This is a genomic window from Telluria sp. RB2R28 (genome assembly GCF_059685835.1).
Genome location: NZ_JCASIK010000002.1, coordinates 115,088 through 345,773, shown reverse-complemented (window position 1 = coordinate 345,773; position 230,686 = coordinate 115,088). Strand labels below are relative to the sequence as shown.

At 64.3% G+C, this 230,686-nt stretch carries 185 protein-coding genes, 12 tRNA genes and 2 pseudogenes (2 of these 199 cut by a window edge); 113 read left to right on the top strand and 86 right to left on the bottom strand.

Going from position 1 to position 230,686, the window contains the following annotated elements:
* The 5 genes from dapE to dapC all read right to left on the bottom strand — a co-directional run.
* A protein-coding gene (gene dapE / locus AC56LV_RS09140; RefSeq protein ID WP_332531128.1) for a succinyl-diaminopimelate desuccinylase crosses the window boundary here: on the bottom strand, positions 1-145 show its 5' end (the start). It extends 992 nt beyond the left edge of the window; the window shows 145 of its 1,137 coding nt (coding positions 1-145); its start codon is at positions 143-145; its stop codon lies beyond the left edge, outside the window.
* A complete protein-coding gene (locus AC56LV_RS09135; RefSeq protein WP_499557036.1) occupies positions 142-501 on the bottom strand; it encodes an ArsC family reductase in 360 nt (119 codons plus the stop codon). Before AC56LV_RS09135 ends, dapE begins: the two co-directional genes overlap by 4 nt.
* A 42-nt stretch (positions 502-543) precedes the next feature.
* Positions 544-1,689, bottom strand: coding sequence for a PilT/PilU family type 4a pilus ATPase (locus AC56LV_RS09130; RefSeq protein WP_499557034.1), 1,146 nt, complete (start codon positions 1,687-1,689; stop codon positions 544-546).
* Positions 1,690-1,782: 93 nt separating this feature from the next.
* Entirely contained in the window at positions 1,783-2,607 is an 825-nt protein-coding gene (dapD, locus tag AC56LV_RS09125; protein WP_258834795.1) for a 2,3,4,5-tetrahydropyridine-2,6-dicarboxylate N-succinyltransferase, read from the bottom strand.
* Between the two features lie 42 nt (positions 2,608-2,649).
* Positions 2,650-3,864 carry a succinyldiaminopimelate transaminase gene (gene dapC, locus AC56LV_RS09120; protein ID WP_499557032.1) on the bottom strand — a complete coding sequence of 405 codons (1,215 nt, stop codon included), beginning with the start codon at positions 3,862-3,864 and terminating at the stop codon, positions 2,650-2,652.
* A gap of 141 nt (positions 3,865-4,005) precedes the next feature.
* On the opposite strand from dapC, the gene AC56LV_RS09115 reads away from it, so the two are divergent.
* Positions 4,006-4,779 carry a YoaK family protein gene (locus AC56LV_RS09115; protein WP_499557030.1) on the top strand — a complete coding sequence of 258 codons (774 nt, stop codon included), beginning with the start codon at positions 4,006-4,008 and terminating at the stop codon, positions 4,777-4,779.
* Positions 4,780-4,806: 27 nt separating this feature from the next.
* Here AC56LV_RS09115 and AC56LV_RS09110 read toward each other — a convergent pair whose 3' ends face one another.
* Positions 4,807-5,847, bottom strand: coding sequence for an AraC family transcriptional regulator (locus tag AC56LV_RS09110; RefSeq protein WP_499557028.1), 1,041 nt, complete (start codon positions 5,845-5,847; stop codon positions 4,807-4,809).
* A gap of 224 nt (positions 5,848-6,071) precedes the next feature.
* Between AC56LV_RS09110 and AC56LV_RS09105 the strand changes: the two genes are divergently transcribed.
* Positions 6,072-7,625: a glycerol-3-phosphate dehydrogenase/oxidase gene (locus AC56LV_RS09105; protein WP_499557026.1), complete on the top strand. Its 1,554-nt coding sequence runs from the start codon at positions 6,072-6,074 to the stop codon at positions 7,623-7,625.
* Positions 7,626-7,708: 83 nt separating this feature from the next.
* On the opposite strand, the gene AC56LV_RS09100 is transcribed toward AC56LV_RS09105, so the two are convergent.
* The 4 genes from AC56LV_RS09100 to AC56LV_RS09085 all read right to left on the bottom strand — a co-directional run bounded on the left by AC56LV_RS09100 (position 7,709) and on the right by AC56LV_RS09085 (position 12,065).
* Positions 7,709-8,662, bottom strand: coding sequence for a 3'-5' exonuclease (locus AC56LV_RS09100; protein ID WP_499557025.1), 954 nt, complete (start codon positions 8,660-8,662; stop codon positions 7,709-7,711).
* Between the two features lie 67 nt (positions 8,663-8,729).
* A complete protein-coding gene (locus AC56LV_RS09095; protein ID WP_499557023.1) occupies positions 8,730-10,085 on the bottom strand; it encodes a diguanylate cyclase in 1,356 nt (451 codons plus the stop codon).
* Between the two features lie 162 nt (positions 10,086-10,247).
* Positions 10,248-11,441, bottom strand: coding sequence for an aminotransferase-like domain-containing protein (locus AC56LV_RS09090; RefSeq protein WP_499557021.1), 1,194 nt, complete (start codon positions 11,439-11,441; stop codon positions 10,248-10,250).
* A 162-nt stretch (positions 11,442-11,603) separates the two neighbouring features.
* A complete protein-coding gene (locus AC56LV_RS09085) occupies positions 11,604-12,065 on the bottom strand; it encodes a RidA family protein (protein ID WP_499557020.1) in 462 nt (153 codons plus the stop codon).
* Positions 12,066-12,268: 203 nt separating this feature from the next.
* On the opposite strand from AC56LV_RS09085, the gene htpG reads away from it, so the two are divergent.
* Positions 12,269-14,188, top strand: a complete 1,920-nt coding sequence (gene htpG / locus AC56LV_RS09080; protein WP_499557019.1) for a molecular chaperone HtpG — start codon at positions 12,269-12,271, stop codon at positions 14,186-14,188.
* Positions 14,189-14,282: 94 nt separating this feature from the next.
* Here the strand turns inward: htpG and AC56LV_RS09075 are convergent, their stop codons facing one another.
* The 4 genes from AC56LV_RS09075 to AC56LV_RS09060 are packed head-to-tail and all read right to left on the bottom strand — an operon-like array spanning position 14,283 to position 16,921.
* A complete protein-coding gene (locus tag AC56LV_RS09075; RefSeq protein WP_499557018.1) occupies positions 14,283-14,672 on the bottom strand; it encodes a GFA family protein in 390 nt (129 codons plus the stop codon).
* On the bottom strand, positions 14,673-15,209 hold the full coding sequence (locus AC56LV_RS09070; RefSeq protein WP_499557017.1) for a GNAT family N-acetyltransferase: 537 nt from the start codon (positions 15,207-15,209) through the stop codon (positions 14,673-14,675).
* A gap of 3 nt (positions 15,210-15,212) precedes the next feature.
* The gene (locus tag AC56LV_RS09065; RefSeq protein ID WP_499557016.1) at positions 15,213-15,758 is read right to left on the bottom strand and encodes an RBBP9/YdeN family alpha/beta hydrolase; all 546 of its coding nucleotides are present in this window, start codon (positions 15,756-15,758) and stop codon (positions 15,213-15,215) included.
* Entirely contained in the window at positions 15,755-16,921 is a 1,167-nt protein-coding gene (locus AC56LV_RS09060) for an acyltransferase family protein (protein ID WP_499557015.1), read from the bottom strand. The genes AC56LV_RS09065 and AC56LV_RS09060 overlap by 4 nt, the downstream gene beginning before the upstream one ends.
* 203 nt (positions 16,922-17,124) lie before the next feature.
* Here AC56LV_RS09060 and AC56LV_RS09055 point away from each other — a divergent pair, with 203 nt between their 5' ends.
* The 17 genes from AC56LV_RS09055 (at position 17,125) to AC56LV_RS08975 (ending at position 30,528) form a co-directional block, all read left to right on the top strand.
* The gene (locus AC56LV_RS09055; protein WP_499557014.1) at positions 17,125-17,499 is read left to right on the top strand and encodes a hypothetical protein; all 375 of its coding nucleotides are present in this window, start codon (positions 17,125-17,127) and stop codon (positions 17,497-17,499) included.
* The gene (gene flhD / locus AC56LV_RS09050; RefSeq protein WP_332531140.1) at positions 17,496-17,813 is read left to right on the top strand and encodes a flagellar transcriptional regulator FlhD; all 318 of its coding nucleotides are present in this window, start codon (positions 17,496-17,498) and stop codon (positions 17,811-17,813) included. Before AC56LV_RS09055 ends, flhD begins: the two co-directional genes overlap by 4 nt.
* Positions 17,814-17,865: 52 nt before the next feature.
* Positions 17,866-18,456 (top strand): flagellar transcriptional regulator FlhC, encoded by a 591-nt coding sequence (gene flhC / locus AC56LV_RS09045; protein ID WP_183558050.1) that lies wholly within the window; start codon positions 17,866-17,868, stop codon positions 18,454-18,456.
* Positions 18,457-18,478: 22 nt separating this feature from the next.
* Entirely contained in the window at positions 18,479-19,264 is a 786-nt protein-coding gene (locus tag AC56LV_RS09040) for a class I SAM-dependent methyltransferase (RefSeq protein ID WP_499557013.1), read from the top strand.
* A gap of 147 nt (positions 19,265-19,411) precedes the next feature.
* Entirely contained in the window at positions 19,412-20,266 is an 855-nt protein-coding gene (gene motA / locus AC56LV_RS09035) for a flagellar motor stator protein MotA (RefSeq protein ID WP_332531143.1), read from the top strand.
* 52 nt (positions 20,267-20,318) lie between these two features.
* Positions 20,319-21,254 (top strand): flagellar motor protein MotB, encoded by a 936-nt coding sequence (motB, locus tag AC56LV_RS09030; protein WP_499557012.1) that lies wholly within the window; start codon positions 20,319-20,321, stop codon positions 21,252-21,254.
* A gap of 34 nt (positions 21,255-21,288) precedes the next feature.
* Entirely contained in the window at positions 21,289-21,837 is a 549-nt protein-coding gene (locus AC56LV_RS09025; protein WP_499557011.1) for a chemotaxis protein, read from the top strand.
* Between the two features lie 76 nt (positions 21,838-21,913).
* Positions 21,914-22,279, top strand: coding sequence for a response regulator (locus AC56LV_RS09020; RefSeq protein WP_183558064.1), 366 nt, complete (start codon positions 21,914-21,916; stop codon positions 22,277-22,279).
* A gap of 41 nt (positions 22,280-22,320) precedes the next feature.
* Positions 22,321-24,480, top strand: a complete 2,160-nt coding sequence (gene cheA, locus AC56LV_RS09015) for a chemotaxis protein CheA (protein WP_499557010.1) — start codon at positions 22,321-22,323, stop codon at positions 24,478-24,480.
* Between the two features lie 32 nt (positions 24,481-24,512).
* The gene (locus AC56LV_RS09010) at positions 24,513-25,016 is read left to right on the top strand and encodes a chemotaxis protein CheW (protein ID WP_183558070.1); all 504 of its coding nucleotides are present in this window, start codon (positions 24,513-24,515) and stop codon (positions 25,014-25,016) included.
* Between the two features lie 82 nt (positions 25,017-25,098).
* On the top strand, positions 25,099-25,953 hold the full coding sequence (locus tag AC56LV_RS09005; protein WP_499557009.1) for a CheR family methyltransferase: 855 nt from the start codon (positions 25,099-25,101) through the stop codon (positions 25,951-25,953).
* Between the two features lie 15 nt (positions 25,954-25,968).
* Positions 25,969-26,565, top strand: a complete 597-nt coding sequence (cheD, locus tag AC56LV_RS09000; protein WP_332531149.1) for a chemoreceptor glutamine deamidase CheD — start codon at positions 25,969-25,971, stop codon at positions 26,563-26,565.
* 17 nt (positions 26,566-26,582) lie between these two features.
* Entirely contained in the window at positions 26,583-27,647 is a 1,065-nt protein-coding gene (locus AC56LV_RS08995; protein WP_183558080.1) for a protein-glutamate methylesterase/protein-glutamine glutaminase, read from the top strand.
* A gap of 129 nt (positions 27,648-27,776) precedes the next feature.
* Complete coding sequence (cheY, locus tag AC56LV_RS08990; RefSeq protein ID WP_183558083.1) at positions 27,777-28,175, top strand: chemotaxis response regulator CheY; 399 nt, start codon at positions 27,777-27,779, stop codon at positions 28,173-28,175.
* A 1-nt stretch (position 28,176) separates the two neighbouring features.
* A complete protein-coding gene (locus tag AC56LV_RS08985; protein WP_499454659.1) occupies positions 28,177-28,827 on the top strand; it encodes a protein phosphatase CheZ in 651 nt (216 codons plus the stop codon).
* A gap of 32 nt (positions 28,828-28,859) precedes the next feature.
* Positions 28,860-30,074 carry an EAL and HDOD domain-containing protein gene (locus tag AC56LV_RS08980; protein ID WP_499557008.1) on the top strand — a complete coding sequence of 405 codons (1,215 nt, stop codon included), beginning with the start codon at positions 28,860-28,862 and terminating at the stop codon, positions 30,072-30,074.
* A 67-nt stretch (positions 30,075-30,141) separates the two neighbouring features.
* On the top strand, positions 30,142-30,528 hold the full coding sequence (locus tag AC56LV_RS08975) for a response regulator (RefSeq protein WP_499557007.1): 387 nt from the start codon (positions 30,142-30,144) through the stop codon (positions 30,526-30,528).
* Positions 30,529-30,551: 23 nt separating this feature from the next.
* On the opposite strand, the gene panC is transcribed toward AC56LV_RS08975, so the two are convergent.
* The 5 genes from panC to metG form a co-directional block, all read right to left on the bottom strand.
* The gene (panC, locus tag AC56LV_RS08970; RefSeq protein ID WP_499557006.1) at positions 30,552-31,391 is read right to left on the bottom strand and encodes a pantoate--beta-alanine ligase; all 840 of its coding nucleotides are present in this window, start codon (positions 31,389-31,391) and stop codon (positions 30,552-30,554) included.
* Between the two features lie 27 nt (positions 31,392-31,418).
* Positions 31,419-32,285, bottom strand: a complete 867-nt coding sequence (locus AC56LV_RS08965; RefSeq protein WP_499557005.1) for a segregation and condensation protein A — start codon at positions 32,283-32,285, stop codon at positions 31,419-31,421.
* A gap of 14 nt (positions 32,286-32,299) precedes the next feature.
* Positions 32,300-32,509, bottom strand: a complete 210-nt coding sequence (locus AC56LV_RS08960) for a DUF3460 family protein (RefSeq protein ID WP_499557004.1) — start codon at positions 32,507-32,509, stop codon at positions 32,300-32,302.
* Between the two features lie 102 nt (positions 32,510-32,611).
* Positions 32,612-33,928, bottom strand: coding sequence for an enoyl ACP reductase FabMG family protein (locus AC56LV_RS08955; RefSeq protein WP_499557003.1), 1,317 nt, complete (start codon positions 33,926-33,928; stop codon positions 32,612-32,614).
* 164 nt (positions 33,929-34,092) lie between these two features.
* Positions 34,093-36,258 (bottom strand): methionine--tRNA ligase, encoded by a 2,166-nt coding sequence (gene metG / locus AC56LV_RS08950; RefSeq protein ID WP_499557002.1) that lies wholly within the window; start codon positions 36,256-36,258, stop codon positions 34,093-34,095.
* 161 nt (positions 36,259-36,419) lie between these two features.
* On the opposite strand from metG, the gene apbC reads away from it, so the two are divergent.
* The 8 genes from apbC (at position 36,420) to AC56LV_RS08910 (ending at position 40,332) form a co-directional block, all read left to right on the top strand.
* On the top strand, positions 36,420-37,508 hold the full coding sequence (apbC, locus tag AC56LV_RS08945; RefSeq protein ID WP_183558121.1) for an iron-sulfur cluster carrier protein ApbC: 1,089 nt from the start codon (positions 36,420-36,422) through the stop codon (positions 37,506-37,508).
* A gap of 314 nt (positions 37,509-37,822) precedes the next feature.
* Positions 37,823-39,214 (top strand): glutamate--tRNA ligase, encoded by a 1,392-nt coding sequence (gene gltX / locus AC56LV_RS08940; protein WP_499557001.1) that lies wholly within the window; start codon positions 37,823-37,825, stop codon positions 39,212-39,214.
* Positions 39,215-39,305: 91 nt separating this feature from the next.
* Positions 39,306-39,381, top strand: a tRNA-Ala gene (locus AC56LV_RS08935).
* 90 nt (positions 39,382-39,471) lie between these two features.
* Positions 39,472-39,547, top strand: a tRNA-Glu gene (locus AC56LV_RS08930).
* Positions 39,548-39,637: 90 nt separating this feature from the next.
* A tRNA-Ala gene (locus tag AC56LV_RS08925) sits at positions 39,638-39,713 on the top strand.
* Positions 39,714-39,792: 79 nt separating this feature from the next.
* Positions 39,793-39,868: transfer RNA gene (locus tag AC56LV_RS08920), tRNA-Glu, on the top strand.
* 94 nt (positions 39,869-39,962) lie between these two features.
* A tRNA-Glu gene (locus AC56LV_RS08915) sits at positions 39,963-40,038 on the top strand.
* 218 nt (positions 40,039-40,256) lie between these two features.
* Positions 40,257-40,332 (top strand) — tRNA-Glu (locus AC56LV_RS08910).
* An 80-nt stretch (positions 40,333-40,412) separates the two neighbouring features.
* Here AC56LV_RS08910 and AC56LV_RS08905 read toward each other — a convergent pair.
* From AC56LV_RS08905 to AC56LV_RS08895, 3 genes are all read right to left on the bottom strand, one after another.
* Entirely contained in the window at positions 40,413-42,329 is a 1,917-nt protein-coding gene (locus tag AC56LV_RS08905) for a S8 family serine peptidase (RefSeq protein WP_499557000.1), read from the bottom strand.
* Positions 42,330-42,353: 24 nt separating this feature from the next.
* Positions 42,354-42,611, bottom strand: a complete 258-nt coding sequence (locus AC56LV_RS08900) for a hypothetical protein (RefSeq protein ID WP_183558132.1) — start codon at positions 42,609-42,611, stop codon at positions 42,354-42,356.
* Positions 42,612-42,697: 86 nt separating this feature from the next.
* Positions 42,698-43,612, bottom strand: a complete 915-nt coding sequence (locus tag AC56LV_RS08895; protein WP_499556999.1) for a hypothetical protein — start codon at positions 43,610-43,612, stop codon at positions 42,698-42,700.
* Between the two features lie 360 nt (positions 43,613-43,972).
* On the opposite strand from AC56LV_RS08895, the gene earP reads away from it, so the two are divergent.
* Together earP and AC56LV_RS08885 are read left to right on the top strand one after the other, a co-directional pair.
* Positions 43,973-45,148, top strand: a complete 1,176-nt coding sequence (gene earP, locus AC56LV_RS08890; RefSeq protein ID WP_499556998.1) for an elongation factor P maturation arginine rhamnosyltransferase EarP — start codon at positions 43,973-43,975, stop codon at positions 45,146-45,148.
* 107 nt (positions 45,149-45,255) lie between these two features.
* Positions 45,256-45,831 (top strand): elongation factor P, encoded by a 576-nt coding sequence (locus AC56LV_RS08885; protein WP_183558142.1) that lies wholly within the window; start codon positions 45,256-45,258, stop codon positions 45,829-45,831.
* A gap of 226 nt (positions 45,832-46,057) precedes the next feature.
* Here AC56LV_RS08885 and ilvD read toward each other — a convergent pair whose 3' ends face one another.
* Positions 46,058-47,923: a dihydroxy-acid dehydratase gene (gene ilvD / locus AC56LV_RS08880; RefSeq protein ID WP_258834763.1), complete on the bottom strand. Its 1,866-nt coding sequence runs from the start codon at positions 47,921-47,923 to the stop codon at positions 46,058-46,060.
* A gap of 175 nt (positions 47,924-48,098) precedes the next feature.
* On the opposite strand from ilvD, the gene AC56LV_RS08875 reads away from it, so the two are divergent.
* Entirely contained in the window at positions 48,099-49,691 is a 1,593-nt protein-coding gene (locus tag AC56LV_RS08875) for an amidase (RefSeq protein WP_499556997.1), read from the top strand.
* Between the two features lie 4 nt (positions 49,692-49,695).
* Here the strand turns inward: AC56LV_RS08875 and AC56LV_RS08870 are convergent, their stop codons facing one another.
* The 9 genes from AC56LV_RS08870 to AC56LV_RS08830 form a co-directional block, all read right to left on the bottom strand.
* A complete protein-coding gene (locus tag AC56LV_RS08870; RefSeq protein ID WP_499556996.1) occupies positions 49,696-50,187 on the bottom strand; it encodes a TssQ family T6SS-associated lipoprotein in 492 nt (163 codons plus the stop codon).
* Positions 50,184-51,461, bottom strand: a complete 1,278-nt coding sequence (locus AC56LV_RS08865; protein WP_499556995.1) for a PEGA domain-containing protein — start codon at positions 51,459-51,461, stop codon at positions 50,184-50,186. Before AC56LV_RS08865 ends, AC56LV_RS08870 begins: the two co-directional genes overlap by 4 nt.
* A 140-nt stretch (positions 51,462-51,601) precedes the next feature.
* Positions 51,602-53,011: an ATP-dependent RNA helicase DbpA gene (gene dbpA / locus AC56LV_RS08860; protein ID WP_258834760.1), complete on the bottom strand. Its 1,410-nt coding sequence runs from the start codon at positions 53,009-53,011 to the stop codon at positions 51,602-51,604.
* Positions 53,012-53,038: 27 nt separating this feature from the next.
* The gene (locus AC56LV_RS08855; protein WP_183558164.1) at positions 53,039-53,272 is read right to left on the bottom strand and encodes a hypothetical protein; all 234 of its coding nucleotides are present in this window, start codon (positions 53,270-53,272) and stop codon (positions 53,039-53,041) included.
* Between the two features lie 77 nt (positions 53,273-53,349).
* Positions 53,350-53,426: transfer RNA gene (locus AC56LV_RS08850), tRNA-Met, on the bottom strand.
* 62 nt (positions 53,427-53,488) lie between these two features.
* Positions 53,489-54,631 (bottom strand): methyltransferase, encoded by a 1,143-nt coding sequence (locus tag AC56LV_RS08845; protein WP_499556994.1) that lies wholly within the window; start codon positions 54,629-54,631, stop codon positions 53,489-53,491.
* A 25-nt stretch (positions 54,632-54,656) separates the two neighbouring features.
* Positions 54,657-54,866: a hypothetical protein gene (locus tag AC56LV_RS08840; RefSeq protein WP_183558170.1), complete on the bottom strand. Its 210-nt coding sequence runs from the start codon at positions 54,864-54,866 to the stop codon at positions 54,657-54,659.
* 69 nt (positions 54,867-54,935) lie between these two features.
* Positions 54,936-58,685 (bottom strand): AAA family ATPase, encoded by a 3,750-nt coding sequence (locus AC56LV_RS08835; protein ID WP_499556993.1) that lies wholly within the window; start codon positions 58,683-58,685, stop codon positions 54,936-54,938.
* The gene (locus AC56LV_RS08830) at positions 58,682-59,953 is read right to left on the bottom strand and encodes an exonuclease SbcCD subunit D C-terminal domain-containing protein (protein WP_499556992.1); all 1,272 of its coding nucleotides are present in this window, start codon (positions 59,951-59,953) and stop codon (positions 58,682-58,684) included. Before AC56LV_RS08830 ends, AC56LV_RS08835 begins: the two co-directional genes overlap by 4 nt.
* 313 nt (positions 59,954-60,266) lie before the next feature.
* Between AC56LV_RS08830 and AC56LV_RS08825 the strand changes: the two genes are divergently transcribed.
* From AC56LV_RS08825 to AC56LV_RS08785, 9 genes are all read left to right on the top strand, one after another.
* Entirely contained in the window at positions 60,267-60,851 is a 585-nt protein-coding gene (locus tag AC56LV_RS08825) for a hypothetical protein (protein ID WP_499556991.1), read from the top strand.
* Between the two features lie 77 nt (positions 60,852-60,928).
* On the top strand, positions 60,929-63,643 hold the full coding sequence (locus tag AC56LV_RS08820) for a DUF349 domain-containing protein (RefSeq protein WP_499556990.1): 2,715 nt from the start codon (positions 60,929-60,931) through the stop codon (positions 63,641-63,643).
* A complete protein-coding gene (gene moaE / locus AC56LV_RS08815) occupies positions 63,640-64,098 on the top strand; it encodes a molybdopterin synthase catalytic subunit MoaE (RefSeq protein ID WP_183558183.1) in 459 nt (152 codons plus the stop codon). Before AC56LV_RS08820 ends, moaE begins: the two co-directional genes overlap by 4 nt.
* The gene (gene crcB, locus AC56LV_RS08810) at positions 64,083-64,469 is read left to right on the top strand and encodes a fluoride efflux transporter CrcB (protein ID WP_499556989.1); all 387 of its coding nucleotides are present in this window, start codon (positions 64,083-64,085) and stop codon (positions 64,467-64,469) included. The genes moaE and crcB overlap by 16 nt, the downstream gene beginning before the upstream one ends.
* A 96-nt stretch (positions 64,470-64,565) precedes the next feature.
* The gene (yiaA, locus tag AC56LV_RS08805; RefSeq protein WP_499556988.1) at positions 64,566-64,991 is read left to right on the top strand and encodes an inner membrane protein YiaA; all 426 of its coding nucleotides are present in this window, start codon (positions 64,566-64,568) and stop codon (positions 64,989-64,991) included.
* Positions 64,992-65,104: 113 nt separating this feature from the next.
* Positions 65,105-67,714 (top strand): ATP-dependent chaperone ClpB, encoded by a 2,610-nt coding sequence (clpB, locus tag AC56LV_RS08800; RefSeq protein ID WP_499556987.1) that lies wholly within the window; start codon positions 65,105-65,107, stop codon positions 67,712-67,714.
* Between the two features lie 499 nt (positions 67,715-68,213).
* Entirely contained in the window at positions 68,214-69,512 is a 1,299-nt protein-coding gene (gene aceA / locus AC56LV_RS08795) for an isocitrate lyase (protein ID WP_499556986.1), read from the top strand.
* Positions 69,513-69,678: 166 nt separating this feature from the next.
* Positions 69,679-70,965: a 23S rRNA (adenine(2030)-N(6))-methyltransferase RlmJ gene (locus AC56LV_RS08790; RefSeq protein WP_499556985.1), complete on the top strand. Its 1,287-nt coding sequence runs from the start codon at positions 69,679-69,681 to the stop codon at positions 70,963-70,965.
* Positions 70,966-71,090: 125 nt separating this feature from the next.
* Positions 71,091-72,359: an EAL and HDOD domain-containing protein gene (locus AC56LV_RS08785; protein WP_499556984.1), complete on the top strand. Its 1,269-nt coding sequence runs from the start codon at positions 71,091-71,093 to the stop codon at positions 72,357-72,359.
* A 14-nt stretch (positions 72,360-72,373) separates the two neighbouring features.
* Here the strand turns inward: AC56LV_RS08785 and AC56LV_RS08780 are convergent, their stop codons facing one another.
* Positions 72,374-73,123, bottom strand: a complete 750-nt coding sequence (locus AC56LV_RS08780) for an SAM-dependent methyltransferase (RefSeq protein ID WP_499556983.1) — start codon at positions 73,121-73,123, stop codon at positions 72,374-72,376.
* A 20-nt stretch (positions 73,124-73,143) separates the two neighbouring features.
* A complete protein-coding gene (locus AC56LV_RS08775) occupies positions 73,144-73,758 on the bottom strand; it encodes a Maf-like protein (RefSeq protein ID WP_499556982.1) in 615 nt (204 codons plus the stop codon).
* 96 nt (positions 73,759-73,854) lie between these two features.
* Here AC56LV_RS08775 and AC56LV_RS08770 point away from each other — a divergent pair, with 96 nt between their 5' ends.
* From AC56LV_RS08770 to AC56LV_RS08635, 28 genes are all read left to right on the top strand, one after another.
* Complete coding sequence (locus tag AC56LV_RS08770; RefSeq protein WP_499556981.1) at positions 73,855-74,352, top strand: YceD family protein; 498 nt, start codon at positions 73,855-73,857, stop codon at positions 74,350-74,352.
* 251 nt (positions 74,353-74,603) lie between these two features.
* Positions 74,604-74,786, top strand: a complete 183-nt coding sequence (gene rpmF, locus AC56LV_RS08765) for a 50S ribosomal protein L32 (RefSeq protein WP_028104096.1) — start codon at positions 74,604-74,606, stop codon at positions 74,784-74,786.
* Between the two features lie 212 nt (positions 74,787-74,998).
* Positions 74,999-76,069 carry a phosphate acyltransferase PlsX gene (gene plsX / locus AC56LV_RS08760; RefSeq protein ID WP_332530891.1) on the top strand — a complete coding sequence of 357 codons (1,071 nt, stop codon included), beginning with the start codon at positions 74,999-75,001 and terminating at the stop codon, positions 76,067-76,069.
* A 19-nt stretch (positions 76,070-76,088) separates the two neighbouring features.
* Positions 76,089-77,075 (top strand): beta-ketoacyl-ACP synthase III, encoded by a 987-nt coding sequence (locus tag AC56LV_RS08755; RefSeq protein ID WP_499556980.1) that lies wholly within the window; start codon positions 76,089-76,091, stop codon positions 77,073-77,075.
* A 67-nt stretch (positions 77,076-77,142) separates the two neighbouring features.
* Positions 77,143-78,078 (top strand): ACP S-malonyltransferase, encoded by a 936-nt coding sequence (fabD, locus tag AC56LV_RS08750; RefSeq protein WP_499556979.1) that lies wholly within the window; start codon positions 77,143-77,145, stop codon positions 78,076-78,078.
* Positions 78,079-78,117: 39 nt separating this feature from the next.
* Positions 78,118-78,855, top strand: a complete 738-nt coding sequence (gene fabG / locus AC56LV_RS08745; RefSeq protein ID WP_499556978.1) for a 3-oxoacyl-ACP reductase FabG — start codon at positions 78,118-78,120, stop codon at positions 78,853-78,855.
* Between the two features lie 212 nt (positions 78,856-79,067).
* Positions 79,068-79,307 carry an acyl carrier protein gene (gene acpP / locus AC56LV_RS08740; RefSeq protein WP_020653257.1) on the top strand — a complete coding sequence of 80 codons (240 nt, stop codon included), beginning with the start codon at positions 79,068-79,070 and terminating at the stop codon, positions 79,305-79,307.
* Between the two features lie 42 nt (positions 79,308-79,349).
* Positions 79,350-80,597, top strand: a complete 1,248-nt coding sequence (gene fabF, locus AC56LV_RS08735; RefSeq protein ID WP_332530887.1) for a beta-ketoacyl-ACP synthase II — start codon at positions 79,350-79,352, stop codon at positions 80,595-80,597.
* 163 nt (positions 80,598-80,760) lie between these two features.
* Positions 80,761-81,336 (top strand): protein YgfX, encoded by a 576-nt coding sequence (locus AC56LV_RS08730; RefSeq protein ID WP_499556977.1) that lies wholly within the window; start codon positions 80,761-80,763, stop codon positions 81,334-81,336.
* A gap of 53 nt (positions 81,337-81,389) precedes the next feature.
* Complete coding sequence (gene rpoE, locus AC56LV_RS08725) at positions 81,390-81,992, top strand: RNA polymerase sigma factor RpoE (RefSeq protein ID WP_183558226.1); 603 nt, start codon at positions 81,390-81,392, stop codon at positions 81,990-81,992.
* A gap of 42 nt (positions 81,993-82,034) precedes the next feature.
* Positions 82,035-82,400: a sigma-E factor negative regulatory protein gene (locus tag AC56LV_RS08720; RefSeq protein ID WP_499556976.1), complete on the top strand. Its 366-nt coding sequence runs from the start codon at positions 82,035-82,037 to the stop codon at positions 82,398-82,400.
* 133 nt (positions 82,401-82,533) lie between these two features.
* Positions 82,534-83,997: a DegQ family serine endoprotease gene (locus tag AC56LV_RS08715; protein WP_499556975.1), complete on the top strand. Its 1,464-nt coding sequence runs from the start codon at positions 82,534-82,536 to the stop codon at positions 83,995-83,997.
* Positions 83,997-84,302, top strand: coding sequence for a glutaredoxin family protein (locus AC56LV_RS08710; RefSeq protein WP_499556974.1), 306 nt, complete (start codon positions 83,997-83,999; stop codon positions 84,300-84,302). The genes AC56LV_RS08715 and AC56LV_RS08710 overlap by 1 nt, the downstream gene beginning before the upstream one ends.
* Positions 84,303-84,483: 181 nt before the next feature.
* On the top strand, positions 84,484-86,277 hold the full coding sequence (gene lepA, locus AC56LV_RS08705) for a translation elongation factor 4 (protein WP_183558236.1): 1,794 nt from the start codon (positions 84,484-84,486) through the stop codon (positions 86,275-86,277).
* Complete coding sequence (gene lepB, locus AC56LV_RS08700) at positions 86,277-87,206, top strand: signal peptidase I (RefSeq protein ID WP_183558239.1); 930 nt, start codon at positions 86,277-86,279, stop codon at positions 87,204-87,206. Before lepA ends, lepB begins: the two co-directional genes overlap by 1 nt.
* A 10-nt stretch (positions 87,207-87,216) precedes the next feature.
* Entirely contained in the window at positions 87,217-87,603 is a 387-nt protein-coding gene (locus AC56LV_RS08695; protein ID WP_183558242.1) for a DUF4845 domain-containing protein, read from the top strand.
* A gap of 95 nt (positions 87,604-87,698) precedes the next feature.
* Positions 87,699-88,490, top strand: coding sequence for a ribonuclease III (gene rnc, locus AC56LV_RS08690; RefSeq protein WP_499556973.1), 792 nt, complete (start codon positions 87,699-87,701; stop codon positions 88,488-88,490).
* A complete protein-coding gene (era, locus tag AC56LV_RS08685; protein ID WP_332530878.1) occupies positions 88,487-89,383 on the top strand; it encodes a GTPase Era in 897 nt (298 codons plus the stop codon). The genes rnc and era overlap by 4 nt, the downstream gene beginning before the upstream one ends.
* A 24-nt stretch (positions 89,384-89,407) precedes the next feature.
* Entirely contained in the window at positions 89,408-90,238 is an 831-nt protein-coding gene (gene recO / locus AC56LV_RS08680; RefSeq protein WP_499556972.1) for a DNA repair protein RecO, read from the top strand.
* A gap of 16 nt (positions 90,239-90,254) precedes the next feature.
* Complete coding sequence (gene pdxJ, locus AC56LV_RS08675; RefSeq protein ID WP_499556971.1) at positions 90,255-91,037, top strand: pyridoxine 5'-phosphate synthase; 783 nt, start codon at positions 90,255-90,257, stop codon at positions 91,035-91,037.
* Positions 91,034-91,441, top strand: coding sequence for a holo-ACP synthase (gene acpS, locus AC56LV_RS08670; protein WP_499556970.1), 408 nt, complete (start codon positions 91,034-91,036; stop codon positions 91,439-91,441). Before pdxJ ends, acpS begins: the two co-directional genes overlap by 4 nt.
* Positions 91,442-91,459: 18 nt before the next feature.
* A complete protein-coding gene (gene uvrC / locus AC56LV_RS08665; protein ID WP_499556969.1) occupies positions 91,460-93,460 on the top strand; it encodes an excinuclease ABC subunit UvrC in 2,001 nt (666 codons plus the stop codon).
* A gap of 200 nt (positions 93,461-93,660) precedes the next feature.
* A complete protein-coding gene (gene pgsA / locus AC56LV_RS08660) occupies positions 93,661-94,239 on the top strand; it encodes a CDP-diacylglycerol--glycerol-3-phosphate 3-phosphatidyltransferase (RefSeq protein WP_499502940.1) in 579 nt (192 codons plus the stop codon).
* Positions 94,240-94,326: 87 nt separating this feature from the next.
* Positions 94,327-94,402, top strand: a tRNA-Gly gene (locus tag AC56LV_RS08655).
* A 67-nt stretch (positions 94,403-94,469) separates the two neighbouring features.
* Positions 94,470-94,545, top strand: a tRNA-Gly gene (locus AC56LV_RS08650).
* A gap of 75 nt (positions 94,546-94,620) precedes the next feature.
* A tRNA-Gly gene (locus AC56LV_RS08645) sits at positions 94,621-94,696 on the top strand.
* A 37-nt stretch (positions 94,697-94,733) separates the two neighbouring features.
* Positions 94,734-94,809 (top strand) — tRNA-Gly (locus AC56LV_RS08640).
* 76 nt (positions 94,810-94,885) lie between these two features.
* Positions 94,886-94,959, top strand: a tRNA-Cys gene (locus AC56LV_RS08635).
* Between the two features lie 187 nt (positions 94,960-95,146).
* Here the strand turns inward: AC56LV_RS08635 and AC56LV_RS08630 are convergent.
* Positions 95,147-97,783, bottom strand: coding sequence for an AAA family ATPase (locus AC56LV_RS08630; protein ID WP_499556968.1), 2,637 nt, complete (start codon positions 97,781-97,783; stop codon positions 95,147-95,149).
* Between the two features lie 186 nt (positions 97,784-97,969).
* Here AC56LV_RS08630 and AC56LV_RS08625 point away from each other — a divergent pair.
* The 7 genes and pseudogenes from AC56LV_RS08625 to AC56LV_RS08595 all read left to right on the top strand — a co-directional run.
* A pseudogene (locus AC56LV_RS08625) lies at positions 97,970-98,194 on the top strand (IS3 family transposase); the annotation flags it as partial.
* Positions 98,195-98,240: 46 nt separating this feature from the next.
* Positions 98,241-98,897: an MBL fold metallo-hydrolase gene (locus AC56LV_RS08620; RefSeq protein WP_499556967.1), complete on the top strand. Its 657-nt coding sequence runs from the start codon at positions 98,241-98,243 to the stop codon at positions 98,895-98,897.
* A 981-nt stretch (positions 98,898-99,878) separates the two neighbouring features.
* Entirely contained in the window at positions 99,879-100,562 is a 684-nt protein-coding gene (locus tag AC56LV_RS08615; protein WP_499556966.1) for a hypothetical protein, read from the top strand.
* On the top strand, positions 100,562-102,160 hold the full coding sequence (locus tag AC56LV_RS08610; RefSeq protein ID WP_499556965.1) for an NAD(P)-binding protein: 1,599 nt from the start codon (positions 100,562-100,564) through the stop codon (positions 102,158-102,160). The genes AC56LV_RS08615 and AC56LV_RS08610 overlap by 1 nt, the downstream gene beginning before the upstream one ends.
* Positions 102,161-102,612: 452 nt before the next feature.
* Positions 102,613-103,257 (top strand): hypothetical protein, encoded by a 645-nt coding sequence (locus tag AC56LV_RS08605; protein WP_499556964.1) that lies wholly within the window; start codon positions 102,613-102,615, stop codon positions 103,255-103,257.
* A gap of 1 nt (position 103,258) precedes the next feature.
* Positions 103,259-105,001: a hypothetical protein gene (locus AC56LV_RS08600; RefSeq protein WP_499556963.1), complete on the top strand. Its 1,743-nt coding sequence runs from the start codon at positions 103,259-103,261 to the stop codon at positions 104,999-105,001.
* Positions 104,973-106,712: a LeoA/HP0731 family dynamin-like GTPase gene (locus tag AC56LV_RS08595; RefSeq protein ID WP_499556962.1), complete on the top strand. Its 1,740-nt coding sequence runs from the start codon at positions 104,973-104,975 to the stop codon at positions 106,710-106,712. The genes AC56LV_RS08600 and AC56LV_RS08595 overlap by 29 nt, the downstream gene beginning before the upstream one ends.
* Before the next feature lie 182 nt (positions 106,713-106,894).
* Here AC56LV_RS08595 and AC56LV_RS08590 read toward each other — a convergent pair whose 3' ends face one another.
* The 12 genes from AC56LV_RS08590 to AC56LV_RS08535 form a co-directional block, all read right to left on the bottom strand.
* Positions 106,895-107,269: a helix-turn-helix domain-containing protein gene (locus AC56LV_RS08590; RefSeq protein WP_499557986.1), complete on the bottom strand. Its 375-nt coding sequence runs from the start codon at positions 107,267-107,269 to the stop codon at positions 106,895-106,897.
* Positions 107,259-107,576, bottom strand: coding sequence for a type II toxin-antitoxin system HigB family toxin (locus tag AC56LV_RS08585; protein ID WP_499556961.1), 318 nt, complete (start codon positions 107,574-107,576; stop codon positions 107,259-107,261). Before AC56LV_RS08585 ends, AC56LV_RS08590 begins: the two co-directional genes overlap by 11 nt.
* A gap of 270 nt (positions 107,577-107,846) precedes the next feature.
* Positions 107,847-108,230 carry a type II toxin-antitoxin system VapC family toxin gene (locus AC56LV_RS08580; protein WP_499556960.1) on the bottom strand — a complete coding sequence of 128 codons (384 nt, stop codon included), beginning with the start codon at positions 108,228-108,230 and terminating at the stop codon, positions 107,847-107,849.
* Positions 108,227-108,430 carry a type II toxin-antitoxin system VapB family antitoxin gene (locus AC56LV_RS08575; protein WP_499556959.1) on the bottom strand — a complete coding sequence of 68 codons (204 nt, stop codon included), beginning with the start codon at positions 108,428-108,430 and terminating at the stop codon, positions 108,227-108,229. Before AC56LV_RS08575 ends, AC56LV_RS08580 begins: the two co-directional genes overlap by 4 nt.
* 399 nt (positions 108,431-108,829) lie before the next feature.
* On the bottom strand, positions 108,830-109,828 hold the full coding sequence (locus AC56LV_RS08570; RefSeq protein WP_499556958.1) for a tripartite tricarboxylate transporter substrate-binding protein: 999 nt from the start codon (positions 109,826-109,828) through the stop codon (positions 108,830-108,832).
* Between the two features lie 61 nt (positions 109,829-109,889).
* Positions 109,890-112,019, bottom strand: coding sequence for a hypothetical protein (locus tag AC56LV_RS08565; RefSeq protein ID WP_499556957.1), 2,130 nt, complete (start codon positions 112,017-112,019; stop codon positions 109,890-109,892).
* A gap of 37 nt (positions 112,020-112,056) precedes the next feature.
* The gene (locus AC56LV_RS08560; RefSeq protein ID WP_499556956.1) at positions 112,057-113,418 is read right to left on the bottom strand and encodes an efflux RND transporter periplasmic adaptor subunit; all 1,362 of its coding nucleotides are present in this window, start codon (positions 113,416-113,418) and stop codon (positions 112,057-112,059) included.
* Positions 113,415-114,197: an efflux RND transporter periplasmic adaptor subunit gene (locus AC56LV_RS08555; protein ID WP_499556955.1), complete on the bottom strand. Its 783-nt coding sequence runs from the start codon at positions 114,195-114,197 to the stop codon at positions 113,415-113,417. The genes AC56LV_RS08560 and AC56LV_RS08555 overlap by 4 nt, the downstream gene beginning before the upstream one ends.
* 47 nt (positions 114,198-114,244) lie before the next feature.
* Positions 114,245-115,741 carry a TolC family protein gene (locus AC56LV_RS08550; protein WP_499556954.1) on the bottom strand — a complete coding sequence of 499 codons (1,497 nt, stop codon included), beginning with the start codon at positions 115,739-115,741 and terminating at the stop codon, positions 114,245-114,247.
* Positions 115,742-115,835: 94 nt separating this feature from the next.
* Positions 115,836-123,698 carry an Ig-like domain-containing protein gene (locus AC56LV_RS08545; RefSeq protein WP_499556953.1) on the bottom strand — a complete coding sequence of 2,621 codons (7,863 nt, stop codon included), beginning with the start codon at positions 123,696-123,698 and terminating at the stop codon, positions 115,836-115,838.
* Between the two features lie 345 nt (positions 123,699-124,043).
* Positions 124,044-124,406 (bottom strand): response regulator, encoded by a 363-nt coding sequence (locus AC56LV_RS08540; protein ID WP_499556952.1) that lies wholly within the window; start codon positions 124,404-124,406, stop codon positions 124,044-124,046.
* Between the two features lie 78 nt (positions 124,407-124,484).
* Entirely contained in the window at positions 124,485-126,086 is a 1,602-nt protein-coding gene (locus AC56LV_RS08535; protein WP_499556951.1) for a methyl-accepting chemotaxis protein, read from the bottom strand.
* A gap of 524 nt (positions 126,087-126,610) precedes the next feature.
* Between AC56LV_RS08535 and AC56LV_RS08530 the strand changes: the two genes are divergently transcribed.
* The 3 genes from AC56LV_RS08530 to AC56LV_RS08520 all read left to right on the top strand — a co-directional run bounded on the left by AC56LV_RS08530 (position 126,611) and on the right by AC56LV_RS08520 (position 135,711).
* Complete coding sequence (locus AC56LV_RS08530; protein ID WP_499556950.1) at positions 126,611-130,558, top strand: diguanylate cyclase domain-containing protein; 3,948 nt, start codon at positions 126,611-126,613, stop codon at positions 130,556-130,558.
* Between the two features lie 53 nt (positions 130,559-130,611).
* Positions 130,612-132,408, top strand: a complete 1,797-nt coding sequence (locus AC56LV_RS08525; RefSeq protein WP_499556949.1) for an ATP-binding protein — start codon at positions 130,612-130,614, stop codon at positions 132,406-132,408.
* 165 nt (positions 132,409-132,573) lie between these two features.
* Positions 132,574-135,711, top strand: a complete 3,138-nt coding sequence (locus tag AC56LV_RS08520) for a GGDEF/EAL domain-containing response regulator (RefSeq protein ID WP_499556948.1) — start codon at positions 132,574-132,576, stop codon at positions 135,709-135,711.
* A gap of 20 nt (positions 135,712-135,731) precedes the next feature.
* On the opposite strand, the gene AC56LV_RS08515 is transcribed toward AC56LV_RS08520, so the two are convergent.
* Positions 135,732-136,364, bottom strand: coding sequence for a response regulator (locus tag AC56LV_RS08515; protein WP_499556947.1), 633 nt, complete (start codon positions 136,362-136,364; stop codon positions 135,732-135,734).
* Between the two features lie 807 nt (positions 136,365-137,171).
* On the opposite strand from AC56LV_RS08515, the gene AC56LV_RS08510 reads away from it, so the two are divergent.
* The 3 genes from AC56LV_RS08510 (at position 137,172) to AC56LV_RS08500 (ending at position 142,764) form a co-directional block, all read left to right on the top strand.
* The gene (locus AC56LV_RS08510; RefSeq protein WP_499556946.1) at positions 137,172-137,573 is read left to right on the top strand and encodes a response regulator; all 402 of its coding nucleotides are present in this window, start codon (positions 137,172-137,174) and stop codon (positions 137,571-137,573) included.
* A 117-nt stretch (positions 137,574-137,690) separates the two neighbouring features.
* Complete coding sequence (locus AC56LV_RS08505) at positions 137,691-140,933, top strand: hybrid sensor histidine kinase/response regulator (RefSeq protein ID WP_499556945.1); 3,243 nt, start codon at positions 137,691-137,693, stop codon at positions 140,931-140,933.
* 163 nt (positions 140,934-141,096) lie between these two features.
* Positions 141,097-142,764 (top strand): ATP-binding response regulator, encoded by a 1,668-nt coding sequence (locus AC56LV_RS08500; RefSeq protein ID WP_499556944.1) that lies wholly within the window; start codon positions 141,097-141,099, stop codon positions 142,762-142,764.
* Between the two features lie 105 nt (positions 142,765-142,869).
* Here the strand turns inward: AC56LV_RS08500 and AC56LV_RS08495 are convergent, their stop codons facing one another.
* The 5 genes from AC56LV_RS08495 to AC56LV_RS08475 all read right to left on the bottom strand — a co-directional run bounded on the left by AC56LV_RS08495 (position 142,870) and on the right by AC56LV_RS08475 (position 149,267).
* A complete protein-coding gene (locus AC56LV_RS08495; RefSeq protein ID WP_499556943.1) occupies positions 142,870-143,925 on the bottom strand; it encodes an NAD(P)-dependent alcohol dehydrogenase in 1,056 nt (351 codons plus the stop codon).
* A gap of 146 nt (positions 143,926-144,071) precedes the next feature.
* The gene (locus tag AC56LV_RS08490; RefSeq protein ID WP_499556942.1) at positions 144,072-144,842 is read right to left on the bottom strand and encodes a helix-turn-helix domain-containing protein; all 771 of its coding nucleotides are present in this window, start codon (positions 144,840-144,842) and stop codon (positions 144,072-144,074) included.
* Positions 144,839-145,810 (bottom strand): diguanylate cyclase domain-containing protein, encoded by a 972-nt coding sequence (locus AC56LV_RS08485; protein ID WP_499556941.1) that lies wholly within the window; start codon positions 145,808-145,810, stop codon positions 144,839-144,841. Before AC56LV_RS08485 ends, AC56LV_RS08490 begins: the two co-directional genes overlap by 4 nt.
* Before the next feature lie 161 nt (positions 145,811-145,971).
* Complete coding sequence (locus AC56LV_RS08480; protein WP_499556940.1) at positions 145,972-148,452, bottom strand: cation-translocating P-type ATPase; 2,481 nt, start codon at positions 148,450-148,452, stop codon at positions 145,972-145,974.
* The gene (locus AC56LV_RS08475) at positions 148,452-149,267 is read right to left on the bottom strand and encodes a universal stress protein (RefSeq protein ID WP_499556939.1); all 816 of its coding nucleotides are present in this window, start codon (positions 149,265-149,267) and stop codon (positions 148,452-148,454) included. Before AC56LV_RS08475 ends, AC56LV_RS08480 begins: the two co-directional genes overlap by 1 nt.
* A 272-nt stretch (positions 149,268-149,539) precedes the next feature.
* Between AC56LV_RS08475 and AC56LV_RS08470 the strand changes: the two genes are divergently transcribed.
* The 4 genes from AC56LV_RS08470 (at position 149,540) to AC56LV_RS08455 (ending at position 152,477) form a co-directional block, all read left to right on the top strand.
* Positions 149,540-149,953 carry an Hsp20/alpha crystallin family protein gene (locus AC56LV_RS08470; protein ID WP_499556938.1) on the top strand — a complete coding sequence of 138 codons (414 nt, stop codon included), beginning with the start codon at positions 149,540-149,542 and terminating at the stop codon, positions 149,951-149,953.
* Positions 149,950-150,405, top strand: coding sequence for a universal stress protein (locus AC56LV_RS08465; RefSeq protein WP_499556937.1), 456 nt, complete (start codon positions 149,950-149,952; stop codon positions 150,403-150,405). Before AC56LV_RS08470 ends, AC56LV_RS08465 begins: the two co-directional genes overlap by 4 nt.
* A gap of 9 nt (positions 150,406-150,414) precedes the next feature.
* The gene (locus AC56LV_RS08460; protein ID WP_499556936.1) at positions 150,415-152,175 is read left to right on the top strand and encodes a PHA/PHB synthase family protein; all 1,761 of its coding nucleotides are present in this window, start codon (positions 150,415-150,417) and stop codon (positions 152,173-152,175) included.
* Between the two features lie 131 nt (positions 152,176-152,306).
* Entirely contained in the window at positions 152,307-152,477 is a 171-nt protein-coding gene (locus tag AC56LV_RS08455) for a hypothetical protein (RefSeq protein ID WP_499556935.1), read from the top strand.
* A gap of 34 nt (positions 152,478-152,511) precedes the next feature.
* Here the strand turns inward: AC56LV_RS08455 and AC56LV_RS08450 are convergent, their stop codons facing one another.
* The 5 genes from AC56LV_RS08450 to AC56LV_RS08430 form a co-directional block, all read right to left on the bottom strand.
* A complete protein-coding gene (locus AC56LV_RS08450) occupies positions 152,512-154,128 on the bottom strand; it encodes a L,D-transpeptidase family protein (RefSeq protein WP_499556934.1) in 1,617 nt (538 codons plus the stop codon).
* 145 nt (positions 154,129-154,273) lie between these two features.
* Complete coding sequence (locus AC56LV_RS08445) at positions 154,274-156,382, bottom strand: TonB-dependent receptor (RefSeq protein WP_499556933.1); 2,109 nt, start codon at positions 156,380-156,382, stop codon at positions 154,274-154,276.
* Between the two features lie 47 nt (positions 156,383-156,429).
* Positions 156,430-157,932: a DUF3526 domain-containing protein gene (locus tag AC56LV_RS08440; RefSeq protein ID WP_499556932.1), complete on the bottom strand. Its 1,503-nt coding sequence runs from the start codon at positions 157,930-157,932 to the stop codon at positions 156,430-156,432.
* On the bottom strand, positions 157,929-159,410 hold the full coding sequence (locus tag AC56LV_RS08435; protein ID WP_499556931.1) for a DUF3526 domain-containing protein: 1,482 nt from the start codon (positions 159,408-159,410) through the stop codon (positions 157,929-157,931). The genes AC56LV_RS08440 and AC56LV_RS08435 overlap by 4 nt, the downstream gene beginning before the upstream one ends.
* On the bottom strand, positions 159,358-160,062 hold the full coding sequence (locus AC56LV_RS08430; RefSeq protein ID WP_499556930.1) for an ABC transporter ATP-binding protein: 705 nt from the start codon (positions 160,060-160,062) through the stop codon (positions 159,358-159,360). Before AC56LV_RS08430 ends, AC56LV_RS08435 begins: the two co-directional genes overlap by 53 nt.
* A 272-nt stretch (positions 160,063-160,334) precedes the next feature.
* Between AC56LV_RS08430 and AC56LV_RS08425 the strand changes: the two genes are divergently transcribed.
* From AC56LV_RS08425 to AC56LV_RS08400, 6 genes are all read left to right on the top strand, one after another.
* Positions 160,335-161,696, top strand: coding sequence for an MmgE/PrpD family protein (locus AC56LV_RS08425; RefSeq protein WP_499556929.1), 1,362 nt, complete (start codon positions 160,335-160,337; stop codon positions 161,694-161,696).
* 53 nt (positions 161,697-161,749) lie between these two features.
* Positions 161,750-162,685: a LysR family transcriptional regulator gene (locus tag AC56LV_RS08420; protein ID WP_499556928.1), complete on the top strand. Its 936-nt coding sequence runs from the start codon at positions 161,750-161,752 to the stop codon at positions 162,683-162,685.
* A 75-nt stretch (positions 162,686-162,760) separates the two neighbouring features.
* A complete protein-coding gene (locus AC56LV_RS08415; RefSeq protein ID WP_499556927.1) occupies positions 162,761-163,972 on the top strand; it encodes a CaiB/BaiF CoA transferase family protein in 1,212 nt (403 codons plus the stop codon).
* Positions 163,969-164,946, top strand: a complete 978-nt coding sequence (locus tag AC56LV_RS08410) for a hydroxymethylglutaryl-CoA lyase (protein ID WP_499556926.1) — start codon at positions 163,969-163,971, stop codon at positions 164,944-164,946. Before AC56LV_RS08415 ends, AC56LV_RS08410 begins: the two co-directional genes overlap by 4 nt.
* Before the next feature lie 53 nt (positions 164,947-164,999).
* A complete protein-coding gene (locus tag AC56LV_RS08405; RefSeq protein WP_499556925.1) occupies positions 165,000-165,986 on the top strand; it encodes a Bug family tripartite tricarboxylate transporter substrate binding protein in 987 nt (328 codons plus the stop codon).
* Positions 165,987-166,427: 441 nt separating this feature from the next.
* The gene (locus AC56LV_RS08400) at positions 166,428-167,216 is read left to right on the top strand and encodes a hypothetical protein (RefSeq protein WP_499556924.1); all 789 of its coding nucleotides are present in this window, start codon (positions 166,428-166,430) and stop codon (positions 167,214-167,216) included.
* Positions 167,217-167,423: 207 nt separating this feature from the next.
* Here AC56LV_RS08400 and AC56LV_RS08395 read toward each other — a convergent pair whose 3' ends face one another.
* Positions 167,424-169,625, bottom strand: coding sequence for an EAL domain-containing response regulator (locus tag AC56LV_RS08395; protein WP_499556923.1), 2,202 nt, complete (start codon positions 169,623-169,625; stop codon positions 167,424-167,426).
* 330 nt (positions 169,626-169,955) lie between these two features.
* On the opposite strand from AC56LV_RS08395, the gene AC56LV_RS08390 reads away from it, so the two are divergent.
* Entirely contained in the window at positions 169,956-170,108 is a 153-nt protein-coding gene (locus AC56LV_RS08390; protein WP_499556922.1) for a hypothetical protein, read from the top strand.
* Positions 170,109-170,141: 33 nt separating this feature from the next.
* Here AC56LV_RS08390 and AC56LV_RS08385 read toward each other — a convergent pair.
* The 4 genes and pseudogenes from AC56LV_RS08385 to AC56LV_RS08370 all read right to left on the bottom strand — a co-directional run.
* Positions 170,142-170,267 (bottom strand): annotated as a pseudogene (locus tag AC56LV_RS08385) (PEP-CTERM sorting domain-containing protein); the annotation flags it as partial.
* A 252-nt stretch (positions 170,268-170,519) separates the two neighbouring features.
* Positions 170,520-170,738, bottom strand: coding sequence for a hypothetical protein (locus AC56LV_RS08380; RefSeq protein WP_499556921.1), 219 nt, complete (start codon positions 170,736-170,738; stop codon positions 170,520-170,522).
* Between the two features lie 224 nt (positions 170,739-170,962).
* Positions 170,963-173,704, bottom strand: a complete 2,742-nt coding sequence (locus AC56LV_RS08375) for a TonB-dependent receptor (protein ID WP_499556920.1) — start codon at positions 173,702-173,704, stop codon at positions 170,963-170,965.
* 168 nt (positions 173,705-173,872) lie between these two features.
* Positions 173,873-174,325: an RcnB family protein gene (locus AC56LV_RS08370; protein WP_499556919.1), complete on the bottom strand. Its 453-nt coding sequence runs from the start codon at positions 174,323-174,325 to the stop codon at positions 173,873-173,875.
* A 193-nt stretch (positions 174,326-174,518) separates the two neighbouring features.
* Between AC56LV_RS08370 and AC56LV_RS08365 the strand changes: the two genes are divergently transcribed.
* Complete coding sequence (locus AC56LV_RS08365) at positions 174,519-175,478, top strand: hypothetical protein (RefSeq protein ID WP_499556918.1); 960 nt, start codon at positions 174,519-174,521, stop codon at positions 175,476-175,478.
* Here AC56LV_RS08365 and AC56LV_RS08360 read toward each other — a convergent pair.
* Entirely contained in the window at positions 175,453-176,637 is a 1,185-nt protein-coding gene (locus AC56LV_RS08360) for a sugar diacid recognition domain-containing protein (protein WP_499556917.1), read from the bottom strand. The genes AC56LV_RS08365 and AC56LV_RS08360 overlap by 26 nt on opposite strands.
* 245 nt (positions 176,638-176,882) lie before the next feature.
* Between AC56LV_RS08360 and AC56LV_RS08355 the strand changes: the two genes are divergently transcribed.
* On the top strand, positions 176,883-178,196 hold the full coding sequence (locus AC56LV_RS08355) for an MFS transporter (RefSeq protein WP_499556916.1): 1,314 nt from the start codon (positions 176,883-176,885) through the stop codon (positions 178,194-178,196).
* A 12-nt stretch (positions 178,197-178,208) separates the two neighbouring features.
* On the top strand, positions 178,209-179,348 hold the full coding sequence (locus AC56LV_RS08350) for a glycerate kinase (protein WP_499556915.1): 1,140 nt from the start codon (positions 178,209-178,211) through the stop codon (positions 179,346-179,348).
* Positions 179,349-179,620: 272 nt separating this feature from the next.
* Here AC56LV_RS08350 and AC56LV_RS08345 read toward each other — a convergent pair whose 3' ends face one another.
* Positions 179,621-180,550, bottom strand: coding sequence for a LysR family transcriptional regulator (locus AC56LV_RS08345; RefSeq protein ID WP_499556914.1), 930 nt, complete (start codon positions 180,548-180,550; stop codon positions 179,621-179,623).
* A gap of 179 nt (positions 180,551-180,729) precedes the next feature.
* On the opposite strand from AC56LV_RS08345, the gene AC56LV_RS08340 reads away from it, so the two are divergent.
* From AC56LV_RS08340 to AC56LV_RS08325, 4 genes are read left to right on the top strand one after another with little or no spacing between them, the layout of a single operon-like run.
* Positions 180,730-181,527: an HpcH/HpaI aldolase/citrate lyase family protein gene (locus tag AC56LV_RS08340; RefSeq protein ID WP_499556913.1), complete on the top strand. Its 798-nt coding sequence runs from the start codon at positions 180,730-180,732 to the stop codon at positions 181,525-181,527.
* 26 nt (positions 181,528-181,553) lie between these two features.
* Positions 181,554-182,396 (top strand): HTD2 family dehydratase, encoded by an 843-nt coding sequence (locus tag AC56LV_RS08335; RefSeq protein WP_499556912.1) that lies wholly within the window; start codon positions 181,554-181,556, stop codon positions 182,394-182,396.
* A 28-nt stretch (positions 182,397-182,424) separates the two neighbouring features.
* The gene (locus AC56LV_RS08330; RefSeq protein ID WP_499556911.1) at positions 182,425-183,582 is read left to right on the top strand and encodes an acyl-CoA dehydrogenase family protein; all 1,158 of its coding nucleotides are present in this window, start codon (positions 182,425-182,427) and stop codon (positions 183,580-183,582) included.
* A gap of 48 nt (positions 183,583-183,630) precedes the next feature.
* The gene (locus AC56LV_RS08325; protein WP_499557984.1) at positions 183,631-184,809 is read left to right on the top strand and encodes a CaiB/BaiF CoA transferase family protein; all 1,179 of its coding nucleotides are present in this window, start codon (positions 183,631-183,633) and stop codon (positions 184,807-184,809) included.
* A 65-nt stretch (positions 184,810-184,874) separates the two neighbouring features.
* Here AC56LV_RS08325 and AC56LV_RS08320 read toward each other — a convergent pair whose 3' ends face one another.
* Positions 184,875-185,858 (bottom strand): tripartite tricarboxylate transporter substrate-binding protein, encoded by a 984-nt coding sequence (locus AC56LV_RS08320; RefSeq protein ID WP_499556910.1) that lies wholly within the window; start codon positions 185,856-185,858, stop codon positions 184,875-184,877.
* Positions 185,859-186,110: 252 nt separating this feature from the next.
* Between AC56LV_RS08320 and AC56LV_RS08315 the strand changes: the two genes are divergently transcribed.
* The 3 genes from AC56LV_RS08315 to AC56LV_RS08305 all read left to right on the top strand — a co-directional run bounded on the left by AC56LV_RS08315 (position 186,111) and on the right by AC56LV_RS08305 (position 191,455).
* Positions 186,111-188,228, top strand: a complete 2,118-nt coding sequence (locus AC56LV_RS08315; protein ID WP_499556909.1) for a TonB-dependent siderophore receptor — start codon at positions 186,111-186,113, stop codon at positions 188,226-188,228.
* On the top strand, positions 188,225-190,795 hold the full coding sequence (locus AC56LV_RS08310) for a PepSY domain-containing protein (RefSeq protein ID WP_499556908.1): 2,571 nt from the start codon (positions 188,225-188,227) through the stop codon (positions 190,793-190,795). The genes AC56LV_RS08315 and AC56LV_RS08310 overlap by 4 nt, the downstream gene beginning before the upstream one ends.
* A gap of 72 nt (positions 190,796-190,867) precedes the next feature.
* Complete coding sequence (locus AC56LV_RS08305) at positions 190,868-191,455, top strand: nitroreductase family protein (RefSeq protein WP_499556907.1); 588 nt, start codon at positions 190,868-190,870, stop codon at positions 191,453-191,455.
* Between the two features lie 224 nt (positions 191,456-191,679).
* On the opposite strand, the gene AC56LV_RS08300 is transcribed toward AC56LV_RS08305, so the two are convergent.
* Entirely contained in the window at positions 191,680-191,889 is a 210-nt protein-coding gene (locus AC56LV_RS08300; RefSeq protein WP_258834693.1) for a cold-shock protein, read from the bottom strand.
* A gap of 213 nt (positions 191,890-192,102) precedes the next feature.
* Positions 192,103-192,423 carry a quaternary ammonium compound efflux SMR transporter SugE gene (sugE, locus tag AC56LV_RS08295; RefSeq protein ID WP_258834692.1) on the bottom strand — a complete coding sequence of 107 codons (321 nt, stop codon included), beginning with the start codon at positions 192,421-192,423 and terminating at the stop codon, positions 192,103-192,105.
* Between the two features lie 81 nt (positions 192,424-192,504).
* On the opposite strand from sugE, the gene AC56LV_RS08290 reads away from it, so the two are divergent.
* Together AC56LV_RS08290 and AC56LV_RS08285 are read left to right on the top strand one after the other, a co-directional pair.
* A complete protein-coding gene (locus AC56LV_RS08290) occupies positions 192,505-193,398 on the top strand; it encodes a LysR family transcriptional regulator (RefSeq protein ID WP_499556906.1) in 894 nt (297 codons plus the stop codon).
* Between the two features lie 142 nt (positions 193,399-193,540).
* Positions 193,541-195,742 carry an NADP-dependent malic enzyme gene (locus AC56LV_RS08285; RefSeq protein ID WP_499556905.1) on the top strand — a complete coding sequence of 734 codons (2,202 nt, stop codon included), beginning with the start codon at positions 193,541-193,543 and terminating at the stop codon, positions 195,740-195,742.
* Positions 195,743-195,826: 84 nt separating this feature from the next.
* Here AC56LV_RS08285 and AC56LV_RS08280 read toward each other — a convergent pair whose 3' ends face one another.
* On the bottom strand, positions 195,827-196,720 hold the full coding sequence (locus AC56LV_RS08280) for a LysR family transcriptional regulator (protein ID WP_499556904.1): 894 nt from the start codon (positions 196,718-196,720) through the stop codon (positions 195,827-195,829).
* A gap of 96 nt (positions 196,721-196,816) precedes the next feature.
* On the opposite strand from AC56LV_RS08280, the gene AC56LV_RS08275 reads away from it, so the two are divergent.
* Positions 196,817-197,983 (top strand): mandelate racemase/muconate lactonizing enzyme family protein, encoded by a 1,167-nt coding sequence (locus tag AC56LV_RS08275; protein ID WP_499556903.1) that lies wholly within the window; start codon positions 196,817-196,819, stop codon positions 197,981-197,983.
* Here AC56LV_RS08275 and AC56LV_RS08270 read toward each other — a convergent pair whose 3' ends face one another.
* Both AC56LV_RS08270 and AC56LV_RS08265 read right to left on the bottom strand, forming a co-directional pair.
* Entirely contained in the window at positions 197,984-198,466 is a 483-nt protein-coding gene (locus AC56LV_RS08270) for an RDD family protein (protein ID WP_499556902.1), read from the bottom strand.
* 63 nt (positions 198,467-198,529) lie between these two features.
* Positions 198,530-199,612, bottom strand: coding sequence for a tartrate dehydrogenase (locus AC56LV_RS08265; protein WP_499556901.1), 1,083 nt, complete (start codon positions 199,610-199,612; stop codon positions 198,530-198,532).
* Positions 199,613-199,706: 94 nt separating this feature from the next.
* On the opposite strand from AC56LV_RS08265, the gene AC56LV_RS08260 reads away from it, so the two are divergent.
* From AC56LV_RS08260 to AC56LV_RS08250, 3 genes are all read left to right on the top strand, one after another.
* Entirely contained in the window at positions 199,707-200,636 is a 930-nt protein-coding gene (locus AC56LV_RS08260) for a LysR substrate-binding domain-containing protein (protein WP_499556900.1), read from the top strand.
* The gene (locus AC56LV_RS08255) at positions 200,623-200,772 is read left to right on the top strand and encodes a hypothetical protein (protein WP_499556899.1); all 150 of its coding nucleotides are present in this window, start codon (positions 200,623-200,625) and stop codon (positions 200,770-200,772) included. Before AC56LV_RS08260 ends, AC56LV_RS08255 begins: the two co-directional genes overlap by 14 nt.
* A gap of 215 nt (positions 200,773-200,987) precedes the next feature.
* Positions 200,988-201,641, top strand: a complete 654-nt coding sequence (locus AC56LV_RS08250; RefSeq protein ID WP_258834683.1) for a YitT family protein — start codon at positions 200,988-200,990, stop codon at positions 201,639-201,641.
* A 451-nt stretch (positions 201,642-202,092) separates the two neighbouring features.
* Here AC56LV_RS08250 and tssA read toward each other — a convergent pair whose 3' ends face one another.
* The 15 genes from tssA to AC56LV_RS08175 form a co-directional block, all read right to left on the bottom strand.
* Positions 202,093-203,208 carry a type VI secretion system protein TssA gene (gene tssA / locus AC56LV_RS08245; protein ID WP_499556898.1) on the bottom strand — a complete coding sequence of 372 codons (1,116 nt, stop codon included), beginning with the start codon at positions 203,206-203,208 and terminating at the stop codon, positions 202,093-202,095.
* A gap of 78 nt (positions 203,209-203,286) precedes the next feature.
* Entirely contained in the window at positions 203,287-204,717 is a 1,431-nt protein-coding gene (locus AC56LV_RS08240; RefSeq protein WP_499556897.1) for a sensor histidine kinase, read from the bottom strand.
* The gene (locus AC56LV_RS08235; RefSeq protein ID WP_499502895.1) at positions 204,714-205,394 is read right to left on the bottom strand and encodes a winged helix-turn-helix domain-containing protein; all 681 of its coding nucleotides are present in this window, start codon (positions 205,392-205,394) and stop codon (positions 204,714-204,716) included. The genes AC56LV_RS08240 and AC56LV_RS08235 overlap by 4 nt, the downstream gene beginning before the upstream one ends.
* Before the next feature lie 7 nt (positions 205,395-205,401).
* Complete coding sequence (locus tag AC56LV_RS08230) at positions 205,402-208,569, bottom strand: efflux RND transporter permease subunit (RefSeq protein WP_499556896.1); 3,168 nt, start codon at positions 208,567-208,569, stop codon at positions 205,402-205,404.
* Positions 208,570-208,575: 6 nt separating this feature from the next.
* A complete protein-coding gene (locus AC56LV_RS08225; RefSeq protein WP_499557983.1) occupies positions 208,576-209,784 on the bottom strand; it encodes an efflux RND transporter periplasmic adaptor subunit in 1,209 nt (402 codons plus the stop codon).
* Positions 209,785-209,932: 148 nt separating this feature from the next.
* Positions 209,933-210,778, bottom strand: a complete 846-nt coding sequence (locus AC56LV_RS08220; protein WP_499556895.1) for a CPBP family intramembrane glutamic endopeptidase — start codon at positions 210,776-210,778, stop codon at positions 209,933-209,935.
* A complete protein-coding gene (locus AC56LV_RS08215) occupies positions 210,775-211,263 on the bottom strand; it encodes a MarR family winged helix-turn-helix transcriptional regulator (protein WP_499556894.1) in 489 nt (162 codons plus the stop codon). Before AC56LV_RS08215 ends, AC56LV_RS08220 begins: the two co-directional genes overlap by 4 nt.
* Positions 211,264-211,805: 542 nt before the next feature.
* On the bottom strand, positions 211,806-213,398 hold the full coding sequence (locus AC56LV_RS08210; protein WP_499556893.1) for a sensor histidine kinase: 1,593 nt from the start codon (positions 213,396-213,398) through the stop codon (positions 211,806-211,808).
* A 20-nt stretch (positions 213,399-213,418) separates the two neighbouring features.
* Positions 213,419-214,066, bottom strand: coding sequence for a response regulator (locus AC56LV_RS08205; RefSeq protein WP_499556892.1), 648 nt, complete (start codon positions 214,064-214,066; stop codon positions 213,419-213,421).
* Positions 214,067-214,152: 86 nt separating this feature from the next.
* Positions 214,153-215,775, bottom strand: a complete 1,623-nt coding sequence (locus tag AC56LV_RS08200; protein WP_499556891.1) for a sensor histidine kinase — start codon at positions 215,773-215,775, stop codon at positions 214,153-214,155.
* 13 nt (positions 215,776-215,788) lie between these two features.
* Positions 215,789-216,448 carry a response regulator gene (locus AC56LV_RS08195; protein ID WP_499556890.1) on the bottom strand — a complete coding sequence of 220 codons (660 nt, stop codon included), beginning with the start codon at positions 216,446-216,448 and terminating at the stop codon, positions 215,789-215,791.
* Between the two features lie 227 nt (positions 216,449-216,675).
* Entirely contained in the window at positions 216,676-218,355 is a 1,680-nt protein-coding gene (locus AC56LV_RS08190) for a hypothetical protein (protein ID WP_499556889.1), read from the bottom strand.
* A gap of 14 nt (positions 218,356-218,369) precedes the next feature.
* On the bottom strand, positions 218,370-223,193 hold the full coding sequence (locus tag AC56LV_RS08185) for a hypothetical protein (protein ID WP_499556888.1): 4,824 nt from the start codon (positions 223,191-223,193) through the stop codon (positions 218,370-218,372).
* 84 nt (positions 223,194-223,277) lie between these two features.
* A complete protein-coding gene (locus AC56LV_RS08180) occupies positions 223,278-224,588 on the bottom strand; it encodes an NEW3 domain-containing protein (RefSeq protein ID WP_499556887.1) in 1,311 nt (436 codons plus the stop codon).
* Positions 224,589-224,717: 129 nt separating this feature from the next.
* A complete protein-coding gene (locus AC56LV_RS08175) occupies positions 224,718-225,269 on the bottom strand; it encodes a hypothetical protein (RefSeq protein WP_499556886.1) in 552 nt (183 codons plus the stop codon).
* A 319-nt stretch (positions 225,270-225,588) separates the two neighbouring features.
* Here AC56LV_RS08175 and AC56LV_RS08170 point away from each other — a divergent pair, with 319 nt between their 5' ends.
* The 5 genes from AC56LV_RS08170 to AC56LV_RS08150 form a co-directional block, all read left to right on the top strand.
* Complete coding sequence (locus tag AC56LV_RS08170) at positions 225,589-227,286, top strand: methyl-accepting chemotaxis protein (protein ID WP_499556885.1); 1,698 nt, start codon at positions 225,589-225,591, stop codon at positions 227,284-227,286.
* 17 nt (positions 227,287-227,303) lie between these two features.
* Positions 227,304-228,122 (top strand): CheR family methyltransferase, encoded by an 819-nt coding sequence (locus AC56LV_RS08165; protein ID WP_499556884.1) that lies wholly within the window; start codon positions 227,304-227,306, stop codon positions 228,120-228,122.
* On the top strand, positions 228,119-228,610 hold the full coding sequence (locus AC56LV_RS08160; RefSeq protein ID WP_258834665.1) for a chemotaxis protein CheD: 492 nt from the start codon (positions 228,119-228,121) through the stop codon (positions 228,608-228,610). Before AC56LV_RS08165 ends, AC56LV_RS08160 begins: the two co-directional genes overlap by 4 nt.
* Positions 228,607-230,196 carry a chemotaxis protein CheW gene (locus AC56LV_RS08155; RefSeq protein WP_499556883.1) on the top strand — a complete coding sequence of 530 codons (1,590 nt, stop codon included), beginning with the start codon at positions 228,607-228,609 and terminating at the stop codon, positions 230,194-230,196. The genes AC56LV_RS08160 and AC56LV_RS08155 overlap by 4 nt, the downstream gene beginning before the upstream one ends.
* A 267-nt stretch (positions 230,197-230,463) precedes the next feature.
* Positions 230,464-230,686: the start of a type VI secretion system Vgr family protein gene (locus AC56LV_RS08150; RefSeq protein ID WP_499556882.1), read on the top strand. 2,519 nt of this gene lie beyond the right edge of the window; the window shows 223 of its 2,742 coding nt (coding positions 1-223); it begins with the start codon at positions 230,464-230,466; the stop codon falls past the right edge of the window.

The window sequence follows — 230,686 nt, the reverse complement described above, 5'->3', positions numbered from 1 at the left end:
CGCCGTTCGAGACGATCGTCTCGCACACGAAGCCCAGTGGCGCCAGCAGTTCGATCAGGCGCTGCTGGCAACCCTTGTCCTGGGGCGTGATCGAGTCGAGCGCGATCAGCTCTTCAGTGAGCAGCAGGGTGCGTGATGGCCTCATGCCGCCGCCCCGAATTTTTCTTCAAATGCAGCCGGCGAAAAACCGGCCGTCACAGGCCCGGCGCCCTGCACGACCGGACGCTTGATGACCGACGGGTTCTCGAGCATCAGCGCCATGGCGCTGTCAGCATCGACGATGGCCGCCTTGCGCTCGTCCGGCAGGTTGCGCCAGGTGGTGCCCTTGCGGTTGACCAGCGTACTCCAGTCGAGGTCTTGCAGCCAGGTCGTCACCAGTTCAGGCGTGAGCCCTTGCTTCTTGAAGTCGTGAAAGGTGAAGTCGATGCCGTGATCCTGCAGCCAGGTGCGGGCTTTTTTCACGGTGTCGCAATTGGGGATGCCGTAGAGGGTAGTCGTCATGAGGGGAAGTAAAAAAGCGGGCGGCAGCGCCGCCCGGGAACATCAGGTATTGAGCGTGAACTCGGTAAACGAGGCGCCGCCCTTGGGCTCGCTGGCCTTGTCGTCCAGCTGCTGCTGGACCTGGCTATCGGGCCCGTTGTTGAGCAGCCAGAGCAGGTTGGTGGCCGAGTCGGCGTTGGCCAGGCCTTCGTCCTGCGTCACGTGGCCTTCCTTGATCAGGTGGAACAGGGCGCCTTCGAACGATTGCGAGCCGGCCGACAGGCTCTTGTCCATCGCTTCCTTGATCTGGCTGATTTCGCCCTGTTCGATCAGGTCGGCAATGTAGCGGGTATTGAGCATGACTTCGACCGCCGCGCGGCGCGCACCGCCAGCAGCGGCCTTGACGAGGCGCTGCGACAGGATGGCCTTGATGCTCGACGCCAGGTCTTGCAGCAGCGCGTTACGGTTTTCGAGCGGGTAGAAGCTGATGATGCGGTTGAGCGCGTTGTAGCTGTTGTTGGCGTGCAGCGTGGCCAGCACCAGATGGCCGGATTGCGCATAGGCCAGCGCGGCCTGCATCGTTTCGCGGTCGCGGATTTCGCCGATCAGGATGCAGTCGGGCGCCTGGCGCATCGAGTTCTTCAGCGCGATGCCGAAGTCGTGCGTGTCGCTGCCGATCTCGCGCTGGTTGACGATCGATTTCTTGTTCTTGAACAGGTACTCGATCGGGTCTTCCAGCGTCAGGATATGCCCGGTGCGCATTTCGTTGCGATGATCGAGCATTGATGCGATGGTGGTCGACTTGCCGGAGCCCGTGGCACCCACGACCAGCATCAGGCCGCGTTTTTCCATGATCAGTTCGGCCAGCACGGGCGGCAGGCCCAGCTCGGCCAGCGGCGGGATGGTCGCCGGAATGAAGCGGAACACGGCCGAGATCGAGCCGCGCTGGCGAAACGCCGACAGGCGAAACCGCCCCACGTTCGCGACCGACACGCCCATGTTCAGTTCGTTGTCGCGCTGGAGTTCGTCGATCTGTTCAGGCGTGGCGATCTCGGACAGCAGCGACAGGATGTTCTCGGGTTCGAGGCGATGCTGGTTGATGGGAATGAGCGCACCGTTGATCTTGATGTGCACCGGGGAGTTCACGGCGAAGAACATGTCGGACGCGTTCTTCTCTTTCATCAGCTGAAACAGGCGGTCCATGGCCATCGCATCGTCTCCGTCAATCGGGGGAGTTACAAAAGCCGGTCGAACAGGTAATCATGTCACCCGTTCGACCGGCTGTTCCTGCTACCTGCGCAATCAGTCGCCGCGCAGCAGGTCGTTGATGGCCGTCTTCGAGCGCGTCTGTGCATCGACGCGCTTGACGATGACGGCGCAGTACAGGCTGTACTTGCCATCGGCGGACGGCAGGCTGCCCGACACGACGACCGAACCCGATGGCACGCGGCCATACGACACTTCGCCGGTGGCGCGGTCATAGATCTTGGTCGACTGGCCGATGTACACGCCCATCGAGATCACCGAGTTCTCTTCGACGATCACGCCTTCGACGATCTCGGAACGGGCGCCGATGAAGCAGTTGTCTTCGATGATGGTCGGGTTGGCCTGCATCGGTTCGAGCACGCCGCCGATGCCCACGCCGCCCGACAGGTGGACGTTCTTGCCGATCTGTGCGCACGAACCGACCGTGGCCCAGGTGTCGACCATCGTGCCTTCGTCGACGTAGGCGCCGATGTTGACGTACGACGGCATCAGGACGACGTTCTTGCCGATGAAGCTGCCGCGACGGGCCACGGCCGGCGGCACCACGCGGAAGCCGCCGCGTGCGAAGTCTTCAGGCGTGTAGTCGGCGAACTTGGTTGGGACCTTGTCGTAGAACTGGATGTCGCCCGAGACGACCGGCACGTTGTTCTCGAGGCGGAACGACAGCAGCACGGCCTTTTTGAGCCACTGGTTCACGACCCAGGTGCCGGTGTCCTTCTGCGCGACGCGCAGGCTGCCGTCGTCGAGGCCGGCGAGCACGTGGGCCACTGCGTCACGCAGTTCGGCGCTGGCGCTGTTCGGGCTGATGTCGGCGCGCTGTTCCCAGGCGGTGTCGATGATGTTCTGGAGTTGTTGGGTCATGGTGCTGTTCTTGGTTGGAATGATTTCAGGGGTGCAGAGGCGTCAGGCGAGGCCCTGGCAGAACTGGACGATGCGGTTGGCTGCTTCCAGGCCTTCGTCGACGCTGGCCACCAGGGCCATGCGGATGCGATCCTGGCCCGGGTTCTGCCCGTGCGCATCGCGCGCCAGGTAGCTGCCCGGAAGGACCGTGACATTATAGTCGGCGTACAGGCGCCGTGCGAAGTCGACATCCGACAGCCCGGTACGGCGCACGTCGGCCCACAGGTAGAAGCCGGCGTCGGGCAGTTCGACGTCCATCACCTGCTTGAGCAGCGGCGTGATCAGATGGAATTTCTCTTTGTACAGCGTGCGGTTGTCCTGCACGTGCTGCTCGTCGTTCCAGGCCGCGATCGACGCCGCCTGCACCGGCGGCGACATCGCGCCGCCGCAGTAGGTGCGGTACAGCAGGAAGCGCTTCATCGCGACCGGGTCGCCGGCCACGAAGCCCGAGCGCATGCCCGGCACGTTCGAGCGCTTCGACAGGCTCGAGAACACGATCAGGTTGCGGTAGGGCTGCTCGCCGCTGCTGCGGCCCAGCTGGTGCGCCGCTTCCAGCGCGCCCAGCGGGGGCGTGCTGCCCGTGTAGATCTCGGAATAGCATTCGTCGGCCGCAATCAGGAAGCCCCAGCGGTCCGACAGCGCGAACAAGTCGCGCCAGTCGTCCAGCGTCAGCGTGGCGCCCGTCGGGTTGCCGGGCGAGCAGACATACATCAGCTGCACGCGTGGCCACACGTCATCTGGCACGCTCGCGTAGTCGGGCGCGAAATTGCGGCCCGGTTCCGAGTTGACGAACCACGGCGCGGCGCCGGCCAGGTAGGCCGCACCTTCGTAGATCTGGTAGAACGGGTTCGGGCACACCACCAGCGGATCGGGCCTGGACGCGTCGATCACGCACTGCGCAATGGCAAACAGCGCCTCGCGCGAGCCGTTCACCGGCAGTACCATCGTGGCTGCATCGAGCGCAGGCAAGCCGTAGCGCCGTTCGAGCCAGCCCGCGATCGCGGTGCGCAAAGGTTCGCTGCCGATCGTGCTCGGATAACTGGCCAGGCCCGATACCGCGTGCATCAGCGCTTTTTCGATGAATGCGGGCGTCGGATGCTTCGGCTCGCCGATGCCAAGACTGATGGGTGTGTAGTCCGGGTTCGGTGTGACGCCGGCAAATAACTGACGCAGTTTTTCGAACGGGTAGGAATGGAGTTTGTCGAGATGGGGGTTCACGGCGATACCAGTGTGCGCTTTTCGCTAATTTTTCATTATAGCGCCAGGAATCCCCGCCACGGCGCATACACTTAAAGTGATTTGCGGTAACATCTGACGTCAATACCCACCTGTAATGTCCACGCTGAAAGCCGATTTTCCGTGCCGATCAATTACGCGCGCAGCCTGACTGGACACGCCCGCACGCCGGGCGCCAACCGCCACCTGGGCGTGGCGCTGGCCTTTGTTGCCGGCGCCATCAATGCAGGCGGCTTTCTGGCAGTGCGCGAGTACACGTCGCACATGACCGGCATCGTCTCGGGTGCGGCCGACCATCTGGTGCTCGGCCAGACCGACCTGGTGCTCTCGGCGCTGGGCGCCTTGTTCAGCTTCATGCTGGGCGCGGCCAGCACCGCGATTCTCGTCAATCTCGTGCGGCGTCAGGGCCTGCACAGCGGCTTCGCGCTGCCGCTGGTGCTCGAGGCGATCCTGCTGCTGATGTTCGGCATCCTGGGCGCACGGCTCAACGACATCGATGCGCTGTTCATTCCGCTGACCGTGATGCTGCTGTGTTTCATGATGGGTTTGCAGAACGCCGTCATCACCAAGGTCTCGCACGCCGAAATCCGCACCACCCACATGACCGGCATCGTCACCGACATCGGCATCGAGCTGGGCAAGCTGGCGTACTGGAACCGGGACGGCGGCCTGCACCAGCCGAAGGTCACGGCCAACCTGGGGCGCCTGGCCCTGATGGTGGCGCTCCTGGCCGCATTCTGCATCGGCGGCGTGGCCGGCGCGCTGGGCTTCAAGCACCTGGGCTACCTGTCGACGATTCCGCTGGCCGCGTTCCTGTGCGTGCTGGGCATCGTGCCGGTGGTTGACGACACGCTGCGCGTGCTCGGGCGTGGCCGGCGGGCGGGTCACGACGCCTGAACGCATTTTACCGGCCGGCCTGACCCGTCAGGCAGCCTGTGCGCGCCATGCCCCTGGATTGACGCCGCTCCACTCGCGAAACGCGTGCGTGAACGCGCTCTGGTCCTGGAATCCCAGCAAGAAGGCGACATCGGCCAGGCCCAGTTCGCGCCGCCGCAAATAATCCTGCGCCAGAGCGAAGCGTACGCCATCGAGCACCTGCTGGAAGCTCGACCCGGCCTCGGCCAGCTTGCGCTGCAGCGTGCGCGCCGACAATCCCAGTTCTGCCGCCACCGGCGCCAGGCGTGCCTGGCCATCGGGCGGCCGCTGCGTCAGCGCCGCCGTCACCCGCGCCACGATGCCGTCGGCGACCAGGGCGCGCTGCGCCAGCAGCCCCTCGGCATGCTGGTGCAGCACCGGGTAGAGGCTGGGGTCGGCGTTCGGCACCGGCATGTCCAGCAGCGCCACGTCGAAGGCGGCGCAGTGGCGTGGCGCGTCGAAGGTGGGCGCCATGCCCAGCACGCGCCGGTATTCGTCGTGGCCGTGGCCGGGATCGGCGTGCCGGAAGCGCATTGCCTGCGGTGTCAGCGGACGGCCCGCCATCCAACTGCCGAACACGGCAATGCCGGCATACACGCTTTCGGCCAGGTGACGCGTGGCGTCCGGATAGCGGCTGATCCATTCATATTGTGCCTGCGCGCCCTCGATCCCCAGCCGGCTGCGGCCCAGGTCGTGCGCAAGCGATTCATAGCGCTGCGTCAGCGCCATCGCGTGACCGAAATTGCTGCAGGCCAGCAGCAGCAGGCCGTATGCGCTGTAGGTTGCGGGCCGCACCTGTTCGCCGACATGCAAGCCGAAAAACGGATCGTTCGCCAGTCGCGCGCCAGCATCGAGCAGGGCGATGTAGCGTGCTGTGGACAGGGTGGCGGGGAGCGGCTCGAGTGCATCGGCGGCAACGCCAACGGCGTCAGCAAGCGCGTCGCGCGTGACACCGCGTGCGAGCGCAGCATGAAGCAGCGCCTGCAGGTAGGCGCCAGTCACGCGGGCGTTATTGGGCAGGGGTGGCGTGATGGAGCAAGGCGATGGCATGAATGCGCAATACAGTTGGCGAAGCCCTGACTAGTCTGGTAAAAAGGGCAACTTGTGTCCAGTATAACGGGAAGTGTATCGATGCGGCGTTGGAACGGCTGGAGTAATAAGGTAATGGCGGTGCGACTGCAAGACCGGCCCCTGGCGTTGGATGCCCGGTCATGCGCGCTGTCGCGCCGGTCCGATCCCGACTGCTGCGTGCGCGCCACCGGGATGGTGCGGCCATGACGATCTTCCCGCCACCACGCGACTGGGACGTGCTCGTGATCGGCGGCGGCATCACGGGTGCCGGCGTCCTGCTCGAAGCGGCGCGACGCGGCCTCAAGACGCTGCTGGTCGAACAGGCCGACTTTGGCTGCGGCACCTCGAGCCGCTCGTCGAAACTGATGCATGGCGGCCTGCGCTACCTGGTTGCCGGCAGCCTGCGCCGCACGCGCGACGCGGTGGCCGAACGCGAGGCGCTGCTGCGTGCAGCGCCCGGCCTGGTCGATGCGCAGCCGTTCGCGTTCGCCAACCATGGCGCCGACCTCACGCGCCGCCTGGGCTTGCTGTCGATGCTGCGCGTGGTCGACCTGCTCACGGGCCGGCGCGAACCGCAATGGCAGCGCCAGGACGCGCTGCGCAAACCGGCTCCGGATGCGCCCGATCCGCGCAGCGCCGGCAGTATCCGCTATACCGACGCCAAGACCGACGATGCGCGCCTCGTGCTGCGCGTGCTGAACGAGGCGCGCACCCATGGCGCGGTGGCCTGCAATTACGTGACCGTGCAATCGCTCGTGCGCGATGGCGGCAAGGTGCATGGCGCCTTGCTGCGCGACGAGCGCACCGGCGCCGAGACGGCCGTGCGCGCCCGCCTGGTGATCGACGCCACCGGCGCGCCGCCGGCGCCTGCCAACGTCGGCGGCAACGACAATGCGCCGCGCCTGCGCTGGCTGCGCGGCAGCCACCTGCTGCTGCCGGCCGACCGCCTGCCATTGACCGAAGCCGTCAGCCTGCTGCATCCGCTCGACGGTCGCCCCGTATTTGCCTTTCCGTGGGAGGGCGTGACGCTGGTGGGCACGGCCGACATCGACCAGGCCGACGACGTCAACGCCCAGCCGAGCATCACGCGCCGCGAATTCGATTACCTGATGGCGGCCGTGCAGGCGGAGTTTGCGCCGCTGGCGCTGGTCGATGCTGACGTGCTGGCCACGTTTGCCGGCGTGCGCCTCGTGTTCGACAGTGGCAGCGACGGGGTATCGATCAGCGACAAGCGCGAGCACCTGGTGTGGTCCGAACCCGGCCTGGTGTCGGTTGCGGGCGGTACGCTCACCACGTTCCGCCTGGCCGCGCGCGACGTGCTGCGTGAAGCGGCGCGCCAGTTGCCGGGCTGGCAGATGCGCACCGAGCGCGGCGCTGTGTTCGCGCGGGCCAGCGCGCCAGCGCGGCGCGACCTGCCGCCCAATGTGCTGCGACGGCTGACGGGCCGCCACGGCGCGCACGTCAAGGCACTGCTCTCGGCCGCCCACGCGGGCGAGCTCGAATGCATTCCGGGCACGCACACGCTGTGGGCCGAGCTGCGCTGGGCGGCGCGCGCCGAACAGGTGTACCGCCTCGACGACCTGCTGCTGCGCCGCACGCGCCTGGGCATCCAGCTGACCGATGGCGGCGCCGCCCTCATGGGCCGGGTGCGCGCGATCTGCCAGAAGGAGCTGGGGTGGGACGATGCGCAGTGGGAGGCGCAGGAAAAACGGTATATCGCGGCCTGGCGGTTGCAGCACGCGGTGCCGCCAGCTTGAGTCGTACTAACATTGGTTCGTAACCCTGGAACACGCAACCGTCAGAGGGCCGTTTCCTGAGCAACCAGGAAAATTGCACCCCCTCAGTCGTCGTCCTGAGGAATGTCGAGCCACATCTCGTAAAGGCCATCGTTTGGCAGCTCGCTGATTTTCCCGCCTCGAATTTTCGCTGAGCATTCAAAATGTTTGAACTCAGCCAGATCGCCCTCAATGACGGCGCGTCTGAAATCCTGGGCGAGGCGAGGCGACAGGTTGCCTACAATCTCTTCGTCCAACAAGACCCTCACGCTATTTGAGGATGCTGCAAGAAGCAATTGAACTTGGGTGTCAACGACTGTACCTTTGTGGGTTCGTGGACCACATACGCCTTCAAACACATTTTGATAACGCCGCGTGCCGAGCGTTTCAATACGAAACTGCCGAGGCCCACTGATGACAGGGATAATCGAGGGCGCGCCTGCCTGCACCGTCTTGTCCCTGTTCCGTTCGGGCGTGCCCGCAGAGTTCGCTTTGATGGCGCGGAAATAGACTTCCAGTGCAACCAGCGTGTCATCCAGCGCGCGATGGCTGGAGCCTGTTTCGAGTTCCAGATGCTTTGCGAGATTGATCAGTTTGTGGCTCGACAAGTCGGGCCACGCAGATCGTGCTCTGGCGAGCGCGCAATGTCCGACATTACGCACGGGCGTGCGACCGTGACGTTCGATTGCAGCATTGAGAAATCGCACATCAAAATTGATATTGAATGCCACGACATCGTGGACTCCGATGAAGTCGATGAACTCATCCAGCACCTCTTCCATCGGTCGGCCACCTTCGCGAAGCATGGTGTCGGTAATGCCCGTCAGATTTGTAATGAATCTGGGCAGGGGCCTGTCGATTGCAATCAGCTTCTGTATATGGGGATGTGAAGCGGCGCCTGGAACGTACTTGACCGCTGCTACCTCAATGATTCGGTCTTTTTTGGCACAGAAGCCAGTCGTTTCAAAATCGAAGAAGACGATTGGTTCGCCGGACTGAGGGTAGTGAGAATCGAGCATGGATAAATGAAGATGATTCGACGGTTGCGTTGGGAGGTCGCGGTTGGCGGCGTTGAAATGCTCGATATCAAGGCGCGCGGCCGCCGCGCACGGTGTCCAGCGTCGTCCCCGCCTGCAGCATGACGACCTGATTGCGCCCGCGCGACTTGGCCTCGTACATGGCCCGGTCGGCCGAGATGAACAGCGAGCGCAGATCGTCGAACAGCGTCGGCACGATGCAGGCCACGCCCAGGCTGGCGGTGACCACGCCGGCGCACTCGGCGCGCGGGTTCGGCATGGCCAGGCGCTCGATGTGGGCGCGGATCGTTTCACCCAGACTCGCGGCGTTTGCGGCGCTGGTATCGGCCAGCAGCACGACGAATTCCTCGCCACCATAGCGCGCGGCCAGATCGGTCGGGCGCATCGCATGCGATTGCAGCGCTTCGGCGATCGCCTGCAGGCAGGTGTCGCCGGCGGCGTGGCCCAGGCTGTCGTTGTAGCCCTTGAAATGGTCGACGTCGATCACGATCAGCGACAGCGGCTGGCCATTCCTGATCGCGCGCTGCCATTCCTTCTCGAGGAATGCGTCGAAGTGGCGGCGGTTGGCGATACGCGTGAGCGGGTCGACCAGGGCGGCATGCTGCAGCGCTGTCTCCGATTGCTTGTGGTGCGTGATGTCGTGCAGCAGGATCACGAACAGCGTTTCGTCGCCGGCCATTGGCGAGAGTCCCATGTCGATCGCACGCAATGCGCCGTCGGGCTGGCGCAGCAGCACTTCGCGCGTGCCCCGGCAGCGCGCAGCAGCATGCTCGTCCGACGGGTTGGCGAAGAAGGCGGCGTAGTCATGGGCTGCCGGCGGCTCGAGCAGGTCGCACAGCGGGCGCCCGGCGAGCAGGTTGCGTGGCTGCGCCAGAAAGCCTTCGCTGGCCGGGTTGGCAAAGGCGATGCACCCGCTTGCATCGACGAGCATCAGGCCTTCGTCCATCCCGTCAACGACCAGCTGGAGGCGCTCGGCCTGCTGTTTCTGGCTGTCGCTGCTGCTGCGCAGGCGCAGCTGGGCACGCACACGCGCGCAAACTTCGGCCATGCGCACGGGCTTGGCGATGTAATCGGCGGCGCCAGTGTCGAAGCCGGCGACGACGTCATCGGTTTCGCCGCATTCGGTGATGAAGATGACGGGAATATGGGTGGTGTCGGGCGCGCGCTTGAGGCGGCGGCAGATTTCCAGACCGTCGAGGTCGGGCAGGCGGACGTCGAGCAGGATCAGGTCGGGCTGGACGCGCTGCGCGATGTCGAGCGCGCGCTTGCCGGTGCTGGCGACGAAGGTCTGGTAACCCTGTTGTCGCATCATGTCTTGCAACAAGCCGACGCTGTCGGGGGCGTCGTCGACGATCAGAATGGCGGATTGGCGCGCCGGAGCTGCAAGCGCTAGAGCAGGGTGCATCATCAATTGCGGAAAGACCTCATCAGTGTGAGGAAATCATAACCGCAATCCAAGGTAATCAGACAACTGATCTTGCCAGAAACCCACCATGTGATACAGTTGTTGCAATAATGCAACTGAACCGTTGTTGGCCCGCGAATGACTCGCGGGCCAAACAGGGTGTTACAGCATGCCGGCGATGAGCTTGCCGAGGATGGCGATACCTTCGCGGATGCGTTCCGGCGGCACCGTCACGAACGACAGGCGCAGCGTGTTCGACGCCGGGTCGTTGGCGTAGAACGGCGCGCCCGGCACGAACGCCACCTTGGCGGCGAGCGACTGTTCGAGCAGTTTCATCGCGTCGATCTGCTGTGGCAGCGTGACCCAGATGAACATGCCGCCTTCCGGCTCGGTCCAGCTGACGCTCGTCGGGAAGTGTTCCTTCATCGCGTCGAGCATGCACTGGCACTGGTCGCTGTACAACTGGCGGATGGTCGGGATGTGCTCGTCGAGGAAACCATCCTTGACGACTTCGTGCACGACCATCTGCGTGAGCTGCGCGGTGTGCAGGTCGGCGGCCTGCTTGGCCAGCTCGAGGCGGCGCACCAGCGGCAGCGGGGCGCACACGTAACCGAGGCGGATGCCGGGCGTGAGCACCTTCGAGAACGAGCCCATGTAGATGACGCCGTCCGGGTTCATCGCGACCATCTTCGGCATCGGCTCGCCGCGGTACGACAGCGAACCGTACGGATCGTCCTCGATCAGCGGGATGGCCAGGCGCGCGCAGGTTTCCACCAGTTCGCGGCGGCGCTCGAGCGACAGGCTGCGGCCGGTCGGGTTCTGGAAGTTGGGCAGCGAGTACAGCATGCGCGCGCCCTTGGCGACGGCATCGATCGAGGATGGCACCAGGCCGTGCTCGTCGGTGTCGACCGATTTGAATTCGGGGCGGTACACCGAGAACGCCTGCAGCGCACCCAGGTAGCTCGGGGTTTCGACCAGCACGCGGCTACCTTCGTCGATCAGCACCTTGCCGAGCAGGTCGAGCGCCTGCTGCGAGCCGGACGTCATCAGGATCTGTTCCGGCAGGATGGTCGAGCCTTCCGTGGACAACGAATTGGCAATCCATTCGCGCAGTGGCGCGTAGCCGTCGGTCGGGCCGTATTGCAGCGCTACCTTGCCGGCTTCGCTCAGCACCTTGTCGTAGGCCGCTTTCATGCGCTCGACCGGGAAGGTCGCAGGCGACGGCAGGCCGCCGGCGAACGAAATGATGTCCGGACGCTGGGTGATCTTCAGGATTTCGCGGATGAAGGAGCTTTGCAGCTGCGCGGCGCGTTCCGAGAACTGCCACTGGATAGGATTGGGGTTTTCGATTTTCATACTTGTCTCGCAGGAAGGGGCACGGTCGTGCCGGGCCATTATAGAACACGCCGGGTAGGCGATCTCTTGTCGGCGGACGGCGCCGGGTCAGCGCCACCCGTGAATCACAGTAAAGGAAACACCGGCGAATGTGCGCCGGTTATTGCCACGCAAACGCTGTTTTTATGCCACTTCGACGATCATCTCGATCTCGACGCAGGTGCCACGTGGCAGCGATGCGACGCCGAAGGCCGAACGCGCGTGTTTGCCAGTGTCGCCGAACACTTCGCCGATCAGTTCCGAAGCGCCATTGGTGACCAGGTGCTGTTCGTTGTAATCCGGGGTCGATGCGACCAGGCTCATGAGTTTGACGATGCGCTTGACGCGTGTCAGGTCGCCGCCGACGGCTTCCTGCAGCGTGCCGATCAGGTCGATGGCGACCGAGCGCGCAGCGGCCTGGCCGTCTGCGGTGGTCTTGTCGCGGCCCAGGATGCCGGCGTTCGGCGAACCGTCGGCATTCTTGGCGATGTGGCCCGAGATGAACACGAGGTTGCCGGTCTGGACGTACATGACGTAGGCTGCGGCCGGGGTCGCTGGTGCTTCCAGCGTGATGTTCAGTTCTTTGAGTTTGTCGTAGACGGTCATGGAATTTCCAGGGTGCGTGAATGAATCCGGTATTGTACGTCGAGCCGGCGGCGCTGCCCAACCACCGGCTTCGGTAGCATCCATGTATGGGGTCATGGCCGCCGCGCGATATTGCTTATCAAAAATATCTCTTGAAATCCTCCGGTAGGGCCACATATGCGTCCGGGTCTGACCAACCCCTATTGTCTTTAACGAGGAACAAGATGGCACACGCCGAAAAAGAAACCCTTGGATTTCAGGCTGAAGTAAAACAGCTGCTGCAACTGATGATTCACTCCTTGTACTCCAACAAGGAAATCTTCCTGCGCGAATTGATCTCGAACGCGTCGGATGCGTCCGACAAGCTGCGCTTCGAGGCGATCAACAACGACGCCCTGTACGGCAACGACCACGAACTGAAAATCAAGGTGGCGTTCGACGCTGCCGCCAAGACGATCACGATCTCGGACAACGGTATTGGCATGAACCGTGACGAAGTGATTTCGCACCTGGGCACCATCGCCAAGTCGGGCACCAAGGAATTCTTCAGCAAGCTCTCCGGCGACCAGCAGCAGGACGCGGCGCTGATCGGCCAGTTCGGCGTGGGCTTCTATTCGGGCTTCATCGTCGCGTCGAAAATCACCGTCGAGACCCGCCGCGCGGGTGCCGATGCATCCGAAGGCGTGCGCTGGGAGTCGGCTGGCGAAGGCGACTACAGCATCGAACAGATCGAAAAGGCCGGTCGCGGCACCGACGTGATCCTGCACCTGCGCGACGGCGAAGAAGAACTGCTGTCGGCCTGGAAGCTCAAGTCGATCATCCGCAAATACTCCGACCACATCTCGCTGCCGATCGTGATGCAGAAAGAAGAGTGGGACGAAGAAAAGAAAGAAACCGTCCTGAAGGACGACGTCGAGACCGTGAACCAGGCCAGCGCGCTGTGGGCACGCTCGAAGAACGACATCACCGAAGAGCAGTACAACGAGTTCTACAAGCACGTCTCGCACGACTTCCAGGAACCGCTGACCTATACCCACAACCGGGTCGAGGGCCGCAGCGAATACACGCAACTGCTGTACGTGCCGGCGCACGCGCCGTTCGACCTGTGGGACCGCAACAAGCGCGGCGGCATCAAGCTGTACGTCAAGCGCGTCTTCATCATGGACGACGCCGAGCAGCTGATGCCGACCTACCTGCGCTTCATCAAGGGCGTGATCGACTCGAGCGACCTGCCGCTGAACGTCTCGCGTGAAATCCTGCAGGAGTCGCGCGACGTGCGCGTGATCCGCGAAGGCTCGACCAAGCGCGTGCTTGGCATGCTCGAAGAAATGGCGAACTCGGACGAGCAGGCCGGCAAGGACAAGTACGCGACCTTCTGGAAGGAATTCGGCCAGGTGCTCAAGGAAGGCGTGGGCGAAGATGCGACCAACAAGGACCGCATCGCCAAGCTGCTGCGCTTTGCCTCGACCGCCAATGACTCGGACGCCCAGACCGTCTCGTTCGCCGACTATATCGGCCGCATGAAGGAAGGCCAGGACAAGATCTATTACGTCACGGCTGACAACTACAACGCGGGCAAGAACAGCCCGCACCTGGAAATCTTCCGCAAAAAGGGCGTCGAAGTCATCCTGATGACCGACCGCGTCGACGAGTGGATGCTGTCGTTCTTCACCGAGTTCGAAGGCAAGGAACTGGTATCGGTCGCCAAGGGCGGCCTGGACCTGGGCGCGCTGGAGGACGAAGCCGAGAAGAAGGAACATGCCGAGACCGAAGCCGGCTACAAGGAACTGGTCGAGAGCATGAAGGGCGCGCTGGGCGAGAAGGCCAAGGAAGTACGCGTGACGTTCCGCCTGACCGATTCGCCAGCCTGCCTGGTGGCGGACGACAACGAGCTGTCGGGCAACCTGCTGCGCATGCTCAAAGCTGCAGGGCAGGACGCGCCGGAATCGAAGCCGATCCTCGAGATCAACCCGAACCACCCGCTGGTGCAGCGCCTGAAGTACGAAGACACCACGAGCCCGCGCTTTGCCGACTGGTCGCACATCCTGTTTGATCAGGCGATGCTGGCCGAAGGCGGCAGCCTGAGCGATCCGGCGTCGTTCGTGAAACGCCTGAACGAGATGCTGCTGTCTGGCGCGAAGTAAGCGTTTGATCCGTTAGTGTCAAAGCCGCCGTTCCCGTTATCGGGAGCGGCGGCTTTTTTTTGGGGTGAGCGCTGATTGCGCGCTGCTGCTCCACCTACAGGTGACGCACCTCGGCTGGCGCTGTATGCCAGTTGTCGTTGCGGCCATCGATGTAGCGCACCGGCGCTTCCATGAGCGCATCGACCGGCAGATCATCCAGGCTGGCCACCGTCACGGCAACGAACGGGCCCGCAGCGACGGTCGTGAAGACATGGACGCCGCAGACGCTGCAGAACGCGTGGCCGTCACGGTGCGCGCCGAAGCGGTAGTCGCGCAGCGTGTCCTGGCCCTGCAACAGGCGAAACGCCGTGGGCGCGATAACAAAGGCCCAGAACCGCAGCTTGGTGCAGATCGAGCAGTTGCACTTGACCGTGCCGGCAGCCAGGTCGATGTCGGCTTCATAGCGTACCGAACCGCAGTGGCAACTGCCGTGAAAGGTGGTCATTCAGGCAGTCACGCCATGACGACGCGTCCAGGTAGCACGGTCGATGCCGTACGCTGTGACGGACGTGCCATGCCACGTTTCCACGCCGCGATACGCCATGCCCAATTTTTCCATCACGCGCTGTGACGCGGCGTTTTCAGGGTCGCAGATCGCGCAGAGGAGTAGCACGCCCAGATCGTCGAAGGCAAAGCGTGCCATCCGCTCGGCTGCTTCGATCGCGTAACCCTGGCCCCAGCGATCGGGCCGCAGGCGCCAGCCGATTTCATGCGGGTTGGATGTGTTGTGCCCGAGATGCTGGATACAGCCGGCGCCGATCAACTCTCCCGAGTCGCGTTCGATCAGGCTCCACCACGCGTAGCCGAGTGTTTCCCAGCGCGCCTTGACCCGGGCGATCACGGCATGCGTGTCGTCGGGGGTTTCGGGCTGGCCCGAAATGAAGCGCATGACGAGCGGGTCACTGTTAAGTTGGCGCAGGCCGTCGTAATGCGCTTCCTGCATCGGCTCGAAGCGCAGCCGCGCGCTGTTCATGACCGTCATGGTTTATTTGCTGATGTCAGCGCAAAACGCATCCAGCAAACGCAAGCCTTCGGGCCAGTCGCCATGCCCCGAGTCGGTAGTGACATGGCCAGCGTCGCCGATCTCGACCAGTTTGCTGCCCCAGGCGTCGGCAAACGACTGGGTGCGCTCGAGGGTGGCATAGGGATCGTTCGTGCTCGCCACGATCATGCTGGGGAATGGCAGTGGCGTGCGTGGGGCCGGCGCCCAATTGCCGGCAGGGATCGGGAACGATGGCCGCTCGACGTCGCTGGGCGCCACCAGAAACGCGCCCGCCACTTTCAAGGGGGAACCCGACAACGCCCAATGCGCCACCAGCATGCAGCCGAGGCTGTGTGCGACCAGGAGCGGGGCGCCGCTGCAGCCGGCAATGGCTTCTTCCATCTCGGCCACCCACTCGTCGCGGTCGGGGTTGGTCCAGTCGCGGTGCTCCGCGCGGCGCCATGCCGGACGACGCTCGTGCCACAGCGATTGCCAGTGGCGGGGGCCGGAATTGAACAGACCGGGCAGGATCAGTACGTCACACGTCATCTTGTTTCTCCTTGATGGGAATGGTCGGCGCCGGCGCCAGCGCCAGCGTTGCGGGCTGGGCGCGGCGCATGGCGCCGCAGCGGGCGCAGCACGCGCTCGAACAGGCGCCTGAACACGTCCTTGCGCTGCTCGGTCAGCATGCCGAGCAGTGCGGTAGCGAGGGCGACGGCTGCCGACAGGGCCAGCACGTCAGTCACGCTGGCGGGATCATGCGGATACAGCTCGGGCCAGCCGATCAGCACCAGCGCATGCGACAGGTACAGCGTCAGCGTATACGCGGCGAACAGCCGGATGGGCCGCGCCACGCGCAGCAGGCCGGTAAAGCCGGCAAAGCGGGCGCACGCGAAATTGAGGACGACGATGAGGCCGAAGGCGTAGTCGGCCAGGAAGCGGTCGGCGTTGCCCAGTGCGACGTACTGGCCGAGCCAGCTGGCGCGTCCGGCCTCGCGCAGCAGTTCCTCGACGCCGTAAGCCTCATACGTCACCAGCAAGGCCATGCTCAGTGCCCAGCCGACGCGTGCAGTTGTGACGCCCAGGCTGTAGCGCGCCTGCCAGTGGTACAGCGCGACGCCGGCCAGCCAGACGGGCAGCAGGAGCCACAGCTTGTAACCCATGACGGCCAGCAGCAGGGCAATTGCCGGCAGGCGCCATGGGCGGCGCACGTAACAGGCGACGCCGAACAGCACGTAGAACCAGACCTCGTAATTGAGCGACCACCAGGGGCCGAGCCAGGGCGGGTACTCCGACAGTTTCCACAAGTCGCCCATGAACAGCAGGTGGAACGGGATATAGAACCAGGGCTTGGCCACCTGGTAGCTCGCGTCCATGCCCGGAACATGCGGGCCCTGGCTCAGGTAAGCGCACAGGAAGCCCAGCAGCAGCACGGGCAGGGCCACCGAATAGATCCGGGCCGCGCGTGCGACGGTGAAGTCGAGTGCATCGGGGCGGCGTGTCTGCGTGGTGTAGGCAATGACGAAGCCGGACAACACGAAGAAGGCCATGACCGATTCGCGGCCGAGCAGCGTCCAGTGCTGGGAGCCGGGAATATCGACCAGCCTGAACATGCGCATGTGCATCAGGACCACGGCCAACGCAGCCAGGAAGCGGACCAGGTCGAGGTACACCGAGAACGGCTGGTTGAGGGGAGTAGGGGTAGTGCGCATCGTGTTAATAATAAAGCAAAATGTGGATTGCACGATTTTTGGCCGGGGGGCGATACGACGAAAAAAAAGTTCAAAATTTTTTGCAGCGAACCCTAAAGTTCCCGCAGGACCGTCCGATAACAGTCCCAGATAGGCAGCGAACCGCGAACATTTTTCAAAAATATGTGCGAATCGCCCTAAAGTCGGCGGCGCGGCTGCCGTAAATGGAAGAGCAGGCAGGGTGGAGCAGTTTGGGTGGCTGCGAAAATGTTGAAAATTTTTTCAAACAAACCCTAAAGTTGTTCCGCACGCTGCCGTTAAAGAGATTAGAGGCTATTGCCGCGTGGCAAAATTGCGACAAACGCGTTTTGTTGCTGTGTATCATCAAGGTGCTTTCCTGCACCAAACAGCCCTGGTTTTTATCAGGGTTTCATAGGGAACCAGATGGGTTTGTAAGACAAACTCCTATGGGTCCGTCTCGTCGTTCACTGACTGAAAATACAGACTTTCTCCAATTTGTGAATAGTTTCCTCACGGTCAGAATCTATCTCATCGGCAACACAACGGCAGCCGACACAATGACTGGAGAGAGAAAATGACGATGAACGACATGATGGCTGAAATTCGCGACGCTAACCTGAGCTACCTGATGCTGGCCCAGCAAATGATCCGTGCCGACAAGGTCACCGCCATTTTCCGCCTGGGCGTCTCGGCCGACATCGCCGACCTGATCGAAGGCATGAGCAACGCGCAAATCCTGAAGCTTGCTGGCGGCAACATGATGCTGGCCCGCTTCCGCTTCGACGACAGCGCGATCCTGTCGATGCTGACGAGCCACACGAAGGAACGCAGCCTGGCCCAGTCGCACGCCGCCATCCTGATGGCCGGCCAGCCAGTCGAAGAGATCGTATAATCGCTGTCAGCGGTCTTGCTGTGAGGCCGACCGTGCCGGGAGCCGTATCGCCATGAGTAAAAAGAGCGTTGTCACCGAGGCGCAGGAAATCCAGCTCGCCATTGAACTGATCAACCTGGGCGCACGCCTGCAGCTGCTCGAGACCGAAGTCTCGCTGTCGCGCGAACGCCTGCTCAAGCTGTACAAGGAGCTCAAGGGTGTCTCTCCACCCAAGGGCATGCTGCCGTTCTCGACCGACTGGTTCCTGACCTGGCAACCGAATATCCATTCGTCGTTGTTCATCAATATCCACCAGTTCCTGGTGGAGCATGCCGGCGCCACCGGCATCCAGGCCGTGATGAAGGCCTACAAACTCTACCTCGAACAAATGCCGCCGGCGCCGAACGAAGAGCCGTTGCTCTCGCTCACGCGCGCCTGGACGCTGGTGCGCTTCTTCAATGGCGGCATGCTGCAACTGGCGCCATGCAGCAAGTGCCAGGGCAAGTTCATCGTCAACGCCCTCGACCTCAATAGCGACTACCTGTGCGGCCTGTGCCACATGCCCTCGCGCGCCGGCAAGACGCGCAAGGCCAAGGAAGCGCTCGACCAGGCGCGCGCCGACGAAGAGGCCGAGGGCAGGGCCGCCGGCCTCGACCCGGCCTGATCCAGCGCGCCGGCAGCCTGCCTTGCCCGCATCACCTTCGTCCCCGCCGTCCCGGCGCCTGCTGGGCGCGCCCGCAGTCCGGGCGCTGCTGCTGCAGCTTGCCGCCTTTCCCCTCACGCTCGCCGCCATCTACCTGCTCGCCACGGGCGGTCTGACCGTCTCGTACTGGCACGTGGCGCTGGTCCAGGGCCTGCTTGCGGCGGGCCTGACCTGGTGGCGCGGCCTGGCGATCTGGTGGCGCGCGATCCAGTTCGGTTTTCCTCTGGCCTTGCTGGCCACCAGCACGCTGGCAATACCGCCGCTGGCATTTCTCGTCATCTTCGTCTTCCTGTTGCTGCTGTACTGGTCGACCTACCGCACGCAGGTGCCGTATTACCCGTCCGGCCGCAAGGTGTGGGAGGCAGTCGATGCCGCGCTGCCGCAGGGCAGGGCGCTGCGCGTGATCGATATCGGCAGCGGCATCGGCGGGCTGGTGCTGGCGCTGCAGCGCCGCCGTTCAAACGCGCGCATCGAAGGCATCGAGCTCGCACCCTTGCCATGGCTGGCCAGCTTCGTGCGCACGAAGCTGGCGCGCAGCCCGGCCGTATTCATTCGTGGCGACTATGAGCAGCTCGACCTGGGCGACTACGACGCCGTATTCGCCTACCTGTCTCCGGCCGCGATGAGCGCGCTGTGGCGCAAGGCCGCGCGCGAGATGCGTCCCGGTTCGATGCTTTTCAGTTACGAATTCATCGTTGTCGGACAAACACCGACGCGTGTTGTGCATCCGTACACAGGTGGGCCCGCTTTGTATATATGGGACTTTTAAGAGACAAACGATGAGTTTCCGGGGTGGTTTTGCTTGCCGGACAGCACTTCTCCAGCTAAAGTAATTCCCTGAATAAACATTTTCTGAAATTACCGGTTCCGAGTCGACATGTCGCGACACGGCGCGGGTTTTCTGGAGCAAAATCCTTTGTTAGTTATTGTTGGTTACATCATCGTCTGTGCCTGCGTGTTTGGTGGCTTTGCCCTGGCGGGTGGTCACCTTGCGTCGCTGTGGCAGCCCATCGAACTGTTGATGATCGGCGGCGCCGCGTTCGGCGCTTTGTTCGTCGGTAACAGCGGCAAGGCAATCAAGGCGACGCTGAAAGCGTTCCCCAGCATTTTCAAGGGCTCGAAGTACACGAAGGACATGTACATGGAACTCATGGCGCTGCAATTCGACGTGCTGTCCAAGGTCCGCAAGGAAGGCCTGATGTCGATCGAGGGCGATATCGAAGCCCCGGACGCGTCGCCGCTGTTTTCGAAATACCCGGCCGTGGTGTCCGACCATCACATCATCGAATTCATGACCGATTACCTGCGCCTGATGGTGTCCGGCAATATGGATGCGATGCAGATCGAAAACCTGATGGACAACGAGATCGAGACGCACCATCACGAAGGCGCCATTCCGGCCCACGTGATCGCCAAGATCGGTGACGGCCTGCCGGCCTTCGGTATCGTGGCGGCGGTGATGGGCGTGGTCCACACGATGGAATCGGTCGGCTTGCCGCCGGCCGAGCTGGGCATCCTGATCGCCAAGGCGCTGGTCGGTACGTTCCTGGGCATCTTGCTGGCCTACGCGTTCGTCAGCCCGCTGGCGACCGTGCTGGAGCAGAAGCTCGAAGAGTCGACCAAGATGTTCCAGTGCGTGAAGGTGACGCTGCTGGCGAGCCTGAATGGCTATGCACCGGCGCTGGCCGTCGAATTCGGCCGCAAGGTGCTGTACTCGACCGAGCGCCCGACCTTCGCCGAGCTCGAAGAACACATCAAGAAGAAGAAGTAAGCCGCGATGACCGCATTCGATCTTTCGCCGGAGTACACCAGGGAGCATCAGCGTGGCTGACGACAACGCACGTCCCATTGTCATCAAGCGCATCAAGAAGGTGGCCGGCGGCCACCACGGCGGCGCCTGGAAAATCGCGTACGCCGACTTCGTGACCGCGATGATGGCGTTCTTCCTGCTCATGTGGTTGCTGGGCTCGACCGCCAAGGGCGACCTGGTGGGCATCTCGGAATACTTCAAGACCCCGTTGAAAGTGGCGATGCAGGGCGGCTCGGGCTCGGGCGATTCGTCGTCGGTGATCCAGGGCGGCGGCGAAGACCTGACGCGCACCGCCGGCCAGGTCAAGCGCGGCGACTCGGCGCCGGTCAGCAAGAGCTACGACCTGCAGGCGGCCAAGGCTGCGCTGGCGCGCGAAGAAGGCGAGCGCCTGAAAAACCTGAAGGCACGGATCGAGTCGGCCATCGAAGTCAATCCGATGCTCAAGAAGTACCAGAACCAGCTGCTGCTCGACATCACCAGCGAAGGCTTGCGCATCCAGATCGTCGATGAAAAGAACCGCCCGATGTTCGCGATGGCCAAGGCCGAGCTGCAACCGTACACGAAGGATATCCTGCACATCATCGGCATGGTGCTCAACGAGGTGCCGAACAAGCTGGGGATTTCGGGTCACACCGATTCGACGCCGTATCACAGCGACGCCGGCTACAGCAACTGGGAACTGTCGGCTGACCGCGCCAACGCATCGCGGCGCGAAATGGTGCTCGGCGGCCTGCAGGACGACAAGGTGCTGCGCGTGGTGGGGCTGGCCTCGGCCGCGCACCTGGATGCCACCGACCCGTTCAGCCCCATCAACCGGCGTATCAGCATCATCGTCATGAACAAGCGCACCGAAGACGCGGTGCGGCGCGATGCATCCACGCTGGACGTGCCGGCCGAGGACGCCGAGGCGGCAGCGACGGCGACGTTAAATGCGGTGAAACCGCGATGACCGACGCCGTGTGGGCAGGTTTGGAGAGAACACGATGACAAGAAAAAAGATACTCGGATCACACGTCAAGCGCCTGCTGTCAGGCGTGTCGGTGCATGGCCGGCGCCACCTGACCGAAGTGGAAGCCGATCTGCTCCAGACCGAATTGCTGCTCGAAGAAGCCATCGACAAGCTCACCGGCAGCTTCGTTGCGGTGCACGCCGTCGTCGGCGCGCGCCAGGAAGCGATCGACCGCATGCTCGCCGGCGGCGTGCTGTCGCTGGAAGATCGCGCGCTGCTCGGCTCGATGTCGGACGATGTGAGCGAGCACGTGAACACGGCGATCACGAGCATGCAGTTCCAGGACCTGACGGCGCAACTGATCGAGCGTACGCTGCGCCGCGTGGCGGGCTTGCGCGACTTTTTGGGCACGTTGAACGACCATGGCGAAGGGATCACGCCAGACCACGGCAGCGACGAAATCGTCGATCGCCTGGGCCAGGTCAGCGTCGCGCTGGCGATCCAGTCGCTCCAGTTGCGCAGCAAGCTGCGCAGGTCGGTCGAACAGAAACACCTGGAAAGCGGCGACGTCGAGCTGTTCTGACCGCGCCGCCGCCCGGTACTCACCTAACAACCAATTCAACCCGGGTCCGCCCGGTGTAAAACAGCAGGAGCACAAGATGGCAAAAACGATTCTCGCAGTCGACGATTCCAGTTCACTACGCCAGATGGTGGCTTTCAGTCTGAAGGCCGCCGGCTACCATGTGGTGGAAGCCGTGGACGGCCAGGACGGCCTCGACAAGGCGAAGCTGCAGGCCGTCGACCTGGTGCTGACCGACCAGAACATGCCGAAGATGGATGGCCTGGCGCTGATCAAGTCGCTGCGCTCGCTGCCCGGCTACGCGAAGACACCCATCCTGATGCTCACCACCGAGTCGTCGGACGAAATGAAATCCAAGGGCCGTGCTGCCGGCGCCAATGGCTGGCTGGTCAAGCCGTTCGATCCGCAGCGCCTGATCGAGGTGGTCAAAAAAGTGATCGGTTAAGCCATGAATTTTGGCTTAGGCAACCACGAGCGGACATCCCCATGAGCATCGACATCAGCCAGTTTTACCAGGTCTTTTTCGACGAAGCAGAAGAACTGCTCGCCGAAATGGAGCGCCTGCTGCTGGGCGTCGATCTGGCAGCGCCCGACGCCGAGGACCTGAACGCGATCTTCCGCACCGCGCACTCGGTCAAGGGCGGCGCATCGACCTTCGGCCTGACCGATATGTGCGACGTGACCCACGTGCTCGAGTCGCTGCTCGACCGTATCCGCAAGGGCGAGATGGCGCTGACCTCGAACCACGTGGACGCGTTCTTGGCAGCCAAGGACGCGCTCAAGATGCAGCTGGACGGCCACCGCCACGGCAAGCAGGTCGACCAGGAAGTCGTCGCCAACGTGCGCATGGCGCTGCATGACCTGGCCGAAGGCGTCGTGCCGGTCGCGCCGGTCGTCGCACCGTCCTACCTGTCGGCGCCGGCACGCGTTGAAGTGCCGACCGAAGGTGCGCACCGCTACAAGATCGAGCTGCCGCAAGTGGCGCAGCGCGACATCGATGCGCTGGTCGACGAGCTGGGCCTGATGGGCCGGATCTCGGTCGCGCCGCTCGATGGCGGGCGCACCGCCGTCATCATCACGACACTGGAAAGCCTGGACGACATCATCGCGATCTGCTCGTTCGTGCTCGATCCCGATGACCTGAAAATCTTCGAGGCGCCGGCGCTCACCCCAGAGCAGCGGCTGATCGAAGCGGCCGAGCGCAAGCGTATCGAAGACGACCAGGGCTACGGCTTCTTCGGCCCGGACGACGACGTGGCGCCTGCCGCGGGCGAACCGTCTGAACACGAACTGGGCTACGGCTTCTTCCAGCCGATCGAGCAGATCCGCGCAGCCGCCGGCATCGTCGAGAGCGCGCCGGAGCCGGTAGCGGCGCTTGCCACGCAGGCCCAGAACGTCGTGGAGCACCTGGCCGAACTGGCGCTGGAAAAGAAAGCCGCGCGCAAGGACGACAAGAACGAGTCGTCGTCCATCCGCGTGTCGGTCGAAAAAGTCGATCAGCTGATCAACCTGATCGGCGAACTCGTCATCACCAATGCGATGCTCGAGCAGCGCAGCGCCGTGCTCGATCCGATCCTGCACGAGCGCCTGCTCTCGTCGGTGAGCCAGCTCGACCGCAATACGCGCGAGCTGCAAGAGGCGGTGATGTCGATCCGCATGATGCCGATGGACTTCGTGTTTTCGCGCTTCCCGCGCATGGTGCGCGACCTGGCCGGCAAGCTCGGCAAGAAGGTCGACTTCATCACCAATGGCGCCGCGACCGAACTGGATAAAGGCCTGATCGAACGGATCGTCGATCCGCTGACGCACCTGGTGCGCAACTCGATCGACCATGGCGTCGAAATGCCGGCAGCGCGCATTGCTGCGGGCAAGAGCGAAGCAGGGCGCCTGTTCCTGTCGGCCGGGCACCAGGGCGGGCATATCGTCATCGAAGTGGCCGACGACGGCGCCGGCCTGAACCGCGAAAAAATCCTGGCCAAGGCGGCCCAGAACGGGCTGGCCGTGTCCGACACGATGACGGACGCCGAAGTCTGGCAACTGATCTTCGCACCGGGCTTCTCGACCGCCGATACGGTCACCGACGTGTCGGGCCGCGGCGTGGGCATGGATGTCGTCAAGCGCAATATCACCGCGATGGGCGGCACGGTCGACATCCGCTCGGCGGCCGGTTTCGGCACGACGATCTCGATTTCGCTGCCGCTGACGCTGGCGATCCTGGACGGCATGTCGATCCGCAGCGGCGAAGAAATCTACATCCTGCCGCTGTCGTTCGTCGTCGAATCGCTGCAGCCGACGCCGCAGGACGTGCGCGAGATCGCCGGCCGCGGGCGCGTGCTGAAAGTGCGCGGCGAATACCTGCCGATGATCCCGCTGTACCAGATGTTCGATATCGAACCGGTGCACCGCGACCCGTCCGACGGCATCGTCGTCATCCTCGAAACCGAGGGCAAGAAGGCGGCGCTGTTCGTGGACGAACTGGTCGGGCAGCAGCAGGTGGTGGTCAAGAACCTGGAAGCGAATTACCGTAAAGTGGCCGGGATTTCCGGTGCAACCATCATGGGCGACGGTGGTGTCGCCCTGATTCTCGACGTGGCAGCGCTGGTGCGCTCGTCGCGCCAGCTGGCCGACGATCCCGTCGTTCAATAAATTTTCATTTTCACTGCAAACAAAGGAATACCATGTCCAACCTGGCAAACACCCTCTCGACCGACGGCACCGCGCACGACGGCGCCGGCAGCGAATTCCTTGCCTTCACCCTGGGCTCGGAAGAATACGGCATCGACATCCTGAAGGTGCAGGAAATCCGTGGCTACGAAGCCGTGACCCGCATCGCCAACGCCCCCGAATTCATCAAGGGCGTGATCAATCTGCGCGGCATCATCATTCCCGTGGTCGACATGCGCATCAAATTCAAGCTGGGCACGCCGGTGTACGACCAGTTTACCGTCGTGATCATCCTGAACATCGGTGGCCGCATCATGGGCATGGTGGTCGACAGCGTTTCGGACGTCACCACGCTCACGCCAGACCAGATCAAGCCAGCCCCGGAAATGGGCAGCGCCTTCAATTCGGACTACATGATTGGCCTGGGCACCGTCGACGAGCGCATGCTGATCCTGGTTGACATCGACAAGCTGATGTCGTCGAGCGAAATGGGCCTGATCGACAAGCTGGCGGCGTAAGCCACCGGTCTGCGTCGGCACCAAGCACAATCATCCGGCCGGCTCCGCGAGCTCGCCATCGTATTCAAGAAAGTCACGCACAGTGCCGCAGCAGAAAACAGAAACCAATAAAGAGTTCGATTTCACCCGCCGTGATTTCGAACGGGTGCGCGCGCTGATTCACCAGCGCGCCGGCATCTCCCTGGCCGACAGCAAGCAGGAGATGGTCTACAGCCGCCTGGCCCGGCGCCTGCGCGCGACTGGCATCCAGTCGTTCACGCGCTATCTGGACGACCTCGAAGCAGGGCGCATGGACCGCGAGTGGGAGTCGTTTACCAATGCGCTGACCACCAACCTGACGTCGTTCTTCCGCGAGGCGCATCACTTCCCGCTGCTGCTCGAGCACCTGGTGGGGCTGCACAAGAAGGATCCGCGCCCGCTGCGCATCTGGTGCTCGGCCGCGTCCACCGGCGAAGAGCCGTATTCGATCGCGATGACGGCCTGTGAAGCGTTCAACACGCTCACGCCGAAAGTCGAGATCATCGCCACCGACATCGACACCAATGTGCTGGCCACGGCGTCCAACGGCGTGTACCAGATGGAGCGCATCGAGAAGGTCTCGCCGGAACGCCTGCGCCGCTTCTTCTTGCGCGGCAAGGGCGCCCACGAAGGCATGGTGCGCATCCGTCCCGAGCTGCGCTCGCTCGTCACGTTCAAGCCGCTCAACCTGCTGGCAGATGGCTGGCCGCTGGACGGGCAGTTCGACGCGATCTTTTGCCGCAACGTGATGATCTATTTCGACAAGCCGACCCAGCGCACCATCCTGAGCCGCTTCGTGCCGCTGATGAAGGGCCACGGCCTGCTGTTTGCCGGCCACTCCGAGAACTTTTTGTACGTGTCCGATTCCCTGCGCTTGCGCGGCAAGACCGTGTACGAACTCGACGCGCGCACGGCGTAAGAACGAAGGGCGACCATGAACAGCCAATTCGCAACCAATCTGTACCACGACCGCACGTTCGCGATCGACGCCGCCAAGATCCTGCCCGGCGAGTATTTTTATACCAAAGAAAACATGCTGATCGCGACCGTGCTCGGCTCGTGCGTGTCGGCCTGCATCCGCGACCGCGTCACGGGCCTGGGCGGCATGAACCATTTCATGCTGCCCGACGGCGCGGCCGAGCCCAACAATCCGGTATCGGCCTCGATGCGCTATGGCACGTTCGCCATGGAAATCCTGATCAACGATCTGCTCAAGGCCGGCGCGCGCCGTGAACACCTCGAAGCCAAGGTGTTTGGCGGCGGCGCCGTGCTGCGCGGTTTTACCGCGATGAACGTCGGCGAGCGCAATGCCGCGTTCGTCATGCAGTTTTTGAAGACCGAACGGATTCCGGTATTGGCCGAAGACCTGAATGACATCTACCCGCGCAAGGTGTTTTTCTTCCCGCGTACGGGCAAGGTCCTGGTCAAGAAGCTGATGCAGACCCACAACGACACACTGGCCAAGCGCGAACTCGATTACGCCAAGCGACTCAAGGTCGAACCCGTCGGCGGCGCGATCGACCTGTTCTGAGCAACCACGGAGACACCATGAAAATCAAGGTCCTGATCGTCGACGACTCGGCACTGATCCGCAGCGTGATGAGCGAGATCGTCAACTCGCAACCCGATATGGAAGTGGTCGCCACGGCGCCCGATCCCCTTGTCGCGCGCGAGCTGATCAAGAAACACAATCCGGACGTGCTGACGCTCGACGTCGAAATGCCCAAGATGGATGGCCTCGACTTTCTCGAAAAACTGATGCGCCTGCGCCCGATGCCGGTGCTGATGGTGTCGTCGCTGACCGAGCGCGGCTCGGAAATCACGATGCGCGCGCTGGAGCTTGGCGCGGTCGATTTCGTCACCAAGCCCAAGATATCGATCCAGAGCGGCATGCGCGAATATGCCGACATGATCGCCGACAAGATCCGCGGCGCCGCACGGGCACGCATCGCGCCGCGCAGCCGCACGCCCCAGGTGGCCAGCACGCAACTGTCGGCGCTGAGGAGTCCTCTCATTTCTTCCGAAAAACTGATCATCATCGGCGCCTCGACCGGCGGCACCGAAGCGATCCGCGAATTTTTGATGCAGATGCCGTCCGATTGCCCGGGCATCCTGATTGCCCAGCACATGCCGGAAGGCTTTACCACGTCGTTCGCCAAGCGCCTCGATTCGCTGTGCAAGATCAGCGTGGTCGAGTCGGCTGGTAACGAGCGGGTGCTGCCCGGTCACGCCTACATCGCGCCCGGTCACTCGCACCTGTTGCTGGTGCGCTCCGGCGCGAATTACATGACGCGCATTGAGCAGAGTCCGCCCGTGAATCGCCACCGGCCATCGGTCGATGTGTTGTTCCGTTCCGCTGCGCAGGCGGCCGGTAAAAACGCCGTTGGTGTTATCCTGACCGGGATGGGCAAGGACGGCGCGGCAGGCATGCTCGAGATGCGCGAAGCCGGCGCCCACAACTTCGCGCAGGACGAAGCGAGCTGTGTCGTATTTGGTATGCCGCGTGAAGCGATTGCCATCGGCGCAGCCCACGAAGTCGGTCCATTGCAGGCTTTACCGCGCCTCGTACTCGACCATCTGGCCGCCCAAGGCAGCCGGGCGTTGCGCGTTTGAACTGAATTCATCATCCTTCCATGCTTTGTGGGCTATTTTATCGCCGCAGAGCAACAAAAATGCTATTCTTGCGTCTGTAAAAGTAGCTTACCCAACAAACCAAATTAGTAGATTCAAACGGAGTAATTCATGGCTGATCCAAAGATGCGTTTTCTGGTTGTTGACGATTTCTCGACGATGCGACGCATCGTCCGGAATCTGTTGAAAGAACTGGGTTATGCCAACGTCGACGAAGCAGAAGATGGCGTCATGGCGCTGGCAAAACTGCGCAGTGAATCGTTCGACTTCGTCGTGTCGGACTGGAATATGCCGAATATGGACGGCCTGACGATGCTGCAGCACATTCGTGCCGACCCTGCACTGGCCAAGCTGCCGGTGCTGATGGTGACCGCCGAAGCGAAGAAGGAAAACATCATCGCTGCAGCACAGGCAGGCGCCAGCGGCTATGTCGTCAAGCCATTCACGGCTGCGACGCTGGACGAAAAGCTGAACAAGATTTTCGAGAAACTGGACAAAGCCGGAGCCTGAAATGGTTGAGCAGAACACCGCGCCTGTTGCCGGCGCGTCGTCGCACGATGAGGTGCTGAGCCGGGTCGGTCACATGACCCGCGCACTGCACGAGAATCTGCGCGGCCTGGGCCTCGACAAGCTGATCGAGAAGGCCGCAAGCGACATCCCCGATGCGCGCGACCGGCTTGACTACGTGGCGCATCTGTCCGAACAGGCGGCCAAGAAGGTGCTGGACGCTACCGACGCGGCCGGTCCGCTGCAGGATGCCATCGAAACGCGTTCGACCGACCTCAAGGCAGGTTGGCAGGCGCTGCTCGACGCACCTGCCACCGAGGCAACCGATGCGCAGTGGCGCGCGATGGCGCAGCGCACGATTGCCGGCCTGGACGAGTCGCGTGCGGGGGCGGTTGCCACCCGCAGCGAACTGATGAGCATCATGATGGCCCAGGATTTCCAGGATCTGACCGGCCAGGTGATCGGTCGCATCACCGGCATTGCGCAGAACCTCGAAAAGCAGCTGGTCCAGGTCCTGATCGATTTCGCACCAAGCGAGATCAAGCGCGAACTGGACAATGGCCTGATGAACGGTCCGCAAATCAAGCCGACCGGCACCGAAGTCGTGGCAAACCAGGGGCAGGTCGACGACCTCCTCGACAGTCTCGGGTTTTGAGCTTGCGCCGAGCAATGTGAAACGGCGCCTCCATGTATCGCACCAACTTCATTGTCCGTGAACCGCTGCTCGATCCCCGGCAGCGCGTTCTCGGTTACGAGCTGTCGTGGCAACAGCACGACGGCCTCATCCCGACCGGTCCCGACCTCGAAGGTCTGGTCGGCTTTGTCGCCGAGCACGTCAACCATGTCGACCAGGGTTGGCTGCTGCGCGACAAGATCCTGTTCCTGGACGCCGTGCCGGCCATGCTGTCGACCGACGCGCTGCATGCGCTGCCGCCGGAACGTACCGTCCTCGCTTTCGATATCCGCCAGTTGACCGACGTCGACGTGCGCTCGGCCGTGCAGGCCGTGCGCGCCGGTGGCGTGGGTGTGGCCATCCGCGGCTGCGACCTCACGCTGCTGGGGCGCAATCTGGCGCCGTACGCCTCCTACGTCGAAGTGCGCTTCACCGGGGGCGACGTGGCCGATCAGGCCCGTACTTATGCCAGCGCCAAGCATTCGTCGCTGCGCATGGTGGGGCGGCCAGTGGGCACGTGGGCCGATTTCGATGCCTGCGCCGCGCTTGGCCTGGATGCCTTTGTCGGCAAGCTGCACCTGACCCCACGGCCCGGCAATCCCGTCAAGGGCATGAACCCGAGCCAGCAAATCATCCTGCAACTGATGCAGATGGTGCAGGCCAATGACGACGTGGGGCGCCTCGAAAGCGTCCTCAAACGCGATCCGGCGCTGACCTACAAGCTGCTGCGCTACATCAATACGGCCGGCTTTGGGGCAGGGCGCGAAGTCCAGTCGCTGCGCCAGGCCATCTCGCTGCTCGGCTACGCGCCGCTATACCGCTGGCTGGTACTGCTGCTGGCCACGGCCAGTGCCAGCGGCTATTCGCCGGTGCTGATGGAAACGGCCGTCGTGCGCGGCCGCCTGGCCGAACTGCTGGGGCAAAAAGCCCTGGGCCGGGGCGCCGGTGAACACCTGTTCGTGGCCGGCATGTTCTCGCTGCTCGACCGTCTGCTGGGCCTGTCCATGCAGGAAGTGCTCGATGCGATCCAGTTGCCCGACGAAGTCGTCAAGGCACTGACGAAGCGCGAAGGCAGTTACGGGCCGTATCTGGCGCTGGCTGAAGCGTGCGAGCTCAATTCGAATCTGGTGGCGTCGCTGGCGGCGACGTTGGGGCTGAGTCCGGCCGACGTCAATGAAGCGCATCTGTCGGCGCTGGCGTGGGCGCAGAGCGTGGGACTGGACGGGTAGGGAGCACCCGCCCGGCCGCCTGTGCATACGTGGCGGCGTCCGTTTGGCGGCTCTGCTAGCATGCCGGATGAAAAATATTCTTCTGGTCGACGATCTGGGCATCGATGTCATGCTGACGCGATTGGCCCTGCAAGAGTTTGCATTCGACCATCAGCTGGTCGTGGCAAGCGATGGCGCAGAAGCGTTCGAGATGATCCGCGAGCAGCGCTTCGATCTGCTGCTCCTGGACATCAAGATGCCGCAGGTCGATGGGTTCGAGCTGCTGGCGCGCCTGCGCGCCGAGTCCCTGGCCGGGATGCCCGTTATCGTCGTGTCGGGGTCTGGCCTCGCTTCTGACCGTGAGCGCGCCGAGGCGCTGGGTGTCGACGACTATGTGCAGAAAGCCGTCGATTACACCGGCTTCAAGCGGGAGTTGAAAGCAGCGCTGGTGCGTCAGGGCTGCCCGGCCGGCTGAGGCCCCTGGGGCGGCCCAAGCGATCAGATTTCCAGATTGTCGATCAGGCGTGTGTTGCCCAGCCTGGCTGCGGCAAGCACGACCAGCGGCTCGCCATTCGTCAGATCGGCAGCGTCCGGCGCCTGCAAGTCGCCGCGCTTGCGCACCGAGATATAGTCGGGCTTCCAGCCACGCTCGCCCAGCGCCGCCATTGCGCGCGCTTCGACTTGCGCGATATCGCGATCGCCGCCACGCACGCTGTCGGCCACTGCATTCAGGTTCTGGTACAGGGTCGGCGCTTCGGCCCGCTCGGTCTCGGACAGATACCCATTGCGCGACGACAGCGCCAGGCCATCTTCGGCGCGGTAGGTTTCGGCGCCGATGATCTGGGTTGGCATGGCGAACTGGCGCGCCATATTCCGTACGATCATCAGCTGCTGATAATCCTTCTTGCCGAACACGGCCACGCGCGGCTGCACGCACGAGAACAGCTTGGTGACGACCGTGCAGACACCTTCAAAGAAGCCGGGGCGGAATTCGCCTTCCAGCGTGCTGCCCAGGCCATCAGGCGGGCGCACACGGTACTCTTGCGGCTCCGGGTAAAGATCCTTCTCGGTCGGCGCGAAGAGCACGTAGACGCCTTCTTTTTCCAGCTTGGCCACGTCTTCATGGAATGTGCGCGGGTATTTGTCGAAGTCTTCGTTGGGGCCGAATTGCAGGCGGTTGACGAAGATCGAAGCGACGACCGGGTCGCCATGGCGGCGCGCCAGACGCATCAGCGACAGGTGGCCTTCGTGCAGATTGCCCATCGTTGGCACGAATGCCGTGCGCAGTTGGCCGCTGAGCTGGTCGCGCAGTTCGTCGATGGAAGAGATGATTTTCATGATGGATCGGGTCAGGAGAGGCCGGCGTTATGCCGGCGAATAGGCCAGTCGCACGTAGATCGGTGCAAACGGTTCGGCCTGGGTAATTTCAATCAAGGTTTCTTTGGCAAGTTCGAGCATCGCGACAAAGTGCACGACGACAATCGGCACCGTGTGCTGGCCCGCGAACAGGTCGCCGAATTCGACGAAGCGCTGCGACTGCAGCGTGCGCAGGATGGCTGACATGTGCTCGCGCACCGACAGCTCCTGACGGCCGATCCGGTGATGCTGGGTCAGCTTGGCGCGGCGCAGTACATCGAGCCAGGCGCGCTGCAGATCCCAGGGATCGACGTCGGGCAGCGGCTGGACCAGGCCCTGTTCCACGAACAGCTCGGGCCGGACAAAGTCGCGGCCTTCCTGCGGCACATTGCCCAACGCGACGGCGGCGGTCTTGATTTGCTCATAGTCCAGCAGACGACGCACCAGCTCGGCGCGCGGATCGCCCGCATCCTCGATCAAGTCGTCCTGGCGCTTGGGCAGCAGCATGCGCGATTTGATCTCGATCAGCATCGCCGCCATCAACAGGTATTCCGCAGCGAGCTCGAGATTGCTTTTGCGGATCTGCTCGACATAGACGAGGTATTGCAGGGTGACCTGCGCCATCGGAATATCGAGAATGTTGAAGTTTTGCCGGCGGATCAGGTAAAGCAGCAGATCGAGCGGTCCTTCAAATGCGTCAAGAAAGATCTCGAGCGCATCGGGCGGGATGTACAAGTCATTCGGCAAGCGCGTGAGCGGTTCGCCGTACAGGCGTGCCAGGGTGGCGTCGGCCGGCGCAGGATGCGGTGTGTCGTTGGCGGGCTGGACGGGCTGAGGATGCACCTCGTGCCCGTCAGCCGCCCCGTCGGGCATCATGCGCGCGTCCGTCCTCAGACCTTGTTCTGGTACGGATAGGCTCGCTGGCGCAGGCGCGACTCTTCAGTGCGTGCCTGTTCGTCGAGCGAGACGGGGGACTTGTCCCACAGCAGCGCGCGACCGGCCACCTGGCCGGCATCCATCTCTGGATGCTGTTTCTTCAGTTCCGAGATGAACTTGGTATGCTCGGATTCGTAGTTCACGTGTTTTTTCGAGAAGATCATGATTGGCTTCGTGGATGCAATGGAACAGCGGCTTGACGATAATGGCAGCGGGGCAGATTCCTGCGCCCCGCGCCAGTCGCGTCAAGTATGACGAGGTTGCGCTTACTTGTGCAGCGCGTTCAGCTGGCGCGCGATGATGTCGTGGTTCAGCCACACAACCGGGGCGATCTTTTCCGACGCGCCATGGAACATCAGCGGGCCGGCGCCTTCCAGCACCAGGCTCGACAGGTGATCGGTGATCAGTGCTTTCTTGTCCTTGTGCAGGGCCGTAATCGCTTCCGAGGTGCCGATCATCACATCGGCCAGGGCCGGCGTGTTGTCCATCGGCCAGGCCTCGAAATTGCGAAACTCGGCGCTGGTGGCGTCGTTGTTGTAGCCCTCGATGGTGTCCAGCAGTTGCTGCAGCGACGTGCCTTCGCCCAGCAAGTCTTCGCAGATGCGCCATTGCTCGTCGGCCCAGGCGCCGCCGCCTTCGCGCTTGAGCGCGACCAGCAGCGGGAACAGCGACAGTTCCACGCCGACAAAGATGTCTGATGAGTTCGTGCGGATTTCAGGGCAGTTGAACACGGTGGCAGTGATGCCGTTCTTCCACGCCGCTTCAGCCACCGACTCCAGGCGCATCTTGGCATAGCCCTGCGTGTAGTTGGTGTAGGTCTGCCAGTGGTACTCGCCGCCGATCAGGATCTCGGTGCCGTGGTAGCCATAGGCCGTGTAGCGCACTTCGCCGCCGCTTTGGGTCACGCGGTCGCGGATCGTGGCCGACGCGTCGATCAGGTACTTGAGCGTGTTGGCCGAGACTTCGTCGAAGTTCATCAAAATCAATTTGCCCAGATCGCTCTCAAGCAGGGCGCGCGAGGACATGAAGCGCTCGCCGCGGCCTTTGTAGATGCGATTGGCAATGGCCAGGAAGGCTTTGATCTTCGGGATGCCGCCCGCCATCGTGTGGGCGAAGAACACGTTCGCACCCTGTGGCACCAGCTTGTCGATCTCCTGCATGACCTGTGAGGCCGAGGTCGTGAAGCGGCGCACGCCGGCTTCGCGGCAACGCTCGATGTGTTCCCAGTCCAGCGTTTCTTCTTGCCAGGTTTTCAGCGTGATCCCGGACAGCATTTCGGTCGGGTTCTTTTCGCCCTCCGGCGCATCCATGTCGAAACCGGCCATCAGCGGCACATTGATGATGCGGCCGCCCAGTTTTTCTTCGGCTTCAGCCAGTTCAGCGGCGTCCAGCGGGCGCAGTGCGCCGGTTTCGTCGCGGCGGCCGACGGTGATGCCGACGATCGTCATGCCGGCAGCGCGCGCTTCGTCGATCAGGCCATTCACGTAGCCGCGGCCGAACAGTTCACCGAACAGGACGAACACGTCGCCTTTGCGGAACACGTTGGCGGTCGGAATATGGCGCAGGGGAGTCAAATCGGTCATGGTTCTTGGCTACCTATCAAAAGAGTTTGTAGGGCGTCTTGTCATAGTTTAAACATGGCATTGTACACCCGGTACTGGCGCCGGAATTGGCGTCCGGAGCCGTCCGGCGGCAGGCTGGCGGCCACGTCACCGTGGCGCGCCAGGTCAGCCGCCGGCGTGAAGCATCAGCGGATGCGCATGCCTGGCGTCGCACCCGGCATCGGGTCGAGCAGGTACAGGCCCGGATTGGTTTTCTCGTCAGCGCTTGATGCGCACAGCACCATGCCTTCGGACACGCCGAACTTCATCTTGCGTGGGGCCAGGTTGGCTACCAGCACCGTCAGCTTGCCGATCAGGTCTTCCGGCTGGTACGCCGATTTGATGCCCGAGAAGACATTGCGGTGACGGCCTTCGCCGACGTCGAGCGTCAGGCGCAGCAGCTTGGTCGACCCTTCGACGTGTTCGCAGTTGACGATTTTCGCCACGCGCAGGTCGATCTTGGCGAAGTCGTCGATCGTGATGGTCGGGGCCAGGGCTTCGATGTCGCTTTCGTCGTCGCCGGCGTTGGTCGCCGGTGCTGCCGCCGGGGCAGCAGCAACCGGTGCGGCGATCGCGGGTGCACTAGCGGCTGGGACCGGCTTGTCGAACAGGTTCTCGACCATCTTGGCATCAACGCGCTGCATCAGGTGCGTGTAAGTGCCGATGGTGCGGCCGAGCATCGATTCGTAGACGGCGGCGCCATGGGTGTCGGCCCAGCTCAGTTCCGCGTCGCCGAGGAATTCGGCGACGCGCGCGGCCACTTGCGGCAGCACAGGCTGCAGCATGACGGTCAGTTGACGGAACAGGATCAGTGCCGTCGTGCAGACGTCATGCAGTTCGGCCGTTTTGGTGTCGTCCTTGGCCAGGATCCATGGCTTGTGTTCGTCGACGTACTGGTTGATCACGTCGGCGATCTCCATGATTTGGCGCAGCGCGCGGCCGTATTCGCGCGCCTCGAAGCTGGCGGCAACCGATGCCTGGCGCTCGGCGCCGTCGTGCATCAGTGCCTTGCAGATCCAGTCGCGGCCCAGCGGCGAGACGCTGTCGGCCAGCTTGCCGTCGAAGCGCTTGGCAATGAAGCCGGCGCAGCGGCTGGCGATATTCACGTACTTGCCGATCAGGTCGCTGTTGACGCGGGCCACGAAGTCGTCGCCGTTGAAGTCCAGGTCTTCCACCCTGGCGTTGAGCTTGAAGGCCAGGTAGTAGCGCAGCCATTCCGGGTTCATGCCCAGTTCCAGGTAGCGCAGCGGCGAAATGCCGGTGCCGCGCGACTTGGACATTTTTTCATTGTTCACCGTCAGGTGGCCGTGGACGGCGACCTTCAGGTTGTCGATGATCGGGTGGCCCGAGAAATTGAGCATCGCAGGCCAGAACAGCAGGTGGAACGAAACAATATCTTTGCCGATGAAGTGCAGCTGCTCGGCGGCCGGGTCGTTCAGGAACGCCTCGACATCCAGGCCCTGCTTGTCGAAGTAGTTTTTCAGGCTGGCGAGGTAGCCGACCGGCGCGTCCAGCCACACATAGAAGAACTTGCCCGGTGCATCGGGAATCGGGATGCCGAAGTAGGGCGCGTCGCGCGAGATGTCCCAGTCGGCCAGCTTTTCACCGGCCTCGCCCAGCCATTCCGACACCTTGTTGACCATTTCCGGCTGCAGGCGGCCCGGGGTGTTGAGCCACTCCTTGAGGAAGGCGAAGCAGCGCGGGTCGGACAGCTTGAAGAAGTACTGCTCCGATGGCTTGAGCACGGGCGTGGAGCCGGTGAAGACCGAAAACGGGTTGATCAGTTCGGTTGGCTGGTAGGCGGCGCCGCAGACTTCGCAGTTGTCGCCGTACTGGTCCTTGGCGTGGCACACCGGGCACTCGCCCTTGATATTGCGGTCGGCCAGGAACATGCCCTTGACCGGATCGTAGAAGCGGTCGACTGTCTTGGTGACGATCAGGCCTGCATCGCGCAGCTTGCGGTAGATGCCTTGCGAGAGTTCGACGTTTTCGGGCGAATCGGTGGAATACCAGTTATCGAAGGCGATATGGAAGCCATCGAGGTATTGCGCGCGGCCGGCGGCGATCTTGGCCACGAATTCCTGCGGCGTGATGTTTTCTTTTTCAGCCGCGATCATGATCGGCGTGCCGTGCGTATCGTCGGCGCAGACGAAATGCACTTCGCGTTTCTGGCCGCCCTGCGCATTGCCTTCGCGCTGCATTCGCTGGAAGCGGACCCAGATGTCGGCCTGGATGTACTCCATCATGTGGCCGATATGGAAGGCAGCATTGGCGTAGGGCAGTGCGGTGGTGACGAACAGCTTGCGGGTCATGGTTGAAACGCTTCGGTTATATGAAAAGAAGCATTTTAACAGCGGATGGCCCTGTGCGCGCAGGGGGTATTCCCCGTGGTTTACGACCAACAGGCTGGCTGCCCTGCCGTTTTGCGCTACACTTCGCCCCAATATCAATCGGAGAACACCCGGAGAGCACCATGAGCATCACTGAAAGCGATATCAAGACGGCATTGGCAAGCGTGATCGACCCCAATACCACCAAGGATTTCATCACCACCAAGTCGATCAAGAACATCAATATCGACAATGGCCAGGTCACGTTCGAGCTGGAACTGGGCTACCCGGCCGCCAGCCAGGTCGAGATGCTGCGCCAGATGGCGGCCAGCGCCGTGCTGGCCCTGCCGGGCGTCGAAGGCGTGGCCATTCGCGCCTACAGCAAGATCGTGTCGCACACGGTCCAGCGCGGCATGAAGGTCATGCCGAACGTGAAGAACATCATCGCCGTTGCCTCGGGCAAGGGCGGCGTCGGCAAATCGACGACGGCCGTGAACCTGGCTTTGGCGCTGCACGCCGAAGGCGCCAGCGTCGGCATTCTGGACGCGGACATCTATGGTCCGTCGCAGCCTATGATGCTGGGTGTGAGCGGTCGCCCGCTGACCAATGACGGCAAGAGCATGGAGCCGCTGGAAAACCACGGCATCCAGGTGTCGTCGGTCGGCTTCATGATCGACCCGGATGAGCCAATGGTGTGGCGCGGCCCGATGGCCAGCGGCGCGCTGCAGCAGCTGCTCGAGCAGACCAACTGGCGCGACCTCGATTACCTGATCGTCGACATGCCGCCAGGCACGGGCGACATTCAGCTGACGCTGTCGCAGAAAGTGCCGGTCACGGGCGCCGTGATCGTCACCACGCCGCAGGACATCGCCTTGCTCGACGCGCGCAAGGGCCTCAAGATGTTCGAAAAAGTCGGGATCCCGATCCTGGGCGTGGTCGAAAACATGAGCACCCACACCTGCACCAACTGCGGCCACACCGAAGCGATCTTCGGTCACGGCGGCGGCGAGAAGATGTGCGCCGATTTCGGCATCGAGTTCCTCGGCGCGCTGCCGCTGACGATGTCGATCCGCGAGCAGGCCGATGCCGGTCGTCCGACCGTCGTCGCCGATCCGGATGGCGCCGTTGCTGCGGTCTACAAGCAGATCGCACGCAAGGTCGCGATCAAGATCGCCGACAAGGCCAAGGACATGAGCAGCAAGTTCCCGAGCATCGTCGTCAGGAACGACTGACCTTACGCCTGACCGGGCCTGGTGCCCGGACCCGTTTCACAAAGCCCCTGTGCAACGCTGTTGTGCAGGGGCTTTGTTCATTTTGCAGGCCGAGGTCGTATGGGCGGCGTTGGCGTTCTGCGTGCCTGCTCAGGACGCTGCCTGTGGCGCCATCACCGCGCTCATGTGTGCGCCAGGTCGTTGCGCTTGCATCCACCGATGGGTCCATCGCGCCGTGGCGTGCAGTTGAACAGGCTGGGCGAGGGGCCGTGGGATGCATGCTGGCCGGCCGGGCGTCGGGGTAGAATACGCCTTTTACCTGATTGCTTTCCGCCATGACCGTCCGCACCCGTTTTGCTCCCAGCCCGACCGGCTACCTCCACGTTGGCGGCGCGCGCACCGCGCTGTATTCGTGGGCCTACGCCCGCCACTTCGGCGGCACCTTCATCCTGCGCATCGAAGACACCGACCTCGAACGCTCGACGCCCGAAGCCGTGCAGGCCATCCTCGACGGCATGAAGTGGCTGGGCCTGGAGCACGACGAAGGTCCGTTCTACCAGATGCAGCGCATGGACCGCTACCGCGAAGTGGTCGCCGGCATGCTCGACGCCGGCACTGCGTATCTGTGCTACTGCTCTCCCGACGAAGTCGAGGCCATGCGCGAGCGCATGCGCGCAGCAGGCGAGAAGCCGCGCTACGACGGCACCTGGCGCCCGGAAGCCGGCAAGACCCTGCCGCCCGTGCCGGAAGGCGTCAAGCCGGTGGTGCGTTTCAAGAATCCGCTCGATGGCGACGTGACCTGGACGGACGTGGTGAAGGGCACGATCACGATCGGCAACAAGGAACTCGACGACCTGGTCATCGCGCGCCCGGACGGCACGCCGACCTATAACTTTTGCGTCGCGGTCGACGACTGGGACATGAAGATCACGCACGTGCTGCGCGGCGACGATCACGTCAACAACACGCCACGCCAGATCAACATCCTGCGCGCGCTCGGCGCCGAGCTGCCGCTGTACGGCCACCTGCCGATGATTCTCGGCACCGATGGCGCGAAGCTGTCCAAGCGCCATGGCGCCGTGAGCGTCATGGATTATCCGGAGCAGGGCTATCTGCCCGAAGCGATGCTCAATTATCTGGCGCGCCTGGGCTGGAGCCACGGCGACGACGAAGTGTTCTCGATGGCGCAGTTCACCGAGTGGTTCAACCTGGAGCACCTGACCGCATCGGCGGCCCAGTTCAATCCGGAAAAGCTGAACTGGCTGAATAACCACTACATCAAGGCGGCCGACAACGAGCGTTTGGCCGGACTGGCGCTGCCGAAGCTCGAACGCGACGGTGCGCGCTTCGATGGCGCGCCGGCGCTGCCAACCGTGCTGGGCCTGATGAAGGAACGCGCGAACACGATCAACGAGCTGGCCGATGCCGCCATGCTGTTCTACCGCGATCCGCAACCGGATGCCGAGCAACTGGCGCTGCACCTGACCGAAGCAGTGCGCGCTGCGCTGGCGCTGTTTGCCGAGCGCTGCGCCACGGTGGCGTGGGACAAGGCGTCGCTGGCAGCCATGATCAAGGAAGTACTGGCCGCCCACAGCCTCAAGATGCCGCAACTGGCCATGCCGCTGCGCCTGCTGCTGACAGGGCAGTTGCAGACCCCGGCCATCGATGTGGTGCTCGAGTTGTTCGGCCGCGACGTCGTCCTGGCGCGCGTGCAGAAGGGGCTGTAACAGCCCGCACTGGACACCCCGCTTCAACGTCTCAAAACGTTGTTTGCGAAATGCAAGGGTGTCCTATATAATGCTCGCACTTCAGCGCTGCGGGGGTATAGCTCAGCTGGGAGAGCGCTTGCATGGCATGCAAGAGGTCAGCGGTTCGATCCCGCTTACCTCCACCAACTCTGAAGTGTGGCAGTGGTTTTGCCTCAGTTGTAATGTGAAGCTGTGTAGCCAGCAGCAAAGTAGTAATGCAGTATCGGTTGTTCATGGTCCCCATCGTCTAGAGGCCTAGGACATCACCCTTTCACGGTGAGTACCGGGGTTCGAATCCCCGTGGGGACGCCAGCTTGCTGGTTAGAATAACAAGACACAGTATGCAAGCAGCATGCGCTACTGGTCGAAGCAGGTGCAGTGTAGTAAAATGTTGTTTCCCGTGGGGGTATAGCTCAGCTGGGAGAGCGCTTGCATGGCATGCAAGAGGTCAGCGGTTCGATCCCGCTTACCTCCACCACGTAAAAGAAAACGGCATTCGGTAGTACCGCAGTAGCAGTAAAGCAAGCCTAGTGAATAAGAGTTTCAGCAAGTCCAGGGTCCCCATCGTCTAGAGGCCTAGGACATCACCCTTTCACGGTGAGTACCGGGGTTCGAATCCCCGTGGGGACGCCAAGAATTTGGCAGATGTGCCGCGCCAGCGGCGGCGCATGGAAGTCAGTAGCATCATGTAGTTGTAGTGCGCTCGCTAGAGCAAAAACAGTTTTAGGTCCCCATCGTCTAGAGGCCTAGGACATCACCCTTTCACGGTGAGTACCGGGGTTCGAATCCCCGTGGGGACGCCAGTTTAAAACCGGGGTAGACCAACGCGCTTGCGCGGAGAGGTGCTCCGGTTTTTCTATTGTGACGACACATTTGTGTGCGCAATGGTTTGGTTGTAAAGTAGGATCGCAGGATCGTCATTGTGATGGTTTGCGAAGGTTGCGACAGTGTTGTGATGTTTTGCGTTGCAGTCAGCAGCATCGGGCAACACGCAGTCGGTAATATGCAGCACCAGTTTTAGGTCCCCATCGTCTAGAGGCCTAGGACATCACCCTTTCACGGTGAGTACCGGGGTTCGAATCCCCGTGGGGACGCCAGACAGAAAGCCGGAGCCGGCCACGACAGTGGGGCTCCGGTTTTTTTTCGTCTGCGGCAGTCTCGCGTGGCGCTTCGTACTTCACCAACCTGGCACCCGCAGCGTGCCGAACGGATACGGCAACGTCGGCCCTTGATTCGGCATGCCCTGCTGTTGCATACCCTGAGGCTGCATGTCCTGCGGCTGCATATTGGCCCCGGCGCTGAGCCATCCACCGTCATGTCCCGACATCGCATGCATGCCAACCGGCGCGCCAAACCCTGCTGTCGTGCTTTGCCACGGCATCGTCTGCTGTGCCGTGGGTAAGCCCAGCGCCACCAGCGCATCGGGCAAGCCATAGCCGATGTGGTTGGGATCACTCAGCGTGACAGGGCGGGCGCTCATCCGTAGCACCTGGAACAGCCGTTCCACCCGCTCTGGCGAGCGGGCCTGCACCATCGACCCGAATTCGGGCCTGTGTGCCAGCACGAGTGCAGCCAGGCCCGTCACATGCGGCGCCGCCATCGACGTCCCGTCCCACGCGGCGAAATTATTTGGCGGCACCGATGACACGACGGCCACACCGGGCGCGCACACATCGACCTGCGGCCCGAAGCAGCTGAAGCGCGCCGTGAAGTAGCCATACATGTCGATGTCGGCGCCAATGGTTTCGGCATGGTAGCTGTCGGACGGGAATTCGCCGATCTTGCCGATGGCCGCGACGGCCAGCACATGCGACGACGATGCGGGATATTGCACGGCGGCGGCCGAATTGCCGGCGGCGGCAATGCAGGCGACCCCGGCTTGTTTGGCGCGCACGATCTGGCGTTCGAGCGCTTCGGAGGGCGCCGATCCACCCAGGCTCATGTTGACGACGTCGATGCCCTGCTCGATGCAGTATTCGAGCGCATCGATCAGCTGGCTGACCTGACCGCCGGGGAACAGCTTGCAGACGTGGATTTCGGCCTCGGGCGCGAAGCCGCGGATGCCCCATGCCGGATCGGTGGCGGCAATCACGCCAGTGCAGTGGGAGCCATGGCCGAGCGTGTCGACATTCCAGGTGCTGCGGTCGGTGCGCTTGTTGATGACGTCGAAGCCTTCGTGAATCTCGTTCAGGTTGCCATGCGTGGTAGCGGCCCCGGAATCGATGACGGCGACCTTGATGCCACGCCCGCGATAATGCTGGGGCACCTGGTCGAGGCGCATGGCCCGCGCGCCCCAGCCCATCGCGTTTTGCTGCGGCAGGCCGCGCAGCGCCGGCCATTCGGCCAGGGGGCGCAGCATGACGACGTTGGCCTCTTGCAGGCTCAGGTCGGGATCGCGCTGGTAGAAGCTCCAGTAATCGGCACGCGGTTTCACATACAGGCCGCTGATCATGTGCGCATCGTCGCCATACAGACGCAGGCGCGCCACGCCGTCGGTGCCGGTGACGGCAGTGCTGGGCAACACGCCGCCGAACAGCGAGACCTCGACCTCGGGCAGCGGCGCACCGTCAGTGCCCACGACCGCCAGCAAGAGTTCGCACTGCGGTCCCTGGTAGGGCGTGAGTGAGCTGACCAGGTCGGGGCGGCGCAGCATGGGGTCGAGCAGTGCGAGGTGCTGGTCACGTTCGACAAGCAACTGCCCCTGGCCGCGCTGCAGCAGTTCGCCGGCTTTTTGATCGGTCATGCGCGCGACGACCACGCCGTCGGCGCCGTCGTGCATCGATGATGGGCCGAAGCCGGCCGTGGTCAGCCCGGCGCGCGGCGTGATCGTGTCGACTACGTCGATATCGGGCATGGCAGTGAGCGCCTGCTGCACTGCAGACAGGCCCAGCGGCGTCATCCAGCTGCTGGTGCCAAATGCGCCGAGCACGGCGCGCGGCGCCACCAGGTATTTTTTCTTGCGCTCGGTGACCGGGCGCCCGCGCAGGGGGGCGGGGCTGCTGCCGTTATCGGCGCGGGCGTCTGCTGCACCGTCATGCAACTCATTGGGCGTCTGCTGCGCATCGGCAGCGCCGCCTTTTGCTTGTTTGGCCATAGTGGGTCCTTTGCCCGGCGTCGCTCAGTCGGACAGCGAGAGCGGTTGGTCGGGTTCGATCGTTAACTGGTCCAGAGTCTGCTGCCGCAGCCGCTCGGCAGTGGGCGCGTCGGTTTCGACGACCGCCGTGTGCGGCGGGCCGGACGACGGACCGATCAGGTCGACGACCTGCACGCCGGGCTCGGCGCTCAGGGTCGCCAGGAACCGGACGAGTTCGTTGTCGTCGCTCGCAGCGCGCACGATGTAGCGGCCGGGAGAAGCAGGGGGTAGGGAAGCCGGCATGGCGGGGACTCCTCGGCGCCAGATCACTGCTGGCAAACTGCTGGCAATGACCTGGCTGTGTGTCATGGCGTGGTATGGGTCATGGTTTAATGCACGGTCTGCTGGCCGAATTGTCCAGACTGCCCGTATTGCGCCTGCTGACCGGTGAACTGCGCCGCGAGCGGCCCGCCAAACTGACTGCCGAACTGCTGCCCGTAAGGGTCAACGGATGCCGGTATGTAACGGCCAAGCTGCGCCGCCACGCCGCCGATCGCGGCGCCCAGCCCCTGATTGCCCAGTTGCTCGCCGATGAAGCTGCCGACCGGGCGTGCATACTGGGTGATCGCATTGCTGAGCCAACCCTGCGGCGCCAGTTGACCGCCTTGCTGCACGATCTGCTGTTGCAGCATGACGGCCTGTTGCTGGACTTGCTGCAGCAGTTGCTGCAATTGCTGCTGCTGGGCCTGCAACTGCTGCAGCTGGACCATAGGATGTTGCTGCTGCTGCTGCTGCTGCTGCGCTTGCGGCTCGGCGCCAAGCGGCAATAGCCGGGCGTAGCCGGAATAGTCGCTGATCATATTGCCGAGGTGGCGTTTGCCCGTCAGGTTGCCGACCAGGGCGCCGGCAGGCTTGCCGATCGTGCTGATCAGATTGCCGAAGAAGCCCTGTGGGCTCAACTGCCCTTGCTGTTGCAACTGCTGCATCTGTTGTTGCTGTTGCAGTTGCTGCAGTTGCTGCAGTTGCTGCAACTGTTGGAGCTGCTGCATCTGCTGGAGTTGCTGCAGCTGTTCCGGATCGACCTGCTGCTGCGCCCCCATGGCAGCGGAGGGATCGACCGAGAATGGCGACAGGTGACCGAGGAAGTTGCCGGCCACTTCGCCAATGCGCCCGCCCGCGCCGCTGTTGCCAAACCAGCCGCCGATGCCGCGACCAACGACGCCACCAAGCGCGCCGCCAAACATGCTCCCCAGGCCTTGTGGTGCAAACTGTGGTTGGCCAAATGGTTGTTGAAATTCGTTCATGGTGCTAGCCTCCGGTTAATCGGTCGCGCTGAGGCCGGCTTTACATCAAGTGCCTGCCACAAACGACCGTGTTCATATGATTCGCGCCCCGGCATGACCGGTGGTGCGAGGGAAGGGCAGGATGGCGGCCTTTCGAGGCTGCTTTTCCTGCAGGTAGGCGTTCGACCGGTGTCTGGCGGTGAAGTTTTGGTCTTGTGGCGATGTGGGCAACGTTAAAATCACGCCTTGCGGTAGCGCAGACGCGCGTCAGAAAGGCCCAACTTTCTTCGCAATGCGCACTGGGGATTGAGAAAAATCACCACGTAAAGTCAGGTAGAATGACGACCCCCGCTTCTGCGCGTCACGGCGCCGCCCGCATCCATGTCCCTGTCTTCCTCCGCGCCGTCGCTGGCGATTTTCTGCAAAGTCATCGATAACTATGGCGACATCGGCATCTGCTGGCGCCTGGCGCGCCAGCTGTGCCACGAGCATGCGCTGGCGGTCACGCTGTGGGTCGACGACCTGGTCAGCTTCCGGCGCATCTGCCCCGAGGTGGCGCCGGCAGCTGCGCAGCAAGCGATTCAAGGCGTCACAGTGCGCCACTGGCAGGATCAGCATGGCCAGTTCAATGCGCGCGATATTCCCGATGTCGTCATCGAGTTCTTCGGTTGCGAGCTGCCGCCGGACTATCAGCGGGCGATGGCCGCCCGCACACCGCGTCCGGTATGGCTGAACTACGAGGGCTTGACGGCCGAGGACTGGGTCGAGGGCTGCCACCGCCTGCCGTCGATGCATCCGCGCCTGCCCCTGACCAAGCATTTCTATTTCCCGGGCTTTAATGCACGCACCGGCGGGCTGCTGCACGAAGCTGGGCTGGACGCGCGCCGTCGTGCGTTCCAGCAGGATGGCGCTGCGGTCACCGATTTCCTGGCCCGGTTCGGCGTGAGCGCGGCCGAGGCAGCGCGGCGCAAGGTGTCGCTGTTCTGCTACCTTGACGCGCCAGTGGCCGCATTGTTCGACACCTGGCGGGGCGGCGCCACCCCCACGCTGTGCCTGGTGCCGGAAGGCGTCGCACCCGGTCAGGTCGGCGCCTTTCTGGGCGCCGCGCCAGTGGCGGGCGCGAGCGCGACCCAGGGCTCGCTGACCGTGCGCGTGCTGCCATTCCTGCCCCAGGCCGATTACGACCTGTTACTGTGGGCCTGCGACGTCAATTTCGTGCGTGGCGAAGATTCATGGGTGCGAGCGCAATGGGCTGCTCGCCCGTTCGTCTGGCACATTTATCCGCAGGACGAGAATCTGCACCACAAGAAGTTGCGCGCGTTCCTGGCGCTCTATGCGGAGCAGGCGCCGGCCCTGGCGGCGTACATGCTCGGCTGGAACGGTGCGCAGCCGATGGACGATCACCGTGCCGCCTGGAATGCCCTCGAAGCCACGTTGCCCGACATCGCGGCGCAGGCTGACGCCTGGCGCCAGACGGTACTCGCGCAGGGCGATCTGGTCACGCAGCTACTCGATTTCGTGCGCGATCTGCGGTTTGCCCAGGAAAACAGCGTATAATGCCCGGTTAGTTTCTAACGGATTCCGACGATCAAACGCAGGTCCGGGGCCTTTGGCCCACCAGCCGGCGATGATTTAATGCAACTATCTTTTTACGTAAAATATCTATGAAACCCGCAAAAGAAATTCGTGTTGGCAACATCATCATGGTTGATGAAAAGCCGTTCATCGTGCTGCGTTCCGACGTCAACGGCTCGAGCCGCACGGGCTTCACCTACAAGTGGAAGATGAAGAATCTTCTGACCAATGCACCGCTGGAAAACGTGTTCCGTGGCGATGACAAGTTCGACGTCGTCGTGCTGGACAAGAAGCCAGTGACCTACTCGTACTTCGCCGATCCGCTGTATGTCTTCATGGACGCCGACTACGAACAGTTCGAAATCGAAGAAGAGAACCTGGGCGACGCGCTGCACTACCTCAAAGACGGTATGGAATGCGAAGCCGTGTTCTATGACGGCAAGGCCATCTCGGTCGAACTGCCAACCACGATCGCACGCCAGATCGTGTACTCGGAGCCAGCAGTCAAGGGCAACACGTCGGGCAACGTCCTGAAAGAAGCCAAGATCGAAAACGCCATCGAAGGCAAGCAGCACACCGTGATGGTGCCGTTGTTCGTCAGCGGCGACGACATGATTGAAATCGACACCCGTACCAACGAGTACAAGAAAGTCGTGCGTAACTAAGCACGGGTTTCTCCATAAAAAAAACGCTGCCTCGGCAGCGTTTTTTTATGGGCGGGGCAAACCAGTTCGTACCACATCGGATGATGCGGTGACGTAGGGTGGACGGCTTTGCCGTCCACGCGTTCAATCAAGCCCACCGAACCACGCGATCTAACACAGCGCCAGTTTGGTTTGAACGCGCGGGCGGCGTAGCCGCCTACCCTACAGCCAGCTGTACCAACCAACCCTACTTGCGGCGCAACTGCGCCAGATCCCGCACCGCGCCGCGATCGGCCGACGTGGTCAGCGCCGCATAGGCCTGCAGCGCCTGCGATACATAACGCTCGCGTCCCAGCGGCAGCCAGGCATCCGCGCCCAGCGCATCCATCGCCGCGCGGCGGTGCGCCAGTTCCTCGGTCGTCACGCGCAGGTTGATGGTGCGCTCGGGGATGTCGATGTCGACCATGTCGCCTTCCTGCACCAGCCCGATCGCGCCGCCTTCGGCCGCTTCTGGCGACGCGTGTCCGATCACCAGCCCCGACGAACCGCCCGAGAAACGGCCATCGGTAAACAATGCGCAGGCCTTGCCCAGGCCCTTGGACTTGATGTACGAGGTCGGGTACAGCATCTCCTGCATGCCCGGTCCGCCTTTCGGGCCTTCGTAACGAATGATGACGACGTCGCCGGCCACGACGTTGTCGCCCAGGATCGCTTCGACCGCCGCATCCTGGCTCTCGAACACGCGCGCCTTGCCCGAGAATTTGAGGATGCTTTCGTCCACGCCCGCCGTTTTGACGATGCAGCCTTTTTCGGCGATGTTGCCGTACAAGACCGCCAGGCCGCCATCCTTCGAATACGCGTGTTCGCGGTCGCGGATGCAGCCCATGGCGCGGTCGAGGTCGTTCTTCTCGTAGCGCTCGGCCTGCGAAAACGCCACCTGGGTTGGCACGCCGCCCGGCGCCGCGCGGAACCATTGGTGCACGGCTTCGTCGGTACTGACCGCGATGTCGTATTTTTCAATGGCCGCCGCCATCGTCGGGCTGTGGATCGTCGGCAGCGACGTGTCGAACAGGCCGGCGCGCGCCAGTTCGCCCAGGATCGAGAAGATGCCACCGGCGCGGTGCACGTCTTCGATATGGTATTTGTCGGTCATCGGCGCCACCTTGCACAGGCAGGGCACCAGGCGTGAGATGCGGTCGATGTCGGCCATCGTGAAGTCGACTTCCGCCTCGTGCGCCGCGGCCAGCAGGTGCAGCACGGTGTTGGTCGAGCCGCCCATCGACACGTCGAGCGCCATGGCATTTTCGAACGCGGTCTTGGTCGCGATTGAACGCGGCAGCACCGAGTAGTCATCTTCCTCGTAGTGGCGCTTGGCGGTTTCGACGATCAGGCGGCCAGCGCGCAGGAACAGTTCCTTGCGGTCGGCGTGGGTCGCGACGATCGTGCCGTTGCCCGGCAGCGCCAGGCCCAGCGCCTCGGTCAGGCAGTTCATCGAGTTGGCCGTGAACATGCCCGAGCACGACCCGCAGGTCGGACAGGCCGAGCGCTCGATCTCGGCCACGTCGGCGTCCGACACGGTCGCGTCGCCGGCCTTGATCATCGCGTCAATCAGGTCGAGCTTGATGACCTTGCGTTCGTTGTTCACGACCTTGATGACCTTGCCGGCTTCCATCGGGCCGCCCGAGACAAACACGGTCGGAATATTCAGGCGCATCGCGGCCATCAGCATGCCGGGCGTGATCTTGTCGCAGTTCGAGATGCAGACCATCGCGTCGGCGCAGTGCGCGTTGACCATGTATTCGACCGAGTCGGCGATCAGGTCGCGCGAGGGCAGCGAATACAGCATGCCGCCGTGGCCCATCGCGATGCCGTCGTCGACGGCGATGGTGTTGAATTCCTTGGCCACGCCGCCGGCCGCTTCGATCTCGCGCGCGACCAGCTGGCCCAGGTCTTTCAGGTGGACGTGGCCCGGCACGAATTGGGTGAACGAGTTGACCACCGCAATGATCGGCTTGTCGAAGTCGCCGTCTTTCATGCCGGTGGCGCGCCACAGGGCGCGGGCGCCTGCCATATTGCGGCCCTGGGTCGTGGTGTGTGAACGGTAAGTCGGCATGGCAATCTCCCAGAATATTGCGAAAACAATGATTGGATCAGGGTGACGGCTGGCGCTGGATTTGTCCAATATATGATCGGCTCGTCTGTGAGTCGTTTCGCCTATCACAGCCGGGCAGTCCGCCGGTCACGTTGCTGCTATGCTATTGCTTGGCCATTAGACGGAGTACACAGGCATGGAGCGCAGGGATTTTGTACGAATGGGCGTGGCCGGGACAGTATCCGGCACAGTTGCCGGCACCAGCGTGCTGGCACATGCCGCGCCATCGAAGACGGCGCCGGCCGCCATTCTTGAAGCTGGCGTCCACGCACAGCAGCAGGCCATGCGCGCCGGCAAGCTGACGGCGCACGAGCTGGCTTCGCGCTACCTGGCCCGGATCGCGGCCGTCGACCGCGCCGGCCCGCGGCTGCGCTCGGTCATTGAAACCAATCCGGATGCGCTCGAGATCGCCCGCGAGCGTGACCGCGAGCGCAAGGCCGGCAAGCTGCGCGGCCCGCTGCACGGCATCCCGGTCCTGCTGAAGGACAATATCGCCACCGCCGACAAGATGAGCACGACAGCCGGCTCGCTGGCGCTGGACGGCGTCAAGGCCCGGCGCGACGCCCACATCGTGGCCCGCCTGCGCAATGCAGGCGCCGTCATCCTCGGCAAGACCAATCTGTCCGAATGGGCGAACATGCGCTCGACCCGTTCGACCAGCGGCTGGAGCGGGCGCGGCGGCCTGACGCGCAATCCGTATGCGCTCGACCGCAACACGAGCGGCTCGAGTTCCGGCTCGGCCTCGGCAATGGCCGCCAGCCTGGCCACGCTGGCTGTCGGTACCGAAACGGATGGCTCCATCGTCTCGCCCGCGTCGACCTGCGGCATCGTCGGCATCAAGCCGACCCTGGGCCTGGTCAGCCGCAGCGGCATCATCCCCATCGCGCATTCGCAGGACACGGCCGGGCCGATGACGCGCAGCGTGGCCGACGCGGCGCTGCTGCTGGGGGCACTGGCCGGCGCCGACCCGCAGGATGGCGCCACGGCGCGTGCCCCCGCTATTCATTATGCGAATGCGCTGCGCAAGGATGGCTTGCGCGGCAAACGCATCGGCGTGGCGCGTGACTTTTTTGGCGGGCACGATGGCGTCAATGCGCTGATCGAGAAGGAACTGGGCGTGCTCAGGGCGCAGGGCGCGGTGCTGGTGGATGTCACGGTGCCCAATACCGATAAATACGGCGCGTCCGAACTGACCGTGCTGCTGCACGAATTCCGGCCCGATCTCGAAGCGTGGCTGGCGGCGTACGCGCCCCATGCGCCAGTCAAGACCATGGCCGACATCATTGCGTTCAACCTGCGCAACGCGGCGCGCGAGATGCCATTCTTCGGCCAGGAACACCTGATCGCGGCGCAGGCGGCCGGTGGCCTGCAGGCGCGCGACTATGTGAAGGCGCTGGCCAACAACCAGCGCTATTCGCGCGACAAGGGCATTGACCAGGTGCTGCGCGCCTACAAGCTCGACGCGCTGGTGGCGCCGACCGGCGGGCCGGCCTGGCTGACCGATACCGTCAACGGCGACCATTACGGCGCGAGTTTTTCATCGCCGGCAGCGGTGGCCGGCTATCCCCATATTACGGTGCCCGCAGGGTTCATCCACGGTTTGCCGGTCGGGCTGTCGTTCGTTGGCACGGCGTGGAGCGAGCCCGCGCTGATCGGGATGGCGTACGCCTACGAGCAGGCCAGCCGGCGCCGACGCGCGCCCACCTACCGGGCGCGCGTCAGCGTCTGAACGATCAGCGGCGCGCCGCCCCCTTGGCCTGGCTGAACACCGGCCCCCACAGCGGGTGGCCGTGTTCGCCAGGACTCAGGTCGAAGCCCGGATCGAGCCGGAAGGCGGCGTCGAACGTCTCGCGGCACAGCGCCTGGCGCCCACTCACGCAATAGCTGAACGCCGTGTACTTGGCGGCCGACAGGCGCTCGCGCGGGGTGCCGCTTTTCATGTCGGCGCTCGTCAAGCGCCGGATCGCACCGTTGTAGTCGCCTTCGTTGTACAGCGCGATGCCTTCGCGCAGCGCGACATCGCTGCGGTCGACCGTGCCGGCGGCGGGCCGGTTCGTGCGGTCCGCGCGCTGGGCGCGTTCGGCACGCGGGCGCGCATCGTCGGCGCGTGGATGGGCGCGAGCAGCTTCCTTGCCGCCCAGTGCCGGGCCGAATTCGGCGCAGCCCGTCGTCATCACGGCGATCAGCGCCGCTGCCGGCAGGTGTTTCATGAAACGGGTACTCAAGGCGTTTTCTCCTCGGTGAAATCAAGTTCGATCGTCCCGGTCTGGCCCTCGACCGATTGCACGGTCACGGTGTGCTCGGGAAAGCCTGGATTGACGATGCGGATCGTATGCTCGCCAGGCGGCAGCGTGATGTGCTTCAAAGGTGGCGTCGCGCCACGCTCGACGCCATCGACGACGATCGTGCCCCACGGCTGGATTAACAGTTTATAGGTGGTGCCGGCGATGGCCGCTTCGGGCGGCGTGCCTTGCGGCGCCAGGCGCACCGCGGTGGGTGGCACGGCAACGTCGGGTTTGGCTGGCGGCGGGGTGGCAGTGGTCGCGCGCGGTGCGGTCTCGTCGATGACGGGGGCGTCGAGCCGTGGCGGTTCTTCGGCCAGCGTGACCAGCGGCGCCGGGGCTGCCGCCGGCACGGGTGCCTCGGGCGTTGCCGGCAGCGTGGACATGTCTTTCATGCCGCTAAGGTCGCCCTCGCGCATCAGTGCGAACAAGGCAGCCAGCGCGGCCAGGATCAGGACGATGGCGCCGACGATCAGCGGCCAGCGTGTCTTCCGACGTTGTGCCGCGACCGGGACCGGCGTGGACGCCACCGGCGCCGATGCATTGGCGGCGGCGCGCATCGGGAGCGGGCCGGGGGCCGGGGCTGGCGCTGCCGGCGCAGGCTTTGGCGCCGCCACCGGTTCAGGCGCGTGGACAGGTTCGGGCGTCGGAGGAGGGGGTGGCGTCGGTGCTGCCGTCGGTGTTGGCAGCGACACCACTGGCGTCACGGGCTCGTCGTCGATCGGCGGCAGCGACATGGCCGGCTTCGGCGCGATGACGGCAATGCCCAGCAGGCCGCGCATCTGCTCGATGGTTTGTGGCCGTACGGCCGGATCGGGCGACAGGCAGCGGTCGAGCGCCGCAAGAAAGCCCTCGCTGTAGTCAGTCAGCCCCAGTGTGCGCAGTTGCGTGACCGGCGCCAGCTCCTGCGAAATCGCGTAATGCATCACGGCGGCAAGGTCGTACAGGTCGCGCGCTTCGTAGTCGGCCGGCACGGCGGTGTCCGGCAACTCGCTGTAGCCCGGCACCAGCATCGGGTCGCCGGCATCTAGGATGTGCAGGCTGTCGGGTGTGATGCGGCGATGCGGCACATTCATGCCGTACTGGACTTCGAGCGATTGCAGCACCTGACGGATGATGCGGCGGCACCATGGCTCGCTGACCATCTCGTGGTTGTACTCGACGATCTCGCGGACCGTGCGGCCGTCGAGTTGCTGCGGGGGCGTGCTGGGGTTCATGGCATCTTGCCGGTCGCCGCTTGCGCGGGCCGAACGAATGTTTATTTATTGCAAATAATGCCAGATTTGTGGGGAAGACGGTACCCCCATCTTAAGCGTGCGCGGCAGATGGGGTGGCAGATGCGCTGCCGCGCATCCGTTCAGGCGTCGAGAAAACGCATCTTGAACCAGCGGCCCTTGATGACGCCAAAGCCCGGTCCCGGCGCATCGCCTTCGCCCAGGCGCTTGACGGCGGCCTGCGCCACACTGCGCTCGAGCGCGACGTAGCTGTTGAATTCGCCGATATTGATCTTGCCGACCTGATCTTTCGTCAGACCGGCGTCGCCCGTCAGCGCGCCCAGCAGGTCGCCCGGACGCAGCTTGGCTTTCTTGCCGCCGGCGATCACCAGCGTGACCATCGGCGCCGGGGCGGCCGGTTCGGCGTCGTCGCCCAGCGCAGCCAGGCTTTCCCAGACGGCCGGCTGGTCCTGGTATTGCTCGATCAGGCCAACCCATTTCTTTTCGTTCGGCGCGCACAGGGTGTGCGCCATGCCGCTGCCGCCGGCACGGCCGGTGCGGCCGATGCGGTGCACGTGGACTTCGGGGTCTTTCGACACGTCGACGTTGATCACGGTGTCCAGGTCGGCGATATCCAGGCCGCGCGCGGCGACGTCGGTGGCCACCAGCACCGAGCAGCTGCGGTTGGCAAACAGCACCAGGATTTCATCGCGTTCGCTCTGTTCGAGTTCGCCGTACAGCGCGCGCGCCGAAAAGCCTTGCGCCTGCAGGGCGTCGGCCAGTTCGCGGCAGCGCGCCTTGGTGTTGCAGAACGCCAGCGCCGACACCGGACGGTGATGGCGCAGCAGGCGGCCGACCGCATCTTCGCGGCCTTCGAAACCGATCTCATAAAAACGCTGGTCGATCTGCTCGAAGCTGTGCTTGCCCTCGACCTTCACTTCCAGCGGATCGCGCAGGAAGCCTTGCGTGGCGAAGCGGATATCGTCCGGGTAGGTGGCCGAGAACAGCAGCGTCTGGCGATGTTTCGGCGTGGCCGACACGATGCCCGCGATCTCGTCGTAGAAGCCCATGTCGGTCATGCGGTCGGCTTCGTCCAGCACCAGCGTCTGCACATTGGCCAGGTCGAGCGTCGCGCGGCCCAGGTGGTCGCGAATGCGGCCCGGCGTGCCGACGACGATGTGCGCGCCATGCTCGAGCGAGGCAATTTGCGGACGCATCGACACGCCGCCGGTCAGCGTCAGGATCTTGACATTGCCCACGCCGCGCGCCAGCCGGCGCAGTTCGCCGGCGACCTGGTCGGCCAGTTCGCGCGTCGGGCACAGCACCAGGCCCTGAATGGCGAACCAGGCCGGATTGAGCTTGTGCAGGATGCCGATGCCAAATGCGGCGGTCTTGCCGCTGCCGGTCTTGGCCTGGGCGATCAGGTCGCTGCCAGCCAGGACGGACGGCAGCGTTTCCGCCTGCACCTGCGTCATGTGGTCGTAACCGAGGGTGGTCAGGTTGGCGAGAAATTGCGGCGTGAGGGCCAGCGAGGTAAACGAATCGGATTGCATGGAAGCCTCCAGCCGGCAGGGCCGACGCTATTGGGGATCGGGCGCCCAGACCGGCAGGCCGGTCAGGTCGAGCTTGTCGTCGCGGCGCCAGACAGGCAGGCCGGAGTTGTCGGTTTCGTCGATCAGGCAGAGTTGTTCTTGCTTGAGCGAGCTGCGGCGGGGACGAGGGCCGGTGCGTTTGGGTTCGGTGACCGTATCGAGCGGCGCTGCCGGCTCGAAACCAGGCAGGTCGAACGTTGCGTGGTCTTTCTTGTCTCTCATCCTCTGCCTTCGAGGTTGCATTTTGTTGCCATAGAAAACAAAAGCCCGGCTCTGTGAGTCGGGCTTTTGTATTGAATTGGTTGCGGGGACAGGATTTGAACCTGTGACCTTCGGGTTATGAGCCCGACGAGCTGCCAGACTGCTCCACCCCGCAGCGCAATTATAGCGCGCTGCGCAGCAATATGCAATGCGCGACGTGCAGAGGGGGTAAATCCCTCAAATGGCGCTGCTGCGCAGGCGCCACAGCGACGTGACTTCCTGCGAGCGCGCCGCGTGCAGCGGATCGTCGGTATCGGTCGCGCGCGGGTGCACGGGCCGCGTGTCGTGGCGCTCGATCACTTCCAGGCCGCCCGCCGCAATCCATCCAAGCAACTGATCACGGCTGCGCAGGCCCAGGTGCTCGGCGAAGTTCGACATGATCAGCCAGCCTTCGCCACCGGCCTCAAGATGCGCACCGAGGCCCGCGAGGAACGCGCGCAGCATGCGGCTGTCCGGATCGTAGATCGCGTATTCGATCGCCGAACTCGGCTTGCCCGGGAGCCATGGTGGATTGCAGACCACCAGCGGCGCGCGGCCTTCCGGGAACAGGTCGGTCTGCGCGATCTCGACCTGCGCCGCCAGGCCCAGGCGCTCGATGTTTTCGCGCGCGCAGCCCAGCGCCCGCGGATCGACTTCGGTGGCAAGCACCGCTAGGCCCCGCCGGGCCAGCACAGCCGACAGCACGCCGGTGCCGGCGCCGATGTCGAATGCGCGCTGTGCACCGGCAGGCAGCGGCGCCTGCGCGACCAGCTCGACGTATTCGCCGCGCACGGGCGAGAACACGCCGTACCACGGATGGATGCGGTCGTTCAGCGCCGGAATCATGACGCCCTTGCTGCGCCACTCATGGGCGCCGATCACGCCCAGCAGCTCGCGCAGCGAGGCGACATACGGCGCGTCGACCGGGCCATACGCTTCAAGGCAGGCCTGCTGCGCATCGGGTGCGCGGCGCAGGGGGGTGCTGTGATCGGCCTCAAATGGCAGCACCAGCATCGCCAGCGTGCGGGCACGCTGCAACTGGGAGAGACGATGGCGGTGGAACGCTTCGAGGGGTGTGGGCACGGCCTTGCCGGCCTTGGCGCGGCGTGGGCGCTCGCCCTTGTGGTCGATCCGGCGCGCCAGCGCCTGCACCAGCTGGCGGGCGTTCTGGAAGTCGCCGCGCCACAGTAGCGCCGTGCCGTCCAGCGCGAGCCGGTAGGCGGCGTCGGCGCTCAGCGTGTCGTCGGCCAGCACCACTTTTTTTGGTGCGGGCCAGCCGCTCTCCGAGCGCCAGACGGCCGAGCGTTCGACGCCGTCCTCGACCCATTCGATGCGTGCCATCGCTTGATCCATCTTATTGGTGATATTAATGATGGTGGTTCCAGTTGCCGTCGCTCGACGCCAGATAGGACGCCACGGCGTCGGCATTGCCGGTGGCGTGGCGCTTGACTTCACCGCAGCCGCAGATGCCCTGGTAAGGCTGGATGTGCGAGCAGGCGGAGACTTTTTGCAGGTAGACGGTGACTGGTTTGGTGCATTTTGCGCACTTGAACGTCAGGGTACGGGCTGGTTTCATGATCACGGAGCAGGTAAAGGAAAGGAGGGCGGCATTTTACACCGCCCAAGTCTGCTGGTTGACTCGCACTCATTCGACCACCACGGCGCTGCTGCCGCCACCTGCCGGGCGCACCAGCACCTTGGTTGCGATGCGCTCGGTCATCCCCTGCACGTGCGAAATGACGCCCACCTTGCGGCCCAGCGATTGCAGCGCGTCCAGGGCGTCCATCGCCACGCCCAGCGTTTCGCTGTCGAGGCTGCCGAAGCCTTCGTCGATGAAGAGTGATTCGACCCGCACCCGGTTCGATGACAGCGAGGCCAGGCCCAGCGCCAGCGCCAGCGACACCAGGAACGATTCGCCGCCCGACAGCGAATTGACCGAGCGCACCTCGCCGCCCATGTCCTGGTCGCGCACCATCAGCGCCAGCGACGGCATGCCCGCGTAACTAACGCGCTCGAGGCGATAGCGTTTGGCCAGCTGCGCCAGGTGCGCATTGGCATAGCCAAGCAGCACGTCGAGCGTGAACTGCTGCGCGTAATTGCGGAATTTTTTCCCGTCGCTCGAGCCGATCAGCTCCGACAGCTTGCCCCAGCGCTGCTCTTGCATCTGCTGCTGCTCGATCTCGCGCAGGCTCGATGCCGCGGCCACGCGCCGCTCGTCGTCCTGCATGACGCGCAGGCGCGCCGAGGTCGACGCTTCGATCGCCGCATGGCGCTCGGCCTGGATCGCATCGAACGCCGCCGTGACGGCTTCGACCGGCTGGCCGTCGGGCGGGGCCGAGGCCAGGTGCGCCAGACGCTGGGCGCGTCGCTCGCTCAGGATTGCTGTGGCCTGACCCACCTCGGTGTCAATGGCGTTCAGGGCCGTGCGTTCCTGCGCCAGCCAGGCGGCGCCCACTTGCAGCAGGCGGGCCAGCGCATCCAGATTGGCGATATCGTCCACGCCGTCGGGATCCTTGCGGTAGTCCTCCAGCCAGTCGGCCAGGGCGGTGGCCGCCGCCGCGCCGGCGCTGTCGAGTTGCGCCACGCGCTCGACGAGGCCCGCCAGTGTGGTGCGCGCCGTCGTTTCGCCCTGTGCCGCGTGCTGCGCCACCAGCTGGCGCGCTGCGAGTAGTTCACGCGCGCTGGTGACGGCGGCGTTCAGTTCGCGCTCGACGTCGCGTGCCGGGCGGCCTGCCCACAGCGCGGCGCGCGCCGTGCGTTTCTGTGTGAGCTCGGCGTCGATGCGCTCGAAGTCGAGCGCACTGCGCGCGCTGGCTACATCGATCTCGGCGATGCGTGTGGCCAGCGCCGTCGTTTCCACGTCCAGTGTGGCGATCGTGGCGGTGGCGCGGGCCAGCGCGTCAGTGTGCTCACGCCACGCGGCGGCCTCCTGTGCACGCGCCGCGCGCCAGGTGGCGGGATCGCGCCGCCATGCCGCTTGCCAGCCACCGCCATGCGCATCGGCCAGCGGGCCATCGAGTTCGGCCAGCAGCGCATCCAGTTGCGCGCTTGCTGCTTCGTGGCGCAGCATGTGCGTCTTGAGCGCGGCTTGCAACCCGGCTGCGGCCTCGCGCCCGGCTTCTGCTGCCGAGCGCAGGCGGGCCAGGTCGGACTGGGCGGCGTCGACCTCGTGCTGGGCCGCGTCGCGGGCGGCGGCAGCGGCGCGCCACTGTTGCTCTTGCCGGGCCAACGCGTCGACCGCGTCGCGCAGCGCGCTACGCTGGGCGACGAACCAGTCGGCGCGTTCGTCGGCCGGTGGCGCAACCGCCGCCAGCGGGTCGGCGTGCCAGGCCTGTTCGAGACTGGCGACACGCTCGCCCAGCGTGAGGCGGTCGTGCGCCAGCGCCGCCAGCCGCTCGTGCGCCGCGCCCGCTGCCGCCGCATGCTGCGCCTGCAGCGCGCTGTTCTCGCGCACGCGCAGGCGGCAGCCGTCCACTTCAGCGCGCAGGCTGGCGAGCATGTTTTTCAACGGCGCAGCCTGATGGGCATACGGGTGCTCGTGCGCCCCGCAGACGGGGCAGGGTGCGTCGTCCTCCAGGTTCGCACGCAACTGTTCGACATCCGCCGCGCATGCGAGTTCCGCTGCCGCCAGCGAGCGCTCGGCCTGTGTCATGGCCGCTTCCAGCGCTGGCGCGCCAGCGCGTGCCTCGGCCAGCCCCCGTTCGGCGTTTGAGCGCGCCGTCTCCACGCGATCGACGTCGCGCGCGAGGCCGGCCAGCGTGGCGTGCGCGGCCGCCAGGTCGGTCCAGCTGCGCTCGGCCTGCATCAGGCGTTCGCGGCGAACATCGAGACCCTGGCGCTCGGCGCCGATGGCCTCGGCATCCAAGCTGGCCAGCGCCGCCATCGCGGCGCGGCGCGTCGTCTCCAGTGCGTCGAGGCGTGCAGTACTGGCCACCAGCGCGCTCGTGGCTTGCGCTTCGCGCTCGGCCGCGCCCAGTGCCTGGGCCTGGATTGTCTCTGCCGCCGCCTGGTTGGCGGCGAGCGTGGCAAGCGTGTCTTCGCCCTGGCGCAGCAGGCGTTCCCATTGGCCCCAGGCGCCTGCCACCGCGTCCAGGCGCGACTGGGCCGCCAGCCAAGCGGCAGCGTTATCGCGGGCTTGCTGCGCGCCTGCCAGTGCAGTCGATTTGGCCTGGTGCTGCTCGCGCGCCTGGCGCGCCTGCGTGCGCGCGGCGTCGAGTGCGGATTGCGCCTGTACGTGGTTCGGCGCCAGTGTCGCCAGCGCAGCATCGAGGGCCTTCGCGTCATCGAGTTGCGGCGCTGCCGCGCGCAGTGCCGCTTCAGCGGCGTCCAGTTGCGCCGTGGCCGCATCGGTCTCGGCCACACTGGTGCGCCGCACCTCAAGTGCGGCCGCCAGCTGGGCCTGCGTCGTCTCGATGGCCGAATGGGCTTGCCGGCGCTCGGCTTCGAGGCGCTGCACCTCCAGGCTCAGGGGGCGCGCCGCCTGCACCGCGTCGAGCGTGGCCAGGCGCTGGCGCCGCTCGCCGGCATCCACGCGCTGCGCATTGGCCGCCGCCAGTACCTGCTCGGCCTGCGCTTCGCCGCGCGTGAGCTTGTCCAGTTCCTGGTGCCAGCGCAGTTGCCCTTCGAGGAGGGCGTGGCGATCGTCCAGCGCTTGCCGGGCCAGGTCGGCGCTGGCGCGCTCGCTCTCCAGCAGCGCGCGGTCTTCCGGCGACAGCGGGGCAGCATTGGCCAGTTTGGATTGCAGGACTTGCGTGCGGACCTGTTCGGCCTTGTAGCGCTCGAACGCCCGGCGCGAAATGTCGCTGTAGATCGTCGTGCCGGTGAGCGTTTCGAGCAGTTCGCCGCGCTCGTTTTCGTCGGTTTTGAGGAACGCCGAGAATTCGTTCTGGGCCAGCAGCACGGCGCGCGTAAACTGTTCGAACGACAGGCCGATGCGTTGCATGATCTCTGCTGCGGCTTCCGTGTTGGTGCCGCCCACGGGGATCAGCTCGGGCAACCGGTTCAGCGAAATCTTGACCGGTTGCAACGCGCCGTTCGGCTTGTTGCGCGAGCGCCGCACGGCCCAGCGGGCGCGGTAGCGGCGATCGTCGCTTCCCACAAAGTCGACCTCGGCCCAGCCTTCGGCGGCGCCCCGGCGCAGCAGCGTGCGGGCATCTTGCGCGGTCACCGTTTCTTCGCCCACATCGGGCAGGCGCGTGCTCGAACGCTTCAGCAGGCGCGGCGTGTCGCCGTACAGCGCCAGGCACAGCGCGTCGAGCAGGGTGCTCTTGCCGGCGCCGGTCGGGCCGCTGATGGCAAACAGGCCGGCGGACGCGAGTGGTTCCGATTCAAAATCGATGGCGAACTCGCCCGCCAGCGAAGCGAGGTTTTTGCCGCTGATACGCAGGATCTTCATCGCGGCTCACCTTCCACCACGTGGAACAGCTCGGCAAACGACGCGATCTGCTCAGGCGGCGCTTCGGCGCCGTATTTCTGCAGCCACAGGCGCCGGAACACATCGTCCGGCTGCAACTGCGCCAATTGATCCAGGCTCAGCGCGAGTCCCGTATCGTCGACTGCCACGTGCTTGCGCGTCGGTTCGATCTTGGCCAGGCGCACGGGCTTGCCGGCCAGTACCGCCTCGATGCGCGCGCGCAGGCCGGGTTCCGGCCCGTCGAGCAGCACCCTGACTTCGAGAAAAGGCCAGGCATGCTGCGGCAGGTCGGGATCGAGTTCAAGTGCCTCGAGCGCCGCCAGCGCCTCATCCAGCGGCGCGGGTTTGGCCGGCACCCGCAGCAAGGCCACCGCGCGGGGCACGAACAGCGGCGTGATGTCCACGGCACGATCCCCTTCCAGGTCGATTCGCAGCACCTGGTGCTGGTAATTGACTTCGGAAAACGACAGCGGCAGCGGACTGCCGCTGTAGCGCACGTTTTCGCGCCCGCCGACCTTCTGGGCCAGGTGCAGGTGGCCCAGCGCTGCGTAGGCGATGCCGGGATCGAACATGCTGCTGGGCAGCGCTTCGGTGCCGCCGATGACGATACGGCGTTCGGAGTCGAGCGACGCCTGGCCGTCAACCATATGGCAGTGGCCCATGGCGATGATGGCCTGGCCGTCCGTGGCGCGTGCACGCGCCAGCGCATACGCCTGGCGGTACAGAAGGGTCGTGCCCTGCAGATAAGGATCGAGGCCTGGTGCATCGCTGGCTGCATCGCCCGCCGCAGCGCGCAGGCGCGGCACGTCGCCGGGGCGCAGGAACGGCACGGCCAGGCACCACGCGGCCACCTTGCCGTCGCGGTCATGCAGCGGCACCAGCAGCCGGTCGAGGTCGACTTCGCCATCGCTGCTGCGCAGTACGTTGCCCACGACAATCGTGCCATAGGCCTCCAGCAGCGGCGTGGGTGCTTCCAGCCGGCCGGCAGAATCGTGGTTGCCCGCGATGACCACTACCTGCAGATGGGGTACGCGGCTGCGGGCCTGCTGCAGGAAGCGGTACAGCTGGCGGTGGGCGGCCGACGACGGATTGGCGTTATCGAAAATATCGCCCGCGATCAGCAGCACATCGATGCGCTCTTGGTCCAGCGTCCCGACCAGCCAGTCGAGGAAGCGCCCGTGTTCGTGGATCCGGTCGAAATTGTGCAGGGTCTGGCCAAGATGCCAGTCAGAGGTGTGCAGCAGTCGCATGGGGGAGTTCTACCGTTGAGAAAGCCGAAATCGGGGCCTACTATAACGCAGCGGGCGACCCGTCGTGGCGCGCCGTGCAATACCATCTCGCAAGCATGTTGTGTGGGGAAATTCGTCGTGCGTGACCCCGCTCTTGTTGTCAAATCGCATTTGACGAACATCAAACCTGGCCAGGACCGTGTCTCTACACTAGCTAGTTCTTGTCGCCGGCTACTACTACAAAATCCATCGCCGGCTACCCCGATACCCGCATCCCCAGCCAATCCGGCATGGCCTCGCCATGCGCGCTGGCGGCGCATTGAGAGGAGACATCATGCTCACTTCCACCTACACGCTGGTGGCGCTATCCATCGAACAGGCCCGGGCGCGCGTCGACCTGCAAGCGCTGCTCGACCGCTGGCGGCCCGCCGCCTGGTGGGGCGAGCCGCCAGCGGCGCACCAGTATCAAGCGGCATGTGACGCGCTGCGCCAGGTCAGCGACGCGTGCCAGTGGCGCAAGCTCGACAAGTTCGTGCTGCCGGCGCTGCGCCGGCGTGGGGCCGATGCCGGCGCGCTGCTGGCCGAACTCGATGCGCTGAGCCGGCGCGCGCACGCCGCGCGCATGGCGGCCCAGGCCGCCGCTGCCGAAGGCGATCCCGGCTGCCTGGCGGCGCTGGAAGCCTGCTGCGAATTGCTGCTCGAGCGCCTCGAACGCGAAGAGCGCGAGTTGCTGCCGCTGGCGCGCACACTCATTCCCGGCGACCACTGGTTCACGATCGCCAACCAGATGCTGGCCCACGACACGGTGCAGAACGAACACCGTGACGCGGGGCGCGGCATCGTGCGTGCCAGGCTTCCGTTAGAAGTTTCAACCAGGAAATCACCCGCCTTGCCACCCGGCGTGCCCATCGTGAATTAGCTGCTGCAGCAGGGCGTGCGCGCCGGTTGACGCCATGTTCTTTGCTATGATGGCAGTTTTAGCGGTGCGAATTTCCTATGTTCGATTTTCTCTTCAAGCGGCAGGGCAGCAAGCCGGCCGCGTCCGGCGAGCAACAGGGCGCCGCCAAGCCGGCCCCGGCGAAATCGGGCGCTGCCCAGTCCGTCGGTAGCAAGACCGGTAGCAAAGCCAATAACAAGGCCAAGGCCGCAGCGGCCGCTGCTGCAGAGCAGGCGGCAAACCAGGCCGCAGCGCAGGCTGCCGAGGCGCGCGCCGCCGTGGCCAGCGCCCGCGAGCGCCAGGCTGTGCAGCTCAAGACGCTTGGCAGCGACGAAGCTGCCGCTGCCGAGTTCATCCTGCAATCCCCGTTTTCCGAATTGCGCCTGGCCGCCGCCGAGCTGCTCCATGGCCGCGAGCACCTCGAGCGCGTGTACGGCGCAATGCGCAATGTCGATCGCCGCGTTGCCAAGCTCGTGCATGGCCGGCTCGACGCGATCCGCCACCATGAAGCTGAACTGCGCCGTGGTGAAGACACCCTGGCGCAGGCGCGCGCCATGCTGGGTGACGTATTGCTGACGCCTAACCACGTTGGCGAACTCGACCGCAAATGGTCGGTCATCCGCGCGCCAGAGCTCGCTGCCGACTTCGAGGCCGTGCGCGCCCAGCTTGGCGCCCGTCTCGAAGCGCAAGTGCAGTTGCAGCGCGCCATGATCGATCGCCTGACGGCGCTGCGCCAGCTCGACGGGCAGGGGCTCGACGCCACCGCGTTCGGCGAGACGCTGGCCCGCCTGCAGCAGGAACAAGCAGCGGCACTGGCCGATCCTGGCCACCCATCGCTGCCGCGCGCGCTGGTTGGCGAGGTGAGCAATGAACTGGCACGCCTGACGGCCAGCCTGGCCACCGCCGAGAAGGATGCGGCGGCCTTGGCCGCCCGTGAAGCGGCCCTGGCCGCATGGACGGCGCAACCACAAGAAGAATTGACGCCGGATGTCCTGCGCCGCGAATGGCAGCGCCTGCCGGCCATCCCTGCCAACACCAATGCTGAAGCGCTGCAAGCGCGCTTCGACGCCTTGCTCGCGTCGTTTCCGCAAGCGGTTCGCAAGCCGAAAGCAGCCCCGGCTGCAGCGCAAGCAGGAGCGCCAGCCGACAGCGGCAGCGCGCCTGCCAGGGACAAGGGCGCCGACCAGGCCTTCCTCGACCAGATGGACGCGCTCGAAGCTGCCCTGCAGCAGGGCTCGCTCGGTACCGCTGCCGAGATCGACAAGTCACTGAAGGACGCCAAGGACAAGGGCGTGCGCCTGACGGGCGCCCAGCTCGAGCACCTGACCCATCTGCGCGCTGACCTGAAACGCTTGTCGGACTGGGCGCGCTGGGGCGGCAACGTGTCGCGCGAAGAATTGATCAAGACAGTCGAGACGCTGGCCACGCAGAACCTGGCGATGGGCGAGCTGGCCAAGAAGGTCGGCAGCATGCGCGAGCGCTGGAAGGCGCTCGACACCTTGTCCGGCCCGGCGCCGCGCAGCCTGTGGGAGCGCTTCGACGCCGCCTGCAGCGCTGCCTACGCACCGGCCGCCGCGCATTTCCGCCAGCTGGCCGACGAGCGCCACGCGAATGCCGCGCGCGGCCAGGCGCTGGTCGACGAAGCCCAGGCCGAGATCGCCAACCTGCAGCAGGACAACGCCGACTGGAAGCATGTGTCGGCTACCGTGCAGCGCCTGCGTACGGCCTGGAGCCATCTGGGCGCGGTCGACCGCAAGGAAAAGAAACGTCTCGACGGCTTGTTCTCCGAGGCACTGACGACGCTGCAGCGTCCGCTGGAAAACCAGCGCAAGGTCGAAGTCGCCGTGCGCGAACAACTGATCGAAGAAGTCCACAAGCTCGACCCGAACGAACGGCACGCCGTCGACATGCTGCGCGAATTGCAAAGCCGCTGGCAAGAACATGCGCGCGCGCTGCCGCTCGAACGCAAGGCCGAGCAGGCGCTGTGGCAGCGTTTCCGCGCTGCCTGCGACGCGTTGTTTGCGGCCCGCAAGGAGCATGCGCACGCGGCTGACAGCGAACGCCGCACCCACGAAGCGGCCAAAGAAGCGCTGTGCGCCCGCCTCGAAGCAGCCGCAGGTGATGCGACGCCGTCAAACGTCGCCAGGATGCTGCGCGAAGCGGCCGCCGAATGGCAGGCGATCGGCCCGGTGCCGCGTGCCCACGAGGCGCGCATCGAGGGGCGTTACCAGGCTGCCGTGGCCCAGGTGCAGGCCCAGGTGGCGCAGGTACGCCGCGCCGCCGACACGGTCCTGGCCGGCGTCGTGCGCGACAAGCTGCGCCTGATCCAGGCGCTCGAAACAGCAATCGCCGATCCGGACAGCAATGCCGGCACCCACACGCAAGGAGACGGCTGGCGTGCCCGCTGGGCGGCACTGGCCCCGGTAGACGGTGGTTACGAGCCGATCCTGCAGAAGCGCTTCGACGCGGCGCTGGCTGCGCTCGAAGGCGATCGCGCCGCGTATGCGCGCCAGCTCCAGGAAAACCGGCCGCGCCTGTTGAACGACCTGCTTCGTCTGGAGATTGCCGCCGGCATCGACAGCGGCGTTGAATTCGCCCGCGACCGCTTGCGCCTGCAGGTCGAGGTGCTGCAAAGCTCCCTCAAGTCCGGCCAGAAGCCGGGCGGCAATACGGCCGAGCTGCGCGCGCTGCTGGCCCTGCCGGCCCTGGCCGACGTGCGCACCGAAACGCGTATCGAGTGCCTGATGCTGCGCCAGCCGAAGGAGGCGTCATGAATAATGTCCGTGTGCAAACTGGCGACTTCGACCTCGGCCTCGAGGTCGCGCGCCTGCGCGAGGGCGACGCCCGGGTCGGCGCCGTCGTGGCGTTCGTCGGCACCGTGCGCGACCTGAATGACGGCGCGCAGGTCGCGGCGATGGAGCTCGAACACTATCCCGGCATGACCGAGAAAGCGCTCGACGACATCGCCGCCCAGGCCGCCGCGCGCTGGCCGTTGTTTGCCACGCTGGTCATCCACCGCGTGGGGCCGTTGCTGCCGCTCGATCAGATCGTGCTCGTGGCGGTGACCGCCGCGCACCGGGGCGATGCGTTCGCGGCCTGCGAATTCATCATGGATTACCTGAAGACGGAAGCGCCGTTCTGGAAGAAGGAAGACACGCCGGACGGCGCGCGCTGGGTCGATGCGCGCGTCACGGACGATACAGCGCGGGCGCGGTGGCAAGCCCGCTGAATTTTCTCGCGGTCGGGCTCGGCGCCGCCATTGGCGCCTGGCTGCGCTGGGGCCTGGGTCTGTGGCTGGGCAGCCTGCACGGCTTTGTCCAGGTCGGCACGCTCGCGGCCAATCTGGTCGGCGGCTTTCTGATCGGCTGCGCGCTCGCGTTCTTTGCCGATCAGCCCGGGCTGGCGCCGCACTGGCGCCTGTTCATCATTACCGGCTTCCTCGGTGGCTTGACGACCTTCTCCAGTTTTAGTGGCGAATCGATGACGCTGCTGCAGCGCGGCGAGATCGGCTGGGCGCTGGCGCATACGGCGTTGCACCTGATCGGCGCGCTGCTGTGCTGCATGGCCGGTTTTGCCGTGCTGCGCACCCTGCGCGGGTAAAGTCGGCAGCGCAGGGAGGTTTTCCCTGACAACGCATATGTGGCCCGTTTGAAGCATGCTAGAGTTCCCGTCGAGTAATTACACAGGAGCTCGATCATGAATACCAACTACCGGCCGACCGCGGCCTTCGTCGGCGCCTCCTGGGGCGCACTCATCATCGGCATGGCGGCCTATCTCATTGGCCTCTGGAACGCCCAGATGCAGCTCAATGAAAAAGGTTACTACCTCGTGCTGCTGCTGTACGGCCTGTTCGCCGCGATTTCTCTGCAAAAAACAGTGCGTGATCGTGCAGAAGGCTTGCCGGTCACGGGCCTGTACGCGTCGCTGTGCTGGTTCTCGCTGATGGCATCGATCGGGCTGCTGGGCATTGGCCTCGTCAACGCGACGCTGGCGCTGAGCGAAAAAGGCTTTTATGCGATGTCGTTTGCGCTGTCATTGTTTGCCGTGGTTGCCGTGCAAAAGAACGTACGCGATCTGCAGGCCGCCGGGACAGCGCCCGAGTCCAGGTTGTCCGACAGTTAAGTGCCTCCCGCTTTGTAGGGGTTTTTCTTACGCGCGGCATGATGCCGCGCTTGAAAAGCATCCCGTCATCCCAATCTTGTATCGCAACCAAGAACAAACTCAGGAGTCACACCATGCGACAAGATAAATTGACGACCAAGCTCCAGGAAGCGCTGGCAGATGCCCAGAGCCTGGCGGTCGGCAACGACAACCAATACATTGAAACGGTCCACCTGCTGGTGGCGCTGTTGAACCAGGACGACGGCAGTGCGCGTTCGCTGCTGCAGCGTGCCGGCGTGAACGTCGGCGCGCTGTCCAATGCGCTGAAGGCCTCGCTCGAGCGCCAGCCAAAGGTCACCGGTACCGGCGGCAACGTCCAGGTCGGGCGCGACCTGATGGGCCTGTTGAACCTGGCGGACCGTGAAGCGCAAAAGCGCGGCGACGGTTTCGTCTCGTCCGAGATGATCCTGCTGGCGCTGCTGGAAGACAAGTCCGACGCCGGCCGCCTGGCCCGTGAAAACGGCCTGGCGAAGAAGTCGCTCGAGGCGGCGATCCAGGCCGTGCGCGGTGGCGAAAGCGTCAATTCGCCCGAAGCCGAAGGGCAGCGCGAATCGCTCAAGAAATACACGCTCGACCTGACCGAGCGCGCCCGCGCCGGCAAGCTCGATCCGGTGATCGGCCGCGACGATGAAATCCGCCGCGCGATCCAGGTGCTGCAGCGTCGCAGCAAGAACAATCCGGTCCTGATCGGTGAGCCGGGTGTGGGCAAGACGGCCATCGTCGAAGGCCTGGCGCAGCGCATCGTCAATGGCGAAGTGCCCGATTCGCTCAAGGGCAAGCGCGTGCTGTCGCTCGACATGGCCTCGCTCCTGGCCGGCGCGAAGTTCCGCGGCGAATTTGAAGAGCGCCTGAAAAGCGTGCTGAAAGAGCTGGCGCAGGACGAAGGCCAGACGATCGTCTTCATCGACGAGCTGCACACGATGGTGGGCGCCGGCAAGGCCGAAGGCGCGATGGACGCCGGCAATATGCTCAAGCCGGCGCTGGCGCGCGGTGAGCTGCACTGCGTCGGCGCGACCACGCTCGACGAATACCGCAAGTATGTCGAAAAGGATGCTGCGCTCGAGCGCCGCTTCCAGAAGATCATCGTTGACGAGCCGAGTGTCGAGGCGACGATCGCCATCCTGCGCGGGCTGCAGGAGAAATACGAGCTGCACCACCAGGTCGACATCACCGACGCGGCGATCATCGCGGCGGCCGAGCTGTCGCACCGCTACATCACCGACCGCTTCCTGCCCGACAAGGCCATCGACCTGATCGACGAAGCGGCGGCCAAGATCAAGATCGAGATCGATTCCAAGCCCGAAGTCATGGACCGCCTTGAGCGGCGCATGATCCAGCTGAAGATCGAGCGCGAAGCCGTGCGCCGCGAGACCGATGAAGCGTCGCAGCGCCGCCTCGAGCTGCTGGGCGAGGAAATCGTGCGCCTTGAGCGCGAGTACAACGACTTCGAAGAAATCCTGAAGGCCGAGAAGGCCGCGGTGCAGGGCACCACGCACATCAAGGAAGAGATCGAGCGCATCCGCTACCAGATGGAAGAAGCGCGCCGCCAGAGCAACTGGCAGCAGGCCTCCGAGCTGCAGTATGGCCGCCTGCCGGAACTCGAAGCGCAGCTGCGCGACGCCGAAGCGAGCACCGCTCGCGCCGAACTCGACGGCCAGAAGCCCAAGCTTCTGCGCACGCAGGTTGGCGCCGAGGAAATCGCCGAAGTGGTCTCGCGCGCGACCGGCATCCCCGTCACGCGCATGCTGCAGGGCGAGCGTGACAAGCTGCTGCACATTGAGGACGAGCTGCACAAGCGGGTCGTGGGCCAGGACGAAGCCATCGAAGCGGTGTCGGACGCGATCCGCCGTTCGCGCGCCGGCCTGTCCGACCCGGATCGCCCATATGGTTCGTTCATGTTCCTGGGCCCGACCGGTGTCGGTAAAACCGAGCTGTGCAAGGCGCTGGCCGGCTTCCTGTTCGATACGCAGGACGCGATGATCCGCATCGACATGAGCGAATTCATGGAGAAGCATTCGGTGGCCCGCCTGATCGGCGCGCCGCCGGGGTATGTTGGCTATGAAGAGGGCGGTTACCTGACCGAAGCCGTGCGGCGCAAACCGTACAGCGTGATCCTGCTCGACGAGATCGAAAAGGCGCACCCGGACGTGTTCAATGTGTTGCTGCAGGTGCTGGACGATGGCCGCATGACCGATGGTCAGGGCCGCACGGTCGACTTCAAGAACACGGTGATCGTGATGACGTCGAACCTCGGTTCGCACCGGATCCAGACGATGGAGAGCGATGAGCCGGCCGTCGTGAAGATGGCGGTGATGGCCGAGGTACGCGGGCACTTCCGTCCCGAGTTCATCAACCGTATCGACGAGATCGTCGTGTTCCATGCACTCGATGAGAAGAACATTGGCGCGATTGCCCGCATCCAGCTGCAGATTCTGGAAGCGCGCCTGGCCAAGATGGACATGACGCTCGACATCGACGAAGAGGCGCTGCAGAAGATCGCCGAAGCAGGCTACGACCCGGTGTACGGCGCAAGGCCGCTCAAGCGGGCGATCCAGCAGCAGATCGAAAATCCGCTGTCGAAAGCGATCCTGTCGGGCCGCTTCGGACCGAAGGACGTGATTCCCGTGCGGGTGCGGGGTGGCGAGCTGACCTTCGGAGAGCAGACGGTCGAACTGGCGAAGTAAGCCGGTTCGGTGGCAATGAAAAGGGCGCGGCAATTGCCGCGCCCTTTGTCGTTTCTTGACGGGAGGTAGGGTGGGCGGGGGCGCCGAGCTGGCTTTGCCGTCCACGCGTTCAATTCAATCTCGCTCCGTGGTATGCGAAGGCAAGTTGAACGCGTGCGCGGGAAACCCGCACACCCTACCTGTGGCCAATTCGCGCCAGGAGCATTGCCGGGTCCGTGGTCGTTTCTTGATGGGAAATAAGGCGCCATATTTCAGGATGCGAAATGATCGTCGTGCAATGCGAAATGCGCAGCATGACAACGGACGCTTTTCTTACCATCGTAAGAAATTTCATTCCGGATCATGATATGAGCAATACAAGCCATTGATATTATTAGTAATTATTTTAGTCGTATGTCTTATAGAAGACTGATGGTGCCGCGCACAAACGGCTTTATGATTGTCTCAACGGATTCGCATGCTTGATCAAACGTCTTACTACCCTTCAGGAGAACACACCATGACTACCCGTGAACAGCAAATCGCCGAACTCCAGCAAGACTGGGACACCAATCCACGCTGGAAAGGCGTCGTGCGCAATTACACCGCCGCTGACGTCGTGCGTCTGCGTGGCTCGGTGCGCATCGAGCACACGCTGGCCAAGCGCGGCGCCGAGAAGCTGTGGAACCTGGTCAATGATGAGCCGTATGTGAACGCCCTGGGCGCGCTGACCGGTAACCAGGCCATGCAGCAGGTCAAGGCCGGCCTGAAAGCGATCTACCTGTCGGGCTGGCAAGTGGCAGGCGACGCCAACGCCGCTGGCGAAATGTATCCGGACCAGTCGCTGTATCCGGCCAACTCGGTGCCGCTGGTCGTGCGCCGCATCAACAACACGTTCCAGCGCGCCGACCAGATCCAGTGGTCGGAAGGCAAGGACGACATCGATTACTTCGCACCGATCGTGGCCGATGCCGAAGCCGGTTTCGGCGGCGTGCTCAATGCCTATGAACTGATGAAGTCGATGATCGAAGCCGGCGCATCGGGCGTGCACTTCGAGGATCAACTGGCCTCGGTCAAGAAGTGTGGCCACATGGGCGGTAAGGTGCTGGTGCCGACCCGCGAAGCCATCGAGAAGCTCAACGCCGCCCGCCTGGCAGCCGACGTGATGGGCACCACGACGCTCGTCATCGCCCGCACCGACGCCGAAGCGGCCGACCTGCTCACGTCCGACGTCGACGCCAATGACAGGGAGTTCTGCACCGGCGAGCGCACGGTCGAGGGTTTCTTCCGCGTCCAGCCGGGCGTCGAGCAAGCGATTTCGCGCGGCCTGGCCTATGCGCCGTTCGCCGACCTGGTCTGGTGCGAAACCGGCAAGCCCGACCTCGAATTCGCGCGCCGTTTTGCTGATGCGATCCACGCCAAGTTTCCAGGCAAGATGCTGGCCTATAACTGCTCGCCGTCGTTCAACTGGAAAAAGAATCTGGACGACGCGACCATCGCCAAATTCCAGCGCGAGCTGGGCGCGATGGGTTACAAGTTCCAGTTCATCACGCTGGCCGGCTTTCACTCGCTCAATTACGGCATGTTCAATCTGGCCCACGGCTATGCACGCACCGGCATGTCGGCCTTCGTCGAGCTGCAAGAGGCCGAGTTCGCCGCCGCCGAAAAAGGGTTCACCGCCGTCAAGCACCAGCGCGAAGTCGGCACCGGCTACTTCGACGCCGTGACCCAGGCCATCCAGCAGGGCCAGAGCTCGACCACGGCGCTGCACGGCTCGACCGAGGACGAACAGTTCTTTGAAGAAAAGAAAGTCGCCTGACTAGCACACTGATGGCGCGCTGGCCGCAACCTCACAAGGGTTGCGGCTTTTTTTATGTCGACCGCAGATCGCACCGATTCCCAGCCGGGCCCGGTTGTAGTGGATAATGGCGCCTAATATCGCCGCCAGTTTCGCGCGGCAACGTCACTTTTAGGAATTCCAGCTTATGTTGAGCTACCGCCACGCCTTCCACGCGGGTAATCACGCCGATGTCCTCAAGCACTTCATCCAGGTGCAACTGCACCAGTACATGAACCAGAAGGATGCGGCCTACACCTATATCGATACCCACTCGGGCGCCGGCGTGTACGCACTCGACAGTTTCCAGTCGACCAAGACCGCCGAATTCGATACTGGCATCGGCCCGCTGTGGGCGCTCACCGACGTCCCGGCGCCCCTGAAGGAATACCTCGACCTGATCAAGGGCATGAACCCGAGCGGCAAGATGCGCTACTACCCGGGTTCGCCGTATGTTGCCGAGCAGATGGCGCGTGAGCAGGATCGCCTGCGCCTGTTCGAGCTGCACCCGGCCGATTGCAAGATCCTGGCCGATAACTTCCGCAAGCTCGACGCCCACAAGGCCGAGCAGGGCGAGCGCTCGCGCGGTCGCCGCGTGATGATCGACCGGGGCGACGGCTTCGACAGCATGAAGGCCCTGCTGCCGCCACCGTCGCGCCGCGCGCTGGTGCTGATCGACCCGCCATACGAAGTCAAGGATGACTACAAGCGTGTGAAAGAAGCGCTCGACGACGCGCTGCTGCGCTTCCCGAGCGGCATTTACGCGGTCTGGTATCCGGTACTCCAGCGCATGGAATCGCGCCAGTTTGCCGACCGCCTGAAGCGCGTGCCGGCCAAGGAATGGCTGAACGTCACGCTGACGATCCAGACCCCGACCCCGGACGGCACGGGCCTGCACAGCTCCGGCATGTTCATCCTGAACCCGCCGTACACGCTCGAGCCGATCCTGCGCGAAGTGCTGCCGTATCTGGTGCGCGTGCTGGGCAAGGACGCGGGCGCACGCTTCACGATCGAAAAGGGCACCCAGGTCACGGGCACGGCCCTCGGCCGCAGCGCCAGCCGTACCGACGGCGCCGCCGGCATGCCGCGCCAGCCGATCGGCAATGCGCGCCGCGCCAGCCCGCTGTCGGGCAAGGGCAGTCTGCGCCTGCCGGGCCAGGTGATGCCGCGCGAAGGCGACGAGCCAACAGCGCCGGTCAAGCCAACGCGCACGGGCACGGGCCGTCCGACGCAGGATGCTGGCCGACCGGGCGCGCCACCGCGCTCGAGTGCGCCGAAGAGTGCCGCACCGCGCGCGCCTCGTGCACCGGGCGCCCCATCGCGCGCGGCGTCGGATCCTGCCGCGCCGCGTGCACCCCGCACCGGTGGCGATCGCCCGGCGACGCCGGGTGCACCGCGCACCGGCCGCACCCGCCAGGGTGGCGGTCGCAGCTAGCATTCGATTTGATGTCGAAATGCTAAGATTGATGTTTTTGTAGTATAGTCGGTGCAGGTGGCACGCGGGCGCGTGCTGCCAGCGCGCCGCGATCCGCCGCGACAGTTTCCAGGAGTAATATTTCAATGCATGCTGATGCAACGGCAGCGGTCTTGGTGCCGTCTGACGATTTTTTCCTCGCACGGCAACCCATTCTCGGGCGCGACCAGCAATTGCTGGCGTTCGAGCTGCTGTTTCGTGCTGCCGGCGAGGACGAAGACGCCAAGCTGACCGACGGCGCCGCCGCGACGGCGGCCGTCATTTCGCATGCGTCCCAGCTTGGCATGGAGCAGGTGGTGGGCGATCAGCTCGCCTTCGTCAATGTCGACGCTGTCGTCCTGATGAGCGACTTCGTGCGCTTCCTGCAGCCGCATAAAGTCATTCTCGAAATCCTGGAAACCGTCAAACCCACGCCCGAGTTGCTGGCGCGGGTGGACGAACTGAAAAACCTCGGCTTCAAGTTCGCCGTTGACGACGTCATCGAGCATTCGCCCGAACTCGATCAGCTGATCTCGCTGATCGACATCATCAAGGTCGATATCAAGGGCGTGGCCCCGGATGCGCTGGGCGATCTGGTCGCGTCGCTGAAAAAGACCGGCAAGCGCCTGCTGGCTGAAAAAGTCGAGACGATCGAAGAGTTCAAGCTGTGCATGGAACTCGGTTTCGAATACTTCCAGGGTTATTACTTTGCGCGGCCCGTGATCCTCAGCGGCCGCAAGATCGCCCCGACCGAAGTCGTGCTGCTGCGCTTGCTCGAGCTGGTCAATTCCAACGCCGACAACCAGACCATCGAGACGGCCGTCAAGCGCGACGCGCTGGTCAGCCTGAACCTGCTGCGCCTGGTCAACAGCCGCGCGGTGCCGGGTCCGCGCATCGAATCGCTGTCACAGGCGCTGGCGGTGCTGGGCCGGCGCCAGCTGGGCCGCTGGCTGCAGATCCTGCTGTACACGGCGGCAGGCGCGCAGGTTTCGCTTGATTCGCCGTTGCTGCAACTGGCCACCACGCGCGGCAAGCTGCTCGAACTGATGACGCTGCGCGTGCGCCCCGGCGATACGGCCAGCGCCGACCGCGCGTTCACGGTCGGCATCATGTCGCTGGCCGAAGCGCTGTTCTCGGTGCGCATGGCCGACATCCTCGTTCACGTCGAGGTCGCGCATGACGTACGCGACGCGCTGATCGACCGCGATGGCGACTTCGGCACGATGCTGCGCATCGCCGAGCTGCTCGAAACGGCCGTCGGCGGCCGCAAGCTCAATGCCGAACTCAAGAAGATCGGGCTGACGGTGCCCGAGGTGCGCGAGATCGAACTGGCAGCGTTCGACTGGGTCCGCGAGCTGACCCACGACGTCCGCTGAGTCCGGCCAATCCTTTACTGACCCAGCAGCAGGAACACGGTCGGCTTCTTGTTGAAGTCCGGCCCCTTGTCCGCCCCCAGTGCTGCCTTCCACTTTGCCGCCGTCATCGTGCGCACTGACTCGCTCGGCAACGACAGGTCGGTGGCCACGCACACCAGCGTACCCGGCTGGCAACCCGCCACCAGCGCCTCGAGCATCGCGCCATTGCGATACGGCGTTTCGATGAACAGCTGCGTCTGGCGCTCGCCGCGTGAACGCGTTTCCAGCTCGCGGATGCGTTTCGTGCGCAGTGCCGAATCGGTGGGCAGGTAGCCATTGAAGGCGAAGCTCTGGCCGTTCAGGCCGCTGGCCATGACGGCCAGCAGCAGCGACGACGGGCCGACCAGCGGCCGCACGGCAATCCCGTGCTGATGCGCCAGGCGCACGAGGTCGGCGCCCGGGTCGGCCACGGCCGGTACGCCGGCTTCCGACACCAAACCTGCATCGCGCCCTGCCAGGAGTGGCGCCAGCAATTGCGTCAGCGCCGCGGCCGGCGTGTTCACGTTCAGTTCGGCGATCTCGATTTCCTGCAGCGGCTTGGCCAGTGGATGGTCGATCGCGATCAGTTTCAGGAACGCGCGCGCCGTTTTGGCGTTTTCGGCCACAAAATAATCGAGCGAGCTGGTCAGCGCCTGCACTTGTGTCGGCAGCAGGCCGTTCAGGCAGCCGGGGGCGGCGTCGAGTGGGCCGAGGGTATTGGGAATCAGGTACAGGGTGCCGGGCATGGGTCGTTTCAGGTAAGTGGTCAGGTGCCGAAGAAGCGCACACCGGCGCGCCGCAGCATGCCGGTCAGGGCGATGAGCGGCAAGCCGGTGAGGGCGGTCGGATCAAGCGAGTGAATGTGGTCGATCAGGGCGATGCCCAGGCCTTCGTTCTTGGCGCTGCCAGCGCAGTCGTATGGCTGTTCGATGCGCAGGTAGGCGTCGAGTTCGGCATCTGGCAGGTCGCGAAAGCGCACGCGGACCTGCACATTGTCGACCTGGGCGGCGGCGGCGGGGTTGGCAGCGCGCCCGTCCCACAGGCACAAGGCCGTATGGAACACGACTTCACGGCCCCGCATCAATTGCAGTTGCGCCAGCGCGCGTGCATGGTCACCCGGCTTGCCGATTTGCAGATCGTCGAGCGTGGCGACCTGGTCGGAGCCGATCACGAGCGCGCCCGGATGCAGGCGTGCCACGGCCTCGGCCTTGGCGCGCGCCAGGCGCAGCGCGGTTGCCGGCGGCGTTTCACCAGGTAGCGGGGTTTCATCGAGACCGGGCGCGATGGCCTCGAATGGCAGGCCGAGCCGGCCCAGTAATTCGTGCCGGTACGCCGAGCTCGAGGCGAGGATCAGGCGGGGCGGGGTAGAGCTTGTTATCATGCGGCCCTCGGGATAAATCGGCAGCGAAGCCACAGTTTCATGGCGCTGCGGTGAAAAGCCTGCTATTATCGCAGGTTTTCCGGGACGACTTTCTAAATGAGCGCTTTCATCATTGATGCCTTCGAGTTTTGCAAGAGCGATGGTTTTCGTGAAGGCAGCACGCCCCTGGTCGAAATGACCCGGCTGGCCGCAGAGAGTTCCGAAAAAGGCGGCGACATTCGCTGGACGATGCAAGGTGGTCAAACCCGTCACGGTTATCCGTCGCTGACCCTCGCGGTCGCCGGTCACGTGAAGCTGGAATGCCAGCGTTGCCTGCAACCCATGGATTACGACATCGATTCGTCGACCATGCTGGTGCTGGGCAAGGATGACGAAGAAGCCGATGCCATCGAAATCGTTCTCGACGACGACAGCATCGATGTGATCGTGGGCAGCCGCACCTGCGATATTCGCCAGTTGCTCGAAGACGAAGCCCTGCTGGCATTGCCGCAGTCGCCAAAGCACGATGTCTGCCCAGAAACCAAGCTGCTGGACAGCCTGAAGAACGAGAAGCCGTCGCCATTTGCCGGCCTCAAGAATCTCAAGACAGAATGATGTAGTACCAACAAAGAGCAGGATCGGTTTCGCAGTACGGTGGCGGCAGCGTAGAAAGAATGTCGCCCAAAATTTGCAAAGAATGTGTCAGACGCGTGCAGCGCTCGAGTATGGCATTGGTAGTAGAAGTAGACGGAAACGTGTCGGCAATCCCGGGGGTCATCCTTGAAGATTGCTGCTGGGATACTCGATGCGCAAATCGTTGCACGTCGAATGTGTTAAAATTTTAGAACTTAGTATTAGGAGTTATCATGGCTGTTCAGCAGAATAAAAAATCCCCATCGAAGCGCGGTATGCACCGTTCGCACGACTTCCTGGTTGCACCAAACCTGGCAGTCGAGCCAACCACCGGCGAAACGCACCTGCGTCACCACATCAGCCCTAACGGTTTCTACCGTGGTCGCAAAGTTCTGAAGACCAAAAACGACGAGTAATCGACGTCCTGGCTTTTAGAACCATGAAAGCGGCGCAACGTATGTTATCTGCGTGGCGCCGCTTTTTCTTTGGCATCTGCTCAGGCATTGTTGGCATTGCGGGCATGTGTTTCGCCCCGTCATGTTGAGCAGCGCGGATCCTGTGCGCCTCCTGGCGACGAATCGATCCCATCTGGCCGCCAGTCCTGTGTGAGCCGCGGCATTCCCAATACATGACCATAAAAATTTCCATTGACTGCATGGGTGGCGATCACGGCCCGTCAGTAACCATTCCGGCAGCAATCTCGTTCCTCAAGAAGCAGGATGACGCCGAGCTCGTGCTCGTGGGTGTCGAAGAGGTGCTGCGCGCAGAACTCAAGAAACACCACGGCGACAAATTGCCGCGTCTCACGATCAAGAACGCGACCGAAGTTGTCGCAATGGACGATCCGATCGAGGTGGCCCTGCGCCGCAAGAAGGATTCGTCGATGCGTGTGGCGATCGAGCTGGTGAAAGACGGCAGCGCCAATGCCTGCGTCTCGGCCGGCAACACCGGCGCCCTGATGGCCGTCTCGCGCTACGTGCTCAAGACGATGCCCGGCGTCGATCGTCCGGCGATCTGCTCGATCATGCCGAACCAGAAGAACGGCCCGACCTATATCCTGGATCTGGGCGCGAACGTCGATTGCGAACCGCATCACCTGCACCAGTTCGCCATCATGGGCTCGGTGCTGTGCTCGGCGATCGAAGGCATTCCCCGCCCGACCATTGGCCTGCTCAATGTCGGCACCGAAGACATCAAGGGCAATGAGGTGGTCAAGGCCACCGGCGTGCTGCTGCGCGACGATGCTGCCCGCGGCAAGCTCAATTTCTACGGCAATGTCGAAGGCAATGACATCTTCAAGGGCACCGTCGACGTCGTCGTCTGCGACGGTTTCGTCGGCAACGTGATGCTCAAGGCGATCGAAGGCCTGTCGCGCTTCATGAAATCGACCTTCAAGTCCGACATCATGTCGATGGTCGGCGCCGTGTTCGCACGCAAGGCCATGAAGAAACTCAATCCCGAGCGCTACAATGGCGCCGGTCTGCTGGGCCTGAAGGGCCTGGTGTTCAAGAGCCACGGCGGCGCCAACGCCTATTCGTTCGAATGGGCGATCAAGCGTGCCTATGAGGCCGCGCACAATAATGTGCAAGAACAGTTGTCGGCACTAATTACCGAGCTGATGCCGAATTCAACGGGCGCTGCCGAAGCGCCCATGCCGGTGCTCGAGCCCGTGTCCACGATCGAGCGCCAGGCGCAATAACCGAGCGGATGGTGAAGCAATGACCCTGTACAGCAAAATCACCGGCACCGGCAGCTACCTGCCGGCCAACCGAGTCACCAATGAAGCGCTGGCCACGCGGCTGGCTGCGCAAGGTGTCGAAACGTCGCACGAATGGATTGTTACCCGCAGCGGCATCGAGGCGCGCCACTTCGCCGCCGCCGATGAGCTCTCATCCGACCTGGCCGTGCACGCCGCGCGCCGGGCGCTCGAGATGGCCGGCCGCGAGGCGGGCGACATCGACCTCGTCATCGTCGCCAGTTCCACCCCCGATTTCCACGGCAGTTTCCCGAGCACGGCCTGCATCGTCCAGCAAAAGCTGGGGATGGCGGGTGGCAGCGCCGCCTTCGACGTGCAGGCGGTCTGCAGCGGCTTCGTCTACGCGCTATCGACAGCCGACGCGTTCATCCGCGCCGGCAACCACAAGCGCGTGCTCGTGATCGGTTCCGAGATTTTCTCGCGCATCGTCGACTTCAATGACCGTGGCACCTGCGTGCTGTTCGGCGATGGCGCCGGCGCCGTGCTGCTGGAAGTGTCGAATGAGCCGGGCATCCTGGCCACCAAACTGCACGCCGACGGCAGCCACGCCGACATCCTGTCGATCCCGGGCAACCTGGCGGGCGGCGCCGTTGCCGGCAGCGGTTTCCTGCACATGGACGGCCCGGCCGTGTTCAAGCTGGCCGTGTCGGTGCTCGAAAAAGTCGCGCACGAAGTGCTCGATACGGCCGGCGTCACACCGGACCAGATCGACTGGCTGGTGCCGCACCAGGCCAATATCCGCATCATGAACGGCACTGCCAGGAAGCTCGGCCTGCCGCTGGAAAAAATGGTTGTCACCGTCAATGAGCACGGCAATACCTCGGCCGCCTCGATTCCGCTGGCGCTCGACCAGGCGGTGCGCGATGGCCGCATCAAGCCGGGCCAGAACGTGCTGATGGAAGGCGTGGGCGGTGGCTTTACCTGGGGCGCCGTGCTGGCGCGCATGTAACGAGTCGCACGCTGCGTCGCACTCACCGGCGGCACTCCCAAGAACCAATTACTACGGATACATCACGATGAGCAACTTCGCATTCCTGTTTACCGGACAAGGCGCCCAGGCAGTGGGCATGCTGAACGGTTTCGCCGGCAACCCGGTTGTCGACCGTACCGTGCAAGAAGCCTCCGACGCCCTCGGCTTCGATCTGCAGCGCCTGATCGCCGACGGCCCGAAAGAAGACCTCGATCTCACCACCAACACCCAGCCAGTCATGCTGACCGCCGCCGTGGCCGTGTACCGCGCCTGGATCGCGGCTGGCGGCCCGGCGCCGTCCGTTGTCGCCGGCCACAGCCTGGGCGAATACTCGGCGCTGGTCGCCGCCGGCGTGATCCCGTTTGCCGACGCCGTGCCGCTGGTGCGCTTTCGCGCGCAGTCGATGCAGGACGCGGTGCCGGTCGGGCAGGGCGGCATGGCCGTCATTCTCGGCTTGCAGGCCGACGACGTGCGCGCAGTCTGTGCCGAAGCCGCACAGGGCGAGATCGTGGAAGCGGTCAATTTCAATGAACCGACCCAGATCGTGATCGCCGGCCACACGGCGGCGGTCGAGCGCGCCTGCGAGATCGCCAAGGCGAAGGGCGCCAAGCGCGCCATGAAGCTGTCGGTCTCGGCGCCGTTCCACTCGTCGCTGCTGAAACCCGCATCGGATCGGCTGCGCGAGTACATGCGCACGCTGACCTTTGCCGTACCGCAAATCCCCGTCATCAACAACGTCGATGTCGTCGTGTTGAATGATCCGGAACAGATCAAGGATGCGCTGGTGCGTCAGGCCGCCGGTCCGGTGCGCTGGGTCGAGACGATGCAGAAGATGGCGCAGGACGGCGTCACGCAGGTCATCGAGTGCGCACCGAGCAAGACGCTCGTGGGCATGGCCAAGCGCATCGATCCGGCGCTGGTCGGCGACGCGCTGGTCGACCAGGCCGCGCTCGAGCGCGTGCTGGCCATGTTCAACGCGTAACGCTGGCGCAGCACCAACAACCCCAACAAGAGGACCACCATGAATCTGGAAAACCAAGTCGCCCTGATCAGCGGCGCATCGCGCGGCATCGGCAAGGCCATCGCTCTTGAACTGGCCCGCCAGGGCGCCAAAGTCGTCGGCACGGCCACCAGCGATTCCGGCGCGCAGGCGATCTCGGACTACCTCGCGCCGTTCGGCGGCAAGGGCGTCGTCCTGAACGTGCTCGACAGCGAACGCTGCGCGGCCGTCGTGGCGGATGTGCAGAAGGAATTCGGCAGCCTGTCGATCCTCGTGAACAATGCCGGCATCACCCAGGACAACCTGGCCATGCGCATGAAGGACGAAGAGTGGGACGGCGTGATCGCCACCAACCTGACCGCCGTCGGCCGCCTGTCGCGCCTGGTGCTGCGCGGGATGATGAAGGCCAAGGCCGGCCGCATCATCAACATCACGTCGGTGGTGGGCGCCTCGGGCAATCCGGGCCAGATGAACTACGCGGCGGCCAAGGCCGGCGTGGCCGGCATGACCCGCGCGCTGGCGCGCGAGATCGGCAGCCGTAACATCACCGTCAATTGCGTCGCGCCGGGCTTCATCGATACCGACATGACCAAGTCGCTGGGCGACGACCAGCACGCTGCACTGCTGACCCAGATTCCGCTGGGCCGCCTGGGTCAGCCGGAAGACATCGCCCATGCGGTGGCGTTCCTTGCCGGTCCGCAAGCGGCCTACATCACGGGCACCGAGCTGCACGTGAACGGCGGCATGTACATGAATTAAGTATATTAAGCATCAAGTAAGAAAACAGCAGCAATAAAGGGATGGATTGCACGATAATTGGCCCCGTTTGAACAGGACGATATCGGTGCAATCCCGACTTTTAGCAGGACTTTCCGGCGAGTTAGGCGCAGTCGCCGAAAATAGTTTTTCAGGTCGCAAACCTGATAAAATGCGCGCACTTTCCGCAACACATACCTTAATGGAGCTACAACATGTCGGATATCGAACAACGCGTTAAAAAAATCGTCGCTGAGCAACTGGGTGTTGCTGAAGCAGACATCAAAATCGAATCCTCGTTCGTTGACGACCTCGGTGCTGACTCGCTGGACACCGTCGAGCTGGTGATGGCTCTGGAAGATGAGTTCGAAATGGAAATCCCTGACGAACAGGCTGAGAAGATCACCACCGTCAAACAAGCCATCGACTACGCTACCGCGCACGTCAAAGCCTGAGTCGGGGTCTAGTAGTCGCTTTACAGTTTTTGGGAGAATCGCTTGAGTCGTTCACGCAACCGCCGTGTCGTCGTCACTGGCCTGGGCTGCATTTCACCAATCGGTAACACCGTTACCGAAGCGTGGGATGCAGCGCTGGCTGGCAAGTCGGGTATTGCCGCCATCACCAAGTTTGATGCGTCGCAATTCACGACCCACTTCGCTGGTGAAGTAAAGAACTTCGTCGTCGAGGATTACCTGCCGGGCAAAGAAGGCCGCCATATGGATAGCTTTATCCATTACGGTATGGCAGCCGGGATCCAGGCCCTGCAGGATTCGGGCCTGGTTGTTACCGAAGAAAATGCGGACCGCATTGGCGTGGTGATCGGTTCGGGCATCGGCGGCCTGCCGCTGATCGAAGCCACCAAAGAGGAATACATGAACCGCGGCGCACGCCGTATTTCGCCGTTCTTCGTGCCAGCCTCGATCATCAACATGATCTCGGGCGATCTCTCGATCAAGTTCGGCCTGCGTGGTCCGAACCTGGCCATCGTCACCGCTTGCACCACCGGTCTGCACAGTATCGGCGCGGCAGCGCGCCTGATCGAATACGGCGATGCCGACGTGATGATCGCGGGCGGCGCCGAGTCGACCGTGTCGCCACTGGGCCTGGGCGGCTTCGCCTCGGCACGCGCGCTGTCGACCCGCAACGATGATCCGGCCACGGCCTCGCGTCCATGGGACCGCGACCGCGACGGCTTCGTGCTGGGCGAGGGCGCCGGTGTCATGGTCGTCGAAGAGTATGAACACGCTGTCGCGCGCGGCGCCCGCATCTATGCTGAAGTCATCGGCTTCGGCATGAGCGCGGACGCCAACCACATCACCTCGCCGGTCGAGGATGGCAGTGGCGCGGCACGTTGCATGGTCAACGCGCTCAACAACGCCGGCATCAATGCCGACCAGGTGCAGTACGTGAATGCGCACGGCACCTCGACGCCATTGGGCGATGCCGCAGAAGTGCGCGGCATCAAGCGCGTATTTGGCGACCATGCCAAGAAGATTGTCGTGAATTCGACCAAGTCGATGACCGGTCACCTGCTTGGTGGCGCCGGCGGCCTGGAATCGGTGTTCACGGTACTGGCGATCCATAACCAGATCTCGCCGCCGACGATCAACATCTTCAACCAGGATCCCGAGTGCGACCTGGACTTCTGCGCCAACACGGCGCGTGAGATGAAGATCGATTACGCGGTAAAGAACTCGTTCGGATTTGGCGGTACCAACGGTACGCTCGTTTTCGCGAAAATCTGAACTTGACCAGCCCCATCCCGGTCGAACGGGATGGGCGCTTCTGCAGCCCGGTGCATTGCCCGCTTGTTGTTCTACAGCGGTGATGTTCCGGTGCTGGCGGCAACGTCCGCAGCTTGCCCGCCGGGCCAGCTAATCATGCTTCCCTCGTTGTATGAACTGTGCGGTGTCTGTCATCGTCCGGCCGTCGCGTTGCCTGTACTGGCTGTGCGCTGCGCTCGGTGGCGCCCTCATTGCGACCGCCCTGGTCATCGGCCTCGCCACGCCTGAACGCTTCGCGTTGGGCGGGCTCGTCGCCCTTGTGCCGCTGGCCGGCGCTGCGGCGCTGGGGTGGCCACTGGTCCGCGCACGCCATCGTCATCGTCATCGTCTGCAGGCATGCTCACAGGCTGATTCCCATGCACTTTTGCCCGAATTTGGAACGGCACACCGCCTTGATATTTCTGGACTTGGGCAGCTACGCCTGACGGTACAACAAGAGATGCGCGCAGCCGGCGCGGCGGGCGCACCGCACGTAGCGGGTTCATCCGGACCCACGTCCGAAGGCGTTGCGGTGACGCTGCTGCCGGGCGCCACGGTCTGGCCGGGCTGCATCCTGCTGCGTCTGCGTACGGCGGCTGGCAAGACCGTATCGCTCGTCGTACTGCCCGACAGCGTGTCGCCAGGCGACTTTCGTGCGCTGTCCGTGGCGGTACGGTCGGTGGCGCAGGGTGTGCGCGAAGAAGCGACAAAAATACTTTGAACTTATTGCAGGGGATCAACTCTTAGGAGAGGGTCGCCAATGGGGCATGGTCCGTGACGACAGAACGCGAGAGTGATCAAGTGCTGGTGGAGCGCGTACAGGCAGGGGAACAAAAGGCGTTCGATCTGCTCGTCTCCAAGTACCAGCGCCGCTTGATGCGCCTGGTGTCGCGTCTTGTTCACGATCCGGCGGAAGCCGAAGACGTCGTGCAGGAAACGTTCATCAAGGCATATCGGGCACTGCGCCATTTTCGCGGTGATTCCGCCTTTTATACCTGGCTGTATCGGATAGGCATTAACACGGCCAAGAATTATCTGGTGACCCAGGGCAGGCGCGCACCGACCTCGACCGAGACCGACGCTGAAGGGGCCGAAGGCTTCGACGATGCGGACAGTCTGCGTGACATCAATACACCGGAGTCGATGTTGGCCAGTAAGCAGATCGCTCATACGGTGAATGCGGCCATGGAAGCGCTGCCCCTGGAACTACGCACGGCAATTGTCTTGCGCGAAATAGAAGGACTCAGCTACGAAGAAATATCCGAAGTGATGGCCTGTCCCATCGGTACGGTACGCAGCCGTATTTTTCGGGCGCGCGAAGTCATTGCCGAAAAATTGCGGCCTTTGCTTGAATTTCCGGTTGACAAGCGACGGTAGGTAGCGGGATCGTACGAACACAGCATTAAGATTGAACATACCGTGAACACACCGACGTCGACGGACACCCCGATGGACACCAACGAGACACTACGCGCGCATATCTCTGCGCTGGTCGACGGCGAATTGCCGCAGGCCGATGCCGAACTGGCGTTCGCCGCACTTCAGGAAAGGGATGGCAAAGCGGCGTGGGACCGGTACCACCTGATCAGGGACACGCTGCGCGCGACGCCGGCGCCAGCGTTGTCGCCCGGCTTTGCCGAACGGCTGGCGGCGCGTCTGGCGGCGGAGTCGGGAGCAGTGGCACCCGAGAATGGCGACAGCGCCGATGGCCACAATGGCAGTGCCAATGGCACCACCGAGTCAACACGCCAGGCCGCCATCCTCGCCAAGCCCGGCACTTCCTGAGCCGCGCTTCCTCCTCAGGTCAAGCTGTCACACAGTGCAGCCCTGGCCGTCCTGCACGCGACGCCTGGAAACGCGACAAAGCGCCGTTTTTGGCTTACCATTTGGTCAATCTTAGCCATTCAACAGCGAATCCATGACCAGTAAAACTGCCAGCCTGCTCTTGTCGGCACTGCTCGTGTCCGGCACCTCCGCATTCACCCTGTCGCCTGCCTGTGCCGCCGGCGCCGCGCCTGTGTCCGCGCCCACCGTCACGGGCTTGCCCGACTTCACCGATGTGATCGACAAGGTCGGCCCGGCCGTCGTCAATATCCGCACTACCGAACGTGTCAGCACGCGGGGCGGGGCGCCCGGCGAAGAAGAAATGCAGGAATTCTTGCGCCGCTTCTTCGGTGGCCAGATGCCGCCGCGCGGCGGCCGGCGCGGCCCGCCGCAAGCCGAAGAAGAGCGCGAAGTCCAGCGCGGCGTCGGCTCGGGCTTCATCATTTCGGGCGATGGTTACGTGCTGACCAATGCCCACGTGGTCGAAGGCGCCGACGAAGTCACGGTCACGCTGACCGACCGGCGCGAATTCAAGGCCAAGGTGCTGGGCGCCGACCGCCGCTCCGATGTGGCGCTGCTCAAGCTGACCGCGACGAACCTGCCCTACCTGCGCACGGGCGACTCCAGCAAGATCCGCGTCGGCGAATGGGTGCTGGCGATCGGCTCGCCATTCGGCCTCGAAAACACGGTCACGGCCGGCATCATTTCGGCCAAGTCGCGCGACACGGGCGAATACCTGCCGCTGATCCAGAGCGATGTGGCGGTCAACCCCGGCAACTCGGGCGGTCCGCTGATCAATATGCGCGGCGAAGTCATCGGCATCAATTCGCAGATCGCCACCTTGTCGGGTGCGTACAACGGCATCTCGTTTGCGGTACCGATCGATGAAGTCACGCGCGTCTCCGAGCAACTCAAGGCCACCGGCAAGGTCACGCGGGGCCGCATTGGCGTACAGATCAGCGAAGTCACGCGCGACGTGGCCGAATCGCTCGGTCTGGGCAAGGCGCGCGGCGCCGAAGTCTCGATGGTCGAGGCGGGCGGGCCGGCCGAGAAGGGCGGCATCAAGGTCGGCGACATCATCCTGGCCTTCAACAAGCAGCCGGTCGAGACCACGCGCGACCTGCCGCGCCTGGTGGGCGCCGCCAAGGTCGGCAGCCGCGCCAGCGTCACCGTCTGGCGCCGTGGCGCGCAGGTCGAGGTGCCAGTCACGATCGTCGAGCTGCAGGACGAGAAATCGACACCCGGCAAGCCTGCGGCGAAAAAGCCGGCACAGGGCGCGACGGCCAATGCGTTTGGCTTGACGTTGTCGGCCATCCCGCAAGCCGACCGCCGCCAGCTGGGCGTGGAGGGCGGCGTGCTGGTCGAGAACGCGACCGGCGCCGCAGCCAGCGCCGGCATCGAGCCGGGCGACGTACTCCTGCAGTGGAACAACACGCCGCTCACGAGCGTTGAACAGTTCGCGGGCCTGCTCGCCAGGCATGACAAGGCGAAGCCTGTGGCGCTGCTGGTGCAACGCGACGGCGCCACGCAATACCTGACCATCAAGCCGCGTCCCTGATGCACGCAGTGCCCGCCGCGCCACCAGTATCGTTCACGCTGTATGCGCGCGGGTATTGCCACCTGTGCGACGACATGCTGGCAGCGCTGCGGGCCATGGAAACCCCGGCGCAGCCATTCGCCATCAGCGTACTGGACGTCGACGCTGATCCCGCACTGGTGGCGCGCTTCGACGAGCTGGTGCCGGTGCTGTATGGCGCACCCGACCAGCCCGAGCTGTGCCATTACTTCCTCGACCGCGCCGCGGTGCTGGCCTACCTCGAGGGCCAGGCCCGAAATCCCGTTGGCCGTCCCGAAATCCGGTAAAATGCCGGGTTGGCGTGTTTCAAGACGGCCCTCCCCAGAATTGTTTGCTTTGCCATGGCGCTCGCCTGGGGACCGGCACGGCCCCGGCGCGGCGCTTTTTCTGTTTGCCGCGCGCGGCACGTGCACCCTGATTCAGTCGTATCCGCCGCATTCGCGGTCTATTTGGTTTTGAGCTCTGTTAATGAACAACATACGTAACTTCTCCATCATCGCCCACATCGACCACGGTAAATCGACCCTGGCTGACCGCATCATTCAGCTGTGCGGCGGCTTGTCGGACCGTGAAATGGATGCCCAGGTGCTCGATTCGATGGACCTGGAACGCGAGCGCGGCATCACCATCAAGGCCCAGACCGCGGCCCTGCATTACAAGGCGCGCGATGGCCAGGTCTATAACCTGAACCTGATCGACACCCCGGGCCACGTCGACTTCTCGTACGAAGTGAGCCGCTCGCTGTCCGCCTGCGAAGGCGCGCTGCTGGTCGTCGACGCGTCGCAGGGCGTGGAAGCGCAGACGGTCGCCAACTGCTACACCGCGCTCGACCTGGGCGTCGAAGTGGTGCCGATCCTGAACAAGATCGACTTGCCGCATGCCGACCCGGACAACGCCCGCAAGGAAATCGAAGACGTCATCGGCATCGACGCCAGCGACGCGACGATGTGCTCGGCCAAGACGGGCCTGGGCATCGAAGACGTGCTGGAAACGCTGATCGCCCGTGTGCCGCCACCAAAGGGCGACGCCGATGCGCCGCTGCAGGCGCTGATCGTCGACTCGTGGTACGACCCGTACGTCGGCGTCGTGATGCTGGTGCGCGTGATCAACGGCACGCTGCGCCCGAAAGACAAGATCCTCTTGATGGCGACCGGTTCGGTGAACCTGGTCGAAAGCATCGGCGTGTTCACGCCGCGCTCGGTGTCGCTGCCGTCGCTGTCGGCTGGCCAGGTGGGCTTCATCATCGCCGGCATCAAGGAACTGACTGCCGCGAAGGTCGGCGATACGGTGACCCTGGCCAACAAGCCGGCCGCGGAACCACTGCCGGGCTTCAAGGAAGTCCAGCCGCAAGTGTTTGCCGGCCTGTTCCCGGTCGAAGCCAACCAGTACGACGCGCTGCGCGATTCCCTCGAAAAGCTCAAGCTGAACGACGCCGCTTTGATGTACGAGCCGGAAGTTTCGCAGGCGCTGGGCTTCGGCTTCCGCTGCGGCTTCCTGGGCCTCTTGCACATGGAAATCGTGCAGGAGCGCCTCGAGCGCGAATTCGACATGGACCTGATCACGACGGCCCCGACCGTCGTGTACGAAGTCGAAATGCGCGACGGCACCATGATCCGCGTCGACAATCCGTCGAAGATGCCTGAGCCATCGAAGATCAACGAAGTGCGCGAGCCGATCGTCGACGTCAACCTGTACATGCCGCAAGAATACGTGGGCGCCGTGATGACGCTGTGTAACGGCAAGCGCGGCATCCAGATGGACATGGCCTACCACGGCCGCCAGGTGAAGCTGCACTACGAAATCCCGATGGCCGAGATCGTGCTGGACTTCTTCGATCGCCTGAAGTCGACCTCGCGCGGTTACGCATCGATGGATTACGAGTTCAAGGAAAACCGCGCCGCCGACGTCGTCAAGGTCGATATGCTGATCAATAGCGAGAAGGTCGATGCGCTGGCGATCATCGTGCACCGCGCCAACGCACCGTACCGTGGCCGCCAAGTGGCTGCGAAGATGCGCGAACTGATTCCGCGCCAGATGTTCGACGTGGCGATCCAGGCCGCCATTGGCGCAACGATCATTTCGCGGGAAAACGTGAAGGCGCTGCGCAAGAACGTGCTGGCCAAGTGCTACGGCGGCGACATCTCCCGTAAAAAGAAACTGCTCGAGAAACAAAAGGCAGGCAAGAAGCGCATGAAGCAGGTCGGTTCGGTGGAGATCCCACAAGAAGCGTTCCTGGCGATCCTCCAGGTGGAAGACAAATAATGAACCTGCAACCCGTGTTGAGCAATTTCGCCCTGATCCTGTTCGTGCTGATGGTCATCACGGGCATCATCTGGTGCCTGGACCGGTTTGTATTGGCAAAGCAACGCCGGCGCGCCGCCGATGCCGCGTTGCGCGAGTACGATGCGCGCAATGCCAAGCTGGTGGCCGAAGGCATCAAGGTCGACCACAACGGCAACCGCGCCGCGATTGAGGCGGCGCACGTGCGCCAGCCGACCTGGGTCGAGTATTCGGGCAGCTTCTTCCCGGTGATTGCCATGGTGTTCATCCTGCGTTCGTTCCTTTGGGAGCCGTTCAAGATCCCGTCGTCGTCCATGGTGCCGACGCTGCTGGTGGGCGACTTCATCTTGGTGAACAAGTACACCTACGGCATCCGCCTGCCGATCATCAACAAAAAAATTATCCAGATCAATGACCCGCAGCGGGGCGACGTGATGGTGTTTAAATACCCGAAGGACATGAGCCAGGATTACATCAAGCGCGTCGTTGGCGTGCCTGGTGATACCATCACTTACGAAGACAAGCGCCTGACCGTCAATGGCAAGGCCGTCGAGTACACGCCGCTGGACGATTACCTGGACGACCAGCATCCGGTCTACCACAAGCAGCTCGAAGAAAAACTGCCGAGCCCGGGCGGCTTCACGCAACACCGCATTCTGAACACGGCCGACCGCCGCAACTTTGACTTCCCCAGCGTCGAGCAGTTCCCGCTGCGCGAAGCCTGCGACTACACAGAAGACAAATTTACCTGCGTCGTGCCGGCCGGCCAGTATTTCATGATGGGCGATAACCGCGACAATAGCGCCGACAGCCGCTACTGGGGCTTCGTGCCGGATCGCAATATCGTGGGCAAGGCATTCGTCGTCTGGATGAACTTTGGCAACTTCAAGCGCGTTGGCGGCATTCATTAAAGAGGTGCATATGGTCCGGAGCAAACAGCAGGGCGTCACCTTGACCGGCCTGATCGTGGCCCTTGCCGTGATCGGCCTCGTGCTGGTCTTTGCGATGCGCATGATTCCGGCCTATATCGAATACAACGCGATCAAGACCGCCATCGTCAAGACCAAGGCCGAAGGCGGCACGGTGCGGGCGATGCAGGCAGCGTTCGACCGCAATACCAGCATCAACGACGTCGAAGCCATCCGCGGCACCGATCTGGTCTTCACGCGCGACGATGGCGACCTCGAGATCAGCTTCGCCTACGAAAAACGTCTGCCCCTGGCCGGCAACGTCAGCATCCTCATCGATTTTTCCGGCACCACGGACCCGAGCGGCATCGTCGCCGAGGCCAGCACCGCCGCACCGTAACCGTACTTTCACGCCATATGGACTTCGTGGCAGGGCGCCTGGCGCCGGCCACGCACACGACACCGACAATGAATCATCAGTTATTGCAGACGCGCTTGGGCTATACATTCCGGGATGCCGGGCTGCTTCAGCAAGCCCTGACCCACCGTAGCCATAGCGCGCTGCATAACGAGCGCCTCGAATTTCTGGGCGACTCGATCCTGAACTGCGTCGTCGCCTCGATCCTGTACGAGCGCTATCGCGGCCTGGACGAGGGCGACCTGTCGCGCCTGCGCGCCAATCTCGTCAAGCAGCAGGCGCTGTTCGAGATCGCCCAGAAGCTCGACCTGTCGCAGTTCCTGCGCCTGGGCGAGGGCGAACTGAAATCGGGGGGCTTCCGCCGGCCGTCGATCCTGGCCGACACGCTCGAAGCGTTGCTGGGCGCGATCTTCCTCGATGCCGGCTTCGACAGCGCGCGCGACGTCATCCGCGCCTTCTATATTCCGCTGCTCGACACGGTTGACCCCGGTACGCTGGGCAAGGACGCCAAGACGCTGCTGCAGGAATTCCTGCAAGCCAAGCGGATCGCGCTGCCGACGTATAATGTGGTGGCCACGCACGGCGCCGCGCACAGCCAGGAATTCGAAGTCGAATGCCTGGTGCCCAAATTGAGTGTGCAAGTGTTCGGGCGCGGTGGCAGCCGCCGCGCCGCCGAGCAGGCTGCGGCCAGCCTGGCCCTGGGCGCTGCCCAGAAAGCGCTGGCCAAGTCGCCCGTCAGCCGCAAGGCCAAGCCGCGCACGGCCCAGCTCAAGCTGGCCGGCATCGCCACCAATCAGGGCGGCGCCCCAGACCAATCCTTGGCGCCGGCTGCGGCAAAGCCAGAACAACCAGGAAGCAAAAAAGCATGAACGCCATCCCCGACAATTTCCGCTGCGGCTATATCGCCATCGTCGGCCGTCCAAACGTCGGCAAGTCGACGCTGATGAACGTCCTGATCGGCGCCAAGGTGTCGATCACGTCGCGCAAGGCGCAGACCACCCGCCACCGCATCACCGGCATCCAGACCCGCGACGATGCCCAGTTCATCTACGTCGACACGCCGGGCTTCCAGACCCGGCACGCCAACGCGCTGAACAAGACGCTCAACAAGACCGTCTCGAACACGCTGATCTCGGCCGACGTCGTGCTGTACCTGCTCGAAGCCGGCACCTTCGGCCCGGCCGACCAGCAAGTGCTGGAACTGTTGCCAAAGAACGTGCCAGTGATCCTGGTGCTGAACAAGTCCGACCACGTCAAGGACAAGGCCGTCTTGATGCCGTTCGCGCAAAAGATCGCCGCGATGCGCGAATTTGCCGCCGTCGTGCCAGTCTCCGCCAAACTGCGCTTCCAGATTGATGCGCTGGAAAACGAGATCAAGAACCACCTGCCGCAGAATGCGCCCGTGTTTGGTCCGGACGACATCACCGACCGCAGCGAAAAGTTCCTCGCGGCCGAGATCGTCCGTGAAAAAGTATTCCGCCTGTCGGGTGATGAATTGCCGTACACCAGCACCGTGTTGATCGAGCAGTTCCTGCAAGAGGGCAATCTGCGCCGCGTGTTCGCCGCCATCCTGGTCGAACGCGATACCCATAAATCGATGATCATCGGTAACAAGGGTGCGCGCCTGAAAGAAATCTCGACGCAGTCGCGCCTCGACATGGAAAAACTGTTCGGCGGCCCCGTGTACCTGGAAATCTGGGTCAAGGTCAAATCGGGCTGGGCCGACAATGAAATGGGCCTGCGCGCCTACGGTTACGAGTAAGTTCCCGGAGCGCGCCCACACAGCATGCCGAGCCACGATGACCTGATCGACGACGCGCCCGAGCAGGCGGCGCCACCGCCCGCCAAGCGGACCCGCGCGTCGGCCAGCGCATCTTCCAGCGCACCTGCCAGAACCTCGGCGCGTGACGGCCGCGTGCTCGGCCAGCCCGGCTTCGTGCTGCACAGCTATCCCTACAAAGAAACCAGCCTGATCATCGACATGTTCACGCGCGACCATGGTCGCGTGGGTGTCGTGGCCAAGGGCGCCAAGCGCCCGTTTTCCAAGCTGCGTGGCGTGCTGCAAACCTTCCAGCCGCTGTCCGTGTCGTGGAGCGGCAAATCCGAACTGCGCACGCTGATCGACGCCGAATGGGTCGGCGGCATGCTGCCGCTGGAGCGCACGGCGCTGCTGTGCGGCTTCTACCTCAACGAACTCCTTGTCAAACTGCTGGCGCGCGACGATCGCCACCCGGCCCTGTTTGACCACTATGTCTCTACCTTGAACCAGTTGGCCCACGGCGAACCTGCGCAAATTGTCTTGCGAAAATTCGAACGGGCCTTACTTAAGGAGACAGGGGTTGCTGCCGACCTGAGTCGCAGTACCGTGACGCGCAGCAGCCTGACGCTCGAGGGTCTGTATGTTGTGGACCCCGAACGCGGCGCCCGTGAAGCCGGTGCAGGCGAAGTCTGGCCGGTGGTGCTGGGCAAGACACTGCTGGACATGGAGCGCGAAGACTATACTGACCCGGCCACGCAGGCGCAGAGCAAGCAATTGATGCGCTTCCTGCTGGCGCACCACCTGGGCGGCCAGCCGCTCAACACGCGCCAGATCCTGATCGACTTGATGCAACTGTAAAACAAGACCAAACACCATGAGCTTCCTGCAACCCGTTGGCCAGGTGATCGACCTGGGCGTGAACATCGACCACATCGCCACCGTGCGCAATGCGCGCGGCACGACTTATCCCGACCCACTGCGCGGCGCGCTGCTGGCCGAGCAGGCCGGAGCCGACCTGATCACGCTGCACCTGCGTGAAGACCGCCGCCACATCCGGGACGCCGACGTGATCGCGCTGCGCCCGCTGCTGGCCACCCGCATGAACCTGGAAGCGGCCGTCACGCGCGAGATGATCGATTTCGCCTGCCGCGTCAAACCGCAGGACGTGTGCCTGGTGCCCGAGCGGCGCGAAGAAGTCACGACCGAAGGGGGCCTCGATGTCGTGCGCTACTACAACGAGGTCGAGGCGGCCGTGAAGCAGCTGAAGGATGAGGGCATCCGCGTCTCGCTGTTCATCGATGCCGACGCGCGCCAGATCGAGGCGGCCGCCGCCGTCGGCGCCACCGTGATCGAGCTGCACACGGGCCGCTACGCCGAGGCCACGCCGGACGAAGTCGCGCATGAGCTCGAACGCATCCGGTTTGGTGCGCGTGAAGGCGTGCAGCGCGGCCTGCGCGTGAATGCCGGCCATGGCCTGCACTACACCAACGTCCAGCCGATCGCGGCCATCAAGGACCTGCACGAGCTGAACATCGGCCATGCCATCGTCGGCCACGCCTTGTTCGTCGGCTTCGAAAATGCCGTGCGCGAGATGAAGGCGATCATGGTCGCGGCGCGCCTGGGCACGGCCTATACGAGCGGGACCGGGCCGGCATGATCTACGGCATCGGCACCGACATCGTCCAGATCTCGCGCGTGGAAGCGGCGCTCGCGCGCAGCGGCCCGCGTTTTGCCGAAAAAGTCCTCGGCCCGCAAGAGCTGGCCAAGTACCACGCCCGCAGCGCCAAGAACGCGGTGCGCGGGCTGCGTTTTTTGGCCACCCGTTTTTCGGCCAAGGAAGCGTTCTCGAAAGCCATCGGCACCGGGATCCGCATGCCGATGACCTGGCGCTCGATGCAGATGCTCAATGCCCCGAGCGGCAAACCGGTGATCGTCTGCAGCGGCGCGCTCGAAGCATTCATGCAGCAGAACCGGCTCAGCGCCCAGGTGTCGATCAGCGACGAGGCCGATTACGGCGTCGCGTTCGTCATCGTCACCCAGGCCCCCGCGCCAGCAGCCTGACCCCTTTTCAAGAGATTCATGTCCGAAGCAAAGCCCGTCGTACCAACCACGCCCACCGACAGCGGTGCCGAACTCACGCCCGAACTGACGGCGCGCCTGGGGCGCGAACGCCTGGCCCAGGCGCGTGATCAGTCGCGCGCCGAGGCCAACCGCGAACTGAGCCCCAAGGTCGAACCCGACGTGCGCGCGCAGGTGCTTGCGACCGTCAATCGCCTGCCGGGCCTGCCCGGCGTCTATCGCTACTTCGACGCGGCCGAGAATGTTTTATACGTCGGCAAGGCGCGCAACCTGAAGAACCGCGTCTCGAGCTATTTCCAGAAGAACCTGTCGAGCCCGCGCATCGCGATGATGGTGTCGCAGATCGCGCGTCTGGAAACGACGGTCGTGAGCAGCGAAGCCGAAGCGCTGATCCTTGAAAACAACCTGATCAAGTCGCTCAAGCCGCGCTACAACATCCTGTTTCGCGACGATAAATCGTACCCGTACATCAAGATCACGGGCGGCGAAGCGCCGCGCATGGCGTATTACCGCGGCGCGCTCGACAAGCGCAACCAGTACTTCGGCCCGTTTCCGAGTGCCTGGGCGGCCAAGGAATCGATCCAGCTGCTGCAGCGCGTGTTCATGCTGCGTACCTGCGAAGACAGCGTGTATGCCAACCGTACGCGGCCGTGCCTGCTGCACCAGATCGGCCGCTGCAGCGCGCCCTGCGTCAAGCTGATCGAGCCGGAGCAGTACAAGCTCGACGTCGAGAACGCCGCGCGCTTCCTGCGCGGGCGCCAGAGCGAGGTCATGGCCGACCTGCAAAACAAAATGCAGACCTATGCAATGGACCTGAAGTTCGAGCAGGCGGCCGGTGTGCGCAACCAGATCCAGGCGCTGTCGAAAGTGCTGCACGCGCAAAGCATGGAAACCGTGGGCGACGCCGATGTCGACGTCATTGCCGTCGTGCTGCAGGGCGGGCGCGCCTGCGTCAACCTCGCGATGGTGCGGGGCGGCCGGCACCTGGGCGACCGCGCCTACTTCCCGAGCCATGTCGGCGAGTCGCTGGGCGAATGCCCGCTTGACGTCGAGGTGCTGTGCGCGTTCCTGGCGCAGCACTATGCGGGCCAATTCATCCCGGGCACGCTGATCCTGAACGTCGAGTTCGACCAGCCCGAGCTGATCCTGGCGCTCAGCGAGCAGTGCGGCCATCGCATCAACCTCGTGCTGCAGCCGGGCGGCCAGCGCCGCCAGTGGCTTGAGATGGCGCAGAAGGGCGGCGAGATCGCGCTGGCGCGCCTGCTGTCCGAGCAGGGCTCGCAGCAACTGCGCACGCGCGCGCTGGCCGACACGCTGGGGCTGGAGACCGAAGATCTCGACGCATTACGGATCGAGTGCTTCGACATCAGCCACACGGCAGGCGAGGCGACGCAGGCGTCGTGCGTCGTGTTCCACCACCACGCGATGCAGAACGGCGAATACCGCCGCTTCAACATCAACGGCATCACGCCGGGCGACGATTACGCAGCCATGCGGCAGGTGCTGATGCGCCGCTACGAAAAGGTAGCAGCCGAGGTGCTGGCCGGCGCCGGCGTGATGCCCGACATCGTGCTGGTCGACGGCGGCAAGGGCCAGGTCGAGATGGCGCGCCAGGTGTTTACCGAACTGGGGCTGGACCTGTCGATGATCGTCGGCGTGGCCAAGGGGGAAGGGCGCCGCGTCGGCCTGGAAACCCTGATCTTCGCCGATGGCCGCCCGGCGCAGGAGCTGGGCAAGGAATCGGCGGCGCTGATGCTGGTGGCCCTGATCCGCGACGAGGCGCACCGCTTCGCCATCACCGGCATGCGCGCCAAGCGCGCCAAGACGCGCCAGGCATCGCGCCTGGAAGAGATCGAGGGTATCGGTGCCAAACGCCGCCAGCGCCTTCTGGCACGCTTTGGCGGCCTGCGTGGGGTCATCGACGCCAGTGTCGAAGACCTGATGACAGTCGAGGGTATTTCGAGCGCGCTCGCCGAAGAGATTTACCGGCAACTGCACTGAGGGTTGGCAGAGGCCCGCGGCGTTCCACGGCGCCGCCAATCTCTGCAGCCGGTGTCAACCGGCATCGCGCCACAGCCGTTGAGCTTGCACGCACTGCAGCGTCCGCTGTTCGTCGATATTACCGACGAGTCAACTGGCCCAAACCCCCTTAGCCATGTAGACTTACGGCCAAGCATTTTCCACGGTAATCAGCTCCCCCCATGCCTTTAAATATCCCGATTCTCCTGACCTGGTTACGTGTCGCCCTGATTCCGCTGGTGGTCGGACTGTTCTATCTTCCCTCCGACTGGATGAGCATGCAGGACCGTAACCTGGCTGCCACGTCCGTCTTCATCGTGGCCGCCATCACCGACTGGTTCGACGGTTTCCTGGCCCGCCGCTGGAACGAAACCTCGGCCTTCGGCGCCTTCCTCGACCCGGTCGCCGACAAGCTGATGGTGGCCGTTGCGCTGCTCGTGCTGGTCCAGCTCGACCGCGTCGACGCGATCATCGCCGGTATCATCATCGGCCGCGAAATCACGATCTCTGCGCTGCGCGAATGGATGGCCCAGATCGGCGCCACACGCTCGGTGGCGGTCAGCTCGATCGGCAAGATCAAGACCGCTGCCCAGATGACGGCGATCCCGATGCTGCTGTTCCATGACCGCCTGTTCGGCATCGACATCCACTTCTGGGGCGAGTACCTGCTGTGGATCGCGGGCGTGCTGACGGTGTGGTCGATGTTCTATTACCTGCGCCGCGCGTGGCCTCTGATCAAGGAAAAAGCGGGCCCGATTTAATTAGTTTCCGGGCATCCTTGACGTACGGAATAGAATCTCTATAATGCCTGCCTGTTGCGACAACAACGCGACAGATTGAAAGACGAAGCGGGAGTAGCTCAGTTGGTAGAGCGCAACCTTGCCAAGGTTGAGGTCGAGAGTTCGAGCCTCTTCTCCCGCTCCAAAGATTGCAAAGTTGGCACGCGATCTTGGAAAAACGTCTGAAACCTGTCATAATCGTTGTTCTGTACGCGGGAGTAGCTCAGTTGGTAGAGCGCAACCTTGCCAAGGTTGAGGTCGAGAGTTCGAGCCTCTTCTCCCGCTCCAGTTCCGGCTGGTTGTTGCAGACGTAGCATTGGCGTAGTAAAGCAGTAGATGTGATTAGTAATTGCATGGCTCTAAGCGGGAGTAGCTCAGTTGGTAGAGCGCAACCTTGCCAAGGTTGAGGTCGAGAGTTCGAGCCTCTTCTCCCGCTCCAGTGTCTTGCAAATGGCGTAGTAACGTAGTACTCCCCAGCGGGAGTAGCTCAGTTGGTAGAGCGCAACCTTGCCAAGGTTGAGGTCGAGAGTTCGAGCCTCTTCTCCCGCTCCAGAATTTCAGGAAGATCCATTCTTCCCTTGTTGATGCGGTGCATAACCGCCCGCATCACGAGCGCATCAACTCCTCTGGCGAGGTAGCAAAGCGGTTATGCAGCGGCCTGCAAAGCCGTCTAGACGGGTTCGACTCCCGTCCTCGCCTCCAGCATATCTCATGTCCTCGATTGGGATTTGATCCGCATCAAAACTAACCTATCGCCGGCTTTAGCCGGCGATTTGGTTTCGGCATCCTGAATCGAACGATGATTCTCAGGCTTGCAAGTCGCTGGCAAACTAGGGGCAATTCGCCTAGCCGGTGCATCCAACCCCGTAGCCGGCTTGAATGGAACATATCAACTCCGCCGTTTCCGGATTTCGTCACGGCGTTTCTCCACTGTTGCGCGCCATGAGTTCAAGGTTTCAATATCCTCCGCAAGCTCTTCGGGAGTCGGGGTGGGTAAATGGGCTCCCATAGCCGGATCGTGCGCGAATTTGGAACACTTGGTCATGCCGGCCTCAATGACGCTGTAATCAGCATCTTCCACAACCACAGCGCGTAATTTCAAGGTGGATATGCCTTCCTCGAAGCGAGTCACGACTCCAAACAGCAACACTTCTTCCACCGCTCGCTCCCAGGCGAGACGCAGGTTGTAGTAGGCCTCGCGGGTCAAGCGGACCTGCGCTTCCTCATCCCCGCCATTTTTAGCAGCGAGTACTTTCGCTCGCATGTCTCGCAAAGCTCCAATTCGTCTTGTAGTCAGCATGGCATCGAACGGAACGCGATCCGATTGCACACCGAAGCCTCCTTGCGCCTTGCGAATGCATTGCGGGTTGAGGTCGAGCTTAAGAGCTTCTGCGCATTGCTGCAGGATGCAGAGAAAATAGATGTCATGCGTGAACACGATCACTTGGCGTTTGAGCGCTTCCTGCGCTAGACGTTTGGCGACATGCCAGCGGCGCCGATGGTCGAGCGAGGACACAGGATCGTCGAACACCACGCCGCCGAGTCCCGCGTTCAGATTTACTTCGGCCAGGAAAGCAGCGATGGCGATGGCGCGTTGCTCACCTTCGCTGAGGACGTCTTTGGCAGCCATGTTCCCCGGCATCTCGAGTACGAGCTTGTATTGCGTTTTGCCCCGTACGGTCTCCGCCTTCATCGCCGCTCTAAGCTCATGCACGTTCAGCGCTTTAAGCTCTTCGTTGAGTGCCGCAACCACTTCCTGTGTGGCGATTGAGTTGGAGAGCGTTGTAGATTGTCTGGAAATCCCTGTAGTCGCGCCTGCCTTGCTCGCGCAGGTTTCCAGCTTGCCAACCAAGATCAGCTTTTCAATGGTGTCCAGCGCCACCAGTTTAAGGTCAAACAGCTTGGACCGGGCGTCCAGCTCCGCATGCTCCGCGACCATCATCGCTTTGGCTTTGTCATCAGCGGAGTCTTCCAGCGCCTTGGCCTCAGCCATCAGCTTGACCGCGATGTCATTCAGCTGCGTCTGCGGGTCTTCGGTGAGCGCGGATATAGCGTTCCAACGTTCTCCTGGAGAGCAGGCTTTGATGGCGTCTGCTTGACGAATGGTCAGCGACTTTTGATAGGCCTGACATTTGGCCAGCAACGCGGGATCGGTCGCTTCCAACTCCGCCGTCAAAGCGCCTTCGAGTAGCAGATTGACCGGGGCGTTGCGCAGCTCATTGTAAGCCGCGACTGCGGCGGCACGCGCTGCTTTCTCGCGCTTTTCGGCTTCCTGCTGAACGAATTTGTCGAACCGCTCCAACCGGTCCGCGCCTTCCTGCGCCAGTCTGTTTTGGCAAAGCGGACATTCGGAGTCAGGGCCGAGGTGAGGGAACTCTAGGGTAGAGTGTGATTCAGTGGCGAAGTGTCGAGCGGCTTCGAACAGTGCCTTCCACGGTTCACCGCCGGTGCCGGGCAGCAGGCCAGGCGTCTCCTTGAAAGTTTTGCTGGCCAGCTCGGCGGCTTCCTTCGCCGCGACGGAGTTGCCGATCAGGTCACTAAGCGCAGCCAGTTTTGCTTCTGTCAAATGCGCGGCCGAAGTGGCTATGCGTTGGGCAAGCTCAGTGTGGCGGATTGCCTTCGCATTGAGATCCCGCGCCTTCTGCTTGGGATCCCGCTCGGAGAGAGCTTTGGTCAGCAGAGCAAGCCGCTCTTTGTCGGCGGCAGTCAGAGTAGCGATGGCCTCGATGACCGCTGGCTTAGTTTTGGCGGACAGACTGCGAGCTTGCGCTCCGGCCTTGGTCTGAGTCTGTCCTAGGGCAGCGAACACGTCGAGCTTCGGCCGCAGGGCGACGGCTTCGCTGTTCGCCATTGTCTTGAGCTTGCCGCAAACGCCTACCAGTTTCTCGAGGATGTCCAAGCCGTAGGGGATGTAGGCAAAGTCCCCCTTGTTGTCCACATACGCCCGCGCGCAGTGGGAGTCGAAGATTGCCAGTGAGGACAAAGGTTCCGGCGCCGGTTGATTCGCGACCCAAGTGACTTCCACAGGTTTGTCGTCGATCAGTAGATCGAAGCTAGCCTGCGGGATGCCAACTTGACCTGGCGCCAAACGAGCATCGGGATAAATCATTTCACTTCGATCGCGGGCGCGGCATGCCTTCTTCAAGACGCGGGAGTAGCCGGATTTGCCCGCTCCGTTCTCGCCATAGATTACGCTCAAACCGGTCTTCGCGATCGGCACGCGTTGGTCTGGTGCCAAGGCGTTCACATGAAGAAGATTTTTGATCGACTCCAACTGTACGCGTTGGCCCTTCGGCGCGGCACCGGCGATCTGGTTCGCCGCGAGCTTGCTAGGCGTGCGGCCAGCCGGATCGGGAATCCCATGCTCCACTTTCAGCAGTGCATATAGGTCGTCTACGTCTTGGGCCGAAAGGTCGGTCTTGCTATAAATGCGCGCGATCGCGTCCTGCTGCCAGGAGGGCAGATCGCAGGACCACCTTTGAATCTCTTGGAGAACAGACATAGCAAGGAATTGTTTATTCTTCAACTAAGATTGCCAATGGTAATTTGTACTAAGCGCTGAATGCAATGCCTGATCTTCCAGAAAATGGATAGCAAGGTGTAACTGTCTTAAGTGGAGTTCAGAGCGTTACCTAGTCATACTCACAGTCTTATTCCTATCCGTTAGGATACAGCATCGACTGTGTCTGGTGAATCAAGGGGCTATCTCACCAACAATCTCGAGCCACGCATGAGCCGTCGTGGAAATTGGTGGGATAACGCCGTGGCGGAATCGTTCTTTAGCAGCCTGAAAAAGGAACGCATCCGCAAACGCATCTAAAAAACCCGAGATTTGGCCTGGGCGGATATCTTCGACTACATCGAAGTCTTTTACAATCGAACCAGGCACCACAGCCATCTGGGCGGTGTCAGCCCCGAGGCCTTCGAACGCGACTCAGCGAGAGGTCGGGATTTGTCTACTGAACCGGGGGAAGTCCAAGCTGGTGATCCTCACACATGCGCACATCGATCACTGCGGCTTGCTTCCCATGCTGTACAGGAAAGGTTTTCGGGAACTGGTTTATTGTTCGAGGGAGACCGCGGAAATCGCGAAGATCCTCCTGCGCGACGCAGCCGAGCTCTCGGACATCGGTTTCACTAGGAAGGACGTGTGCGCAGTGCGCTGGCACGAGCCGCTTCAGGCCCCGTTCTTCGGTCGGTTCCATCCGGTCGACAGGGACCTGTTTGTGCGCTTCTTTCGTTCAGGACATGTCATCGGTTCGCTGTCCGTAGCAGTTCACTGGGGCGCGCCAAGGCCCGGGCAGCGAAGCATCGCGTTTTCGGGCGATCTCGGGCCCAACGCCGAAGACCGGGAAAGTCTGCCGTTCCTGCGGCATCGAATGCACGCCGGCGAGAACGATTTTGCCGTCATCGAGTCCACTTACGGCGCGACGGTACGTACTGCACAGCAGACCCGAACCTTCGCGCGCTCCGGCAGCCTGATCATTCCTGCGTTCGCTCTCGGGCGCTTCCAAGACGTACTCCTCGATCTGCACTGGATCGCGGCCGAGAATCCGGAGCGCTACCAAGATGTCGATTTCCACATCGATGCGCCGAGCGCATGCAGGATAAACGCCGTAGTGCTCGAAGCGCTCCTGTGAACCGAGAACAATGGAAGGAACAGGAAAGTGCATCCGCTCTGGCTGGAGAAGCAGATTTTCCGCTGGTTTAGTCTGGACAACAAGGATCCTGCTCATGTGCGAACGGTGATCGATATCTGTCGCATGCCTCTCGGGACCGACGCCGCAGAGGATGTCGAGCCTGCTGACTGCGGGAACGCCGTTGCACGCGCGTGGCGACCGCTGTTTCGCGCAATCGTCGGACGCCGACGGCACCTCCCGAACGGAGGCGACTGCGCATCGGTGTACGTGGTCAGTTCAGATACCTGCGACGGCGGCCCGGCTACTCGGCCCATGCCGATCAGGCCGGGCTGCTCGACTGGCTGCTCGATCATCACGAGGGCCGGCTGCGTGTGGCTGGCAAGGCGGTGTTCCTTCAGCACGGTGAGACCAGCAGCAGGAGGCGCTGGCAGATGCGATCAGGGTGAGGCGGCTGCAGAAGTCGTTGCCGTCTGTCCCGTGCTGCCTGCCGATCCCGCCTCCTGGTTCGATCTGGACAGGGATGCAGCTGAGATTGCCGACAAGGACTGTCTTCGCAAAATGGAGGGCGAAATCGCGCGACTGAGCCGGGAGATTTCTCGGCACCGTGGTCTGTCGTGATCCGGGGGGGGCAGTACGTCGGTAGGACGCGGATCGGGTTGCTGAGGGGAGGTAAGTTGGCGGCCCTAGAGCAGTCCGGAGTGCTGCAGGGAGTGGTTGCAGGCAACTACGCTTCGGTGCCGTCGCGAAAACACACATGAGAAATATTTTGCTGAAAAGATATTTCAGTTATTGCGGAAATGTAACTGTCAAATGATAATCGTCCGATAATGAACGTGGATCGACGTCTAGGCGGATCATGTGCCTACACCGAGACGACGTAGAGCTTCACACCACATTCAAATTCAGGCCACGGCTGTTCGGAGAGACTGCGGTCTACGACCTGCTTCTGGCCGTGGAAGACACCACTGAAGGAGCCGAACGATGAAAACCTTTGATCCGAACGAAAACCCCTACGCCGACGACTTGTTGAGGCTGAGTCTGGCCCCGCCGGGGCGCTATTCGCGAATGGAACGGCTGGCGATGGCGTGCATCATTGCTTCCAAGCTATATCGAGTGTTGTCAGACGATTTCTTTGTATCATCCGAGGATGGCTGTATTTTCTGGAGACATCGCTTCTTGCCTAATCGAATCCGGCTGGCCACCCTGTTCGAGGACGACGTCGAATCACATGGATTGCTGATCGATAATGTTTTTCGCTGGACAGAATTTACCATTGTCCTGTATGTGGGGAGCAATGGCGTAATCGAGATTTTCAATGATGCGGCCGGTGGATCGATTCCTCACGACGTCATGGCAGCTTACAAGCAGATACGTGCCGGAGAGTACGTTGAGGCTTTCGATAGACCCGGAGCCATTCCATATCGTCCCGATGGCGAAGCGGCAAGTGATTACGAAGGCAACCGCGATGCACAAGTGCGCCGTCGAGACAGGGATGACTATCGCAATGGAAACGGGCGTGGCGGTGCCGGTGGCGGTGGCTCGAACGGCGGAAATGGTAACGCAGGCAAGATTCCGGGCAGCGGCGGCGTGGGTGAGCTGATCAATCATCCGGTATTGCTTTCCGTAGAGCAGGACATGTTCGATTCAATCATGGAGCAAGTTTGATGGCCAAGCTCGAAAATCCCGCAGATGCGTTGCCACTGCTTGCCTACAAGATTGCGCCGCGCCAGTTCGACCTGAGTTATCGCTTTTCGAACATAAGCTTACGCGACCAGATCGTGCGTGGACAGACGTTGGTACGTACACTCATCAGTACCGGCCTGGCTCCGAAAAAAACCGGCGAGCCGGAATGTGATTTCGAGTTGTTGATATGCGGGGCTGGTGCAGCCGGGCTTGCTGCAGCAGCTGAAGCTGCCGCACTCGGCATCAGTTTCGTGTTGATCGAAAAAGGCAAGCATGTTCCGGGGGGCGTGCTGCGCAGCAAAGCAGAGCGATACGTCAGCACTGGAATGTATGAATGGCCGCATCCGAATCACGCCCACCATGCGTTTCCGCTGGCAACGCCTGTCCTGCTTGGTACGGATGCCCATCCGCTTCCGTCGCTGCAACTGCCACTTGGTGTCCCGAAGAAAATCAGTGACTTCGGTGCCAGCTTGCGCACCGCACTTGAGAAGCCCATCAAGGCCTGGGGAAATGGCTTTTACAGATACCAGAAAGGCAGGGCTGCATCGCGTGTCCTCATCAGGAATGCGCAATTATGCAAGAACACAAAAAAGGCACTCAGAAAGCTCCTTGCGAGGAAAACGAGTATTCATGGGGTTCCTCTGAACGAGGTAGAACTGCCGCTCATTCAGTTGGTCGATGGCTCGGGTAAACCGGTCACGAAAGAACTCCAATTCAGATACGTGATTTACGCGGTCGGGTTTGCGGACGAGGTCAAGAACTATGCTGACAAAAAACCTGTCTACGAGGGCTTCAAACACACTCCGTTCTGGGAGCCGGACAGTATCTTCAAACCGGCATTGGGCTTCAAGAAAATTCATGAACCGAGCGTCGCGATTCTGGGCTCCGGCGATGGCGCTTTGCAGGACACGTTGCGCTGCCTCGTAGTAGAAAAGTTTCCGCAGGCGCTTGCCATATGGAATCATCTAATGGATTTTCAGCCGAAAGGCGGAAGCAGGCTCGGAGATTCGCCATTCGTTCACGCGGCGTTGGCAAGGATTACGGCAGCAGACTGCTACACGACTGGCGGGGCCGTATGGACTTACGAAACACACATATTTCAGTCTTTGGATGTCGCGTTCAAAAGTATTATCGATGATCTTTACGTTAAAGAAAAATCAAACCTAGACCACGCGCTTCAGTCGATGATGCGGCAGGATGTCGGGAAACTAACTTTGGTAACTCAGTGGGGGTATTTTTCCAAGGCATATGCGCTCAATCGTTTTCTCGTGTTGTTGTTCGATAAGGTACTCGCTGGGTTGGAAAATTCTTCTGGCGTGCAGCTCGAGATACTTGCAGGAGAGGTAACCCAATTTACCCGGATTGGCAGGAACCGCCGTGGTGCACACCTCGAGATCGCATGTACCGACGGTGCCAACGTGTCCAGAAATTGTGATCTAGTCATTCTCCGCGGAGGACTGAACTGGGCCGAGTCACCATCGCAACTGCTTGGTTTGACCGATCTGGACACGGGGCGTGCAGAGTTGGGCCGTATTCCGGCTCCAATTCGGCCAGTCTCGATACATTCAGGCCATCAATGAACCCCAAGTCCGATAGCCGCGAACTCTGGTTCAAGCACAGGCCCGATAGTGCACGCTTCCTCGGACGGAGCGGCGCTGGACTGTGCAAGGACGTTGGCGTGTCGGCAGCAAGCGCTTATGTCAGCACGGTCGCAAGCACCACGGTAACCCCCCCATTTTTAGAGCCCGCTAAAAGTAGAGTTTAAGCTATGCTCGATCGCCAATAGAGGACTCAAGATCTGTGCGCGCATCAAGCTGCTGACCTCGTACTTCAGCTTCAAGAAATTCCCAGATTGTTACTTTTGGTGGATATTTGCAGAGTGTTGCTTCCGGATAATATGCATGAATCAAAAACATAAACATCAAGGCCGCGTCACATTGTTGCTCTCGCGTCCTCGAATACTCCATTTTTTCGGCCAAGCAGAAAAGACTTCCTGCTGAGATAACAGCACACTGGCCACCATAAGGAACACATGAACGACCGAGCACCCCATCCTCAGACCGAATTCAATCGACTGTACAGTGACGTATCTGCCAGTGTCGCAGCTGCGATGGCCGAGGTAGACGCTTTAGCGGTCGAGCACAAGCAAGGCAAGCAGGAGATCGGCAACATCATGCAGCGCCTGCGAGGTATCCAAGCGAACTTCGATGACGAACTCAAGCTGTTGGAAAAGCATGCTGAGTGGGACAATTTTACGATGGCGTTCTTCGGCGAGACCAACGCCGGCAAAAGCACCATCATCGAGTCCTTGCGCATCCTGTTCAACGAACAGGCCCGCCAGGAGCTATTGGAAAAGAATGCGCATGACTTGGCGGCATTCGAGAATGCGGTGATTGGCCATGTCAACGAGGTTCGCCGGGCGCTCGGAGCGGTCTACGCCGTTTATACCGCCGATGTTGCGCAGCTCAGGCAGGACACCGCGACACTCGGCCAGATCGTCCGTGACGAATCGTCAGCACGCATCCAGATCGCCCAGGACGAATCGTCAGCTCGCATTCAGATCATTTGCAACGAATCGTCAGCGCGCATCCAGCGCAAGCTGCGGCTGTTCGCCGTTGGTGGGGCAGGGTTCGGTGCCGCGCTGACTGCTGCCCTCATGCTGTTCGTAGGGAAGTGAAATGAACAGTGCTACCGAGATCGACGAATTGTTCGCCGCAGCGACCCGTGCAGATGAGGATGCGTCCGCAGCATCGACGCCAATTCAATTGCCGTCTATCACTGACACGCCAAGAGCCCTAGAGCGACTGGTCAATGCCCAGCTGCCCGCACTGGTACAGTCCATCCTGACCTTGGAACAGCAACGTACGCAAGTGTCCCGCGTCGATGGCAGGATCATTGGCACGGGCGAGGCTGACTTCACGAAAGGGAACACTTGCTATAAGCTCGACTACAAGGGTAGAGCGTTTCAGTTAGTCGACGTCCCCGGCATCGAAGGCGACGAGACCAAATATGCGCCCATGGTCAAAGAGGCAGTCGCCAAGGCGCATTTAATGTTTTATGTCAACGGCACGAACAAGAAGCCGGAAAAAGCTACTGCTGAGAAAATCCGCACGTACCTGCACCGGGGCACCCAGGTGTGCCCGATCGTCAATGTTCGCGGTAATGCCGACGCCTACGAGTTCGAAGACGATCGCTTAGCCTTAACGGATCACGGAGGTTGTGGCGCAGCGCTCGAGCAAACGACCGAAGTGCTTCGCTCAGTGCTGACAGAAGACGTGCTGTTGCCCGGCCTTTGTGTACAGGGTCTGCTTGGCTTCTCCTCGCTCGCGATGAGCAAGGGGAGGACTACGATTCATCCATCGCGTGAGCATGACTTGGTCGTCCACCAGCGCAAGTATATGAAGTACTTCGGCGCTACCAAACACATGTTCGAGTTTAGTCAGCTGCACGAAGTCGCGCGCGTGCTGCACAAGAAGCTGGGCACGTTCAAGGAAGATATCGTCGAGAGCAATAAGATCAAGGTACGCGAGATGCTTGTCAAGAACATCCAAGTGCTCCGTACCTTGGCGGACGAGCACAAAAAATTTCTCGGCAAGGTACAGCCTGAGTTCGATAAATGCCGTGAAGCCATCGAAGGAGCACTTCAAACCTTCGAACGTGTGACGACGGCTGGTCGCAAGAATTTGTGGAGCAGCTTCTTCAATGACATGGAGGACCGAGCCAGCACCATCGTGGCGGAACACTTCGGCGACAACGATGAGATCAAATCGCGGCTCGACAAGGCGTTTAAGCGCGGGCAAGCCGACGTTGCCGACGAGCTGAACCGACAGATGAAAGAACACGTCAAGGTGTTGCAGGACAGCTCGGTGCAGGCCATGCAGCGATTGGCCGAAGATGTACGCCGGGTCGAGTTCCAGCAACGCGTCCGCGTCGAGGAGCACGGTACGAAGTCGCTATACCGCTCTGCCACGCTCGACATGGATATCGGCATTAAAGGGTGGGGAGCCGTCGCCTTGAATATCGGTTCCTTCGCGATGACCGGCGCTACGATCGGCTCGTCTTTCCCGGTGATTGGCACCGCCATCGGCGCGGTCGTCGGCGCCGTGGTGGGTGCCCTTGCGAGTCTGGGCCAATACTTCATGGGGAAGGAAAAGCGCATTCGTGCAGCCCAGAGGCAGGTGCAAGAAAAAATCGATGAGGCGCGCGACCGCGTCATGAGTGGGCTGGCGCAAGAGCAAAAGAAAATCATCGACCCGATGCGCCAAGAAGTCACGGATTCGTTGCTCAAGCAGGTCGACACAATGCAGGCGAGCCTGGTGCGCCCAGTCCAGATCATCGAGCACCAGATTAGTCTCCTCACCAACATCAAGCAGCAATTGGAAAAAATGTCTTATGGAACAATTCAAGCAGTTCAACATTGAAAAGCAAGTCGCCATCGACACGCTGGCGCAACTGCGGGGTGTACTCGCTGAACTCGGCGAGATTGGCGTTGGTGTACAAGACGATCTGCAGAAGATCGACAGCGCCTTGCAAGCGATCGAATCGGATGTTTTGCGTATCGCGCTGCTGGGGGCCTTCTCCGATGGCAAGACGAGCGTAGTGGCCGCATGGCTGGGCAAAATCATGGCCGACATGAAGATCGACATGGACGAGTCGTCCGACCGCTTGGCGATTTACCGTCCGGAAGGCTTGCCCGGGCAGTGCGAAATCGTCGATACCCCCGGCCTGTTTGGTGACAAGGAGCGCACCGTCGATGGCAGCGTGGTCATGTACGAAGATCTGACCAAGCGTTACATCTCGGAAGCCCACCTGATCTTTTACGTTGTCGACGCGACCAACCCGCTCAAGGAAAGCCACAGCGACATCGCAAAATGGATTTTGCGCGACTTGAATAAGCTGAGCTCCACCATCTTCGTGATCAATAAGATGGACGAAGTGACGGACTTGACGGAGCAGGCGCTGTTCGACCAGCAGGCGACCATCAAAATGGACAACCTGAAGGGCAAACTGCAACGCGCTGCGAACCTGACTCCACAAGAGCTGGACCGACTGAACATCGTTTGCATCGCGTCGAATCCGAATGGCCGAGGCCTCGAGTTTTGGTTCGGCAAGCCAGAGCAGTACGAGAGCCGCTCGCGCATCAATGATTTGAAGGGCATGACTAGCAACATCCTCAAGGCGAACGTGCCGGCCATTCTAATCGCCAAAACCGGCTTGGATGTCGTGCGCGATCTCACCCAGCAGAAGTTGGCGGTCGCAAGAGGTCAGTTGGCCGCGCTCGAATTGTTCGAGGAGCAGAACCGCGAGGAGTCGGCCCGCATCCAGCAAGACATCGACCGCGGCAGAGGCGAAGTGAAACGCCTAGCGAGTGAACTGTTCAAAGAACTGGAAGCGATGGAGAAGTACTTGATCGGTCGCTTGCGCCCGCTTTCACTCGAGGACATCCGCAACTTCCTAGAAGACGAGATCGGCTATACGGGGGACGCCATCGGCTACAAGCTGCATCTCAAAATCAAGACCGCCGTCGATCACTTTTTCGAGCAGTCGAGTGCCGTGACTGGACGCATCTCCATGGACATCAGCCGTCAGTTGGACTCCAGTGAGAGCTTCCTCGAGGCCATGAGTGAAGGTGCGCTGAAATCGGTGAGCGGCACCTTGAAAGGCATTTCCAAGCTCAGCCCCGCAACGATCAAGGCCACGATTTTCGCGGCCCGCGACGTCTTGAACAGCGTCACGGGGATTGCGATCAAGTTCAAACCTTGGGAAGCAACCAAGCTCGCTGGCACGATTTCGCAATGGGCCGGTCCGGCCGGTGCGATCCTGTCCGTCGGCACCGAGGTCTATCAGGCCTATAAAACCCATGAACTCGAGCAGCGTCTGAGTGAAGTCAAGACGAGTATCGGCACGGCGATCAAGGACGCGTTCAAAGACATCTACGATCTCATTTCGAATGACGAGAAGATGTTCGAATGCTTTGCGCCGCAACTCAAGGAATTCGAGAAGATCGTTCGCGGCATGGCGGAAAATGCCGAAACGATCCGTAGCAACCGGAGTAAGGTCGAGCACATCCAAGCGCGATTGAATGCCTTAATCCCCGCACCAGGGCAGAGCGCAACGAGCACGCGCCGATAAGCGGCCAGCAGGCTAGGATCGTGCAGAACCATCGGCGCCCAGTACCTCTGGACTCCGATGGCCGTGCCTGCTAAGCCCATCGATGTTGCGCGACGTGACGAGCATTCACGGTAGCGCCGTTCCGATCTTTTACGTCAACTCAGGACTGCACAAAGAAGCGACCGTCGCTTCGTGTTGAATGATCAAACGGCAGCTGTACGCTTTGGGGGCTGAATCAGTGCTTCGGCAGGTATGCCAAGCCCCTTATGCAGTCTCCAGATCATCGGAAGCGTCAAAGGGCGAATCCGGTTAAGCACCTCATACACCCTGTTGGAGCGGCCGATCATCGGTTCGAGATCCTTGACAGTAAGACCTTTCTGATCCATCTGGAATTTGATGGCTTCGACTGGGTCTGCGACCTCCATGGGAAAGTGCTTTGCTTCATACGCTTCGACCAGCGTCGCAAGCACGTCCAGTCGGTCACCCTCCGGCGTGCCGAACTCGGCATTCATGAGTGACTCGACTTCACGAAGCGCTGCTTGATAGTCAGCTTCCGTACGAATAGGCTTAATGTCCATAATTTCCCTCAATAGTTTGTGCATCGATGGCATCGTATTGTTTGTGCGTGCCGACGAACTTCACGAAAACGATCCCGTACGGGTAGTTGATGGATGTAACCAAGCGGTACTTGTTGCCGGCAACATTAAAGACAACGCGTCCGTCCTTCAGGATGCTCGCCGTGCCGAAGTCAGCCTTGACGTCAGCCGGGGTCTGCCACTTGGCTTTGAGGACATGGCCATGCCAGGTGAGGAGTGCCTCCTTGGCGTCGGCATGTTCAGGTCGTTCGTGGAAGGCACGAAGGGTGGGAAGGGACAGAACTCGCATGCGTCAAGTCTAGTCCCAAATTGGGACTGAGGCAAGAGCGAAGTGCGCTGACGGTGGCGGTGCGAGCCTCAGTACTTATCTTGAATCGCCAGGAATTCAGTAGACACTCCTGAGCCATAATTTTGGGCAGGAGATAAAAGTATGAGTGGGAAACATTACAGCGGATGGCGGCACGTCTCGGGGACGCATTCCCAGGCCTGTACATTGAGCCGCCCCAGCTTTCGTGAAGACTGGTTTGTCTAGTAGCCTTGACGACTTTTTCTCGGCATGTCAATGCTTTGTTGGCAAGTACGCAATCTGGAATCGCTCAGCCAAGAGGCGCAAGCGCTGATCCAGCGTCCATAGCCGTGCCCCTGTCGTCAGCAGTGTCGATGCCAACAGCGTCAGGTCCACCAAACCACACCCAAGTCCGAACAGGCGTTCGCGCTCGATCAGTTCCCTCACTTCCATCAGACTGGCTTGCTTGGCTTGTGGTAGCGTTCCAATGTCGGCGAGCGTGCGTGCTCGCGGCGAAGGTGGCGTACCGCATGCGAGTTCGGTCACGACCATCGGATGGGTCATGGCCATATCCAGTGACAGAAGATCGACCAGGGTTTCGTTACAACGTCGAAAATGATCTACCCAGACTGACGTGTCGACCAGAACTTCATTCATGTCGGGACGTCTTCGCCGCGGCGCGGAATGTCAGCCATTTCAGGCGAGGCACCACCCAACGCGGCAAGCCTTTTCGCAGCCTGGACCCTGACAAACGTCTTGATCGCCTCCCTGAACAGGTCGGCCTTGTCCATGGCGGGATCGGCCATGTCGAGTGCCCTAGCGTAGAGCTCGTCGTCAATCGTCACAGTGGTACGCATACTACCTCCCGCCATCAAAGTTGGAGCAATTTTGCATCAAAAATGATGATCGATCAAGGGTGAGGGGGACAACCTCGACTCTCTGACCACGCACAGCACTGAATGGCAAAGGTATGTCAGACTGATGTTCTGGAGACGTTTGGAGCGCGATCGAGGTTTGTATTGAGCGAACTTATGTGGTGAAAAGTGCGGTTCTCAGCTAAGTCCTTGATTTATTAGTGCGAATACGGCCTGCAAAGCCGTCTAGGTCGGTTCGACTCCGATCCTTGCCTCCAGATTGTCATCGTGCGGGCCCCATTCGGGGCCCGTTTCGCGTTTGTGCCCCAACGCCATCGTCGATGCGTTGTGCCGCCATGCGCGTCACGGTGGCAGTCGTGTTTGCCGGCTCGCCTTCGCGTTTTAAATGCGCTCGAGCTGCACCCGCCGGACGGCCGCCTCGTAGAATGCAGATTCACGTCGGATGCGTTTCGTCATTTCTTGCGGACTCAAGGGCAGGGGAAGCATGGCGATCTCTTCCATCAAACCCGTCATGGCCGGTGCTTCCAGCGCCTGGCGGCTCGCACGCTGGAGACCCGACAGCGCCTCGTCACGCATCCTCGCAGGGCCAAACAGGCCATACCATGCGGTCACTTCCATATCGGAAAGTCCAAGTTCGGTGAAGCTCGGCGTCTCGGGCATATCGATCCAGCGATGTGCACTGCTGACTGCGAGCGCGCGCAAGCGGCCTGCTGCCCGTGCATTTGCACCATTGCCCGTCGTAACAAATCCGGCTGCCAGGTTGCCACCCTCCAGATCGGCCAGAATCGACGCCGTGGCGGCATACGAAATGGCCAGCAGCGGCGCGTCTTTCTCGCGCGCCAGTTGCTTGGTCATCAGCCAGCCTTGAGAGCCGCGCAATACCGCGCCGACATGCCGGAAGTCCGGGTTGTCGAGAACCCAGCGTAAATAGTCGTCGAGGGTGGCGACATCGGAAGGGACGCGCGGGCCCACCAGGAACATGAAGGCGTATTCGCCAATGCCGGCAATCGGCGTCAGATCGGTGTTCGGCGCGTACTCGAGCTGGCGGTAGATGGCTGAAAAGAGCGTCACGAGCGCGGACGGCGCGATCAGCAGGGTATTGCCGTCAGGCTGCGCACGAACCGCCGCCTGGACCGAGCGGCGGCCCTCGCGGCCGAGTACATGCTCCAGCTTGTAGGTCGAACCCTGCTTTGCAGACAATTGCGCAATGAATCCGCTGGCCAGTCTGGTACCGGCGGCGCCGGGGGGGAGTCCGAACAGTACTTTGGCCGCGGCCTTGTCCGCTGTGGCTTGCGCGCCGGCGGGTGCCCAGGGCGCAAGGACGCCCAGTGCACCCATGGCCTGAAGCAGCTGGCGGCGATTGACGGACGGGTACGTCATGTTCTTCTCCTGTTGTGGACAGCGGTGATGCGGCATTCGGATGGCGGCCAAGGCACGATGTTCAGCCTTCCAGTTCCTGCAATAGGATGCGCAGCATCCTGCGGGCAGCATGGGCGCCGAAGCTGTCTGCGTCAGCGTCGATCCGGACTTGTCCGCGCAGCAGGCGCAAGTCGGGCGTGGTGGGTTCCTGGTCCTGCATGGCGAGCCGTACCCGATGGAGTGACGCGCGTGGCACCGGGCGGCCCTGCTTGTCCAATGTCGTCGCCAGCGGCCCCCCGTGCACAGAGGCCAGGGCATCGGGCGTGACGTATTCGGCGGCGGCCGATTCGACGGCCAGCACCTGCAATGGCACCGGTGCGACACTGGGGTCGTCCGCGAAGAAAGTGGCGCGTGTTCCCCGACGCACGCGCAGCAGGGCGGCATCGTCGATGTAGGCGAGCGCTTCGCGTCCTTGTCCGATGAGCACGCGGCCGAGCGGCTGGTCGCTGCGGACCCAGCGGCCGGGCGCCAGGTCGCTCAACAAGTCCACGACCCGTCCATCGGCGGATGCCCGCAGTTCCAGCCCCTTCTCGCGCTCCACGATGCCGTCGAGCTGGGTCTGCGACTCGGCCTGCTGCTGTTCCAGCACCAGCAGTTCACTGCGGTCGCGGGCGTCACCGGCAATGCGTTCGATCCGTTCGCGCGCCAGGACCTGTTGCGTGATTGCCTCGGCGCGCTTGCGTTCCAGCTCGATCGAGCGCAGGCGTACCAGGGGTTGTCCCTTGCGAACCAGCACACCGGGGCTGATCAGCACCTCCTCGACCACTGCGACCTCCGGCGCGGCCAGGAGCTGCTCGTTGCGCCAGCCCAGCGTGGCGGGGGCATCGACCCGCCGGTCCAGCGGCGCCAGTACCAGCAAGGCAAGCAAGGCCGCGCCGCCGCCGAGCCCGGCCCAGCGACGACGGGAAAGGCGGTCACGGACCCGCCACCAGAGCGCCACGCGGCGGGAGAGCGGCGCGGCGATGGTCCACCAGATCGTGAGTCCCGCCAGGAGTAGGCCTGCTGCCTGGAACAGGTAGTCGTAGCAGAGTTTCGCCGCCGCCAGGCCCAGGAACAGCCTGAACAACCAGACGCCGGCGCCGAATCCGCACAGCGCAGCCAGGACCCATCCCGTGGCGTCGCTTGGCCGCGCCGTGACCCGACCCAGCAGGATCCGTTCCAGCAGCCAGCCCGCATGATCGAGCGAACGCTGTTGCAGGTTCGGGTAGCGCAGTACATCGGAAAGGATATAGTACCCGTCGAACCTGCCGAGAGGATTCAGGTTGACTGCCAGCGTGGTAAGCCAGCTGCTGGTGGCGATCACGAAGCAGGTCGTGCGCAATGCGCCGTCGGGCAGGAGCGCCCAGGCCAGGGTACAGGGACCGGCGATGAAGGTCTCGGCGAGCATGCCGGCGCTGCCGATCCATGCGCGCGCGCTGCGCCGGGGCAGGCGCGCCGCGTCGCTGGTGTCGGTGTAGAGCATCGGCACGCCATACGCAATCGACAGACCCATCGTCGGCACCAGCACGCCGTGATGGGTCGCCGCGAACGCATGGCCCAATTCGTGCACGAGTTTCAGGCCCACCAGAGCGACGCCGAAGGTCAGCCATGTTGCCGGATCGGCGAAATTGGAAAACGTGTTGAGGAAAACATCCCATTGTCGCGAAACGAGATACAGCCCCAGCAGGGTCGTGGCGACCCATGCGGCCAGCGCGGGACGCGACCACAGCGCCCGTACCAAGGGAAGGGCGCGGTGCAGCAGCGCATGCGGCCTGAGCAACGGAACCTGCCACCCCATCCAGCGCCGCAGCCATGCGCCCGGGTGTTTCCTGGCGTTCTGTTCCGCCCCATCGATCAGCGCTTTTGTCTCGGCGCCGGCACGTGCGGTCAACAGTTGGTGCTGGCGCAGGAACTCGCACAGGCCCTCGAATTGCGCGGCAAACTGCTGGGCTGTCCGGTTCGGAAATGCGCGCAGCCATCCGCTGCGCAGCGCGTCCGGGCTGCCCAGCGGCCACAGGGCGAGAAGCTCGACATCGCCGTCGGCCAGCAGGAAGCTGCGCTGGCGCACCGGATCGTCGAGACGCCAGGCCCGGGATGGATCGGCGGCGTCCGTGACCTGCCTGAGTTGCAGTTCGGGGCGCAGGGGTGCAAGGGAGATGGGCGCAGTGTGCATGGGGAGTCTCGGCGAGGCGGGCGAATGCGGAGAGAAATCAGATCCCGACGTTTTGCCGGAGCGCGGCAAGGGGGCGCCGTAACAGCTGCACCGCCAGCGGGACTTTCGGCCCGTACAGGCGCGCGGTGCCGCGCGCGCCAATGCGCGGCGCGGATCCGGGCAGGGGATCGAGCATCACGGTGTACGCGGTGTCGCCCCCGGCCAGTACGCGCGGCGTGAAGGTGGCATACCGTACCCGTAGCGCAAGCCCGCCCAGCGGCGCGTTTTCAAGGAAGGCCTGGGCATCGTCGCCCGCTTTCAGCGCCAGGCTGTTGGCCGTGGAAAGGTCGGCGCGCAGTGCGACCTGTGCCGGATCGGCCACTTGCAGAATCTCCTCGCCGACCTGGACCGCGCGGCCCTCCCAGTCCCGTCGGTCCGAATAGATCGCAACGCCATCCTGGCGCGCGCGGATCGTGGTTCGCGCCAGTACCTCGATTGTGTAGTCATAGGTCACGCGCGCCAGCTCGTACTCGGCGCGGGCTGCCGCCAGGTCGTGCGCGGCCTCGGCCTCCTGGAACGCGGCTGCCGTGATGCGCGCATTGCGCGCCTCGGCAACGGCGAGCCGCTGCTGGGCCAGCAGCATCTCGTTGCGTGGCTGGATATCTTCGAACACGACGAGGACGTCGCCCGCCTTCACCGTGCTGCCCGGTGCGACTGCGATGCGCTTGACGACGCCATTGATCGGCGCCGTGATGACAGCGGGGCGCGCCGCGACCACTTCCACCGGAGCCATGACGCTCAGGCGCATGGGTATCGCCCCGACCACGATTGCCGCGCCGACTGCGGCGGCTGCCAGACAGCGGCGCCGCACGTCCGGCAGTGCGCGGCGCCTGCGGCCTGCAAGCGCGCGCCACGCGTGCGAATACGTGTCGCCAAGCCGATCGAGCAGCATTGGCGCGCCAGCGTTGAATGGCCGTTCTTTCATGAACAGCACGCCAGCGTCGATCCGCTCTGCATGGTCCGGCAAGGGAACCCAGTAAGCGCTTGAGAACGGCAACCCAAGAACGAGCCGACGCTGCGCATCGCTGAGGGGCGCGAGTGTATCGGACGCGTGCATGTCCCAGCCAGTGACGTGCGCATGGCTCTTCTGTGCGCCCAGCATCCTGGCCAATGCATCGAGCAGCGGCGTGTGAGGATCAACGCCCTGCAGTCCCGAGACGACGACGGCACGCCAGCGTCGGCCGCTGCGGGCACGGCGCCAGACGATTGCCAGTTCGTACGGGACCAGGCTGCGCACGTCGTTCGCCAGGTGGGTGAGCAGGGCATCTTCCTGACGGATACGGCGAATTTCGGCTTCGAATTGCAGCAGCCTCAGCGCGGCAACATCGGCCGGCGCGGGGGGAATGGCAGAGGCGTTCATTTTGCGCCCTTCCATCCGGAAGCCGTACCGCTCATGCCGGGCAGCACGCGCGCGTCGGGTGTGGTGAACGTGGCGACGATGCGTATCGTCCGGCTGACCGGATCGACGCTGGGAAGCAGGCGCAGCACCTTGGCCGGCAATACGGCGCGCGTCTCGTCGACGCGGAACACGAAGAGTGTTCCCGGCCCAAGCCACGATAGCCAATGCGAAGGCACGATAATATCGAGCTCGGTGCTGCTGGCATCGACGATCTTCAGCAGCGGCGTCCCGGTTTGCACGAACTCGTGCTGTCGCGCCAGACGCGCCAGTACCCGGCCACGAAACGGCGCAGTGATCGAGCATGCCTTGGTCTGCGAAGCGAGCGCGTCGGACTCGGCCTGGGACCTGTCCAACTGCGCTCTTGATACCTGCAGATCGTTTTTGCCGATGGCATTGAAGCGATCGAGTTCTTCGTTGGTTTCGACCTGCTTGCGCTGTGCATTGAGCGCGGCCGCAGCCGCGCGCGCTTCCGCGAGCGGACGTTCGCAGTCGAACGCTGCCAGCGTCGCGCCTCGCGTGAACTCTGTCCCTTCTGCATAGGGCAGCTCGACGATGCGCGCCGAGATGCGTGCTGACAGCGTCGCCTCGGCCGTGGCGCGCACCACGCCGCGCGCGATACTACCGCTGGCGGCCTGGTCCCGTACGGTGGCCGGGCCCCGTACCTGGGCCGCCACCGGGGGCTCCAGGCTTGCGGCCGCCGGTACGCTGACGAGTGCGCCTGCGGCGAGCGCCAGCAGCACACCAGGCGGTGTCGAACGACGGGAAAAAAGATGAGATAGGAGATGGATCACGTTGTCGGTTCGGGTTTGGATGGCAGGATGAGGGAGCGCTCGGTCCAGTATTCCTCGAGCGCGCTGGCCAGCTGGTTGATCGGGATATCCTGACTGGCACCGATGTCGAAATTGTCCAGGCCCATCGAAGCGTACAGGTTGGCATAGGCATTCTGGACGTCCGAGTAAGCGACGTCGTAGCGGATCTCGGAGAGCACGAAATTCAGTTCTTCCCGTACCAGTTGCTGCTGGCTGATGGCACGTGCCTTGAACGCGCTCTGGGCCTGCGCCAGCAGGCGTTGCTGGACCGTCTGCGCGCGGCGTGCGGTGCCAAGTTCATCAGCCAGGTACAGGAACCTGGAGCGGGCAACGTAAATCTGCGTCATGATTGCCATGGTCAGCGCTAGATCGCGTTGCTCCAATGCAGCAGATTCGGCCTCGATCGCACGTTTTGTCTTTGGATAGCGAAATGCTTCCAGCAGGTTCCACGTGAGCCGGGAGCTGAAGTTGACCCATTGCTTGTTGTATAAAAAATCGTTGCTGTCCGCATTCAGACCCAGGACGCCCCGCACCGAAGGCATGGCGCGCAGGAACGCCACGTCCAGCTCACCCTTGACGATGCGTTGACGGTAGGCCGATTCGCGAATTTCCGAGCGGTAGCGCAGGCCGGTAAGCACCATTGCATCGGCTGAGCCAGGCAGCTCGGGAACAACATCGTTTCGATCCGGCAAGACGAGGCGGTACGTGGTGTCCGGGATCAGGTTCATCAGTGCGGCCAGCTGGCTCTTGGCCATCGACAGTTCGCGCTGCAGCCGCTGGACTTCGCCGGTGACCTGGATCAGCTCGCGCTGGTAACCGAGCACCACACCAGGCGACGCGATCCGCCGCTGTTCGATTTCTTCGGCCTGCCGCATTGCGCGTGCCGTCATGACCTGCAGCTCCGCCAGCTTTTTCGACGTGCGATCGGTACTGACGGCGCGCCAGTACGCGGTCCTGACATCTTCCAGGATGCGATTCATGACCTTGCGCCGGCGTTCGACGGAAATCATCCGCTCATCGACCTGCTGGCGCTGACGCACGCGCGCCAGTCCGTAGTCCAGCATGTCCCAGCTGAGCGCCAGATCCCCGCTGATACTGGTGCGTTCGCTCGATGTGGAGGGTTCGAGCGATTCGCGACCGGTGAGCAGCGACTTGCTGCGTGAGCCGGCATCGTTATTGCGTGCGGCCCCATTCATCCCTGCGACCAGTGTCGGCAACATGTCGGCGCTGCGCGCTTCGAGTTGCCGCTCGCGCATGACGATTTCGGCCAGTTCGATCTTCTGGTCGAGGTTGTATTTCAGGGCCCGTGCCATCGCGTCGTACAACGAAACTTGGCCGTCGATCTTGTCCTCCGACTCGATCTGGTCGCGCAGCCGCTGGTTCAGTTCCACCGCAATGGCATTCGTATCGATGGGCTTGTTTGGCGATGCGCAGCCCAGCAGCCCACCGCCGCTGAGCGCGATCAGCTTGGCCATGCAGCCGCGCCGGGACCGGCTGGCCAGTGACTGTGTTCGGTCCGATAGAAGCGAGCGGGGCGTCGGCATGATGAAGTCTGATGAAATTGATGGGTCAGGACTGGCGCAGAGCGCTTCGGAGGGCTTCGACTTCGCGGCTGCGAAGCTGCAGGGCATCGAGCAATTGTTGTTGCACGCTCGCCGCGGCCGCCGTTTCAGGGCTTTGTACAATCGGCAAATCGGCCTCGGCGGTCGCCACCGTCGTCGGCGTTTCGGTAGCGTTCTCGGATTCGCCCATGTCCCGGGCAGTGCTGGTCGCAGCCGGTGCATCGGCCCCTTGCGCGTTCCCCATCCAGTCGACTTGCAGAGGGGCCCGATAATCGGCCCCCAGGTCTCCCACGATGGTGCCGATCGGTCGGTCCGAGGCGTCGATCTGCGAAGGCCTGCCCAGCGCCTGCACGGCGCCGACCGCTTCGGCGAGGGGGCGGTCGACGCTGATATCGGCAGACATGCCAAGTGTCTGGACCGCATTGATCGCTTGCAGCAACACGGTATCGACAGCCCCTGCGCGGTATTGCGCTCCATCGGCTGGCTCAGCCGGTCCGTTGTTCTGCGCGCCGATTGCCGCCAACAATGGCGCCTGCATCATGGGCTCGTCAGAAACAGGTGCACCAGGCGCGGGGGCCACCGGAGCAGCCTGGCCGGCAATGGGGGTGACGGGCGCAGGTTCTGCTGAAACGGGCGCTGTGCCCACTGGTGGCGTGGGTGTCGTCTCGGGCGCAGGCTCTGGCTCTGGCGGCACGGGAGTCGGCTCAGTTGGCACGGGCCCAGGCGGTGTCGGTTCGACTGGCGCCGGATCGACGGGCACAGGCTCGGCAGGCGTCGGCGGCACTGGCACCGGGTCAACCGGCGCTGGCTCGGTGGGCGTGGGTTCAACGGGTGCTGGCTCAACGGGTATCGGTTCGATCGGCGCCTGCTCCACCGGTACGGGGGCGACCGGTGCCGGTTCAACTGGGGTTGGCTCGGTCGGCACTGGCTCGGCGGGGGGGGGCTCGATCGGCGCCGGATCCACCGGTAAGGGGTCGACCGGCGTCGGATCAATGGGGGCTGGTTGGGCTGGCACCGGCTCGCGCGGCGTCGGCTCAACAGGTACAGGGTTAACTGGCGCAGGCTGGGTGGGCACTGGCGCAACCGGGGGCGGCGCCACCGGAGTCGGTTCGATTGGTCGAGGGTCGACTGGCACGGGGGTAACCGGTGCCGGCGCAACTGGTCCCGGCTCAACTGGAGCCGGCTCGACAGGTGCCGGTTCAACGGGAGCAGGCGTGGCAGGGGCGGGCTCGACTGGCGCTGGTTGTGTTGGTGCCGCCGAGGCAGGCTCGACCGTCCAGACAAACATGGTGCTGACGTTGCCGCCGTTGCCGTCGGCAGCGCTGAGCGTCACGCTGTAGCTGCCCGGGGTGCTCGGCGTTCCGGTGACCTGGCCGGTGGCCGGATCGAGGCTGAGCCCTGGGGGCAGGCCGGTGGATGAATAACTTAGCGTATCGCCATCGACATCGGCGAAGGCAGCTGCGGCATCGAAAGTGACGGCGGTGCCGGCAGTGCTGTCGCGATCGGCGACCGGCGCTGCGCCCGGCGCGTCGTTGACGGCAGTGATGGTGAGCGACACGGTGGCGCTGCTGACGGCGCCGTCGGCGTCGGTGACGCGGTAAGTAAAGCTGTCGCTGCCGTTGTAGTTGGCGTCGGGCGTGTAACTGAAGCTGCCGTCGCCGTTCAGTACCAGCACGCCGTGTTGCGGACCTTGCACGGGCACCGTGTCGACGGTCAGGGCATCGCGGTCGGCATCGCTGTCGTTGGCCAGCACGTTGCCATTGATGACGCCATCTTCGCTGCCGGTTGCATTGTCGGCGGCGGCAGCTGGTGCGACGTTGGCGACCGTGAGCGTAAAGGCCTGGCTGGCCAGACCGCCGCGGCCGTCGCTGGCGCTGACCGTGATGGTGTAGACGCCGCCGGGCGCGGCGCTGGAGGCGCTCGATGCGAGGGTGCCAGTGATGACGCCGGTCGCCGTATCGATCGCCAGGCCGGCCGGCAGGCCGCTGGCACTGAAGACGAGGGTGTCGCCGTCGCCATCGCGGAACACGCCTGCGGTGGCGATCGACACTGACTGGGCGTCGTTGGCCGTCTCGGTCGACAGCGTGCCAACGGTGGTGGGACCGTTGTTCGGTGCCGCTTCCACGGTCCAGGTGAAGGTGGTGCTGACGTTGCCGCCGTTGCCGTCGGCAGCGCTGAGCGTCACGCTGTAGCTGCCCGGGGTGCTCGGCGTTCCGGTGACCTGGCCGGTGGCCGGATCGAGGCTGAGCCCTGGGGGCAGGCCGGTGGATGAATAGCTCAGCGTATCGCCATCGACATCGGCGAAGGCAGCTGCGGCATCGAAAGTGACGGCGGTGCCGGCAGTGCTGTCGCGATCGGCGACCGGCGCGGCGCCCGGCGCGTCGTTGACGGCAGTGATGGTGAGCGACACGGTGGCGCTGCTGACGGCGCCGTCGGCGTCGGTGACGCGGTAAGTAAAGCTGTCGCTGCCGTTGTAGTTGGCGTCGGGCGTGTAACTGAAGCTGCCGTCGCCGTTCAGTACCAGCACGCCGTGTTGCGGACCTTGCACGGGCACCGTGTCGACGGTCAGCGCATCGCGGTCGGCATCGCTGTCGTTGGCCAGCACGTTGCCATTGATGACGCCATCTTCGCTGCCGGTTGCATTGTCGGCGGCAGCGATGGGCGCCACGTTGGCGACCGTCAGCGTAAAGGCCTGGCTGGCCAGACCGCCGCGGCCATCGCTGGCGCTGACCGTGATGGTGTAGACGCCGCCGGGCGCGGCGCTGGAGGCGCTCGATGCGAGGGTGCCGGTGATGACGCCGGTACCGGCATCGATGGCCAGGCCGGCCGGCAGGCCGCTGGCACTGAAGACGAGGGTATCGCCGTCGCCATCGCGGAACACGCCTGCGGTGGCGATCGACACCGACTGGGCGTCGTTGGCCGTCTCGGTCGACAGCGTGCCGACGGTGGTGGGACCGTTGTTCGCTGCCGCTTCCACGGTCCAGGTGAAGGTGGTGCTGACGTTGCCGCCGTTGCCGTCGGCAGCGCTGAGCGTCACGCTGTAGCTGCCCGGGGTGGTCGGCGCTCCGGTGACCTGGCCGGTGGCCGGATCGAGGCTGAGCCCTGGGGGCAGGCCGGTGGATGAATAGCTCAGCGTATCGCCATCGACATCCGAGAAGGCAACTGCGGCATCGAACGTGACGGTGGTGCCGGTAGTGCTGTCGCGATCGGCGACCGGCGCGGCGCCCGGCGCGTCGTTGACGGCAGTGATGGTGAGCGACACGGTGGCGCTGCTGACGGCGCCGTCGGCGTCGGTGACGCGGTAAGTAAAGCTGTCGCTGCCGTTGTAATTGGCGTCGGGCGTGTAGCTGAAGCTGCCGTCGCCGTTCAGTACCAGCACGCCGTGTTGCGGACCTTGCACGGGCACCGTGTCGACGGTCAGCGCATCGCGATCGGCATCGCTGTCGTTGGCCAGCACGTTGCCATTGATGACGCCATCTTCGCTGCCGGTGGCGCTGTCGGCGGCAGCGATGGGCGCCACGTTGGCGACCGTGAGCGTAAAGGCCTGGCTGGCCAGACCGCCGCGGCCGTCGCTGGCGCTGACCGTGATGGTGTAGACGCCGCCGGGCGCGGCGCTGGAGGCGCTCGATGCGAGGGTGCCGGTGATGACGCCGGTGGCCGTATCGATCGCCAGGCCGGCCGGCAGGCCGCTGGCACTGAAGACGAGGGTGTCGCCGTCGGCATCGCGGAACACGCCTGCGGTGGCGATCGACACCGACTGGGCGTCGTTGGCCGTCTCGGTCGACAGCGTGCCAACGGTGGTGGGACCGTTGTTCGGTGGTGCTTCCACGGTCCAGGTGAAGGTGGTGCTGACGTTGCCGCCGTTGCCGTCGGCAGCGCTGAGCGTCACGCTGTAGCTGCCCGGGGTGGTCGGCGCTCCGGTGACCTGGCCGGTGGCCGGATCGAGGCTGAGCCCTGGGGGCAGGCCGGTGGATGAATAGCTCAGCGTATCGCCATCGACATCCGAGAAGGCAGCTGCGGCATCGAACGTGACGGTGGTGCCGGTAGTGCTGTCGCGATCGGCGACCGGCGCGGCGCCCGGCGCGTCGTTGACGGCAGTGATGGTGAGCGACACGGTGGCGCTGCTGACGGCGCCGTCGGCGTCGGTGACGCGGTAAGTAAAGCTGTCGCTGCCGTTGTAATTGGCGTCGGGCGTGTAGCTGAAGCTGCCGTCGCCGTTCAGTACCAGCACGCCGTGTTGCGGACCTTGCACGGGCACCGTGTCGACGGTCAGCGCATCGCGGTCGGCATCGCTGTCGTTGGCCAGCACGTTGCCATTGATGACGCCATCTTCGCTGCCGGTTGCATTGTCGGCGGCAGCAGCTGGTGCGACGTTGGCGACCGTGAGCGTAAAGGCCTGGCTGGCCAGACCGCCGCGGCCATCGCTGGCGCTGACCGTGATGGTGTAGACGCCGCCGGGCGCGGCGCTGGAGGCGCCCGAGCCGAGGGTGCCGGTGATGACGCCGGTGGCCGTATCGATCGCCAGGCCGGCCGGCAGGCCGCTCGCACTGAAGACGAGGGTGTCGCCGTCTGCGTCGGCAAAGCTTGCAGAGAGGTCGAGCGCAATGACCGCGCCATCGTCGTGCGCGATGTCCGCCAGCGATGTGCCCGTGGGGGCATGGTTTGGCGCTGCTTCGATGGTAAGGGTCACAGTGGCGGTCTCGGTCGTGCCGTTACTCGTAACCGTGTAGGTAAATGTGTCAGTGCCCGTAAATCCTGCGGTCGGGGTGTAGACCGCGTTACCCTGGCCATCGAGCGTGAGCGTGCCGTGGCCCGGCGTCTGGAAGGCGGTGACGGTGCGTCCCGCATGTTCGAAGCTGTCGTTGAGCAAAACATTGAAGCCGACCGGCTGGCCTGCGACTGCGACGACATGATCGTCGACAATGTCCGCCACTGCGGCGATCCCGATCGGGAGCGTGGCTGCCAGCCCCAGGGTCTGGCCCAGTTCCCCCAGAGAGACGGTCAGCGTCAGGGGGCCGTTATAGTCAGCCCCGGGCAGCAACTGCAACTGCTCGAGCGCTGCCTGCAGATTGGCAGCCGTGCCGGACATGCGGATCAGGCTATCGTCCACGCCGTCGCCCTGGCTGATGTTGACGCCGGCATGCTGTTCCAGTGTGAGCAGCCCGCCCGGCACTGACAGCTCGATTTCCAGTACCTGACCATCGACATCACCGATCTCGATACGCGTACCGAGCAGCGAGGCAAAGATCAGCGGCGTGTCTTCCGCAAATATGGGAATCGTGGGCAAGTGCAGTGATGGCAGATCGGCGACTGCCGCCACCGTGACGGTGATATTGCCGGTGGCGTTGGCGCCGTCGGCGTCGCGCACGATGTAGGTGATGCTGTCGAGCCCGTTGTAATTGGCGTCCGGGGTATAGCTCAGTGCGCCGTCGGGCGCAATCGTGACGGTGCCGTGAAGTGCAGTGGCGGCGATGACGCTCAGGTCGTCGCCGTCGACATCGCTGGCGTTGAGCAGCGCTTCGATGCGCAGGTTGCTGTCTTCCTGGCCGACCGCCACGCCCGCGATGGCGCTCGGTGCGGGATTGACGACTGTGATGGAGAGCGTGGCAGTGGCACTCAGACCGCCGTCATCGGTGGCAGTGATGACCACACTGTAGGGGCCATCTTGCCAAGCGTGGCCATCAAGCCTGCCCGTGATCAAGCCGGTCACGGCATCGATCGACAACCCGGCTGGCAGCCCGGTGGCCGAAAAGCGCAGGGTGTCGCCGAGATCGGCGTCGATGAACCCGGCCGCTACGGACGCCGCCACGATGGCCTTGTCCTGGGTGCTGATGCCGCCAAGTGCCGCGGCCAGGGTGGGGGCCTGATTCGTGCCGACGGTGACCGACACCGTCTCGGTCTCGGTCACGCCGCCCGCGCTGACCGTGACGATGAAGCTGTCGCTGCCGCGATAGCCCGCGTCCGGTGTATAGATCACCGATCCACCGGGACCAGCGATGACGGTGCCGTGCGCGGCGGCGCCGACCGATGCGATCGTAGCGGCGCCCTCGAAGAGGTCGTTGGCCAGCGGGTAGAGCGTCACCGGCGTGAGCACGCCGGTGACGACGTTGTCGTCGACGGCGTCGGTCACCGCACCCAGGCTGATCGGGATGCTGGCGGCGCGGCTGGCCTGGCCATCGCCGGCGGCCAGGCTCAGGGTGGCGCTGCCGTTGTAGTCGGCGTCGGGCGTGAAGCGCAGTCCGTCCAGCGCCCCGTTGATCGCCGTCGCCGTGCCGCTGAAGACCAGCGTGCCGTCGCTCGTACCGTCGCCGGTGGTGAACTGCAGGCCGGCGGTGGAGGCCAGCGTGAGCGTGCCGTGCGTGACCGCGAGCGTGGCGGTGAGCGTGCCGCCGTCGGGGTCGGTCACCGTCAAGGCCGTGCCGTTGGCCGCCGAAAACAGCAGGGGCTGGTCTTCGCCGGAACTGGCGGAGACCGGAACCGTCACTGTTGGTGGCGTGTTCGGCACCACGACGTTGATGGAGACTGTAGCCGTCTCCGTGGTGGTGCCGCTGTTGACTGTGTAGGTGAAGCTGTCGCTGCCGGTATAGCCTGGCGCCGGCGTGTAGGTGACCACGTTTCCAGACAGCGTGACGCTGCCGTGCGCAGGCTGCGTCGTGCTACCGACCGCAGCGCTGCTGCGCTCGAAATTGTCATTGGCCATCACGTTGATCGCGATCGGCTGGTCGCGCAGCGTGCTGGCGCTGTCGGCGACGATGTCCGCGACCGGCGTGATGTTCAACCCGATATTGATGGGCGCCGAGATGCTGAGGATGCCGAGCAGTGACTGCTTTACCGCCAGGCGCAGCGTATCGCTTCCGTTGTAGTCGGGGTCGCCGTTGTAGGTCAGGCTGGACAGCACGCGGTTGATGGCGGTGACGCTGCCGGTCAGGGTCACCGCCGTATCCTGGTTGCCGTCACCCCCCGTGACGGCGACGCCCGCGAGCGGCGCGAAGCTGAGCGATCCATGTTGCACCGACAGCTCGACGCTGGTGGAGGTCGACAGCATATTGGTCAGCGTGAGCTGCAGGAGTGAGCTGCCCGTGAACGCCAGGGTGGAGTCTTCCGGTACCGCGAGCGGCGTGTTGAGGTTCAGGCCAACATTGACGGACAGCGTGTTCAAGAGTCCCACCCAGGCGCCGCCATTGAGCGTCGAGGTTTCGATGGCGCCGCTTTGCTTCTCGAGCAGCCAGTCGCCACCAAGGCTTGCCGCACCGGTCGCATCGTCCGAGGCGGCCAGATCGGCATCGAGCAGGAAAGCCAGTTTTTCCATGCCGGCGATGGCCACATCCGACGACGCGACCTCGCAGCCGTAGAGCAGAATGTCGGCACCGGCGGCCAGGTGCGTGCCCAGCGTTGCCAGTGCGGCGGCGTGGTCGTTGCCTGCGGTCGCCAGGTCGAGCCTGGTGCTGCCGAGCATGATCGCGCCCTGATCGCCGTGGGTCACCAGGTGAATGGCCCGCACGTCATGCTGGCCAGCCAGCGCTTCATTGACCTGGGCCAGGCCATCACGTGTAGGATCGAGCAGCACCACTGTCGCGTCGGCCGGAACCTGGGCGAGCAGGTCGGACAATCCGGGCAGGCTTCCATCAATAAACACCCATGCCGTTTGCCCCGGCGCAGCGGGTGAGCTCGAGAAGGGCCCGGCCTGGGGTTCGAGCGCCAGGTCAGCGTGCGGCTCAGTTTGCGACGACGCGTCCTGTTGGGCGTCAACTTGCGCCATGTTCGCCTGCTCCGTCGCCATGCCAACGGCATCCATCACCATGGCGCCGTCCAGCATCATGCGGGGTTCAAGGGCAATGCGTTGCTTTTTCGCTTTCGGACTTGCACGCATAATTCCTCCCGAGAACAATCAATTCTGTTGCTAGCAAAAAATATCCGTGTGGAAATACTAGCATCCGGTAAAAACGGCAGCAACTAATAGTTATTCGCAGCGAGTGAGATTTACACCACAAGTACAAAACGTTATCCGTGGCTGCTTCTTCAATACAACTGAGCTGCTGCCCAGCTAGCGTGAGGTTCGCGGCGATGAATACTGCTTTCCTCCAGAGCAATGCCCCCGCAGGATTGCCGATTCCCTGATGGACGTGCGCAAAAGACAGCAACCGGCGGAATGATCTTTGTCGGGGAGATCCAGGGCTGGAATGCGTGGCTCCCTGACTGGACGCCCGAGGACGCCTCAGTACAGTGCGTGACCACCTTTGCCGGCGGCAGCAACGACTTCGATCAGCGCCGCCTTGGACAACGGCTTTTCCATGCCGATGACGTCCGCCGGCAAGTTCGACAGGCCGATCAGATCGGCAGAGATCAGGATGCAGCGCAGCTCTGGCTGCAGTGCTCGGGCAAGTGTGATCAAGGTGGTGCCTTTCATACCCGGCATGTTCTGGTCGGTGACCAGCACGTCGACGTGCGCCGTTTCGCACAACGTAATGGCGTCGACGCCGCTGCCTGCCGAGCTGACCTGATACCCACTCGACTTCAGGTAGCGTTCGAGGATGTAGCGCACAAGTTCATTGTCATCCACGACGAGGACATGGATCATCACTGCCTCCAGTAGTTCATTGCATTGCGTGGTGCGGCAGGCGCATTCCGGGCAGGGATGCACGCGCCGCCGGCCCGATCAGGTGGTGGCAAGTCGCAGCGCGCCAGCGGCGGGGCGGGGGTGCGACTGCCGCTGCGCAGTCATGTCTTCCTGCTGGAATCGGAACCTGGTGACCAGGCGACCGAGGTACTCGGCCTGTTCGCGCATGGCGACGGCCGCTGCGGCAGATTCCTCGACCAGCGCAGCGTTTTGCTGCGTCATGCTGTCCATCTGGCTGACGGCCTCGTTGATTTGCACGATGCCTGCGCCCTGTTCACGGCTGGCGTCGGCGATCGTGCCGATGACCTGCGCCACACGGGTCACGCCGCCAACGATTTCCTGCATCGATGCGCCGGCCTTGTCGACCAGCGCGCTGCCCTGGCGGACCTTGTCCGCCGAGTCGTCGATCAGGGCCTTGATTTGCCTGGCCGCGCTTGCCGAGCGCTGGGCCAGGTTCCTGACCTCGCCCGCAACGACGGCGAACCCGCGGCCCTGCTCGCCGGCCCTTGCCGCCTCGACGGCGGCGTTGAGCGAGAGAATGTTCGTCTGGAAGGCAATACCGTCGATCACGTTGATGATCTCGGCAATGCGCGTGGATGCCTGGGCGATCGCCTCCATGGTCGCGACCACGTCACCGACAATCTGGCCACCTTCGCGCGCGGTACTGGCAGCGGCGTCGGCAAGCTGGCGAACATGGGCAGCGCTTTCGGCATTCTGCTGTACCGTACTGGTCAGTTGCTCCATGGACGACGCGGCTTCTTCCAGGGAACTGGCCTGCGCCTCGGTGCGTGCCGACAGGTCCATATTGCCGCTCTCAATCTCGCGCGACGCCGTCGCGATGGCGTCTGAACTGTGCTTGACGTCGCCGATGGCAGCGGTCAGTTTTGCACTCATCAGGCTCAGTGCCCGCTGCAGCTGCGCGACCTCGTCACTGCCGTCGGCGTCGATCCGCGCCGTCAGATCGCCGCTTGCAACGGCATCGGCCAGTGTGATCGACGCTTCCAGGCCCGCCACCATCTGGCGCGCGAGCCAGTAACCGGCCAGCGCGATCGCCAGCGTGGTGGCGACGGCGATGCCGATCGCGGTGAGAAAGGCAGTGTGCCTGGTCGACGCGGCGCTGACGCTCGCATCGTGGGCCAGCGCGACATTGTAATTGCGCTGGGCATTCAGACTGTTTTCGGCGTCGTCGATCGTGGCCTGGATCAACATCTGCGTGGCGCGTGCCGCCTCGGCGTCTCCGGTGGACGAGGACGCGAGAACATCGGCATTTGCGTTGAAATAACGTTCCAGGGCAGCCTTGCTCTTGTTCGTCATGTTGCGATCGGTATCGTTGGAAACATCCTTGAGGAGGTACACCGACAGGGCGTCTGCCTGGTTCTTCTTCAACGCTGCGATTTGATCCGCAAGCCGCGACTTTTCTTCAGGGACCTCGGCGGCAATGTGGCGCCACGTGAGGATGCGCGTCTTGTACAGGTCCGCGAGCACTGAGTCCAGACGCTCGATGCTAGGTAGAGAATTCGTGCTCGCATAACTTGCCGCATCGAACACCTTGTCGATCTGGCGCACGCCGATGGTGCCCAGCGACGCCAGCCCCAGCACCGCGCCGGCAATCAAAAGATACAGCTTCTTGGCAAAAGTCATCGTATTTCCTTGTCATCGTATTGGCGTTGCGTTGCCCGCGGTCATCTTGTGGCAGGCGAGCATCGTGGCGACGGCTTGCGGCACACGGGTCCCGGCAATGGGAGGCCGTTCGTGCGCGCTGTCTCCGTGCATCGGTCAGGCAAGGAGCGTTGTCCTGGTCGGGGACCAGGCTGAAGGAACTTGGCGGAAGCAGGCACACGGCACCGAGCATGCAGCGGACGATACAGCAACCGATGCGCCCGTTCCATCGTCGGGATGTCGACATCCTGTCGCAATCTGCTTGACTTGTCGTACTGATTGCCAAGTGGAAAAATACTTGCATACCTTGAATGGCCAGCTAATCAGGATTGCAGCACGATGCCTACCTTTCGATCCTCTGTTCCGAGCGCATTGTCCGTAACGGCCGTGTGCGCGCCCCGCTGCGCGTGCCCGCGCGTCGCCGACCATGCGCAGCGTCCACGTATGACCTCAACGTCATGCCGCGTTCGCTCGCCACACCGCCGCCATGGCGCAGGCCTGTGCCGATGAGCCTCGACCTGTTGTATTCCCTCCGAAATCGCCTTCTGCGCATGCCGGGACGCGCCAACCGGAGCTGGCTGTGGCCACTCTGCTTCGTCCTCACGCTCGCGCTGTCGACGGCGTTGTCGCATTCGCTGATCGACGCCCTGCATCGCGAGCAGGCGCTCCTCATGGGATCGGCCAGGGTCGAGCGGGAACTGCATGAAATACTTCAGCTGACGGTCGACGCGGAGACCGCGACCCGCGGTTTCCTGCTCACGCAAGACCCCGATTTCCTCACGCCGCTGACGCAGTCATTGCCGCGGCTCGGGCGCTCGCTCGAGACGCTGCGGACCCTCACGCCGATCGCAGCAGGGAAAGCCGATGGTACCTTCGCCATCCTGGAGCACAAGGTGCGCCAGCGACTGGCGAACGCGCTGGCGGCAAAGGCGAACGCCGAGGCAGGCAAGCCGTTGCGGCTCGATCGCCTGCGCGCTTCCAGGCAGTTACAGGACGACATACGGTCCCTGGTCGGGCAATTGAGCAAGAAGGAACAGGCGCTGCGCAAGGCCAGCACGGAACGCGCTGCGGTGCTGGCCGGTGAAATCAAGGCAGCGAACCTGCTGTCGGCCCTCGTGCTTGCGGTCCTCGGTGTCATGTGGTGGCGCGCCCGGCGCCGTCTGCAAGATACCCAGGACAACTACCGCAGCCTGTTCTCGAGCGCGGCCAGCGGCATGGCGCTCATCGGCGACGACGGACGCATCGTGGAGGCGAACCGGAGTTTCGCAGCAATGCTGGGCCGTGCGGATGGCGAGCTGACGGGCACGGACTTCGTGCTGGTCGAGGCTGCCGGAGAGCGCGGCTACGTGACCGACGCGCTGCACGCGCTGGTCAAGGGGGACCGGGACGTGGTGCGTGGCGAGCGCCTCTACCTGCGCCCGGACTGCGGCGAAGTATGGCTCCGTTCGACCATGTCGCGCGCCCGGGATGCCGCGCATGGTCGGCCACAGGTGTTGCTGATCGCCGAAGATGTCACGCAGCGGGTGCGCAGCGACGAACTGCTGCGCCGCTCTTCCGTATTGCTGAGTAACGCCGGTCGGATGGCGGCCATCGACGGCTGGTTCCTGGCGTTGCCGTCCGGAGCGCTGCAGCTGGGCGCCTACATGAAGCAGCGCCTGCGCCTGGGGGACAAGGCAGCCGGGGCATTCCTGGCGCGTCTGGACGGGCGCTCGCGCAGGACGCTGCTCGCTGCGCTGTCGCGCTGCCGGCGTGCCGGCCGTGCCATTGACGTCGAGATCGATCTCGTCGGCGGCGACGCCGCCCCCATGGTCTTGCGGGTACTCGGCCAGGCCGCGCGCGGGCCGCAAGGCCTGGTCGGCGTCGAGGGCGCGGTCCAGGACATCACCGAACAGCGGCGCGTCCAGCGCAAGCTGCGCAAGAGCGAGCAGCGCTTCCGCGCCGCCGCGCAGGTCAGTAACGACGGCATCTGGGACTGGGATATCGCGGCCGGCACGATGTGGCGCAGCAGCAGTATCGCCATGCTGGTCGGTCTCGGAGAACAGGAGCTGGGGGCCGGCATCGAGGCGTGGCAGCGCCTGATTCACCCTGACGACCTGGACAGGGTGCGCGAAGCCTTCACGCCGGTCATGGAGGGCAGGGCCGACGAGTTGACAGCTGAATACCGGGTGCGGCGCGTCGACGGCAGCTATGCCTGGGTGCAGGACAATGCCCGCGTGCTGCGCGACGAGAGCGGTGCGATCGTGCGCATGGTGGGCGGCATTCGCGACCTGACCGAGCGCCGTCGCATCCAGGCGGCGATGATGGGGATGGCGGCCAGCGTGCCGAGCGGCGATGCGCGCGCCTACTTCCAGGTTCTCCTTCAGCACCTGGTGCAGGCGCTCGGCGCCGACGGCGGGGCGATTGCGCGGCCAGACATGGACCGGCCCGGCTACCTGCGCACGATCGCCTGCCAGGTCGACGGCCGCGAGCTCGACGTCATGGACTATGCGCTCACGGGTTCTCCCTGCGCCACGCTGATGACGCAGGACGAATGCGTCGTGTTGGACGACATCGCCGGTCAATGTCCCGAAGCGGGCGGCCTGCCGGGGCTGGTGGCGCGCGGCTATGCAGGGCGCCGGCTGACCGCTGCGGACGACCACATGCTTGGCGTGATGTTCCTGCTGTTTCGCGAGCCGATCGTGGAGCGCGAGGTGCTGGGCGCCGTGCTGCGGGTCTTCGCGACCCGCGCGGCGGCCGAAATGGAACGCCTGGACGCTGCCGGCCGGATGCAGGAACAGGCCGCACTGCTGGACCACGCACGCGAGGCCATCACCGTTCTCGGCCTGGACCTCGTGTTGCGCTTCTGGAACTGCGGCGCCGAATCGATGTACGGCATGCCGGCCGGCGAGGCCGTGGGCAGTCCGGTGTTGTCCTGCTACCTGGACCAGGACGTCCCGCGCGCCGCGCTTGCTGCCATCCTCGCGGACGGCGAATGGCGCGGCGAAAGCAAACAGCTGCGCCGCGGCGGCGACATCCTGACGGTCGACGAGAGCTGGACCCTGGTGCGCGGTGCGGACGGCAGACCGGACGTCATCCTGAAGGTTGGCAGCGACGTTACGGAAAAGCGCGCCACGGAGGAGCAGGTCCGGCGCCTTGCCTATTACGACACCCTGACCGGGCTGCCGAACCGCCGCCTGCTCATGGACAGGTTGGCGCAACTGCGCCTGCGCAGCGCGCGCCAGGGCCGTTGCGGGGCGCTGCTGTTCATCGACATGGACAATTTCAAGCGCCTGAACGACGAGCACGGCCACGATGCCGGCGACGAATTCCTGCGCCAGACGGCAGGCAGGCTGACGGCGTGTGTGCGCGCCAACGACACCGTCGCCCGGCTGGGCGGCGACGAATTCGTGGTGCTGCTCGACGGCCTGGACGCCGATCCGCAGGTCGCGTCGCAACAGGCCTACGCGGTTGGCGCGAACATCGTCGGCGCGTTCCGCCAGCCGGTCGACATCGGCCCTGTCGCACACCGCTCCACCGCCAGCGTGGGCGTGGTCGTGGTCTGCGACGACCGGAAGCCGGTCGACGAGCTGCTGCGGCGCGCGGACCAGGCGATGTACCGGGCCAAGAACGGCGGGCGCAACGGTGTGATGGTCGACAGTGGCGCGGCCGGTGATGCGCAGATGTCCCCGGGCGAGGATCTCGCACTTGCGCTGAGAGAAGGGCAGGTCCGGCTGGCGCTGCGTGCCGAAGTCGACGCGGCCGGCCGGGAGAATGGTGCGGCAGTGACGCTGTGCTGGCCCGGTCCCTCGGGCCCGCAGATCGCGGGCGGCGAGCTGCTGGCGCTGGCCGAGCGATGCGGCCTCATGCCGGTCGTTGAAACGTGGCTCCTCGAACGCTGCGCGGCCATCCTGGCGCACTGGAGCGCCACGCCGGCGCGCGCGGGCTTCCGCCTGGCCCTGCCGCTTGCGCGCCACCAGTTGCGCGACCCCCTGTTCTGCGCCCGCCTGCTCGCGGTGCTCGCCGCGCACGGTTGCCGAGCCGACCGTCTCGTGCTGGAACTGGCGCAGGCCGGGTTCGAAGGGAGCACGGCAAGCGCGAACGTCGAGGCGCTGCGGACGGCGGGCGTGCGCGTGGTGCTGGCCGATTTCGGCCTGGACGCCTCGTCGTTTGGCCTGCTGCGCAGGCTGGCGCTGGACGGTGTCTGCCTCGACCCGCGCCTCGTGCGTGGTTCAACCGGCTCGATCGTGGACGCGGTGCTGATGCGGTCGATGCTGGGGCTGGCCGATAGCCTGGGACTGTCTGTGGTGGCCGAGGGCGTTGCCGAACACGAGCAGCAGGCGCTGCTGACCGCAGCCGGCTGCCGCCAGCTGCGTGGACCGCTGTTCGGGACGATGGAAGTCCATGCGCCACAAGGCGACCCGGGCCTACCACCCGTTGCGCGGTGCGCGGACGACAGCGTCGAGCTGGCGCCATGAGTATTGGCCCACCGAAGCAGCGCACGGCTTGCCGCGACCCGGCCGGCGTATCGATGCGCTGGGACTGGCGTCCGGCGCACGGCGAGATCCGTTGCGGCACGACTTCCGATGCGGCCCTGGCGCGCTTTGCTGCCGGTGTCGAGACCCTCGACGCCTGGATCGGGCGCGTCGCCCTGGACGATCGCGAACGGCTGCAGGCGGGCCTGCGCGCGTGCGCGGCGCAGACCGCGGGCCACTGGCAGGCGTTCTATCTGCTGCATGTGGATGGGGAGGCGCCGCTGCATGTCCTGCACGAGGTATTCGCGGTGACGGCGCAGGACGGGACCGTGCGCGTGGTGGGCAGCGTCAGGACAGTGAACGATCAGGGGTTTTCGCATGGCTTGTCGGGCCTGCTCGACAGCGCCGCCGATGCGATCATCGTCTGCGACATACGCCAGCGCGCGCTGTATTGCAACCGCGCCGCGACGACCCGTTACGGCTGGCGCGCCGCCGATGTCGTCGGACGGTCGTTGCGCGAGCACATCTGCCGGGATACGCCCGAGCACGAGTTCGCGACAGCGGTGCGTACGCTGATGCGGCTGGGGGAGTTCGCCGGAAGAATGACGCACACGCAACAGGATGGGGCGGCGCTGGCCATGCATTCCCGTTGGATACTTGTGCGTAATTGCCACGGCATCCCCTGTCTGATCCTGTCGATCTCGACCGATTTACATGACCGGGCCGACATCGACGAGCGGTTGCTGCATGCGCAGAAGCTCGAGGCGCTCGGGGCGCTGACCGGTGGCATCGCGCACGACTTCAACAACCTGCTGACTGTGATCATCGGAAATGCCGACGAACTGGCCGAAGAAATGCGGGAGCGCGGCGATCTCGCCGAACTGGCTTTCATGATCCAGAGCGCCGGCCAGCGCGGCGCCGAGTTGACGCAGCGCCTGCTCGCGTTCGCCCGCAGCCAGGCGCTCGAGCCGGAACTGGTCGATGTCGCCGTGGTCCTGGACGCCATCGAACCGATGCTGCGCCGCAGCCTGCAGGAAAACATCCGTCTTCGCATCGATGTTGACCGGGATGCATGCCGCGTCTTTGTCGACCGCGGGCAGTTCGAGACCTCGTTGCTCAATCTGTGCATCAATGCGCGCGACGCGATGCCGCTTGGCGGCGAGCTGGCCATCCACGCAGCAATGTCCACGGTCGGTGCCGACGTCGCGGCCTTCGAGGGCCTGCCGGCCAGTGGTGACTACATCGTCGTGACCGTCAGCGATGACGGCGCCGGCATCCCGGCGGACGTGCTGGCGATGGTATTCGATCCATTCTTCACGACCAAGCGTGGCGGTAGCGGGCTCGGCCTGAGCATGGTCTATGGTTTCGCGCGGCAGTCGCAGGGTCATGTCACGGTCGCTTCGGAAACCGGATGCGGCACGGTGGTCACGCTCTACCTGCCATGCGCCACCGGCACGCCCGCCACGCCCGCGCAGGCGGCCCCGCTGTGCCAGCGGTTCGTGCGTTCAGTACTCGTGGTGGAGGATGATCCGAACCTGCGCGCCCACCTGCGCATGCTGATCGAAGCGCTCGGCAATACCGCGACGGCGGCCGCGGATGGCGAAGAGGCGTTGATCCTGCTGCAGTCCGGACTGCACTTCGATATCTTGCTGACCGACATCATGATGCCAGGAATGAGCGGCGTCGAGCTGGCGCACGAAGCACGCCGGCTGCGACCCGCCTTGCGCGTCCTGCTGAGCTCCGGCTATGTGCTGGAGGGTTTTGATAACGCTGAGCAGTGGCCTTCTGGAACGAAAATGCTGCGTAAACCTTACGGAAAGGCCGAGCTGCACCGTGCGCTGGACGATGCGTGAGCCTTGCAATGCCGTGTCGTCCGGCGCGGCATTGCGCGGGTTCCCGCTAATGCAGATGGCCATGCACGCCGGCGCCGGCCCCATCGCCGGTGGTGCGCCACGAAGCGGGCTGCGCCGGGATCGATCGGGGCGCATCCATGACAGAATAACGAAAGAGATTAACCCATGAACGATACGACGCGCGACGTCCTTGTCGTTGGCGACAGTACCGCCAGGGCACTGCAGATCGACACCCTGCTGGCGGCGGCCGGATTCTCGGTACGGCTGGCGGCCGATGGCGCCGAAGCGCTGGCCATGGCGCGCCGGAAACGGCCGGACGCCATACTCAGCGATATTGCCATGCCCGTCCTGGACGGATTCGAAATGTGCCGCCGTGTAAAGGCCGATGATGCGCTGCACGACGTTCCCGTGATTCTGCTGACTTCTCTGAACAGCCTCGACGATATCGTGCAGGGACTGCAGAGCGGTGCGGATAACCTCATCCGCAAGCCGTTCGACATGGGGGACCTGGTCGCGAAACTGCGGCACGTGATCGATACCCGCCTGTCGCAGGGCCAGCGGCGGGTACAGATGGGCGTTCGCATCCAGCTCGGTGGCACGACCCATTTCATCGATGCAGAGCGGCAACAAATTCTCGACCTGCTCGTCTCGACCTACGAAGAGGCCGCCCGCATGACCGAGCAGCTGCGCATCCAGCAGCAGGACCTGGCTGGTTCATACCAATGGCTGGAGCGCCTGTGCAGGATCGGGTCCGCCATTGCGCCGGCGCTGCATCCGCGCGAGGTCGCGCGCCTGGCCCTGGAGGAACTGCTGTCGCTTCCCGGCGTGACGGGCGGCGCGGTGGTCCTGTCCGGTGCGGACGGGGCGCTGCGGATTGCCGCCACCACCTTGCTCGGCGACGACCGTGGCTTGTGCGTGCAGCGCCAGGGCTGCGCTTGTCGCGCGGCATTGGGCAACGTCGCGCGCCGGTTGACGCGGGTGCCGGGCCAATGCACGCTGCTTGGAGATGCTCGCCAGGCCGGCGCGGGCATGGTGGCGCCCTTGTTCGTCGGGGACCGGACACTGGGCGCGATTCTCCTGGCGACGAACGATCTGCACGGCGATAACGCCGCAAGCAGGCAGGTTATCGAGACTGCCGCGCAGCAGGTCGCGGTAGCGATCGAGCGATCCCAGCTGTACTGCGACATGGAGACGCTGGTCAGGGAGCGCACCAGCGCGCTGCAGTCCGAGCGGCACCTCACTTCGCAGATCGTCAGGACGACCGCGGCCCTCGTCATGCTGGCCGACGAGGAGGGAAAAATCGTTCTCTTCAATCCTGCCTGCGAGGCGGCATTCGGCTGGAGCGAAGCGGAAGTCGTCGGGAAGTTCTTCGCGGACGTACTCGTCGATCCCGCGCGCGCCGCCGACGTGCGTCATGCGCTGAACAACCTGTCAAGGAGCGGGGGGCAGGGTTTCCCGTACGAACACTGGCGCGCGCGCGATGGCAGCGAACTGCGCATCATCTGGACCGTGAGTGCGGTGCAGGGGGCCGACGGCCAGCACGCCTACTGGCTCGGCACGGGCCTGGACGTGACGGAAGCGGAAGAGCTGCGCGAGCGCTTGCGTTACCTGAGCAATTTCGACACCGCCACTGGCTTGCCGAACCGCGCTTCGTTGCGGGAACGGTTCGGGAAGACCCTGGATGGCGCCCGGCAGGGCAGTGCGGCAGGCCTGTTGTGGATATGGTGCGAGCGCCTGCCGCTGGTCAGGGAAAGCCTGGGCCCGGCGGCGGAACAGTCGCTGGTGACGGCGATGGCCGCCAGGCTGAAGCGATGGCAGCGCGACGGGGACTGCGTGGCGCGCTGCGACGACGGCGCTTTCGCTGTGGTGGCGCTGCGCGCCGGGCCAGACGAACTGGCAACCCCCGCCGCCGAGATCCTTGCCCTGATGGCGCCGCCTTTCCAGGTGGGGCAGGAAGCGCTGCACGTCGAGGTCAGCGTCGGCATCGCCGTGGCACCGCCGGACGAGGCCGATTTCGACACGCTGGTCCAGGCGGCGTCGGCAGCGTCGCGCCAGGCCAGCATGTCGGAAGAACCCCGCTTTATTTTCCACCAGCCGGAGCGCCTCGTCGCAGCCTCCGAAAGGTTCAGGCTTGAGGTCGCATTGCGCCAGGCGCTCGAGCGCAACGAACTGTTCCTTCAATACCAGCCACAGGCGAGCCTGAGTACCGGGCGCATGGTGGGGTTCGAGGCCTTGCTGCGGTGGCGCCATCCAGCGCTCGGCATGGTATCGCCCGCACACTTCATCGACATTGCGGAAGAGACGGGGCTGATTCATCCGATCGGCGACTGGGTGCTGCGGCAGGCGTGCCTGCAGCTTCGCGACTGGCGCGCGCAAGGCCTGGCACTGGTACCGATTGCCGTGAACCTGTCGGCAAAACAATTTTCGTCTCGCATCGTCGACAGGGTCCGTGCGGTGCTGGAGGAAACCGGGGTCGATCCCTCGCACCTGGTGCTCGAATTGACTGAAAGTGTTTCCATGGACGATCCGGAAAGCACCTTCGGCATTCTTGCGGCATTGCGCAGCGTCGGCGTCCAGCTCGCGATCGACGACTTCGGGACCGGGTACTCGAACCTGAACTACCTGAAGCGGTTTCCCGTGCAAAAGCTCAAGCTGGACCAGTCATTCGTGCGCGAACTGGTGTCCAGCCCCCACGACCTTGCCATTTCCCGTGCTGTCATCGCGATGGCACACAGTCTGCGGCTGTGCGTCATTGCCGAGGGGGTAGAGACCGCCGGACAGCTGGCTTTGTTGAGCGCGAACGGATGCGACGAGATGCAGGGTTACCTGTTCAGCAGACCATTGGATCCGGGCGCGGCCGCAGGCCTGCTGCGTGACGGTGCTTCCCTCGACCGCGAATACCTGTCGCGCACGCGCGCGGGCTTTGGCGTCCTGTGCATCGGAGCAAGCGCTATGTGCGCGAAAGAGAGCGTCGCGGCCGCATTGCGCGACGCAGGCGCGAACCCTGCGCATCTGCAGGTCGCCGAGGATCCTGCGCAGGCATTCGAACTGATGGCACGGACCGAGTTTGCCATGCTCGTCGCGCTCGGCTGCAACGAAGCGCCATGGGGGACGATGCTGGAAGTCGCGCGGCAGCTGCATCCTGCCGTCGCGCTGCTGGCCATCGACGGCGATGTCGCTGCGCACGATGTCCGGGAAAGACTGCGGACCACGTTCGCGCAAGCCATGCCCCGCTCGATCGCGTCACGGGAAAGAACATGCACGCAGGAGGGGTGCCCGGGCATCTGTGAAGAACCTGCCTGAGCTGGCGGTCTGGAGGCCGTTCAGGTCACAAGGCCATGCTGTAGTGCATAACGGATCAGATCGGCGTTGCTTCGCATGTCGAGTTTGGTCAAGATCCGTGTGCGGTAGGTGTTGACCGAGCTGATACTGATATCCAGCCTGGCCGCCACCTGCTTCACCGGGCTTCCCATCGCAAGCAGGACCAGGACTTGCCTCTCCCTGGACGTCAGCCGGTCGTGGGCGTGTCGCGGCTCCGGTGAAGCCACCTCCCGCGCAAGCAGGTCTGCCAGCGTATTGCTCAGGTAGCGTCCCCCCGCGTGCACCCTGCGTACCGCCGTCACCACCTCGTCTGCTGTCCGCGATTTCCACAGATACCCTGCGGCGCCGAGTTTGATCACGGCAATGCCGAAGCGTTCCTCACTGTGAGAGCTGAGCACCAGCACGCGCAGGTCGGGGAACAACTGCATAACGGTACGCAGCGCTTCCAGTTCATGCACATGGCTCAGGCTAAGATCCAGGATGAAGACATCGGTGCTGGTGGTGGAGAGGACCTCGAGGGCGCCGGCCAGGTCGGCAGCTTCTCCAATGACAGCAATCTCCGGATCCGTCGACAAAACCTTTTTTACGCCTTCACGCACCAGTTGATGGTCGTCGGCAATTACAACTTGTATCATCTTGATTCGATGCCGGCCTTTATGCGGATCGGGCACCATATTCACTAAACGGAAGACAGCATAACCTTTATCGGTCGCGCACCTCTGTTGGTAATGTCACTTTCGGTAATTAATTTTGAGGCAAATGACAAAACCCTGAAATTCGCTGAGGGCGGATTTTATAGGAATTATCGCTACAAGGAGCGCAGTGCTTCAAATGGCGTAAATCGACAATGTCCCTACGGCTTGCATGGGAAAGTGCTTCCTGATCAGTCAGGGCTGTCGCAACGTGTTGCTGCACTTGAATCACGACTGGCTGCAATCTGGCAGATTGATCGAGAGTTGACAACCATGCGTAAACTCCGCAAATCACTTTAATAAGATATTCAATACGATCATTAATAGTTTCATTCTGACATGATTGATTTTCATTTTTTGGATAATGTCGACCGAAGCATGACAGTCCTGTCGCAGATTCAACGACGTATGGGCAGCGCATTCTCCTATAGTCTTTGAGGGAATTACGGTACAAGGCCTGATAAACGCCAGGTGCATTTCGGCATCGATTCCACTACGTCGCCGCAGTGCTGATAGCCGCAACCTCGATTCCTGGCCCGGGAGCAGGTCATGCGCCTTCATGCCGTGGCTGATGGATCGCGGTGCTCCTAGAAAGGCAGATTGGTGGCCGATACGCCAAGTGGTGCGTCTCGCGGCCATGGAACTGCGCAGCATTTGCGACAGCTTGTCGCAAATGCTGCGATTGGTCAGCGAGCCAACCGACGCTACACTGCTCGGCATGAAATCGTATTGTATTAACGAGACACCAGAATGAGCAACAACGCCAAATCCCGTTCCAAGCCGGTCGTACTCATCGTGGACGATAACGCTGACGCAGCCGATTTGCTTGCCGAGTTGCTGCCGTATCTTGACTGCGTCCCGGTCGTTGCCTATTCGGGAAAAGAAGCGCTCGCACTGGGCGAGCAGCAGCATCCGGACGTGGTATTGCTGGACATCGGGATGCCCGGGATGGACGGGTTCGAAACCGCGCGCCGGATGCGCGACACGCCCTGGGGGGCCGCTGCCAGCATCGCCGCCCTGACAGCCTGGAACGATCCCGATACCCGCGATCAGGTGGTGCGCAGCAACATGGATATGCATTTCGTCAAGCCGATCTCGTACGCTGATTTGAGCGATCTGATCGTTTCACTGAGCACATCGAAAGACCACTGAGCACGATCGTTCGCGACCGTGTCTTGTGTCTGGCACATCGTTGTCCCGCTGTGCTATCGTTGGTCATTGGCGGAACGGATGCAGCATGAATGCTCGGGGCACTTGACGGTGGATAGATTGAAGAACTCGAGCGGCGCCGTCAAGGCAGTCGAACTCGCACTGATGCTCTCGGGGGACGACTGGGCAATGCTCGCGGTCGTCGCGCCCGGTACGGACGGTGCGCGGTATTACTTTTCCTTTACCGACATCGCCATGCGTGAGGCATTCATGATGCTCTCGCCCGGGGCGATGGACGAGCGTGACATCCCGGAGCTTGTCGATGAGAGCGTGCACGATGCAGGCCTGGCTTTCCAGCGCGGCCTGCGCAGCTTTCGCGCGGCGAGACATAGCGTCGACCTGCCTTCGGGCAGCATGAGTTGCATGGTTGCCACTGGTAGCAGGAACGTACGCGCACGGGCGCCTGCGGTAATGCGCGGTCTGGAACTCCTGGCTGGCCTGCAACTTGAGCGCGTACTGTCCGCGACAGCGGACGTAAATGGTGCACTGGCGGACGGGGACGGGGAAATTGCGTACATGCGCCATATCGAGGCGTCCGAAGCAGCAGGATGTGTGGGCAGCTGGCTGTTCGACTCGACCTCGGGCCAGTCGCGCTGGTCGCCTGGCCTGTTACGCCTGCTGGGTGAAGGGCAGACGTGGCAGTCTGATAGTCACGCCACGCTGCTCGCCCACGTGCCAGAGGACGAGCAGGGCCGGGTAGGTCGTGCCTACCAGGCCCTGCTCGATGGCCAGGCGGGCGATTTCACGCATCGCATCGTGTCCGCAGACGGCTCCATGCGTTGGGTCCGCCACTTCGGCGCACCGCTCGCAGATCGTCCTGGAAGCCGCCTGGTAGGCGGGACCTTGCGCGACCTGACCGAGCTGCATCGCGCGGAGGAGCAATGGGCGAGCCGCAGCGCCGCGGAGGCGCAGCGCTTCAGGTTGCTGTTCGAATCGGCGCCGGGCCTGTACCTGGTGCTCACGCCCGACCGTTTCGAGATCATCCTCGTGAGCGACGCTTATCTGGTGGCAACGAAAGTCCGGCGCGAGGCCATCTTCGGGCGCATCATCTTCGATGTCTTTCCCGACGACCCTGCCGATCCCGCGGCCACTGGCGTGGCTGCACTGTCCACGTCACTCCACCGCGCCAGGGAAACCGGCCTGCCCGACGTGATGGCCGTGCAGCGCTACCCCATCCCCCGGCCGCAAAGCGAAGGCGGCGGGTTCGAGCTGCGTTACTGGAGTCCCATCAATTCTCCGGTGCTCGATGCGGACGGCAAGGTCGCCTTCATCATCCATCGCGTCGAGGACGTGACCGACTATGTGCTTGCGCATCGTTCGCTGGGTGGCGACCTGCCCCTGAGCGATACCGCCAAGCTTGAAGCGGAGATCGTGTTGCGTTCGCTGGAACTCAAGCGGCTGGCCGATTCGCTGGCGCAGAGCGAGCAGCGCTTCCGCTACGTCACGCGCGCAACCAATGACGTCGTATGGGACTGGACCCTGGTCGACGATACCTTGTGGTGCAGCCAGAGCGCCCGCGAGCCGATCGGCAGCATGCTGGCGGACTGCCGTCACCTGCGCGAATGGGAGGTGCGCCTTCATCCGGGCGATCGCACGCGCGTGGTAGAGAGCCTGCGCGCGGCCGTGGCGGCGCGCCAGGCGAACTGGGCTTCCGAATATCGTCTGGTGATCGGCGACGGCGAGGAACGCTGCGTTCTGCATCGCTGCTTTCTCGTGATGGACCGGCAAGGCGTGCCGCTGCGAATGGTGGGCAGCATGGCCGACCTGACGGACCAGAAGCGCCAGGAGACGCAGGTGCGCATGCAGGCCGAGATGCTCGACTACGCGACCGATGCGATCCTCGTGCGCGACCTGGAAAACCGGGTGATCTACTGGAATCAGGCAGCGACCGAGCGCTACGGCTGGACCAGCGCCGACGTGATCGGCCGACCGGTGGCGCAGACGCTGTATGCGGGATGTTCGCCGTCGGATTTCGAGCACGCCATGCAGGTGCTCATGCAGCATGGCGATTTTTCCGGACGCATGCAACATGCGACCGCGAGCGGAAGCTTGCTGACGGTCCACGCCCACTGGATCCTGGTGCGGCGCGACGATGGCTCGCCCCGGGCAATCCTGTCCGTGGTCACGGACCTGAGCGACAAGATCGTGCTGGAGCAGCGCCTGCTGCAATTGCAGAAGCTCGAGGCGCTCGGGCGTCTTACCGGCGGCATCGCACACGACTTCAACAACTGGCTGATCGTCATCATCGGCAATGCCGAGGAACTGGTCGATGCACTGGCAGGCCAGGACGAACTTGGCGACATTGCCCGCATGATCCAGCTTGCAGGCGAACGCGGCGTGCAACTGACGCGGCGCCTGCTTGCCTTTGCACGCCGCCAGCCCCTCGCGCCCGAGGTCGTGGCCGTGGACGACATCCTGCGCGCACTGCGGCCCCTGATTGCGCGCAGCCTTCCTGAAAACATTGCTTTGCACCTCGTACAGATGGACGAGAAGTGCCACGCCTTCGTCGATCGGGGCCAGCTCGAATCGGCAGTGGTCAATCTGTGCTTCAACGCCCGCGACGCCATGCCGGCGGGCGGAGAGCTGACCATCGGGGTAGTGCGCGCGCAAGTCGGTGCCGACGCCGCCGGCGTCCATGCGCCGGCGGCGGGCGAGTACGTCATGATTGCCATCGCCGATACCGGGCTTGGCATACCCACGGACCTCATCGACAAGGTCTTCGAGCCGTTTTTCACCACCAAGGACGAAGCGGCAGGAAGCGGGCTTGGGCTGAGCATGGTGTACGGCTTCGCCAAGCAATCGGGTGGCGACGTCACCATCCATTCCGAAGTGGGCCATGGCACCACCGTCAGGCTGTACCTGCCGCAGTCCCGGCTGTGCGACGTGTCCGCTGCCGAGACGTCCGGACCGGTGTGCCGCCTCAACGGCTGCGCCGTGCTCCTGGTGGAAGACGATGCCATCGTCCGCCAGCACGTGGCCGGGCAGTTGCGCGAGATCGGGTGCGAAGTCACGGAGGTCGCGGGTGCCGAGCAGGCACTGGCGCACCTTGAAGGGCCGGCCGCCTTCGACGTGCTGTTCTCCGACGTGGTCATGCCCGGCATGTCCGGGATCGAGCTTGTGGATCGCGCCCGTGTCATCAGGCCCGGACTGCGTATCCTGCTCAGCTCCGCCTACAGCTTTGAAGCGGTGCGGCAGCAAGGCCGCATCGATGCATCGGTCCGGCTTCTGAACAAGCCGTATGGAAAAGCGCTGCTCGCCCGGACGCTCGCCGAAGTCATCGGGGATTGCGGAGAAGACCGATGAGGCTGCAGGACCGTGTTTTTCTGGATGACAAGCAGGGAAAGTACGGCATGCCTGTTGCATCCGGTTCGGATGCGGCGCGCCCGCGTGCGCCGGCGCATTATTGGAAAGCAGTCTGCGGCGGGCTGCGACGGCGGACCCGTGGTCCGCGCAACGGAGGACGATCATGACGCAATGCGGACCAATTTCAGAGCCCTGCGCAGCAACCGTGGTGCAGGAAGGGGCGTTCGAGGTGGCGCGGCAGCGCATGCTGGCCTACGCCGCGTTGAACGACAACCTGGCGTCGCCTGGCGACCTGCAGCAACTGGGCAGCCAGGTGGTGTCGCGATTGCGCGGGGATGTCGAGGCGCTTGCCGTCTACGTCGACATGCCCGATGGCGGCCTCACCCTGCAATCGCATGCCGGATTCGTCTCCACGCCGCCGACGCATGTGGTGTCGGCCAGCGCCATCTGCTGCGCGGAAGTGGCGGAACTGGCCGAACTCGCGGGCGCGCGTCGCGTCCTGCCGCTGCGCGACCGGCGGCCAAGCTGGGTCGGGCACCAGGCAGGAGGCCTCACGGTTGTTCCATTCGATGCGCAGTCTCCTGCCAGCCCTGGCGGCCTGGCGCTGTTTTTCCTGCGTGGCGCCAGCCATGATCCTTCCCTCGCCGCGTTGCTCGACCTCGCCACCCAGGCCATGAAAGGCGCGCTGGCGCCGGATCCTGCTTCCGGGAAACCCCAGACGTCTGCGGGGGAGCGCACGCGCGTCCTGCTGGTCGACGACGAGGACCTGCTCGTCATGCATGTCAAGCGCATTCTCGAGCGTTCGGGCTTTGCCTTCCATTTCGCCCAGCGGGCGCGTGAAGGATTCGACCTGGCGCTGGCGATCCAGCCGGACGTGATCCTTGTCGACAAGGTGATGCCTGACCTGGATGGCATCGAGTTGTTGCGGATGATGCGCAGGACCGAGTCATTGCGGACGGTTCCCGTGATCATGCTGTCCGGACAGGCCGACGAGAAAGCCCGTGTGAATGCCTTGCGCGAAGGTGCGGACGATTTCGTGGTCAAGCCATTCAGCGCCAAGGAGCTGGTCGCACGGATCGAGGCGAACGTCCGGCTCGTGCGCCTGCGGCGCGACGTGGTCTGGCGCGAGGGAGAGCTGTTGCGATTGCGGCAGTCTCAGCAAGAATTGCGCAACCTGCTCGATACCGTACAGAAGGTACGGAACGATGAGCGACGCATGCTGGCACGTGAGGTCCATGACCAGCTCGGCCAGGTGCTGACGGCGGCAAAGATCGATATCCGCCTGTTGCAAGACCGTCTGGGCAAGCCCGGCCCGATGCCCTCGTCGCAGGAGATCGAAGGCGAACTGGCCAGCGCACTGTCGAGTGTCGACATGGCGATCATGTCGGTCCAGGACATATCGGCGCTGCTGCGCCCACCCGCGCTCGAGGAAGGCGGACTGCTGGCCGCCCTGCGCTGGCAGGCGGCCGACATCCAGCGGCGCGCCAAAATCACGTGCGAAGTCTGGTGTGACGAAGCCCATGCATACGTCGAGCCCGCCCCGTTCGTGGCCGGTGAATTGCTGCGAATGTGCCAGGAGGCATTGACGAACGTATTGCGGCATGCCTCGGCCACCCATGTCATTGTCCAGGTCGTCGTGCGCGCGGCGCACCTGGTGGTGCGCGTATGCGACAACGGGATCGGCATCGCCCCGGAACGCCTCAGCCATCCCGCCTCGATCGGCTTGAAGGGCATGCGTGAGCGTGCGGCCAGCATTCGCGCGAACGTGCACATCCATGGACGGGCCGGACGTGGCACCATGGTCGTGATCCGCCGCCGGCTCGCCTTTTGAAGCATCGATGGAAGGTGATGGGGCCTATCTCCACCTCGTCCCGTTGCCGGAACGAGCTGCACGGGCTTGTGCGGGCCTGCTTGTGCTGGCTGCAGGGTCGGTTAGTCAGGGCGTGATCGCCACCTTCAGCACGCCGTCGCGCCCGTTGGCAAACAGGTCGTACGCTTGTTCGATCTGCTCGAGCCGGAAGCGGTGCGTGATCATCGGTTGCAGGTCGAGGCGGCCGGAGGCAACGATGGCCATCAAGCGGCGCATGCGCTCCTTGCCGCCGGGGCACAGCGTGGTCACCAGCGCCTGGTCGCCCAGTCCGGCCGCAAAGGCATCGACCGGCAGCGACAGCTTGCCGGAGTACACGCCCAGGCTCGACAGGGTACCGCCCGGCTTGAGGGCGCGCAGGCAGTTCTCGAACGTCTGCTGGGTGCCGAGCGCCTCGATCGCAACATCGACGCCCTGGCCACCGGTCAGCCGCATGATTTCCCCGACCGGGTCGGTTTCGCGGTAATCGATGGTGTGATCGGCCCCCAGTTGCCGGGCCATCTTCAGGCGCTCCGGGACAGCGTCGACAGCAATGATGCAACTGGCGCCGCGCAGCCGTGCGCCGGCGGTGGCGCACAGGCCGATGGGGCCCTGCGCGAAAATGGCGACCGTATCGCCCAGCCGGATGCCGCCGTGTTCGGCGCCACCAAACCCGGTACTCATGATGTCGGGGCACATCAGTACCTGCTCATCGGTCAGGCCGTCGGGAATCGGCGCCAGGTTGGCCATCGCGAACGGCACCTTCAGGTACTCGGCCTGGCAGCCGTCGATCGTGTTGCCGAAGCGCCAGCCGCCGATGGCGCGTCCGCCGCACTGGGACTGGCGCCCGTCCAGGCAGGTATGGCACTGGCCACACGGCGTGATGGCGCCCACGACCACGCGCTGGCCAATCTGGTAGCCGGTCACGCCGGGGCCCAGTTCGTGGATCGTGCCAACCGGCTCGTGCCCGATTGTCAGGCCCGGCTTGACGGGATACTCGCCCTTCAGGATATGGACGTCGGTGCCGCAGATCGTCGTCAGCGTGATCTTGATGACGGCTTCGCCGGGCCCGGCGACCGGGACGGGCTTGCGGTCCAGGATGATGCGGCCGGGGCCGGTGAAGACTGCTGCGTTCATCATGCTCATGAAAACCTCCGGTGTCTTCGTGCTTGCTTTCGCGCTGCCGGCAACGACGTGCCGATCTGTCGTGTCGTTCACAAGGATGGCGGGGAGGGGCTGCGAAATCCATGACGTGCATCAAAACCGCCGGCGTGCCCTGGCGCTGCGGCCAGTTACACCATCGGACTGCAGGGCGAGAAACCGTTTGCCATCGCGGCGATCCGTTGTGGATCGGTCAGCACGACGGCGCGCTTGTCGACCGTGATCAGCCCCAGCTTGGTAAAGCGGCCCAGCAGGCGGCTGATGCTTTCGATGGTCAGGCCAAGATAGCTGCCAATGTCTTCGCGCGACATGCGCAGCTGAAATTGCGCGGGAGAATAGCCGCGCGCCGCGTAGGCCGCGCCCATGTCGGCCAGGAACGTCGCCATCCGCTGCTCCGCGCGCATGTGGCCAAGCAACAGCATCAGATGCTGCTCCCGGTTGATTTCGCAGCTCATCAAGCGGTAGAAGCGGCGATGCAGGCCGGGAATGTCCTCGAATAGGCGCTCGAGCGCCGCGAACGGCAGTTCGCACACGATGCTGTCCTCGAGCGCGATGGCGTCGGACTGGTGGATGCCCGTGCCCACGGCTTCCAGCCCCATCAGTTCGCCGGCCATCGGGAAGCCGGTGATCTGGTCCCCCGCAGGACCGGGCCGGCGGGTCTTGAAGAAGCCGCAGCGCAGCGCATACAGGCTGCGCAGTGGCTGGCCGGTGCGGTACAGCGTGTCGCCGGCCGCGATGCGGCGATGCTGGCCAACCAGGCGGTCGAAGCGCATCTTGCTGCCCGAGTCCAGGCCGGTCGACAGACACAGGCCACCGGTGTTGCAGTCGCCGCACTGGCCCTTCATGACTGTCAGTAAACCGGGTGGGGCCGGACCGGGGGATACGCGTAACGGTGCATTCATGGTGGTAGTACCTCATGGTGGTGACGCTTTCCGCCTGCCATGCTGGCGGCGGAAACATGGACAGGGCTCGCGCCACTGCGTGCTGCACGCTTGGCGGCATACATCGCGGCGTCGGCATGGGCAATCAGTTGCGCTGGCGTGGTGCCGTCGTGTGGAAACACGGCAACGCCGATACTGGCTGACAGGCAGATTGCCCTGCCATCGATGACGATCGGGTCGCGGGCGGCAACGGCCACGCGGGCGAGCAAGGCGGCCAGCAGCGCGTCGTCGTGCATGCCAGGCAGTGCGGCGACGAACTCGTCGCCGCCAAAGCGCGCCAGTGTGTCGGACCCGCGCAGTGCAGCGCGCAGGTTCTGGGCGATGCTGGCCAGCAGGCGGTCGCCGGCCGGATGGCCCATGCTGTCATTGACCTGTTTGAAACCGTCGAGGTCGATAAAAGCGAGCGCCACGCTGGACGAGGCTTCACGTGCGCATGCCAGCAGCTGCTCGAGCCGCTCGCCGAGCAGGACGCGGTTGGGCAGGCCGGTCAGTGCGTCGTAGTTGGCGCGTTCTTCGAGGCGGCGGCGCTGCATGCTGGCGCTGGTGACATCGGCGAACATGGCGATGTAGTGGTGCGGCTTGCCGTCAGCGCCCGGGACCGCAACGATCGTCAGGCGCTCGGCGAACAGGGTGCCATCCTTGCGCCGGTTCCAGGCTTCGCCCTGCCAGTAGCCCTGGCTGGTGATCGCTTGCCACATGCGCGCATAGAATGCACGGTCTTGCACGCCCGACTTGAGGATGCGCGGATTCTTGCCGAGTACGTCGTCTTCGGTGTACCCGGTAATGGCACAAAATGCGCGGTTGACGGACAGGATCGTGCCATCCAGGGCCGTGATCATGATAGCGTCGCGGCTGTGATGAAACACGGACGCCGCCAGTTCCCCGGCAGTGCTGGCACAGGCTGGTTGCATGGCTGGCGTGGATGTCATGACATTCCGGCTTGGTGTGCTGAATGTATTGACAATAGGCCCATCAGCGCATCGCGTCGAGATTAAGTTGCTCGAGAGGCCATATATTTTCTTGAGTTTTGATTTGCATCAAAAAGAAACTGATTGGTTATTGACGTAAATCTGTACGTGCAGCGAGCTGATCAGTGTCCATGCCGCCGCATGAGCAGCGCCGGCAGCAGCGCACCTGCCAAACCAATGACGCCCGCGCCGGCGACCAGTGCCGGCGCCAGCACCGCAAACTGGAACACCGCCGCCAGCCACGGCACGTACAGCGCCAGGGCCAGCAGGCCCAGGGCTGCCGCCACGACCAGCCAGAGGATCCGGTTGGGCTGGCGCAGGGAGCCGAGCAGGCTCGCGCCAGATGCGCGGTTGACCAGGATCAGCGACAGGTTGGCAAACACCAGCGTCGTAAATCCGAAGGCGCGTGCCTGCGCCGGCGCCAGCGCGCCCAGCGCCCAGCCATACGCCAGGGCCACGGCCAGCAGCGGACCGAGGCCCATCGCCAGCGTGCGGGCCAGGGCGCCGGGCGTAAACAGCGGCGCCTGCGCATCGCGGGGCGGGCGCTGCATCGCACCGGGCGCCGCTGGCTCGTTTTCGAACACCAGCGTGCAGGCGGGGTCGATGATCAATTCCATGAACACAATGTGCATTGGAAACAGCAACGGCGGCCAGCCGGCGAGGATCGGCAGGATGGCCATGCCGGCAATCGGTGCGTGCATCGAAATGACGTAGCGGATCGACTTGCGCAGGTTGTCGTGGATGCGGCGGCCGGCGCCGATGGCATCGACGATCGACGCAAAGCGGTCGTCCAGCAGCACCAGCGCCGCCGCCTCGCGCGCCACGTCGGTACCGCGCCCGCCCATGGCGATGCCCACATGGGCGGCCTTGAGTGCCGGCGCGTCATTGACGCCGTCACCCGTCATGCCGACCGTGGCGCCGCCCCGCGCGAATGCCTGGACCAGGCGCAGCTTCTGCGCCGGGGCAATGCGCGCGCAGATGGAAAGTTCAGCGATGCGCGCGTCCAGCGCCGCATCGCCCAGCGCATCGAGCGCCGCGCCGGTGAGCACCGGTGTGTCGGCCAGTCCTGCCTGCCGCGCGATGGCGCGCGCCGTGTCCGGATGGTCGCCCGTGATCATCACGACCCGGATGCCGGCCCCGGCGCAGCGGGCAACGCAGGCAGGGATCTCGGGCCGCAGCGGGTCGGCCAGGGCCAGCAGGCCGGTTGGCACAAACGGGATCTCGGCAGCGCAGGATGGCCAGCTGGCGCCGGGCAGGGTGGCCTGCGCCACCGCCAGCATGCGCAGGCCATCCTGCGCCATGGACGACGCCGCAGCCAGCAGCCCGGCGCTGGCATTGGCATCAACACCGGCATCAAGCTTGCACCACCCCAGAACGGTTTCCGGCGCGCCCTTGGCGGCAGCGATCAGGACCCCGTCGGGCCGCCGCCACACCTGCACCAGTGCCCGTTGCTGCGCACTGACGCCGTATTCGTGCACCAGCGACCAGTCCGGATGGTGCTGCGCCGGCGCCAGGCACGCTGCGCCAAGTCGCTGCACGGCCCGGTCGATCGGGTCGGGGCCCGTCGCGGTGCTGGCCAGAACGGCTGTTTCAAGCAGCGGCGCCAGCACGGCCGGCAGGGGGGCGTCCATCACCGGATGGCGCGCGCCGTGCGCGTACAGCGCCACGACGTCCATCCGGTTGGCCGTCAGCGTGCCGGTCTTGTCGACGCACAGAACCGAGATGGCGCCCAGCGTTTCGATCGCCGGCAGGCGCCGCACCAACACCTGCTGCCGCGACAGGCGCCAGGCGCCGATCGCGGGAAACACGGTCATCACGATCGCGAGTTCCTCCGGCAGCATCGACATGGCCAGCGCGATGCCGGCCAGTACGGCTTGCAACCAGTCGCGGCGCATGAGGCCATAGGCCAGCACCAGGATGACGCTGAACGCCATGCCCAGCACGGCAAAGGCGCGCGCCAGCGCGGCGCTCTGGCGCTGCAGCGGGGACGGCGCGGGCCGCAGCGACTGCAGTGACGCGGCAATCCGGCCCAGCTGGCTGCGCGCGCCGGTGGCGGCCACGCGGGCGATCGCGTGACCCTGCAGCACCAGCGACCCGGCAAACAGCATGGCCGTTGCATCTTTGTCGACCGGCATCGATTCGCCGGTCAGCAGCGATTCGTCGGCCTGCAGTCCGGTGCTGCTGAGCACGTGGGCATCGGCCGGCACGCGGTCGCCTTCGTGGACGGCGACGAGATCGCCGGCCACGATGCCGGCGCTGTCGATGATGTGCCAGCAGCCGTCGCGCAGCACGTGCGCGCGCGGGCTGGCCAGGTCGCGCAGCGCGGCCAGTGCGCGCTCGGTCTTGCCTTCCTGGTACAGGGCCAGGCCAAGGCTGACGGCGACCATCAGGCACAGCAGCAGCCCTTCATCGAGCTGCCCCAGCGCCAGGTACAGCAGGGCCGCGCCCACGAGCAGCAGGAACATTGGCTCGCGGGCGCTGTCGGTGACGATGCGGCGCCAGGTGCGGCGTTCGGTCTCGGCCAGCGTGTTCGGCCCGTCCGTGGCGATGCGGTGTGCGGCCTGGGCTGCGCTCAAGCCGTCGGCCGTCGGGTCGGCGGCCATCAGTGCGCCATCAGCACCGGCACCGTCATGCGGTCCAGCAGCGTTTCCGTGACCCCCCCCAACACCAGCTCACGCAGGCGCGGCCGCCCGTAGGCGCCCATCACGATCAGGTCGGCGTCCAGGCAATCCGTGCAGGCCAGCAAGGCGGCGCCGTCGTCGATCGGCGACGGTTCGACATGCACCTCGCAGCGCACACCCTGGCGTGCCAGATACAGCGCAAGATCGGTGCCCGGCTCGCGCCCGATTGCCTCGAGCGGCTGGAACAGCACGATTGCCACCAGGCCGGCATCGCGCAGCAGTGGCATCGCGCCGGCGACGGCGCGCGTGGCCTGCAGGCTGCCATCCCATGCCAGCATGATGCGTCCGCCGATCGTCTCGTGCCGGCGTACATGGGGAAGCACCAGCAGGGGGCGCGCGCTGCCCTGGACCACCTGCGCCGGCACTGGCCCGGCCAGGTGGGCTGCCGCCGGATCGTCGAGGTCGGTCTGGCTCACAACGACGAGGTCGGCGTAACGGCCTTGCAGCGCCAGTCCGCCGGCCGGGTCGTCGTCGGCATAGCGCCGCTCGTGACTGGCCACGCCCGCGGCAGCGGCGATGGCGTCGAAGCGTGCCAGTGCGGTGTCGTGGTCGCCCCGGCGTTCATGCTGCTGGACCAGCAGCATGGTGCTGCCGGCCTCGGCGTAGCGCGAGATGCCGGAAAAGGCGCTGCCGACGAGGTGCGCGCCGCAGCGCGCGGCCAGTTGCGCCGCGTACCGCATGCGCGCCTCGGCATGGGGCGAATGGTCGACGTGAACGACGATGGTCTTGTAGCACATGCTGCACCTCCGGATGGTCGTGACAGCCAGCGTACGGCGCGTCGTGGCGGTCAGTCCAGCGCTACGTTTGCGCCTGGTGCAACCGGTTTCACCGAATTTGATTTGCATCAAACTTGCCAGGCGAGGCACGCGGGCGAACGGCTGCCAGGCTTCGCGTCGCCGCGATTTTTGATGCATGTCATATCGGTGTTCGTGCCGGCACGACTAGGATCAACCCGATGCCCGACGATCGGTCGCCGGCAGACGCAGATACCATCCTCCGGAGAATGACCATGTCCCATTCCATGACCCGTTTCGATCCCGTCGCACGCATGCTGCGTGCCAATCCGTTTCGCACCTTCGATGACTTCTTTGCCGACCTGGCGCCGCGCGTGCGCATCGACGTCACCGAGAGCGGCGACGGCTACCGCGTCAAGGCCGACCTGCCGGGCGTGAAAAAAGAAGACATCAAGGTCAATATCGACGGCAATCAGGTGTCGATCAGTGCCGACACGTCATCGCAGAGCGAACACGAAGGCGCCACGGCCATCTGCTCCGAACGCGCCTGGGGCCAGTTCTACCGCAGCTTCACGCTGCCGCAAGCGGTCGATGACGCCGCAGCCCGGGCCGAATTCAAGGATGGCGTCCTGCAGCTGGAACTGCCCAAGAAAGCGGGCGGCAGCGGCACGCCGCTGGCGATCGCGTGACCGCGGGCACCCTGCACGTGCCGGCCTTGCCTGCGCATGCGGCGCCTGAACACCAGCCCATGTTCCGGCGCATCCTGTTACCGGTCGACGGTTCATTGTCGATGACGCCCCTGGCGCGCACCTGCCTGGCGTTTGCCGCCGGCACTGGTGCGGCTGTGGTCGCCGTGCATGTCGTGACGGACGCCGATGCTGCTGGCGCCGGCCGCATCCACGCCGGCCGCATCCTGGAAAACGTGGCCGAGACGGCGCGCACGCTGGGCGTGCCGTGCGAGTGCAAGGTCTTGACCGGCGCCGAACCGTGGCGTGAAATCGTGCGCGCCGCGCTCGACCATCACGCTGACCTGATCTGCATGAGCTCGCATGGCCGCCATGGCGCCAGCGAGCACATTTTGGCGAGCCAGACGGCGCGGGTCATCGAGCACGCGCATCTGCCTGTCTTGCTGTTTCGCTGAGAGGAGGGTATGCGCATTTCGGATCTGCCATCCCAGCCTGCGACCGGGTCCGTGGCCCCTGGCGAGACGCCGGTGCGCGAGCTCGACCGTGCACTGTACGCCCAGCTCGCCTGGTGGACACAGGGCCTGTCCCCGGCCTCGCTGGCGGCGGCCGCCACCGACTGGCTGGTGCACCTGGCCGGCTCTCCCGACAAGCAGCGCGAACTGGTCATCAAGGCGCAGCGCAAGCTGCTGCGCCTGGCGGCAAGCGCTGCCGCAGGCGCGGGCCAGCACGGCGCGCCCTGCATCGCACCGCTGCCGCAAGACCGCCGTTTCGCCGCGCCTGAGTGGCAGGCATGGCCGTTCAACCTGATCCACCAGGCATTCCTGTTCGAGCAGCAGTGGTGGTACAACGCCACCACCGGCGTGCCCGGGGTGACGCGGCATCACGAGCAGGTATGGACCTTTGCCGTGCGCCAGGCGCTTGACATGTTTTCGCCATCCAATTTCCTGCTGACAAATCCGGTCGTGCTCAAGGAAACCTGGCGGTCCGGCGGCATGAATCTGGCCATGGGTTGGCACAATGCGATCGAGGACGCGAGCGGCGCTGCCGCGACGGTGCCAACGGGATTCGAGCCCGGCCGGGGCGTGGCTCTGACACCGGGCAAGGTGGTATACCGCAACCGTCTTATCGAGCTGATCCAGTATGAGCCGGCGACCCCTGCCGTCTGCGCCGAGCCGGTCCTGATGGTGCCGCCATGGATCATGAAATACTATATTCTCGACCTGTCACCGGCCAATTCCCTGGTGCGCTACCTGGTCGGCCAGGGCCACACCGTCTTCATGATTTCCTGGAAAAATCCGGACGCGGCCGATCGCGATCTGGGGATGGACGATTATCTGCAGCTGGGCGTGATGGCGGCCATCGACCAGGTCGCCGCACGGCGCCCCGGGCACGCGATCCAGGCGCTCGGCTATTGCCTGGGCGGCACGCTGCTGGCGATTGCCGCGGCCGCCATGGCGCGCGATGGCGACGAGCGCCTGGCCAGCCTGACACTGCTGGCGGCGCAGGTCGACTTCACCGAGCCGGGCGAACTGGGCCTGTTCATCGACGAGAGCCAGCTGAACTTCCTCGACAACGTCATGGCCGGCAAAGGCTATCTCGACGGCACGCAGATGGAAGGCGCGTTTGCGCTGCTCAATGCGAAGGACATGGTCTGGTCGCGCATGGTGCAGAATTATCTGATGGGGAAGGGCCGGCGCGTCACCAGCGACCTGGCGGCCTGGAATGCCGATGCCACCCGGATGCCGTACCGCCAGCAAAGCGAGTACCTGCGCAGCCTGTATCTCGACAACGATCTGGCGCAGGGCCGCTACCGCGTGGGCGGCAGTCCGGTCGCGTTGTCCGACCTGCACTTGCCCATGTTCGTGCTCGGGACCCGGCGCGACACGGTCGCGCCCTGGCTGTCGGTCTACAAGCTGCACCTGCTGGCCGACGCTGAAATCACGTTCTGCCTGACGGGCGGCGGGCACAATGCCGGCGTCGTCAACCCGCCGCTGGCAAGCGGCGGGCACGGCTACCAGATCGCCACGCGCGCCCATGACGGCCGCTATCTCGATCCCGACGCCTGGTGCGCCGCGGCGCCGCAGCAGTCCGGCTCGTGGTGGCCAGCCTGGGAGCACTGGCTGCGTAGCCATGCTACAGCGCAGATTGCTTCGACCCCTGTTGCGCCGGCCGATCCGGACGCGGTGCTGGACGATGCGCCTGGCCGCTACGTGCTGGTACGGTAGGCATAGGTCACCGATGGACCATGGTAATGGCAGTTTTTGACGTGCATCATTGAAATTGCGTACCCGTCTCGGCACACTGCATGCCGTGACTGCCAACTATATGGCGCTCACCCATCAACCAAGGAGCCCCCATGGATACCAAAAAACTGCGCCGCATGAACGCGGTCTTTTACGCGCTGCTGGCGCAGGCCGCCGCCGTTCACGGTGCTGCGGCGCAGGCGCCGGTGGACACCACCTCGTCGTCCGTCCAGCCGGAGACCATCGACAGCGAACAAGTGAGCGACGCAGTCGCCGCGGCGTGACGGTGCCGAAGCCGGCGCCACGGCGGCGTGGCGTTCATTCCAGCTGCAGCGCCGCGATCAGCGCGGCATCGCGCCCGTAGAGGTCGGGCGCAAACAAGGCCCGGCCCTGGCGGTCGACCAGGGCCGTTGCATAGAACAGCACGACGGGCACCGGTGCGGCCAGCTTGACGAAACGGTTCTTGCCCGCGCTCATGGCGGCTGTCACCTGTGCAGCGCTCCACTGCTGCGGATCGGCCAGCACGAATTGCGCGAGCTCGGCCGGTTGTTCGACGCGGATGCAGCCATGGCTCAGGTCGCGGTGCGTGCGCTGGAACAGTTCCCTGGCCGACGTCGAATGCAAATAGATATTCATCGGGTTGGGCAGCGCGAACTTGACGTCGCCCAGCACATTGCGTGAGCCGGGGCGCTGCCTGACCCTGGCGCCACCGGCCAGGAGGCGGCTTGCCGCATCACCGGCGCCAGCCTGCAGCACGCGCCCGTCCTCCCCCACCAGTTCCATGTCATTCTGCTGCAGATAGGCAGGATTGCGCGCCAGCTTCGGGAGGATTTCATTCTTCTGGATGCTGGCTGGAACATTCCAGTAAGGCGCGAATTCCAGGTAGCGCATTTCTCCGATGAACAGCGGCGTGGGCGTGCGACCGCGCGCGCCGACGATCACGCGCATTTCCAGCGCGGGCGCTGCGAAATTGTCCCTGGCATCGAAGGCCCACAAGCGGTAGGTGGGCACATTCACGACGACGACGCGCCCGTGCGCCGGGGGCGGGGGCAGCCAGCGCAGGCGTTCGAGCGTCAGCGCCAGCTGGGCGATGCGATGCGCGGGCGGCACCGACAGGGCCGCGACCGTGGCGGCGCCCAGTACGCCGTCTTCATCCAGCCCGTGCCGCGCCTGGAAGCGCCGCACGGCGCCAGCCAGTGCCGGCGTATAGATGCCGTCAGTGCCCACGGGTGCCTGCGCGTCCAGATCACCCAGCAACTGCAGCCGCGCCTGCAGCAGGGCCGTGCCCGTGTAAGTCTCGCCGGCGTGGATGGCGGCCCGTGCGACCGGCGGCAGCGTGGGCCAGTCCGGTGTCGCACGAGACAGTTCGCGGTACTGTGCCAGCGCCGCCTTGACCCTGCCATACAGCGGAATGGCGGGCGCCGCGGCGTCGATGGCCTGCGCCAGCCCTTGTGCGTCGTGCACGGTGGCCAGGCGCTGGCGCGGGTCGAAACCGGTGTCGGGCGCTGCGGAAACCCGGCTGGCCCAGGCCGCACGGCCCCCGTGCAGATCGCACAGGTACTGCACCATCGCGCGGTCGAGGTCGCGCACGAATGCCGCGGCTGCGCCTTCCGGGCCGGCCAGCCGCCGGGTCAGCTCGTCCACCTGATAGCGGCGAATGTCGAGCCCGTGCTCGGGCGCCGCGCGCAGCAGTTGCAGTGCCAGCGGCGCCAGTTCCTGCGCGCCGGACAGCCAGGATGCAGCAGGTGGGGCGGCATGCAGCGCAGTGGAGTCGCATGGATTGACCGCCGGGGCCGGCGCCGGGACGTCGGCGCCCGCGACGGCATCACGGGCAAACGCAGCGGAACCCGTGGCAGCATGAAGCAGCAACAGCAGGAAGAGATGCGCGGCGCCGCCCTGCGCTTTGGCGGGCCAGGTCAAACTGGGAACTACCATGGGGTGTGGTGCATGCGCTGTGATGGAGGAGTAATGTGACAGGCATCAAAATTACACCCTGCAGCGCATGGCAGTCGTTGATCTGCATCAATCGAGTGGGTCGCCGGTGCAACGACCGCGCCATGATGGCCGCGGTCTCTCCCGATCAGAAGTAGTAACGCAGCGACGCCCCGGCCGTGGCCTGCGGCACGGTCGTCACCAGCAAGCCACCGGCCGTGCCATACGCGATGTCGCTGGCGAATTCGTGCGGCTGCAGCGTGGCGAACAGCGAACCCTGGAACTTGCCCAGATCGTAGGTCGCCTTCATGTCGTAGCGCACATAGGTCGGCATGTCGCGCTCGTACAGCGGTGTGCCCATGTAATAGGGATTGCCGGCCGTGACATACACGTCGCCACTGAGCGACAGCCGGCCCGGGCCCATCTCCGTGCGGTACTGGACGCCGGCTTTCCACGTGTGTTCCGGCACCGACAGGCGCGGACCGGCGCCAGGCGCGGGGTTGTCCAGCTGCGCGCGCAGGATGCGGCCGTAGCTCAGGTAAGTGTTCAGCGCGCTGCTGAGCTGGTAGTGCAGGTCAAGTTCGAGACCGCGGCGCGTGGTCTGGCCGGACGCGACGAACACGTCCGGCGCCGTGTTGATGATCTCGTCGTCGTTCTGGATAGAGTAGAACGCGCCGGACACGCTCAGGCCGTCCAGTGGCGCCGCCTTGAAACCGAGGTCGTGCGAGCGCACCCGGCTCGGATCGATGCCGGGATTGCTGCGCCCGCCAAGCGCGCCCAGCGGGCCCAGGCTGCCACTGGTGCTGATCTGCTCGGCTGCCGGCGAGCGGAAGCCCTGGGCGATGTTCGCGTACAGCTCGACAGTCGGCAGGACGTTCCAGATCGCGCCGTATTTTGGCGTGACCACCGAGGCTTCGTAGCCGGTCGATGCGGCGGGCAACTTGCGGTTGACGAGGTCGTAGTCGAAGCGGTCAAAGCGCGCGCCGCCGTGCAGCTTGAGCGTGGGCAGGATGCGGTACTGGCCCTGGATGAACGCGCCATAGGTCAGCAGGTCGAGGTACTGGTTGTTGACGTAGCTGGCGGTCGGTTGCCGGTTGCGGTATTGCTGGCGGAACGCATCGCCCTTGTCCTGGCGAGCCTCAAAGCCGGCCGTCAGCACGCCTGCTGAGCCGAAGACCCAGGTATTGCCGCCGCGCGCGCCAAAGATGTCGCGCTCGTCATAGCCATAGGTGTGCAGCGTGGTGCTGGTCTGGATCGCGCGGCTGCGCGCAAAGTCTTCCGCATAGGCGGTGGCGAACCAGCCCGCGTCGCCCGATGCCGGACTGCGGTTGAACACGAGCGTCTTGCGGTGTGCATCGCCAAAGCCCGGCAGGTTGAACATGGTGTCGTGCGGATCGACCAGCCCGGCTTCCATGGCTGGCAGCGACAGGTAGCCGGCGCCGGCATAGTCCGACTTGTAATAGGTGGCGCGCAGGCTGTAGACACCGTCGCCGATATTGGTCGAGAGCTTCCAGAACAGGTTGTTGCGGTCGAGGCTGGCGCCGTGGCGGAAACCGTCGAGGCTGTAGCGGTCGGCCACCACCAGTGAGCGGATGCGCCCGAAGTCATTCGACAGCACGAGCGAGCCGCGCCGCCCGCCATAGCTTTCCACGGCCACCGTGGCGCTCGACGGCGTGGCCGCGCCGCCTTCGCGGGTGCGGATCGTCACCGCGCCAGCGCGGTTCTGGTCGCCGTACAGGGCCGAGACCGGGCCCTTGATGACGTCGAACGTGTCGATCATGTCGCCCGTCATCCATTCGAGGAAGGCCGGACCGTGGCCCGCGCCGCCCTGACTCGATGGAATGTTCTGCGGCACGCCATCGATATAGATGGCGGTGTCGGCGCCGTGCGTGCCCTGGGTGGCGAAGCCGCGCATGCGAAAACCATTGCCGGTGTCGCCCTGGTCGATATTGTTGGCGACCACGCCCGGCACGCGGCGAAACACGTTCGAGATGTCGCGGCCAATGTCCAGCGTGGCCAGGTCTTCGGCTGTCACGGTGGTCACGCTGCCGGGCAGCGACCTGGCGCCCAGGCCAGGCGCCAGCCGTTCGTCATTGCCGCGCTGGCCCCGGACTTCGACGACCTGCGCTGAGGATCCGGCCAGCGGCGCGAGGTCGGGCGTCTCGTCATCAGCCACGGCAACGCCGCCAAACAGGCAGGTGAGCATGACGGCGCGGGGAATCGCACGCAGGCGGGTGAAACGGGTAGCGGATTGCAAGATCAAGACTCCAGTGGGTGGCAAGGTGAGGGTGAGAGAAACAGATATCAGCAGCGCTGCCGGCGGCGCTCGCGCCACAGGGCGATGCAGGCCAGCACGGCGAAGGCGCAGGCCCAGGCCGGCAGCATCCAGGTGCGCGCCGGCATGTGCGCCGGGCGCGCCAGCGCAGGCGATGCGGCGTAGCGGGGCACCGCATCGAAGTCGCGGAACCCATAGCCGCCCAGACAGGTGCGGGCGCACGGCGCCTGTTCGTCGCCCAGTGCTGCGCGCTGAATGGCGGCCTGGAACCAGTCGCGCAAACGGCCCTGGTGGCGCGCGACGTCCTCGATGAAGCGGCGATGGCGGGCGCGATCGGTGCCGGCGGCGTCGGCGAAGGCGGCATTGGCAAGACTGACGGGACTGACCACGCTCATGCGGGTAAAGAACGCAGCGCGCGCATGTTCGGCCAGCGCGAATTCGCGTTCGACGCCTGCCATGAGACGTTCGGTTTCCTGGGCCCGGTGCAGGCGTGACACGCTCGAAGCGACTTCGCCCGGCGCGGTGCGCCTGGGTTTCCATTCGGGATGGCTGTCATAGAAACGCGCCAGGCTGCCGGCCTGGCCGGCATTGACCTGGTCGAGGGCATCGCGCATGGCTTGCACATAGCGTTCGCGGGGCGGCACCGGTGCCGCGATGCGGGTGACGGCGTCGAGGGCGGCCGGCAGCACGATCGCGAACAGCAGCCACAGGCCGAAGCCGGCAAAGGCGGCGCTCATGCGGTTCGCGCAGCAGGCGCAGACGGCGATGCCGACGCCGCTCCAGAACGCCGAGTACAGCAGCACCAGACCGGCCCACTGGGCAAGCGCGCCTGCCCCGGCGCCATCGAATGGCACGGCGCCGGACAGCAGCGCGGCGCCAGCGACGCCCAGAATCAGCAGGATCGTCGCGAGCAGGGCGCGCACGCCGGCCTGGACAAACAGGATGCGCGCCGTGCCGACGCCCTGCAGCAGCAGGCTGCGCAGCCGCAGGCTCTCGCGGTCTTGCGTCAGCACCGACGCCGACAGCGTCAACAGGATCAAAGGCCACAGGTAGACCACGAAGAACATCAGGTCATAGCGGCCCGACGCAAGGCGGGCAGGGTGGTCGATGTCGGTGGCAGTGCGCACCGACGCCATCGATTCGGCCCGCACCCGCACATAGGCCGGCTGGATGTCGGCCAGGCCGATCGCCAGCGCCGCACCCGGCAGCGCCGGCATGACGGCAAAGCCCACGTGCTCGCGAAACGCGTAGCCGCGCACGTCCACTGGCGTGCGGTAATACAGCAGGCCGGCAAATTCGGGGGCGTCCGGCTGCGCGAAGTAGCGCGCTGCGAGATCCCTGGCCGCGCTGCGCGCCGCGGCTTCCTGCGCGACTGCCGCCTGGCTCGCGGCCTGCGCGTGCTGCTGGAAGCGGGCGCCTTCAAACAGGCCATACCAGGCCAGCAACAGCGCCGCCGCGAGCAGCAGCAGCGTGCCGCGCTCGCGCAGCAGTGCGCGCAGATCGAAGCGGATCAGTGCCAGGGTGGGGATCATTTGACGTTCCCGAGGCGCAGACGCCGCAGCGCGGCCCACGCCAGGCCAATGCTGGCGACAAGCAGCGTGAGAAGCGGCAGCAACCAGCGCACGGCCACTTCCCGCAGATCGAGCGACGCATAGCCAAACGTGAGCGCGGGAATGCTGCGCCACAGCGCCGCATCGGCCTGGTACTTGACACCCTCGCGGTCGGGATGACGCGCCAGGTCGCTGTTGAGCAGGTTCTGCATCAGGCGGCGATGGGTTTCCGCAGCGCGGATGAATTCGACGTGGCTGGCGCTGTCGCTGGCGGCCAGCCGGCTCGACAGCCCGGCGATCGCGGCGGCCGGCGACAACCAGCCCGCCAGCGCCATCGCCCGGTCCTGGCTTGCCAGCGCGGCGAACAGCGGGCCGTAATGGCGATCGAAGACGACATTGCCATGTGCTTCACTGCGCAGCTGGCTGATGCCAGCCCAGTTGAACGGCAGGTCGGCCACCTTGTCGACGCCATACTGCTTGAGCAGTTGCTGCTTGTGGCGCTCGGCCTCCTGCGGATCGTCCGGCATGCCGAGGTCGTCGTCGACGGCTTGCCGGAATGCCTGCGCGGACGGCAGCGGCGCGGCCGATTGCGCCAGTTCGGCAGCGGCGCGCGGCAGCACGAGCGTGAGCGCCGTCCAGAGGGTAACGAGCAGGGCCAGGCTGGCGCGCAGCGTGGCCGCATACGCCGACGCGGCCGTGATGATGGCAGCCCAGACAGTCAGGTAGACGAGGTAGCCGCCACCGAAGAGCAGCGCGCGCAGGCCTGGATCGGCAACCGGTTCGCCGCCGCCGGCCTGCCACTTCAGGGCGACGATGGCGACGATGGCGGGCAGCGACAGCGTCGTGGCCAGGCATAGCAAGACCGCGCCACGTGCGACCGCGATTGCGCCCAGTGGCGCACCGTTCAGGCGCAGCGCCGGCAGCATCCCGCGTTCGCGCTCGCCGGCAAACATGCCGAAGCCCAGAAAGATCATCGCTGCCGGCGCCAGCACTTGCAGCACCAGCGCGGGGCTCAGGCGAAACTGGCGGTCGGCGCCCGCGCTGTCGGCAGCGGGGCGGTACACCATGTCGTTCTGCTTGTGCGCTTCGAGCCAGATGCTGGACCCCACATATTGTTCGATGCCGGGATCGATCGCCGCCAGTGTCGGCAGCGGCTTGAACGCGTACACGCCGTAGTGGGCGGCAGAATGGGGATTCTTGCTGCCCTGGTGCACCCAGCGTTCGGCCTCCGCCGCAGCCGCGACGGTGCGCGCAGCGCGGGTGCGTTCCAGGTCGAGCGAGGCCAGCAGCGCCGCGCCTGCGGCCAGCGCCAGTCCGAGGGCCAGCACGAGCGCCACGCGCCAGTCACGCCGGCGCTCGCGCCAGTCGGCCTGCCAGGCGCCGATGAAGGCTTGTCGCCACACGGGATCAACCACGGGCCGCGAGACTGTCGAGGTAATTGCGTTCGAGTTCGCCGGCATGCAGTTCTCCAAGTTGCCATTCGCTGACCAGGTGGCCGCCCACCAGGACGCCACAGCGGTCCGCCAGTTCCTGCGCGCGCAGCAGGTCGTGCGTGGCCATGATCACGGCCGCCCCGTCATTGGCGACGGTGCGGATCAGGTGGCCGAAGGCGACGCTTGCTTCCGGATCGAGGCCCGAGGTCGGCTCGTCGAGCACCAGCACGCGCGCGCCCTTGGCCAGCGCCATGACGATGCCGACCTTCTGGCGCATGCCTTTCGAATAGCCGTGCGCCTGGCGGTGCCAGGCGTGGCGGGGCAGGCCGACCCGCTCGAGCAAGGCTTCGATCTCGGCCGTGTCGAGCCGGCGCCCCAGCAGGCGCATGAAGAAGTCGACGTTCTCGACGCCGGTCAGGCGCTCGTACAGGGCCACGTTTTCGGCGATGTAGGCGGCGTGCCGGATTGCAGCTTCGGCTGGCATCAACGGCGAACCGGCCAGCGTGATGCGGCCGGCGTCGGGTTTGACGAAGCCGAGCAGGCAGCCGATCGTCGTGGATTTGCCGGCGCCATTCGGGCCCAGCAATGCATAGACCTGGCCTGCTTCGACGTGCAGGTTGAGGTCGTTGACGACGACGCGTTCGCCGTAGCGTTTGGTCAGGTGGTCGATGCGGATCATGGCGTCTCGTGGAGTACGGGCGTGCAGGGTGGACCGGCGGGCACAGGATGTGCGCCTTATTGATAATGATATCTCATTACTGACAAAGTGAATACTATTTCATGGCTGGCAAGAAAGGTGCATGGTTGCCTTGCACGCTGGTGATCTGACTGCAGCATGGTGGTATCAAATTTTTCTATTTCTTCATGGCCGGTATTGCTCTCTATGATGGTCGCAGAGCGCCATCGAGTCGCAGCACGCCGACCACCAACATCAAGAACCCAGGAGACCACATGGCTGACCACCAGCACCCGAGCCAGCTGCTCGCCAGCTTCGCTGCCAACCTGCGCTATGAGCAGATTCCCGACGCCGTGCGCATGCGCACCGAAGATTTGTTCCTCGACTGGATCGGTTCCGCGCTGGCCGGCCGCACATCGCGCGCCGTGCAAACCATCGACCGCTACGCGGAGACGATGGGGCCGGGCGGCGGGCCCTGCGAGGTGCTGATCTCGCGCCGCACGACGACGCCGCTGTTCGCGGCGATGGTCAACGCGGCTGCCTCGCACGTCGCCGAACAGGACGACGTGCACAACGGCTCGGTATTCCATCCCGGCGCGGTCGTGTTTCCGGCAGCGCTGGCCGTTGCCCAGTCGATCGGCGCCAGCGGGCGCGACCTGTTGGCGGCGGCCGTGGCCGGTTACGAAGTGGGCATCCGCGTCGGCGAATTTCTCGGCCGCTCGCACTACCGCATCTTCCACACGACAGGTACGGCCGGCACGCTGGCGGCTGCCGCTGCGGCGGGGCACCTGCTCAAGCTCACACCCGACCAGATGCTGCATGCCTTCGGCTCGGCCGGCACCCAGGCGGCGGGCTTGTGGGAATTCCTGCGCGACGCCGCCGACTCGAAGCAGTTGCATACGGCCGCCGCGGCCGCCAATGGCCTGACATCGGCCTACCTGGCGCAGGACGGTTTTACCGGTGCGCGCCGCATCCTCGAGGGCGCGCAGGGCATGGGGGCGGGCATGTCGAGCGACGCCGATCCGGCCAAATTGACCGACCGCCTGGGCGAGCGCTGGACGCTGGCCGAGACATCCTTCAAATTCCACGCCTCGTGCCGGCACACGCATCCGGCCGCCGACGCCTTGCAGCAGGTGATGCGAACTCACGGCCTGCGACCCGAACAGATCACGCGCGTCGTGGCGCACGTGCACCAGGGCGCAATCGACGTGCTGGGCGCGGTTGTCGATCCGCAGACGGTGCACCAGGCCAAATTCTCGATGGGGACGGTGCTGGCGCTGATCGCGCATTACGATGTGGCCGGCCTGAGCCAGTTCGAGGACAATTTCAATGCGGCGCCGATCGCGGCGTTTCGTGGCAAGGTTGGCATGGCGCTGGACGACGAAGTCGACACCGCGTATCCGGCGCGCTGGATCGGCAAGGTCACGGTCGAAACGACCGATGGCCGGCGCCTGGCTGGCCGGGTCGACGAGCCGAAGGGCGACCCTGGCAACACCTTGTCGCGCGCTGAACTCGAACAGAAAGCACTGCGGCTGGCGCTGTTCGGCGAAGCTGCGAGCGAGGCCGAGATGCACGCGCTGGCCGCGCGCGTCTGGCATCTGACGGATGCCCCCAGAGTGGGAAACCTGTTTGCCTGAGAAGACCTGATACAGTCGTGACACTCTCGTCTCCCGCTGTATCAGCTTTTCCGATGGCACTGAACAATATCCTCAGAAGGCTGGACCTCACCAGCCTGCAGCTTTTTTTGGCAATCCACGAAGAAGGTTCACTCACCCGGGCCGCCGAGCGCGAAGCCATTGCCGTCTCGGCCGCCAGCAAGCGGCTGGCCGACATGGAGGGGGCGCTGGGCGTGGCGCTGATGGTGCGCGCGGCGCGCGGCATGACCTTGACCCCGGCCGGCGAATCGCTGCTGACGCATGCGCGCCGCATCCTGCAGAGCGTCGACAAGATCGGCCAGGAACTGGCCGAGCACGCCCAGGGCTTGCGCGGCTACGTGCGGATGGTGGCGAACCTGTCGGCCATTGTGGAATTTCTGCCGGAAGACCTGCGCGCATTCCTGAACCAGCACGAGCAGATCCGGCTCGACCTGGAGGAGCGCCCCAGCGGCGACGTCGTCAAGGGCGTCGAAGACGGCTTTGCCGAGATCGGCATCTGCTCGGGCGACACAGATACCCGCGACCTGCACAGCCACTTGTACCGGCGCGACCGCATCGTGCTCGTCATGCGCCACGACCATGCGCTGGCGGGGCGCGGGCGCGTCCCGTTCGCGGACACGCTCGACTTCGATCACGTGGGGCTGCACGCGGACAGTTCGATCAACAAGCGCACGCACCTGGCTTCGCGCGCCTCGGGCCGGCCGTTGAAAACCCGCATCCACGTGCCCGGGTTCGATGCCGTGTGCCGCATGGCGCAGGTGGGCATGGGCCTGGGCGTGATTCCCCACGAAGTGTTTACCGCCATCGGCCAGCCGCTGGGCCTGGTCGCTGTCGAGATCGACGAGCCGTGGGCCGAGCGCGAGCTGCGCATCGTGGTGCGGGAAGAAAAGGGCTTGTCGCCGGTGACGCGGGCGCTGCTCGCGCATCTGGGCGCTGCCGAAGAGCGTTCGCGGTTGACGAAGGCTCGTTGAAAAGAAACGGTTGGACGGGCAGGGCCCCTTCTCTCTATGCTGGGTCGACAAGCTACAACCATCGACGAGACCAGCATGAACCTCAACAGCAACATTCCCGACGGCGCCCTGCGCGGCGTGCGCGTCATCGAAATGGGCCAGTTGATCGCCGGCCCGTTCGCCGGCAAGACCCTGGGCGAATTCGGCGCCGACGTCATCAAGATCGAGGCCCCTGGCAGCGGCGACCCGCTGCGCAACTGGCGCATGATCAAGGAAGGCACATCGGTCTGGTGGCAAGTGCAATCGCGTAACAAGCGCTCGATCGCGCTCGACCTGCGCAGCGCCGAAGGCCAGGACATCGCCCGCAAGCTGATCGCCGAAGCCGACGTGCTGATCGAGAACTTCCGCCCCGGCACCCTGGAAGGCTGGGGCATGGGGTGGGATGCGCTGTCCGCTCTCAACCCCGGCCTTGTGATGCTGCGCATTTCGGGCTATGGCCAGACCGGCCCGTACCGTGACCTGCCAGGCTTTGGCGCCATCGGCGAAGCGATGGGCGGCCTGCGCCACCTGACAGGCGAACCCGACCGCGTGCCGGTACGCTGCGGCGTGTCGATCGGCGACACGCTGGCCGCGCTGCACGGCACGATTGGCGTACTGACCGCGCTGTACCACCGCAAGGTCAATGGCGGCAAGGGCCAGGTGATCGACGTCGCCCTGCACGAGGCCGTGTTCAACGTCATGGAAAGCCTGCTGCCCGAATACAGCGCGTTCGGTGCCGTGCGCGAAGCCGCAGGCAGCGCGCTGCCCGGCATCGCGCCATCGAACGCCTACCGCTGCAGCGATGGCTACGTGCTCATCGCCGGTAACGGCGACAGCATCTTCAAGCGCCTGATGGCCGTGATCGGGCGCGACGACCTGGCGCACGACCCGGCGCTGGCCGACAATGCCGGCCGCGTCGTGCGCGTGGCCGAGATCGACGCCGCCATCAGCGTCTGGACGGCAACGCGCCCGATCACCGAGGTCCTCGACTTGCTGGGCGGTGCCCGCGTCCCGGCCGGCAAGGTCTATACGGCCAAAGACATCGCGGAGGATCCCCATTACCGGGCGCGCGACATGATCCTGGCCCAGTCCACGCGCGACGGCTACGACCTCGAGGTGCCGGGCGTCGTCCCCAAATTGCTCGGCACGCCAGGCACGGTGCGCACCTCTGCCCCGGGCCTGGGTGACGATACCGATGGCGTGCTGCGCGAACTGGGCTTGAGCGAACCGGACATCGCCGCCTTGCGCAACAAGGGCGTGGTCGCATGAACCGGTGGAACGGCGCCGGTCGCCGCATCCACATGCAGGAAGTCGGCACGCGCGATGGCTTGCAGGCCGAGTCGGTGTTCGTACCGACCGCCGACAAGATCGCCCTGGTCAACAGCCTGTCGCAGGCCGGCATGGCCAAGATCGAAGTGACCGCGTTTGTCTCGCCCAAAGCGATTCCGGCGCTGGCCGATGCGCAGCAAGTCATGCTCGGCATCGACCGCGTGCCGGGCGTGATCTACAGCGCGCTGGTGCCGAACGTGCGCGGCGCCGAGCGCGCGATCGAGAGCCGCACCGACGAACTGAATCTGGTGATGTCGGCCAGCGAAACGCACAATCTGGCCAATCTGCGCATGACGCAGGCGCAATCGTTCCAGGGCTTGTGCGAGGTGGCGGCACTGGCGAGGCAAGCGTCGCTGACCGTGAATATCTCGTTGTCGTGTTCGTTCGGCTGCCCGATGGAAGGCGACGTGCCGGAAGACACGGTGCTGGCCTGGTGCGCGCGCTTCATCGACGAGGCGGGCGCCGGCGGCATCACCCTGTGCGACACGACCGGCATGGCGTACCCGAGCCAGGTGGCGTCGCTGACGGCGCGTTTTCGCGCAGCCTGGCCGGATACCGAACTGAGCCTGCATTTTCACAATACCCGCGGCATGGGCCTGGCCAATGTGCTGGCCGGGATCGATGCGGGCGCCGACCGTTTCGACGCGTCGCTTGGCGGCATCGGCGGCTGCCCGTATGCACCCGGCGCCTCGGGCAATGTCTGCACTGAAGAGGTGGTGCACGCGCTGCAATTGATGGGCTATGACACGGGCGTCGATCTGGGCCGCTTGCTGGACGTATCGTCACGGTTGCCGGCGCTGATCGGGCGTGAGACGCCGAGCCAGATCGTCAAGGCGGGCCGGCGGCTCGATCTGCACCGGCCTCCCGGGGATCTGGAAGCGATCAGGGAGCGCGCAGAAGCGCGGTCGACTTGAACCCATGCCACCGCCGGTGTGCAAAAAACTATTTTAATAATTCAGGAGACACGATGAAATCGATCCACTCGCTGCGCATGCGCGCCAGTATGCTCGCCGTCGGCGCAGCACTTGTCAGCATCGGCGCGCACGCGCAAGACAACTATCCCGCGCGCGCCATCACGCTGATGGTGTCGGCCGCGCCGGGCGGCACGACCGACCTGGCTGCGCGCATGATTTCCGATCCGCTGTCCAAGGCATTGGGCAAACCGGTCGTCGTCGAGAACCGGCCAGGCGGGGCGGGCGCGATCGCTGCGTCGGCCGTCAAGCGGGCCAGGCCGGACGGCTATACCTTGCTGGTGCAGTACTCGGGCTTTCACGTCATCACGCCGCACGTGGTCAAGGCCGGATTCGATCCGATCAAGGACTTCAGCCCGGTTGCGAACCTGATCGTGGCGCCGCAAGTGTTCGTCGTGCGGCCAGATCTGCCGGTCAAGACGCTACCCGAGCTGGTCAGCTACGCCAAAGCACATCCAGGCAAACTCAATTACGCGTCGTCCGGGAATGGCTCGCTGCAGCACGTGACGGGCGAAATGCTCAATCAGATGAGCGGCACGAATATTGCCCACGTGCCGTACAAAGGCACGGGCCCGGCGATCACCGATCTGCTCGGTGGCAACGTCGAGATGACCTTTACGACAGCACCGCCGCTACTGGCCCACATCCGGTCCGGCAAGCTGCGCGCGATTGCCGTCACCGGCAACGTCGCGCTGCCGAGCCTGCCCAATGTGCCGACGACCGCAACGATCAAAGGGTACGAGAAGCTGGACGTGAGTTCGTGGTTTGCCGTGTACGCGCCCGCCAACACGCCCAAGCCGATCGTCGACAGGCTGACCGGCGAAATCAAGAAAATCATGGAGACCGACGCATTCAAACGCAAGGCGCAGGAGCAGGGTGCGTATGCGGTCTATATGACGCCGCAGGAACTGGCGGCGCATACGAGCAAGGAATATCAGACGTGGGGCAAGTTTGTGAAGGATGCGAAGATCACGGGGGAGTGAGTGCCCGTGTCGTCCAAGGATTGCGTGGTACGGGCTTTGTTGCGTAAATCAGCTTACTGGGTGGATCAACGTCAAGGGAACGATCGCGGCGAAAAGCCGGCAGTCCATTCATCGAGCACGGGTTTTGCACGAAACAACGCCGTACTGCGACGAGGAAACGATTGCAGGAACTGAAAATTTACGACTTGCCTTGCGACAATCGGTGAGTAATTTTCAGAAATTTTCCATTAGGATATATCTGCGTCTTTACTTATCCGCTTCGTCGGCCTTTTCATGAGCAGGCCAGGTTGTTGATGTTCTCGATGATGCCGTTCTTCTTAGTCGTCAAACCATAAAAATGGGGTTGTCTTTGCAGCGTCAAGATTCATTACCAGAAATTGGCGCACTTTTTATGCGTGTCAATTAAGAATTCCGAAGGTCTCGTCACGATCAAGAAAAAATATGTTGGTTCTAACTGGAATTGCTGTTGCATTGATTCTATCGAGCATAACGTCACATGTTTATGCAGAACCCAAAGATATTGCAGTGGCGCGAACTCTGTTCCAGCAGCGTTGCAATACGGCTGGAGAGACAATCAAAAGGACCGTCGAGGATGTGGATGGTCTGCTGCTACTGAAGATCCGTTCTCGCAACATCAACTACAGCCAACAGTTCGTCCTTGATGATCCGTATGGGAAAGACCTTACCGGAGATGGCTATATCGAGAGTTTTCTTGGGGCGCACCATGATTTGCCTGGCCATATCGAGCGCGCAGAAGGGCGGATCGCTCCTCTTCAGAGGCAAGTTGGATATATGTACGTGGACGCCAGTGACCCCAAGGATGGGAAACGATATCGCTACACAGGTTTCATCGAGCAACCAGGTTTGAAAGACCCACGCTATTTGAAGGGTTATTTCAGAGTGGTCATGGTGTCCAGCCCTACCAGTGAGCCAGCACCACGCTATGGCGTTACTTATGAGGATATTTCGACAGCCGATGATCGTCGTTACTGGATCGCGGGTAGCTCGCTCAAAGTCATTGACCTGCTCCGCAACGAAGTCATTGCCGAGAGGATTGGATACATGATGGATCCCGGCCAGGGTGCCGACGGGGGCGGCAGGTCGCCTTGGCTGATGGCCGCTGCCCATGCGTGCCCTGCTTTCAAGGGCCGGCGCGCCTTTTCTAGTCAGGCAGGTCAAACGGCCCGCTTCGTTGAGAAAGTATTGCGGCCACGTCCCAAAAACCAGTAACAAGTCCGCGAGCCGGCCGTACGCCATCGATGGAATATTGGCGGGAGTCGACATGCCATCGGCGCAGACGGTGCTGTCGGATCATCGCTTCGGTGCCCAGGTCTAAGGGCTGCAGGACACGATGTGGCTGGAGAGACTGCCCCCCATGATGGCATTGCGGGCCGTGGCGCCAGAGTGCCAGGCCTTCCATGGCCTGGCGCCACAGTGCTACGAATTGAGCACGTTGACGAAGCCTCCCAGCGGCATCGGCCGGTGGAACAAAAAGCCCTGCATGGTCGAGCACCCGTGTGCGCGCAGATAGCGCGCCTGCACTTCCGTTTCCACGCCTTCGGCCACCAGATCAAGATTCAGGCCGCGTGAAATCGAGATGATCGCCAGCACGACCGGATAATGCCCGTCCTCGTCGCTGATCTGCTGCACGAACGACTGGTCGATCTTGATGGTATGAATCGGAAACCGGTGCAGATACGCCAGCGACGAATACCCGGTGCCGAAATCGTCAATGGCCACCGACACGCCAAGTTGCCCGAGCTTTTTCAGCTGCTCGATCGCGTACTGCGGATTGCGGATGCAGATGTTTTCGGTGATCTCGACGGCGATCCTGCCCGGGCCGATGTCGTAGCGCTCCAGGGCATTGCGCATCGTTTCGAAGAATTTGCTGTGGTCGAGATAATGCGGCGACAGATTCAGCGACAGCGTCAACTGGTCTGCACCATCCGTGCCCCAGTGCACCATGTCACGGCACAGCGTATCGATCATCCACTCCGAGATTGGCACGATCAGGCCGCTTTCTTCGGCGAATGGCAGAAACTCGCCGGGCATGATCAGGCCGCGCACCGGATGGTTCCAGCGCATCAGCGCCTCGGCGCCGATGATGCGGCCACTGGCGGCGTCGATCTGCGGCTGGTAGTACATCTCGAGTTCATTGCGTTCGAGCGCGCGGCGCAGATGCTGTTCGAGGGCGACGTTCTGGTGCAGCGCATCGTGCATCGACGGGTCGTAGAAGGCGTGCCCATTCTTGCCGAGGTCCTTCACGCGGTACATCGCGATGTCGGCATTGCGCAGCAATTCGTCGATCGATTCGCCGTGTTCGGGGTAGATGGCCACGCCGATCGACGCCGAAATATGCACTTCGTTGCCGCCCAGGTCGAACGGCTGTTGCAACCGCTCGATGAACTTGTCGGCGACCACGTGCGCATCGTCGCGCGAGCGCAGGTCGGGCAATACGATCGTGAATTCGTCGCCACCCTGGCGCGCCAGCGTGTCGCCCTTGCGCAGGCAATCCTTCAGGCGCAGCGCCACCTGCTGCAGCAATTTGTCGCCATGGCCGTGGCCGAGCGTGTCGTTGACGAGCTTGAAGCGGTCCAGATCGATGAACATCACGGCCAGCTCGGTGTGCTTGCGCCGCGCCTGCAGCATCGCCAGGCCGAGCCGGTCCTTGAACAGCACGCGGTTGGGCAGGTCGGTCAGGATGTCGTGATACGCCTGGTGATGAATGACCGCCTCGGCACGCTTGCGCGCGCTGACGTCGCGCGCGATGCCGTAGGTGCCGACGTAGGTTGGCGTCTGCGGATCGCGTTTTTCGCGGTGCATGCCGATCGCGTTGAGCGAGATCGTCATCACGGACGTGTCGGCGGCATCGTGCGTGTGCGGCGGGCCCGACCGGCATGTCACGCGCAGCTCGACGTCGCGCGAGGCCCGCTCGCCGACGCGCCGCTCGTTAAATACGTAGAGTGCGCGTTCATGGTCCTCGGCGTGCAGCAGCGCCGTGTAGTGCTGGCCCAGCAGTTCTTCCCGTTCGTAGCCCAGCATCTGGCACGCGCGGTCATTGACGTAGGTGAAGCGGCCTTCATGACCGAGCATGTAGATCATGTCGGGCGAGGCGTCGACCAGGTAGCGGTATTTTTTTTCGGACAGCGCGAGCGCCGCCACCATGCGACGGTTGATCTGTTGCAGGTCGCGCTGCCTGAGGGCGTTTTCCACCGTGCGCAGCAGTTCTTCGCGGCTGAATGGCTTGCGCAGGTAATCGTGGGCGCCTCGCTTCAATGCCCCGATTGCTGACTCGATGCCAACGGTGCCGCTGACCACGATGACGTCGGCCTTCATGTCGTGCTGGTTGATGAAGTCCATGACCTGGTGGCCGTCGACATCCATCATCAACAGGTCGAGCAGCACCAGGTCGTAGCGCTGCTCGGCCAGGCAGGCCAGCGCGGCGGTGCCGCTGTCAGCCGTATCGATGGCGTAACCGCAGCCTTTGAGCATTTCCTGCAGCGAGGCCAGCACGCGCGGCTCGTCGTCAACCAGCAGCAGGCGGGGGCGGTGAGGAGAGGGGATAGCGGAGGCGTCAAGATGAGTGGGCAGCGTGCCCCGGATGCTGGCCGGGAGTCCGGTAGTTCGAAATCGATTCATCGTCATTCTGTCAGTGCCGTGCGATTCTCTGTGCCTGGCGCCGTGAGCGCTGCAGACGTTCATGTCATATCTTCCACATAATGCCAGCTTATCCGTTGCATTTGAGGCATGACATTGCAATCGTGTGCAGAAATGTGTCATGTCAGATGGGTTTCGTTTCTGTATGGCGACAGAAACGCCGCCGCGCTCTCCACTTTCTCTTGATGGTGAACTGTCAGGATTGCTGTTCTGTTCCGGCCCGGCGCGCTATTGGCAAAGATCGGCGCACGGTGCGTGATGCGCTTGCCCGATTCGTCCCGCCACAGGATCGGGTGCTTTCCCGTGGGCGCGATGGACAATCGGCTTGTCATGCAGCTGGAAGATGTGACGGCGTCGACCGCGCGGCTCAGTCTGGGCAAGCCCGATACCGATCACCAGGTGTCGTATTGCTTCACGATGGACGATTGCTGGAGACTGGTCCGTATCGAGAACCAGTCTCTCTGACGCAGCACACGAGCGACTGCGCCAGATTGCTGCTTACGCCGCCTTGCCGCCTGGGCGACGGCGACGCGCCATGAAGCCCATCAGCGCCAGGCCAGCACCCATCAGCATGCCCGTTGCAGGCTCAGGAATGTCCGTGCCGGGATCGACAGGCACGTTATCGCCCGTCACATCGAAGGTAATCGTGCCGAAGTTCCAGGTACCGTCCGGCGATACTGCCGAATCATTGAAATCCTCGAAGAATTCCAGTCGCAGAAGGCCATCGGCGCCGACCGTGAAGTCCAGGCCGAGGTCGATCAGGCTGGCTGAATCGGCGTAGTTACCGGTGCCAGGATTCAAGTCTTCAAAACCCGGGGTGAAATAGACGCCAGTTGACTGTGCCGAATCGCTGAAGTACAAACCGATTTCGGACAATTAACTCGGCGTGTATGCCGTGAGGTTGACGTCGTAAGCAATACCGGTAATCCGCGAGCCTGCCCCCACGTTGAGGGTAAAGATCGTATTCCCGGCCGCTCCCGGCGCTCCGAAACTCTGGACACCAGCGACATTGACCACAAATGGTACGGCAAATGCAGACGTGCAAATCAGCAACGACAGGCCGACAAGCAGGTTTTTAAGCGATCGCAGGGGCATGGTGTTCTCAGGTTAGTGTGAGTTTTGTAACCAGAAGTAACAGTGCCATGCCTTCAGCTGGTGTCAACCACCTGATTCCAATGGAATTATTATTAACGCTTGCGGCTTGTATTGACAAATGTAAGTTTTCTCGACATCGTCATCCAATACTGATTGAATCTTGTCCACTCAAAAAATTACGGGAGTCCACTGTTCGGTGGAATCCCGTATAGACCGATCAGGCTTTATTTGAACGAGTAATTGGCACTCGCATAAAAACGGCGCCCGCGCGGATCCGTATAGCTTGGGTCGTAACCCGATAAAAAGTAATATGCCTGGTTCGAATAAGGCGGGCTCGTGTCGAACAGATTCTGGATGCCCACGCGCAGTTTCAGGTTCGTATTGACCCCATACGCGCCCGACAAATCCCACAGCGAATAGCGCTTGACCCGGTTGGCGGCCACCACGCTGCCGTTGTCGATATTGATCGCCGTATTCTGGTCTTCATAGCCGCTCGAGAATGTATTTTGCAGGCTGGCCGACAGCGGCCCGCGATCCCAATCGACGCTCACCGTATGGCGCCAGCGCTGAACCACGCCGTCGGTCACGAAGCGGTTCAGATTGCTCACAAATGCATCGCCGGGCGCATTCTGGATTTTCGACGTCAGCACATAGGTGCCGTTCAGGCGTCCACCGAAGCGGCCGATGGCCGTGTCGACGCCGCGTACCGTCAGCGCCAGGTCGAGGCCGCGCGCCAGTTGCGCGCCGCGGTTGTCCTTGCGCAGTTCGATGTAGTCGATCAGCCCGTCCTCGTCGCGATACACCAGATCGCTGTACTTGGCCAGGTTGCCGAGGATGATGTCGTCGCCGATTTCGCTGATGAGGTTCGTGCGCTTGATGTTCCAGTAGTCGAGCGACGCGCTGACATGCTTGCCGGCGGCGAACACGGCGCCCAGCGAGAACTGGCGGCTGCGCTCGGGTTTCAGCGCGTCGTTACTGTAGCGGCGCGTGTCCCAGTTGTCGGCGCAGTCCGAATAATTGTTCTCGACCGTGGCGCAATAGACCGGATCGGGCAGGGTGGCCGTGCTGCTGTAGACGGTAGGACGGTACAGCTCTGTCATCGACGGCGCGCGGAAGCCCCGGCCGGCCGAGCCGCGCAGCAGCAGCGCGTCAGTTGGGCGGTAGGTCAGGCCAATCTTCGGGCTGGCCGCGCCACCCACGTTTTCGTAATGGTCGTAGCGCGCCGACAGCTGTGCTTCCCATTGTTTGGCGAATGGCACCAGGACTTCACCGTACACCGCAGCCACATCGCGGCTATCGCTGGTGGCGCGGCCGCCTTCGGGCGCCGCGTCATTGTTGATGTTGTCGCTCAGGAGCAGGGCCGATGGCGTGAACTGGTTTTTTTCGCGCCGTGCTTCGCCACCGATGGCCACTGCCAGATCGCCGCCTGCCATCGGCATCAGGGCGCGTGAAAACTTGACGTCGACGGCGTCGAGCGTGCCGCGAGCGCGGCGCACGACGTCATCGACCTGGATGCTGTCGATCAGCGCCCGGCCTTCCGGGCTCGATGGGCCGAACGGGTTGATGCGGCCGTCGGCGATTCCTTCGAGCAGCTCGTTGTAGAGCAGGTAGCCATGGGTGTCGCGGTCCTTGACCGTGTTGACGCTGTGGTTGTAGGCGGTGTCGTAATCCCAGCCGCCCACGGTGCCCGTCACGCCGACGACGAAACGCACGCCTTCGCTGGTGAGCGTGCTGGTGCGCTGGCCCGCTTCGTTCAGGCGCATGCGCAATTCCAGTTCGCCCGGGATGTCGTCGTCCAATTGATCCAGGCCGGTGCCGGCCAGTTGCGGCACCCGCGAATAATCGACATAGCCCGCCACGCGCGCCGATGAGCCGGTGTAGTCGGTCTTGGCGCGGCTGAGCGCCACTTCGGCATACGCCTGGTGCGAGCCGCCCAGCTTGATGACGGCGCGGCTGAGCACGCTGGCTTTTTCGGACTTCGGATACAGCTCGGTGTCGCCCATGTAGTTATAGGTGCAGGCATCGACGCCGCCCGTGCCGTCCGGCAGGTACACATTGGCTGGCGGCGCGCAGCCCGGGACCGACAGGTTGATCAGGCGGTTCGTGATCGGCTTGCCATTGAGTGTGAAACCGATCTCCTGCAAATGGTCGCGCTGGGCCGAGGTGAGGCGGATATTCGCGGGACTCGTGTAGCTGGACAGCAGGTGGCCGAGGCGCTGCTCTACCTGCAGGCCAGGAATAAAGCTGCGCTGCGACGTATTCAGGGGATTGGTGCGCTGGAAGTCGGCCACGGCAAACACATTGTAGCCATCGCGCTCGAGCACGCCCTTGCCGGCGCTGAGGCTGGCGGTGCGCTTGCCGGCGCCGCCTTCGTCGGTCGTGCCGACGTACACGTTTGCTTCCAGTCCCTGGAAGTCCTTGCGGGTGATGAAGTTGATGACGCCGCCGATGGCGTCGGTGCCATACAGCGCCGATGCGCCGTCGAGCAACACTTCGACGCGCTCGAGCGCCGCTGCCGGGATATTGTTCAGGTCGACGCCGCTGTCGTCGCCGGGCGAAGCAAAGTTGGCCATGCGCCGGCCATTGAGCAGCACCAGCGTCGACGAGGTGCCAATGCCGCGCAGGTTGGCGCTGTTGAAGCCGCGCTGGTCGCCGCCGACGTTGATGCTGGCGCCGTCGGTCAGGCCGTTGCTGTTGGCGGAGACACGTCCCATCAGTTCAGCAGCGGTGGTCACGCCCGTTTTCTCGATCTCGGCCCGTGAAATCGTTTGCACCGGCAGCGCGGTTTCAGACTGCACGCGGCGGATCGCCGAGCCTGTGACTTCGACGCGTGGCAACTCGGCTGCCGACACCGCCGGCAGCGTCTGCGCGGCCAGCGGCAGGCTGGCCAGGGCAATGGTTGTTCCGGCGCATGCCAGGAGCACGCCACGCACGGCGCGGGCGCCTGGTTTCAATTTCGTATTCATCGATTCTCCGTTATTACATCAAGCATATTGATTGATATTAAACGTGCGCAGGGTTGAATGGATGCAACATTTAGAGAGTGATGAATGAATGTTGTAAATATGGTACGCGTGTGCGTAAAAAAACCGCCACGTCTTTCGACGGGCGGTTTATAGGAAGATCAGCTGGCTTTAATTCGCGAACAATACCTGGGCAATAATTCCGGTGGCGATCGTCGCCAATACGTAATCGTTCCCGGTCTGAACCCAGTGATAGCCACGGGGTGGCGCGCTCAGATGGCGACCGCGCCAGTTATTGACCACGTAGCGATCGTGGCGATATTCCTTGTGCAGCCGGCCGCCGCGGCGCAGGTCGTGGCGTGGACCGCCACCGCGAGAATCGTCGCGACGATAATACTGGGCGCCGTCGTTGCGGTGCTTGCCATGGTTGGCGCGCGGGCCGTCGTGGCGGTCGTTTCGTTTGTCGTCGCGGCGATCATCGTCACGGCGATCATGATGCTGTTGTTGCGAATAACCGTTGCGGTCATGATCGCGATCATTTCCGTGATCGCCGCGTTGTGCAAAAGCGCTGCCACTCGCGGTAAAGGTCAATGCAATCAGTGATGCGATGAACTTGGTTTTCATTATTGTTTCTCCTGGTGGCCGATCCGTTGAATCGATGAGTTCATTAGACTACGGGCACCGCCTAACATGTTAAGAATTCCAGTAAGCAATGCTACAAAGTGTATCTATGCCGGCTGTCGCCATAATGTGTGAGAAATACCGTGCAGGCGCTGGATATACTCGGTTCGATCGATGCATTCAACCGGGAGGCGCAGTGATGGAAAAACGTCTGCAACAATGGCTGGCCGCGGCGCTCGTGGTGGCCTGCATTGGCGCGGCAGGGCTCATGTGGAACAGCTCAACACGTGAAACGGTCGTCGATGTGGTCGGCGCACCGCCGCCGGATACACCACGTGCCGCTGTACCCGTGCCAGCGCAGGCGATGTCGGCAGCAGTGCCGGCGTCGGTGCTGGCTGCTGCCGTCAACCCGAACCTGAGCGTGCACGTGGCCGATCTGCTGGCCTCGCACGATCCGTACGATGCCTACGCGGCCTACATGCTTGTCTCGGGCTGCGCTTCGTTCAACCGGCGGCAGGATCTCGAGATGCACGACAACAAGCTGGGCGCGAAACGCACGCTGAATGCCGAGGAGCGCCGGAACATGACGCGCATGTGTGGCGCGATGACGGAGCGGGAGCGGTTGGCGCGGCTCGATTACCTCGCCACCGCCGTGAAGGCCGGCGTGCCGGGCGCGGCATGGATGCATGCCGTCGAAGGCCCGTTTGGCGATCCGAGTGCGTTGACGACGCGGCCCGACGACCCCCTGGTGCGCGAATGGAAGGCGACGGCGGCCAGCCAGCTCGACACGGCGGCCGAGGCGGGCGACACGACCGCACTGATGTTGTGGGGAATGCAGAAGCTGGGCGGCTCGGACCTGACAGACAGGCATCCGGTGCAGGGGTACGGCTACCTGCTCGCGGTTGGCCTGATCGACGCGCAGATTGCGCAGCCTGGCGACCGGTCGCCGCAGATGTTCGCCGAGGGCAGCGGATTGCTGACCGCGCTTGGGGGGCAGCTGACGCAGGAGCAGCGGGCGGCTGCCCTGGCCGAGGCGCGCCGCATCGCTGCGGCTGCAAAAGCACGGCGCGAGCGTAACGGCAACAAGTCGGGCGTCATGCCGGCGTCGATGCAGGGCGGCGGATTGGCGGCTATGCCGGTGGGTGGTCGGGGCTGACCGTCGGGCTCAGCGTCGGGCTTAACAACGACGACACATACAGCAGCAGCTTGTCTTCGCTCACGCCGAGGTCGAGGCCCGTGAGCTCGCCGATGCGGCGCAGCCGGTAGTCGAGGGTGTTGCGGTGGATGCCCAGCGCCTTCGCCGTGGCGGCCGAATTTTCGTTCTGCTCGAACCATGCGGACAGCGTTGCGCGCAGCATGGCGCGGCTCTTGTCGTGTGCGAGCCGCGCGATCGGCATGCGCAGCTGGTGCGCCTGCCAGCCGCTGTCCAGGCCCGACAGCAGTACCGGCAAGGCCATCTCGTAATAGCTGAAAACCTGCTGCTGCGGATGGCGCGCGCGCCCGAGCCGGCTGGCGGTGCGCGCGCTCCCATACGAGATCGCGGCGCCATCGATGCCGGGCAGTGCAATGCCCATCGACAGCGTGAACGGCAGCGTGCATTCTTCGCGCAACAGCTGGGCCAGGGCATCGAGACGGCGTTGCGGCGGTGTCTCGAGCCCTTTGCGGGACGGCTCCCAGGCCTCAAGCAGCACCAGTTCGGACGGCCCGACGCTAGCGGTGAGGGCGTCGTCGCGGCGTGCCAGGAGCCGCATCTGCAGCAGCTGCACGGCGCTCGGGGCATGGTCCGCCGTGGCCGGCACGCCCTGCAGTTCGACCAGGAACACCAGGTGCATGCGCTCGATGTCGATCCCGAGCCGCTGCGCCCAGCCTTCGAGTTCGGCGCGCGCGCCCGGCTCGTAGCGTATCAGGTTGAGCACGAACGCTTCGCGGTAGCGTGAATGGCTTTGCAGCGTCTGGGTCAGGGCGGCCTGCTCGAGGATCATCTCGGCGCTGAGGCGTACCAGCTCGCCGAACTGGCGCACGGCGTCGGGCGCGCCGGACAAGCCCACCGCCCCGCAGATCTCGCCGCCGACGCACAGCGGCAGGTTGATGCCCGGCTGGGCGCCGTGCAGCTTGTGCGCGGCCGCCGCATCGATTTCGGTGGTGAGCTTCTTGGCCAGCGCCAGCAGGGCGCCGGCATGCAGCTCGCCGACCCGCGCCGCGTTGCCGCTGGCGAGGATCACGCCGTGGGCATCCATCACATTGACGTTGAACGGGATGATGCGCATGGTGCGGGCGACGATTTCCTGGGCGAGGCCGGTGTCGAGGATGTGCATGGCGGTGTCTGCTTGAAAGAGGGCGTTTGTGATTATGCACAATTATGCCGGTAGGCTGCGCGGCCTGGATGCGTATGGTTGGCATGCTGATTGGGTATTTGAACCCTGGCTTGGGTATCAACTTGTGCACATGCCTGAAAAAAGGCGGGAATTGGGAGGCTTGAATTGTGCGTGTCGCCGACGCTTGGCAGCCCTTGTTTGGTTGATAATCTCGATGATTACATGACCAAATATTCGGAGACAGCATGAGTACCATTGCCAGCACCCCCGGCGCGAGCCTGCTCGAAGGCGCCTACCGCAAGGCCACGTGGCGCCTGATCCCCTTCATCTTCGTCTGCTACTTCTTCAATTACCTGGATCGCGTCAACGTCGGTTTCGCCAAGCTCGAGATGCTCGACGCGCTGCAGCTGAGCGAGACCGTGTATGGCCTGGGCGCTGGCATCTTCTTCATCGGCTACGTGACCTTCGGCGTGCCGAGCAATCTCATCCTGCACAAGCTGGGCGCGCGGCGCTGGATCGCGGTGATGATGATGACCTGGGGCGCGCTGTCGGCGTGCATGCTGTTCGTGAGCACGCCCGTCGAATTCTATGTGCTGCGCTTCTTCACCGGTGTGGCCGAAGCGGGCTTCTTCCCCGGCATGGTCCTGTACTTCACCAAGTGGTTCCCGGCGCACAAGCGCGGCCAGGTGATGGCGCTGTTCATGTCGGCCATTCCCGTCTCGGGCCTGATCGGTGGCCCGCTGTCGGGCTGGATGCTGAGTCACTTCTCGGCCGGGCAGGGCGGCATGGATGGCTGGCAGTGGCTGTTCCTGCTGCAGGGGATTCCGACCGTGCTGCTGGGCGTCGCGGTGCTGTTCTACCTGAACGACAGCCTGGCGCAGGCGTCGTGGCTCACTGCCGAGGAAAAAACGGCGATGCAGACGGCGCTCGACGAGGACGAAGCGCAGCGCTCGAGCGGCACCCATGCGGTGCACTCGTTCGGCGCCGTGCTGCGCGACTGGCATGTGTGGATGCTCGGCTTTATCTACTTCAGCATCCAGATGGGCGTGTATGCGATCAACTTCTGGCTGCCGTCGATCATCAAGTCGCTGGGCTTCGAAAGTGCCACGACAGTCGGCTGGCTCAGCGCGATTCCCTACCTGTTCGCCGGTGTCTTCATGGTACTGGTGGGCCGCTCGGCCGACCGCCGGCGCGAACGCCGCTGGCACCTCTCGGCGCCGCTGCTGATGGCGCTGGCCGGCCTGCTGCTGGCCGCGAACTTCTCGGATAACGTGGTGCTGGTGATGATCGGCCTGAGTCTCGCGACGATGGGCGCGCTGACCGGCTTGCCGATGTTCTGGCCATTGCCGGCCGCGTTTCTGGGCAGCGCGGCTGCTGCTGCGGGCCTGGCGCTGATCAATTCGATGGGCCAGATTGCCGGTTTCCTCAGCCCGTTTCTGGTCGGCTGGATCAAGGACGCCACGGGCAGCACGGACATGGCGCTGTATATCCTGTCGACCGTGCTGTTCATCGGCGCGATGCTGGTGCTCGTGGTGCCTGCGCGCCTCGTCAATCGTTAATCGGAGCGCAGCATGCACATCGTGATCGCACCCGATTCATTCAAGGAAAGCCTGTCGGCGCTGGAAGCGGCGAGCGCCATCGAGGCGGGTTTCCGCGATATCTTCCCTGACGCCCGCTACGTCAAGATCCCCGTCGCCGATGGCGGCGAAGGCACCGTCGACGCGATGATCGCCGCGACGGCCGGTCGCCGCGTCGACCTGCGCGCCACCGGTCCGCTGGGCACACCCGTCGATGCCTTCTACGGCCTGACGGGCGGCGACGTCATTGCCGTGATCGAGATGGCGGCCGCCAGCGGCCTGGAACTGGTCCCGCCGGCCGCGCGCGATCCGCTGCGCGCGACCAGCCGTGGCACGGGCGAGTTGATCCTCGCCGCGCTTGACGCCGGCGCGCGGCGCTTCATCCTGGGCGTGGGCGGCAGCGCCACCAACGACGGCGGCGCCGGGATGCTGCAAGCACTGGGCGTGCGGCTGCTCGATGCGCAGGATGCGCCGCTGGCGCCCGGCGGCGCGGCGCTGGCAGACCTCGCGCGGATCGACATCACGCAGCTCGACGCGCGTGTACTGGACTCGGTATTCGAGGTGGCGTGCGACGTCAGCAACCCGCTGGTTGGCGTGAATGGGGCCTCAGCCATCTTCGGGCCGCAAAAAGGCGCGACGCCGGCAATGGTCGCCCAGCTTGACGCCAACCTGCGCCACTACGCCGCCGTCATCGCGCGCGACCTGGGCCAGGACGTGGCCGACGTCCCGGGCGCCGGCGCCGGTGGCGGCATCGCCGCCGCGATGCTGGTCTTCCTCAAGGGCCGCCTGCGGCCGGGCAGCGAAATCGTCGCCGACGCGGTCGGGCTGGACGCGGCAGTGGAGTTGGCCGACCTGGTCATCACCGGTGAAGGCCGCATCGACAGCCAGACCGTCAACGGCAAGACCCCGATCGGCGTAGCCCGCGTCGCTGCGCGTCACGGTAAACCGGTCATCGCCATCGGCGGCTGCCTGGGCCACGACGCCAGCGCCGTCCACGCCCACGGCATCGACGCCACCTTCAGCACGATCATGAAAGCCGGCACGGTCGCCGAAGCCCTGGCCAACGCCGAATTCAACCTGCGCACCACGGCCCGCAACGTCGCCGCCACACTCAAACTCGGCCAATCCCTCTAACCCCAACCCACAATGAGGGTCAGAGTCGAATTATTGAGCAATTGATCCGATTTCTCCACAACGAGGGTCAGAGTCGAATTATTGAGCAATTGCTCAGCACCGCCAACAAGTAGGGTCAGAGTCGATTTATTGGGCAATTCCCAAAAGTTGTCAAACAATTCGACTCTGACCCTAATTGTTACATGGTTGCTGAGTCTGTCTGACAATTAGGGTCAGAGTCGAATTATTGAGCAATTGCTTTGGCTGCTAGCCAGTGGTTGCTGCAGGAGCGGTCAGCGGCCGATCCAGGCGGCGCCGGGCCAGGCGCCGCTGAGCACCATTTCTTTCATCAGGCCGACCAGTTCGGGGGCGGCTGCCACGCTGACCGGGGAAGCGCGGCGGGTGGCGGCGCGTGCCAGCACGATGCGGCGTGACAGGTCGGGGGTGCCGACCGGGGCGCCGGACAGCGTGCCGTCGCGCAGTTCGTCGAGGATCGCGGAGCTGGGCAGGATGCTGTAGCCGAAGCCTTTGTTGACCAGCGATTTCTGCAGGTCGAGGGCATTCGTTTCGGCCACCACGTCGACACTGATGCCGGCCACCGCCAGTGCGTGTTCGATGATGCTGCGCAGCCCATGCGGTGCGTTCGGCAGGATCATCGGGCGGTCGCGCAGCTGCTTCAACGGAAACGGCGTCGACGCATCGATCTCGCCCGGTGGCCCGATCACGTACAGGCGCTCGTCGAGTAGCGCTTCGACCTGCAGGCCGTGCGAGGCGCGCGTGTCGTACAGGAGCGCCAGTTCGACTTCACCGGCCTCCAGCCACTGCACGACATTGCCCGCATAGCCGACATTGATCCCGACCGTGACGGCGGGGTGTCTGGCACGCACACGCGCCACCAGCTCGGTTGCCAGCAGATTGCTGGTGCTGGCCAGCAGGCCGATCATGAGCCGGCCCGAGATCGCGTTGGCGGCCGGGCCGATCTCGGCGCGCGCCTTGTCCAGTTCGCGCAGCGCGCGCCGGCCGTATTCGGCCAGCGTGCGGCCGGCATCGGTCAGCACCATGCCGTGGCGTTCGCGCTCGAACAGCAGGGCGCCGCATTCTTCTTCGAGCATCCGGATATGGCGCGACACGGCTGGCTGCACCAAGTGCAGCAGTTCCGCCGCCTTGGTGGCGCTGCCCGTTTCGGCAATGGCGATGAGCGTGCGGATCTGCTTGATGTCCATGATGATCGTCCAAGTGGTCGAGCCATCAACATAAGCTATTCCTGCGCCGCCTGCAATACCCGGTCGTGATCCCTGACAGCCATGCATCGATGTGATCGTGGAATCACGTTTTTCTATTTCTGCGTCACACGCATTCAAATTTATGATGGATCTCGATCCCACCACGCGACTGGTTCGTCATGCCTGCCATTCCCCGTTCCTACCTGTTCGTCCCCGGTAACCGCCCCGAGCGTTTCGCCCGCGCGGCAGCCAGTGGTGCCGGTGCTGTCATCGTCGACCTGGAAGACGCCGTCCCGCCTGCAGACAAGGACGCCGCGCGCATGCAGGTGGCAGCGGCGCTAGACCCATCGGTGCCTGTCGTCGTGCGTATCAACGCGCAAGACACGCCCTGGTTCGAGGCTGACCTGGCCCTGTGCCGCCACGCGGGCGTGGCCGCCATCATGCTGCCGAAGGCGGAATCGGTCGACAACCTGCGCCGCGTAGCGCAGCTTGGCCTTCCAGTGCTGCCGCTGATCGAAACCGCCTGCGGCATGGCGGCGGTCGATGCGCTGGCGCGTGTGAAAGGCGTCGCGCGGCTGGCATTTGGCTCGATCGATTTCCAGTTCGACCTGGGCATCGAGGGCGATGACGAGGAATTGCTGCACTTTCGCTCGATGCTGGTGCTGGCCTCGCGCGTGGCAGGTCTGGCGCCCCCGATCGACGGCGTGACCGTGGCGCTGGACGACGACGCACAGCTGCGCGCGGACACCCTGCGCGCCCGCCGCTTCGGCTTCGGTGCCAAGCTGTGCATCCATCCGCGCCAGGTGGCGCCCGTCAATGCAGGCTTTCGCCCTACGGAGGCCGAGGTGGCCTGGGCCACGCGCGTGCTGACCGCAGCGCGGGAGGCAAACGGCGCCGCCGTCGCCGTGGACGGCAAGATGGTCGACCGGCCCGTGATCCTCCGGGCCCAGCGCATCGTCGACGAAGCATCCGACTAGAACAAGACAACAACAGGAGACACCCCATGGACAATCTGACCGCCTGGCAGGGCCGCACCGAAGAACAGCTTGACGCCATCACCGCGGCGCCGCTCGCGGCGATGGCCGCGCTGCTCGACCGCGATGACCCGGCCCCGCACCCCGGCAGCGCCGTGCCGCCGCTGTGGCACTGGCTGTACTTTTTGCCCGTCCACCGGCAATCGCAGCTTGGACCGGACGGCCACGCGCTGCGCGGGGGCTTTTTGCCGCCGGTCGATCTGCCGCGCCGCATGTGGGCTGGCGGACGCCTGCGCTTTTTGGCACCGTTGCAGGTCGGCGACCAGGCGCGGCGCGTGTCGACCATCGCCGACATCACGAGCAAGGAAGGCCGCAGCGGCAAGCTGGTGTTCGTGCTGGTGCGCCACGTGATCGAAGGTGCGGCCGGCGTGGCGATCGAGGAAGAACACGACATCGTCTACCGCGCCAATCCGCAGCCGGGCGATCCGGTGCCGGTCCCGGTGATGGCCGACCTTGACCACGACTGGATCCGCGAAATCATGCCCGACCCCGTGCTGCTGTTTCGCTACTCGGCGCTGACCTTCAACGGCCACCGCATCCATTACGACCAGCCGTACGTGACGCAGGTCGAAGGCTATCCCGGCCTGATCGTGCACGGCCCGCTGATCGCGAGCCTGCTGCTTGACCTGGTGCGGCGCGAACAACCTGCCGCCGTCGTCACCGCGTTTTCATTCCGCGCTGTGCAGCCGCTGTTCGACATCCACCGCTTCAGCGTCTGCGGCCGCGTCGAGCCCGACAGCCGGACGATCACGCTGTGGGCCAAGACCCATGACGGCCAGCTGGCCATGCGCGCCGAGGCGCAGCTGGCATAAGCGACACAAATAACTATCAGGAGACCGCATGCACACCGACCACGATTTTGAAGACATCCGCGACGCGCTGCGCGCCCTGTGCGCCGAATTCCCGGCCGAATACTTTCGCAAGGTCGACGACGAGCGAGGCTACCCCGAAGCCTTCGTCACCGCACTGACGCAAGCCGGCTGGCTCGCGGCGCTGATCCCGCAGGAATACGGCGGCTCGGGCCTGGGCCTGACAGAAGCGTCGGTCATCATGGAAGAGATCAACCGCTCGGGCGGCAACGCCGGCGCCTGCCACGGCCAGATGTACAATATGGGCACGCTGCTGCGTCACGGCTCCGAAGCGCAGAAGCGCCACTACCTGCCGCGCATCGCCAGCGGCGAACTGCGCCTGCAATCGATGGCCGTGACCGAGCCCACTACCGGCACCGACACCACCAAGATCAAGACGACGGCCGTGCGCAAGGGCGACCGCTACGTGATCAACGGCCAGAAGGTGTGGATCTCGCGCGTGCAGCATTCCGACCTGATGATCCTGCTGGCGCGCACGACACCGCTGGCCGAGGTTACGAAGAAGTCCGAAGGCATGTCGATCTTCCTGGTCGATATCAAGGATGCGGTCAAGCAGGGCATGGTCGTGCAGCCGATCCAGAACATGGTCAATCACGAGACCAATGAGCTGTTCTTCGAGAACCTGGAAATCCCGGCCGAAAATCTCATCGGCGAAGAAGGCAAGGGCTTCAAGTACATCCTCGATGGCCTGAACGCCGAGCGCACGCTGATCGCCGCCGAATGCATCGGCGACGGCTACTGGTTCATCGACAAGATCAGCAAGTACGTCAACGAGCGCGTCGTGTTCGGGCGGCCCATCGGCCAGAACCAGGGCGTGCAGTTTCCGATTGCGCGCGCGTACATCAACGTCGAAGCGGCGAACCTGATGCGCTTCAAAGCCTGCGCGCTGTTCGATGCGCACAAGCCGTGCGGCGCCGAAGCCAATATGGCCAAGATGCTGGCCGCCGAAGCGTCGTGGGAAGCGGCCAACGCCTGCCTGCAGTTCCACGGCGGTTTCGGCTTCGCGTCCGAGTACGACGTCGAGCGCAAGTTCCGCGAGACGCGCCTGTACCAGGTGGCGCCGATCTCGACGAACCTGATCCTGTCGTACGTTGCCGAGCATGTGCTTGGCCTGCCACGTTCGTTCTGAGGAGGCATGCATATGAAACCCATGAAACCCATGAAACCCATGACACCCCTGCGACCTCTCGACGGCATCACCGTCGTCACGCTCGAACACGCCATCGCCGCGCCGTTCTGCACGCGCCAGCTGGCCGACCTGGGCGCGCGCGTCATCAAGGTCGAGCGGCCCGGCAGCGGCGACTTCGCGCGCGGCTACGATGAACGCGTCAATGGCCTAGCCTCGCACTTCGTCTGGACCAACCGGTCGAAGGAAAGTCTCACGCTCGACGTCAAGCATGCCGATGCCGATGCGGTGCTGGCGGGCCTGCTGGAACTTGCCGACGTGCTGGTGCAAAATCTCGCGCCTGGCGCAGCGGAACGCCTTGGCTTGTCGTACGAGGCGCTGAAAGAACGCCATCCGCGCCTGATCGTCTGCGACATCTCGGGCTATGGCAGCGATGGTCCTTACCGCGACCGCAAGGCCTATGACCTGCTGATCCAGAGCGAATCGGGCTTCCTGTCGATCACCGGCACGCCGGACGAACCATCGAAGGCCGGCTGCTCGATTGCCGATATCGCAGCCGGCATGTACGCATACACGAACATCCTTGCCGCACTGCTGCAGCGGGGCCGCACGGGCGAGGGCTGCCGCATCGATGTGTCGATGTTGGAGAGCATGGCCGAGTGGATGAGTTATCCGCTGTATTACGCGTACGACGGCGCCGCGCCGCCGCCGCGCACGGGCGCCTCGCACGCGACCATCTTCCCGTACGGGCCGTTTCTGGCCGGCGACGGCAAGTCGGTCATGCTGGGCATCCAGAACGAACGTGAGTGGGCGGCTTTTTGCGCCATCGTGCTGCAGACGCCCGAACTGGCGAACGATCCGCGCTTCAACGCCAACGCGCGCCGCGTCGCAGCGCGCGATGAACTGGCAGCACTGATCGTGGCGGTGTTTTCGACGTTGACGGCGCAGCAGGTGCGCGAGCGGCTGGAGCTGGCCCACATTGCCAATGCCCAGGTCAACGACATGCACGAAGTCTGGAATCATCCGCAACTGAAGGCGCGCGGCCGGTGGACCGACGTGGGCACCGCCAACGGCCGCGTGCCGGCCATGCTGCCGCCCGGATTGCCGCACACCGTCACGCCGCGCATGGACCCGGTGCCGGCGCTGGGCCAGCATACGGATGCGATCCTGGCGGAACTGGGCTACGACGCGGCGGCCATCGCGGCCATGCACGCGCAAGGCGCGGTCTAGCGACCGTCGATAAAAAAAGACCGCGCCGCCGTAACGGCGACGCGGGCTTTTTTACATTCCACGTATCAGTCGGCGAACGCGCCGTTCTTCTTGTAGATCGGGCCCCACTTGTCGATCTCGGCCTTCAGGTGCGTGCGCAGACCTTCGGGCGTGGCCTTCGCATCCGACACCGGCTCGGCGCCCAGTTCGGCGAAGCGTGCCTTCACGTTCGGATCATTGAGCGCCTCGCGCAGCGCTGTGCCGATGCGCGCCACCACTGCTGGCGGCGTGCCTTTTGGTGCGTACATGCCGTGCCACACATACATCTCGAAACCGGCCATGCCCTGTTCGGCCAGCGTCGGCAGGGCCGGCAGCGATGGGATGCGGGTCTTCGTCGTCGCGCCGTACACCTTCACGCGGTTGGTGCGGATGTAGGACGTCGTCTGCGTCGTCTGGTCGCACAACAGGTCGATCTGGCCACCCAGCATATCGCTTAGCGCCGGCGCCGTGCCCTTGTACGGAACGGTCGTCAGCGGCACGCCGATCGCGCTCAGGAACAGCATGCCGCACTGGTGCGACACGGCGCCCAGGCCAGCGTGGCCCATTGTCATGGCGTCCTTCTTCGACTTGATCATTGCGATCAGCTCGGGCAGCGTATTGGCCGCCAGGTCCTTGCGCGCCATGAGCACCATCGGCACGTCGGCTACCTGGCCGATGTACTCGAAGTCGGTCATGGGGTTGAAGGCGAGTTTGCGGTACAGCGTGGTGCTGGTGGCCATGCCGTTATGGTGCAGCAGCAGCGTGTAGCCATCCGGCGTGGCGCGCGCGATGCGGCCGGCGGCCAGCGTGCCGCCCGCGCCAAGGGCGTTTTCCACGATGATCGATTGCTTGAGCGACTTCGCCATGGTCTGCCCGAGGATCCGGGCCACCACGTCGGTAGGCCCGCCGGCCGAGAACGGCACGACGAGGGTGATGGATTTCTCCGGATAGTCGGCGGCAAGGGCGGTGCTTGAAGCGAGCAGGGCAATTGCGGTGGTCAGTACCCTGCGTGTGATTGCTTGTGTCGGCATGCGTGTCTCCTGTTATAGGCTTTTGTGCTCGAAGCTGCCCGCGCGTGGCGTTTAATGCAGTCAAGTCATCATAGAATTGAATGACATACACGCGTAAATAGCGTTTTCTGATGCCTCTATCAAAAATGGCGATACGTCAAGCGGGTGAGCCGTGTGCATCTGCAGCAAGTCTCGGTGTGCATGCGGCTGTTATTGAAAATGATTCTCATTCACGATAAAATCCGGGATTGTTCTTGATGAATGTCCCTTGTCATGTCCTTGTCCGTCGCCCTGCGTCCGTCGCGTCTCGTCCTGGCGCTGTCTCTGGTGTTCCCCCACGCGTTTCCAGCAGCAGCGGTAGCGCAGGAACGCGATGATTCCGCCATGCCAGCAGTGCGCGTGACTGCGGTGAAGGCGCAGGGCTTCATGCCCAATACGGTGGAAGCCGGGAGCTTTCGCGGCAGCGACGTGATGGACGTGCCGTCGACCGTCAACGTCATCACGCGCGACGTACTCGAGCTTCAAGGGGCTGCCGGCCTGTATGACGCAGTGCGCAATACGGCCGGCGTGACGCGCCAGCAGAACGGTGGCGACACGTGGGACCAGTTGGTCATCCGTGGCATTGCTGTCGAAAACCGCACCAACTACCGCCTCAATGGCTCGCTGCCGCTCATGAACTTCGGCCAGGTGTCGATGGAGAACAAGGAGCGCGTCGAGGTGCTCAAGGGCGCGACCGCGCTGTACTACGGTTTTACGTCGCCGGCCGGCGTCGTGAACTTCGTCACCAAGCGCGCCGGCAGCACGCCGCTGACGAACGTCGGCGCCCAGGCCGACAGCAAAGGGACGGTGGTCGCCACGCTCGACGCTGCGCACCGCTTTGGTGTTGATGATGCAGTCGGCGTGCGCATCAACGCAGCCGGTGGCACGCTCGGCTCGCACCTCGATGGCGTCGGCAACGGCAACCGCGGCTTCGCCTCCGGCGCATTCGACTGGCGCGTCAACGCGCGCGTGCGCCTGCGCGCCGACCTCGAATACGACAAGCGCCGCGTGACCGAGCAGGCCGGCATCAACCTGCCGCCAGCCGTGGGCGGCGTGATCACGCTGCCGCGCGCGGTCGATCCGCGTCGTCTCGTCGGCCCGGATTGGGCCAGGTTTGAAACGCATGCACGCAACGCGCAGCTGCGCGCAGACATCGCACTGAATGACGACTGGGCGCTGACGCTCGAAGCGGGCCACGCCGAAACGAAGCGCGACCGCTCGCTGCCGATCTTCCGCTTCATTAATGCGGCAAGCGTCGCGACCGGTGCAGGGCGCATCACCGGCAATCTGCAGCATGCCGACGTCGATTCGCGCATGCTGCGTGCCGAACTGGCGGGCCAGTTGCGCACCGGCCCCTTGACGCACGAGCTGACGATTGGCGCGAGCGACACCGACAAGGGCCAGGCCCCGATCTATCAGGCCAACTACACGATCCCCGCACAGAACCTGTATGCGCCGCTGCCGGTGACGAACTTCTCGGTCAGCGCGCGGCCGGTGACGCCCACGACGGCGGCCCTCGACTCGCGCGACCAGGGCCTGTATCTGGTCGATCGCATCAGCGTGGGTAAGTGGCAATTCATTGGCGGCGTGCGCCGCGTCGACTACCGCAGCACGCAAGGCGTGAACGACTACGACGCGAGCGAGACGACGCCGATGGCGGCGGTCGTCTACCGCCTGCGTGACGATCTCTCCGTGTATGCATCGGCGGCCGAAGGCCTGGAAGAGGGCGAGGCCGCACCGGCCGGCACTGCGAATGAAGGCACGCGCATGGCGCCCGGCGTGAGCAAGCAGCGCGAAGTTGGCGCGCGCTGGCGCACGGCCGGCGGCCTGCTGACGCAGGCGGCATTGTTCGAGATCGAGCGCCCCGGTTACTACACCAACACCGCCAATGTCTTCATCGCCGACGGCGAGCAGCGCTATCGCGGCCTGGAGCTGTCGTCGCAGGGCCGCATCCTGCGCAGTGTGGCCTGGCAGGCGTCGGCCCAGTGGCTCGATCCGGCATCCCGCGATATTAACGCGGCGTATGACGGCAAGCTGCCCGAGAACGCGGCGCGCCGCACCGCCAGCACGTTCGTGGCCTGGGACCTCGATGCGGTGCCCGGCCTGGCGCTGACGGGCGGCGCGTACTACACCGGCCGGCGGCCAGTGAATGACCTGAACCAGGCCTGGCTGGGTGGCACCACGCTGTTCAGCGTGGGCGCCCGCTACATCGGCCAGTTCGCCGGCAAGCGCACCACGTGGCAGCTCAATGTCGACAATGCGGCCGACAAACAGTACTGGGCCGGCGCCGGCACGCGCCTGAGCGCAGGCTTGCCGCGCCTGATCAAGCTGTCGATGAAGGTCGCGCTGTGAGCCGCTGGCGCCTGCCGTCGCTGCGCGCGGTCTGGTTCCAGCTGCACTGGTTCGTCGGCATCACGGCCGGTACGCTGCTGGCCGTCATTGGCCTGACCGGCGCCATCATGGCGTTCGAGGACGAACTGTTGGATGTGCTCAATCCGGGCGTCATGACGGTCGATGCCGAAGCGCGCCAGCGCCTGCAGCCGGCGCAGCTGCTGCAGGCCGCGCAGCGCACGCGACCCGGGGAGCGCGTGATGAGCATCGTGCTCGAATCCGATCCGGGCAGCACGGCGCTGGTGCGCTTTGCCGCGCCGCCGGGCGAGCGGCGCGGTCCGGACGTGCGGGTTCACCCGTACAACGGTACCGTGTTGCCAGCGCTTCGTTTCGAGGCCGCGTTCAACTGGGTCGAGGAGCTGCATCGCTGGCTGCTGCTGCCGCGCGCGCCGGGCCGCCTCGTGCTGGGCATCCTGGCGCTGTGCCTGGTGGGTCTCGCGCTCAGCGGCCTGTATCTGCGCTGGCCGCGCAAACCCGCCAACTGGCGCACGTGGCTGACCTTCAATACCAGCCTGCGTGGCCGCTCGTTCCTGTGGGCGCTGCACGCGATTGCCGGCACCTGGGCGCTGGTGGCTTACCTGATCGTGGGCGGCACTGGCATTTACTGGAGCTTCGATGTCGTGCGCGACACCGTGCAGGGCTGGGCCGGCAACGAGCGTCGCGCCGCAACCGGGACGATGGCGCAGCCACGTGAACGCAAGCGCGCAGCAACGCCGGATGGCCCGGCCGCACTCGATCCGGCCTGGAACACCTTCCTTGCGCATGCCCCGAACTGGGCCAGCGCGACGATCCGCCTGCCGGAACGGGGCAGCGGCGCCTACCAGCTGACGTGGATTGCGCAGGACGGCCCGCACGAACGCGCCCGCAACCGCATGTCGCTGCGTTCCACCGACGGCACATTGCTCAAGAACGAACCCTACGGCGCGCAAACCCTTGGCCAGCGCGCGTTGACCACGATCCGGCCGCTGCACACGGGCAGCTATTTCGGCTTGCCGGGGCGGGTCATCATGATGCTCGCCAGCCTGGCCTTGCCCGGCTTTGCCATTACCGGCTGGCTGCTATACCTGGGCCGGCGCCGCCAGCAGCGCGCATTGGCGCGCGAACGGGCGCTGGCCATGACGGACAAACCCACCACGCCAGGCGCCGGTGCGCCGATCCTGCTGGCCTTTGCGACCCAGGGCGGCCAGGCCGAACGGATCGCGCTGCACAGCGCCGCCGCGCTGCGCGCCGGTGGCCGCGCGGTCGACCTGCGCGCGGTGTCGGCGCTCAGCCCGGGCGAACTGGCAGGCTACGACCATGCGCTGTTCGTGGCGGCGACCTTCGGCGACGGCGAGGCACCCGACGCGGCGCGCCGCTTCACGCGCGAGCTGGATGCACAGGCGCTGGCGCTGGCCGGCTGCAAGTACGCGGTGCTGGCGCTGGGCGACCGCAGTTACGCGCGCTATTGCGGTTATGGGATCGCGCTCGACCAGCGCCTGGGCGCGCTCGGTGCCACGGCGCTGTTTCCGAGGATCGACGTCGACCAAGGCGACGCCGCGGCGCTGGGCCGCTGGATGCATGCGCTGGGCGCACTGGGTGCGGCTGCCGGCACGTTTCCCGCTGCTGCCAATGACGCGGCACCGATGACCGGCTGGCGCCTCGTCGCGCGCACGCTGTTGAATCCCGGCAGCCTGGGCGCACCGTTGTACGAACTGGTGCTGCAGACGACGGCAGATCAGCAGTGGCAGGCCGGCGACCTGCTGGACGTCGCCGCGTGCCACACGCCGGCGGCCGTCGATGCCTGGCTGGCGGCCAGCGGCCTGGATGGCGCGGCGCGCGTTACCTGGCAGGGCGAACCCCAGACGCTGCGCGACGCGCTGGCCTGGAGCGAGCTGCCCGGCGTCGGGCATCCGTTCGCATCGACCCAGGAATGCGCCGATGCACTCAAACCGCTGGCACCGCGCCGTTATTCGATTGCCGGCATCCCGCAGGACGGCGCACTGACGCTGCTCGTGCGCCAGCAGCGCCACGAGCAGGGCATGGGCCTGGCATCCGGCTGGCTGACTGCGCATCTCGCCGTCGGCGCGATGGTGCGCGCACGGCTGGCGACAAACCCGGGCTTCCATGGTCCGCAGGATGCGCGGCCCTGCATCTATATCGGCAACGGCTCGGGCATGGCCGGCCTGCGCGCGCACCTGCGCAGCCGCGTACTGGCGGGGCAGCACCGCAACTGGCTGCTGTTCGGCGAGCGCCAGCGTGCATTCGACAGCTTGTGCGCGGGTGAGATTGCTGCGTGGCGCGATGCCGGTGCACTGCCGGAATGCGATCTGGTGTTTTCGCGCGATGACGCGCCCGAGTATGTGCAGGACCGCCTGCGCGCACGCGCCGACACGCTGCATGCGTGGGTCGAACGCGATGCGGTCATCCATGTCTGCGGCAGCCTGCAGGGTATGGCGGGGGAGGTCGATGCGGCGCTCGCGGCGATTCTTGGCGAGGCCGGGCGCGATCGCCTGATCGATGCGGGGCGTTACCGGCGCGACGTGTACTGAGCATGTATTCGTTGTGAATCGCCAGTTCGTCCCGTCCCGGCGGATCAGCGGCGCTGTCGCTATACTGGCGCCATGCATACCGAGTATCCGGCTGGCGCCGACGAATTCCTGACCATCCTGGCCGCACGGCGCAACTACACGCTGCGCCGTCTCGTCGCGCCCGGCCCGGACGACGCGGCCCTGCTGCGCATCGTCGAAGCCGGCGCGCAGGCGCCCGACCATGGCCTGCTGCGGCCGTGGCGCTTCATCCTGATCCCGCAGCACAAGCGGCATCTGCTGGGCGACGTGTTTGCTGCCGCCGTGCTGGCGCGCGATCCGGCCTGCGGCGACGAGGCGCTCGCCACCGCGCACGACAAGGCGCTGCGCGCGCCATGCCTGCTGGTGGCGGTGCTGCGCGACGAACCGGGCACCATCATTCCGGCGCACGAAAAACTGGTGTCGCTTGGCTGCACGATTCAGAACATGCTGGTAGCAGGCCAGTTGCTTGGTTTTGCGAGCGGTCTGGCCAGCGGCGCGGCGATGGATTTTGCCGGCATGCGCACGTTGCTGGGGCTGGAGGCGCATGAGCGGGCTATTTGCTTCATTGGCCTTGGCACCGCCTCGACCGTCAAGGCGCCGCGCGCGCGGCCGGATGTGAGGCAGTTTCTCAGCAGTTTGTAATATGTTTGAACGCGTGGACGGCAGAGCCGTCCACCCTACCGGCATGGGGACCGTCGTCATGCCACCGACCTGACGTAGGGTGGACGGGTTTCCTGTCCACGCGTTCAACGACCCCCGAACGCCCAGACAGCAAAAAGCCCGCCGATTGGCGGGCTTTTCAATGTGCGCTGCGGCTGCGCCCACGCTATCTGCGTGGTGCGCGCTGCGGCGTCACGCTAGCAGCATCAGATTGCGCAGATGTTGCCGGCTTTTTCGCCTTTAGGGCCGGTCGAGCGCTCGAACGACACGCGCTGATTTTCGGCCAGGCTCTTGAAGCCTTCCGATTGAATATCCTGGAAGTGCGCGAACAGATCGTCGCCGCCGCCATCAGGCGTGATGAAGCCGAAGCCTTTTGCGTCGTTGAACCATTTTACGGTGCCGGTTTGGGTAGTCATGTTGAATTCCTTTGCAGTGACATGGGCAAAATCGCCCAATACGCACGTTCAACCAAGAGAAGATAAAAGCGGGGGAATCAAACTGGACTGCCGACAAGGGCGAGGCGGGAGAGAAAAGCCAACAATAACAACGACTTGATGTAGTGCATCGTTGAAGATACACGGCTTTTCAAGAATGTCCTAGTCATTTCTTGATTGATTCCCGAATTGACCTCAATGCGCAGAAACGAGCTTGAGTCCGACGATGCCCGCCGCAATCATGCCGATGCACGCCAGCCGCGCTGGTGACGCCGATTCCCCAAGCACGATGATGCCCACCAGGGCCGTACCGACGGCGCCAATCCCCGTCCAGATCGCGTAGGCGGTCCCGATCGGCAGCGTCTTGAGCACGTGAGCCAACAGGCCAAAGCTGACGATCATGGCGGCGACCGTGCCGACCGTGGGCCACAGGCGCGTGAAGCCTTCCGTGTATTTCAGGCCAACGGCCCAGACAATTTCAAACAGTCCTGCAAGGACCAGCAGTATCCAGACCATATTGCCTCCAATTGAATGAGGCCCGATACTATGTCGAATCCGGTGATGAAAAAAGTCAGCACCTATCAATGGAATTGAACGATGGCGTTTGACCTCGACAACATAAAAGCGTTCCTCGCGGCGATCGACCATGGCTCGTTTTCAGCGGCCGCGCGCGCCCTCGGCCGCGTGCCGTCGGCCGTCAGCATGGCGATCGCAAATCTGGAAGCGCAGCTCGACGTGCAGCTGTTCGACCGCACCGGTCGCAATCCGGTACCGACAGCGCAGGCGCTGGCGCTGCTGCCGCAGGCGCGCCTGCTGGCCGAGGGACTGCAGCGCCTGAACGTGCATGCGCTGTCACTGAGCCAGGGCCTGGAAGCGTCGCTGACGCTGGCGCTCGTGCCCGAACTGCTGGGCACCGTGCCATGGAGTGCGGCGCTGCACGCGCTGGCCTTGGAACATCCGCTGCTGCAGGTCGAAGTGCTGACCGCGCCCCAGGCCGATGCGCTGGCCATGGTGCGCAGCGGACGCGCCGACCTGGCGCTGGTGTTCGAACGTTACGGCGCAGCGCCGTACCAGGCGTTCCAGGAAGTGGCCGAAGAGCGCCTGGTGGCGGTCGCCGCGCGCTCCCATCCGATGTTCAAGGGGGCCGAAGAGGCGCAGGTGCGCGACACCGATCTGCTGCTGCAGCGCCAGATCGTCGTGGCGGGGCGCGACACCGGCCAGGTGGACCAGCGCATCGCAATGTCGTCGCTGCAGTGGAAGACCGATAGTCCGATCGCCGCACTGGCGCTGGTCAAGGCGGGCCTGGGCTGGGCGTGGCTGCCAGCGAGCCAGGTGCGCGAGGCGGTGCAGGGCGGTGAGCTGGTCGAGATCCCCACCGCCAATCTGACCAACGTGCTGCGCTTCTTCGTCGACATTGTATGGACCGAAGAACGGCCGCTGGGCATGGCGGCAACGCGCTTTATCGAACTGCTGCACGTTCAGAAAATGTGAACGATCGTGCGGGAACCGGTCGCGCACGCGATGGTGTCGGTTCGGCTAGAATGTTTGCCCAACAATGGGAGGATCGTTGCGCGCACGCCTTGTGGCGGCCCCGCCCCCCACGCCGCATCACCCAATAAGCGATAGGAAGAACATGAGCACCGACAGTACGCTGAACGAAGCACAGAACACCCAACTGCGCATCGACGCGCTGGAATACCACCGCAGCCCGACCCGCGGCAAGATCGAAGTGATCGCCACCAAACCGCTGTCGAACCAGCGCGACCTGTCGCTGGCGTATTCGCCGGGCGTGGCCTACGCCTGCGAAGAAATCGCCGCCGACCCGGCCACCGCGTTCGATTACACGTCGCGCGGTAACCTGGTGGCCGTGATCACCAACGGCACCGCGGTGCTCGGCCTGGGCAATATCGGCCCGCTGGCCGCCAAGCCGGTCATGGAAGGCAAGGGCTGCCTGTTCAAGAAATTTGCCGGTGTCGACGTGTTCGACCTGGAACTGGACGAACTCGATCCGGACAAACTGATCGACGCGATCGCGATGCTCGAGCCGACCGTCGGCGGCATCAACCTCGAAGACATCAAGGCGCCGGAGTGCTTCTACATCGAAAAGAAGCTGCGTGAGCGCATGAACATTCCGGTCTTCCACGACGACCAGCACGGCACCGCGATCATCTCGACCGCCGCGCTGCTCAATGCGATGAAAGTCGTCGGCAAGGATATCGGCCAGATCAAGCTGGTCGCTTCCGGCGCCGGCGCGGCGGCGATTGCCTGCCTGGACATGATGGTGCTGCTGGGCGTGAAGCGAGAGAACATCTACGTCGTCGACTCGCGTGGCGTGATCTGGCAGGGCCGTGACGCCAATATGGAAGAAAACAAGGCGCGCTATGCGCAGGCGACCGATGCGCGCGTGCTGGCCGATGTCGTCAAGGATGCCGACGTGTTCCTCGGCTGCTCGACCGCCGGCGTGCTGACGGGCGAGATGGTCAAGACGATGGCGAATCAGCCTGTCATCCTGGCGCTGGCCAATCCCGAACCGGAGATCCGTCCTGAAGTGGCCAAGGCCGCGCGCCCGGACGTCATCATCGCCACCGGCCGCTCGGACTACCCGAACCAGGTCAACAACGTGCTGTGCTTCCCGTACATCTTCCGCGGCGCGCTCGATTGCGGCGCCACGCGCATCACCGACGAGATGAAGCTGGCCTGCGTGACAGCGATCGCCGAACTGGCCGAAGCCGAAGCGAGCGACGTCGTGGCGCTGGCCTACGAAGGCCAGGACCTGACCTTCGGCCCTGAGTACATCATTCCGAAGCCGTTCGATCCACGCCTGCTCGGCGCGATCGCACCACGCGTGGCCGAAGCAGCCGCCGCATCGGGCGTGGCAACGCGCCCGATCACCGACATGGACGCCTACCGCGACAAGCTGGGCCAGATGATCTATCACACCGGTTTCTTCATGAAGCCGGTGTTCGACAAGGCGCGCGCCGACGTGCGCAAGGTGGCGTACGCCGAAGCGACCGAGCCGCGCGTGCTGCGCGCAGTGCAGGCCGTGGTCGACGAGGGCATCGCGCATCCAGTGCTGATCGGCGACACGTCGGTCCTGCAGCGCGCCATCAAGGACGCCGGCCTGCGCCTGCGTGAAGGCGCCGACTATACCGTCATTGCCGCCGAAGCCGATACGACGCTGCAGGGCACGCGCCTGCTGGCGGCGGGCACGGTCGACGCGCTGATCTGCGGCATGACCGGCTGCTACGACGACCATCTGGTGCACGTGCGCAACGAGATCGGCGTGGCGCCTGGCGCCGAAGTGCTGGCTGCGATGAATGCGCTGGTGCTCGACAGGTTCACGCTGTTCATCACCGACACGTATGTCAACGAGCAGCCGAGCGCCCAGGAACTGGCCGCCATCACGCGCCTGGCAGCCGAGACGCTGCAGCACTTCGGCCTCGAGCCGAAGGCTGCGCTGCTGTCGCACTCGTCGCAGGGTTCGTCCGAGCGGCCGTCGGCCAGGCGCATGCGCGAAGCGCGCGCGCTGCTGGCCGAGCAGTCGCCCGAGCTGGCCGTGGTCGGCGAGATCCACGGGGACGCCGCGCTGTCGGAAGACATCCGTGACCTGTACAAGATCGATGCCGGTTATTCGGGCAGTGCGAACCTCTTGGTGATGCCGTCGCTGGACGCCGCCAACATCCTGTTCAACGTGCTGAAGGTCGCCGCGGGCAAGGGCGTGACCGTGGGCCCGATCCTGCTGGGCGCGGCCAAGCCGGTGCACATCCTGAGCCCGAGCGCCACCGTGCGCCGCATCGTCAACATGACGGCGCTGGCAGCGGCGGGTGTGAAGTAAGGACAATCTCCGGGACCCGGTTCCGGTATGTTGTCAGTGAAACGGCCCCGATCGGGGCCGTTTTTGCGTCGGCTCAGCGTGACGTCAGGCGCCGAAGTGCTCCACCAGAAAATCGATAAACGCCCGTGCCCGCGCCGATTGCCGGCGCTTGCTCGGGTAGACGACGAACAGGTCGGCCTCGGGCTGCGTGTACCCGGGCAGCACGATGCGCAGCCGGCCGCTGTCGACGTACTTCGCCAGGTCCCATTCCGAGCGCACCAGGATGCCGTGGCCATCGAGCGCCCAGCCCAGCACGATGTCGCCATCGTTGCTCGACAGCGCACCCTGGACCTTGACGGACACGGCGCGGCCTTCATGTTCCAGGCGCCAGACCCCATGCGCCTCGTCGTTCTGCCGGTGCACGATGCAGCGGTGGTTGGCCAGATCCGCCAGGCTGGCGGGCGTGCCATGCCGTTCGAGGTAGCGCGGCGACGCGCACAGGAGGCGCCGGTTCGACATGATGCGGCGCGCGACCAGGCGCTGGTCGGGCAGCTCGCCAAAGCGGATCGCCAGGTCGATGCCTTCCGCGACGAGGTCCACCGGCCGGTCAGTGACGTCGAGCTGCACCTCCACCTGCGGATAGCGCTGCGCGAAGGTGGATACCAGCGGCGCGATCGTCGTGCGCCCGAAGCCGAGCGATGCATTCACCCGCAGCAGGCCGCGCGGCACGGCGCGCGTGCTCGATACCGCTTCTTCCATCTCGTGCAGGTCGGCCAGGATGCGCATCGCGTAGTGCAGATAGGTTTCGCCCTCGGGCGTGAGGCTGCTGGTGCGCGTGGTGCGGTTCACGAGCCGCACGCCGAGGCGCTCTTCGAGCTGCGCCAGGCGCTTGGTGGCGGCCGGCGGCGTGAGGTCGAGTGCGCGCGCGGCGGCGCTCAGGCTGCCGTGGCGGGCCAGCAGGACAAAGAATTCGAGATGCGAGGCGAGGTCATTGTTCACTTTGGGTGAAGAATCCTGTGAAAGAGATTCAATCATAACCGCCCTTGCAGCGAATAATCTGGTGTCTCGTTCAACCAGCACATAAGAGACACCGCCATGAGAATCGTCGACATCCGCGAGCAGACCGTTCCGATCAGCTCCCCGATCCGCAATGCCTACATTGATTTCAGCAAGATGACGCTAAGCGTGGTCGCCGTGGTGACTGACGTGATCCGCGATGGCAAACCCGTGATCGGCTATGGCTTCAACTCCAACGGCCGCTATGGCCAGGGCACGCTGATGCGCGAGCGCTTCATCCCGCGCATCCTCGAGGCAGATCCTGTCTCGCTGCAGGATGACACGGGCGCGAACCTCGATCCGCACAAGATCTGGCAGACGATGTTCACCAACGAAAAGCCGGGTGGTCACGGCGAGCGCTCGGTGGCCATCGGCACCATCGACATGGCGGTGTGGGATGCGACGGCCAAGATCGCGGGCGTGCCGCTGTTCCAGCTGCTGGCCGACCGCTATGGCAATGGCCAGCCGGAGCGCCGCGTGTTCGTGTATGCGGCCGGCGGTTACTACTATCCGGGGCAGGACCATGGCAAGCTGAAAGACGAAATGCGCAGCTATCTCGATCGCGGCTACACGGTGGTCAAGAAGAAGATCGGCGGCGACTCGCTCGACGAAGACCTGCGCCGCATCGACTCGATCCTGAGTGTGCTGGGCGACGGGCAGAAGCTGGCCGTCGATGCGAACGGCCGCTTCGACCTGGACACGGCGATCCGCTACGCCAAGGCGCTGTCGCAGTACGATCTGTTCTGGTACGAGGAAGCGGGCGACCCGCTCGACTACGAGTTGCAGGCAACGCTGCGCAACTACTACGCCAACCCCATGGCCACGGACGAAAACCTGTTTTCGATGCAGGATGCGCGCAACCTGATCCGCCACGGCGGCATGCGCGCTGACCGCGACTGGCTGCAATTCGATTGCGCGCTCAGTTACGGCCTGGTCGAGTATCTGCGCACGCTCGACATGCTGAAGGAGCACGGCTGGTCGGCCAAGCGCTGCATCCCGCACGGCGGGCACCAGATGTCACTGAATATCGCGGCCGGCCTGGGGCTGGGCGGGAACGAATCGTATCCCGACCTGTTCCAGCCCTACGGCGGCTTCCCGGATGGCGTGAAGGTCGAGAATGGCCACATCACGATGCCCGATCTGCCGGGGATTGGTTTTGAAGGCAAGGCCGATCTGATTGCGCAGATGCGGCGCCTGACCGAATGATCAGGCGCGGTTCGATGCGTCGAATTTGACCGGCTGCGTCGCGCCACCCTTGCGCCGCACGACGACGGTGCCGGCCATCTTGTCGTGCCAGCCCTGCTTGCGCGCGTCGAAGCCGACCCAGAGAATGCCCAGGAACAGCGGGATCATCGAGACGTAGTAGCCCAGGTAGCGGATGATGAACTGGCGCGTGCTTGGCTTGCCGCCGGTGCGCGCATCGACAATGATGGCGCCAACGGCCATCTTGCCCGGCGTGGCCGAGAGCTTGATCCATAGCGCGAGTACGAAGGCGGCCGGCAGGAGCCAGTTGATGACAAAATCCGCCGGACCCATGACCATCGCGGTGCTGTCCCAATACGCGGCGCCGTAGATGGCGTAGAGCAGTGGCAGCGCGACGATCATCACCAGGATGCTGTCGATGAGCGCCGCGCCGGTGCGCGCCCAGAAGCCAACGTATTCCAGTTCGGTCGATTCGTGCGGCTGCATGGTGGCTCCGGTTGGTTGTGCTGTAAGGACCCCCACAATAGCACTGGCCAACCGCCGCGTGGCTTAAGTCGCGAGGTAGCGCGTGACAGCCTGACCCACGTCAGTGGTGTTGGCCGTGCCACCCATGTCGGGTGTGCGTGGGCCTTCGACCAGGCAGCGCTCGATCGCTGCCAGCATGGCGTCATGCGCAGCCGTGTAGTTGGCGTCGCCCTGGCCCAGGAACTCAAGCATCATGGCGCCCGACCAGATCATCGCGATCGGGTTGGCGATGTTCTTGCCGTAGATGTCCGGGGCCGAGCCGTGCACCGGTTCGAACAGCGACGGGAAGGTGCGGTCCGGATTCAGGTTGGCCGACGGCGCGATGCCGATCGTGCCGGTGCAGGCGGGGCCGAGGTCCGACAGGATGTCGCCGAACAGGTTCGACGCCACGACGACGTCGAAGCGCTCGGGCGAGATCACGAAGCGCGCGCACAGGATGTCGATGTGGTACTTGTCCCATTTGACATCGGCGTACTGTTCGCCCATGGCGGCCACGCGCTCGTCCCAGTACGGCATCGAGATCGAGATGCCGTTCGATTTGGTGGCGGCGGTCAGGTGTTTTTTAGGACGGCTCTGGGCCAGGTCGAACGCGTACTTGAGGATGCGGTCGGTGCCGTGGCGCGTGAACACCGATTCCTGCAGCACGAATTCGCGGTCGGTCCCTTCAAACATCTTGCCACCGACCGACGAGTATTCGCCCTCGGTGTTTTCGCGCACGACGTAGAAGTCGATGTCGCCCGGCTTCTTGTTGGCGAGGGGGCAGGGCACGCCGGGCATCAGGCGCACCGGGCGCAGGTTCACGTACTGGTCGAACTCGCGCCGGAACTTGAGCAGGGAGCCCCACAGCGAGATATGGTCGGGGACGATGTCGGGCATGCCGACCGCGCCGAAGAAAATGGCCTCGAAGCCCGAGAGCTGCGCGCGCCAGTCGTCCGGCATCATCTTGCCGTGCTTGACGTAGTAGTCGCAGTCGGCCCATTCAAACGTGGTGAATTCGAGGTGGATGCCGAAGCGTTTGGCGGTGGCGTCCAGGGCGCGCAGGCCTTCTGGCATGACTTCCTTGCCGATGCCGTCGCCGGCGATCACGGCGATCTTGTGGGTTTTCATGGGTGTCTCCTCTGAGCTGATCCGAATGGTTCAAGAATAATGCAAAACGGGCTGTTTATAATGCTGCTCATTGTGGTGTGAAGGAACACGCGGCGTGAATAATCTATTAGAGAATGCCGACCTTCGGGTGTTCGTGACCGTGGCGCGTCAGGGATCGTTTGCGGGCGCGGCGCAGGCGCTGGGCATGTCACCGGCGTACGTCAGCAAGCGGATCGGGGTGCTCGAGGCCGCGCTGGGCGTGCGGCTGTTCCAGCGCACGACGCGGCGCGTCGTCATCACCGAGGACGGCGCGCAGGCGTTTGAACGGGCGCAGGCGATCCTCGCCAGCCTGGATGAGCTGATCGAGGAATCGGCCGAGCGGCGGCGGGCGCCCAGCGGCCAGCTGCGCGTCTGCAGCAGCTTCGGCTTTGGCCGTCAGGTCGTCGCACCGGCGATTGCCCGGCTGGCGCGCGCCTATCCGGCGCTGCAGATCCGCTTCGAGGTGTTCGACCGGCTGGTGGATCCGGTGGCTGAAGGGTTCGACCTCGATGTGCGGATCGGTGACGAGATCGCGCCGCAGCTGATCGCGCGGCGCCTGATGGTCAATCATCGCATCCTGTGCGCGGCGCCTGGGTATCTGGCGCAGCATGGGACGCCGCGCACGCTGCAGGACCTGGCGGGCCACCAGTGCCTGGTGATCAAGGAGCGCGACCATCCGTTCGGCGTATGGCGGCTGCGCGCGAAAGGCGTTGAGGAGACGGTGAAGGTGTCGGGCGCGCTGTCGACCAACCATGGCGAGATCGCGCTGCGCTGGGCGCTGGACGGCGCCGGGATCGTGCTGCGCTCGCGCTGGCATGCGCAGCCGCTGCTTGCGTCCGGGCAGCTAGTGCAGATCCTGCCCGAGTTTGCGCAGGAGGCGAACGTGTGGGCGGTGTATCCGCAGCGGCTGGGAAATTCGGCGAAGGTGCGGGTGTGCGTTGAATTTCTCGAGCGCGAACTGGCGTCGGATATGGCGGCGGGTGGGGCACCAGATGCTGGCGCGTAGCGCACCGCAGCGGCGCAATGGGCGCTGTTCGTGCACCGTCAAGGTGCAGCGCACCATCCATTCGCTCATTCACGACATGGGCAGTTCGTGCGGCTCGACACTGCGCCGCAACATGGGCGATAATGGCGGGCTGTAGCGCGCCGTAACTTGCGTGTTTGCGTCTTTTGACCAGACCTGCGCCGCCTGCAGCTTCTCTTACCCATCCGATCATCCGAGGACCATGAACTCTAGCCCGACGCTTGCCGATTCCGTGTGCGCAGCCCCGCGCCGCCACTTTCCCGCTCGCGTGGTGATATCGCTCGCGCCGATGTGCGCATCGCGGTCTGGTCCTGCATGCGCGATGGTGCGCGCGTGAGCCAGTCTGTCATGTATCCAGGCTCTCCCAGCAAGCCATCGCGTCCGATCATCGAGGTCAAGCCGCATTCGACGCTCGATGACGTCTACGGCATCATCGTCGGGGTGCTGTTCGTCGTGATCGGGATCGTGCTGCTGCATGCAGCGGGGCTGTTGACCGGCGGTGTCGCCGGCATCGCCTTGTTGACGTCGTACTCGACCGGCGTGCCGGTCGGTACGCTGTTCATGATGATCAACGTGCCGTTCTTCCTGTTTGGTTACTTCTTCATGGGCGCGCGGTTCACGATCAAGTCGCTTGCTGGCAGCGCGATGATCATGGGCCTGCTCAAGATCATGCCGTTCGTGCTGGTGATCGACCGGGTCCACCCGGCAGTGGCAGCATTAGGCGGCGGCACCTTCTGCGGCATGGGTATCCTCGCACTCGCGCGCCACGGCGCTGGCGTCGGCGGCACAGGCATCGTCACGCTGTGGCTGCAAAAGCAATACAACATCAACGCCGGCCGCACCCAGATCATGATCGACAGCGTCATCCTGGCGCTGGCCTTGCTGCTGGTCGCCCCCCACCTGGTCGCCTGGTCCGCCCTGAGCGCCGTCGCCATGAGCGGCATGGTCATGGCCTGGCACCGCGCCGGCCGCTACTTCGGTAGCTGACCCCCCCCAACAATTAGGGTCAGAGTAGAATTGTTGGATAATAGCCTTTAGAAAACGGCCATATTCGGGCTCTTGCAGATGAGCCCGTAAAAAATTGCATAAAAATTAGGGTCAGAGTCGAATTGTTTTTCAATTGATTTATAAAAATTGATAAACAATTCGACTCTGACCCTCATTATTTTTTGCTGTTATTAGCGCTACCTAGTGCTAGGCAAATCCTCTCGTGCATTTAATATCACGAGAGCATTTATAGACTCCTGCAAATCATTCTGAACAATTGGGGTCAGAGTCGAATTAATGGGCAATTACCCAAAGTTGTCAAACAAATCGACTCCGACCCTAAGCTCGGCAGTTAATCTTGCAAATTAATTGGGGTCAGAGTCGAATTAATAAACAATTGATTTATTGAAGTTGTCAAACAATTCGACTCTGACCCTATTTTTTATTCGGGTTATTGGGGTGGGGTGGGGTTTTGCGGGGTGGTAAGCATGTCGGTGCCGACCATGTCGAAAATGCTCAGTTGGCCGCCCAAGCGGATGAAGAGTTCCTGGTAGAGGGCGCCGGTGTTCATATTGCCCCATTCGACGGCGCGGTTGATCAGGTAGGGCGTGGGGCTGTGTGGCTCGAGGTGGGCGAGGTAGGTGGCGGCGGCGGCCAGGCAGGCGTAGGCGTCGGCGCGGTCGCGGAAGTGGTGGGTGGCGGGGGTGTTCGTTGCGGTTGCTGTGGCTGGTGTTTCGGTCTGTTCTAACGGTGCTTCGGTTGGCACTTCCGCTGGCGCTGGCGCTGGTGCTGGGACTCGTGCGGTGCGTTCGTTGTGGAGTGCCGTGAGGATGGCATGTACCTGGTCGGACAGGGCCGTCAGGCACGGTGCGGTGGTGGTTTGCGGGATGTTGAAGGTGCCGTGGAGCAGCGCGATCGTGGCGTGCGCGTCTTCCAGGGCGGTGATGCGCTCGGTCAGGATTGCTGGTGGGATTGCTGCCAGCGTGCTGCGGGTCGTGGCGTCGCCATCAAGCTCTTGCGCGGTTTGTTCGCAGTCAGCCCACGTCGTGGTACGGCCGTCTTCCGTTGTGAACAGTGGTGACTGGCGTAGCGTCGGGGCCAGCTTCTGGTCCAGCCAGCGGAGGATGTTCGCGCGGGCTTCGGTGTCGTTTTGTTCCAGCTGCGGATGCAGGGCGCTCGGGTACCGCTCGCACAGCGTGTGCGCCAGCAGCAGGCAGGGAGCCAGCGCGCCCAGGCCATGTTCGTGGACCTGGGACTCGCACAGCCACGCGGCCAGTTGCAGGTCCTTGCCCTGGGTGCGCAAGGCGCCGGCGGCCAGGTTGCTGACGTGCGGCCAGTCCGAGCGCTTCGGTTGCCGCTGCCAGACGCCGCGCGGCTGGACATCTTCATCGCCCTGGCGCGCTTCGATGATGGCGCGGTAGACGCTCGTTGCGCGGGCCGGCAGGCCTGTCGGATTGGCGGGATCCACCGGCGCTGCCAGCGCCTCCAAGGTGATGCCGAGGTGGCGCAGGAAGTGGTCGTCGGCGCGCCTTGTCAGGTTGCCGTTGGGTGGAACTGGTTCAGGCATGGGGCTCTCCCGTGAATGCGGCCCGACAGAGTGGGGCGCCAATAAAGGCCACACTGTAGCGCAAATGCGGCCAGCCGGTCAGGCGCCAGGAGCCAGAGCCGAAACTTGAGTGTAGCTCGATGTCGCCAACGTCATGGCGCCAACGCGCAGCGTGGCCCGCAGGCCCGGATGGTTGTCGTCCAGTGTCAGCGTGCCGCCATGCAGTCGCGCTACTGCCGAGACCACGCTCAGGCCGAGGCCCACGCCGGGCGTGCCGCGGCTCGCGTCCACCCGGTAGAAGCGCTCGATGACGCGCGTGCGTTCGTGCACGGGGATGCCGGGACCATTGTCGGCCACGATGATCTGCACGGTATCGGCATCGATGCGCTGCGCGGAGATCGCGATCGCGCCGCGCACCGGCGCGTACTTGAGCGCATTGTCGACCATATTGCCCAGCGCCTGCGCCAGCAGCACGGGGTCGCCCACCACGTGCAGGTCGTCCGGGCCGTCAAAGCCCAGCGCGATGTCCTTCAGTTCGGCGACCGGCGCATAAAACTCGGTCACTTCGGCGCCCAGCGCCGCCAGGTCGACATCGACGAAACCGGCCCGCCGGCTGCCGCTGTCGATTTCGGCCAGCCGCAGCAAGGCATTGAAGATGCCCATCACGCGGTCGACGTCATCGATAGCGGCGTCGATTTCGAAAAAGGTTTCGTCGGGCGCCGGCCGCGCCACCGACAGTTCTTCTAGCCGCGCGCGCAGCTCGGACAGCGGCGTGCGCAGGTCGTGTGCAATCGCGTTCGAGACATCCTGTACGCCGGTCACCAGATGCTCGATCTGGTCGAGCATGCGGTTCACGGTGCGCGTCAGTTGCTGCAGCTCGTCGCCATCGCCCGGTTCGACCAGGCGGTGCGACAGCTTGCCTTCGATGATCGAAGCGGTGGTGTCGCTGATGCCCTGCATGCGGCCCAGCAGCGCGCGGCGGATCATGAGGCCACCCAGCGCGGCGCTGAGCAGCACCGTGACCGCGCAGCCCAGCAAGCCATACGTGAACAGGCGTTCGAGCTTCTGGAAGCGATTGAGGTTACTGGCCACGAGCAGCCGGTAGCCGTCTTCCAATGTCACGCGCACCAGCTCTACGTTGCGCGGCACGTCGTCGACCACGATCGTCACCCGGCACAGGCCATCGCGGTTCGGCACGCCCTCGGGCCACGCCTGCAGATTACCTGCCAGCTTGGCGCCGTCAGGCGCGACGAACAGCATGATCTTGCGCACGCCGTCGTTCACGCCGTGGACCTGGCTGTCGATCGCGGCGGCCAGCGCGGGCGGGCCCTGGCGGATGAACAGGTTGCTCAGGTGCTGGGCGTCGGATTTGAGCAGCTGGCTGCGCACCTCGCCGATATTGGTATGCCACGCGTACCACAGCGGCCCGGCGAACATCGCCAGTACCAGCAGCGTCACGAGGCCATAACCGATGGCGATCGTGCGGGCGGAAAAACTGGGGAGCCTGAGCATCGTGTGCGTCTCGCTCAAGGCTGGTCGGTCAGCATGTAGCCGGCATTGCGCACCGTGCGCAGCAAGGCCGAGGGAAAGCCGGCGTCGATCTTTTGCCGCAGCTTGCTGATGTGGACATCGATGACATTGGTCTGCGGGTCGAAGTGGTAATCCCACACGTTCTCGAGCAGCATCGTGCGCGTGACGACCTGGTTCGCATGGCGCAGCAGATAGGCCAGCAGCTTGAATTCGCGCGGCTGCAGCGCCAGCGTCTTGCCGGCGCGCGTGACGCGGTGTGCCAGCATGTCGACACTCAGGTCGCCCAGCGTCATGACGGTTTCCACGGCCTGGCTTTGCGAGCGGCGCAGCAGCGCGTCCAGCCGCGCGAGCAGTTCGCCGAACGCGAACGGCTTGGTCAGGTAGTCGTCGCCACCGGCGCGCAGGCCGCGGATGCGGTCATCCACGCCGTCGAGGGCGCTCAGGATCAGGATCGGCACCCGGTTACCCTGCTGGCGCAGTGTTTCGATCAGCGCCAGGCCATCGATCCCGCCGGGCAGCATGCGGTCCATGACGATGGCGTCATACGGCTCGCTGACGGCGTAGACCATGCCGTCGCGGCCATTGTCCGCATGGTCGACCGTGTGCCCGGCTTCGCTCAGGCCCTTGGTGACGAAGCGCGCGACGCGCTCGTTGTCTTCGATGAGGAGCAGTTTCACGGCGACCTCAATGCGTTTGCGGTTGCGAAGGCGCGGCCGGCGCCTCGCCGCCGGCCGGCGTGTCATCGATATGGACCGGCGTTTTCGAACGCGACGCGATGATCACATAGAACAGCGGAATCAGGAACGTGGCCAGGAAGGTCGCCGTCAGCATGCCGCCGATGACGCCGATGCCAAGCGCATTCTGGCTGCCCGAACCCGCGCCGCTCGACAACGCCAGCGGCAGCACGCCCAGGATGAACGCCATCGACGTCATGATGATCGGGCGCAGTCGCACCTTGGCCGATTCCAGCGCCGCTTCGACAATGCCCATCCCCTGCATCTGCAGTTCGCGCGCGAATTCGACGATCAGGATCGCGTTCTTGGCCGACAGGCCGATTGTGGTCAAGAGACCCACCTGGAAGAACACGTCGTTTTCCATGCCGAAGGCCGTCGCTGCGCTCAGGGCCCCGAGGATACCGACCGGCACCACCATGATGACCGAGATCGGGATCGCCCAGCTTTCATACAGCGCGGCCAGACACAGGAACACGACCAGGATCGACAGCGCGTACAAGAGCGGCGCCTGCGAGCCTGCCTGCGACTCCTGCAGCGAGATGCCGCTCCACTCGAAGCCGATACCTTCCGGGAGTTCGCCCACCAGGCGTTCCATGATCGCCATCGCTTCGCCGGAACTGAAGCCGGGCGCGGGCTGACCGAGAATCTCGGCCGACTCGATGCCGTTGTAGCGCGCCATCGCCGGCGAACCCCAGGCCCAGCGTGCACTGGCAAAGCTCGAAAACGGCACCATCTCACCCGCGCCATTGCGCGCATAGAGCAGCTTGATGTCGTCCGGGTTCATGCGGAACTGGGCGTCGGCCTGCACGTACACGCGCTTGATGCGGTTGTCCGTGTCGAGGAAGTTGTTGATGTAGCGCGAGCCCCAGGCCGTCGAGAAGGTCTGGTCGACTTCAGTCAGGTTCACGCCCAGCGCGGCGGCCTTTTCGCGGTCGATGTCGATCTTGTAGGTGGCGTTGTCGGCCTGGCCCGTGAAGCGCACGCGCTGCAGGTTGGGCTCCTTGCGCGCCAGCTCGAGCAACTGGTCGCGCGCCTTGGCCAGCGCGTCGTGCCCCCTGCCTCCGCGGTCCTGCAGTTGCAGCGAGAAGCCGCTGGCCGAGCCCAGGCCGCGGATCGATGGCGGTTCGACCGTGTTGATGGTCGCGCCCTGGTAGTTGGCGTAGCGCGCTGTAATCCGATTGGCCAGCGCCGACACGCCCAACGCGTCGTCCTTGCGCTCATCCCAGGTCTTCAGGCGCACGAACAGGCGGCCCTGGTTCTGGCCGCGCTGCGGCTGGCTGGCGCCATTCACGATCAGCGTTGCCTCGACCATCCTCGACTCATTTTTCAGCAGATACTGGCTGATTTCTTCCAGCACGCGGCCTGTCGTTTCCTGCGTGCTGCCCGCCGGCGTCTGCACCTGGACAAACATATAGCCCTGGTCTTCCTTCGGCAAAAAGCCTCCCGGCAGACGCATGAAGAGCGCAATGACGGCGCCGATCAGCACCAGGTATACCACCATCCACAGCGCGCGCCGGCCCAGGATGCGTGTCACGCCGCCCAGATAGCGGTCGCGCGTCGCGTCGAACGAGCGGTTGAACCAGCCGAAGAAACCCTTCTTTTCATGGTGGTCCGGGTCGACCGGCTTGAGCATCGTCGCGCACAGCGCCGGCGTGAGCGTCAGCGCGATGAATGCCGACAGCAGCATCGAGGCCACGACCGTCAGCGAGAATTCGCGGTAGATTGCGCCTACCGTGCCGCTCGAGAAGGCCACCGGCACGAACACGGCCGACAGCACGAGGGCCACGCCGATCAGCGCGCTGGTGATCTGGCCCATGGCCTTGATCGTCGCTTCCTTCGGCGGCAAGCCGTCTTCGTGCATCACGCGCTCGACGTTTTCCACCACCACGATCGCATCGTCGACCAACAGGCCAATGGACAGCACGAGGCCGAACATCGACAGCGTATTGATGGTAAAGCCCAGCGCCGACATGATGCCGAAGGTCCCCAGCAGCACCACCGGCACCGTGATCGACGGGATCAGGGTGGCGCGGAAGTTTTGCAGGAACAGGTACATGACCAGGAACACCAGCACGATGCCCTCGATCAGCGTGTGGGTCACGCCCTTGATCGACGTTTCGATGAAGGGCGTGACGTCGTTCGGATACACGGTGCGCAGGCCGGGCGGGAAGAATTCGCCCAGCTCTTCCAGGCGTGCGCGCACGGCATCCGCGGTGTCGAGCGCATTGGCGTTCGGCGCGAGCTGGATGCCCAGGCCTGACGCCGACTTGCCGTTGTAGCGCACGTCGACGTTGTAGTTTTCGGGTCCCAGCGCCACGCGCGCGACGTCGCCGATGCGTACCGACGAGCCGTCCGGCTGGACCTTGACCAGGATGCGCTTGAATTCCTCGGGCGTGCGCAGCATCGTCGCCTGGTTGATGGTGGCGCTCAGGGTCTGGCCTGGCACCGCAGGCAGGCCGCCCAACTGGCCGCCCGAAACCTGCACGTTCTGGGCGCGGATTGCGTCCGTTACGTCGATCGGCGTCAGTGCAAAGCTCGTCAGCTTGACCGGGTCGAGCCAGATGCGCATCGCGTACTGGGTGCCAAACAGGTTCATGCTGCCCACGCCAGGCATGCGAGAGAGGGGATCCTGGATGTTCGAGGCGACGTAGTTGGCGATGTCGAACTTGGTCATGCTGTCGTCGTCCGAGACGAACGCCGCGACCATCAGGAAGTCGGACGTCGATTTGGTCACGCGCAGGCCCGATTGCTGGACCTCGCTCGGCAGGCGCGGCACCGCCGCCTGCAGCTTGTTCTGTACCTGGACCTGGGCGATGTCGGGATCGGTGCCGGCGGCGAACGTCAGCGACGTCGTCGACTGGCCCGTGTCATCGCTGGTCGACTGCATGTACAGCAGGTTGTCGATCGCGGTCATCTGCTGCTCGATCACCTGGATCACGGTGTTCTGCATGGTCTCGGCCGACGCGCCGGGGAAGGTCGCCTGGATCTGCACCGATGGTGGCGAGACGGGCGGATACTGCTCGATCGGCATCTTGAGCAGCGCGATGCCGCCGGCCAGCATGATCAGCAGCGAAATGACGATCGCGAAGATCGGACGGTTGATGAAGTACTTTGGCATCTTCGATTATTCCTGGCGCGCGGCGGTGGCTGCGGCAGGCGCCGCCGCCGGTGCTGCGACGCTGGCTGGTGCTGCGCTGGCTGGCGCTGCCGGCGCGGCCGCCCTGACCACGGTGCCGGGCCGCAGCTTCTGCACGCCGCTGACGATCACGCGTTCGCCAGCTTTCAGGCCGTCGTCGACGAGCCAGAAACCATCGACCAGCGCGCCGGTGCGCACGGTGCGCAGTGCGACCTTGTTGTCCTGGCCGACGACCATCACGGTGGCCGTGCCCTGCGGCGTGCGCGTCACGGCCGTCGCGGGCACGCGCATGACCCCCTGGCGCACGCCCTGGCTGACGCTCGCGCGCACGAACATGCCGGGCAGCAGCAGCTTGTCGGGGTTCGGGAAGCGCGCGCGCAGCGTGACCGAGCCGGTGGCCTGGTCGACCGTCACGCCGGAAAACGCCAGCGTGCCGCTGCGGCTGTAGGTGCTGCCGTCTTCCAGTTGCAGGCTGACCTTGGCGGCATCGGTACCTTCCATGCGCACGCGGCCGGCGGCGATCTCGCGCCGCAGCGCCAGGCCTTCGCTGCTCGATTGCTGCAGGTCGACGTACATCGGATCAATCTGCTGGATCGTCGTCATCAGGGTGGCGGCGCTGCCCTGGACATACGCCCCCTGGGTCACGGCCGACACACTGCTGCGGCCCGCGATCGGCGCGGTCACGGTGGTGTAGCCGAGGTTGATGCGGGCCACCTCAAGGGCGGCCTTGGCGGCTGCGACATCGGCCGCCGCTTCGAGTTGCGCCGCCTCGGCGGTCTCGAATTCCTGCTTGCTCACCGCATTTTCCTTCACCAGCACGCGGTTGCGATTCAGTTGCGACACATTGCTGGCCAGCGTCGCCTGCGCCCGTTGCAGCTCGGCTTCGGCGCTCTTGACGGCGGCGCGGTACGGCGCCGGATCGATCAGGTACAGCGGCTCGCCCTTGCGCACGTCGGCGCCTTCGTTAAAGCGGCGCTCCTGCACGATCCCGTCCACTCGCGCCCGGACCTCGGCCAGCAGGAACGGCGCCGTACGGCCGGGCAGGGCGATGTTCAGCGCCACGTTCGTGGTGGCCATGGTCAGTATGGCGACTTCGGGCACCGCAGGCGGGGCAGGCTTGGGGTCTTTGCCGCAGGCAGAAAGCAGCGCGGCGGCCGTTATGGCGGTCGCCAGCGCCGGGCGGCGCGGAAGAGTCATCGAGGGCATGGGTGTCGGATCCGTTTGCAAGGTGGAGAGCGTATTGTTCCCTACCTTCGACTATGCCCGGCGCAGGCTTAAACGGGGGTGGCTAATTCGTTAAATATCGTTAATGTTGGCGCTGCCAGCTTCAGCTTCAGCTTCAGCTTCAGCGCCAGTGACCGCGTCGGTATGCGATCGCGAGCAGCGCGATGGCAGCCATGGACCATGTGATGCCGGTGACGATGGAACCTTCAATGCCGTAATCCCCGCCAGAGAGCCATGCTGGACCGCTTGTGGATACCTGAAGCCAGCCGCGAGCGGGGTGGCCGGAGACAGAGACCGCGAACACGGCATCACACAAGAAATTCCATGCGAAATGCAGGCCGATCGGCAGCCACAGACGGCCAGAGAGCAGATAGGCGCCGGAGAGGGCAAGCGATGCCACCGCCGTCATCGCCGCGCTGAGCACGCTGAAACCTTCGTTCGGCATGTGGGCGACCACAAAAATCACGGTCGACACGCCCAACGCAATTTTCGTGCCCCAGAATTTCTGCAGCATGCCGAAGACAATGGCGCGGAACACGATCTCCTCGAAGATGGCCACCATGACTTGTTCAGGAAAAGGCTTCAGCAGCACGCCCGGCGCTACTGCGCCAGTGATGATGAAGGCGCCACTGGCCAGCAACACCGAATACGTCGCCACGACGAGCAGCACGCCGATGCCGAGTCCGCGCCATAGTTCACGTCCCGCACCAGCCAGAGCCAGCTCAGTGACCGGGCGGCGTTCCAGACGCATGACAAACCAGCGATAGCCAGCTACCGCGACAGCAGCCGACAGCAGCATGGGCCAGCCGAGGCGCAGCGGTTTCGGCACGATTTCGGTGAGGCCCAGCGTGACAAACATCGGCACGATTGTCGCCAGGATGCCCACGATCGCCAGGATCAAAGGATAGTGCAGGATGCGGGTGCGCAGCGGCATTGCGGAAGGTACGGCATATTGCTGGGTACTCATGACGGCTCCTCGTGGTTGGTCCGCTCGCGCGCGGCATGGATCCGTGCGCCGAACGGTCGTGCTTCCAGCGCAGCGATTGCTTGCGCCAATACTTCCGACAGCGGGTATGCCAGATCTGCATCCAGCGTTGCAGCGGCCGCAGTCGTCGCCCCCCAGCAGCGCTGCAGTTGCGGCAGCAGCGCGCGCCCTTTCTCCGACAACCCGATCAGCTTTTGCCGTCCATCTTCGGATGACATGCGGATGACCAGCTCTTCCTTCAGCATCAATGCGAGGGTCTGCGTTGCCGCCGGCTGCGTGATGCCAGCACTTGCGGCAATGTCGCCAATAGTGCGCGGCTCACGTACCGCCAGTGCTCGCATGACGGGGGTATAGCGCGGGCGGTAATTCAGGCCGGCCTCCGTATAGGAAGCAGCTACTGCGCCGTCAAGCAGCTCGATAAGATGGCGCAACTTGGTGCCGAGTCCTTGTTTCATGGAATTGATCATACACTTATTTGTATAAGCGCTTATATAAATTTACAAGCTGCCTTGTGACGAGGCAAAATTAAAGCGGCTCATGAAAAACGTGTAGCAGTGCACAGCCGGACCAGGCAAGATGGGACGTGCAGCGCTTGAATCAGCAACCAGGAGACACAGGCGTGCCTTTTTCCTTTTTATTCGTTCTGCTATTCATGCTTTGCGCTGTTATCAGTCCATTGGTAGCAGCGGGAGTCGTCTGGGCGCTATGCACACCGCGGTGGCGTTACCTGGGAAGGCGGGCGAGCACAATGGGGATCATCCTGGCTGCGCTCTGCGTCGCCACGTATTTCACGCTTCACGCGCTGCTGGGAGAGGACATTCTCCTTGAACCACTCTCCGTTGCAATCGCTGGTGGCGCCGGTTTCACGGCTGGGGTATTCGGTATCTGCGCATGGATATGGGCGAGGCGCCGCAAAGACTTGGCGACAGCCGACTGCGCAGTGCGCGTAGACTGAGGCCAGCCAGCAATCGCAGGCCGGCCTGGCAATCGCCCAGCAGAATCCGGTGCATCAGAAAGCGGCTTCATCCTTAACACCAGCACGCGCCGGCAGCCACAACGCAACCTCAGTCCCATCCCCCGGCGCCGACACGATCTCGATCACGCCGCCGTGCGCGGTCACGATCTCGCGCACGATGGTCATGCCCAGGCCGTTGCCAGGCACGTCGGGCAGGGCGTTGGCGCGCCAGAAGGCGTCATACACCTGCTTGCGCTGCTCCGGCGTCATGCCCACGCCCTGGTCGCGCACCCGCACTGCGGCGCCGGCCTGCCCGGCGCGTTCCTGCTGCGAGATGCTGATATCGACAATGCTGTCCGGCGCCGAGTAGGCCAGCGCATTGTTCACGATATTGCCCAGCGCCTGCTGCACGCGCGCGGCGTCGGCCGTCACGGGCTGCAGGCCGGGCGCCACGGCCAGCGCGATCCGTGCGGCGTGCGCGTCGTTGGCCAGCGCGCCCTGGATCCTGGCCATCATGTCGGCCAGGTCGAGCAAGGTTGGCTGCAACTGCGCCGCGCCGCCCGCATCGATGCGCGCCAGGTCGAGCATCTGGTTCACCAGGCCGATCAGGCGCGTGGCCTGGCGGTGGATGATGTCGATCAGCTCGCGCCCGGTGGCCGGATCGAACTCGCGCTTGAGGAGCAGCTCCGAAAACCCGAGGATGCTGGCCATCGGCGTGCGCAATTCGTGGCTGGCGGTGCGGAAGTAGTCGTGACGCCGCTGGTTGGCGGCGCGCACCCGTTCGCGCTCCGCGCGCAGGCCGTCCATGTCGCGCACGGTGGCCACCAGGTGCACATGCCCGTCGAGCGTCATTTCGGCAATCGAGATTTCGGCCGCAAAGCTGCTGCCATCGACGCGGCGGGCAGTGCCCTCGTGGTGCGAGACGACCTGCGGCGCCATGCCGATCAGCAGGGCCGACGACTGGCCAGTCAGGACGGTGCAGGGCGAGCCGAACAACGCCTCGGCTGCCGGATTGCACGACAGGATCCGGCCCACGGCGTCGAGCAGCAGCACGGCGTCGGGCAGGTGTTCGAGCAGCGTGCGCAGTGTGCGCGCGCTGCTGCGCTCACGCTCGCAGGCGGCGCGCAGCTCGATAGTGGCGATTTCGCCCGCCACCATGCCCGCCAGGTCGCGCAGCATGGCGCGGTCGGCGTCGGAAAATTCGCGGGGTACGCTGTCGATGATGCACAGCGTGCCGATCCGCATGCCGTCCCCGACGTCGATCGGCGAACCGGCGTAGAAGCGCGCCGCCGTCTCGCCGCGCACCAGCGGATTGTTGGCAAAGCGCGCGTCGGCGCGGGCGTCGCGCACCACCATCACGTCGTCCTGCAGGATGGCGTGCGCGCAGAAGGACACCGAGCGCGGCGTCTCGGTCAGCGCCACGCCCACGCGCGACTTGAACCACTGGCGGTCGGTGTCGACCAGGCTCACGAGCGCGATCGGCACCTTGAACAGGTGCGTGGCCATGCGCGTGATGCGGTCGAACGAGGCTTGCGGCGGCGTGTCGAGCAGATTCAGGTCGAGCAGCACCGCGTGGCGCCGCGCTTCATCCGGCGGCAGGGGGGCAGAACCAGGAGTGGGGTGGAGGTTTGTCGGCGTCTCGTTCATTATGGGGTCCTGCGGATGGATCAGGGCGCCGGTGGCAGCGCCGATGTCACTGCGGCGCGCAGGGCCGCGAGCGGCGCCGGCTTGGTCAGGTAAGGCACGTCATTGGGCAGGCCCATGGCCAGCACGGTCGGCTTGTCCATGCCGCTGATAACCACCATCGGCATCGACGCGGTGGCCGGATTGTCGCGCAGGCTGCGGATCATGCCGAAGCCGTCCATCCCGGGCATGCGCAGGTCGCTCACCAGGATATCGGGGCGCGCCTGGCCGATGCACATCATGGCCTCGAAGCCGTTGCTCGCCTTGCGCACCGAGAGATCCATCCCCCAGGTTTCGATTTCCAGTTCGTACAGGCGCAGCAGCGTCGCGTCGTCGTCGACAATCAGTACCGTGCGCGCGGGGCCCAGCGGCAGGATCGGGCGGGCGCTGTTTGCCATGGCGGGCGGTGGGGCAAGCACGGCGCGACGCCCGTCGAGCAGGCGCTCGACCGAGGCATTGGTGATGCGGCGATGGCCGCCCGCCGTCTTCCATGCCTGTAGCGCGCCGTTCTCTACCCACATCTGCACCGTGCGGTGCGAGACGCCGATCCGCTCGGCCGCTTGCCGCGTGGTGCAGAAGGCCGACCGGTCACAGGCGGGCTCAGTATTTTCTTGACGGTCGGCAATTTTCATATTTGCTGATTTTACCGGTTCGCATTGGGCTGTCAAGGCAAACCGGAAGGTCTCGTCGTCACTGATGGGCACTTGCAACACCAGTCTTACCGACGGGCTGATGCTGGCCCGTCATCGGTATTCGCGACTGGCAGATAGAGGGTGACTTCAGTGCCGACGCCGGCCTCGGATTCGAGCGCGATACGCCCGCCGTGAAGATCGACGATCTCCTTCAGGATCGTCAGCCCCAGGCCGCTGCCGGGCGCCGCCGAATCGCTGTCGACGCGATAAAAGGCGTCAAAGACCTGGGCCTGCTGCTGGGGCGTCATGCCGATGCCGCGGTCGCGTATGCGGATCGCCACCATCGGCCGTTCGCCCCACCGTTCGGGGGCGGCGCGCAGCGAAATTGGCGTACCGGGGGCGGAATACTTGATGCTGTTGCTGACGATATTGGTCAGCGCCTGCTGCATCTTCTGGGCGTCGGCCGCCAGTGGCGGCAGGCCAGGTGCGATGTCGGTGCTGACGCGGTGCGCCTGGCCAAGGCCCTCGAGCGACGCCAGCGTCCTGCTCACCAGATCGCCCACGGGGACCGCATCGATCTTCAGGTCGTCCCGCCCGCCCGCTTCGATCCGCGCCAGGTCGAGCATCTGGTTGACCAGGCTCACCAGGCGGCCGGATTCGCGGTGGATGATCTCGACCAGCTCGCGACTGACGGCAGGATCGAAATCGCGCTTGAGCAGCAGTTCGGAAAAGCCCAGCACGCTCGACATCGGCGTGCGCAGTTCGTGGGTCGCGGTGGCGAAGTGGCGCCGGCGCCGCTCGTCGGTGGCGCGGTTGTGCTCTTCGGCCGCGCGCCGCTGCGAAATGTCGCGCACCGTCACGGCAAACTTCGGCCGCGCCGCCCACATCATGCGGCAATACGAAAACTCGACCGGGAAGCGGCTGCCGTCCAGGCGCCGCGCCAGCGCCTCGTAGCGCGCGCCTTCGCGCAAGTGACCCGAGCGGCGCAGGCGCAGCAGGTCTTCGTCCATCAGTTCGCGCAGCGGGCGGCCCACCAGCAGCGGACCGGTCGCGCCGAACAGCCTTTCGGCGGCCGGGTTCGCGGCCACGATATTGCCTTGCGCATTGAGCATCAGGATGCCGTCAGGCAGGTGGCCCACCAGCGCCTTTTCCCAGCCTTCGGGTGCGGGGCGACCTGCCGGGCGCGCACGCAATTCATCGCCCGCAATGGCGGCCAGGTCGCGCAGCGTGGCCATCTGCTCGTCATCGAAATGGCGTACCTCGCGGTCGATCACGCACAGCGCACCGACCCGGCTGCCGTCCGGCGCAGCCAGCGGAATGCCGGCATAGAAGCGCACGTCCGGCGCACCGGTGACGAACGGGTTGTGGGCAAAGCGCGGGTCGAGCCGCGCGTCATCGATCACCAGGCCGTCCTCGTGCTCGATCGTGTGGGTGCAGAACGAGGTCACGCGCGTGGTCTCGTGCAGATCGATGCCCACGCGCGACTTGAACCACTGGCGGTCAGCGTCGACCAGCGCGATCAGCGAGATGGGCACGCCGAGCAGGCGGCAGGCCAGGCGTGTGATGCGGTCGAAGCGTTCTTCGGGCGGGGTGTCGAGCAGGGCGAGTTCGTGCAGCGCGCGCACGCGTGCCTGATCGGACTGGGGGATGGATTGCGGGGCAGCCAAAGTCGGGGCAACAAGGGGGTGTCGGTCCGGCTCGGAATGCATGATGTTGATCCTGTCAGTCGCGCGCAGCCGCCGCGTCGATGTCACTGAAGATGCGTTCGATCCGGGCGCGCAGTTCAGGGAAGCGCACCGGTTTGGCAAATACCGGGATGTCATCGGGCAGCCCCATCGACTTGATGGTGGCAGGATCAAGGCCGCTGATGACGATGATTGCCATATTGCCATAGCGCGGGTCGGCGCGCAGCGTACGTACCATGCGGAAACCATCCATGCCCGGCATGTTCAAGTCGCTGATCAACAGGTCGGGTCGTGCTTCGCCGATCCGGATCAGCGCATCGAAGCCGTCGCGCGCCTTGATCAGGTGGGCGTCGAGGCCCCAGCCCGCCATTTCCAGCTCGTACAGGCGCAGCAGGGTGGCGTCGTCGTCGGCCATTACGATGCGCCGGCCGGCGGGTGTCGATCTGGCAAGGGGCGCCGGTGCAGGTTGACCGCCGGTGACTGCATGATTGCGCTGTGCGACCAGACGGTGTACCGAAGTGAGCAGGATACGGCGATGGCCGCCGGCGGTTTTCCAGGCTTGCAGCACGCCGCTTTCGACCCAGAGCTGCACGGTCCGGTGCGACACGCCAAGCAGGCTCGCTGCCTCCTTGGTCGAGCAGACTTCTGCGGAAGCGGGGTCGGTCGGCGCGGGCGCTGGACTGCTGTGCGATGTCATGAATAGAATTGTGCAGGTGGTTAAAAGCCTCCCGACCGGGGGCCGATGATCCACCCCGTCGCGTGTCGTCAAGCTGACAGCGCGTCGGAACAACCGGATCAAGCCACCTGGATGCGTAACCAATACGCATAGGCAAGTCAACAATCTATCAAATTATCACCAATTGCGATAGTGGAACGTGATAACCCGTTTCTGTATTGTAACTTGCGGTCATGAACAACGGTACACTATTGCACTCTTACCGTCGCCGTCACGGTGCCACTGGCCCCCGGCGCCAGCGTACCGGTGATGCCCCACTCGATTTTGCCATTGGCGCCCACATCGGGTTTGACGGCGACTGCACAGGCCAGGCCGGAGGGCAGCGTGCCGCAGCTGCTGTCGGCATAGGTCGTGAAGGCCGGCGTGGTGTCTTCGATCTTCAATTGTGTCAGCGTGGTGGTGCCGCTGTTCTCGAACGTGATCGTATACAGGATCGTGCTGCCCGGCGTGGCGTTGGCCTTGTCGACCGCCTTGGTCAGCTTGAAGTCGTCGCAGGTCTGGCAAATGCCTTCGACTGTCACCACGATTTCGCCCAGGCCGATGCCGAGCAGCTTGAGCAGCGGATCGGCCACGCCCGTGAGCACCGGCGCGATCAGGGGAGTGACCACGTTCTTGACCAGCGTCTTGACGAGCGGTTCGACCGCGCCCTGCAACAGCCCCAGGGTCGGCATGCTGCGAATCTGCAGGTTCGTCGCCAGGCTGTTGGCCGCATTCGTGATGAAGGTCGTGCTCGAGGTCACGGTGCGCGTCTGCGGGAACGTGCCCGACATCGTCACGCTCGTCGAGAACGGCGCCTGGCCACGCACGATGCTCTTGATGTCGAGCGCAATATCGACCGGCAGCAGCCCCAGCGCGGCGGCCCGCAGCGATCCGATCGTGCCGAAGTCGACGTCCGAGTCGAGAATCGCGCGGCTGCGGTTGAAGAACACGCTGTCGTCGATCTTGCCGATGAAAATGTCCGACACGCCCGGCGCCACCTGCAGCGTGACGGCCTTGGTCGCGGCACTCACGGCGGAAAGGCTGCCCTGGCCGCGCGCGACTTCCACATACACGTCCAGCTTGCCGATGCCGACCGACGCGCTTTGCAGCAGTCCCGTACCGAGCAGCGAATCGGTGGCCGGCGTCAGTGACACCAGGTCCATCTTGAGCTTGAGGCGGATCGCGGCCGAATGGAAGGTCGAACCGGTCGGCCCGCACACGTACACCGGCGGCTCGATCACCTGCGCATACAGTTGCAGGTTGTTGACCACGCCAGTCGCGCCCAAGAGACCACCCGAAATCCCGACCGGCTGCGGCGTGGTCAGCACGTTGCGGCGGTTATACAGCTGGACCAGGCCGGTGAACATGTCGAGCGCATTGATCGTGCTGGTGCCGAGCGACCCGGTGTCCGCCGTGACCTTGAGCAGGTCGCCCAGGCGCACGGTGCCGCCCACGCCATTGAGTTGCGAGGCCAGGCCGGACAACGCACCGGCCAGCTGCGGCTTGGCCTCGGCCTGCGCCTCGACTGCCAGCGCGTTGGCGATCTGCACCAGCGTGACGTTGGCGCTCAAAGCCTGCGCCGGGGTCGATACGCCCAGGTCGGTCTTGAGCACGTTCAGGAAATTGAGCAGGTTCAGGTTGCCGCTGGCCAGTGCGTTCCAGTCCACCGCATTGAGTGATGTACCGGTGCCGAGCATGCCGCCCAGTAGCGGGCCGAGCAGGGCGCTCTTGCCGGTGTCGACGCTGGCCAGGCGCGGGCCGGCGGTGATGCAGGCGCCGGTTACCGTGCAGTCGGCCTTGGCGGGCAGCGCGCCGAGCAGGCAGGCGAGGGCAACGAAGACGCGCAGCCAGGCGTGGCGAAGGCGGGACGAGAGCAGTGCGAAAGTCATGTCGGTATCCTTGATTACTTGAGGAGGTCGCCCGAGAGCAGGCCTTGCAGCGTGTTCTCGTCGAACTTCATGCGTACCCGGAAGTACACGCCCTTGGCAGTGGCGTCGGCGCCGGCCAGGTCGCGTTCCTTGAAGCCGAGCAGGTTGTAGCCGGCCGAGACCCACATATTGCGTTGCAGCTGGTAGCCCGCCTCGATGCCGGCGGCGTACTGGCGGCCGCGCGTGTCGCGGTCCATCAGCATCTGCGCGGTGGCGCCGATGTCCCAGTCGGCATTGATCTCGTGGGTCACGCGGCCGGCCACCAGGTGGCTGACCGTGCGGTTCGACAGGCCGCTCGACTGGTCCATTGCCATCTTGGCGGCGTAGCGGGCGCTGACCGTGGTGTCAGTGCGTAGCTGCCAGTTGGCGCCGACCGAGACGGCGTGCACGGCGCGCTTGAGGTCAGCCAGGCCGTCGTCGCGTTCGAGCTTGTACTCGTACTTGGCCAGGCCGTTCAGGCCGATCGACTGCAGCGCGCGGTAGGCCACGCCGCTTTGCAGCAGCTCGGTCACGCGCATCGTCTTGCTGGCATTCGAGCGTGTGGCGGCCAGCGTGTTCTTGCCCAGGAAGGTCCAGCTGTCATCGATCTTGTAGGCCAGGCCGAGCGTCGAGAGCAGGCCGTCGCTGTCGGCGCCGTGGCGCAGTTCGAGGCGGGCGTTGCCGGTCCAGGTCGGATGGCGGCTCACTTCGATGGCGCCGGTCAGCGCGATCGCTTCGTTGTTGTTGGCGCCCGAGAGCACCTTGACGCGTTCGAAGCTTGTGTTGGCGCGCACGCCATCGCCCAGCGTCCACAGATTGCGCAGTCCAAGGGCTGCTTCGGCCTGGCGCTCGCCGGTCACGGTGCCCGCTGGCGACGTGCCGCCGGCGCGGTATTCCGAGAACACGCGGCCGTCGTGCATGTAGTCGGTGTCGACGCCGAACACGGTGGCGTGGCGCTGCTGGCCCTGGTTCAGCGCGTAGGTTGAACCCAGGCTGCTGATCAGTTCATGGCGGCCGTACACGCGGCTGCCGCCGGCGAAGCGGTAGTCGCCGCCCAGCGCCACCATGCGGCGGCCATTGTCGTGGATATCCTGTTCGCCTTCGACGAACACGCCGGCCTGCGGCAAGCCAGGGATCTGCATGCCCAGCTTGGCGCGCACGCTGGTCAGGTCTGGCTGGGCCACGATGACGCCGGCGCCGCCTTCTTCACGCGAATGGCGCATGCCCACTTCGGCTTGCAGGCCGTTCTCGAACGCGTAACCGGCGAAGACCTGCACGCCGTTGCGGGTGGCGTCGGTGGTCAGGTCGGCCGTGTGCAGGCCTTCCAGGCCGACGCTGGTGCGCTCGGTGAAGCGGTAGCGCACATTGGCGCCGCCTTCGGTGCGGCCCTTCGGCAGATTGGCCGATGGATTGTCGAAATTGGCGTCGGCGCGGCCCAGGAACAGGTGGCTTTCGAGCTTGCCGTCGGTGCGGTTCGCATCGAAGCGTGCGGCGCGACCCGACAGGCCGGCTTTTTCCATTTGCGCCGCTTCGACGATGACGACGGTTTTTTCATCCGGCTTGACGCTGGCGTTGACGCTCACCAGGCGGGTCGGGGCGGCCGGATTGCGGTCTTCGACGGCGCTGGCGCCGACTTCGACGTGGCTGCCGATCTGGTACTGGGCAGCGACACCGCCGACCAGGAAGCGCGCACCGTTCTGGTCGACTTCGTACGCCAGGCGCAGGCTGACCGGGTTCAGGTTTTCGTCCAGGCTCGGCACAGGGGCGCGCAGCAGGATGCGGCCGCTGAGCGGATCGATGTCGTAGTCGACGTAGCGCACCAGGGCGCGGCGCGACAGGATCACGCCGGTCTGGTCGCGGTCACGCACGATGATTTCGATGCGCTCGCTGTTGATGACCATCAGGCCGCCGCCGGTGAGGAACGGGCCCGAGGTGCCGTTGGCGGCGAATTCTTCGACCATCTGACGGGTGCTGTCGTAGCTGAGGAACGAGTCGACTGTCAGACCGTCCAGTTCGGCGTGCTGGCGCAGGCCCGTCAGGTTGCGGTTGTAGGCGCCCAGGTTGCGCGCCGGGGTCACGCCTGGCGGCACGAAGTCGCCGAACATCACGTACGAGCGGTTGCGCTCGGCCTTGACGTACAGGCGGCCGGCCGATTGCGCCTCGAAGCCACGGCGGGCGTCGTCGCCGTAGGTCGGGTAGAACGCAAACGGGTTGATGTCGCGGAACATCTTCGGTTCGGTGTCCTTGTCCGAGTCATACGACATGGTCAGCAGCGTATCGGCGCCGATCTGGCCCTTGGCGAACATCGCGGCGCGGGCGCCGGCGTTGACGGTCTCGCCCCCGGCCACGTGGCGCAGGCGGTCTTCGAAGCCGTCGAAATCGCGCAGCGGGGTCGCGGTATTGCCGCGGCTGCGGTTCAGGCTGAAGGCGCCTTCGACGACGCCGGCTGCCACCATCGGGCGCAGGGCCGGCAGGAAGCGCAGCGTGTTCTTCGCGCGCAGCAGGCCGCTGGTGGCTTGCAGGCGGGCTTCGCCGGCGTCCGGCGCCGTGCGCAGTGCGAATTCGGCGCTGCCGCCTTCGACGAAGACCTGGTGGCCAGGCTCGCGTGGATCGAGGTCGGGCTGGTCCCACTGGCCAGCGCTGGCGTCCAGCGTGACCGGGGTGCGTTCGGCGATCAGCACGCCATGGGCGTCTTCGAGGCGCACGGCGACCATCGCCAGCGAGCGGCCATCGGCCGGGGCGGATTCGGCGAGCGGGGCGACCGACAGGCGCGCCAGGGCGCCCGGCACGACCACGTCGACGACGCTGCTGCCGCGCGGGTTACCGAAGCTGTCGGTCTCGCGCACTTCGATCAGGTTGTGGCCAGGCTTCAGCGTCACGCCGACATAGTCGCGCAGCTCAAGCGCCTGCGCCGCCACCGTGTCCTGCTTGCCGATATGGCTGTCGTCGACGGCCACGCCATCGACCAGCAGCGTGAAGCTCGAACCGGCGCCGCCCTTGACGCGGATGGTCGGCTGGGCGTGCGGCAGGATCGCGCCGTCGATCAGGCCGATGAAGCCCAGGCGGTTGGTCACCGTGGCCAGGTCCAGCTCTGGCGCGGCTTTTGCGGCGGCCGGGCTTGGGGCGGTCAGCACGGCGGCCGAGGCCAGCACGGCGCGCAGGCGGGCGGCCCGGGCCTTGATCGCCTCGAGCACGTCGGGATTGCAGCCGCTCAGCGCGAAATCGGCGCGCGCCAGTTCGCCGTCCTTCAGGTCGACGAAGCGGCTGCCGGCGTCGCCCGCATTGCGGTTCGACAGCACGGCCAGCTGACCGGCCAGCATCGTGCTCAGGTCGACTTTTGCCACGTGGGTGCGCGGGGTAACGTCGGCGAAGCTGTAGCGGCCGTCGGCATCGGTCTGCGAGAAGCTGCCGTCTTCCAGGTAGATGCGCACATCGGGAATGCCCGGCTCGCCCAGGTCGCGCTGGCCATTGACATTGCAGTCGGCGAACACGTCGCCCAGGATGAAGCCCTTGCTGCTGAAGATGCCGGCTTCGACCTTGACTTTGGCCGCGGCCACCGACGAGACCAGGGCCAGCGGGGCGCCGCTGGTGGCCTGGGCGCGGTTGATGCCGTCGCCCTGCAGCGCGCCGCCGCCGATGCGCACGCGGTAGCGCAGCACGCGGTTCGATTTCGCGGCCAGCGTATCGAGGGGAATGCGCAGCGTCGGGCCGCGGTTCTCGAACCGGTCGGTCACGAGCGCGCCATCGATGCGCAGCGTGCCTGGCACGAAAGAAAAGCCGGCCGGCAGGCGGTCTTCGACCACGACATCCACCAGCGCCTGTTCGGCGGTGTTGTGGACGCGCACCGTGTAATCGAGCACGTCGCCCACTTCGACGATGGCGCGCGACGCGTTCTTTTCCACGTACAGCACGCCCGGGATCGGGTCGAGCGGCACGTCGATCGTGACCACGCCCGAGGTTTCGCTGACGATGAACTCGCCGCCGAACGAACCATACAGGTTGGTCGTGCGGCCCGCGGGCAGTTCGCCGATCTCGCGTTTCGACGGGAAGCCGTAGTTCGACGGCGGGGTCACCTGCAGGCGGTACAGGCTCGGTGCCACCAGTGGAAACTGGTACATGCCGCCGCCATCGGTGATGACGGTGCTGGGCGCCGGCGTGACGCCATCCACGCCGAATACGCGGGCCGGCGCACCTGGCGCGCCGCCGTTGCCGGCGCCGCTGATGTCGATCAGGGTCACGGTCGCACCTGGTAGCGGCAGGTTGCTGCGGCTGTCGTAGACGATGCCGATCGGGTCGACCAGGATCGCGGTCTGGATCACGCCGCTGCCGCAGCCTGCGACGGTGGCGAGCAGGGTGTCGTTCTTCATGACTTCGATGATGCCGTCGTTAGCGTCGTCCTCGTGGTCGTCGTCGTCGTTGTGGCTCGCGGCGACGGCGCTGAAGCGGTATTCGCCCGTGTCGGCGCCCGTCTCGCGCGCCGGGAACGCTTGCCGGTCGCCAGTCAGCGTGGAGACCAGTGTCACGCTGACCTGCTCGGCAACATTTTTGTCGGTGTTGCACTCGGCGGCATCGACCTGGAGGAACAGGTTGCCGTTGAGCTCGGTCGCACGCGCCACGCGGCTGTAGGCGGCCGAGGTGAAATACGTGATCGAATCGGAGCGCACGGCGCGCACGGTATTCGATTCGATGGTGATGCTGGTGCCGGCCGCGCCGACGAAGGTCGCGCTGGCACGGTTGTTGATGGCGGCGCCCGCGTCGCAGGACAACCACAGGACAAAGCTCATGCAGAGAAATACGAGGTGTCGGAGGAAGGTCGTCATGGCGCGCGCGGGAGTCTGGGAATTCGAAGGCAGCGCCGCCGGAGCGGCGCTGCGTTGGTGTGGCAATGGTGTACGTTGGTGTACTTAGTCGATCTTCACGCCGAAGGCCATCGTGTTCGACTGGCCCGGGGCCAGATTGCCGACAGTCGCCGAAACGCTGCCGACCAGGCCGGCGGCCGGCGCCAGGATCGAACCCAGCAGCGTGTTGGCCGGGGCGCCGGCGTGGTAGGTCGTGTTGGCCGGGATCGTGTCGGTCATGACCATCGAGTTGATGACGGTCACGCCCTTGTTGGTGCCGACGATCTGGTAGCGGATGCAGGCACCCGGCACGGCGCCGGACGTGATCGGTGCATTGCTGAAGGCGGTATCGGCGGTGCCGTCGCAGTTGGCGTCCAGGGCCTGGGTCTTGACCAGCTCAACGAGCGAATCGGCAGCGGCGACCGTGACGGCTTCGTGGATGCGGTCGGCCACGCCGGTGGTGCCCGAGATGGCGCGGAAGTACAGGTCGGTCGTGCCTGGTGCGGTGCCGGCTGGCGGCGTCACTTCGGCGGTCACGCGCACATTGGCGCCGGCGGCAACGGTGGCGTTGGTGACGACCGCGCCATTCGCGTCCTTGAAGACCACGGTCCAGCCCGTTGGCAGGATTTGCGTGCCGAACGTGCCGTCGGTGCTCGCCTGCAGATTGAAGGTGTCGGGGCTGCCGCCGGTGTTGTTCAGGAACAGGACGAACGAGGTCATCGTGCCGGCCGTCGTGGTCTTGGTTTCCACGGCAGCGGCTTCGACGCCAGGGCCTGCACCCGGAGCACCGGCGCCGGCCGAGTTGGCGGTGATGTCGATCACGGCGCCGGCCGAGACGGTGGTGGTGTCGATGCTGGCGGCGGTGACCGCGCCGTTGAAGCCGCTGGTGGCACGGACGGTCAGCACGTTGGTGGTGCCGTTGGCGGCGCCGGCCGGCAGCGCGGCGACAGCCACGAAGCGGAAGGTGGCGCCGGCAGCCAGCGGGCCGGTGCTGGTGATCGGGATGGCGTTGTCGGCCACGCCGTCACCGTTGGCGTCCGCGTAGAACACGACGCCAGTCATGTTCAGCGTGCCGGTATTGGTTTGCGACAGGGCGAAGGTGTCGCTGCCGTTACCGGTGTTGGTCACGCTGTGGGCGTAGGTGACGGAGGTGCCGGCGCCGGCGCTCTTGGCGGTACCGGCGGGCATCGTCAGGCTGGCGACCTGCTGCACGGTCGTGATCACGGTGTTCGACTGGACCGTCTTGGTGCCGGTGGAATCGTTATAGGTGGCGGTGGCCTGGTTGGTGATCTGGGTGCCGGCCGCGGTGGCGGCGTAAGCGCCGTTGGCGGTTGCCAGCAGCGCTGCTGCGGCGACGAGCTTGAGATGGGTTTTCATGGCTGCTTCCTTGTAATGGGACTTGCGTAAGTCAGGATCGAACAGGGTGATCGGGGGTTTATGTTAATAAAAAGACAACTATTTGCACAGTGTTGCAGAGCGACGCCGAAACGTCAGGAAATCAAAGGGTCAGGAGCGCGCGAGCCTGGACGACGGCGGGACGGCGACACGCATGCGCGAGGTCACGGTCGCGGCCTTGCCGGGCGCGAGATCGCCCAGTTCCCAGCGCAAAAAACGGTATTGCTCGGGCGGTACCGGCTCGACGGTGCGGCGACCGTTGCGCATCACTTCACGGGTCAGGGGCAGGGGACTGAACTGCTTGCCATCGAGACTGGCCTGGACCGCTTTCGGGGCGGCGCTGCCGTCGAGGTAGACCATGGCGCCTTCAGGCACCGGCAGCGTTGCTGCGACTGCCTTCGCGGCCGACTTGCCGTTGTTCTGGTAGGTGACCTGGTATTCGATCGTGTCGCCAGGATTGGCTTCAGTTGCAGGGACCAGTTTTTCGCCGCCCTTGTCCTGCGTCACGACCTGGAAGGCTTGCAGGCGCACATCGACCGCCTGGGCATCGGCAGCGAACACCTTCGTTCCGGCCAGCACCGTGGTCCAGAACAGCAGGATCATCAGGGTGCGCATGAGCAGGGGATTGGTTTCAGTCGAACGGAAATGGATGAAAGGGATCATGGTTTCGTTTTTACTGGATTGTTGATGTCATGAATTTTATCGTCTTTACTGAATTTCTCAAGAAAAATATTTCGTTTTGACCGATTTGGTTGCAGGGAGGGAACATATGGAACACGCTCTCAGGACGTCTAATCGTCCAAAAAATGGGGCTTCTCATCTGTGGCAGGGCAGATTGTTGTTGTAGGGCAACGATAAATCAGGCAGAATCAATACTCTGACTTTGCTGGATTTACTGTTTGTGCGAAATGACGGATGATGCAGACATGCACCCGTTGCGTCGTCGCCCGCAGCGCCCTTATTCACCTATCTCACTGAATTTATGGAAACGATCTATCTGGAATCGCCTGACGCGCTGCAAGACCTGCGTGCGATCTACTCGGCGCTCGACGGCGCCCAGGCCATCGTCGAATTCGATTTGAATGGCAACATCCTGCGCGCCAACGACAACTTCCTGAGCGTGACGGGTTACACGGACGCCGAGCTGGCGGGGCGTCATCACTCCATGTTCTGCGAGCGCGAGCTGATCGATTCGCCGGCCTATGCCCGTTTCTGGAAAGACCTGGGCGCCGGCAAGTCGGACCGCGCCGAATACAAGCGCATCGCCAAGGGCGGGCGCGAATTCTGGATCAACGCGTCCTACAATCCGGTCAAGGACAGCTCGGGGCGCGTCGCCAAGATCATCAAGTTCGCCACCGACATCACGGCCGAGAAAGTGCGCGCTGCCGAGACGACCGGCCTGGTGTCGGCGATCGGCCGCGCACAGGCCGTGGTCGAGTTCGACATGAGCGGCGTGCTGCTCGACGCCAATGCGAACTTCCTCGACCTGCTCGACTACGCGCTGGAAGACGTGCGCGGCGAACACCACCGCGTGTTCTGCGACGACGAATATGCGTCGAGCGCGGCCTACCGCCGCTTCTGGGGCAAACTCAACCGCGGCGAATTCGACGCCGGCCGCTACAAGCGCCACGGCAACAACGGCAAGACCGTGTGGATCCAGGCGACCTACAACCCGATCTTCGACGCCAACGGCAAGCCGGTCAAAGTCGTCAAGTTCGCCACCGACATCACCGCCCAGGTAATGCTCGAAGAAGCGGCTGTCCAGCGCGCCGAAGATGAGCGCCGCAAGGTCGGCCTGCTGCTCGAGCAGGTGGCGCGCGCCTCGGCCGGCGACCTGACCGGCACGATCGACACGAGCGGCGCCGAGCCCCTCGACGAACTGGGCCGCGGCGTGATGAAGATGATCGGCGACCTGCGCGGCGTGATCGGCGACGCCGTCTCGGCCGCCGGCAAACTGAATGTCTCGTCGCGCACGATTGCCGAGCGCTCCAACACGGTGGCCGCCAGCGCTCAGGCGCTGGGCGCAACGGTCGAACAGATGAACGCCTCGGTCGATGGCCTGACCGCCTCGATCAACACGATCGCCCGCAGCACGCAGGAAGCCAACAGCCTGGCCCAGTCGACCCGCGACGAAGCCGAGATCGGCGCCAAGGCGATTGCCCGCTCGATCGAAGCGATGGCGATGATTAACCAGTCGTCCGAGGACATTGGCGAGATTGTCAAGGTCATCGGCGAGATCGCCGGGCAGACCAATATGCTCGCCTTCAATGCGGCCATCGAAGCGGCGCGCGCCGGTGAGCACGGCCTGGGCTTCTCGGTCGTGGCCGACGAAGTGCGCAAGCTGGCCGAGCGCTCGTCGCAGGCGACCAAGGAAATCTCGAAGCTGATCAATGAATCGGTGCGCCGCGTGGCGCAGGGCAGCGAAATCTCGCGCCAGGCCAGCGAAGCGTTCGACCGCATCACCAGTGGCGTCGGCAAGACCTCGCTGGCGATCGCCGAGATCTCCGACAGCGCCAGCGAGCAGTCGCTCACGGCCAAGGAAGTCTCGGCCGCGATCCTCTACATCGCCCAGGAAACCGAGCGGTCGGCCGGTTCGTGCGACAGCATCGCCCGTTCGACCGAGGGCCTGAACGAGCACGCGACCCATCTGAACAACACTGTCGCCCGCTTCGTGGTCTGAAGCACGAGGAAACGGCCATGGAACTGCGCGACGACCATTTTTCCGCCCTGATCGCCCTGGTGCGCCAGCACACGGGCATCGCGATGAACGAGCACAAGCGCGTGCTGCTGCAGGGGCGCCTGCTCCCGCGCCTGCGCGCGCTGGGCATCGCCTCGTGGGCCGGCTATATCGAGCGCCTGGCCAGCGACCGCACCGAGGTCACGTCGTTCATCGACTCGGTCACCACCAACGACACGGTGTTCTTCCGCACGCCGGCCGTCTGGGCCTGGCTGTCGGAGACCTTCCTGCCGGCGTTCGCGGCGCAGGGCCGCGCTGCGCCGCTGCGCATCTGGTCGGCCGCTGCCGCCACCGGTGAAGAGGCCTATTCGCTGGCCATGAGCTGCCTCGAATTCCAGGCGCACGCACCCGGCCTGCGTTTCGAGATCCTCGGCACCGACATCTCGCATGCAGCGCTGGCCACGGCGCGCGCCGGCGCCTACCGCGGCCGCAGCGTGGCACGCTTCGAGGCCGATCGTCCGGCCCTGTTTCGCAAGTACCTGGTCGCGCATGGCGATGGCGTGCAAGTCGATCCGGCCGTCGCGCAGCACGTGCGCTTCGACCAGCACAACCTGCTGGGCCGCCCGCCACGGGGCGCCGCGTTCGACCTCGTCATGCTGCGCAATGTGCTGATCTATTTCGACGCCGAGCACCAGCAGCAGGTGCTGGCCGGCGCCCGGGCCGCGATGGGACCAAGCGCCCGCCTGGTCCTGGGCGAACAGGAATCCATCACCCGCCTGCAGACCGCGTTCGCGTTCGAGCAGGCCCATGTTTATCGTATCGGCGGAGAACCATCATGAGTATGCAAAGCCTGAGCCAGATGTCGCATGTCTTGTCCGGCCAGATGCAGATCGGTCACGGTCACCAGGTCCTGACCGCGCTGCTGGGCTCCTGCGTCGGGATCGGCATGATCTGGCGTAACCAGGGCCGCTGCGGCCTGGCGCACTGCTTCCTGCCCGATGGCGTGGAAGCCGGCGAGGGCTCGGCCCGTTACGTGAGTGCGGCCGTGCCGCGCCTGCTGGCAATGATGGGCGTGCGGCGCGAGCAGTACGACGAAGTCGACGTCGTCATCGCCGGCGGCGCACGCATGCTGAACCTGCGCCCGGTCGGCGGTGCGGTCGGCACGCGCAATATCGAAGCGGCCCGCTCGCATTTGTCGCTGCGCGGCCTGCAGGTAAGTTTCCAGGACGTGGGCGGTTCGCAGGGCCGGCGTCTGTCGATCGATTGCGATCAACAGACATTCAGCGTGGTGCGCATCGCGCGCGAACAGGAGGCGCTGGCGGCATGAATATGGACACTGAGACGATGAGCGATGTCGGCGCGGCCGTGACGGCCATCGAACAACAGATGGCCGGGGCTGCGCGCGTGCTGCGCGAAGCCGCCGGCATGGAAGTGATAGGGACGTTCTTCCTGGCCGGCCAGGAGTTCGCACTGCCGGCACTGAACGTGCGCGAAGTGGTGGACATGCCGGCGCGGATCACGCCGATCCCATTGTCGCCATGCTGCCTGGAGGGCATCTTCACGCTGCGGGGCGCGGCGATCCCGCTGCTGAACCTGGCCCGCATTTTTGACCCGGCGGCACCCGGCGTGACGGGCGAGCAGCGCGTGGTGATCATCGATGTCGATGATATCCAGGTCGGCCTCGTGTTCGACGCCACCGGCGAAGTGCTGCGCGTGCGGCCCGAGCAGCGCGCCGGCCTGCACTGGCAACAGGACGCTGCGCGCGGCGTCATCGCCGGCACGATCACGCTGGCCGATGGCGCGCGCGTGCTGCAACTGCTCGACGCCGATGCGCTGGTGCGGATCGACAACGTGCCCCAGGTGCGCGCCCATGCCAGCGTGGCGCGCGACGCCTGGCGCATGCGCTTTTTGCGCCAGGCGCAGGGCCGCAAGTGCATCTCGTTTACCGTCGGCGGCCTGCGTTTCGCGCTGGCGATGGAAGCGATCCAGGAAATCATGCGCGTGCCCGAACTGCTGCCATCGGTGATGGCGGGCCGCCTATGCAAGGGCTGGCTGAACCTGCGCGGCGTGCCGGTCGGCGTGGTCGATTTCGGCGCGCTGCTCGGTTGCGGCCCGTCGCAGTCGGAGCCCCTCGATGCGCGCGTCCTGATCGTGCGCATCGGCGACGAGCAACTGGGCCTGCTGGTCGATGCGGTCGACGACATCCGCCCGTACTTCGACACCGACATCCTGCCCATCCCGCTGCTGGGCACCGCGCGCGGCGCGATGTACCGCGGCTGCCTGCCCAACGGGGAACTGGGCGACAGCCTGTTCCTGGACCATGACCATCTTTTTTCGGAGTCGGAAGTGAGCGACATCTGCGCCGGCCATCGCCGCCTGTATGCACAAGAAGCCGGCGCCGCGTGCGCCGCCCGCAAGATCACCGGCGCGCGCCAGGTGTACCTGGCATTTTCGCTCGATACCGGCTGGGCCGCGGACATCAGCCAGGTGCGCGAAATCGTCGACTTCGACGGCGCCGTCACCCGCCCGCCGGGCATGCCGGCTTGCGTGCACGGCATGCTGCAGGTACGCCAGCAGATGGTGTGCGTGATCGACCTGCGCCTGTTGTACGGCATGGCGCCGCTGGCCGCAGCGCCGGCGGCCGATGCCGCGCGCCGCATCCTGGTGCTCGAGCACGACGGCGAGCGGTTCGGCCTGATCGTCGACCGCGTCGACACCATCCTGTCGCTGCCGGACACCCAGCGCCGCCCATCGCCGCAACTGCTGCGCGTGAACGGCCCGCAAGACATGCGCCAGGACAGCGCAGAGGTGCTCGAAGTGCCCGGCATCGACGGGCGCGAGGACGTGCTCACGCTGTTCGACAAGGAGAAGTTCATCGTCACGCTGCGCGGGCAGTTGGGCGCGGTGCATTGAACTGCGCGCCCTCCAACTGATTCAATGGCCCTGCGGGGCTTTTTTTTTGTGCACGCAAAAGCAACCTCGCAGCTTGCCGTGATGCTCAGCGACGCTTTTGGTCAATCAAGTTGATCAATAACGCATTGTGGCGCTGTGGAGCAAACGCAAAACAGCACATTGACGTTGGTCAACTTTGATCTGGCGGCATCAGCGTAGTGTAACGGCTGAACTTTTTCTGTCGCGTTCGCTGCAGGGAGTTCCATTCCTCCTACCCCAGGATCACACATGGCTATCGATCGCCGCGCGTTTCAAGACCTCTTGCACGATCAGCAGCACAATCGAATCCTGCGCCTTTCGTTTCCGAACGACGATGCACCGCGCGCCCAATTCCTGGTGAACCGGATCGATGCAGAGGAATACCTGTCGCGGGATTTCGTTTTCACGGTCGAGTTGCTGGCCGATGATCCCAATATCGCGCTCAAGGATATGTTGGCAAAATTGCTGAATA

Bases quoted from the DNA above. Each gene is read 5' to 3' on its own strand.
- AC56LV_RS09135 (WP_499557036.1), bottom strand. From the start codon at position 501: ATGACGACTACCCTCTACGGCATCCCCAATTGCGACACCGTGAAAAAA.
- AC56LV_RS09130 (WP_499557034.1), bottom strand. From the start codon at position 1,689: ATGGCCATGGACCGCCTGTTTCAGCTGATGAAAGAGAAGAACGCGTCC.
- dapD (WP_258834795.1), bottom strand. From the start codon at position 2,607: ATGACCCAACAACTCCAGAACATCATCGACACCGCCTGGGAACAGCGC.
- AC56LV_RS09110 (WP_499557028.1), bottom strand. From the start codon at position 5,847: ATGCCATCGCCTTGCTCCATCACGCCACCCCTGCCCAATAACGCCCGC.
- AC56LV_RS09105 (WP_499557026.1), top strand. From the start codon at position 6,072: ATGACGATCTTCCCGCCACCACGCGACTGGGACGTGCTCGTGATCGGC.
- AC56LV_RS09100 (WP_499557025.1), bottom strand. From the start codon at position 8,662: ATGCTCGATTCTCACTACCCTCAGTCCGGCGAACCAATCGTCTTCTTC.
- AC56LV_RS09095 (WP_499557023.1), bottom strand. From the start codon at position 10,085: ATGCACCCTGCTCTAGCGCTTGCAGCTCCGGCGCGCCAATCCGCCATT.
- AC56LV_RS09090 (WP_499557021.1), bottom strand. From the start codon at position 11,441: ATGAAAATCGAAAACCCCAATCCTATCCAGTGGCAGTTCTCGGAACGC.
- AC56LV_RS09085 (WP_499557020.1), bottom strand. From the start codon at position 12,065: ATGACCGTCTACGACAAACTCAAAGAACTGAACATCACGCTGGAAGCA.
- htpG (WP_499557019.1), top strand. From the start codon at position 12,269: ATGGCACACGCCGAAAAAGAAACCCTTGGATTTCAGGCTGAAGTAAAA.
- AC56LV_RS09075 (WP_499557018.1), bottom strand. From the start codon at position 14,672: ATGACCACCTTTCACGGCAGTTGCCACTGCGGTTCGGTACGCTATGAA.
- AC56LV_RS09070 (WP_499557017.1), bottom strand. From the start codon at position 15,209: ATGACGGTCATGAACAGCGCGCGGCTGCGCTTCGAGCCGATGCAGGAA.
- AC56LV_RS09065 (WP_499557016.1), bottom strand. From the start codon at position 15,758: ATGACGTGTGACGTACTGATCCTGCCCGGTCTGTTCAATTCCGGCCCC.
- AC56LV_RS09060 (WP_499557015.1), bottom strand. From the start codon at position 16,921: ATGCGCACTACCCCTACTCCCCTCAACCAGCCGTTCTCGGTGTACCTC.
- AC56LV_RS09055 (WP_499557014.1), top strand. From the start codon at position 17,125: ATGGAAGAGCAGGCAGGGTGGAGCAGTTTGGGTGGCTGCGAAAATGTT.
- flhD (WP_332531140.1), top strand. From the start codon at position 17,496: ATGACGATGAACGACATGATGGCTGAAATTCGCGACGCTAACCTGAGC.
- flhC (WP_183558050.1), top strand. From the start codon at position 17,866: ATGAGTAAAAAGAGCGTTGTCACCGAGGCGCAGGAAATCCAGCTCGCC.
- AC56LV_RS09025 (WP_499557011.1), top strand. From the start codon at position 21,289: ATGACAAGAAAAAAGATACTCGGATCACACGTCAAGCGCCTGCTGTCA.
- AC56LV_RS09020 (WP_183558064.1), top strand. From the start codon at position 21,914: ATGGCAAAAACGATTCTCGCAGTCGACGATTCCAGTTCACTACGCCAG.
- cheA (WP_499557010.1), top strand. From the start codon at position 22,321: ATGAGCATCGACATCAGCCAGTTTTACCAGGTCTTTTTCGACGAAGCA.
- AC56LV_RS09010 (WP_183558070.1), top strand. From the start codon at position 24,513: ATGTCCAACCTGGCAAACACCCTCTCGACCGACGGCACCGCGCACGAC.
- cheD (WP_332531149.1), top strand. From the start codon at position 25,969: ATGAACAGCCAATTCGCAACCAATCTGTACCACGACCGCACGTTCGCG.
- AC56LV_RS08995 (WP_183558080.1), top strand. From the start codon at position 26,583: ATGAAAATCAAGGTCCTGATCGTCGACGACTCGGCACTGATCCGCAGC.
- cheY (WP_183558083.1), top strand. From the start codon at position 27,777: ATGGCTGATCCAAAGATGCGTTTTCTGGTTGTTGACGATTTCTCGACG.
- AC56LV_RS08985 (WP_499454659.1), top strand. From the start codon at position 28,177: ATGGTTGAGCAGAACACCGCGCCTGTTGCCGGCGCGTCGTCGCACGAT.
- AC56LV_RS08980 (WP_499557008.1), top strand. From the start codon at position 28,860: ATGTATCGCACCAACTTCATTGTCCGTGAACCGCTGCTCGATCCCCGG.
- AC56LV_RS08975 (WP_499557007.1), top strand. From the start codon at position 30,142: ATGAAAAATATTCTTCTGGTCGACGATCTGGGCATCGATGTCATGCTG.
- panC (WP_499557006.1), bottom strand. From the start codon at position 31,391: ATGAAAATCATCTCTTCCATCGACGAACTGCGCGACCAGCTCAGCGGC.
- AC56LV_RS08965 (WP_499557005.1), bottom strand. From the start codon at position 32,285: ATGATGCCCGACGGGGCGGCTGACGGGCACGAGGTGCATCCTCAGCCC.
- AC56LV_RS08960 (WP_499557004.1), bottom strand. From the start codon at position 32,509: ATGATCTTCTCGAAAAAACACGTGAACTACGAATCCGAGCATACCAAG.
- AC56LV_RS08955 (WP_499557003.1), bottom strand. From the start codon at position 33,928: ATGACCGATTTGACTCCCCTGCGCCATATTCCGACCGCCAACGTGTTC.
- metG (WP_499557002.1), bottom strand. From the start codon at position 36,258: ATGACCCGCAAGCTGTTCGTCACCACCGCACTGCCCTACGCCAATGCT.
- apbC (WP_183558121.1), top strand. From the start codon at position 36,420: ATGAGCATCACTGAAAGCGATATCAAGACGGCATTGGCAAGCGTGATC.
- gltX (WP_499557001.1), top strand. From the start codon at position 37,823: ATGACCGTCCGCACCCGTTTTGCTCCCAGCCCGACCGGCTACCTCCAC.
- AC56LV_RS08905 (WP_499557000.1), bottom strand. From the start codon at position 42,329: ATGGCCAAACAAGCAAAAGGCGGCGCTGCCGATGCGCAGCAGACGCCC.
- AC56LV_RS08900 (WP_183558132.1), bottom strand. From the start codon at position 42,611: ATGCCGGCTTCCCTACCCCCTGCTTCTCCCGGCCGCTACATCGTGCGC.
- AC56LV_RS08895 (WP_499556999.1), bottom strand. From the start codon at position 43,612: ATGAACGAATTTCAACAACCATTTGGCCAACCACAGTTTGCACCACAA.
- earP (WP_499556998.1), top strand. From the start codon at position 43,973: ATGTCCCTGTCTTCCTCCGCGCCGTCGCTGGCGATTTTCTGCAAAGTC.
- AC56LV_RS08885 (WP_183558142.1), top strand. From the start codon at position 45,256: ATGAAACCCGCAAAAGAAATTCGTGTTGGCAACATCATCATGGTTGAT.
- ilvD (WP_258834763.1), bottom strand. From the start codon at position 47,923: ATGCCGACTTACCGTTCACACACCACGACCCAGGGCCGCAATATGGCA.
- AC56LV_RS08875 (WP_499556997.1), top strand. From the start codon at position 48,099: ATGGAGCGCAGGGATTTTGTACGAATGGGCGTGGCCGGGACAGTATCC.
- AC56LV_RS08865 (WP_499556995.1), bottom strand. From the start codon at position 51,461: ATGAACCCCAGCACGCCCCCGCAGCAACTCGACGGCCGCACGGTCCGC.
- dbpA (WP_258834760.1), bottom strand. From the start codon at position 53,011: ATGCAATCCGATTCGTTTACCTCGCTGGCCCTCACGCCGCAATTTCTC.
- AC56LV_RS08855 (WP_183558164.1), bottom strand. From the start codon at position 53,272: ATGAGAGACAAGAAAGACCACGCAACGTTCGACCTGCCTGGTTTCGAG.
- AC56LV_RS08845 (WP_499556994.1), bottom strand. From the start codon at position 54,631: ATGGCACGCATCGAATGGGTCGAGGACGGCGTCGAACGCTCGGCCGTC.
- AC56LV_RS08840 (WP_183558170.1), bottom strand. From the start codon at position 54,866: ATGAAACCAGCCCGTACCCTGACGTTCAAGTGCGCAAAATGCACCAAA.
- AC56LV_RS08835 (WP_499556993.1), bottom strand. From the start codon at position 58,685: ATGAAGATCCTGCGTATCAGCGGCAAAAACCTCGCTTCGCTGGCGGGC.
- AC56LV_RS08830 (WP_499556992.1), bottom strand. From the start codon at position 59,953: ATGCGACTGCTGCACACCTCTGACTGGCATCTTGGCCAGACCCTGCAC.
- AC56LV_RS08825 (WP_499556991.1), top strand. From the start codon at position 60,267: ATGCTCACTTCCACCTACACGCTGGTGGCGCTATCCATCGAACAGGCC.
- AC56LV_RS08820 (WP_499556990.1), top strand. From the start codon at position 60,929: ATGTTCGATTTTCTCTTCAAGCGGCAGGGCAGCAAGCCGGCCGCGTCC.
- moaE (WP_183558183.1), top strand. From the start codon at position 63,640: ATGAATAATGTCCGTGTGCAAACTGGCGACTTCGACCTCGGCCTCGAG.
- yiaA (WP_499556988.1), top strand. From the start codon at position 64,566: ATGAATACCAACTACCGGCCGACCGCGGCCTTCGTCGGCGCCTCCTGG.
- clpB (WP_499556987.1), top strand. From the start codon at position 65,105: ATGCGACAAGATAAATTGACGACCAAGCTCCAGGAAGCGCTGGCAGAT.
- aceA (WP_499556986.1), top strand. From the start codon at position 68,214: ATGACTACCCGTGAACAGCAAATCGCCGAACTCCAGCAAGACTGGGAC.
- AC56LV_RS08790 (WP_499556985.1), top strand. From the start codon at position 69,679: ATGTTGAGCTACCGCCACGCCTTCCACGCGGGTAATCACGCCGATGTC.
- AC56LV_RS08785 (WP_499556984.1), top strand. From the start codon at position 71,091: ATGCATGCTGATGCAACGGCAGCGGTCTTGGTGCCGTCTGACGATTTT.
- AC56LV_RS08780 (WP_499556983.1), bottom strand. From the start codon at position 73,123: ATGCCCGGCACCCTGTACCTGATTCCCAATACCCTCGGCCCACTCGAC.
- AC56LV_RS08775 (WP_499556982.1), bottom strand. From the start codon at position 73,758: ATGATAACAAGCTCTACCCCGCCCCGCCTGATCCTCGCCTCGAGCTCG.
- AC56LV_RS08770 (WP_499556981.1), top strand. From the start codon at position 73,855: ATGAGCGCTTTCATCATTGATGCCTTCGAGTTTTGCAAGAGCGATGGT.
- rpmF (WP_028104096.1), top strand. From the start codon at position 74,604: ATGGCTGTTCAGCAGAATAAAAAATCCCCATCGAAGCGCGGTATGCAC.
- plsX (WP_332530891.1), top strand. From the start codon at position 74,999: ATGACCATAAAAATTTCCATTGACTGCATGGGTGGCGATCACGGCCCG.
- AC56LV_RS08755 (WP_499556980.1), top strand. From the start codon at position 76,089: ATGACCCTGTACAGCAAAATCACCGGCACCGGCAGCTACCTGCCGGCC.
- fabD (WP_499556979.1), top strand. From the start codon at position 77,143: ATGAGCAACTTCGCATTCCTGTTTACCGGACAAGGCGCCCAGGCAGTG.
- fabG (WP_499556978.1), top strand. From the start codon at position 78,118: ATGAATCTGGAAAACCAAGTCGCCCTGATCAGCGGCGCATCGCGCGGC.
- acpP (WP_020653257.1), top strand. From the start codon at position 79,068: ATGTCGGATATCGAACAACGCGTTAAAAAAATCGTCGCTGAGCAACTG.
- AC56LV_RS08715 (WP_499556975.1), top strand. From the start codon at position 82,534: ATGACCAGTAAAACTGCCAGCCTGCTCTTGTCGGCACTGCTCGTGTCC.
- AC56LV_RS08710 (WP_499556974.1), top strand. From the start codon at position 83,997: ATGCACGCAGTGCCCGCCGCGCCACCAGTATCGTTCACGCTGTATGCG.
- lepA (WP_183558236.1), top strand. From the start codon at position 84,484: ATGAACAACATACGTAACTTCTCCATCATCGCCCACATCGACCACGGT.
- lepB (WP_183558239.1), top strand. From the start codon at position 86,277: ATGAACCTGCAACCCGTGTTGAGCAATTTCGCCCTGATCCTGTTCGTG.
- AC56LV_RS08695 (WP_183558242.1), top strand. From the start codon at position 87,217: ATGGTCCGGAGCAAACAGCAGGGCGTCACCTTGACCGGCCTGATCGTG.
- era (WP_332530878.1), top strand. From the start codon at position 88,487: ATGAACGCCATCCCCGACAATTTCCGCTGCGGCTATATCGCCATCGTC.
- recO (WP_499556972.1), top strand. From the start codon at position 89,408: ATGCCGAGCCACGATGACCTGATCGACGACGCGCCCGAGCAGGCGGCG.
- pdxJ (WP_499556971.1), top strand. From the start codon at position 90,255: ATGAGCTTCCTGCAACCCGTTGGCCAGGTGATCGACCTGGGCGTGAAC.
- acpS (WP_499556970.1), top strand. From the start codon at position 91,034: ATGATCTACGGCATCGGCACCGACATCGTCCAGATCTCGCGCGTGGAA.
- uvrC (WP_499556969.1), top strand. From the start codon at position 91,460: ATGTCCGAAGCAAAGCCCGTCGTACCAACCACGCCCACCGACAGCGGT.
- pgsA (WP_499502940.1), top strand. From the start codon at position 93,661: ATGCCTTTAAATATCCCGATTCTCCTGACCTGGTTACGTGTCGCCCTG.
- AC56LV_RS08615 (WP_499556966.1), top strand. From the start codon at position 99,879: ATGAAAACCTTTGATCCGAACGAAAACCCCTACGCCGACGACTTGTTG.
- AC56LV_RS08610 (WP_499556965.1), top strand. From the start codon at position 100,562: ATGGCCAAGCTCGAAAATCCCGCAGATGCGTTGCCACTGCTTGCCTAC.
- AC56LV_RS08605 (WP_499556964.1), top strand. From the start codon at position 102,613: ATGAACGACCGAGCACCCCATCCTCAGACCGAATTCAATCGACTGTAC.
- AC56LV_RS08600 (WP_499556963.1), top strand. From the start codon at position 103,259: ATGAACAGTGCTACCGAGATCGACGAATTGTTCGCCGCAGCGACCCGT.
- AC56LV_RS08595 (WP_499556962.1), top strand. From the start codon at position 104,973: ATGGAACAATTCAAGCAGTTCAACATTGAAAAGCAAGTCGCCATCGAC.
- AC56LV_RS08590 (WP_499557986.1), bottom strand. From the start codon at position 107,269: ATGGACATTAAGCCTATTCGTACGGAAGCTGACTATCAAGCAGCGCTT.
- AC56LV_RS08585 (WP_499556961.1), bottom strand. From the start codon at position 107,576: ATGCGAGTTCTGTCCCTTCCCACCCTTCGTGCCTTCCACGAACGACCT.
- AC56LV_RS08580 (WP_499556960.1), bottom strand. From the start codon at position 108,230: ATGAATGAAGTTCTGGTCGACACGTCAGTCTGGGTAGATCATTTTCGA.
- AC56LV_RS08575 (WP_499556959.1), bottom strand. From the start codon at position 108,430: ATGCGTACCACTGTGACGATTGACGACGAGCTCTACGCTAGGGCACTC.
- AC56LV_RS08570 (WP_499556958.1), bottom strand. From the start codon at position 109,828: ATGACGTACCCGTCCGTCAATCGCCGCCAGCTGCTTCAGGCCATGGGT.
- AC56LV_RS08565 (WP_499556957.1), bottom strand. From the start codon at position 112,019: ATGCACACTGCGCCCATCTCCCTTGCACCCCTGCGCCCCGAACTGCAA.
- AC56LV_RS08560 (WP_499556956.1), bottom strand. From the start codon at position 113,418: ATGAACGCCTCTGCCATTCCCCCCGCGCCGGCCGATGTTGCCGCGCTG.
- AC56LV_RS08550 (WP_499556954.1), bottom strand. From the start codon at position 115,741: ATGGCCAAGCTGATCGCGCTCAGCGGCGGTGGGCTGCTGGGCTGCGCA.
- AC56LV_RS08545 (WP_499556953.1), bottom strand. From the start codon at position 123,698: ATGCGTGCAAGTCCGAAAGCGAAAAAGCAACGCATTGCCCTTGAACCC.
- AC56LV_RS08540 (WP_499556952.1), bottom strand. From the start codon at position 124,406: ATGATCCATGTCCTCGTCGTGGATGACAATGAACTTGTGCGCTACATC.
- AC56LV_RS08535 (WP_499556951.1), bottom strand. From the start codon at position 126,086: ATGACTTTTGCCAAGAAGCTGTATCTTTTGATTGCCGGCGCGGTGCTG.
- AC56LV_RS08530 (WP_499556950.1), top strand. From the start codon at position 126,611: ATGAGCCTCGACCTGTTGTATTCCCTCCGAAATCGCCTTCTGCGCATG.
- AC56LV_RS08525 (WP_499556949.1), top strand. From the start codon at position 130,612: ATGCGCTGGGACTGGCGTCCGGCGCACGGCGAGATCCGTTGCGGCACG.
- AC56LV_RS08520 (WP_499556948.1), top strand. From the start codon at position 132,574: ATGAACGATACGACGCGCGACGTCCTTGTCGTTGGCGACAGTACCGCC.
- AC56LV_RS08515 (WP_499556947.1), bottom strand. From the start codon at position 136,364: ATGATACAAGTTGTAATTGCCGACGACCATCAACTGGTGCGTGAAGGC.
- AC56LV_RS08510 (WP_499556946.1), top strand. From the start codon at position 137,172: ATGAGCAACAACGCCAAATCCCGTTCCAAGCCGGTCGTACTCATCGTG.
- AC56LV_RS08500 (WP_499556944.1), top strand. From the start codon at position 141,097: ATGACGCAATGCGGACCAATTTCAGAGCCCTGCGCAGCAACCGTGGTG.
- AC56LV_RS08495 (WP_499556943.1), bottom strand. From the start codon at position 143,925: ATGAGCATGATGAACGCAGCAGTCTTCACCGGCCCCGGCCGCATCATC.
- AC56LV_RS08490 (WP_499556942.1), bottom strand. From the start codon at position 144,842: ATGAATGCACCGTTACGCGTATCCCCCGGTCCGGCCCCACCCGGTTTA.
- AC56LV_RS08485 (WP_499556941.1), bottom strand. From the start codon at position 145,810: ATGACATCCACGCCAGCCATGCAACCAGCCTGTGCCAGCACTGCCGGG.
- AC56LV_RS08480 (WP_499556940.1), bottom strand. From the start codon at position 148,452: ATGGCCGCCGACCCGACGGCCGACGGCTTGAGCGCAGCCCAGGCCGCA.
- AC56LV_RS08475 (WP_499556939.1), bottom strand. From the start codon at position 149,267: ATGTGCTACAAGACCATCGTCGTTCACGTCGACCATTCGCCCCATGCC.
- AC56LV_RS08470 (WP_499556938.1), top strand. From the start codon at position 149,540: ATGTCCCATTCCATGACCCGTTTCGATCCCGTCGCACGCATGCTGCGT.
- AC56LV_RS08460 (WP_499556936.1), top strand. From the start codon at position 150,415: ATGCGCATTTCGGATCTGCCATCCCAGCCTGCGACCGGGTCCGTGGCC.
- AC56LV_RS08455 (WP_499556935.1), top strand. From the start codon at position 152,307: ATGGATACCAAAAAACTGCGCCGCATGAACGCGGTCTTTTACGCGCTG.
- AC56LV_RS08450 (WP_499556934.1), bottom strand. From the start codon at position 154,128: ATGGTAGTTCCCAGTTTGACCTGGCCCGCCAAAGCGCAGGGCGGCGCC.
- AC56LV_RS08440 (WP_499556932.1), bottom strand. From the start codon at position 157,932: ATGATCCCCACCCTGGCACTGATCCGCTTCGATCTGCGCGCACTGCTG.
- AC56LV_RS08435 (WP_499556931.1), bottom strand. From the start codon at position 159,410: ATGCCGGCGAACTCGAACGCAATTACCTCGACAGTCTCGCGGCCCGTG.
- AC56LV_RS08430 (WP_499556930.1), bottom strand. From the start codon at position 160,062: ATGATCCGCATCGACCACCTGACCAAACGCTACGGCGAACGCGTCGTC.
- AC56LV_RS08425 (WP_499556929.1), top strand. From the start codon at position 160,335: ATGGCTGACCACCAGCACCCGAGCCAGCTGCTCGCCAGCTTCGCTGCC.
- AC56LV_RS08420 (WP_499556928.1), top strand. From the start codon at position 161,750: ATGGCACTGAACAATATCCTCAGAAGGCTGGACCTCACCAGCCTGCAG.
- AC56LV_RS08415 (WP_499556927.1), top strand. From the start codon at position 162,761: ATGAACCTCAACAGCAACATTCCCGACGGCGCCCTGCGCGGCGTGCGC.
- AC56LV_RS08410 (WP_499556926.1), top strand. From the start codon at position 163,969: ATGAACCGGTGGAACGGCGCCGGTCGCCGCATCCACATGCAGGAAGTC.
- AC56LV_RS08405 (WP_499556925.1), top strand. From the start codon at position 165,000: ATGAAATCGATCCACTCGCTGCGCATGCGCGCCAGTATGCTCGCCGTC.
- AC56LV_RS08400 (WP_499556924.1), top strand. From the start codon at position 166,428: ATGTTGGTTCTAACTGGAATTGCTGTTGCATTGATTCTATCGAGCATA.
- AC56LV_RS08395 (WP_499556923.1), bottom strand. From the start codon at position 169,625: ATGAATCGATTTCGAACTACCGGACTCCCGGCCAGCATCCGGGGCACG.
- AC56LV_RS08390 (WP_499556922.1), top strand. From the start codon at position 169,956: ATGGACAATCGGCTTGTCATGCAGCTGGAAGATGTGACGGCGTCGACC.
- AC56LV_RS08380 (WP_499556921.1), bottom strand. From the start codon at position 170,738: ATGCCCCTGCGATCGCTTAAAAACCTGCTTGTCGGCCTGTCGTTGCTG.
- AC56LV_RS08375 (WP_499556920.1), bottom strand. From the start codon at position 173,704: ATGAATACGAAATTGAAACCAGGCGCCCGCGCCGTGCGTGGCGTGCTC.
- AC56LV_RS08370 (WP_499556919.1), bottom strand. From the start codon at position 174,325: ATGAAAACCAAGTTCATCGCATCACTGATTGCATTGACCTTTACCGCG.
- AC56LV_RS08360 (WP_499556917.1), bottom strand. From the start codon at position 176,637: ATGCACATCCTCGACACCGGCCTCGCCCAGGAAATCGTCGCCCGCACC.
- AC56LV_RS08355 (WP_499556916.1), top strand. From the start codon at position 176,883: ATGAGTACCATTGCCAGCACCCCCGGCGCGAGCCTGCTCGAAGGCGCC.
- AC56LV_RS08350 (WP_499556915.1), top strand. From the start codon at position 178,209: ATGCACATCGTGATCGCACCCGATTCATTCAAGGAAAGCCTGTCGGCG.
- AC56LV_RS08345 (WP_499556914.1), bottom strand. From the start codon at position 180,550: ATGGACATCAAGCAGATCCGCACGCTCATCGCCATTGCCGAAACGGGC.
- AC56LV_RS08340 (WP_499556913.1), top strand. From the start codon at position 180,730: ATGCCTGCCATTCCCCGTTCCTACCTGTTCGTCCCCGGTAACCGCCCC.
- AC56LV_RS08335 (WP_499556912.1), top strand. From the start codon at position 181,554: ATGGACAATCTGACCGCCTGGCAGGGCCGCACCGAAGAACAGCTTGAC.
- AC56LV_RS08330 (WP_499556911.1), top strand. From the start codon at position 182,425: ATGCACACCGACCACGATTTTGAAGACATCCGCGACGCGCTGCGCGCC.
- AC56LV_RS08320 (WP_499556910.1), bottom strand. From the start codon at position 185,858: ATGCCGACACAAGCAATCACACGCAGGGTACTGACCACCGCAATTGCC.
- AC56LV_RS08315 (WP_499556909.1), top strand. From the start codon at position 186,111: ATGTCCTTGTCCGTCGCCCTGCGTCCGTCGCGTCTCGTCCTGGCGCTG.
- AC56LV_RS08305 (WP_499556907.1), top strand. From the start codon at position 190,868: ATGCATACCGAGTATCCGGCTGGCGCCGACGAATTCCTGACCATCCTG.
- AC56LV_RS08300 (WP_258834693.1), bottom strand. From the start codon at position 191,889: ATGACTACCCAAACCGGCACCGTAAAATGGTTCAACGACGCAAAAGGC.
- sugE (WP_258834692.1), bottom strand. From the start codon at position 192,423: ATGGTCTGGATACTGCTGGTCCTTGCAGGACTGTTTGAAATTGTCTGG.
- AC56LV_RS08290 (WP_499556906.1), top strand. From the start codon at position 192,505: ATGGCGTTTGACCTCGACAACATAAAAGCGTTCCTCGCGGCGATCGAC.
- AC56LV_RS08285 (WP_499556905.1), top strand. From the start codon at position 193,541: ATGAGCACCGACAGTACGCTGAACGAAGCACAGAACACCCAACTGCGC.
- AC56LV_RS08275 (WP_499556903.1), top strand. From the start codon at position 196,817: ATGAGAATCGTCGACATCCGCGAGCAGACCGTTCCGATCAGCTCCCCG.
- AC56LV_RS08270 (WP_499556902.1), bottom strand. From the start codon at position 198,466: ATGCAGCCGCACGAATCGACCGAACTGGAATACGTTGGCTTCTGGGCG.
- AC56LV_RS08265 (WP_499556901.1), bottom strand. From the start codon at position 199,612: ATGAAAACCCACAAGATCGCCGTGATCGCCGGCGACGGCATCGGCAAG.
- AC56LV_RS08255 (WP_499556899.1), top strand. From the start codon at position 200,623: ATGCTGGCGCGTAGCGCACCGCAGCGGCGCAATGGGCGCTGTTCGTGC.
- tssA (WP_499556898.1), bottom strand. From the start codon at position 203,208: ATGCCTGAACCAGTTCCACCCAACGGCAACCTGACAAGGCGCGCCGAC.
- AC56LV_RS08230 (WP_499556896.1), bottom strand. From the start codon at position 208,569: ATGCCAAAGTACTTCATCAACCGTCCGATCTTCGCGATCGTCATTTCG.
- AC56LV_RS08225 (WP_499557983.1), bottom strand. From the start codon at position 209,784: ATGACTCTTCCGCGCCGCCCGGCGCTGGCGACCGCCATAACGGCCGCC.
- AC56LV_RS08220 (WP_499556895.1), bottom strand. From the start codon at position 210,778: ATGAGTACCCAGCAATATGCCGTACCTTCCGCAATGCCGCTGCGCACC.
- AC56LV_RS08215 (WP_499556894.1), bottom strand. From the start codon at position 211,263: ATGATCAATTCCATGAAACAAGGACTCGGCACCAAGTTGCGCCATCTT.
- AC56LV_RS08210 (WP_499556893.1), bottom strand. From the start codon at position 213,398: ATGAACGAGACGCCGACAAACCTCCACCCCACTCCTGGTTCTGCCCCC.
- AC56LV_RS08205 (WP_499556892.1), bottom strand. From the start codon at position 214,066: ATGAAAATTGCCGACCGTCAAGAAAATACTGAGCCCGCCTGTGACCGG.
- AC56LV_RS08200 (WP_499556891.1), bottom strand. From the start codon at position 215,775: ATGCATTCCGAGCCGGACCGACACCCCCTTGTTGCCCCGACTTTGGCT.
- AC56LV_RS08195 (WP_499556890.1), bottom strand. From the start codon at position 216,448: ATGACATCGCACAGCAGTCCAGCGCCCGCGCCGACCGACCCCGCTTCC.
- AC56LV_RS08190 (WP_499556889.1), bottom strand. From the start codon at position 218,355: ATGACTTTCGCACTGCTCTCGTCCCGCCTTCGCCACGCCTGGCTGCGC.
- AC56LV_RS08185 (WP_499556888.1), bottom strand. From the start codon at position 223,193: ATGACGACCTTCCTCCGACACCTCGTATTTCTCTGCATGAGCTTTGTC.
- AC56LV_RS08180 (WP_499556887.1), bottom strand. From the start codon at position 224,588: ATGAAAACCCATCTCAAGCTCGTCGCCGCAGCAGCGCTGCTGGCAACC.
- AC56LV_RS08175 (WP_499556886.1), bottom strand. From the start codon at position 225,269: ATGATCCCTTTCATCCATTTCCGTTCGACTGAAACCAATCCCCTGCTC.
- AC56LV_RS08170 (WP_499556885.1), top strand. From the start codon at position 225,589: ATGGAAACGATCTATCTGGAATCGCCTGACGCGCTGCAAGACCTGCGT.
- AC56LV_RS08165 (WP_499556884.1), top strand. From the start codon at position 227,304: ATGGAACTGCGCGACGACCATTTTTCCGCCCTGATCGCCCTGGTGCGC.
- AC56LV_RS08160 (WP_258834665.1), top strand. From the start codon at position 228,119: ATGAGTATGCAAAGCCTGAGCCAGATGTCGCATGTCTTGTCCGGCCAG.
- AC56LV_RS08155 (WP_499556883.1), top strand. From the start codon at position 228,607: ATGAATATGGACACTGAGACGATGAGCGATGTCGGCGCGGCCGTGACG.